The organism is Marinigracilibium pacificum (genome assembly GCF_012926615.1).
GTDB classification, from domain to species: Bacteria; Bacteroidota; Bacteroidia; order Cytophagales; family Cyclobacteriaceae; genus Mangrovivirga; species Mangrovivirga pacifica.
Genome location: NZ_JABBNU010000006.1, coordinates 115343 through 346028, shown reverse-complemented (window position 1 = coordinate 346028; position 230686 = coordinate 115343). Strand labels below are relative to the sequence as shown.

The 230686-nt window shown below is 35.3% G+C and carries 205 protein-coding genes, 4 tRNA genes and 1 pseudogene (2 of these 210 cut by a window edge); 122 read left to right on the top strand and 88 right to left on the bottom strand.

Features of this window, described 5'->3' with window-relative positions:
- Positions 1–763 carry the beginning of a mechanosensitive ion channel family protein gene (locus tag HH304_RS11695; RefSeq protein ID WP_169681622.1) on the bottom strand. 893 nt of this gene lie to the left of the window's left edge, so 763 of the gene's 1656 nt are visible here — the first part of the coding sequence; its start codon is at positions 761–763; its stop codon lies off the left edge, out of view.
- Positions 764–1223: 460 nt separating this feature from the next.
- Here HH304_RS11695 and HH304_RS11690 point away from each other — a divergent pair, with 460 nt between their 5' ends.
- The 6 genes from HH304_RS11690 (at position 1224) to HH304_RS11665 (ending at position 9866) form a co-directional block, all read left to right on the top strand.
- Positions 1224–2474: an ammonium transporter gene (locus HH304_RS11690; RefSeq protein WP_169681693.1), complete on the top strand. Its 1251-nt coding sequence runs from the start codon at positions 1224–1226 to the stop codon at positions 2472–2474.
- 124 nt (positions 2475–2598) lie between these two features.
- Positions 2599–6831: an AsmA family protein gene (locus tag HH304_RS11685; protein WP_169681620.1), complete on the top strand. Its 4233-nt coding sequence runs from the start codon at positions 2599–2601 to the stop codon at positions 6829–6831.
- Positions 6832–6880: 49 nt separating this feature from the next.
- Positions 6881–7510: a TetR family transcriptional regulator C-terminal domain-containing protein gene (locus HH304_RS11680; RefSeq protein WP_169681618.1), complete on the top strand. Its 630-nt coding sequence runs from the start codon at positions 6881–6883 to the stop codon at positions 7508–7510.
- Positions 7511–7525: 15 nt separating this feature from the next.
- On the top strand, positions 7526–8851 hold the full coding sequence (locus HH304_RS11675; RefSeq protein ID WP_169681615.1) for an ABC1 kinase family protein: 1326 nt from the start codon (positions 7526–7528) through the stop codon (positions 8849–8851).
- A gap of 372 nt (positions 8852–9223) precedes the next feature.
- The gene (locus tag HH304_RS11670) at positions 9224–9556 is read left to right on the top strand and encodes a histidine phosphatase family protein (RefSeq protein ID WP_169681613.1); all 333 of its coding nucleotides are present in this window, start codon (positions 9224–9226) and stop codon (positions 9554–9556) included.
- Positions 9528–9866 (top strand): hypothetical protein, encoded by a 339-nt coding sequence (locus tag HH304_RS11665; protein ID WP_169681610.1) that lies wholly within the window; start codon positions 9528–9530, stop codon positions 9864–9866. Before HH304_RS11670 ends, HH304_RS11665 begins: the two co-directional genes overlap by 29 nt.
- A gap of 149 nt (positions 9867–10015) precedes the next feature.
- Here the strand turns inward: HH304_RS11665 and HH304_RS11660 are convergent, their stop codons facing one another.
- The 4 genes from HH304_RS11660 to HH304_RS11645 all read right to left on the bottom strand — a co-directional run bounded on the left by HH304_RS11660 (position 10016) and on the right by HH304_RS11645 (position 12372).
- Positions 10016–10663, bottom strand: coding sequence for a flavin reductase family protein (locus HH304_RS11660; protein WP_169681608.1), 648 nt, complete (start codon positions 10661–10663; stop codon positions 10016–10018).
- A 3-nt stretch (positions 10664–10666) separates the two neighbouring features.
- Positions 10667–11374, bottom strand: a complete 708-nt coding sequence (locus HH304_RS11655) for an SDR family NAD(P)-dependent oxidoreductase (protein ID WP_169681606.1) — start codon at positions 11372–11374, stop codon at positions 10667–10669.
- Between the two features lie 2 nt (positions 11375–11376).
- Positions 11377–11541: a Lacal_2735 family protein gene (locus HH304_RS11650; RefSeq protein WP_169681604.1), complete on the bottom strand. Its 165-nt coding sequence runs from the start codon at positions 11539–11541 to the stop codon at positions 11377–11379.
- Between the two features lie 66 nt (positions 11542–11607).
- Entirely contained in the window at positions 11608–12372 is a 765-nt protein-coding gene (locus HH304_RS11645; RefSeq protein WP_169681602.1) for a sulfotransferase family 2 domain-containing protein, read from the bottom strand.
- A gap of 70 nt (positions 12373–12442) precedes the next feature.
- Between HH304_RS11645 and HH304_RS11640 the strand changes: the two genes are divergently transcribed.
- From HH304_RS11640 to HH304_RS11630, 3 genes are all read left to right on the top strand, one after another.
- Positions 12443–13150, top strand: a complete 708-nt coding sequence (locus HH304_RS11640) for a tetratricopeptide repeat protein (RefSeq protein WP_169681600.1) — start codon at positions 12443–12445, stop codon at positions 13148–13150.
- A gap of 1 nt (position 13151) precedes the next feature.
- Complete coding sequence (locus HH304_RS11635; protein ID WP_169681598.1) at positions 13152–14111, top strand: L-threonylcarbamoyladenylate synthase; 960 nt, start codon at positions 13152–13154, stop codon at positions 14109–14111.
- 66 nt (positions 14112–14177) lie between these two features.
- Positions 14178–15365: a phosphoglycerate kinase gene (locus tag HH304_RS11630; protein ID WP_169681596.1), complete on the top strand. Its 1188-nt coding sequence runs from the start codon at positions 14178–14180 to the stop codon at positions 15363–15365.
- A 57-nt stretch (positions 15366–15422) separates the two neighbouring features.
- Here the strand turns inward: HH304_RS11630 and HH304_RS11625 are convergent, their stop codons facing one another.
- The 4 genes from HH304_RS11625 to HH304_RS11610 form a co-directional block, all read right to left on the bottom strand.
- Complete coding sequence (locus HH304_RS11625) at positions 15423–16472, bottom strand: carboxypeptidase-like regulatory domain-containing protein (protein ID WP_169681594.1); 1050 nt, start codon at positions 16470–16472, stop codon at positions 15423–15425.
- A 45-nt stretch (positions 16473–16517) separates the two neighbouring features.
- Positions 16518–17744, bottom strand: coding sequence for an NADH:flavin oxidoreductase/NADH oxidase family protein (locus HH304_RS11620; RefSeq protein WP_169681592.1), 1227 nt, complete (start codon positions 17742–17744; stop codon positions 16518–16520).
- Positions 17745–17857: 113 nt separating this feature from the next.
- The gene (locus HH304_RS11615) at positions 17858–18481 is read right to left on the bottom strand and encodes a porin family protein (protein WP_169681590.1); all 624 of its coding nucleotides are present in this window, start codon (positions 18479–18481) and stop codon (positions 17858–17860) included.
- Between the two features lie 113 nt (positions 18482–18594).
- Positions 18595–19155 (bottom strand): DNA-3-methyladenine glycosylase I, encoded by a 561-nt coding sequence (locus tag HH304_RS11610; protein ID WP_169681588.1) that lies wholly within the window; start codon positions 19153–19155, stop codon positions 18595–18597.
- Positions 19156–19298: 143 nt separating this feature from the next.
- On the opposite strand from HH304_RS11610, the gene HH304_RS21260 reads away from it, so the two are divergent.
- On the top strand, positions 19299–19418 hold the full coding sequence (locus tag HH304_RS21260) for a DUF2905 domain-containing protein (protein ID WP_271711596.1): 120 nt from the start codon (positions 19299–19301) through the stop codon (positions 19416–19418).
- Positions 19419–19420: 2 nt separating this feature from the next.
- Here HH304_RS21260 and HH304_RS11600 read toward each other — a convergent pair whose 3' ends face one another.
- The 5 genes from HH304_RS11600 to HH304_RS11580 all read right to left on the bottom strand — a co-directional run bounded on the left by HH304_RS11600 (position 19421) and on the right by HH304_RS11580 (position 24157).
- Positions 19421–20497: an NAD(P)H-dependent glycerol-3-phosphate dehydrogenase gene (locus HH304_RS11600; protein ID WP_169681586.1), complete on the bottom strand. Its 1077-nt coding sequence runs from the start codon at positions 20495–20497 to the stop codon at positions 19421–19423.
- Positions 20478–22166 (bottom strand): 1-acyl-sn-glycerol-3-phosphate acyltransferase, encoded by a 1689-nt coding sequence (locus tag HH304_RS11595; RefSeq protein WP_169681584.1) that lies wholly within the window; start codon positions 22164–22166, stop codon positions 20478–20480. The genes HH304_RS11600 and HH304_RS11595 overlap by 20 nt, the downstream gene beginning before the upstream one ends.
- Positions 22167–22231: 65 nt before the next feature.
- Positions 22232–22945, bottom strand: a complete 714-nt coding sequence (locus HH304_RS11590) for a hypothetical protein (protein WP_169681582.1) — start codon at positions 22943–22945, stop codon at positions 22232–22234.
- Complete coding sequence (locus HH304_RS11585) at positions 22923–23165, bottom strand: hypothetical protein (protein WP_169681580.1); 243 nt, start codon at positions 23163–23165, stop codon at positions 22923–22925. Before HH304_RS11585 ends, HH304_RS11590 begins: the two co-directional genes overlap by 23 nt.
- Positions 23165–24157: a cation diffusion facilitator family transporter gene (locus HH304_RS11580; RefSeq protein ID WP_169681578.1), complete on the bottom strand. Its 993-nt coding sequence runs from the start codon at positions 24155–24157 to the stop codon at positions 23165–23167. The genes HH304_RS11585 and HH304_RS11580 overlap by 1 nt, the downstream gene beginning before the upstream one ends.
- Positions 24158–24375: 218 nt before the next feature.
- Between HH304_RS11580 and HH304_RS11575 the strand changes: the two genes are divergently transcribed.
- Entirely contained in the window at positions 24376–25626 is a 1251-nt protein-coding gene (locus tag HH304_RS11575) for an NAD(P)/FAD-dependent oxidoreductase (protein ID WP_169681576.1), read from the top strand.
- A gap of 13 nt (positions 25627–25639) precedes the next feature.
- Here the strand turns inward: HH304_RS11575 and HH304_RS11570 are convergent, their stop codons facing one another.
- The 4 genes from HH304_RS11570 to HH304_RS11555 form a co-directional block, all read right to left on the bottom strand.
- Complete coding sequence (locus HH304_RS11570; RefSeq protein ID WP_169681575.1) at positions 25640–26386, bottom strand: DUF3291 domain-containing protein; 747 nt, start codon at positions 26384–26386, stop codon at positions 25640–25642.
- A 125-nt stretch (positions 26387–26511) separates the two neighbouring features.
- Positions 26512–28956, bottom strand: a complete 2445-nt coding sequence (locus tag HH304_RS11565) for a TonB-dependent receptor domain-containing protein (protein WP_169681573.1) — start codon at positions 28954–28956, stop codon at positions 26512–26514.
- A gap of 165 nt (positions 28957–29121) precedes the next feature.
- Entirely contained in the window at positions 29122–29688 is a 567-nt protein-coding gene (locus HH304_RS11560) for an acyl-CoA thioesterase (RefSeq protein ID WP_169681571.1), read from the bottom strand.
- A gap of 6 nt (positions 29689–29694) precedes the next feature.
- Complete coding sequence (locus HH304_RS11555; protein ID WP_169681569.1) at positions 29695–30753, bottom strand: CNNM domain-containing protein; 1059 nt, start codon at positions 30751–30753, stop codon at positions 29695–29697.
- Between the two features lie 252 nt (positions 30754–31005).
- Here HH304_RS11555 and HH304_RS11550 point away from each other — a divergent pair, with 252 nt between their 5' ends.
- The 3 genes from HH304_RS11550 (at position 31006) to HH304_RS11540 (ending at position 36194) form a co-directional block, all read left to right on the top strand.
- Positions 31006–31638: a hypothetical protein gene (locus HH304_RS11550; protein ID WP_169681567.1), complete on the top strand. Its 633-nt coding sequence runs from the start codon at positions 31006–31008 to the stop codon at positions 31636–31638.
- A gap of 150 nt (positions 31639–31788) precedes the next feature.
- On the top strand, positions 31789–32796 hold the full coding sequence (locus HH304_RS11545; RefSeq protein WP_169681565.1) for an amidohydrolase family protein: 1008 nt from the start codon (positions 31789–31791) through the stop codon (positions 32794–32796).
- A 98-nt stretch (positions 32797–32894) separates the two neighbouring features.
- Positions 32895–36194, top strand: coding sequence for a VPS10 domain-containing protein (locus HH304_RS11540; RefSeq protein ID WP_169681563.1), 3300 nt, complete (start codon positions 32895–32897; stop codon positions 36192–36194).
- Between the two features lie 70 nt (positions 36195–36264).
- On the opposite strand, the gene HH304_RS11535 is transcribed toward HH304_RS11540, so the two are convergent.
- The 14 genes from HH304_RS11535 to HH304_RS11470 all read right to left on the bottom strand — a co-directional run bounded on the left by HH304_RS11535 (position 36265) and on the right by HH304_RS11470 (position 51560).
- The gene (locus HH304_RS11535; protein ID WP_169681561.1) at positions 36265–36654 is read right to left on the bottom strand and encodes a 6-phosphogluconate dehydrogenase; all 390 of its coding nucleotides are present in this window, start codon (positions 36652–36654) and stop codon (positions 36265–36267) included.
- A gap of 117 nt (positions 36655–36771) precedes the next feature.
- Positions 36772–38064: an argininosuccinate lyase gene (argH, locus tag HH304_RS11530; protein ID WP_169681559.1), complete on the bottom strand. Its 1293-nt coding sequence runs from the start codon at positions 38062–38064 to the stop codon at positions 36772–36774.
- Positions 38064–39164 (bottom strand): M20 family metallo-hydrolase, encoded by a 1101-nt coding sequence (locus HH304_RS11525; RefSeq protein ID WP_271711595.1) that lies wholly within the window; start codon positions 39162–39164, stop codon positions 38064–38066. Before HH304_RS11525 ends, argH begins: the two co-directional genes overlap by 1 nt.
- Complete coding sequence (gene argB, locus HH304_RS11520) at positions 39164–39949, bottom strand: acetylglutamate kinase (protein WP_169681557.1); 786 nt, start codon at positions 39947–39949, stop codon at positions 39164–39166. The genes HH304_RS11525 and argB overlap by 1 nt, the downstream gene beginning before the upstream one ends.
- On the bottom strand, positions 39921–40901 hold the full coding sequence (locus HH304_RS11515; RefSeq protein ID WP_169681555.1) for an N-acetylornithine carbamoyltransferase: 981 nt from the start codon (positions 40899–40901) through the stop codon (positions 39921–39923). Before HH304_RS11515 ends, argB begins: the two co-directional genes overlap by 29 nt.
- Complete coding sequence (locus HH304_RS11510; RefSeq protein WP_169681553.1) at positions 40876–42039, bottom strand: aspartate aminotransferase family protein; 1164 nt, start codon at positions 42037–42039, stop codon at positions 40876–40878. The genes HH304_RS11515 and HH304_RS11510 overlap by 26 nt, the downstream gene beginning before the upstream one ends.
- Positions 42040–42087: 48 nt before the next feature.
- The gene (gene argC / locus HH304_RS11505; protein ID WP_169681551.1) at positions 42088–43068 is read right to left on the bottom strand and encodes an N-acetyl-gamma-glutamyl-phosphate reductase; all 981 of its coding nucleotides are present in this window, start codon (positions 43066–43068) and stop codon (positions 42088–42090) included.
- Entirely contained in the window at positions 43061–44263 is a 1203-nt protein-coding gene (locus tag HH304_RS11500) for an argininosuccinate synthase (RefSeq protein ID WP_169681549.1), read from the bottom strand. The genes argC and HH304_RS11500 overlap by 8 nt, the downstream gene beginning before the upstream one ends.
- Before the next feature lie 56 nt (positions 44264–44319).
- Complete coding sequence (locus HH304_RS11495; protein ID WP_169681547.1) at positions 44320–44949, bottom strand: GNAT family N-acetyltransferase; 630 nt, start codon at positions 44947–44949, stop codon at positions 44320–44322.
- Between the two features lie 475 nt (positions 44950–45424).
- Positions 45425–47347 carry a RecQ family ATP-dependent DNA helicase gene (locus tag HH304_RS11490; protein ID WP_169681545.1) on the bottom strand — a complete coding sequence of 641 codons (1923 nt, stop codon included), beginning with the start codon at positions 47345–47347 and terminating at the stop codon, positions 45425–45427.
- Positions 47348–48121, bottom strand: a complete 774-nt coding sequence (locus tag HH304_RS11485) for an enoyl-CoA hydratase/isomerase family protein (protein WP_169681543.1) — start codon at positions 48119–48121, stop codon at positions 47348–47350.
- Positions 48118–50109 (bottom strand): ComEC/Rec2 family competence protein, encoded by a 1992-nt coding sequence (locus HH304_RS11480; RefSeq protein WP_169681541.1) that lies wholly within the window; start codon positions 50107–50109, stop codon positions 48118–48120. Before HH304_RS11480 ends, HH304_RS11485 begins: the two co-directional genes overlap by 4 nt.
- Before the next feature lie 46 nt (positions 50110–50155).
- Positions 50156–50593, bottom strand: a complete 438-nt coding sequence (locus tag HH304_RS11475) for a GNAT family N-acetyltransferase (RefSeq protein WP_169681539.1) — start codon at positions 50591–50593, stop codon at positions 50156–50158.
- Positions 50586–51560 carry a PhoH family protein gene (locus tag HH304_RS11470; protein WP_169681537.1) on the bottom strand — a complete coding sequence of 325 codons (975 nt, stop codon included), beginning with the start codon at positions 51558–51560 and terminating at the stop codon, positions 50586–50588. Before HH304_RS11470 ends, HH304_RS11475 begins: the two co-directional genes overlap by 8 nt.
- Positions 51561–51652: 92 nt before the next feature.
- Between HH304_RS11470 and HH304_RS11465 the strand changes: the two genes are divergently transcribed.
- The 4 genes from HH304_RS11465 to HH304_RS11450 all read left to right on the top strand — a co-directional run bounded on the left by HH304_RS11465 (position 51653) and on the right by HH304_RS11450 (position 54224).
- Positions 51653–52426 carry an SAM hydrolase/SAM-dependent halogenase family protein gene (locus tag HH304_RS11465; protein WP_169681535.1) on the top strand — a complete coding sequence of 258 codons (774 nt, stop codon included), beginning with the start codon at positions 51653–51655 and terminating at the stop codon, positions 52424–52426.
- A 106-nt stretch (positions 52427–52532) separates the two neighbouring features.
- Entirely contained in the window at positions 52533–53741 is a 1209-nt protein-coding gene (locus HH304_RS11460; RefSeq protein WP_169681533.1) for a hypothetical protein, read from the top strand.
- 42 nt (positions 53742–53783) lie between these two features.
- Positions 53784–54074: a putative quinol monooxygenase gene (locus HH304_RS11455; RefSeq protein ID WP_169681532.1), complete on the top strand. Its 291-nt coding sequence runs from the start codon at positions 53784–53786 to the stop codon at positions 54072–54074.
- Positions 54075–54142: 68 nt separating this feature from the next.
- Positions 54143–54224: transfer RNA gene (locus HH304_RS11450), tRNA-Leu, on the top strand.
- A gap of 347 nt (positions 54225–54571) precedes the next feature.
- Here HH304_RS11450 and HH304_RS11445 read toward each other — a convergent pair.
- The 3 genes from HH304_RS11445 to HH304_RS11435 all read right to left on the bottom strand — a co-directional run bounded on the left by HH304_RS11445 (position 54572) and on the right by HH304_RS11435 (position 56270).
- A complete protein-coding gene (locus tag HH304_RS11445; RefSeq protein ID WP_169681529.1) occupies positions 54572–54874 on the bottom strand; it encodes a type II toxin-antitoxin system RelE/ParE family toxin in 303 nt (100 codons plus the stop codon).
- Entirely contained in the window at positions 54864–55103 is a 240-nt protein-coding gene (locus HH304_RS11440; RefSeq protein ID WP_169681528.1) for an addiction module protein, read from the bottom strand. The genes HH304_RS11445 and HH304_RS11440 overlap by 11 nt, the downstream gene beginning before the upstream one ends.
- 267 nt (positions 55104–55370) lie before the next feature.
- Complete coding sequence (locus tag HH304_RS11435) at positions 55371–56270, bottom strand: LysR family transcriptional regulator (RefSeq protein ID WP_169681526.1); 900 nt, start codon at positions 56268–56270, stop codon at positions 55371–55373.
- Between the two features lie 82 nt (positions 56271–56352).
- On the opposite strand from HH304_RS11435, the gene HH304_RS11430 reads away from it, so the two are divergent.
- The 10 genes from HH304_RS11430 to HH304_RS11385 all read left to right on the top strand — a co-directional run bounded on the left by HH304_RS11430 (position 56353) and on the right by HH304_RS11385 (position 71960).
- Complete coding sequence (locus HH304_RS11430) at positions 56353–57918, top strand: proton-conducting transporter transmembrane domain-containing protein (RefSeq protein ID WP_169681524.1); 1566 nt, start codon at positions 56353–56355, stop codon at positions 57916–57918.
- Positions 57919–57935: 17 nt separating this feature from the next.
- The gene (locus HH304_RS11425; RefSeq protein WP_169681522.1) at positions 57936–60398 is read left to right on the top strand and encodes a YbcC family protein; all 2463 of its coding nucleotides are present in this window, start codon (positions 57936–57938) and stop codon (positions 60396–60398) included.
- 10 nt (positions 60399–60408) lie between these two features.
- Entirely contained in the window at positions 60409–60726 is a 318-nt protein-coding gene (locus HH304_RS11420; protein ID WP_169681520.1) for a hypothetical protein, read from the top strand.
- Positions 60727–61039: 313 nt separating this feature from the next.
- Entirely contained in the window at positions 61040–63592 is a 2553-nt protein-coding gene (locus tag HH304_RS11415; protein WP_169681518.1) for an adenosylcobalamin-dependent ribonucleoside-diphosphate reductase, read from the top strand.
- 279 nt (positions 63593–63871) lie between these two features.
- Positions 63872–66259 carry a S9 family peptidase gene (locus HH304_RS11410; RefSeq protein WP_169681516.1) on the top strand — a complete coding sequence of 796 codons (2388 nt, stop codon included), beginning with the start codon at positions 63872–63874 and terminating at the stop codon, positions 66257–66259.
- Between the two features lie 19 nt (positions 66260–66278).
- Complete coding sequence (locus tag HH304_RS11405; protein ID WP_169681514.1) at positions 66279–66692, top strand: (4Fe-4S)-binding protein; 414 nt, start codon at positions 66279–66281, stop codon at positions 66690–66692.
- A gap of 18 nt (positions 66693–66710) precedes the next feature.
- Positions 66711–67463, top strand: a complete 753-nt coding sequence (locus HH304_RS11400; protein WP_169681512.1) for a sulfite exporter TauE/SafE family protein — start codon at positions 66711–66713, stop codon at positions 67461–67463.
- 139 nt (positions 67464–67602) lie between these two features.
- Positions 67603–69189 carry an ABC transporter ATP-binding protein gene (locus HH304_RS11395; RefSeq protein WP_169681510.1) on the top strand — a complete coding sequence of 529 codons (1587 nt, stop codon included), beginning with the start codon at positions 67603–67605 and terminating at the stop codon, positions 69187–69189.
- Between the two features lie 4 nt (positions 69190–69193).
- Positions 69194–70552 (top strand): HlyD family secretion protein, encoded by a 1359-nt coding sequence (locus HH304_RS11390; RefSeq protein ID WP_169681508.1) that lies wholly within the window; start codon positions 69194–69196, stop codon positions 70550–70552.
- A gap of 1 nt (position 70553) precedes the next feature.
- Positions 70554–71960 (top strand): TolC family protein, encoded by a 1407-nt coding sequence (locus HH304_RS11385; protein WP_169681506.1) that lies wholly within the window; start codon positions 70554–70556, stop codon positions 71958–71960.
- 47 nt (positions 71961–72007) lie between these two features.
- Here the strand turns inward: HH304_RS11385 and HH304_RS11380 are convergent, their stop codons facing one another.
- A complete protein-coding gene (locus tag HH304_RS11380) occupies positions 72008–74161 on the bottom strand; it encodes a TonB-dependent receptor plug domain-containing protein (RefSeq protein ID WP_169681504.1) in 2154 nt (717 codons plus the stop codon).
- Positions 74162–74328: 167 nt separating this feature from the next.
- Here HH304_RS11380 and HH304_RS11375 point away from each other — a divergent pair, with 167 nt between their 5' ends.
- Entirely contained in the window at positions 74329–74757 is a 429-nt protein-coding gene (locus HH304_RS11375) for a hypothetical protein (RefSeq protein ID WP_169681502.1), read from the top strand.
- Here the strand turns inward: HH304_RS11375 and HH304_RS11370 are convergent.
- Positions 74754–75197 carry an RrF2 family transcriptional regulator gene (locus HH304_RS11370; RefSeq protein ID WP_169681500.1) on the bottom strand — a complete coding sequence of 148 codons (444 nt, stop codon included), beginning with the start codon at positions 75195–75197 and terminating at the stop codon, positions 74754–74756. The two genes, HH304_RS11375 and HH304_RS11370, sit on opposite strands and share 4 nt — an antisense overlap.
- 293 nt (positions 75198–75490) lie before the next feature.
- On the opposite strand from HH304_RS11370, the gene HH304_RS11365 reads away from it, so the two are divergent.
- Together HH304_RS11365 and HH304_RS11360 are read left to right on the top strand one after the other, a co-directional pair.
- Positions 75491–75736 (top strand): hypothetical protein, encoded by a 246-nt coding sequence (locus HH304_RS11365; protein ID WP_169681498.1) that lies wholly within the window; start codon positions 75491–75493, stop codon positions 75734–75736.
- An 87-nt stretch (positions 75737–75823) separates the two neighbouring features.
- Entirely contained in the window at positions 75824–77464 is a 1641-nt protein-coding gene (locus HH304_RS11360) for a SulP family inorganic anion transporter (protein WP_169681496.1), read from the top strand.
- Between the two features lie 51 nt (positions 77465–77515).
- Here the strand turns inward: HH304_RS11360 and HH304_RS11355 are convergent, their stop codons facing one another.
- Positions 77516–78142 carry a 4'-phosphopantetheinyl transferase family protein gene (locus HH304_RS11355; protein WP_169681494.1) on the bottom strand — a complete coding sequence of 209 codons (627 nt, stop codon included), beginning with the start codon at positions 78140–78142 and terminating at the stop codon, positions 77516–77518.
- Positions 78143–78444: 302 nt separating this feature from the next.
- Between HH304_RS11355 and HH304_RS11350 the strand changes: the two genes are divergently transcribed.
- The 4 genes from HH304_RS11350 (at position 78445) to HH304_RS11335 (ending at position 85765) form a co-directional block, all read left to right on the top strand.
- On the top strand, positions 78445–84342 hold the full coding sequence (locus HH304_RS11350; protein WP_169681492.1) for a type I polyketide synthase: 5898 nt from the start codon (positions 78445–78447) through the stop codon (positions 84340–84342).
- Entirely contained in the window at positions 84333–84767 is a 435-nt protein-coding gene (locus HH304_RS11345) for a lipocalin-like domain-containing protein (RefSeq protein WP_169681490.1), read from the top strand. The genes HH304_RS11350 and HH304_RS11345 overlap by 10 nt, the downstream gene beginning before the upstream one ends.
- Before the next feature lie 27 nt (positions 84768–84794).
- Positions 84795–85205, top strand: coding sequence for a hypothetical protein (locus HH304_RS11340; protein ID WP_169681488.1), 411 nt, complete (start codon positions 84795–84797; stop codon positions 85203–85205).
- Between the two features lie 164 nt (positions 85206–85369).
- Positions 85370–85765, top strand: a complete 396-nt coding sequence (locus tag HH304_RS11335) for a hypothetical protein (RefSeq protein WP_169681486.1) — start codon at positions 85370–85372, stop codon at positions 85763–85765.
- 49 nt (positions 85766–85814) lie between these two features.
- On the opposite strand, the gene HH304_RS11330 is transcribed toward HH304_RS11335, so the two are convergent.
- From HH304_RS11330 to corA, 4 genes are all read right to left on the bottom strand, one after another.
- A complete protein-coding gene (locus HH304_RS11330) occupies positions 85815–88235 on the bottom strand; it encodes a TonB-dependent receptor domain-containing protein (RefSeq protein WP_169681484.1) in 2421 nt (806 codons plus the stop codon).
- A 59-nt stretch (positions 88236–88294) separates the two neighbouring features.
- Entirely contained in the window at positions 88295–89563 is a 1269-nt protein-coding gene (locus HH304_RS11325; protein ID WP_169681482.1) for a sensor histidine kinase, read from the bottom strand.
- A 2-nt stretch (positions 89564–89565) separates the two neighbouring features.
- Positions 89566–90237 (bottom strand): response regulator transcription factor, encoded by a 672-nt coding sequence (locus HH304_RS11320; protein ID WP_169681480.1) that lies wholly within the window; start codon positions 90235–90237, stop codon positions 89566–89568.
- 62 nt (positions 90238–90299) lie between these two features.
- Entirely contained in the window at positions 90300–91373 is a 1074-nt protein-coding gene (gene corA, locus HH304_RS11315; protein WP_169681477.1) for a magnesium/cobalt transporter CorA, read from the bottom strand.
- A gap of 36 nt (positions 91374–91409) precedes the next feature.
- Between corA and HH304_RS11310 the strand changes: the two genes are divergently transcribed.
- Positions 91410–92390 carry an NAD(P)H-quinone oxidoreductase gene (locus HH304_RS11310; RefSeq protein ID WP_169681475.1) on the top strand — a complete coding sequence of 327 codons (981 nt, stop codon included), beginning with the start codon at positions 91410–91412 and terminating at the stop codon, positions 92388–92390.
- Here HH304_RS11310 and HH304_RS11305 read toward each other — a convergent pair whose 3' ends face one another.
- The 5 genes from HH304_RS11305 to HH304_RS11285 all read right to left on the bottom strand — a co-directional run bounded on the left by HH304_RS11305 (position 92391) and on the right by HH304_RS11285 (position 96329).
- Positions 92391–92843, bottom strand: coding sequence for a hypothetical protein (locus HH304_RS11305; protein ID WP_169681473.1), 453 nt, complete (start codon positions 92841–92843; stop codon positions 92391–92393).
- A gap of 185 nt (positions 92844–93028) precedes the next feature.
- Positions 93029–93112: transfer RNA gene (locus HH304_RS11300), tRNA-Leu, on the bottom strand.
- Between the two features lie 66 nt (positions 93113–93178).
- Entirely contained in the window at positions 93179–94453 is a 1275-nt protein-coding gene (gene egtB, locus HH304_RS11295) for an ergothioneine biosynthesis protein EgtB (protein WP_169681471.1), read from the bottom strand.
- Positions 94454–94603: 150 nt separating this feature from the next.
- A complete protein-coding gene (locus tag HH304_RS11290; protein WP_169681469.1) occupies positions 94604–94912 on the bottom strand; it encodes a rhodanese-like domain-containing protein in 309 nt (102 codons plus the stop codon).
- A gap of 13 nt (positions 94913–94925) precedes the next feature.
- Positions 94926–96329: an MBL fold metallo-hydrolase gene (locus HH304_RS11285; protein ID WP_333908752.1), complete on the bottom strand. Its 1404-nt coding sequence runs from the start codon at positions 96327–96329 to the stop codon at positions 94926–94928.
- A 173-nt stretch (positions 96330–96502) separates the two neighbouring features.
- On the opposite strand from HH304_RS11285, the gene HH304_RS11280 reads away from it, so the two are divergent.
- The 13 genes from HH304_RS11280 to HH304_RS11220 all read left to right on the top strand — a co-directional run bounded on the left by HH304_RS11280 (position 96503) and on the right by HH304_RS11220 (position 112134).
- Complete coding sequence (locus tag HH304_RS11280; RefSeq protein WP_169681467.1) at positions 96503–98419, top strand: endonuclease; 1917 nt, start codon at positions 96503–96505, stop codon at positions 98417–98419.
- A 172-nt stretch (positions 98420–98591) separates the two neighbouring features.
- Positions 98592–99086 carry a hypothetical protein gene (locus HH304_RS11275; protein WP_169681465.1) on the top strand — a complete coding sequence of 165 codons (495 nt, stop codon included), beginning with the start codon at positions 98592–98594 and terminating at the stop codon, positions 99084–99086.
- A gap of 30 nt (positions 99087–99116) precedes the next feature.
- Positions 99117–99926, top strand: a complete 810-nt coding sequence (murI, locus tag HH304_RS11270) for a glutamate racemase (RefSeq protein ID WP_169681462.1) — start codon at positions 99117–99119, stop codon at positions 99924–99926.
- Between the two features lie 134 nt (positions 99927–100060).
- Positions 100061–101158, top strand: a complete 1098-nt coding sequence (locus tag HH304_RS11265; protein ID WP_169681460.1) for a complex I subunit 1/NuoH family protein — start codon at positions 100061–100063, stop codon at positions 101156–101158.
- Complete coding sequence (locus HH304_RS11260; protein WP_169681458.1) at positions 101158–101877, top strand: 4Fe-4S dicluster domain-containing protein; 720 nt, start codon at positions 101158–101160, stop codon at positions 101875–101877. Before HH304_RS11265 ends, HH304_RS11260 begins: the two co-directional genes overlap by 1 nt.
- Entirely contained in the window at positions 101877–102401 is a 525-nt protein-coding gene (locus HH304_RS11255; protein WP_169681455.1) for an NADH-quinone oxidoreductase subunit J family protein, read from the top strand. Before HH304_RS11260 ends, HH304_RS11255 begins: the two co-directional genes overlap by 1 nt.
- Positions 102388–102693 carry an NADH-quinone oxidoreductase subunit NuoK gene (nuoK, locus tag HH304_RS11250; protein WP_169681453.1) on the top strand — a complete coding sequence of 102 codons (306 nt, stop codon included), beginning with the start codon at positions 102388–102390 and terminating at the stop codon, positions 102691–102693. The genes HH304_RS11255 and nuoK overlap by 14 nt, the downstream gene beginning before the upstream one ends.
- Positions 102694–102696: 3 nt before the next feature.
- On the top strand, positions 102697–104718 hold the full coding sequence (locus tag HH304_RS11245; protein ID WP_169681451.1) for an NADH-quinone oxidoreductase subunit 5 family protein: 2022 nt from the start codon (positions 102697–102699) through the stop codon (positions 104716–104718).
- A 13-nt stretch (positions 104719–104731) separates the two neighbouring features.
- A complete protein-coding gene (locus HH304_RS11240; protein WP_169681450.1) occupies positions 104732–106462 on the top strand; it encodes a complex I subunit 4 family protein in 1731 nt (576 codons plus the stop codon).
- Complete coding sequence (locus HH304_RS11235; RefSeq protein ID WP_169681448.1) at positions 106462–107991, top strand: NADH-quinone oxidoreductase subunit N; 1530 nt, start codon at positions 106462–106464, stop codon at positions 107989–107991. Before HH304_RS11240 ends, HH304_RS11235 begins: the two co-directional genes overlap by 1 nt.
- Before the next feature lie 12 nt (positions 107992–108003).
- On the top strand, positions 108004–109890 hold the full coding sequence (locus HH304_RS11230; RefSeq protein ID WP_169681446.1) for an amidophosphoribosyltransferase: 1887 nt from the start codon (positions 108004–108006) through the stop codon (positions 109888–109890).
- Between the two features lie 240 nt (positions 109891–110130).
- The gene (locus tag HH304_RS11225; RefSeq protein ID WP_169681444.1) at positions 110131–111072 is read left to right on the top strand and encodes an isoaspartyl peptidase/L-asparaginase family protein; all 942 of its coding nucleotides are present in this window, start codon (positions 110131–110133) and stop codon (positions 111070–111072) included.
- Between the two features lie 201 nt (positions 111073–111273).
- On the top strand, positions 111274–112134 hold the full coding sequence (locus tag HH304_RS11220) for a pirin family protein (RefSeq protein ID WP_169681442.1): 861 nt from the start codon (positions 111274–111276) through the stop codon (positions 112132–112134).
- Here HH304_RS11220 and HH304_RS11215 read toward each other — a convergent pair whose 3' ends face one another.
- The 5 genes from HH304_RS11215 to HH304_RS11195 form a co-directional block, all read right to left on the bottom strand.
- Positions 112135–112656, bottom strand: coding sequence for a TrmH family RNA methyltransferase (locus tag HH304_RS11215; RefSeq protein ID WP_169681440.1), 522 nt, complete (start codon positions 112654–112656; stop codon positions 112135–112137).
- Between the two features lie 31 nt (positions 112657–112687).
- Entirely contained in the window at positions 112688–113425 is a 738-nt protein-coding gene (locus HH304_RS11210) for an energy transducer TonB (RefSeq protein ID WP_169681438.1), read from the bottom strand.
- A gap of 74 nt (positions 113426–113499) precedes the next feature.
- Positions 113500–114240, bottom strand: coding sequence for a LytR/AlgR family response regulator transcription factor (locus HH304_RS11205; RefSeq protein ID WP_169681436.1), 741 nt, complete (start codon positions 114238–114240; stop codon positions 113500–113502).
- Positions 114237–115280, bottom strand: coding sequence for a sensor histidine kinase (locus tag HH304_RS11200; RefSeq protein ID WP_169681434.1), 1044 nt, complete (start codon positions 115278–115280; stop codon positions 114237–114239). The genes HH304_RS11205 and HH304_RS11200 overlap by 4 nt, the downstream gene beginning before the upstream one ends.
- On the bottom strand, positions 115281–116015 hold the full coding sequence (locus HH304_RS11195) for a LiaF transmembrane domain-containing protein (RefSeq protein ID WP_169681433.1): 735 nt from the start codon (positions 116013–116015) through the stop codon (positions 115281–115283).
- A gap of 197 nt (positions 116016–116212) precedes the next feature.
- Here HH304_RS11195 and HH304_RS11190 point away from each other — a divergent pair, with 197 nt between their 5' ends.
- Positions 116213–118072 carry a T9SS type A sorting domain-containing protein gene (locus HH304_RS11190; RefSeq protein ID WP_169681431.1) on the top strand — a complete coding sequence of 620 codons (1860 nt, stop codon included), beginning with the start codon at positions 116213–116215 and terminating at the stop codon, positions 118070–118072.
- A 9-nt stretch (positions 118073–118081) separates the two neighbouring features.
- On the opposite strand, the gene HH304_RS11185 is transcribed toward HH304_RS11190, so the two are convergent.
- Positions 118082–119023, bottom strand: a complete 942-nt coding sequence (locus tag HH304_RS11185) for a hydrogen peroxide-inducible genes activator (protein ID WP_169681429.1) — start codon at positions 119021–119023, stop codon at positions 118082–118084.
- 112 nt (positions 119024–119135) lie between these two features.
- On the opposite strand from HH304_RS11185, the gene HH304_RS11180 reads away from it, so the two are divergent.
- The 5 genes from HH304_RS11180 (at position 119136) to HH304_RS11160 (ending at position 122595) form a co-directional block, all read left to right on the top strand.
- Complete coding sequence (locus HH304_RS11180; protein WP_169681427.1) at positions 119136–119612, top strand: Dps family protein; 477 nt, start codon at positions 119136–119138, stop codon at positions 119610–119612.
- Positions 119613–119645: 33 nt separating this feature from the next.
- On the top strand, positions 119646–120203 hold the full coding sequence (locus HH304_RS11175; RefSeq protein ID WP_169681425.1) for a peroxiredoxin: 558 nt from the start codon (positions 119646–119648) through the stop codon (positions 120201–120203).
- A gap of 24 nt (positions 120204–120227) precedes the next feature.
- Positions 120228–120803 (top strand): carboxymuconolactone decarboxylase family protein, encoded by a 576-nt coding sequence (locus tag HH304_RS11170; protein WP_169681423.1) that lies wholly within the window; start codon positions 120228–120230, stop codon positions 120801–120803.
- 163 nt (positions 120804–120966) lie between these two features.
- A complete protein-coding gene (locus HH304_RS11165) occupies positions 120967–122046 on the top strand; it encodes a mechanosensitive ion channel family protein (RefSeq protein ID WP_271711594.1) in 1080 nt (359 codons plus the stop codon).
- A gap of 30 nt (positions 122047–122076) precedes the next feature.
- The gene (locus HH304_RS11160) at positions 122077–122595 is read left to right on the top strand and encodes a hypothetical protein (RefSeq protein ID WP_169681422.1); all 519 of its coding nucleotides are present in this window, start codon (positions 122077–122079) and stop codon (positions 122593–122595) included.
- 13 nt (positions 122596–122608) lie between these two features.
- Here HH304_RS11160 and trxA read toward each other — a convergent pair whose 3' ends face one another.
- Positions 122609–122911: a thioredoxin gene (trxA, locus tag HH304_RS11155; RefSeq protein WP_169681420.1), complete on the bottom strand. Its 303-nt coding sequence runs from the start codon at positions 122909–122911 to the stop codon at positions 122609–122611.
- 75 nt (positions 122912–122986) lie between these two features.
- Here trxA and HH304_RS11150 point away from each other — a divergent pair, with 75 nt between their 5' ends.
- Positions 122987–124174: an MFS transporter gene (locus HH304_RS11150; RefSeq protein ID WP_169681417.1), complete on the top strand. Its 1188-nt coding sequence runs from the start codon at positions 122987–122989 to the stop codon at positions 124172–124174.
- A 31-nt stretch (positions 124175–124205) separates the two neighbouring features.
- On the top strand, positions 124206–124886 hold the full coding sequence (locus HH304_RS11145; protein WP_169681415.1) for a hypothetical protein: 681 nt from the start codon (positions 124206–124208) through the stop codon (positions 124884–124886).
- A gap of 1 nt (position 124887) precedes the next feature.
- Here the strand turns inward: HH304_RS11145 and HH304_RS11140 are convergent, their stop codons facing one another.
- The 6 genes from HH304_RS11140 to HH304_RS11115 form a co-directional block, all read right to left on the bottom strand.
- On the bottom strand, positions 124888–126081 hold the full coding sequence (locus tag HH304_RS11140) for a glycosyltransferase family 4 protein (protein WP_169681413.1): 1194 nt from the start codon (positions 126079–126081) through the stop codon (positions 124888–124890).
- 114 nt (positions 126082–126195) lie between these two features.
- Positions 126196–127122 carry a DUF6624 domain-containing protein gene (locus HH304_RS11135; RefSeq protein ID WP_169681411.1) on the bottom strand — a complete coding sequence of 309 codons (927 nt, stop codon included), beginning with the start codon at positions 127120–127122 and terminating at the stop codon, positions 126196–126198.
- Positions 127123–127205: 83 nt separating this feature from the next.
- Complete coding sequence (locus HH304_RS11130; RefSeq protein WP_169681409.1) at positions 127206–127586, bottom strand: VOC family protein; 381 nt, start codon at positions 127584–127586, stop codon at positions 127206–127208.
- 82 nt (positions 127587–127668) lie between these two features.
- Positions 127669–128877: a hypothetical protein gene (locus HH304_RS11125; RefSeq protein ID WP_169681407.1), complete on the bottom strand. Its 1209-nt coding sequence runs from the start codon at positions 128875–128877 to the stop codon at positions 127669–127671.
- Between the two features lie 68 nt (positions 128878–128945).
- Positions 128946–130181 carry a hypothetical protein gene (locus tag HH304_RS11120; RefSeq protein WP_169681406.1) on the bottom strand — a complete coding sequence of 412 codons (1236 nt, stop codon included), beginning with the start codon at positions 130179–130181 and terminating at the stop codon, positions 128946–128948.
- A 327-nt stretch (positions 130182–130508) separates the two neighbouring features.
- Entirely contained in the window at positions 130509–131495 is a 987-nt protein-coding gene (locus HH304_RS11115; RefSeq protein WP_169681404.1) for a hypothetical protein, read from the bottom strand.
- Positions 131496–131775: 280 nt separating this feature from the next.
- Between HH304_RS11115 and HH304_RS11110 the strand changes: the two genes are divergently transcribed.
- The 3 genes from HH304_RS11110 to HH304_RS11100 are packed head-to-tail and all read left to right on the top strand — an operon-like array spanning position 131776 to position 135537.
- Entirely contained in the window at positions 131776–133038 is a 1263-nt protein-coding gene (locus tag HH304_RS11110) for a hypothetical protein (RefSeq protein WP_169681402.1), read from the top strand.
- 6 nt (positions 133039–133044) lie between these two features.
- A complete protein-coding gene (locus tag HH304_RS11105; RefSeq protein ID WP_169681399.1) occupies positions 133045–134676 on the top strand; it encodes a BCCT family transporter in 1632 nt (543 codons plus the stop codon).
- A gap of 3 nt (positions 134677–134679) precedes the next feature.
- Positions 134680–135537, top strand: coding sequence for a universal stress protein (locus tag HH304_RS11100; RefSeq protein ID WP_169681397.1), 858 nt, complete (start codon positions 134680–134682; stop codon positions 135535–135537).
- A gap of 14 nt (positions 135538–135551) precedes the next feature.
- On the opposite strand, the gene HH304_RS11095 is transcribed toward HH304_RS11100, so the two are convergent.
- The 4 genes from HH304_RS11095 to HH304_RS11080 all read right to left on the bottom strand — a co-directional run bounded on the left by HH304_RS11095 (position 135552) and on the right by HH304_RS11080 (position 140070).
- Positions 135552–136505: a hypothetical protein gene (locus HH304_RS11095; protein ID WP_169681395.1), complete on the bottom strand. Its 954-nt coding sequence runs from the start codon at positions 136503–136505 to the stop codon at positions 135552–135554.
- Positions 136506–136594: 89 nt separating this feature from the next.
- Positions 136595–137980: an alpha-amylase family glycosyl hydrolase gene (locus tag HH304_RS11090; RefSeq protein ID WP_271711593.1), complete on the bottom strand. Its 1386-nt coding sequence runs from the start codon at positions 137978–137980 to the stop codon at positions 136595–136597.
- Positions 137981–138110: 130 nt separating this feature from the next.
- A complete protein-coding gene (locus HH304_RS11085) occupies positions 138111–139478 on the bottom strand; it encodes a carboxypeptidase-like regulatory domain-containing protein (protein ID WP_169681393.1) in 1368 nt (455 codons plus the stop codon).
- Positions 139468–140070 carry an RNA polymerase sigma factor gene (locus HH304_RS11080; RefSeq protein WP_169681390.1) on the bottom strand — a complete coding sequence of 201 codons (603 nt, stop codon included), beginning with the start codon at positions 140068–140070 and terminating at the stop codon, positions 139468–139470. The genes HH304_RS11085 and HH304_RS11080 overlap by 11 nt, the downstream gene beginning before the upstream one ends.
- A gap of 125 nt (positions 140071–140195) precedes the next feature.
- Between HH304_RS11080 and HH304_RS11075 the strand changes: the two genes are divergently transcribed.
- The 7 genes from HH304_RS11075 (at position 140196) to HH304_RS11045 (ending at position 148423) form a co-directional block, all read left to right on the top strand.
- Entirely contained in the window at positions 140196–142094 is a 1899-nt protein-coding gene (locus tag HH304_RS11075) for a vWA domain-containing protein (RefSeq protein ID WP_169681388.1), read from the top strand.
- Between the two features lie 170 nt (positions 142095–142264).
- Positions 142265–143524, top strand: a complete 1260-nt coding sequence (locus HH304_RS11070; RefSeq protein WP_169681386.1) for a hypothetical protein — start codon at positions 142265–142267, stop codon at positions 143522–143524.
- Between the two features lie 76 nt (positions 143525–143600).
- The gene (locus HH304_RS11065; RefSeq protein WP_271711592.1) at positions 143601–144047 is read left to right on the top strand and encodes a DUF2141 domain-containing protein; all 447 of its coding nucleotides are present in this window, start codon (positions 143601–143603) and stop codon (positions 144045–144047) included.
- A gap of 44 nt (positions 144048–144091) precedes the next feature.
- On the top strand, positions 144092–144532 hold the full coding sequence (locus HH304_RS11060) for a DUF2141 domain-containing protein (protein WP_169681384.1): 441 nt from the start codon (positions 144092–144094) through the stop codon (positions 144530–144532).
- Positions 144533–144614: 82 nt separating this feature from the next.
- Positions 144615–146102, top strand: a complete 1488-nt coding sequence (gene glpK / locus HH304_RS11055; protein ID WP_169681382.1) for a glycerol kinase GlpK — start codon at positions 144615–144617, stop codon at positions 146100–146102.
- 12 nt (positions 146103–146114) lie between these two features.
- Entirely contained in the window at positions 146115–147692 is a 1578-nt protein-coding gene (locus HH304_RS11050; RefSeq protein ID WP_169681380.1) for a glycerol-3-phosphate dehydrogenase/oxidase, read from the top strand.
- Complete coding sequence (locus tag HH304_RS11045) at positions 147689–148423, top strand: MIP/aquaporin family protein (RefSeq protein WP_169681379.1); 735 nt, start codon at positions 147689–147691, stop codon at positions 148421–148423. The genes HH304_RS11050 and HH304_RS11045 overlap by 4 nt, the downstream gene beginning before the upstream one ends.
- A 55-nt stretch (positions 148424–148478) precedes the next feature.
- Here the strand turns inward: HH304_RS11045 and HH304_RS11040 are convergent, their stop codons facing one another.
- The 8 genes from HH304_RS11040 to HH304_RS11005 all read right to left on the bottom strand — a co-directional run bounded on the left by HH304_RS11040 (position 148479) and on the right by HH304_RS11005 (position 160601).
- Positions 148479–149858: a YfcC family protein gene (locus HH304_RS11040; RefSeq protein WP_271711591.1), complete on the bottom strand. Its 1380-nt coding sequence runs from the start codon at positions 149856–149858 to the stop codon at positions 148479–148481.
- 30 nt (positions 149859–149888) lie between these two features.
- The gene (locus HH304_RS11035; RefSeq protein WP_169681376.1) at positions 149889–150776 is read right to left on the bottom strand and encodes a cyanophycinase; all 888 of its coding nucleotides are present in this window, start codon (positions 150774–150776) and stop codon (positions 149889–149891) included.
- A gap of 71 nt (positions 150777–150847) precedes the next feature.
- Complete coding sequence (locus HH304_RS11030) at positions 150848–151996, bottom strand: PKD domain-containing protein (RefSeq protein ID WP_169681374.1); 1149 nt, start codon at positions 151994–151996, stop codon at positions 150848–150850.
- 2 nt (positions 151997–151998) lie between these two features.
- Entirely contained in the window at positions 151999–153360 is a 1362-nt protein-coding gene (locus tag HH304_RS11025) for a PKD domain-containing protein (protein WP_169681372.1), read from the bottom strand.
- A gap of 12 nt (positions 153361–153372) precedes the next feature.
- Entirely contained in the window at positions 153373–154698 is a 1326-nt protein-coding gene (locus tag HH304_RS11020) for a RagB/SusD family nutrient uptake outer membrane protein (protein WP_169681370.1), read from the bottom strand.
- A gap of 10 nt (positions 154699–154708) precedes the next feature.
- On the bottom strand, positions 154709–157741 hold the full coding sequence (locus HH304_RS11015; protein WP_169681368.1) for a SusC/RagA family TonB-linked outer membrane protein: 3033 nt from the start codon (positions 157739–157741) through the stop codon (positions 154709–154711).
- Positions 157742–157950: 209 nt separating this feature from the next.
- Positions 157951–159954 (bottom strand): cyanophycinase, encoded by a 2004-nt coding sequence (locus HH304_RS11010; protein ID WP_169681366.1) that lies wholly within the window; start codon positions 159952–159954, stop codon positions 157951–157953.
- Positions 159955–160274: 320 nt separating this feature from the next.
- Entirely contained in the window at positions 160275–160601 is a 327-nt protein-coding gene (locus tag HH304_RS11005) for a HesB/IscA family protein (RefSeq protein WP_169681674.1), read from the bottom strand.
- 113 nt (positions 160602–160714) lie between these two features.
- Between HH304_RS11005 and mce the strand changes: the two genes are divergently transcribed.
- Complete coding sequence (mce, locus tag HH304_RS11000) at positions 160715–161119, top strand: methylmalonyl-CoA epimerase (RefSeq protein ID WP_169681364.1); 405 nt, start codon at positions 160715–160717, stop codon at positions 161117–161119.
- Here the strand turns inward: mce and HH304_RS10995 are convergent.
- Positions 161116–161271, bottom strand: coding sequence for a hypothetical protein (locus HH304_RS10995; RefSeq protein WP_169681362.1), 156 nt, complete (start codon positions 161269–161271; stop codon positions 161116–161118). The genes mce and HH304_RS10995 overlap by 4 nt on opposite strands.
- Before the next feature lie 66 nt (positions 161272–161337).
- Here HH304_RS10995 and thiL point away from each other — a divergent pair, with 66 nt between their 5' ends.
- Positions 161338–162393 (top strand): thiamine-phosphate kinase, encoded by a 1056-nt coding sequence (thiL, locus tag HH304_RS10990; RefSeq protein WP_169681360.1) that lies wholly within the window; start codon positions 161338–161340, stop codon positions 162391–162393.
- 46 nt (positions 162394–162439) lie between these two features.
- Here the strand turns inward: thiL and HH304_RS10985 are convergent, their stop codons facing one another.
- Together HH304_RS10985 and rlmD are read right to left on the bottom strand one after the other, a co-directional pair.
- Positions 162440–162814, bottom strand: coding sequence for a hypothetical protein (locus HH304_RS10985; RefSeq protein WP_169681358.1), 375 nt, complete (start codon positions 162812–162814; stop codon positions 162440–162442).
- Position 162815: 1 nt separating this feature from the next.
- Entirely contained in the window at positions 162816–164234 is a 1419-nt protein-coding gene (gene rlmD, locus HH304_RS10980; RefSeq protein ID WP_169681356.1) for a 23S rRNA (uracil(1939)-C(5))-methyltransferase RlmD, read from the bottom strand.
- Between the two features lie 74 nt (positions 164235–164308).
- On the opposite strand from rlmD, the gene HH304_RS10975 reads away from it, so the two are divergent.
- The 9 genes from HH304_RS10975 (at position 164309) to HH304_RS10935 (ending at position 173002) form a co-directional block, all read left to right on the top strand.
- Positions 164309–166222 carry a T9SS type B sorting domain-containing protein gene (locus HH304_RS10975; protein ID WP_169681354.1) on the top strand — a complete coding sequence of 638 codons (1914 nt, stop codon included), beginning with the start codon at positions 164309–164311 and terminating at the stop codon, positions 166220–166222.
- A 71-nt stretch (positions 166223–166293) separates the two neighbouring features.
- Positions 166294–167100: an SDR family oxidoreductase gene (locus HH304_RS10970; RefSeq protein WP_169681352.1), complete on the top strand. Its 807-nt coding sequence runs from the start codon at positions 166294–166296 to the stop codon at positions 167098–167100.
- Positions 167101–167394: 294 nt separating this feature from the next.
- Positions 167395–168762: a DUF4041 domain-containing protein gene (locus HH304_RS10965; protein WP_169681350.1), complete on the top strand. Its 1368-nt coding sequence runs from the start codon at positions 167395–167397 to the stop codon at positions 168760–168762.
- Between the two features lie 290 nt (positions 168763–169052).
- Positions 169053–169727 (top strand): DUF1131 family protein, encoded by a 675-nt coding sequence (locus tag HH304_RS10960; RefSeq protein ID WP_169681348.1) that lies wholly within the window; start codon positions 169053–169055, stop codon positions 169725–169727.
- A gap of 229 nt (positions 169728–169956) precedes the next feature.
- Positions 169957–170526, top strand: a complete 570-nt coding sequence (locus HH304_RS10955; protein ID WP_169681346.1) for a hypothetical protein — start codon at positions 169957–169959, stop codon at positions 170524–170526.
- 164 nt (positions 170527–170690) lie between these two features.
- On the top strand, positions 170691–171062 hold the full coding sequence (locus HH304_RS10950) for a hypothetical protein (RefSeq protein ID WP_169681344.1): 372 nt from the start codon (positions 170691–170693) through the stop codon (positions 171060–171062).
- A gap of 306 nt (positions 171063–171368) precedes the next feature.
- A complete protein-coding gene (locus tag HH304_RS10945) occupies positions 171369–171602 on the top strand; it encodes a hypothetical protein (RefSeq protein WP_169681342.1) in 234 nt (77 codons plus the stop codon).
- Positions 171584–171880, top strand: coding sequence for a type II toxin-antitoxin system RelE/ParE family toxin (locus HH304_RS21445; protein ID WP_169681340.1), 297 nt, complete (start codon positions 171584–171586; stop codon positions 171878–171880). Before HH304_RS10945 ends, HH304_RS21445 begins: the two co-directional genes overlap by 19 nt.
- A 237-nt stretch (positions 171881–172117) precedes the next feature.
- On the top strand, positions 172118–173002 hold the full coding sequence (locus HH304_RS10935) for a hypothetical protein (RefSeq protein ID WP_169681338.1): 885 nt from the start codon (positions 172118–172120) through the stop codon (positions 173000–173002).
- A 380-nt stretch (positions 173003–173382) separates the two neighbouring features.
- Here HH304_RS10935 and HH304_RS10930 read toward each other — a convergent pair whose 3' ends face one another.
- Positions 173383–173772 (bottom strand): GxxExxY protein, encoded by a 390-nt coding sequence (locus HH304_RS10930; protein ID WP_169681335.1) that lies wholly within the window; start codon positions 173770–173772, stop codon positions 173383–173385.
- Positions 173773–174155: 383 nt separating this feature from the next.
- Here HH304_RS10930 and HH304_RS10925 point away from each other — a divergent pair, with 383 nt between their 5' ends.
- The 21 genes and pseudogenes from HH304_RS10925 to HH304_RS10820 all read left to right on the top strand — a co-directional run bounded on the left by HH304_RS10925 (position 174156) and on the right by HH304_RS10820 (position 191264).
- Positions 174156–174632, top strand: coding sequence for a hypothetical protein (locus tag HH304_RS10925; RefSeq protein ID WP_169681333.1), 477 nt, complete (start codon positions 174156–174158; stop codon positions 174630–174632).
- A 382-nt stretch (positions 174633–175014) separates the two neighbouring features.
- The gene (locus HH304_RS10920; protein ID WP_169681330.1) at positions 175015–175491 is read left to right on the top strand and encodes a GNAT family N-acetyltransferase; all 477 of its coding nucleotides are present in this window, start codon (positions 175015–175017) and stop codon (positions 175489–175491) included.
- A gap of 348 nt (positions 175492–175839) precedes the next feature.
- Positions 175840–176085, top strand: a complete 246-nt coding sequence (locus tag HH304_RS10915) for an AbrB/MazE/SpoVT family DNA-binding domain-containing protein (RefSeq protein WP_169681328.1) — start codon at positions 175840–175842, stop codon at positions 176083–176085.
- Positions 176076–176399 carry a type II toxin-antitoxin system PemK/MazF family toxin gene (locus tag HH304_RS10910; RefSeq protein WP_169681326.1) on the top strand — a complete coding sequence of 108 codons (324 nt, stop codon included), beginning with the start codon at positions 176076–176078 and terminating at the stop codon, positions 176397–176399. Before HH304_RS10915 ends, HH304_RS10910 begins: the two co-directional genes overlap by 10 nt.
- Positions 176400–176659: 260 nt before the next feature.
- The gene (locus HH304_RS10905; protein ID WP_169681324.1) at positions 176660–177118 is read left to right on the top strand and encodes a hypothetical protein; all 459 of its coding nucleotides are present in this window, start codon (positions 176660–176662) and stop codon (positions 177116–177118) included.
- 231 nt (positions 177119–177349) lie between these two features.
- On the top strand, positions 177350–177979 hold the full coding sequence (locus tag HH304_RS10900; RefSeq protein WP_169681322.1) for a hypothetical protein: 630 nt from the start codon (positions 177350–177352) through the stop codon (positions 177977–177979).
- Positions 177980–178113: 134 nt separating this feature from the next.
- The gene (locus HH304_RS10895) at positions 178114–178539 is read left to right on the top strand and encodes a hypothetical protein (protein ID WP_169681320.1); all 426 of its coding nucleotides are present in this window, start codon (positions 178114–178116) and stop codon (positions 178537–178539) included.
- 453 nt (positions 178540–178992) lie between these two features.
- Positions 178993–179349 (top strand): annotated as a pseudogene (locus HH304_RS21255) (DUF1877 family protein).
- 92 nt (positions 179350–179441) lie between these two features.
- Entirely contained in the window at positions 179442–180056 is a 615-nt protein-coding gene (locus HH304_RS10880) for a hypothetical protein (RefSeq protein WP_169681315.1), read from the top strand.
- A 63-nt stretch (positions 180057–180119) separates the two neighbouring features.
- Positions 180120–180551 carry a hypothetical protein gene (locus HH304_RS10875; RefSeq protein ID WP_169681313.1) on the top strand — a complete coding sequence of 144 codons (432 nt, stop codon included), beginning with the start codon at positions 180120–180122 and terminating at the stop codon, positions 180549–180551.
- A 413-nt stretch (positions 180552–180964) separates the two neighbouring features.
- Positions 180965–183253 carry a S9 family peptidase gene (locus tag HH304_RS10870; protein ID WP_169681311.1) on the top strand — a complete coding sequence of 763 codons (2289 nt, stop codon included), beginning with the start codon at positions 180965–180967 and terminating at the stop codon, positions 183251–183253.
- A gap of 405 nt (positions 183254–183658) precedes the next feature.
- Positions 183659–183892 (top strand): thioredoxin family protein, encoded by a 234-nt coding sequence (locus HH304_RS10865; RefSeq protein ID WP_169681309.1) that lies wholly within the window; start codon positions 183659–183661, stop codon positions 183890–183892.
- A 78-nt stretch (positions 183893–183970) separates the two neighbouring features.
- Entirely contained in the window at positions 183971–184693 is a 723-nt protein-coding gene (locus tag HH304_RS10860; protein ID WP_169681307.1) for a hypothetical protein, read from the top strand.
- A 63-nt stretch (positions 184694–184756) separates the two neighbouring features.
- Complete coding sequence (locus HH304_RS10855) at positions 184757–185020, top strand: DUF2024 family protein (protein ID WP_169681305.1); 264 nt, start codon at positions 184757–184759, stop codon at positions 185018–185020.
- Positions 185021–185623 (top strand): MarR family winged helix-turn-helix transcriptional regulator, encoded by a 603-nt coding sequence (locus HH304_RS10850; protein ID WP_169681303.1) that lies wholly within the window; start codon positions 185021–185023, stop codon positions 185621–185623.
- Between the two features lie 304 nt (positions 185624–185927).
- Positions 185928–186776, top strand: a complete 849-nt coding sequence (locus HH304_RS10845; protein ID WP_169681301.1) for a hypothetical protein — start codon at positions 185928–185930, stop codon at positions 186774–186776.
- Positions 186777–187008: 232 nt separating this feature from the next.
- Positions 187009–187188: a hypothetical protein gene (locus tag HH304_RS10840; RefSeq protein ID WP_169681299.1), complete on the top strand. Its 180-nt coding sequence runs from the start codon at positions 187009–187011 to the stop codon at positions 187186–187188.
- A 172-nt stretch (positions 187189–187360) separates the two neighbouring features.
- Positions 187361–188260 carry a hypothetical protein gene (locus tag HH304_RS10835; protein ID WP_169681297.1) on the top strand — a complete coding sequence of 300 codons (900 nt, stop codon included), beginning with the start codon at positions 187361–187363 and terminating at the stop codon, positions 188258–188260.
- Between the two features lie 307 nt (positions 188261–188567).
- Complete coding sequence (locus HH304_RS10830; RefSeq protein WP_169681295.1) at positions 188568–189386, top strand: hypothetical protein; 819 nt, start codon at positions 188568–188570, stop codon at positions 189384–189386.
- A 329-nt stretch (positions 189387–189715) separates the two neighbouring features.
- Complete coding sequence (locus HH304_RS10825) at positions 189716–190462, top strand: DUF6882 domain-containing protein (protein WP_271711590.1); 747 nt, start codon at positions 189716–189718, stop codon at positions 190460–190462.
- Between the two features lie 289 nt (positions 190463–190751).
- Positions 190752–191264 (top strand): DUF3124 domain-containing protein, encoded by a 513-nt coding sequence (locus tag HH304_RS10820; protein WP_169681293.1) that lies wholly within the window; start codon positions 190752–190754, stop codon positions 191262–191264.
- Between the two features lie 31 nt (positions 191265–191295).
- Here HH304_RS10820 and HH304_RS10815 read toward each other — a convergent pair whose 3' ends face one another.
- Positions 191296–192462, bottom strand: coding sequence for an acyltransferase family protein (locus tag HH304_RS10815; protein WP_271711589.1), 1167 nt, complete (start codon positions 192460–192462; stop codon positions 191296–191298).
- A 179-nt stretch (positions 192463–192641) separates the two neighbouring features.
- Positions 192642–193334 (bottom strand): SH3 domain-containing protein, encoded by a 693-nt coding sequence (locus tag HH304_RS10810; RefSeq protein WP_169681291.1) that lies wholly within the window; start codon positions 193332–193334, stop codon positions 192642–192644.
- Positions 193335–193471: 137 nt separating this feature from the next.
- Between HH304_RS10810 and HH304_RS10805 the strand changes: the two genes are divergently transcribed.
- From HH304_RS10805 to HH304_RS10740, 14 genes are all read left to right on the top strand, one after another.
- A tRNA-Lys gene (locus tag HH304_RS10805) sits at positions 193472–193544 on the top strand.
- 734 nt (positions 193545–194278) lie between these two features.
- The gene (locus HH304_RS10800; protein ID WP_169681289.1) at positions 194279–195019 is read left to right on the top strand and encodes a FadR/GntR family transcriptional regulator; all 741 of its coding nucleotides are present in this window, start codon (positions 194279–194281) and stop codon (positions 195017–195019) included.
- A gap of 191 nt (positions 195020–195210) precedes the next feature.
- Complete coding sequence (locus HH304_RS10795; RefSeq protein WP_169681287.1) at positions 195211–198285, top strand: SusC/RagA family TonB-linked outer membrane protein; 3075 nt, start codon at positions 195211–195213, stop codon at positions 198283–198285.
- A gap of 10 nt (positions 198286–198295) precedes the next feature.
- Positions 198296–199720: a RagB/SusD family nutrient uptake outer membrane protein gene (locus tag HH304_RS10790; RefSeq protein ID WP_169681285.1), complete on the top strand. Its 1425-nt coding sequence runs from the start codon at positions 198296–198298 to the stop codon at positions 199718–199720.
- A gap of 21 nt (positions 199721–199741) precedes the next feature.
- Complete coding sequence (locus tag HH304_RS10785) at positions 199742–200599, top strand: PKD domain-containing protein (protein WP_169681283.1); 858 nt, start codon at positions 199742–199744, stop codon at positions 200597–200599.
- A 2-nt stretch (positions 200600–200601) separates the two neighbouring features.
- Positions 200602–201468 carry a polysaccharide lyase family 7 protein gene (locus HH304_RS10780; RefSeq protein ID WP_169681281.1) on the top strand — a complete coding sequence of 289 codons (867 nt, stop codon included), beginning with the start codon at positions 200602–200604 and terminating at the stop codon, positions 201466–201468.
- Between the two features lie 20 nt (positions 201469–201488).
- Positions 201489–203738, top strand: coding sequence for a heparinase II/III domain-containing protein (locus HH304_RS10775; RefSeq protein ID WP_169681279.1), 2250 nt, complete (start codon positions 201489–201491; stop codon positions 203736–203738).
- Between the two features lie 2 nt (positions 203739–203740).
- Positions 203741–204082, top strand: coding sequence for a cupin domain-containing protein (locus HH304_RS10770; RefSeq protein ID WP_169681278.1), 342 nt, complete (start codon positions 203741–203743; stop codon positions 204080–204082).
- 2 nt (positions 204083–204084) lie between these two features.
- The gene (locus HH304_RS10765; RefSeq protein ID WP_169681276.1) at positions 204085–205344 is read left to right on the top strand and encodes an MFS transporter; all 1260 of its coding nucleotides are present in this window, start codon (positions 204085–204087) and stop codon (positions 205342–205344) included.
- A gap of 34 nt (positions 205345–205378) precedes the next feature.
- Positions 205379–206131 carry an SDR family NAD(P)-dependent oxidoreductase gene (locus HH304_RS10760; RefSeq protein WP_169681274.1) on the top strand — a complete coding sequence of 251 codons (753 nt, stop codon included), beginning with the start codon at positions 205379–205381 and terminating at the stop codon, positions 206129–206131.
- A gap of 2 nt (positions 206132–206133) precedes the next feature.
- Positions 206134–208437 carry a chondroitinase-B domain-containing protein gene (locus HH304_RS10755; protein WP_169681271.1) on the top strand — a complete coding sequence of 768 codons (2304 nt, stop codon included), beginning with the start codon at positions 206134–206136 and terminating at the stop codon, positions 208435–208437.
- A 57-nt stretch (positions 208438–208494) separates the two neighbouring features.
- On the top strand, positions 208495–209505 hold the full coding sequence (locus HH304_RS10750) for a sugar kinase (protein ID WP_169681269.1): 1011 nt from the start codon (positions 208495–208497) through the stop codon (positions 209503–209505).
- Positions 209506–209514: 9 nt separating this feature from the next.
- Entirely contained in the window at positions 209515–210183 is a 669-nt protein-coding gene (locus HH304_RS10745; protein WP_169681267.1) for a bifunctional 4-hydroxy-2-oxoglutarate aldolase/2-dehydro-3-deoxy-phosphogluconate aldolase, read from the top strand.
- A gap of 517 nt (positions 210184–210700) precedes the next feature.
- Entirely contained in the window at positions 210701–211063 is a 363-nt protein-coding gene (locus HH304_RS10740) for a hypothetical protein (protein WP_169681265.1), read from the top strand.
- Between the two features lie 18 nt (positions 211064–211081).
- On the opposite strand, the gene HH304_RS10735 is transcribed toward HH304_RS10740, so the two are convergent.
- Genes HH304_RS10735 through HH304_RS10705 form a run of 7 tightly spaced genes read right to left on the bottom strand, consistent with a single transcriptional unit; the run spans position 211082 to position 219288 of the window.
- The gene (locus tag HH304_RS10735) at positions 211082–212008 is read right to left on the bottom strand and encodes a radical SAM protein (RefSeq protein ID WP_169681263.1); all 927 of its coding nucleotides are present in this window, start codon (positions 212006–212008) and stop codon (positions 211082–211084) included.
- Complete coding sequence (locus HH304_RS10730) at positions 212005–212727, bottom strand: ABC transporter ATP-binding protein (protein ID WP_169681262.1); 723 nt, start codon at positions 212725–212727, stop codon at positions 212005–212007. Before HH304_RS10730 ends, HH304_RS10735 begins: the two co-directional genes overlap by 4 nt.
- A complete protein-coding gene (locus tag HH304_RS10725) occupies positions 212727–213509 on the bottom strand; it encodes an ABC transporter permease (RefSeq protein WP_169681260.1) in 783 nt (260 codons plus the stop codon). Before HH304_RS10725 ends, HH304_RS10730 begins: the two co-directional genes overlap by 1 nt.
- Positions 213496–214338: a sulfate ABC transporter permease gene (locus tag HH304_RS10720; RefSeq protein WP_169681258.1), complete on the bottom strand. Its 843-nt coding sequence runs from the start codon at positions 214336–214338 to the stop codon at positions 213496–213498. The genes HH304_RS10725 and HH304_RS10720 overlap by 14 nt, the downstream gene beginning before the upstream one ends.
- Positions 214339–214343: 5 nt before the next feature.
- The gene (locus HH304_RS10715) at positions 214344–215555 is read right to left on the bottom strand and encodes an ABC transporter substrate-binding protein (RefSeq protein ID WP_169681257.1); all 1212 of its coding nucleotides are present in this window, start codon (positions 215553–215555) and stop codon (positions 214344–214346) included.
- Positions 215556–215572: 17 nt separating this feature from the next.
- Positions 215573–218566, bottom strand: a complete 2994-nt coding sequence (locus HH304_RS10710; protein WP_169681255.1) for a TonB-dependent receptor plug domain-containing protein — start codon at positions 218564–218566, stop codon at positions 215573–215575.
- 41 nt (positions 218567–218607) lie between these two features.
- Positions 218608–219288 carry a DUF2064 domain-containing protein gene (locus tag HH304_RS10705; RefSeq protein WP_169681253.1) on the bottom strand — a complete coding sequence of 227 codons (681 nt, stop codon included), beginning with the start codon at positions 219286–219288 and terminating at the stop codon, positions 218608–218610.
- 217 nt (positions 219289–219505) lie between these two features.
- On the opposite strand from HH304_RS10705, the gene HH304_RS10700 reads away from it, so the two are divergent.
- The 3 genes from HH304_RS10700 (at position 219506) to HH304_RS10690 (ending at position 220726) form a co-directional block, all read left to right on the top strand.
- A tRNA-Lys gene (locus HH304_RS10700) sits at positions 219506–219578 on the top strand.
- A gap of 504 nt (positions 219579–220082) precedes the next feature.
- Entirely contained in the window at positions 220083–220400 is a 318-nt protein-coding gene (locus tag HH304_RS10695; RefSeq protein WP_169681251.1) for a DUF2752 domain-containing protein, read from the top strand.
- The gene (locus HH304_RS10690) at positions 220364–220726 is read left to right on the top strand and encodes a TM2 domain-containing protein (RefSeq protein ID WP_169681249.1); all 363 of its coding nucleotides are present in this window, start codon (positions 220364–220366) and stop codon (positions 220724–220726) included. Before HH304_RS10695 ends, HH304_RS10690 begins: the two co-directional genes overlap by 37 nt.
- Here the strand turns inward: HH304_RS10690 and HH304_RS10685 are convergent, their stop codons facing one another.
- On the bottom strand, positions 220727–220894 hold the full coding sequence (locus HH304_RS10685) for a PLDc N-terminal domain-containing protein (protein WP_169681247.1): 168 nt from the start codon (positions 220892–220894) through the stop codon (positions 220727–220729).
- A gap of 55 nt (positions 220895–220949) precedes the next feature.
- Positions 220950–221684 (bottom strand): DUF4184 family protein, encoded by a 735-nt coding sequence (locus HH304_RS10680; RefSeq protein WP_169681245.1) that lies wholly within the window; start codon positions 221682–221684, stop codon positions 220950–220952.
- A 142-nt stretch (positions 221685–221826) separates the two neighbouring features.
- Between HH304_RS10680 and HH304_RS10675 the strand changes: the two genes are divergently transcribed.
- From HH304_RS10675 to HH304_RS10660, 4 genes are all read left to right on the top strand, one after another.
- A complete protein-coding gene (locus HH304_RS10675) occupies positions 221827–223293 on the top strand; it encodes a DUF5687 family protein (protein ID WP_169681243.1) in 1467 nt (488 codons plus the stop codon).
- 3 nt (positions 223294–223296) lie between these two features.
- Positions 223297–224004, top strand: coding sequence for an ABC transporter ATP-binding protein (locus HH304_RS10670; protein ID WP_271711588.1), 708 nt, complete (start codon positions 223297–223299; stop codon positions 224002–224004).
- A gap of 121 nt (positions 224005–224125) precedes the next feature.
- Positions 224126–224281 (top strand): hypothetical protein, encoded by a 156-nt coding sequence (locus HH304_RS10665; RefSeq protein ID WP_169681241.1) that lies wholly within the window; start codon positions 224126–224128, stop codon positions 224279–224281.
- A gap of 323 nt (positions 224282–224604) precedes the next feature.
- Entirely contained in the window at positions 224605–227790 is a 3186-nt protein-coding gene (locus HH304_RS10660) for a ligand-binding sensor domain-containing protein (protein ID WP_169681239.1), read from the top strand.
- A 39-nt stretch (positions 227791–227829) separates the two neighbouring features.
- Here the strand turns inward: HH304_RS10660 and HH304_RS10655 are convergent, their stop codons facing one another.
- Positions 227830–228246 carry an OsmC family protein gene (locus tag HH304_RS10655; protein ID WP_169681237.1) on the bottom strand — a complete coding sequence of 139 codons (417 nt, stop codon included), beginning with the start codon at positions 228244–228246 and terminating at the stop codon, positions 227830–227832.
- Positions 228247–228486: 240 nt separating this feature from the next.
- Between HH304_RS10655 and HH304_RS10650 the strand changes: the two genes are divergently transcribed.
- A complete protein-coding gene (locus HH304_RS10650; protein ID WP_169681236.1) occupies positions 228487–228879 on the top strand; it encodes a hypothetical protein in 393 nt (130 codons plus the stop codon).
- 40 nt (positions 228880–228919) lie between these two features.
- Positions 228920–230686, top strand: the 5' portion of a protein-coding gene (locus HH304_RS10645; protein ID WP_169681233.1) for a TonB-dependent receptor. Its footprint extends 453 nt past the window's final position; the window shows 1767 of its 2220 coding nt (coding positions 1–1767); its start codon is at positions 228920–228922; its stop codon lies beyond the right edge, outside the window.

Below are 230686 nucleotides of genomic sequence, written 5' to 3'. Positions count from 1 at the left end.
TGTAATGAGCAAAATCAATTGGCAATTGTAAAACTCTTACAAGTACACTCATTAAAAACACAACAATAAACCATGCTGCCGGACTGGCAATTGGAGTTACGAAGCCCTTTGCAATTTCTTTATAGCCGGCCTTAAGCAACATAGCAGTAATCACCTTTCTAAGAACGAATGTAAATAGGTTATGAACTATTACCGCTATCAGGACAAGTATTGCTAACCCTATAATCTGCCATAAATAAAGCCCCAGGTATTTACGATTACTTGTTTTGGGTAAAATATTGAGCAATTCCGCAGTACCAAATGGGTAGGTGTCTTTATGAAGTTCATTTATTATCCGAGCTGTATTCTCAGAGTAATACCATTTGTCACCAACCTTTGCCAGCTTTATTCTCGGCAGCGAAGAAGTTAATTTATAATAATGTTGATTGCTTGATGCAGAATCAAGGTAATCAGGATTATTTGGAATGCCTTCAGTGTCAACTATTATTCCTTCTCCATCCAAAACCTGCTTAAGTTTAATTGCCAGGTCCGTTCTTTCCTCTTCATCATGTGCTTCGGGATTAAATACCTTAGCAGCAATCTCCGGATGATAACTTTCAGGTTGCAGATTTGATAGATGAGTTTTAACAGTATTTTGTGGAGATGAAAGATCTATAAATACATCTTCCTTTTCATTTATGGCTAATTCTCCTTCCTGCCCTAATACAGAAAAAGAAACAAACAAGGATAGCCAAATCAGATACAAGTATTGGTATTTCTTCATGCTTTGTGAATTTTCAACAAAATAAACACCCTTTGGCTTATTATTCAACTACTGAACATTAATTAAGAAATTCACAAACAGCAAGTATTAAAATAATTACAAATTCAATAAAACATCAAAATTTTACACATTCCGCAATCAAAACATCCTGAAATTATAAAAATGTTCTATCAAAAGCCGAATATCACAATCTCAATACAACAGTTTCAAAAACACCCCTTATTAATTATAAATTTCATTATTATTTAAAAAACAAGTTTATTTTTAAACCACTAATTTATTTATAAACATATTTATACTGATATTAGGGCTATAATTAAATCTAAAACTAAACTTTTTACATTTTTTACTGAACCTTAATACTAATATGCTAACCGAATTAATTCATGAAGTTATTCAAAGTGCAGGATCTGGTTTTTCTGTACTTTCAGATGTAGCCCCTGGTACCGAAGCTTCATCTATGGCTATGGCCGAGATTGAGGCATTAAAAGAACAACAAGGGTTAAATGTATTAACCACCAACAATACCTGGATGATGTTATGTACTGCTTTGGTATTTATCATGCACCTGGGTTTTGCTGCTGTTGAAGCTGGATTTACACAAGCTAAAAACACGGTTAATATCCTTTTCAAAAACACATTAACTCCTGCAATTGGTTTATTAACTTTTGCATTTTTTGGTTTTAACTTAATGTACCCTGCATTTGCCGACGGACCGGGATGGTTTGATTTTTCCGGATTTTTATTAAACGACACTGATGGGGTCGGGTATAACTCAGGTTACACATATTGGACAGACTTTTTATTTCAGGGGATGTTTGCTGCTACCGCTGCCACCATTGTTTCTGGTGCCGTAGCTGAACGTATTAAAATAAACGCCTATTTTATTTTTACCGTGATCTTTGTTGGGTTGATCTATCCAGTAATCGGTAGTTGGAAATGGGGCGGCGGAGCATTAGATGCGATGGGCTTTTATGATTTTGCCGGATCAACACTGGTACATTCAGTGGGTGGCTGGGGAGCGCTTGCTGGTATTATCATGATTGGCCCTCGTATCGGTAAATATGTTGACGGAAAAGTCATTGACAAACCTGGAAGTAGTGTGCCTTTAGCTACAATTGGTGTTTTCCTACTTTGGTTAGGATGGTTCGGATTCAATGGAGGGTCTGTACTATCTGCTGATCCAATGGCAACTTCTGTTGTTCTTGTTAACACCAGTCTAGCTGCATGCGCCGGAGCAATTGGCGGATGTTTCACCGGATTCTTCATGTTTAAAAGACTTGATTTCGGCATGGTACTTAATGGTATCCTCGCAGGACTTGTAGGAATCACAGCCGGAGCAGATGTAATGAATATCACAGATTCACTTATCATCGGACTTATAAGTGGTATTCTGGTAGTGTTTTCTGCTGTCACTCTTGATAAATTTAAGCTTGATGACTGCGTAGGAGCTGTTTCTGTACACTTAACTTGTGGAATATTTGGAACACTGGCAGTAGGTATCTTCGGCTCAATGGCCGGATGGAGTCAATTCCTTATCCAACTTAAAGGTGTAGCTATCTGCGGAGGTGCAGCATTCTTAACTGCATTTACATTATTCTTTATAATGAAAAAGACATTTGGTATCAGAGTTTCTGAAAAACACGAGGTGGAAGGCCTTGATAGCCATGAACATGGTATAAGAGGTTACACTATCGTATATAACGACTAAGAAAGATCTTCCTGTTTCTTCACCTGTTATGAGCAATCGGACCCCAGAACTGCGCCTGCAGCAACGGGGTCTTTTTTTATTAAAGCTTTTTACCTAAACTGCATAATATTAGATTTGCAGTACTATGTCCCAGGAAAAAATCAAACATAAAAAACCCTTTTTGCGTCGTCGTGGCGTAATCATCGGTTTTGCTTTGATTATTCTGTTTATTCCTTTCATCTATATTACTAAGGGACTAACAAAATCATATCTGCATGATTTTCTGGAAGAAAAAATTGAAGAAAAAACAAATGGTCGATATGGATTTAGTTTTTCGGAATTCCACATCAACTTTTTAGCATCAAAAGCCGAATTCAAAGATATTAATCTTCAGCCCAAAGACTCTTTCCAAATATTTAACCCGGCAGATACTGCAGGCTTGGTAGAAATACGAGTTCCGGAACTAACTCTTGATATAAAACAACTGATTCTTGTATACTGGACAAAAAAACTTGAGGTTCAAAGTATAAAACTAGATTCTCCTGAATTCATGATTAAAACAGCGGGAAGAAACAAGGATGCGTCCCTTAGTGGTGAAGTTGGAAACATATATAATCAGATATCGGAATATCTCGAGGAATTTAAAATAGACAACCTGAATATTAATGACGCTTCAGTTACTTATTTATTGGTTAAAAACAATAAAATCTGGCCTGTCGTACTTAACGGTATTTATTTATCAATTAATGATTTCCTTTTAAACAGGCAGTCTGTTACCGAAAGAACCAAATTTCTAAGTGCAGATAATGTCACATTTTATTCAGGACAACAAAAAGTATTTCTCAATGACTCAATTCATTATATTTCATTTGATAGCCTAAAACTAAATACCCTTCGCTCAGAGATAAAAATAAAGAATTTCACTATTCAACCCGCAGAAGACATTTCACACGAAGAGGTAGAAAATCTGGTCTATTACAACACCCCAGGCCTTGAAATAAGAAATATTAATTTCAACCGATCCTATCAAAACAATATACTTGATGTAGGACAAATTAAATTAACTGAGACCACATTTAACACCAAAAACCATTGGGTGAAAAAGATGATTAGTGGTCAGCCATCTAAAAAACAAGACAATAATTTTTCAAAATTTCTTTCTTCGGTATTTAATGAAATTGAAGTAGACACTTTTCAGATGGCTCATGGTAAAATGATCTTTGAACAAGAAAACGGTGCTGTTCTCCATCTTCCAAAAATCGAAATCAATATATTAGACTACATTCTGGATAGCTCAATGATTTCAAATCAAAATTATTTTCCAGGATATACAGACATTAATGTAAGACTACTTAGCCCAAATTACAGATCAGGATCTAAAGAACTGAATTTTAACGCTTCATTAATTGAATTCTCATCCAATTCAACAATTTTAAAGATTAATAAACTAAAGATTACCAAGAAGGCAGTAAACAATAAAACACCTGAACTAGAAGCATATTTACCTGAAATAATTATTGATGGACTAGACAAAACGATGCTTAATAAAGACAGCATTGTTTCGCTTAAAGAAGTTTACATTAACAGTCCTGATTTATTTATCCGCTCGACTAATGTCAATCGTGATCAAGGCAGAAAATCCATTCTTGCAGAATTACCTAAATCCTGGTTAAATGCTAAAATCGAAAAACTCGGAATGGATAATGCCAGAATCGAAATCAGCAAACGTCGAGGTCAGCAAAATCCTCAAATCTTAACAACTGGTTTAAAAGTTGAGATAGAAAATATGATCTGGGATGAAACCATTACCCTTTCTCAAAGTTTAAATAATGCCTATATCAAAAATATTTCCAGCGATCATATAACCTTTTCATTAAACAACGGTGGCATAATTGAATCAAATTTCACTGTTGTCAATAATGATTTACGAGACATTTTTGTTCAAAACATTAATTTTCAAAAGAACCCAAGCGACAGTCTGTCCAGTAACCTAAGTTATTACGGAGAAAGAATCCGGATTTACAGGCTTTCTAAAAGCGCGCTAATAAACAACTTGAAGATAGTGGCAGATAGTGCAGTATCAAGCAAAGGAAATTTAATTTACCACATTATTAATTCTGAAAAAAACGACACTTTAACTAATAGAAATACAGTTAAAACCTTAAACAGTATAAAGCTAAAAGCCATTAATCTCAATGATACTCAACTTGATATAAATAAAGATTCAATATTTCATTTTACGACCTCAGGTTCATCAATTTATACTACGGATCTTAACTGGGAGAAAAATACAGATTCTCTTATCCTGGGATTTGATAAATACCGTGTGGACTTTAATCAATTAAAATTTGCTCATCAAGGATCAGGACACGATCTTACTGCCGACAGAGTATATTCTAATTCGGCAACGGACAATTTGATTTTCAATAATCTAAAAATCAAATCAACCGATGATCAAAACAAAAAAGGTCTAAAAATAAACGCCCTTATCCCTAAGCTTACTGCTTCAGCGAATAATTTATCAAAGGGTTTAAATAATAAAAAAATTGCATTTGAATCACTGGAACTTGAAAATCCCGATATAAATATCAAAATCGACAAGAATAATTTATCGAAAAAGGAAGCCGGAAAACTATCTTTTTCTTCTGAGAAATCGACAATAATAAATGGTAATCTGGCAATTGATATAATAGGAATAAAAGGCAATAACACACTCATTTCTACTTCTTCAATAAATGGCAATATTAATGGTTTACAAACACTAAAAGACTCAACTGGCATCAAATGGCCACAGGGAGGAGAAATTTCAATTCTTGATATCAATTTTGATAATAAAGACATCAATATGAAAGCAGATAGTATACTAACTGGTATAGCACCAGGATCACTGCAAATTATTCAAGCCAGTGCCACTCCAAAAGACACAACACAAAACTGGCAGGCAAACATTGACAAAGTATCCATTAATAATTGGGATATTCCACACTTATTATCTCAGAAAGAGTTCATCGCCCGATCAGTACTTATTGACGGAGTGACATATACTAAATTACTAGGTCGTGAAACCAATGACTCAGAAAAGAAAAATAATTTTCTGAATATAAAAGAAGAAGCGAATGATTTTCTACTCGAGAAATTTAATGCTTTATCAAAAATTGATATAGGACAGTTTTCATTAACCAGAGTTAACTTTTCAATTGCCGATCCTTTTCAGGAAAGATTAGCTGTTCAGGGATTCAGGTTTGCAACTAAAGATCTTAAAGCAAATTTTTCTAATAGACGAAACATCTGGGATTACAAAGGACTTGAGACCGGCTTTGACTATTTCTTTTATCCCCTGGCTTCATATAATATTCAAAGTGGATATACTATTTGGGATGACGCTGCACAAACTCTTTCGGTCAGAGACTTTAATATCGTTCCGACACTACCTCCGGAAATTCTGGCCCAGTCTCAAAACTATGAGGAAGACATTGTAACCCTTAGACTTGGAGAAACCATTATTAAAAATTTTAACACTCTTGAATTATTAAATGATAGCACAATTCAGGCTGATCAGATAATTATAAAAAACCCTGAACTAAACATTTACAGAGATAAAAATAAACCTGTAGATACAAACAGTAAAAAACCTTTCCCTAACGAACTAGTTTTGAATAGTTCGTTAGGATTAAATATTAACAAAATCACTACTTCTGGAGGCTTTTTAAGATATATTGAAGTGCCTGAAAACGGACTTTTACCGGGAGATGTCATCCTAACCAATGTAAATGGTGATATCACAAACATTTATAGTAATCCTTCAGACAGCACTCATCTTTTAATTAATATGGCTGGTAACCTGATGGGGTCAAGTAAAATCACTCTGGATCTTGACTTTGATTTAAATAGTAAGGAAGGTGCATTTAAAACTACAATTGGACTTTCACCGATGCCTTTAACAGACATGAACGCCTTTCTTGAGCCTTCTGCTATGATTAGATTTAATACTGGTCAACTTGATACTGCAATGGTTTTTGCCCAGGGTTACACTGACAATATTTATGGCAACATGGGCTTCTATTATGAAGACATGTCCATGACCCTATTAAAAGTAAGTTCAGATAAAGAAGGTGGAGTAAAGGGAACTCTGGGTGGTTTTTTTGCGAACATGATCTTGAAAAAGAACAACACTGAAGAGTGGTACAAAAAACCAAGATACATGTTCTATGAAAGAGTTGAATATCGCTCATTCATTAATTTTCTGGTCAAAGCCTGCCTTACCGGTGTTAAAAGTAATATGGGTGCAGGTAGAAACCTGAAATTTATACGGAGATTTTATCAGGACGAATTCAAACCTGAAATCGAAGAGCTAAAAGAATCTCGTCTGAAACATTAATTATTTGAATATTCCTCTAACAAAACAGTTGTGTATTTGTTAAAAATGCATGGCTACAGAACAAAGAATAAAATCCAATTATATCAATCATTTGCTGACTGAACCTGAGAATCTAAGGTCTGTTCTGGCATTTTGTAAAAAGCTTAAAATCAAGGAAGAAGAATTCTATGAACACTATAGTTCATTTGAATCTCTTGAAGCCGATATCTGGCAAGGCTTTTTTAATGAAACTATCAAATCATTAGGTAAGGAAGAAGAATATGAATTATATCCGGTAAGAGATAAAATGCTATTCTTTTACTATACCTTATTTGAAGTATTGAAGAAAAACCGGAGTTATATCCTGTTTAGAAAAGACGCTTTCGAAAAACCACAAAGACCACCTCAATATCTTAAAGAATTTTATTCGTCTTTTAAAACTTATGTGAATGAATTGATTGATGAAGGTGTGGAAGGTGGAGAAGTTTTCAAATTCCCTTTAAAAGAACAGTTGAAAAACCCATTTCTCGTTCAGTTAATCTTTTTAATAAACTTCTGGATCAAAGACAATAGCAAAGACTTCGAGAAAACAGATGAAGCTATTGAGAAAAGTGTTCGTCTGAGCTTTGAACTCATCAGCGGTGGTGTCTTTGATGCGGCCCTTGATTTCGGGAAATTCATGGTAAGACAGTTTAGTTAATTTAGATAGGTGTAGATGGCAAATAAGAGACAGGAAAGTATTCCTGCTGGGAAAGTAAAACGTGCTAGCAGATTTTTAAGCACAGGTATAAAAGTTGGTGGCAATTACATTAAGCATTTCGCAAAAAAGGCAACCGGTGAAAATGTAACTAAAGAATCCTTAGACCAAGCAAATGCAGAAGATATTTATGGTCTGCTAAGTGAACTCAAGGGTTCAGTACTTAAAGTTGCACAGATGCTCTCCATGGAAGATCAGGTTTTACCAGTGGCTTATCAGGAAAAATTTTCATTAAGTCAAAACCGGGTTCCACCATTAAGTGGACCATTAATCCGCAAAACATTTGTAAAATACCTGAGCAAAAAACCATCAGATGTATTTGATTATTTTAGTCCTGAAGCTGTATATGCAGCCTCCATTGGTCAGGTACATAAAGCTACATTAAATGATCAAACGTTAGCTGTAAAAATTCAATATCCTGGCGTGGCTGACAGCATCCAGTCTGACCTGAAAATAGCCCGCCCCCTGGCTGCTAAACTATTAAATATTTCTTTGAAGGATCTGGATTATTATGTTAAAGAAGTTGAATCTAAATTAATAGAAGAAACAGATTACAATCAGGAACTTATTCAGGGAATGTTTATCTCCGAAAAATGCAGCCATCTGGAAGGTATTGTGTTTCCTGAATTTAAAAAAGAGCTATCCTCTGAAAAAATACTGGTGATGAGTTGGCTTTCCGGACCATCACTAAAAGACTATATCGAAAAATACAATGGTCAGGATATTATTGATTCGAATAGTATCGGACAGGCATTATGGAACTTTTATAATTATCAGGTTCATAATTTAAAATTAGTTCATGCTGATCCTCATCCGGGTAATTTTGTAATAACAGACGAAGGAAAACTGGGAGTTCTTGATTTTGGATGTACTAAGGAGATTCCGGATAGTTTTTATAATTCATTTTTTGCTCTCATTGATGAAGGTGTACTTGAAGATGATCGACTACTTGAAAAATACCTGATCGAACTTGAGATAATTAGAATAGATGATTCCAAAGACACTAAAGATTATCTTATTTCGGTATATAGGAATATAATTGGCATGGTAGCCGAACCAATTATTGCCGGGAGATTTGATTTTTCCGACAAGAAGTATTTTGAAAAAATAAATAATGCCGGTAAGGCATTGAGCAAAGATAAAAAATTAAAGAAAATAGGTACAGCAAGAGGGTCCAGACATGCTATTTACATCAACAGGACTTATTTCGGACTCTACAGGCTATTACATATGTTAAAAGCAACTATAAATACAAATGCCTTTATGGAGAAGGTTGAAATGTAAAAAGTCCCCTTAATAAAGGGGACTCTTCTAAAATTTAAGCTTTTCTATTTCTACACAAATGCTAATTAATATATTCTTTAGCGGCATGTCAAACTAGCAATAAAACAGATTTTAAATCGCTATTCTTTTCATAATTTCAGATACACTATTTTACAAAGCTTTGATTTCAACTCATCAGTTATTCCACATTAAATAATTGCAATTTAACTATAAAGAAACTTCAGCTTTTATTAGTTAATCGTGCATTTTCATAACAATAAAAACACTCAGCAATTAATTCTTGATAAAAAGTGATATAAATTGGCAAAAAACTAAAAATCTTATATTTTCGGATTTTTTAAACCAAATTTTATCAACTACATAATCAGAATTATGAAACTTTTTAAATTTTCAATTTTAGTCTTATTCTTTCTATTTACCTTTTGTGCATTCTCTCAATCAAGCAATTGGTTTGTACTTACAAAAGGGGGTAGCGTCTATAAAAATGGAACTAAAATAGACTCCGGATACAAAGGAATTGACATCGCATCTGAAGGAGATAACTATTATATCCTTACTGCGGGAGGAAGTGTTTATAAAAATGGAACTAAAATAGATTCCGGATATAAAGGAATTAATATTGCAGCTGCGGGGAATGATTATTATGTGCTTACCGAAGGTGGAAGTGTCTATAAAAGTGGAAAAAAAAATAGACTCCGGATATAAAGGAATTGACATTGCTGCTGATGGTGAAGACTATTATATTCTTACTGCCGGAGGAAGTGTTTATAAAAATAGCAATAAAATTGAGTCAGGATATAAAGGTGTAGCTATTGCTGCAGGAGGCGGAAACTATTATGTGCTTACTGATGGTGGGAGTGTTTATAAAAACGGAAATAAAATTGATTCTGGCTATGTAGATTATGACATAAGCTCTGAAGGAAACGACTATTATATTCTTACTGAAGGTGGTAGCGTTTATAAAAATAGCAGCAAAATTGAGTCAGGATATGTTGGATTAAAAATTGCTGATTAAGAATATTACAAACCAAGCAATAACTCAATTATAACTAGTTCGATATGCCCTAAAAGAATATATCGAACTAGTTATAAAACCGATTTAAATTCGCTTTTCTTTTATTTTTCCAGTTCGTTTTTCAAACATCTTGAAGAATGGAGTCTCTACTAAAAATCAATACTTTTTAGATCCTGATCGGGCTTAGCGTACGACAATCTTTCAAGTTTTTCTGTTTTATGATATGCATCTAAACCTGCAACAGTAATGGTTCCGGCTTTATTCAAATCCAGAAACCCGTCTGAAGCCAACACTCCTTCAGGTAAATGAATATCGATAATTTCACCTATTAACATTTTAGTCCCATTGGTGGCTATATTGATTTCCTCAATCAGTTTTAATCCGATTTTAATAACAGATTCCTTAACAAATGGGGCTTTAAAACCATTTAAAAATTCTGCAGTAAGACCGGTTTTATCAAATTCAGACTCTTCCTTTTGGTATCTGGCTGCAGATTGGTGAGCACTCCTGTAAATATTTTCAGTAACATGATTTAAAGTGAAATACCCTGTTTCGATAATATTCAAATAAGTATGCCGGGGTACTGATACCGGTCTGATAATCATTCCCTGCAATGGAGGGTCTGCACCAATATGAACAACAGAACTTATTGGAGCTAAATTGGTAATTCCCTGTCTGTCGAAAGTTCCACACAAATTCAGTGATTTAAATCCACTGATACAATTAATCAAATTAGTTCTGACTCGTTTATCCATCTTTTCGATAGATAGCCGATCAATTAAAAAATCATTTTCCATAAATTATCCAGGTATTTGAAGGTCTCCCATCCCACCATCTATTTTGAAAATCTGGCCTGTAATCCAGGAAGAATCTTCTGAAAGTAAATATGTTACTGCTTTGGCAATGTCATTTGGAGTTCCTACTCTTTTGAGAGGATGTCGTTTTGCCCCAAGCTCCCTTTTCCTTTCATCAGATAATAACTGCGAAGCCATAGGCGTATCGGTCAAACTTGGCGCAACTGCATTAACTCTGACTTTTGGTGCCCATTCAGCAGCCAGAGACCTGGTTATACCCTCAATAGCTCCTTTTGAAGCCGCTACGGAAGTATGATAAGGCATCCCTGTCTGGACAGCAACTGTACTAAAAAGCACCACAGAAGGGTCATTACCTTTCTTTAATGATTTCATTGCTGTACCAAGTACCTTAATCGCACCAAGCACATTTATTTCTATGTCAGACTGAAAATCATCCGCTTTCAATGACTGAAAAGGCTTTAAATTTATGGATCCGGGACAATATGCCAGTCCATCTAGTTTTTCAGGAAACAATTCAGGAGTAATATCATCAGATAACACATCAAGTTTTACATGGCGAACATTTTCTATTGATTCCTCAAAATGCCTTGAAAAAACCAAAATTTCATGTCCTCTCTCAGCCAGAAGTTTAACTGTTGCCAGACCAATTCCACTACTACCACCTATTATTGCAATTGTTTTTTTCGCAGACATAATTATCCTTTCAATTCCTCAATCTTTTTATCAATTTCATCAACCTTAGCCATCATCTGATCTGAGGCACTTCGATCAGTATGTGATAATTTGTAAGCTTTTTCCAATAGCTTTTTACGCTCCTTTTGAAGCTTTTTTACCGGGTCACTTTTAAATAATCCAAACATACTTAACTAACATGGTACCTTAGGTTTTGTTTAGCTAAATAAATTAAATAGTTAAACAAAATATTATTAATCATCATACCAATTAGAAAAATCAGCTTTATATAACTCTTTAAGAATACTAATTGTGTTAACAGAAAGGGAGATTTCTTTGTTAGAGGGATTAAGATGTGGGATTTTACTTTTTTGGTGGCTCTCACTAATTGGGAAACCAGCCAAACCATCTTCAAATTTGATAATTTCAGCGTGTTTTACAGCTAAACTCACCAGATAAGATTGACTTTGAAAATGATCATCAATTAACCTTGTAGGTATTTTATTTAATCGTTCTGCAAATTGATCAACATTCAACCCTCTTGGCAATATTTCAAAAAGATAGTCTTTGAAAATATACTTCTCATCAACCATCATAATGTTTGCATAAGCTGATTTAAATCTAAGGATGGGATTTCTTACTACAGCAATAATTTTTTTAGTTGGATCAACAACATCCTTCGATAGCAATTCTTTGGCAAACATTTCAATTTCATAATCATTCTCAGGACTAAGGTTGAAGTATTCAGAAAGGAAATAGTGAATTATAGAAGTACTTCCTGTTTTTGGAATTCTATAATAAATAACTTCAGACTTTTTATGCTCAAGATATCTTGGTCGTGACTTCGGGCTATGAAATAAAATAAAATTCACCTGATAAAAGAAATATCCAAGATAAGGGATGCCAAGGATAAACTTCTTAATCGGGCTTACAGAGGAATTAGAATCATATTCGGAAAGGTATTTTTTCCACTTTCCGTGTTTTATTAATAAAAAAATGAAACTGATCCATCGAGACATGACCACAAATTAGCAGTATATATTGTAAGCTGGCATTTTACCATCTAATTTTGTAGCAAATTTTAATAAAATGAGATATCTGACACAAATAATATTTGTATTAATTCTATTAACAGGATGTAGTGCTAGTGAAGAGGAACTAGTTAATGAAGCCAGAAACCGAATGAGTGAAGGAAGAATGGCGGATGCACTCCCTCTTTTGGAAAATGCCCTTGAGAAAAATCCTGACAATTATGACGCCCTGGTATTGCGTGGAGTAATTTCTTTTGAAGATAAAGACTTCCAAAAAGCAGAAGCATATTTTACCAGAGCTATTACAAATGACAGCACTCAATACAAAGCCTTTTATAATAGAGGAAATGCCAGAAGAGAATTAAACAATTATGATGCATCTGTACAGGATTATACAAGAGCAATTAAAATTGATAGTTCTATCGTAGATATTTATAATAACCGTGGAGCCGTATTACAAAAACTAGGTTTCCATCCTCAGGCAATTGAAGACTTCAACAAGGCATTAGAATTACAGCCTGATTTTGCTCTTGCTTTTGCTAATAAAGGAAAAAGTTTAATTGCATTATACAGACTTGATGAAGCAATTTCTGCATTAGAATCTTCATTAAACATTCAGCCTGACCTGGCATTTGCAAATTTCTGGATGGGATATGCCATGATCAACAAGGGTGATAAAAATGAAGGTTGCAGACTACTAAGCAGAGCTAAAAACCTTGGTTTTGAAGAGGCTCAGGCTGCAATTGACCAATATTGTCAGGAATAAGATGAGTAAAACTGTAATCGGCACGGATATTAAGGAAGCAGCTTCCATCTTACAAAAAGGTGGCCTTGTGGCTGTTCCGACTGAAACTGTTTATGGCCTTGCAGCAAATGCAACGGACCCAAAGGCTGTTACCGGAATTTTCGAGGCTAAACAAAGGCCGTCATTTGATCCGTTAATTGTACATACAGATTCTTTAGAAAAAGTGAGATCTTTCACTAAGTCAATTCCGGAAAGTGCATTAAAACTTGCTAATCAATTTTGGCCAGGGCCATTAACCCTCATTCTTGAAAAGAAAGATCTAATTCCGGATATCGTAAGTAGTGGACTGCCTACTATTGGAGTCAGGATGCCAGATCATCCTCTTACCCGTGAGTTACTTTCAATTCTTGATTTCCCAATTGCAGCTCCAAGTGCGAATCCATTTGGTTATATCAGCCCGACTAATGCAGAACATGTTAAGGCTCAACTTGATGATAAAGTTGACTACATATTAGACGGTGGCGAGTGTAAAGTAGGAATTGAATCAACAATAGTTTCTTTCGAAAATGATGTTCCGGTAATACTCAGACTTGGTGGATTGAGTATTGACGACATCGAAAAGGTAGTTGGAAAAGTTAAAATCCAGCCTCATAGTTCATCAAATCCGAAGGCTCCGGGAATGTTGAAAAGCCATTATGCACCGAGAAAAAAATTCTATCTGGGTGATATTGATAGTCTGCTTGAGAAATTCCCTGGAGATAACATAGGAGTACTCACATTTACAAAGAAAAATATCAACCGACCTCATCATTATATTCTTAGTCCGGAAGGAGATACCAATGAAGCTGCAGCCAATCTTTTTTCTTTCATGAGAAAATTGGATAATAGTCCTATTGAAGCTATTATTGCAGAGAAAGTACCTGAGGTAGGCCTTGGCAAAGCAATAAATGACAGATTAAGCCGGGCAGCAGCAGATACCTGACAACAACCTGAATTAATTGTGTACCCCGACACAAAACCAATATTAAAATCTGAAAAACACTAGCACATGAAGACGATTGAAGATTACAACTTTAATGGCAAGAAAGCACTCATAAGAGTTGACTTTAATGTTCCATTAAATGATAAACAAGAAATCACCGACGAAACAAGGATTAAGGCAGCTATACCAACAATCAAAAAGGTTTTGGATGATGGTGGTAGTGCTATTCTAATGTCACACCTGGGAAGACCAAAATCAGGACCTGAAGATAAATTCTCATTAAAGCACCTTGTTAAAAGGTTATCAGAGGTATTTAATACTGAGGTGATCTTTTCATCTGATTGCATTGGAGCTGAGGCAGAAGAAAAAGCAGCAGCTCTTAAACCTGGCCAAATACTTTTACTTGAAAACCTAAGATTCTATCCTGAAGAAACCAAAGGTGACGAGGATTTTGCCAAGTCTCTATCTAAACTGGGCGATATCTGGGTTATGGATGCATTTGGTACTGCTCACCGTGCTCATGCTTCAACTGCTATCATCGCTAAATTCTTTAATGAGAAAGCAAGTGGGTACGTAATGCACGCTGAACTTGAAAATGCAGAGAAAGTACTTAGCAAAGCAGATAAACCATATACTGCTATTATGGGTGGTGCTAAAATATCAGATAAAATCCTGATAATAGAGCAACTATTGGATAAGGTTGACAATATGATCATCGGAGGTGGAATGTCATATACATTCTTTAAAGCAATGGGCGGCACTATTGGCAACTCACTTGTTGAAGAAGATAAATTGGAATTGGCTCGTGAGCTAATCAAAAAAGCTAAAGATAAAGGTGTAAACCTTGAACTACCATTTGACTCAGTTTGTGCAGATGAGTTTTCAAATGATGCAAATACAGAGATCATGCAAAATGGCCACATCAAGCAAGGATGGATGGGTCTTGACATTGGCCCTCAGGCAAGAGAGGTGTTTGCAAAAATCATCAGGAACTCTAAAACCATCTTATGGAATGGACCAATGGGAGTATTTGAGATGAGTAATTTCAGTAAGGGAACATTTACGATTGCTGAAGCTGTTGTAGAAGCAACTAAAAATGGAGCTTTCTCACTTATCGGTGGTGGAGATTCTGCTGCTGCGGTAAACAGCCTGGGTTTCGGTGATGACGTTAGTTACGTTTCTACCGGTGGTGGTGCCCTTCTTGAATATATGGAGGGTAAAGAACTTCCGGGAGTAACCGCATTAAAAAGCTAAAAACAAGCAAACATATAATCAAAAGCCACTTCGTTTGAAGTGGCTTTTTGTTATTTCCTACCTAACAAAATTGTTATAGTTCTCAAATACAGCTTCTGAAGGATTTATATGTTCAAGATCATGATTCATTTTCACTTCCTTGCCTGAATTCTCTTCTGACTTCAACCAGTTAGTATGATTCACGATCAACACATGCTCAATTTTACGTCTTTCTATTGTCAATAATGGTATTAATTCATTTTTGATCAAATCAAAATTCATCCGGGTGTAGTTATAAGAACCATTCTCATATTCAATGTTTAATATCATACTTTTAAGCTGATAACTCTCTATATCCACAATTAGAGAACCAGAATAATCCTTTGCTGAATTGGTATTTAACACCTTCCGGGAATGTTTGATAGCATTAAAATCAATTTTCAGGTACCTGGAAGATGAAGAATCAAAGTTATAAGAGAATACAAAATAATCGAGTTTCTCATATTCAAATACAGGAACCCGGTTAATGTTATTATTAATTATAGCATTCCATGGATAGGAAGCATAATAACTAAGTTTCTTAAAAGATGGCTTATCATAAGGCTGAACACCAATAATATGTACTATTGGCTCATCATAAATATCAACTACCTGGTTAATGGTAGAAATATGAAGAGTATCAATAAAATCGGAAACCTCAGAATCTATATTGTAATAATGTATATCATTTAAATGTCTGGTCTGATTAATAAAATCTATTACCTTCTTCATAATATCAACAGGCTTTTCAGGCTCTGCCGAAACCATAACCTCATTAAGAACTTTAGTGTCAGGTATCAATCGAATTGTGGATCTTATAATTAGTTCATTGTAGGATATTTTTAAATCTTTATAACCTACACAAGAAATAATCACGTTTCTCCCTAAATATTTTTGACTATCAACAAGCCTGAAAAATCCATTTTCATTAGCATTAGTTCCTTCAAACAAATCTTCAAACATCACATTTGCAAAAGGAACCGGTTCACCGGAAGTGTTATCAAGTATTTGAACTAGATAAGTTTTATTCTGACCAACCAGGCTAAATGAGATAAAAAAAATAAGAGATAAAAATATATGGTTTTTCATTATCAACAAGTTCTGTAAATAACAATTAATTATACATATAACTAATTACCACATGAACTTATTGCTTACAGCTTTTTTAAATTCATGAATAACAATAAACATTGAGCAGTATAATGAATTTAGGTTTGCTTTGAATGGTTTCCCTTTTGAAATCCTAATCAATTGTCTTGCATAAAAACCTCCTTCCGCACCATCTTCAAAATTCTTGATGCCGGTACGGATAATCATGTTATCCAGAACTTTGACATCTCCTTTTAGAAAATCTGATATTTCGTCTAGATTAGTGATAAATGGTCTACCCATTCCAATTAAATCAATTTCCCCTGATGCCAATACTTCATTACAAAAATCATAAGATCGAAATCCTCCTGTAACAAGAAGTGGAACATTATTAATTTGCTGAATCTTTTTGGCAAAATCTATAAAATAGGCTTCCCTCTTTTTAGTACTTTCTTTCTGTTCTTCATTTAATAGAAAAAAAGCAAGTTTCTCATAAGTACCTCCTGAAATTTCCAATAAATCTATTTTCAGATCATTTAGCATCTTTACAACTTCCAGAGAGTCTTCTTCTGAAAATCCTCCACGTTGAAAATCTGAAGAATTCAATTTTACTGATATAGGATACTCAGATCCTACTTCTTTACGAACTTCTTCAACAATTATTCGCAATAATCGACTTCTATTTTCTAATGAGCCACCCCACCTATCCTGTCTTTTATTAGTAATTGGAGAAAGAAACTGACTTAGTAAATAACCATGTGCAGAATGAATTTGAATTCCGGTAAAGCCTGCCTTTTTAGCAATTGATGCAGCTCTGACAAATCCTTCAATCACTTCAGCAATATCTGCCTCAGTCATTGCTCTGGGCTTACCAAACAACCCCATTTTATTCAATTTAACTTCTGAAGGTGCCTTAGGTCTCTTTGAATTAAAAATATTCGTTTGTCTGCCTGAATGAGAAATTTGTACCCATAAATGATTTCCATTTGAGGTTCCTGCTTTAACCCACTTTTCAAGTGCCGGAATCATTTCTTCAGTATCTAAACAAACATTCCCTGCAGACTCCAGATGCTTGCGGTCGATAACTACATTACCGGTAATCAGCAATCCGGCCCCGGTAGCTGCCCATTTTTTATATAATTTATTGTGTCCTTTTGTAGGCATAAAATCAGAATCACTTATTCTTTCGGTCATTGCTGATTTTACCAACCTGTTTTTTAACACTGCCCCACAAGGTAAAGTGAGACTTGAATTCAAACCAATATCTTTCATTAAATACTTCAAATTAAGCCGACAATCACCGACAATTTAGATAATAATAAAAAAGCTGTTTTAAGAGATCAACTCCCAAAACAGCCCTCAATTTATATTTTTTTAGCTAGAAATCAGTTTGACGATCCAAAACGATATCCAATTCCAACTTGCCACATTCTGGTTCTTACTTCATTATCATCAGAACTATCATCGTTAAGATTGTTCATTCCCAAATTATATCTAACATTAAGATGGAGACCAACAGGAAGCTCAATTCCCGCGCCCATATTAATGTACCATTCGATTTCCTTGTATGATAAGTCTTCCTCGGTAGTTGTTGTTCCTCCACCTAATGAGCTTTCTACAGTTTTAGTTTGTTTTTGACTAAGCAAAAAGCTTGCTTGCGGACCTACCTCTAAAAATAAAATCTGAGCAAAATGAACTTTTCCCATTAAAGGTATCTGAATTGCATCAAGTTCGTACTCATTAGTATAATTTGCTCCTGCTAATGAATATTCTGAAGTTGATTTATATTTTGTGTAAATAAATTCCGGCTGGATTGACAATGCCTGATTTACCGGCAAACTTAAAAACACACCACCATAATAGCCAAAATCATAATCTGCAGGTTGTTCAGAAGTTAACTTTGTCATATTAACCCCTCCCTTAAAACCTACTCCAGAATTTTGTGCCTGTGTACTTAAAGCTGTCAAAACCAGCATAGAAAATGCAATAAAAAAATTACGTATAACCATAGCTTATTTAGTTTTACTTTCTTTTAAAAAAGGTTTTTTTCTTTTTTCGTTAATACCATTGAATCAAAAATGGTAATCGGTTGAACAAAAATATATTTATTAAAAAATTGATTTTATTTCCTTACAAAGCAATCAACAAGGTGGTCGTCAACCATCCCAACGGCCTGCATAAATGCATAGCAAATAGTTGATCCGACAAATTTAAATCCCTTTTTCTTTAGTTCTTTGCTCATTTTATCTGAAACTTCAGTCTTTGCAGGAATATCTGCCATTGATTCAGGTGAATTCATTAAAGGCTTTCCATCTACAAATGACCACAAATACTCACTAAATGACTCTCCATTATTTTTCATATCCAGAAAAGCTCTGGCGTTTGTAATGACACTTTGAATCTTTAGTCTGTTTCTTATAATCCCTTTGTCTTGCATTAATTTCTCAATATCCTCATCACCCATTGCGGCGATTTTTTCAGGATCCCAGTTATGGAAAGCTTGCCGGTAATTGTCTATTTTAATCAAAACGGTATACCATGAAAGGCCGGCCTGAGCACCTTCAAGATTAAGAAATTCAAAAAGCTTAATATCATCATACTCCGGCTTTCCCCAGACATTATCATGATAATCCATATATATCTCATCTTTAAGACACCAGTCGCATCGCTTTTTGATATTCATTTTATAATGCTTTTTTTTTTTTTAGTATCATTAAAACATGCACCAACAATACGGAAAAATATTACTTATTATCGGAGCAATAATTATTTTAATCGGAATAGTGGTATACTTTTTTTGGTAATAAACTTCCTACTACCGGAAATTTGCCCGGTGACATAAAAATTGATTCCGGAAATACTAAAATATACATTCCCATAACCACAATGATCATTTTGAGCATATTGATCACAGTGATTCTAAAAATCATTAATAAATTTTCATAATATCAGGTAGCCTCAGTAATCCTGTCTGGCATTGATACATCCACTTTGAATGGATATTTCATCAAGGTACTTATAGCTTCGTTAACAGGCATGTTTTCAAACAGTACCCTATATAGGTTTTCAGTTATAGGAGCCCTTAAACCAGAAGTTTCTGTAAGTTTCTTTATAATACGGATAGTATTTACTCCTTCTGCCACTTCATCCATATCGGCCAGTATTTCGTCAAGGGTTTCACCTTTCGCCAGTCGGTTACCAACAGTAAAGTTTCTGCTATACGTACTATAACTGGTGGTAACGAGGTCACCTATACCTGCAAGCCCCATAAAAGCCTCTGGTTCAGCTCCAAATAATCGGCCGATATGCATCATTTCAATCATACCACGACTAATTAATAATCCTCTACTGTTTTCACCTGTACCCATTCCGGAAATACCCCCGGAAGCTATGGCTATGATATTTTTTAAAACACCGCAAAGTTCGATACCAATGATATCTTTATTACCATAAACCTGGAATTTATCACTTTTAAGTAGGCGGATACCTTCTTGTATCACTTCATTAAAAGGACTAGCTACAACCGTAGCAGCAGGAAAGCCCTGTGCAAGTTCTGTAGCCAGGTTTGGTCCGGCAAGGGCACCTACCCTAACTACTACAGTTTCGTCACGAATCACCTCACTCATGGTTTTCACATGTCGTCTGGTTACTCGCTGATTTTCAAAATCAACACCATCTTCAAGCTGGATATCAAGTCCTTTAGTACCATGAATCAATACATGATATGGATGCAGCATTGGAGCAATTGCATGAATCAGGTCTCTAAACCCTGATGATGGCACCACCGGAAAAAGAGTCGTACATTTATCAACCACCATTTCCAGATCAGATGTTGGTGTTATATTGGGGTGTAGTTTTACTCCTTGCATAACACCAGTACTCTTCATTTCTTCAACCACTTCTGGTTTTCGAGCATAAAGAAAAACAGGACTATTAACTGCGAGTAAATTCGCAACTGCCGTACCGAAGCTTCCCGCTCCTAAAACAGCAACAGGTGGATTTGTATTAGAGATCTTCGAGTCCATATCCCAGCATTCTATTATGATAATAGAAAAGTGTGTTCAAATTTTCAGAGGTAACATCTCCTGATTTTGTGAAAATCAACGGTCGTTTAGCATGATACATTCCAACGTTATTCACTCCATGCTTTATTACCTCATCAATATCGTTATTCATATGTCTTGCAAAACCAACTTCTCCTTTTTCCTCCAAATTCTTCAAGCAATCATAATACTCTTTAAAATGCTTTTTAAATTCTTCATAAGGAATGACCTGGTCTTCTTCTGGCAGACGTAATAAATTATAAAGATCTAATTTTGAGTGTTTCTTTTCCAGATATTTGAAAGCAGTAAATGCCACCAAATGTGATGAAAAAACCCTGTTTACACGGTGAAATTCTTTAACAACCTTTTCACTCAGGATTTTAGTATATTCCGAATCTCGCTGATCATCGCGCTCGATCTTATCTCCATGCATAAAATATTCACGGGTATAGATTCTCTGGCCATTTTTATCAAAACTATGACCATCATTATCTACATAATTACCCAATACATCCATTCCTTTTCCAATAGAAACAGAAATACTTGATCCTTTGGTAAAGAACTTTAGCAAGAACTTAAGGATTTTATAGGAAGTAGAATATTCATCACTTTCCACATAAAATCTCTCTTGTCCCATCATTTTGAGATAATCGTTAATCAAGCCCGGGGCTTCAAGAGTAAAATGGTAGTTTATTGTAACAGGAACTACAAATATCTTCCTGTTTTCATCAGTGAATTTCTCGTAATTTATTCGTTGGGCATCAATCACACTACCCAGCAAACCTCTTTTGAGTTTCTTTTCTATCTGTCCTGACCTTGATCGGGTTCCCCCTGGAAAGAACAAAGAATGAACGCCTTTTTGAAGAGCTACATTCGAATAAGTCTTTAGTGTTTCTATATAAATCAGGTTTTTCTTTCTACGATCAACCTTATAGGCTCCAAGGCTATTCATAAAATAGGCAATGATCCCAATATTAAATAAGTTAAGTCCTGCTCCATAAATGAAAGGAGGTAACCCTAAGGAATGAATAACCCAACCAATCAAAATACTATCCAGATTACTAAAATGAGTTGGCAGTAAAACGATAGTTCCTTTCTGGGCCAACGTCCTTATCTGCTCGGTTTCACCAACAATATGAAGTTGATCATTAAGAGTGTATTTCTTACTCCAAAGAGCAGACCACCCCTTAACGTGAGTAGCATTAAGTAATCTGGTAAACCCGGTTTTCACAAATGACCTGGCAAACCGGTAAGAACTAGGCTTAAACTTACTTAATATCTCATTCGCATATCTTGCGATAATAGTTTTAAGCAGTTCATCAAGCCGTTCATCCGTATCCGGATTTTCAAGTGACCCGGTTATTGATACTAGATCTGATCTTAACCCTGACCAGAATTCCGCATCATCCGGTGGATCAACTTTCCATGGATTACGTTTTACCCGGAGTTTTTCACGGTATAATGTAGTTTCCAGCTCTTCAATAAGCTCTTCACGAGTGGATTTCACCTCTTTGATACGCAAAAAGGTATCATCTATCACCTCTTCGATAAATTGCTTGCTGTTTTTACTTAATTGAACAACAGGCCATTTTCGTGGAGCTGGTATTATTGGTTTATATCTTTCCTGACGTATAGTGTCGTCTGATTGCATAGAATAGTTCTCAGATTCAACCGGCAAATATATACAATTTAAATTAATCAACTAATCTTGAATAATCACGATGCTGCCGGAGAAACCCACTGTTTTATTTGCATCTTTCTTAATTTAAAATCTTTGACAGCAATATCCAATTTATTACCTTCCAAACTAATCATAACATCTGATACTGGCCAATCGATTAAAACTCTATGTTGTAGTGAAAAACCTGGGTTTAATTCCAGCTTTCGTTGACCATTTAAATGAATAATCCCCTGATTATTAAGTTCTTCAATTTCTTCATCATCTAAGGTAAGCCACAGTCCTTCTGCCTGATCAAATCCCTGATTTTTGAGGGCATAAAAAACTTTAAGAAAATCATTAAACTGAGGAGGCCTCTTTTTCAATAAAACCAGAGTACGATTTTTAATTTCATTAATTTGAATAGCCGGACCACCCATTCCTCCAATATAAATGAGCATTATTCCAACAAAGAATAAACTTATCATTAATAAAGGATGATCATAATAAGTAAATAAGGCTACCATCGACAGGCAAGATAATATTCCTCCTGCCCAGATAAATCCCAGGTAATGACCTTTTACAAGCTGCACACTTTGTAATCCTTTTAGTTCGTGAACATGATTTTCTCGAAGCCTGTCTATCTCAAGATGCCTGGTAAATAACCTAAGATAAGAATCACGGCTACCATCCTTCCATTGAAATTCAGCTACCGGGAATGATTTTTCCGGAGGAATATTTCTAATTTTCTTATCCCAGTTTTTGAAGCGCATCTTTATAAATTGTCCCCAGGTTTTTAAGTTGCTCTTCGATTCGGGATTCAAGATCTTTTGATACCAGTTCCTCCCAATCAGGTTCTCCAATTAAATCAAGCTCGGCAAATTTCAATGTTATTTCCATTGGCCCTCTTTCTGCCTTGAGCAAATATTTCTCATTCCAGGAAAAAACGCTATACTTTATGTTATTATGTGAAAATTCTTTTACTACTCTCATTATTTAAGGTCGTTAGCTGTATGCTTTCTATTTTTCATGGTCTCCCTGACCTTCCAAGTTACTGTACCAAGATAAGGCGATTTCCTTACCGGACAATCAGATATACGGCATACGGGACAACTAGTTGGAATACATGGATCAGCATGAATAAAAAACTCAGTCTCCTTAAATTGCTCCGAAACCAGACTATCCATGATTTTCAGTTCGTCATGAGCATCTTTTAGGCTCAAATAATATGGAAGAGTAACATGAGCATCCACATGAACTAAATGACCAAATCGCTGTGTCCGAAGATTATGAACATCAATCCACCTCTCTCTACGATTGGCATCCAGAGTTTTAACAATACTTTCCATTATTTCTTCGTCAGCTTCATCCATAAGCCCTCCAACCGAATGTCTGATAACCTTATAACCCGAAAATATAATTACAAAACCAAATATTATAGCCATCAAACTATCTAGCCAGATAATTCCAGTATAGTAAATCAATACTAACCCCAATATCAGTCCTATACTTGAGATAAAATCAGAAAACAAATGTTTTCCCGCTGCCACTAAAGTTGGAGAGTGAATCATTTTCCCTCTAACTTCTGAAACTTTACCCATCAATCCATTTACTGATCCGGTTACTACCGTTAACCATATCCCTATAGTCAGTTCATTAACCACATTGGGAATAATAAAGTTATAAATTGACTTACCTATTATTAAAATACCTGCTATAATAATGAGGGTACCTTCAATAGAAGCACTAATAAACTCTATTTTACCATGTCCGTATGGGTGATTTATATCTCTTGGCTGTTGTGCCAGATACAATGAAAAAAGGGCAAAACTACCTGTGAGAACATTTACAATACTCTCAAGAGCATCAGAAAGAATTGCATTAGACCGGGTATGAAAATAGGCTATGAATTTTATAACCATCAGGATTACTCCTACGAAGATTATCACTTTTTGAAAACCCAGAATTTTCTGTTCTTTCTCCATATAATTTTTTGACCAGCCTATTTAGAATTGATGAAAAAGATGATTATCAAAATAGATAACCGGTCATAATTTAATCCATTAGATACGGTTATCATAATTCATCAAGAATAGTAATAAATGCAAAAGAGCATATTTTCATGAATATCACCCTCTTAAGTGACTATTATCACTTTTTCTTATTTAAAAAAGCTGTTAATTGAATAAAAAAAGAAAGAGTCATGAAATTTGATGTTCTGATTATAGGGGGCGGAACAGCCGGCATAATGACAGCAGCTCAGCTGGTTCGCAAGTCTGATAAAAAACTTAATATTGGTTTAATTGAACCATCAGAAAAGCACTATTACCAACCAGCCTGGACTTTGGTTGGTGCTGGTACTTTTGATATGAAGGCCACCATTCGAAACGAGGCTGATTATATCCCATCAGGGGTAAAATGGATAAAATCCCGCGCAGAAGACATAAATCCTGAGAATAACACTGTTACACTGGATAACGGTAACATTCTTGAATACAATTATCTGGTAGTTGCTCCTGGAATACAGATAAATAGAGATGGAATACCAGGTCTTGCCGAAGCATTAGATAAAGGTGTTGTCTGTAGTAATTATACTGATCCTGAACATACCTGGAAAGTATTAAAAAATTTTAAAGGTGGAAATGCCTTGTTTACGCAGGCCAATACACCAATAAAATGTGGTGGAGCTCCTCAAAAAATAATGTACTTAGCATCTGATTATTTTGAAAGGAATAATATTAGTGAAAAAACTAATGTAATCTTTGCAACACCAGGAGGTGTGATTTTTGGTGTGAAAGATTTTGCAGACACTTTAAACAAGGTAATTGAGCGTTACGACATCAATACAAAGTTTAAATATGTACTTACTAGAATTGATGCAGAAAATAATATAGCCTATTTCAAAGTAAATGAAGATAGCCCGGTTAAACCTGATGGAAGTATTGGTGAAAAATTATTAGATGATAACGAGGTAGCCATTCCGTTTGATATGCTTCATCTTGCTCCTCCTCAAAGTGCTCCTGACTTCATTAGAAACTCTCCGATTTCATTAAAAGAAGGACCAAATGCCGGATGGGTTGATGTAGATATTGAAACATTACAACACCTTAGATACCCTAGAATATTTGCCCTTGGAGATGTAGCTGCGTTGCCTACAGCAAAAACCGGTGCGGCAGTAAGAAAACAAGCACCTGTGGTAGTAGCTAACATATTAAACCTGATCAAAAACAACAAATTGGACGACCCAAAATACCATGGATATAGTTCTTGTCCACTGGTAACCGGATATGGCAAAATGGTATTAGCCGAATTTAACTATAATAATGTCAGAGCCAGTGACCCACTTTTGAGTAAGTTCATGGATACTTCCAAGGAAAGTTGGTTTCTATGGATTCTCAAGAAATATGGTTTGCCTTATTTGTATTGGAATAAGATGCTAAAAGGTAAAATGTGATTTGTTTTGTTGGTTAACTTACAGTGCCGTCTATTTCCCCCGATAGCGGCACTTTTTTATATTTCTCAAATTCTATCCCTTCAAACTCACCAACCGCATCATAGATAATAAATCTGGCAAAAAGATCTTCTTCAAACCATTTCCTGGACTTTGCCTTTTGCATTGCCTGCTTATGACCATCTTTATTATAAGCAAAGCTCTTCATCCCCTCCAGGCTCTTCCATATACTAAATGTTGCCATTCGTGTAAATGGAAAAATGCCAACTCCCTTAGCATAAATCAGATCCGGATTATTCTTCAAAGCAGCACTTGCTCCAGATACATGCGACCAAAAATCAATAATACTTGAAGTTTTAATAGTTGCCCTTGTCAATACGGCAATTGGCTCATCATTGTCAATTTGCTTACTTATATCTACTTCGAAAGGTTCTTGTCCTTCCCAATTGCCATGTGATTGGATACAGAAAAGAAAACATGTCCATTTTTCAGAGATATATTGATCATATTCCTTAAAAAATTGGCCTTCCTGATTAAACAGATAAGCATCTTCTTCAGTATCCCAGGTAGTTATCAAACTAAATACTGACCAATCCGGGTAGGGTATAAATCCATTCCCGGCACCACTTCCCATTAGTTTATAGAATTTATCCCCGGTATCCTTTTGTAAATAGCCATGGCCTTCATTCATCATTGTCATCGCCTTCAGTTTATTTTTAAACCCTTTAAACCTCATAAAGCAAACTGATGTGATTTTACTCATAATGAATTGTGTTTTTTATTTAAAATAACCCATTTACACTCACCATCAAATACTTACATACAATAAAAAAAACCGACCTCTAAAAGAGGCCGGCTATAGCAAGGGATTTAGCAATCAACTATCAACTAGTTTCCGCCTGCTCTATTTAATTCTTCAAGATTACCTCTATTTGTATTTACTTTAAATTGTTTTCCCTGGCTAAAGGTATATCTCAAAGTGAAATTCACGTTTTGTGATGCCCAAACATTACCTATTTGAGTGTTTTGATCTGGTAAATCAACAGTTCCTTTAAATCGCTGAGTATGGAAGATATCTGAGAAGTTAAGGCTTAATGATAGCTTATCTTTCATGACACTCTTCTTAACTCCGAAGTTAACCCAGTACTGTTCCTGAATCTGGTATAACCCCCATACATTAGGACCAACATAAGTACCTGTTAATTCAAGTTTGAAATTCTTAGGTAATACAAAGCTGAAATTAGACTGGAAATAGGTGTTAACCTGATCGTTACTAACTAGTTCACCTTCAATTACAGAACTAAATTGCTTATAACTAACTACTGCAGTGTTGTTTATTGAAAACCATTCAGCTACGTCTACCGGAATTATAAATCTAGCATAAGCATCATGCATGTCATCAAGGTTTTGAGGTGTAAATACCACTAGACGACTATCTACATCTGCATCTGGCACTTCGGTAAACATATCTTTAGAGTAGTTATATCCCAATCCGACTATAAATTTCTTCTTGAAAGTCTGATTTAATTCTATCGAGTGAGTGAATACAGGTTTTAAATTTGGATTACCGGTAGCAACAGTATATCTGTCTAGATACAAGAAGTAAGGATTAAGCATTCCATAATTTGGTCTCTGGATTCTTCTACTGTAATTCAATCCAACCTGATAATTTTCACTTACATTATTATTTATGAATAAGCTTGGAAACCAACCGTCGTAACTTCTGTCATTGACTTCATTTAAGGTAACTGACTCACCTTCAGCTACAGTTTTCTCATATCTAAGTCCGGCTTTAACGCTTATTTTCTTAGTTAAAGGAAAACCATAACTAGCATAGGCTGCATAGATGTTTTCTTTGTAGATAAAATGATTTGATCTGTTTTGATCTAATACCCATTCTCCCTGATCAAAGGCTGAAAACATAACATTATTATCAGAAACTACTCTACTTAATTTCCAACCAGCTTCAAGATTTTTACCCGGTCCAAATGGCTTGGTATAGTCCATCTTAGCTGAATAGATATCAAAGAAAGTAGGGTTTATATTTCTGAAATTTTCTTCAGTTAAGAATTCACCACCTTCACTAATGTAAACTTGATTAGTAAATGTTGAGTAGTTATCATTTTCTCTTTTCACATAATCCAGATCCATACTTAATCTGGAACCACTTGAATCAAGTTTTGCAACGTAATGGAAGTTTACAGACTTGTTAGTAGATTCCTCATCCATATCATTATCTGCTTTGATAAATCCAGGGAATGTTGGTTCACCATAATTGTATGTTCTTATATCGAAATTGCCTTCACCTTCAGAACCAAATGCTTTTACCATAACTCCAACCGAATGCTTATCATTTATCTCAAAGTCAAATCCGGCATTTATATTCAAGTTATCATAAGTAGGCTCGTGGTTTGCTACTTGCTCCATATATTGACCTTCACCCTGAGTAATAAAATCTCTTCTCATGGTTAGCTCTCTCCAGTGCGCCCAACGGTTATAATCTGCCTGTACAAAAGAGCTTATTTTACCCTTCTTATAATTAAAATTCACTCCGCCGTTATATGCATTTCGCTTGTTATAGCGATAACCCATGGTAACACTTCCATTGAAACCAGTATCTATTCCTTTCTTAAGGTTGATATTTATAATACCCGCAGTTCCTTCAGCATCGTATCTAGCTGATGGATTAGTTATTAATTCGATATTCTTTATATTATTAGCTGACATTGAATTTAAAAGTGCCTGTAGTTCTTTGGCAGTCATATAGGTACGACGGTCATCGATCATAACTAATACACCCTGCTTACCATTCAACTGGATATTACCATCCTGATCAATCCATACACCCGGAGACTTTTCTAACACTTCAAGCGCAGTATTACCTTGTGTTAAAGCAGAATTTTCAATATCAACAACAGTTTTATCAGCTTCAACGATAACTGTTGGTCTGGTTGCTCTTACCTCAACACCTTCCAGGTTTTGAGTAACCTCCGGAAGAGATAATTCAGACCAGTGTTTGGTATATCCTTGACCACTTGCGTTAAATGATTCAGTGTATATAGTTTCAAAACCTATAGCACTTAATCTTAACATATATTTTCCTGATGATTTAGGAGATCCGATTGAAAAGTCACCCCTTTCGTTAGTAACAGCTCCTGAGACAAGAGATGAATCTCCAGCGTTTAGAATAGCAACATTTGCAAAAGGAACAGGTTGAGAATTCTGATCTTTTACATTACCCGATAGTTTTCCACTTTCCTGTGCGTTTGTGGTAAAACAGAGAAAGAAAATTACTAAAAGTAAATAGGCTTTATTTGGTACTTCTTGGTTCATAATCATGCGTGTTTATATTCGCATTCAATACAAGAAGATTCGTGCCAAACGAAACAATAAATTATAAAATACTGATTATCAACTATTTAAATAATCAGCGATTTCAAAAGAGTGTTCAAAAACGTACACCTTCAAAACAACAATGGACAATCGGACACTAAAATATCAGGAAATATTATCGGAAAGAATACATCTTTGCCCCTTGAGATGATGGAGTTCTTTTTTAAGATCAAAAGTTATTTTTTCTTCATTCATCGTTTTGGTAATCTTTTCTTTCAGAGCCTTTCTTTTAATAGACTCCACAAAACGACGTACCTCAATTGAAGATTCAAGTAATAAAGGTGGTACTTTAACTGTATTACCATTCTCATCCTTGGCAACCATGGTGAAATAAGAAGTGTTGGTATGTTTAACCTCTCCTGTCTTTACATTTTCAGCAATAACCTTAATTCCAACAACCATACTGGTATTGCCAACATAATTTACTGAAGCCAGCATTGAAACCAGATCACCAACTTCCACAGGCAATAAAAAATCAACAGCATTTACCGACACAGTCACACAATAGGCACCTGAATGCTTACTAGAACAGGCATATGCAACCTTATCCATCATAGAAAGCAGATAGCCTCCATGTATTTTACCTCCAAAATTTGCATAAGAAGGTAACATTAATTCGGTAATAGTAGTAGCAGAAAATTTAACAGGTCTGGGCTGTAGTTGATTACTCATAAAAAATTATTCTTCGTTTTCTTTAGGGTATAATCCAAGTTGTTTTGCTCTTTCTTCCCACTTTTTCCTCGCTAATTGTTGCATATCCTTTGTACTATCAAGTTCATCCTGGATTTCCAACCCCAGCAAGGTCTCAATAATATCTTCCAGGGTTACAATTCCAGCCATCCCTCCATATTGATCAACTACAAGAGCTATATGTTCTTTTTTTGTAAGCAAAAGTTCAAATACTTCTGGAATGGCATCTTCTTCATGAACTATGGATACCATTCTTTGAATCTGAGCAAGAGGCAAATCATATTCATTATAAGCAAGCTTTTCCATTACATCATTTTTAAGGACAAATCCCGTAACATGATCAATAGTATCTTTATAAACTGGAATCCTTGAAAACTTCAAAAAGCTTTTTTTATCAAAAAACTCTTTAATTGTCATTAAAGAATTGGCTGCCAGCACTACTGTGCGAGGAGTCATTACGTCCTCAACTTTTATTTTCTTAAATTTTATCAGGTTATTGATAATATTAAATTCGCTTTTATCAAATACTCCTGCTTCGGTACCCAATTCAGCCATCGCAGCTATATCTTCTCTTCCCGGAGCTGCTATATGTCCCCCTCCACCTAGTAGATTTGTAATCTTTTCTGAAATAAAAACTAATGGATACATCAATACCACTAATATTTTTAATGTCTTTGAAACAAACGGAGCCAATGATTTCCAGTATTTTGCTCCCAATGATTTTGGTATAATCTCTGAAAATATAAGTATCAGAATTGTTAAAGCTGCTGAAATATAAGCAAAGTAAGCATCTCCAAAAACTATTCCGGCCTGAGCACCTACACCAGCAGCTCCTATGGTATGTGCTATTGTATTTAAAGAAAGTATTGCTGAAAGCGGGCGATCAACATTCTCCTTAAGCTTTTTTAGCTCAGCTGCATAAGTGGCTCCTTCCTGCTCTTTAGCTTTTATAAATACAGGTGTAATACTTAGCAAGGCAGCTTCAAGAATTGAACAAAGAAATGAAAATCCTAAAGCAAGCCCCAGGTAAAAGAACAATAAGAACATACTATTATTTGATAAGACTTAACCTATTTAATTACTGTTGAGGCAATTTAAAAAATAAATCTTAAACCGAAACTTTCATTTAATCAATTATCAATACCAAAATACCTAACCTTTATAACACCGAATCGAATAACCAAAAAAACACCAAAACAACAAAATACTGATTATCAATTACTTAACTCAATTAAATTAACCGAATTAATTTTTGGCACGGCAATTGTATTACACATAATGAATCAAATTTTTAAAGCTATGAGAAAAGCAGTACTTTTTATCGCCTTGGTTTTATTTGGATTCGTATCTGAAATACAGGCCCAGCATTTTGTAACATCATTTGGAGTATCTCATGAATGGGGAGTACCGGGAAGAATTGCCCGTTCGGTAAGTTATGATTTCAGAGGATACAATTGGGTACATACAAATAGATACATGGATCGTGGACATACATTTTTCACTGTTGTTTTAGAAGGAAGAAGAGGATTTTTTGAAGTAACATATGATGATTGTGGTCATATCATAAGAGAACGAAGATTAAGATCAAACCCAATGCATGGTCACCATTGTGGAAATCACTGTGGATTTCATGAAGCATACTACACACGAGTTTATCAGCCTAGACACGGGTACTGCTGTGACTCTCATTACAGAAGTCATCCTGTACATGGAAAGCACCCAGGTAAAGGACATGGTCACCACAAAGGTCATGGACATAATAAAGGACACGGCCACGGCCACAAGGGTCATGGTGATAAACACTATAGCAAAGGACATAAAAGCAAAGGACACGACCATAGACATGAGGATGTACGCTATACAAGAACCGGAGGAGGAAGTAGATCAGGTGGAAGTATTTATGTAGGAGGTCAGATATATAAAAGTTGGTAATATTTTTTCATAATTGCGGATTTTTTTGGTTAGTAAAAGGAGGGTTTTCATGGAGCCCTCCTTATTTTTTATCTAATTAACGAAGGTTGTTCTCTCTTTCATTTTGTATTGATTTTCAGTAACTTAAAACTGCATCAAAGCCAATATACCATGAAAAATCTTATTTTCATCCTTACCACAACTATATTAATCTCATTATTCTCAAGTTGTAACAAATCAACTGCTTCAGAAGATGATCAACCAAAAAACCATACAGAAGAAAACCTTAGATATCAGGGGCCGATAATTGACATGCATATGCATGCCTATGATAAGTCCAATCCATTATTCGGGGAAGTAACCAATCCGACAACAGGAGATAAATATATGGGTTCGAAGGATGTTGCCAGCCATGAAAAGGAAACTGCCGATATGATGGAAAAACACAACATAGTTATGACCATGATATCATCAGGTTCACATCAGGTGGTAAAAAAATGGGCTTCAATGCATCCTCAAAAAGTGATTAAGGGACAAATAATCATCAACCCAAATGAAATTAATATCGATTCGCTAAAACTATGGCATAACAAAGGTGAATTAGATATAATAGGTGAAGTTGCTCCCAACTATGCAGGAATAAAACCAGATGACAATTCTTTAACTCCACTGTTTGATTTGGCAGAAGAATTAGAAATCCCAATTGCCTATCACATTTTACCCGGAGGCCCTCCAGGTGGAGTTTACTTTGCCTATCCTGAAACCCGTGCATCCCAGGCCAGACCACTACTAATTGAAGAACATTTAGTATCGCATCCAAAAGTGAAAATCTATATAATGCATGCCGGCTGGCCCTTTGTAGATGAAATGAAAGCACTAATGTATGCACACCCTCAAGTATATGTAGATCTGGGAGTTATTTCATGGGTGTTGGAAGAAAAGGAATTACATAATTTTCTAAACGAACTTGTCGATGCCGGATTTGGCAAAAGAATTATGTTTGGAAGTGATCAGATGACTTTTACTGGCAAAATAGAAACTGCTATTAACCATGTAAATTCCGCACCGTTAACTATGGAAGTTAAAGAAGATATTTTTTACAATAACGCGGCCAGATTTCTGGATTTATCTCTAGAAACTATTAGACAACATAAAGGTCATAAAAACCACTCAGAATAAGCTTATTATCAACTCCTTACTATTACCTTTTTAACAAACATTTTGTTTGATTAATAAGCTTATTATCATATTTTAGAATACACTCATCCAAAAACCTTATGAAACCTAAACATCTACTTTCCTACCTGGCAGTGATATTAATGATCATCTCTGTTTTACCATTAAACGCTCAAAAAAAGAAAAAATCAAATACAACAAATTCTGAAATCCAATTACTTCTTGATTCAACATTTTCAGGCATTCAATTCAGAGGTATTGGTCCGGCATTTATGTCTGGGAGAATTGCAGACATAGCCATACATCCTGAAAATGAAAACACATGGATTGTAGGAGTTGGTTCGGGCGGTGTTTGGAAAACAACTAATGCCGGCACAACTTGGAAGTCCGTTTTTGATGGTCAAACCTCCTACTCTATTGGTTGTGTAACTATAGATCAGTTAAATCCGAATATTGTGTGGGTTGGTACCGGTGAAAATGTTGGAGGAAGGCATGTCGGATATGGTGATGGTGTCTATAAAAGTATGGATGGTGGTGAAAGCTGGACAAACATGGGACTTAAAAATTCCGAACACATTTCAAAAATAGTTATTCATCCGGAAAATTCAGATATCATATGGGTAGCCGCTCAAGGTCCTTTATGGAGTAAGGGAGGTGAAAGAGGTTTATATAAATCAATTGACGGAGGGAAAACATGGAATAAAACTCTTGGAAATGAAGAGTGGACAGGCGTAACCGACATTTTGATTGATCCAAGAAATCCGGATGTTCTATATGCAGCAACCTGGGATCGACACCGTACTGTTGCTGCTTACATGGGTGGAGGCCCTGGCTCTGGCATACACAAAAGTACCGATGGAGGAGAAACCTGGACAGAACTAACTAAAGGATTGCCAGAAGAAAACATGGGTAAAATTGGATTGGCGATTTCACCTCAAAATCCGGATATCATATATGCTGCTATCGAATTAAAAAGAAGAACCGGCGGAGTTTATAAATCAACTGACAGAGGAGCAAGCTGGACCAAACAATCAGATGCAGTTTCCGGAGCAACAGGACCTCACTATTACCAGGAACTATACGCTTCCCCTCACCATTTCGACAGGCTTTACCTGGTAGATGTCTGGATGCAATATTCTACTGATGGAGGAAAGACATTTAATCGGTTTTCTAACGAATCAAAACATAGTGACAACCATGCAATTGCATTCAAAAAAGACGATCCTAATTATATGTTAGTTGGTACTGATGGAGGCTTGTACGAAAGTTTTGACCTGGCTAAAACATGGAAGTTCATCGAAAACCTTCCGGTAACACAGTTTTATAAAGTTGCAGTGGATGACGCTGAGCCATTTTATAATGTTTTCGGAGGCACCCAAGACAATAGTACTGAAGGAGGGCCTTCAAGAACGGATAATTATCATGGTATCCAAAACTCCGACTGGCGGGTTGTGCTTAATTGGGATGGCCATCAGCCTGCCACCGAACCAGGCAACCCAAATATTATGTATGGAGAGCGACAAGAAGGTAATATCTCAAGAATAGATATGATCACTGGTGAAGTTACAGATATTCAGCCTCAACCTACAAAAGGTGAACCACATGAAAGATTTAACTGGGATGCCCCTATTTTGGTTAGCCCACATGACCCGAAAACTTTATTATTTGCCTCTTACAGAGTCTGGAAATCCGAAGACAGAGGTGATTCATGGACAGCCATTTCAGGAGATTTAACCAGGAATCAAAACAGAATTGAACTTCCGATTATGGGGAGAAAACAGAGCTATGACAATCCATGGGACTTTCTTGCAATGTCAAACTACAATACCATTACCTCATTGGCACAATCTCCTCAAAATGAAAATATCATTTATGCAGGAACTGATGATGGCTTAATCCAGGTTACAAATGATGGAGGTGAGAATTGGCGTAAAATAGAAGTTGGTAACATCGCAGGTATACCTTCAACTGCCTTTGTAAATGACATAAAAGCTGACCTGTTTGAAGAAAATACAGTCTATGCAGCTCTTGACAATCATAAATATGGAGACTTTTCTCCTTATCTCATAAAAAGTACAGATCAGGGAAAAACCTGGACATCCATAAAATCAAACATTCCTGAAAAAACACTCGTCTGGAGAATTGTTCAGGATCATATTGACAAAGATTTACTGTTTGCAGCCACAGAGTTTGGAATCTACTTTACAATTGATGGAGGAAGCAAATGGATTAAGTTTGAAAGTTTACCTACGATATCTTTCCGTGACCTGGCAATTCAACGTCGGGAAAATGACCTTATTGGAGCCTCATTCGGACGCGGTTTTTATATATTAGACGACTATCAATTTTTAAGAGACTTATCAAAAGAAACGCTTAAAGAAGAAGCAATTCTTTTTCCAACCAGAAAAGCATGGTGGTATATTCCAAAATCACATTTGGGGTTCAATGAAAAAGTTGGCTCACAGGGAAATTCACATTTTACAGCACCCAACCCAGACTTTGGGGCTGTTTTCAGATATTACTTAAAAGAAGGATATAAAAGTAAAGCTGAAATAAGAAAAGAAGCTGAGAAAATACTCAATGAGAAAAAAGCAGACATTCCTTTTCCAGGATACGATGAGTTGGCAAAAGAAGCTTCTATACCAGGACCTGAGGTTTGGCTTACTATCAAAAATTCGAATGGAGATGTGATAAAAAGAATAGCCGGTGATCCAAAAAAAGGCTTTCACACTATTGCATGGGATCTTAGATATCCAGCCCCTGAAACAATCACATTAAAAAAACCTGAAGGTCCGGAAAACGAACTTGAATTTGATGGTCTGCTAGCCCCTCCGGGAAAATATTCTGCCACCTTATCGAAGGTTATTGATGGTGTAAGCACAATACTTTCGGGTCCTGTAGAATTTGAGGTTGTTCCATTACGGGAAGGTGCTCTTGAAGGTGCTACCCATTCAGAATTATCTTCATTTCTTAGAGATTATGAAGATAAAATTAAGAGAACTTCAAAAGCTCAATTAGAATTGGGAGAGCTTAATAAACAAATAAAAGCTATTGAACGGGCTATTGAAAAAACACAAGCAGAGCCAGGAACCTTTGCATCTTCTTATCAGGAATTAGTAAACAGGATCAACAACCTAAACACTAAAGTAAATGGTAATCAAGCACAGGCTCAGGCAGGTGAAAAAACTGATCCGACAATCAATGACAGGATGTTTGCAATATATAAAGGCATTAGTCACTCTACATACGGACCAACTGACACACACGCTAAAACTATGGAAATCATTGACAGTGAAATAAAAGAAATAGAACAGGAAATAAATTCAATTAATAGTGAAATGAAAAACCTAGCAGATAAAATTGTACAATCTGGCGGGCCATATATTGAAGGGATTAATTGAAATTAATCAAAAAAAAGCCGGTGGTGAATTATTCAACACCGGCTTTTTAATTCTTTTTTATAAATATTCTTTACTTATTCCCTACGCTTTCAACTTCGTAAACAAAGTACTTGGTATCACCTTGCCAGAAAAACCTGACATATTTTTCTTTATAGAATAACTTTACTCTGTTACCATTTTCAATCGCAGCATTCAGGTTTTCTATTACATCTTTATCACTACCGTGGATTGAAAACTGCCATGAGGTAGGAATAACACCTTCATCTGAACTGGTTAACCCGCCAATATTCATCTCTCCTTCCCAGGTTTTAATAACCATCCCCTTCTTACTTAGCTTTATGGGTGTACCAACTCTGTAACCGGAACTATAGCTAGCATAATTAAGGAATAAAAACACCCCGATTGCTGCTACGATAATTATTCCAATTGTCCACCTGAATATCTTTTTGATCTTGTCCATCTTATTCAAATAAAAGTGATCTATATTATATAAGTTAAACAGAATATTCCATACCCTGCAAGAGATAGACAGATTTTTACCCCAAAGAATTAGCCAGAGTCAATAGTAAGTATATTATCACTCTGCTTTAATCTTCTTGATAATCAAATCAAATCCGGGATTACCGATACTACCTATGTGAGTATAATTTTGATCTCCGTTTTCAATGCTAAATGAACCATTTTCAACTTGCTCACCAACAATTTTATATGCATCTCTAAATGGCTTGCCTTTCATTACTTCAGCATTCACTGCCTCCACTGTATACATCAGTTTGTACTTTTCATCTTTCGTATCAGCACCTTTCAATTTCATTTGAGGTACTGCAAACTCAAGAATCTCAAGAATTGACATCATATCATGAACTGATGGAAATAACAGCTCCTTTAATAATTGATATTCCCGATGATAACCTCCCGGAAGGTTATTCATCAGTGAAGTCACCTGAAATGGCACGCCCTGAAGCAGATTACATTTTCCTCTGATTAATTCGAAGACATCAGGGTTTTTCTTGTGAGGCATTATACTGCTTCCGGTAGTCAATTCATCAGGCAGGGTTATAAAACCAAAGTTCTGGCTATTATAAAGACATACATCCATTGCAAATCGACCAATGGTCTGGGCAACAGAAGCAATTGCGTTGGTCACATTTTTCTCCAGCTTCCCGCGATTTAACTGGGCTGCAAAACTATTAACCTTTAACTGTGAAAAGCCCATTTCATTGGTGGTAACTTCACGGTCTATCGGAAAAGATGAACCATATCCGGCAGCAGACCCCAATGGGTTTTGATCAGCTATTTTAAGTGCCGACTTTAAGACTATCAGATCATCAGCAAGTGCTTCGGCATAGGCTGAAAACCACATTCCTCCCGAAGAAGGCATTGCCACTTGAAGATGAGTATAACCCGGAATTATTGTATCATTAAACTTCTTTGCCTGGTCAACCAGCAATAATGCAAGATGCTCAGTTTTTTCTATCAATTGAGACAGAACGTCCTTACAATACAAATGAAGATCAGTCAAAACCTGGTCATTCCTTGATCGGGCAGTGTGAATTTTTTTTCCGGCATCTCCAAGTTTGTCAGTTAACCTGGCTTCAATCCATGAATGCACATCTTCATATCCTGTTGGGATAACAAAATCATCTGCAATCACTTCATTAAATAATCCATTTAATTCTGCAACCAGCTGTTGTCCTTCTTCCTTAGAAATCAAGCCCGATTCTGCTAACATAGTTGCCTGGGCTTTTGATCCTATAACATCATATTTAGCCAGGATCTTATCAAATTCAAGATCACGCCCAATTGTAAAAGCCTCTATCTTTTCAGACAGGGGCTTCCCTTTTGACCAAAGTTTTTCTTGCTTACTCATTAGTTATGATTAACCTGCTTTAGCAGTGTTATATAAGTTTCAATTCCGTGTTTTATTTCATCGAGCTTTATATATTCATCGGCAGTATGTGAACGCTTTGAATCACCAGGCCCCATTTTAATAGATGGTCCTTCGATCATAGCCTGATCTGACATTGTCGGTGAACCAAAAGTTACAATATCCAGTTCTTTTGCTGCTTGTACTATCGGATGAGAGTCTGAGATTCCTGAAGGTCTCAATCGGGTTGATGCACTTACAATTTCAGAAGTGATATTTTCCTTTACAACCTTCATAACCTCTTCATTTGAAACTGTATCTGTGGTTCGAATATCGACAGTAAATTCACAGGTATCAGGAACAACATTATGCTGAGTCCCTGCATTTATCATTGTTACAGTCATTTTAACCGGCCCCAGTTTCGGTGAATCATTGCCGAAACTGTAAGATTTAAACCATTCAATATCTTTCATTGCCTTGTAAATAGCATTATCACCTACATCTCTTGCGGCATGCCCTGAAACGCCTTTAGCTACACATTTCAAGACAATTAGTCCCTTCTCTGCAGTGGCCATTTCCATCTGAGTAGGTTCACCAACAATTGCATAATCAAAATGCGGCAACTCAGGTATCAGATTATTTAATCCGTGTGGACCTGAAGTTTCTTCTTCACCTGTTCCGGCAAATATCAGATTAAAAGGCACTTCATCTTCCTGCGAAAAATACAAGAATGTAGCCAGTAAGCTTACTAGCGGACCTCCTGCATCATTACTACCCAGGCCATAAAGCGTTCCGTCTTCAACTATGGGTGTATGAGGATCTTTTGTATACCCTTCATTTGGGAAAACAGTATCATGGTGTGAGTTTAATAATATTGTTGGTTTAGATTCGTCAAAGCCAGGGCTTGTTGCCCACACATTATTAAATTGTCTGTTAGGCTCAAAACCATATTCTTTTAACCAGCCTTCAAGTATAAGTGCTGTTTCAGTTTCTTCACCTGAATAACTTGGATTTGAAATCAGATTTTTTAAAGTCTCAATTGCTTCACTTTGAAGCTTTCCCAATCTCTGCTTATCTATATCTATCTTATCTGCAATCATCATTATTTTATAAGTGTTGTCCCTGATTCATTTCCTAAAGTTGAAGCCTCCTGAATATGTACTTTTGACACCCCGGATTCTATGGCATTGAAGGCATTATCCAATTTTGGAATCATCCCGTCTTTTACCACCTCCTCTGCTTTCAACTGATCATAAAGCTTAGAATCAATTTCTTTAATCAGCGATCCGGGATCTTTTATGTCACGCATCACCCCAGGCATCTCGAAGCAATACGTAAGATCGACTTCAGTGTATACCTTTGCCATGCCTGCTGATAATGCGGAAGCAATAGTATCAGCATTCGTATTTAACAAGTGACCTGCTCCATCATGGGTAATAGCACAAAAAACAGGTACAGCTCCTGTACTTAGCAGTTTATCAAGCTGTTCAACATTTACAGAATCCGGCTCGATATCACCTACCCAGCCAAAATCAATCGGATCTTTTGGACGAATACTACACTTGATCAGATTCATATCTGCACCTGTCAATCCGATAGCATTTGTACCCAGAGCCTGTAGTTTTGAAACAATCTTCTTATTTACCAGACCTGCATAAACCTGAACTGCTACTGTAATTGCCTCATCATCAGTAATCCTTCTTCCTTCATGCATTTTAGCCTGAATTCCAAGTTTTTCAGATAGCTCGGTCGCCTGGCGCCCTCCACCATGTACAATTATTTTTTTTCCTTTGAGTTTGTGGAAACGAAGGAGGAAATCATCTAATTTCTCTTCATTCCCGGTTATATTTCCTCCTATTTTAACGATATGCAATTGATCCTTGCTCATTTATATTTGGATTCTCTTTTTCGTAATTCAATAATTCATTTAATACCGCCTGAGCTGCCCACACTCGATTCCCTGCCTGATTAATCACTTGAGATTCATTAATAACCTCATCGGTTGCAATCATATTACGGCGTATAGGCAGGCAATGCATAAATGATGCATTATTTGTTAAAGCCATCTTCTCTTTTGTTACCATCCATGATCGGTCTGTTGACAAAATCTGTCCATATGCTGAATAGGATGACCAGTTTTTAGCATAAATAATATCAGCGCCTTCAAAAGCCTTATTCTGATCATACTCGATTGTTGCACCCTGGGTAAACTGAATATCCAGCTCATATCCTTCCGGATGGGTAACTACCACCTCCGCATCTGATTTGGTAACCCACTGTAAAAATGAATTAGGCACCGCTTGGGGCAAAGCTTTTGGATGCGGAGCCCAGGTTAAAACTACCTTTGGCTTTTTTATTCCATTTTCACGAATCGTCATCATATCAGTTAATGACTGTAGTGGATGCAGAGTCGAGCTTTCAAGGCTTAGTACCGGAACAGATGAAAGTTCAAGAAATTTTGTTAATATCGACTCAGCATAGTCCTCATTGCGATTTTTTAACCCGGCGAACGTTCTCACTCCCAGAATATCGCAATAGCTGCTCATAATCTGAACGGCCTCATTAATGTGTTCAGGTTTATCACCATTCATGATAACACCGTCTTTAGTTTCGATAGCCCACCCATCAGCTCCGGCATTAAGGGCAATAACATCCATCCCTAAATTATATGCTGCCTTTTGCGTGCTCATCCGGGTTCTCAGACTTGGGTTAAAAAAAACCATCCCCAGTACCTTTCGTTCTCCAATGTAACTGTGAATAGGGTTTTGCTTAAAGAAAAGTGCTTTTTCTATTAGGGCATCTACATTTTTAACATCATGAATTGAGGTGAACTGTTTCATTTTCTTCTAATTTGGAAATTGCTTGTTTAATTGTACTTACAAACAACTGCATCTCCTCCTGACTTACATTTAATGGAGGAAGAAGTCGCAACGTGTTTGCATTCCCGGATGATCCGGTAAAAATTCGGTAATCATTTAACAAGCTTTTCCTGAGTTCAGCTACGGGATAGTTGAACTCCAGACCGATCATAAGACCGGCACCTCGTATTTCTTTTACACCTGAAAGATCTTTTAACTGTTCAACCAGCCACTTTCCTTTTTCAGTAACTTTATTTAATAGATCTTCATTTTCTATTACTTCTAATACTGCAAGTGCAGCGGTACTAGCCAGGTGATTCCCACCAAAAGTGGTTCCCAGCATACCTTTCCATGGCTTAATGTGAGGGGCGATTAATATTCCTCCAACAGGAAAACCATTTCCCATACCTTTAGCCATAGTTACAATATCCGGATTAAGGTCAGAAAGTTGGAACGAGAAAAACTTCCCGCTTCGACCATAACCGGCCTGTACTTCATCCATGATAAGCATGGTTCCATACTTCTTACAAAGCTTTTCAGCTTCCTGTAAATACTCCTTTTCAGGCATGTAGCAACCTGCAACACCTTGAATTCCTTCAATAATCAGTGCAGCAACATCTTCATTCTTAAGTGAGTTCTCCAATGCAGATATATCATTCATCGGAAGGTGCTCAACTTCATGATTAGCATTGACTGGTGCTACTATCTTTGGATTATCCGTTGCAGCCACCGCAGCACTGGTTCGACCATGAAATCCTTTATGAAGAGCTACAACTTTTTTACGACCGGTGTGAAATGAAGCGAGTTTAATAGCATTCTCATTGGCTTCAGCACCTGAATTACACAGAAACAACTGATAATCTTCCATACCACTCAACTCACCCAACTTCTTGGCTAATTGCTGCTGAATCGGGTTTTGAACTGAATTAGAATAGAATATTAAATTCTCTGCCTGTGTTTTAATTTTTTCAACATAATGCGGATGACTATGACCAATAGAAATTACTGCATGACCTCCGTAGAAATCCATGTACTTATTTCCTTTATCATCATATATCCATGTCCCCTCGCCTTTAACAGGTGTAATATCAAACAGCGGGTAGACGTCAAATAATTCCATTTTATATGTTATTTCTTAAGTTCAGTTATTGATTTATATAATTTACTACTAAAAGAAGACAGGTTTTAATCCAAGACCAAGTTTTTCAGGCCAGCCCATCATCAGGTTCATGTTTTGAACAGCCTGACCAGAAGCACCTTTAAGCAGGTTATCTATCATTGAAGTAACCATAACTTTGTCGCCATGCTTCTCAACTTTGATCAAGGCCTTATTACTATTCACGACCTGCTTCAAGTGAACTTCATCATTTGAAACATGAGTAAAAGCAGCATCTTTATAGAAGTTTTCATAAAGGTTTTTAGCTTCTTCTTCAGACATATCACTTTTGAAATAAACTGTCGCAAATATCCCTCTGGTGAAATCTCCACGCATTGGAATGAAGTTTATTCCTTTAACATCTTCACCTTGAACTTCAGCCATCTGCTGTTTAATTTCATCAAGGTGCTGGTGAGAAAAAGCTTTATAAACAGACATATTGTTATTTCTCCAGCTAAAATGTGAAGTACTTGTCGGTTTTTGACCAGCTCCTGTCGAACCTGTAATGGCATGAACATGAGCTTCTTCATCCTTAAATGCACCAACTGAAGCTGCAGGAAGTAGAGCTAACTGTATCGCAGTTGCGAAACATCCTGGGTTAGCAATTGCCTCAGCTTCTTTGATCAAATGTTTATTTTTTTCTGGTAGACCATAGACAAACTGTTTTCCATTCCAGCTATCCTCTGGCTTAAGACGAAAGTCTCTACTCAGATCAATGATTTTTATATTTTCTGATAATCCCTTTTCCTTTAAGAATTTTACAGAGGCACCATGACCCATGCAAAGAAAAACTAAGTCAACATCATTGCTTAACTCATTTGTAAAGTTAATGTCAATTTCACCGATAAGATCCTGATGGATAGACCAAACAGGTTTGCCTGCCTGACTATTACTGTGAATAAATGAAATTTCCACTTCAGGATGGTTTATCAATAAACGAATTAGTTCTCCTGCTGTATATCCTGCTCCTCCTATAATTCCTGTTTTAAGCATTTTTCTCTAGTTTGTTAACTTGATAATATAATTTAGATGCGTTTGATAATATTTTTGTAAATCCTTTTACGTCTTCACCTGACCATGCATTATTCATTTCACCATATTGTCCGGCTTTAGATTGCATTATGTCATATTCACTTTCAATTCCATTCAATTGAAAACGATAAGGAAGTAGTGTTATAAAGACCTTTCCTGTAACAGATTTCTGTGTTGAAGAAAGAAACCCTTCAATATCACGCATTACAGGCTCAAGGTATTGAGCTTCATGAAGCATCATTCCGTACCAGTCGCCTAATTGTGACTTCCATTGCATTTGCCATTTAGACAAAGTATGCTTTTCAAGAAGATGATGTGCTTTAATTAATATCAATGAAGCTGCTGCTTCAAATCCAACACGACCTTTGATACCAATGATTGTATCACCAACGTGAATATCACGCCCTATTCCATAAGGAGCAGCAATTTGATGTAATTTGAAGATAAGGTCAGTTTGTGACATCTTCTCTCCATTAAGCCCCACACATTCACCTTCTTCAAAATGAAGTGTGATGTCCATCGGTTCCTTAGATGTTACCTGCGTTGGCCAGGCTGATTCTGGCAATGGTTGATTAGAAGTCAAAGTTTCAGCACCTCCTACAGAAGTACCCCAAAGACCTTTATTTATTGAGTATTTGGCTTTCGACCATTCTTTCTCGACTCCATATTTCTTTAGAAATTCAATTTCTTCCATACGACTTAATTTTTGATCTCGTATAGGAGTAATTATTTCTATATCCGGAGCCAAAACATTGATCATCAGATCAAAACGAACCTGATCATTACCTGCACCAGTAGATCCATGTGCTACTTTACCCGCACCAACTAACTGTGCATATTCCACAATTGCCTTGGCTTGAAATGCTCGTTCGGCACTAACGGATAAAGGATAGGTATTATTACGAAGTACATTACCGAAAAGCAAGTATTTAATTGCCTTCTGATAAAACTCTTCTGTTTTCTCAAGTGTAGTATGCGATTTCACACCAATGGTGTATGCATTCTTCTCGATTTCTTCTAATTCCTCCTTGGAAAATCCTCCGGTATGAACGAATGCAGAATGAACCTCGAGACCTTTAACTTCCGTTAAATATTTGACACAGTAAGACGTATCCAGTCCACCACTGTAAGCCAATACAACTTTTTTGTTTTCCATTTTATTTGATGACGGTTTTACCTTCAACCGTAGGTTGTTAATGAATTAATTCAGATTTACACAGTTACAGGTTTTGGACTGCGCCTGAAAAAATTCATCATACCGGAAATACCTTTCTTGATTTTAGGCACTTCTACAGCCGGTAAAATAGATTTCTGATCTGCCGGATTGTATACCATACCGGTACATAAACAATGTTTTCTACCAGTACGCATAAGTACATCGTGGTTTTTACATTGCTTACATCCATCCCAAAACTCATCAGTTTGTGGGAGCTGATCAAAAGTAACTGGCTTATAGCCGAGGTTGGAATTAATTTTTAATACAGGTAAACTAGTTGTAATTCCAAAAATTTTGGCATCAGGATACTTTTCAACAGCAAGATCAAATGCTCGCTGTTTTACCATTTTGGCAATCCCTTTACCACGGAATTTAGGATTTACGATTAAAGCTGAGTGAGAAACAAATTTACCCTTCTCATAAGGTTGAACGTAGCAAAACCCTGCGACCTCTTCACCAATTAAGGCGATTATCGCTGATCCTTCCATCATCTTACGCTGAATTTGAAGTGGGTGTCGCTTCGCTATTCCCGTCCCTCTCTGTTTAGCAGCTTTCTCGATAAGTTTACAGATGTGTGATGCATACTGCAAATGTTCTTCACTTGCTACTGCAACTATTGTTTCCATCTTTTTGTAAATAAATTAAATTGTTAGATTAAACTTCAATTAAGTTTTTCTTGATTTTTTTCTGACTGAATGCGTCAACATTGGAGGAGTGCCGGGTACGTAACCCAACAATATCAGATAGTGCCCGCGAGGGGCCTCCTAGATCTAATAGCATAGAATAACGGAAGAACGACAGGAGTAAATGTCGCCATAAATGATTTGCTATATGTTCCGTTATTATTCATTAGTGCTACAAAGATAACGCAATTATTTCTTATAAAACAATCGCATCATCGCATTCGATAACTCTCATTATTATAATCGTAAAATAAAGACAAAAGTTTTGCTTTTTTGGCAATATTTTAAATTTCTTCAGATATTAAATTAAAAAATTAATAAAATACAATGCGAACAATGCAAATATTATAACTCAATATCACTAAAACATAAAATATATTACCATTCAGACACTAACACCCAAATAAAATTGCACTTTTCAATGATTATCGAAATTTACTATGGTTAACCTTCCTGAATGATCAATTCGAATCTTTTCCCAATCAATTAACTGTCTTACAATAATTTCTATTGACTTCTTATCAACAAAATTGATTAATTCTACCAATTGATCTGTTGTTTTTGACTCAGTGGAGAGTATATCTAAAATCTCATTTTCCAAAGATTGCTCTTCTTCTGACCTGGATTTTTCAAGCTTCTTTTTTTCAAGGCATAGATCGCACCTTCCACATGGCTCAGTATCTTTTTCACCAAAATATTCCTGCAGATATTGCATCCGACAGCCTTGTTTCATCTCAGCATAATCAATCACAGCCTTTATCTTCCCTTTTTCAATCTCCTTTTGATTCTCAAGCATTTTTTTTGTGATTGGAAGCTTCTCTACATCAAGACGCGGAGTTAAAAAGGTTATTTTCGGATTATCATTTTTAGGAACATAATAAATATAATTCTGTTCTGACATCTTTAATAGAAGACTATGAATTTCACTAACCGGCACAGCTGCAGCCTGTGCTATTTTAAATTCATCAATAACAATAACCTGAGTATAAATCTCTCCCCCATACATCCTGAGTATTGTTTTCAACAACTTCTCGAATGCAGAATTGGCTATCATAAATTTATACATCTCCTCATGGCTTACCTCAAACTTAACTTTAGATGGCGTATGAAATGCTGCATTAAGCTCCATCAAACCATGCTCTGAAAGGAGTTCCAGAACCTTGAAGGTCTTTATAACATCAAGGGAATAAGTATCACAAAAACGGGTGAGATCAATATCATAACTTTCAAACTCGGCTGAACCGATAGCAAGTTTATAAAAGTTAGCAATTGCCTGATAAACCTTTTTGATATAAGGAAGATCCGGAAACATTGCCTCAAAACGCTCTAATGATTGTCTGGTTTCATTCGGATATAATAAAAGAACACCGAAGGAATTCTTTCCATCGCGCCCAGCTCTTCCGGCTTCCTGATAATAACCTTCTAATACACCGGGAAGATCATAATGGATAACAACCCTCACATCCGGCTTGTCAATCCCCATACCGAAAGCATTTGTTGCAGAAATGATTCTAATACGATTATTAAGCCAATCATCCTGCCTTACATTTCTATCATCATTTTTAAGACCTGCATGATAGTAATTTGCGGTAATATTATGAGTATAAAGATAGCGTGCGATTACTGCTGTCTGCTTTCTGCTGTTTGCATAGACTATACCTGAACCGGGGATCTTCTTGAGAATTTCTTCTAGCTTTCTTTCTTTATCCTCAACTGTCCTGACCGAAAGAGAAAGGTTAGTTCTTGCAAAAGACCCCATGTAAATATCGGGAGACTTCAGCTCGAGGAGTTCAGATATCTCCTCTCTTACCTTCGTAGTTGCCGTTGCTGTCACAGCAATTACCGGGCATCGGTCTATATATTCGAAAATATCTTTTATCTGAAGATAGGAAGGCCTAAAATCATGACCCCATTGAGATATACAATGAGCCTCATCTACTGCAATCATAGACACTTCCGCCCTTTTCATTCTTTCAATAAAAAGTTTGGTATGTACTCGTTCGGGTGATACGTAAAGTATTTTTATCGCGCCGTGAACTGCATTATCAAGAATAACATCTACCTCCCTGCCTGACATCGAAGATTGAACTGAAGCAGCCGGTATTCCAAGCCTTTTCAAGGTCTCTACCTGATCTTTCATCAGGGCAATCAGCGGAGAGATCACTACGGTTAGTCCTGGCATTAATAACGCCGGCACCTGATAGCATATAGATTTGCCTCCCCCGGTAGGTAGTAAAGCAAGTACATCCTTCCCATTTAACAACGATCCGATTATATCTCGTTGTTTGGGTCTGAATTCACTATATCCCCAATATTTACGTAATATCTCTTCCGGCGTCATTTACCAGGTTAGTGGTTTTTTACTTAAAAATGAATCAATTCCCGTTTTACAATCATCAGTAGCCCTTGCTTTAGCATTCATCTCCGAAGCATAATTTAACGCTTCATCAATTGTCATATTCTGAACTTTGTGAATCATCTTTTTAGTAATAGATATTGATTCTCCTGAATTCGTATTATTTAGCTTTTCAGCAAATTCCAATACGTACTCACCCAGCTCATCTTTATCAACTACTTTATTAACTATACCTATTATCTCAGCTCTTTCTGCAGTTATTAACTCTCCACTTAATAATAGTTCCTTTGCTCTGGCTTCACCGATTTTCCTGATTAAAAATACCAGCACCATAGCAGGTACAAAACCGATCTTTACTTCGGTATAACCAAACTTTGCCTCAGGAACAGAAAACGTAAAATCACATACATTTGCCAATCCGCAGCCTCCGGCAATTGCATGCCCCTGAACACAAGCTATGATTGTTTTCGGATAATCATAGATCATAAAAAATAATTCCTTCAAGTGATTTGAATCTGCAAGGTTCTCCTCATAAGTGTTTTTCTGTAGTTGTTGAAGGTATTCAAGATCTGCACCGGCACAAAAGGCCTTTCCGCTTCCTTTTATAACAATTGTTTTTACTGAAGGCTCATCTTGCCAGGCTAAAAGCTGTCCTTTCAATTCAGAAACCAGTTCCTGATTCAAGGCATTTCTTTTCTCAGGCCTGTTAAGCGTAATAATTCCTGTACGTCCTTCAATATTCGTTATAATTGTTTTCATCTGGTTAGGGTTAATGATTGAAATCTTGCCAAAGTTAATATGTTTATCCGTTTTTCCTCAATGGCAGTGATTAACATACTATCTTGTAAATGATCTTCAGACAATATAACTGCATCCGGATTAACTTTACAAATGTCTTTCAACATTCCACTGTCAAGCTCCTCATTAATCAGGTAATACTTATATAATTCATTTTTATTTCTACTGACAAGAAGTGTACTTTTATGATTTGTTTTGCCCTTATAAATTTCTATATCCCCACATCCACCTGAAGATCTGTTAACACTATTAAGAAGCGATCTTTCAAAATCTGACACCTCCATTGAGCTTCCCGAAACATGAGTTGCAATATTCATTTTACTATCCAACACGAATAACTCATCATTCAACCTCACTAATTTTATTTTTTGTTCCGCATTGAAATACTGCTTGGTTAATGTCTGGATTATTAAAAATGAAAACATTGAGATTGCAACAATCCTGAAAGCTCTTTTATTTCCGGAAGCTAAAAGGTTAATCAGAAATATTATACCAATGCCAAAAATTAAAATTGCTAAGCTATCCGGTCGGGGGAAATTAAAAACAAATCTGGAGCTAAAGATCGTATCCATTATTTGATGTTGCCAGAAAATAATTCTCTCTAAAAGCCCGGGTAAAAAAGGGATACTATTAAAAAGAAAAGATAAAAAAACAATAACCCACCCACTATATAAATAAAACGGTATTAAAACAGCCATCGGAATGTTTACTAACAATGAAAGTGGTGACCAATAGCCAAAATGATAGATCATCAGTGGGAAAGTAGCGATCTGTGCAGCTAGGCTAACATTAACGATATCAGCAATAATATTTAACCCCTTGTAGCTAAATCTATATATTCTTCTGAGTACAGGGTATAAAAGAATAATTCCAATTACTGCAGCATATGACAACTGAAATGAAAGCCTGAAAATATTTGAAGGATCGAATAAACATAAAAAGAAAGCTGATGCAAATACAGCATTTAAAACTGAATACTTTTTCTTCAGGCAGCTACCAATCCAGATTAAAGAAAACATAAATGCAGCCCTGCAAACAGAGGGTGCTCCCCCACTAATTATTGCATAACTACACAAAACAAGGATTCCAAAAACAAGTAATGGAAAAACTCCCTTTTTGATGTATTTAAGATATAGTTTTAGCAGCCCGGACAACAAGATAAAAACAAATCCTACATGCATTCCGGAAACTGCAAGGACATGGAGAAGACCAAGCCTGGCATATTGATCTGAAAGTTCATTATCAATACCAGATCTATCTCCTAAAATCAAAGCCTCCAGAATTGACCTGCTATCATAATCATTTATTGACTGTATCAGTATTTCCCGGATATCACACCTGACAAAGTAAACACATCTTTTTACCCTGGTTATAAGATCATTTTTGGTAGCTCTTAAAATAAGTTTATCTACTGAAGTATAAGTAACTCCTTGAATCCCTTCATTTTTCAAATAACCTTGGTAATCGAATACACCTTGAAGATTTATTCTTTCTGGCATGAAAACACTCGTTTTTACCTGAAGGATATTTCCCGGTAACAATAACCTTTCGGCATCATCTCCCTCTACATTTAATAAAACCTGGGGCTCCTTTTCATGATTTATAAGTCTGGCACCAACTGAAATTCTTCCATTTTTCACCTCCGGAATTGACAATACTTCAAAAACACATTCATCCGAACCGTAACTAACATCTTCGACTTTTGAAGCTTCGCCAACGACAATACCAATAGTTAATAATAGTGCAAGACCTAAGATGGAAATAGAACTGATCTTTGGTTTTAATGGTAAATTAATATATCTGAGTATCCAGAAGAGAAATAGAAAAACCGGCAGGAGGTAGAACTGATATTTAACAGGAGAAACAACCCCAGTTCTAACCAGCAAAATACCAGCAGATAAGGCGAGAAATAGTTTATAAAAGGGCTGAAAGCGCAAATCTATATTCACGCCTGAAATATAATAGCAAGAGAGAAACTATTAAAATTCTAGCCGTTTAAAAGGCAGGCTTAATCATTTTGTAATGCATAATATCGCATTCCTCAAATTGTTCACCTTCTTTGGTAAACCCAAACCGGCTATAAAGTGAGACAGCTGGTAGCTGGGCATGAAGATACAATTGTTTTCCTTTAGACTCCGGATGATCCATTATATCTCTGATCACAGCTTCAACAAGATGATGTCCTACCATATGACCACGATATTGTTCAAGTACGGCAAAACGCTCAAGTTTAATTCCGTTTGATGTAAACCTCCACCTTGCTGTACCACAAGGTATGTCATCATAATAAGCAAGAAAATGCCTGCTCGTCTCTTCAAATTGATCAAACTCATCTTCAGGTTCCACATTCTGTTCTTCAACAAAAACCTTTTTCCTGATGGCATATACCTGATCCAGTTGAGGATCATCAGTAACATGTTTTACTTTAATCATTTTTAGATTCTTTTTCTTCTTTCTTCTTTTCAGAAGCTTTATCGTATGCTTCGATAATACTTCTTACAAGTTTATGTCTGATCACATCTCCACCATCGAAATAAATAAATTCTATTCCCTTTACTCCTTTCAAAACAGAAATTGCCTCAAGTAATCCTGATCGTTGATTTTTTGGAAGGTCAATCTGGGAACGGTCACCATTAATTATCAACTTCGAATTTGGTCCCATCCTTGTCAGGAACATCTTCATCTGCATGGTGGTGGTATTCTGGGCTTCATCGAGTAAGATAAAAGCATTGTTAAGCGTTCTACCTCTCATATAGGCCAGAGGAGCTATTTCTATAACCCTGTTTTCAAGATAATACGAAAGCTTTTCTGCAGGCAACATATCATCCAGTGCATCATAAATCGGCCTTAGATAAGGATCAATTTTCTCTTTTAAATCACCAGGAAGAAATCCCAGATTTTCACCAGCCTCAACTGCCGGACGAGTGATGATAATCTTTTTTACCTCTTTATTTTTTAGTGCTCTTACTGCGAGGGCAACTGAAATATATGTTTTACCTGTACCTGCAGGACCGATTGCAAAGATCATATCATTGCCAACGATCTTATCTACCAGTACCTTTTGATTTTTAGTTTTAGGAGTTACCTTAAAACCTTTTGTTCCATAAATTACAACACCATCGGTAGCTGCAGCTGCAACATTTTCTTCTTCCTTCTGGATATAGACCCTGACATTATCAGAAGTAACTTTTCCATATTTATGATAATGAGCTACAAGAGCATTTAAAATATCATTAATGCGAAGAATCTCAGAAGTATTTCCCTTTATTTTGATTTCATTGCCACGCGAAATTATCTTACTTTTAGGAAAAGCAGCAGCTACTTCATTTATATTTTGGTTGTCAACCCCCAAAAAATCAATGAGCGAGACATTTTCAAGAGTAATAATTTTTTCTACCAAATGATTTTCAATTTATATGGTTCAATACTGAATACTAGGTAAAAATTTTTAGTTTTGCCACAACAAAATTAATCAATAATTTAAACCCTCGTATGGCAATAGTCACTTTTCTGTCAGATTTTGGTAACACCGATCATTATGTAGCAGCCGTAAAGGCAAAAATGCTTCGTGTAAACCCAAGTTTACAGATTGTAGACATATCTCATGCTATCCAAAAACACAACCTGATCCATTGCTCTTACATACTTAATAATGTATATCGTGAGTTTCCTCCGGGCACAGTTCACTTGGTTTGTATTGCAGGAGGACAGCAAGGCGATGATGAGATGATTGCTATCAAACTTGAAGACCAGTATTTTGTAGGTAGAGATAATGGACTTTTTAGTTTGCTTTCTCAACAAATGCCAATGGGGGTTGTCGAACTTGCAGTAGGAGCTGAATCTACCTTTCCTGAAAAAAACATATTGGCAGAAGCTGCGGCTAAGCTGGCTAGCGGAGAAACAATACATAACCTCGGACCACGTAAGCCAGAAATGAGAAAACTGCTCAATAGAACCTCCAGAGCATCAAAAAAACAAATTCAGGGACATGTCATACATGTAGATCATTTTGGCAATCTTATAACAAATATTCTCAAACAAGATTTTGATATTCTCTCGAAAGAAAGAAAATTCACTATCATTTTTGGCAGGGAAAAGCATTCTAAAGTCTTCAAAAACTACAATGAGATAGAACCCGGAGAGTGCTTCACACTTTTTAACAGTAATGGAGTGCTTGAAATAGGTATTTCGCAAGGCAATGCTTCTGAATTATTAGGTCTGGATTTTGACAGCCCTGTGAGTATTCTTTTTGACGAAAATAACTAACATAATTCAGTTTATACCCTAAACCATACATTGATATAATTTGATTTTGTTTTGATTTTTTTCCCTAGGAGCTGACATCCATATTTGCACTTATAACTTTTTAACTATGTCAGATACTTTTTCACAGATCATCCAGGACAAAAGAATAAACGAAGAGCAAAATATTTCTCACCTTACCGAGCCGGTAATTGTTATTGATAACGCATGGTTTTCAGTTACTGAAAAGCTTATCGAATCAACCGGAAAGCAAGATGAAATAAATAAACGATTATTCTATTATGCCTCCGAGCTGTCCAGGAATATGTTTGTGAAATATTTCAATGACAAGGAATTCAGCTTTTCTGAAAAGAAATTTATAATATCAAGATATATAAAGGATAGTGGTCTAGGAAATATTGATTTGTCATCAATTTCTAAAACAGGTGGTGAGGTAATTACAACATCTTTATGTAAAAGCACAGGGGATTTCATGCCATTCCAAAATCCATATGCTATGGGAGTTTTATGTGGAGCTCTGGGTGCAGCTTATGAGTTAGGCGAAGAGGAAACATTCGTTTCACAGAAATTATCTTGCAAAAATACTGGAGACACTTATTGTCTTTATAACATTGAACTGGTAGCTGAAGAAAATCCTTTTTGCTACAAATCGCCTGAATGGGGAAATTTCCAGATTGCACAAACTACCGGGCATGATAATGAATTTGGCATTATCTCCGAAACTGTAATTTCAATGCCATTTTATGGTGACCACAATGGTGAAATCCACATTCTAAACAATAAACTAACAAAGACTTTCAGTAATTACATTGCTCTTTTCCCGTTTTTGGTAGCTGAAGTGGCCACCCAAGACTTAGAGGGAGTTCCTTTAAATAAAAAATATGTGAGACAGATCTCAGATCTTTTCATTCACTTTTTTGAACACTTATATAGATCAACAGAATGGAAAGGATTAACAGATAAATTAATTCATAGAAACCAAGACATGGCAGATTGCCTGTTAGCATTCATCAATGCACTTGGCTATGGAAGAATTATCAGAGATTCTTACAAAGATAATACAGAGCTAATTGTTACAATTGAAAACAATTTCGAATCTAATTCTCAAATTGGATCTGTAAAAACTGAAAACCGAACAGAAGACTATTTATTTACCAGAGGACTGTTGTCCGGAATAACCCGATTTATACAAAGCAAAAAAGATCAGAAAAAACTCTTTAAACTAAATGGAATCGGACTGAAAAAGTTTGGATCAGAGGTTCTGCACTCAAGAATCAATGGTGATGACATAGACCAGATCAGGGTTTATGCTAAATAAATAGTGCTATTACGGACTGTTAAACTTATTTTTAAGCAAAAAATGCTAATCAGAATAGTCCGAATGAGTTTTGATCCTTCAAAAACTGAAGAGTTTATAGAAATATTCAAGTCTAGCAAGGATAAGATTAAAGCTTCTGAAGGGTGCTTGCATGTCGAGCTACTTCAGGATCTGGATACACCCAATGTTTTTTCTACTTATAGCTTATGGGAGGAAGACAAGTATCTACAGCAATACAGGCATTCTGAACTATTTAAAAATACCTGGGCAAAAACAAAAGTATTGTTTAACGACAAACCTCAGGCATACAGTTACGAGAAGAAAATAGGATAGCCTGATAAAATTTGTTTGATTTGTGTTGATGTTTTAAAAATCTTTAATCAGATTTGCATCCCAAACAAGCCAAAGTGGCGGAATTGGTAGACGCGCACGACTCAAACTCGTGTTCCTTCGGGAGTGAGGGTTCGATTCCCTCCTTTGGTACTAAAAACCCTGATATCTTTATTGATTATCAGGGTTTTGTATTTTTAAAGGGGTCGATTTGGGGGACACTTTCAGAGTTTTCAACTTAAAAACTCATCTTATGTTTAAAGTTTTCTGTAATGTCATTCGTTATACCAACCTTTAACGGTTAGATTAATCACATCAGAATAATACTCTTCAATAAATGCTAAGTCAATGACTCGATGATTTTTCAATTTAAATAAAGATAAAAATCAAAAATCCAGGAATACTTAAAAATTAATGCTTATCAAATTAATTGATATGTTTGATAATTGCGGATAATATTTTGCTGAAAAAAGCAATCTTGCCCTTGGAAAAGCATTAAATTATTCTACACGCTTTTTCCATTTCTCATCATGTTGATTGGTATTAAATACTGATATCACATCAATATTTTTTCCATTTACAATATATAAAATCAAGTAAGGAAAACGATTGACAACAAATGCTCTTATTTTCTTTTTATATAATATTTGATATGCATTGGGATTAGTGATAATTGCTTGTTCAGCTTCATCCAGCACTTTCAAAAATTTTTCTCCTAAACCGGATTGCTGCTTTTCATACCAAAGATATGAGTCATAAATATCCGATTCTGCTTCCTCGGATAAACGATAATTATAGGTCATCTTTTGCGCGCTTCCTGATTCGTTCTTTCACTTTGTCCCAGGAGGAAAATTTCATTTCTTCTGCATCGTACTTTTTAAGCCTGTCGTCTAATTCCTTTTTCTGTAATGAAGTTAATTTAAAAGAACTCTCTTGCTGTTCTTTAATTACTTGCAGCTTTTCTAAGATTGATTTGTCCTGAAGCTCTGTAAGCCAGTGAATAAGATCGATTTTAACAGAATGTATATCCATTCGCGCATTAAATATTTATTTCTTAAAGGTAATTATATTTTTATTTATTTCATTACCCCACCTACCTAAATAGTCATTGCCTGGAATGTCCCATAGGTCTCATCATAATTTTCATAATCTGTATAAGTCTAGGCCTAATCATTAGCAAAAGGCTAACTAGTTTGCCTGAAAAAGCGATGCACCATGTAAAGGTTCGATTCCCTCCTTTGGTACTAAAAGCTCTTTCTGATGAAAGGGCTTTTTTTATGTCCTTGGTTAGGATATAAATCAATTTTTCAAATACCAGGAAAAACTTTCTTCAAGAATTTTATTTTTTTCTTCTCTAAGAAATTTTAAATAGGCTTCGGCCACTGGAGTTAATTGCTTTTTTTTCAGCCAGATGATTCGCCATGTCGTAACGATAGGCAATCCTTTCCTTTCAATAATTTTAAGTGTTCCATCTACAAGTTCATTCTTTATTCCTATTAAAGGCAAAATAGAACTACCTATTCCAGCTATTACAGCTTGTTTTACGGCTTCATTAGATGTCAACTCAATTCTACCACGCTCTCTGTTTGACTTGTGCTGGAAATAATTTTCCATTTCTCTCCGGGTTGCTGACCCGGGCTCTCTGAAAATCAACGGTTTTGATTTGACCATTGATTCTGATTTACTAACCAAATACAGTTTATTTTCAATCAATACTTCTTCTTCTATATCAACATCTATATCCTCGGGCAAAACTGAAACAACTGCAAATTCTATCTCCTTATTCTTCAGTTCAGAAATCACTTGAGATTTATTTGTTACATCCAATACCAGATCTATCCCAGGGTGGTCTTCCAAAAACTTGGATAAAAAATATGGGATCACATATTTACCCGTCGATGCTGAAGCTATTCTTAATTTACCTGTTACAACCCCTTTATACTCCTTGGTTTTGTATTGCAAATTGAGTAATTGTTCGAGAGCTTTTTCAGTTATCGCAGCAATTTCATAACCAAAATCAGTGACCTGAATACGCCTGCCTTTAAGCTCGGTTAGTGGAATATCAAACTGATCCTGAAAATTTTTTAACTGAATTGACACCGCTGGCTGTGTCATAAACAGCTCTTCAGCAGCCCTGGTTATACTCTTGGTTTCCACCACTTTATGAAAAACTCTAAGCTGATTCAATGTGTAGTTCATAAAACTTCATTATGATTATGATCTTAAATATATATAAAAAGTTATCAACTATGGTAATTATGTTTGCAAAAAAATTATTGAAATGGTTGATATACTTTTATTCATTTCCGCTTTTATCCCGATAGCATTATTAGGGACTACTTTCATAAAAAGTAAAAGCAGTATAAAGCCTGTATTTATCACAGGAAGTTCCCTTCTGGGTATAGGAATTCTAAGCTCGGCGTCATTACTGATTTACCTTGTCATGGGAGGTCAACTGGTAGCTAAAATTCCAGCGGTAGATGCCAGTATAATTGCAGTGCGGTTTGACACGGTCAGTACAACAATCTATTCCATGGTCTCAATAATCGGACTTATCGTGTTCAAATTCAGTAGGAATTACTTGAATGGAGACAATCGTCAATCACTATTTTTGAAACGATTATTAACAACAGTAGCATTGGTTCAGATACTGGTAGTATCAGGAACAATTATCACCCTTTTCATTGCATGGGTTGCCACAAGCATTAGTCTGCAATCACTCATCAATTATTACAATGACAGAGAAGAAACGAAGGTAGTTGTAAGAAAGAAATTCATAATTGCTCGAATTAGCGATCTATTCCTGCTGGGAGGATTATCATTTTTATATCTTGAGATTGGAAGCACGAATTTAGGCGATATTTTCAATGCGCTTAAGGCAATCTCAAAGGAACACGTTTCACTATACCTTGAACTTTCAGCGTTCTTTCTGGTTCTGGCAGCAATCATCAAATCAGTTCAAATTCCTTTTCACGGTTGGATTTTGGATGTAATGGAAGCTCCAACACCGGTTTCAGCATTGCTTCATGCCGGAATTTTGAATGCAGGACCATATTTGATTGTTCGGTTTGCCTTCTTAATGGATTTAACCACAGCTCCTGTCGTTTTACTTGTCTTCGGAGGGATCACAGCGCTATATGGAACGATTGTTTTTCCATCGCAGCCTGCAATCAAAACCAGTTTAGCCTATTCCAGCATAGGACATATGGGCTTCAGCCTTATGATCTGTGGGTTAGGTCTTTACTCTGCAGCATTACTTCATATCATAGCTCATTCATTTTATAAGGCACATTCATTTCTTTCGTCAGGAAGTGCAATCGATAAGTACAGACTAAATCAATTAAGAAATTCTGCAAAACCTGCATCAACCTTTTGGAATACTCTGACTGGCTTTATAACCACATGTTTAATATTTACAGCTATCGCCAATTTTTGGGGAGGGTTCGCGCATCTGAATTTCCAGTTTAATATTCTGGGCATAATTATCCTTGCCGGAGTTTCATATTTCACAATGGAAACTATTTCGGTAAGAAATGGACTGGGAAGCACGCTGCGTAGCATAATAATATCAGGTTTCGTTCTACTATCATTTTTCATCTTTGAAAATGCAATCAGTCACCTGATTGAGTCACAAATACCAGTTTTATCAACACCAGACTTCACAACTAAAATCATATCTATTGCCATGTTGATGTTTTTTGTGACCACCATATTTTACATGATATATAACAAAGGCAAAAACAACGACACATCCATTAAATGGGAAACATACCGGAGAAATGGATTTTACCTCCATCTACTTTTTGACCGAATAATTAATTCAGGTAACGCTCAATTAAATAGGTAATCACACTTCAAAAAAATATGATGTATTCAAAAACACTTGAAGGATTAATAAATAAGGCATGCAAGCGTATCGCTCCGGCATGGCCACTCGATAACAGCGTAGCAGTCAACCCTTATGTAGGACTTTCTGACCTTTCATTTGATAAAGCTGCAAAAGTCTTAAATGACCGGGGAAATATTCAAATGTATATGCCAATAACATTTTATCTGGCACAATATCAAAATAACAACATCAGTGAAGACGCCTTAAAAAAAGCGTTAGAAAAGAAAAACATAAACACAACAGTAAAAGAGTTTATTAATTCAGTTCAGAAACTGGAAGAAAGGGAAAAAACTAATCCTACATTAAAGATATTATCTGATATGGCAAAGGATCAGTATAACATCGATTTGCCAAAAATTCTTATAGAGTTTACTTCTTCCTGGATATCCACCTATTTCAAAAATCCTGAATCATCTAAAAATGGTTCAGAGGAAATGTTTACTAACTGGAAGAAAAATGCACAAGTAGACCTACTTCCTGAAATTATGGGTTTCAAAGGATTCAGGAATGCTGTCAAGAGCTTACCTGAAGATATCGAAACTTCTATTCAGGAAGGACTTCGCATGATAGCGATACCAGAAGAATATACTGAGGCCTATCTCCATACCCTTTTATTAAAACTTATTGGTTGGTCATCATATTGTTCAGGAGTTGATTGGCAAAACAACCTTTATGGTGGTGACACCAATTTTCTGAAAGCCTTTTTAGCTACTTTAGTCAGCTGGGAAGCTGCAATCTTAAAATCGTTTGATAAAATCGAGTCTAGCTGGAAAAAGCACTTGAACAACCTAAATCTATCTGATTATGAGAATGATAACAGTAAAATATTCAACGCTAAATCAATCTTACAAGATGCCTACGATTTTGCATTAGAGGAACAATTAGTTTCTAAATTCAAGCTTCATTCAGAGACAAAAGAAAATCATACTTTCCAGCGTCCAAAAGCTCAGATGGTATTTTGCATTGATGTAAGGTCGGAAGTTTACCGCAGAAATCTGGAAGCTGTAAATGACCAGATCGAGACAGTAGGATTTGCCGGATTTTTTGGTTTCCCAATTAAATATTCACCAATAAATCATAGAAATGGGAGAAACCAATGCCCCGTACTAATTCCATCAGGACCAACTGTTCGTGAAACAACTGTAAATTCAGATGACCTGGCCAAAGAGAAAAAGTCAAGACAAATATCAGGCAAATTTGAAGAAGCATGGACAAAATTCAAGTCGGGACCCGTTTCTTCGTTCAGCTTTGTGAGTCCTTTAGGAATTTATTACTTACCTAAGTTGATTAGCGATTCGTTTGGATGGACTAAACCTATCGAAAGTCCAAAGCAGAAAGAATTCGGAAGCATTCTATCGGGTCAAGGAAAGCTTGACATCAGCGGAATACCATTTAATGACCGAGTTACAATGGCCAAATCAGCGCTAACGGCAATGGGAATAACAAGGCACTTTGCTCCTTTTGTTTTAATCACAGGTCACGGTTCTACAAGTGTGAACAATCCTCATGCTTCAGGACTTGATTGTGGTGCATGCGGAGGAAATTCCGGAGAGATCAATGCCCTAACGGCTCAACTCATTCTTAACGATCCGGCAATCCGTTCTGCATTAAAAGAATATGACATCAACATTCCTGATGACACATATTTCCTTGCTTGTTTACATAACACTACAACTGACGAAATCACAATAATTGATGATTCAGTTATACCTGAGTCACATCAAAATGAATTAAAATCAATTAAATCATCATTATCACAAGCTAGCAAGAATGCACGATTAAACCGATCGACAAGACTTGGCATTAATAAAAAGCAGGTTGATGAAAAAATCAAGCAAAGGGCAAACGATTGGTCACAGGTAAGACCAGAATGGGGACTTGCAGGATGCAGCTCATTTATCATTGCGCCACGAATGAGAACTAAAGGCATGGACCTGAATGGTCGGGCATTTCTTCACTCTTACGATTGGCAGACAGATCATCAGTTTAAAGTTCTTGAAACAATTATGACTGCTCCAATGGTAGTTACGAACTGGATAAACCTTCAATACTACGCCAGTACGGTTGACAATAAGCGTATGGGTGCTGGAAACAAAACTTTGCACAATGTGACAGGAGGATTGGGAGTTCTGGAAGGAGCCAAAGGAGACTTAAGGATTGGACTTCCACTTCAGTCAATACATGATGGGAATAATTACCAGCACTTACCTCAACGACTAAACGTAATCATTGAAGCTCCAAAAGAGGCTATTACCGAAATATTGAAGAAGCATGATAATATCAGAGAACTATTCGACAATGAATGGATGACTCTTCAGATTCTGGACCAAAATGGTATCCTGAGCCACCGATATACCGGTAATCTAACATGGAGTAGTTACAAGGAAAATAAGGCAGTAAAAATAAATAAAACAGAATATTTAGTTGAACCTATATAATTCAATTCTTATGAACAAAAAAGCAGTAATCATTGAAGAAAAAGGATTAGACATTCCGGCAGGAAAAACTATGATATTAAATTTGATAAAAAATCAAATCCAGGATTACAAACGACAATTTTTATCTGATTGGGTGCAAAATCACGAAACATCTTCCAGTGTAAGTACCCAAAAAATTAAAAACCTGAAGGATGCAAAAAAAGAGCTTCAGGAACTGTTAGATAACTTCGACAATGAAGATTCTCAAATAGATATCAATTTTAACCTGGAGATCAAAGTAACCAATAAGAAGGAACAACACAAAATGGAAGAATCCATGGCTGTTTGATATTTGAAATATTAGAAAGGTGGGACGTTAAAAATTCCACCTTTTTTTTTTAAAACAATTCATCAAATTAACTCAATCATTTTTTTATTCAATTTGCTTCCCTAAAATCAATATTTGGGATAATCCTCACTAAAAACCATCACCATAAACCTTTTCTGAAAAGGCAAATTATTAATCAGGAAATATGATTTGAAATGATATGATTCAGGTCATATAATAGAAAATTACACCTTGCTAAATTTAACTCGTTAATAAGATTAGTACTTGGCCAAGGCCTACAAAACGCAAGAATTAAAGAGTTAAATACATAAAAATGGCACTTACCACAACTATAAAAAAACATCCCGAAACTGTTTCAGAAAATGAGGTTTCCGAATCAAGTTTTAAATATTTTAAAGGAGACGCACTAGCAGCGGAAGTCTGGAAAAATAAATATGCATTAAAGAATACATCTGGAAAGTACTTTGAAAAATCTCCCGATGACATGCATAAACGAATTGCAAAGGAATTTGCCAGAATTGAAAAAAACTATCCATCACCTCTTTCTAGAGAAGAAATTTATAACCTGCTTAAAAACTTCAAATATATCATTCCACAAGGAAGCCCAATGGCAGGTATTGGAAATAAGCTTCAGGTTTCTTCATTGTCGAATTGCTTTGTAATCGGAGTAGAAAACAATGCTGACTCTTATGGTTCTGTAATGAGCATGGACGAAGAACTTGTACAGCTTATGAAACGGCGTGGTGGTGTAGGCCTTGACTTATCTACAATCAGACCCAAAGGAAGCAGAGTGCACAACTCAGCATTAACAGCAACAGGAATTGTTCCATTTATGAATCGTTTTTCTAATTCGACAAGAGAAGTTGCCCAGGGAGGTCGGCGTGGAGCATTAATGCTAACTGTCTCCTCCAGGCATCCTGATGCATTCGATTTTACCAAGGCAAAAAGAGATACAACATCAGTTACAGGAGCCAACATTTCGCTAAGAGTTGACGATGCTTTTGTTCAAGCAGTAAAAAATCATGGTGAATATGAACAACGATTTCCGATAGACTCATCAACCCCGCTCATAACCAAAAAAATCAAGGCGGAAGATCTTTGGGAGGAAATAATTGAAGGAGCATGGAAATCTGCAGAGCCTGGGGTTATTTTCTGGGATACGGTACAAAGAGAATCACTACCAGACCGCTATAACAAAGAAGGCTTTACTACCACTTCGACCAACCCATGTGGGGAAATCCCACTTTGTCCGTATGATAGCTGTCGATTGATGGCAATGAACTTGTTCAGCTATGTTAAAAAACCATTTACCAAAGAAGCTTCCTTTGATTTTGAATTATTTGAAGACCATGTAAAGAAAGCACTGAGATTAATGGATGACCTTGTCGATCTTGAACTAGAAAAAATTGATAGAATTCTTCATAAGATTGACATGGATCCGGAGGATAATCAATATAAACTGAGGGAACGGAATTTATGGGAAAAGATAAAAAACAAAACTTCAAAAGGAAGAAGAACAGGGCTTGGAATTACAGCATTAGGAGATATGCTTGCTGCACTTGGCATCCAATATGGTTCTGATGCTTCAATAATTATCGCTGAAAAGGTGCAAAAAACACTGGCTGTATCTGCCTATTCAAGTTCAGTATCGCTTGCTCAGCAAAGAGGTGCCTTCCCGATTTACAATGAATCAAAAGAAAAGGACCATCCTTTCCTGGCAAGAATTGAAAAAGAAGCTCCACATATAATCAAAAGGATGAAAGAGTATGGTAGAAGAAATATTGCCATGCTTACCATAGCACCAACCGGATCGACGAGTTTACTAACACAAACCACTTCAGGTATAGAACCGGTATTCCGTATATATTATACGAGAAGAAAAAAAGTAAATGATTCTGTAGAGACTCCCGGTAAACAATATTTCACTGATGAAAATGGAGACAAATATGAAGAGTTTGCTATCATTCACCATAAATTCCGTGACTGGCTTACAACCAAAGGTTTTACTAAGGAAGAAATTGCCCAGCTAAAACCTAAAGATCTTGATAAACTAATCGAAAATTCTCCTTACAAGCAATCGAGTAGTGAACACATTAATTATAAGGCAAAGGTGAAATTACAGGGAAAACTCCAAAAGTGGGTTGATCATTCAATTAGTGTGACGGTCAATTTACCGCAAGACACTTCAAAAGAGGTTATTTCAGAACTTTATATGGATGCGTGGGAAGCAGGATGTAAAGGAATCACAGTTTATAGAGAAGGTAGCCGATCAGGAATATTAGTAAGTGAACCAGGTAAAAAAATAACTGATTTCCAGGAAACAATCGCACCAAAAAGACCCATATCTCTTGATGCCAGAGTTATTCAATTCATGAATAATGATGAAAAATGGGTAGCAGTAGTAGGTCTACTTAATAACAAACCTTATGAAATATTTACTGGTAAAGCTGATGATTCATTCTCCATACTTTCCAAGGTAAAACAAGGAAAAGTACTTAAAGCAAAAGGAAAAAACGGTAAAAACAGGTACGATTTTCAATACCTTGATTCAGATGGATACAAAGTGACAATCGAAGGACTCTCAAGAACTTTTAACAAAGAATACTGGAACTATGCCAAGCTTATTAGTGGCGTACTTAGGCACGGCATGCCTCTAAAATATGCCGTAGAAATGATAGATGATCTCTATCTGGATGGTCCAACTTTAAATACATGGAAAAATGGAGTTAAGCGAGCCTTACTTCAATTCATTCCAGATGGAACAGTGCCAACAGAAAATGTGTGTCCAAATTGTAAATCTCCTGCAATGAGTTATCAGGAGTCGTGTTTGCTATGTAACAACTGTGGTTATAGTAAATGTGGTTAACAATCTCTGCCGGCGTTTAAGAAATGCCGGCAGTATTTTTTAAATCCTATTCAAACTCCATTTACATCCCAGTCAATATTGATTTCCCTCTGATAATATTTCAATAAAAAAAAATTTACATCTCCTATTCTCTCACCACCACCAAATTCAATTTCTAATTAGTTTCGATTAACATTTATAATCAAAAGAAAATCCCTTGCAATTATTATTTTCTTATCGCATTTTGATAAACATTTTATCGGTAAAAGAATTATTAATCTACATCGACAATCCTATATCATGTTAAAAAAAGCTTCATTACTACTTTTAGCCTTAACATCTGTTTTTTTTAGTAATGCTCAAGAGGCATATAAAAACCAGTCTTCCTTGAAAATAGAAAATTTCATGCAAGGAGATAATTTTGTTGGTCACCTACCTGAAAACATTTCATGGTCTGATGATAGCGAAAAGATATTTTTCAAGTGGAACCCTGATAGTTCTATTATTGATGATCAATACTATTATGATCTGAACAGCAAAAAAACAATCAAATTAGAGCCGGAGAATTATAATAACATTCCTTCAAGAGGTGTGTGGAATGCCTCCCATACTAAAAAGGTGTATGGTAAAAATGGAGACCTTTATCTTTATGATGCCAAGTCAAAACAGGTATTACAAATTACTAATACAATAGAAGGTGAGAACAACCCGATATTTTCAGATGATGAAAACCATATTATTTTCAGAAATGGCAATAATCTATATAGCTGGAATATTCAAAATGGCACTCTTTTACAGTTTACCGATATAAAAAGTGGTAATAAACCGCCGGAAGACAAATCAAATGGTGATGAAGAGTTTTTATTAAATGAAGAAGAGGCGCTTTTCAATACAGTAAAACAAAGCAAGGCACGAAAAAAGGCAAGTGAGGAAAGGTCTGAATTATCAAACCCTAAAAGACCTGAAACGATTTATATTGGAAACAAAAGCGTTAGCTCACTGGAAATTTCTCCAAATCAAAGATTCATTGCTTATACTCTTTACAACAGAGCTTCATCTAAAAGCACTAAAATGATGGAGTTTGTAAATGAGTCGGGCTTTGCCAAAGAATTTGATGCAAGACCGAAAGTTGGAGGTCCACAAAGTACTCTTGAGACCTATATTTATGATAGAGACCGTGATACAACTTATACATTTGATGTAAAACAGATACCTGGAATTTATGATAAACCAGAGTTTTTAAAAGAATATCATACTGGTGAAGAAGAGTATAAAGATAAATATGAAGACCCGAGAGATGTTATCTTCGTTAACCTGATGTTTAACAAAAAAAATGATGCTGTTGTAATCATCAGGTCACAGGATAATAAAGATCGCTGGATCATGAAAGTAAATCCTGAGACTGGTGAATTTTCCTTACTACATAGAGAGCATAATGATAAATGGGTTGGTGGCCCGGGAATAAGCTCATGGAATTTCTCAACAGGAAATATTGGCTTTACAGATAATCCGGATATTCTGTATTATCAATCAGAAGAAACAGGTTACTCTCATCTTTATACTGTAAACATTCAGACAGGTGAAAAGAAGCAATTGACCACAGGAAATTGGGAAGTACTTGATGCAAACCTATCAAATGATAAAAAGTTATTTTATATCACTGCAAACAAACAATCGCCATTTGACCAGCATTTTTATTCTATGCCAGTGACTGGCGGTAAACTCACCCAGATCACTACAGGTGAAGGTAACTTTGAAGTAAATCTTTCCCCGGATGAAAAATGGCTTGCAGTACGTTACAGTTTTTCAAATAAGCCATGGGACATTTTCATCATGCCTAATAAGCCCGGTAAAGAAATGGAAAGAATAACTGAAAGTACCACGGATGAATTTGAAAGTTATAATTGGCGTGCACCTGAAATAATCACATTTAAAGCTGAGGATGGCACCGAGGTTCCGGCCAGGATTTATAAGCCCGCGGAAAACACAAAAAATAATGCTGCAATAATCTTTGTTCATGGAGCTGGTTATCTTCAAAACGTTCACCATTGGTGGTCAGCATATTTCCGTGAATATATGTTTCACAATTTCCTCGCTGATAATGGTTACACAGTACTTGACATAGATTTCAGGGCAAGTGCAGGATATGGAGAAGAATGGCGAACTGCTGTTTACAGACATATGGGAGGAAAAGACCTGTCAGATCAAGTCGACGGCGCTAAATATCTTGTTAGTGAACATGGTATTGATAAAGATAAAATCGGAATTTACGGAGGCTCATATGGAGGTTTTATTACATTAATGGCTCTTTTTAACGCATCTGAAACATTTGCTGCTGGTGCCGGAATACGATCTGTTACAGACTGGGCTCATTACAATCATGGATATACTTCTAACAGGCTGAATACTCCTCAACTTGACCCTGAAGCGTACCGTAAAAGCTCTCCAATTTACTTTGCTGAGAACCTTGAAGATCCACTTTTAATTCTGCATGGCTTACAAGACGACAATGTACAACCTCAAGACGTAATCAGACTGTCACAAAGGCTAATTGAATTAGGCAAGTACAATTGGGAAACGATGTATTACCCGGTTGAACCTCACGGATTTAAAGAGGCCGCAAGTTGGACCGATGAGTATACAAGAATTTATAACTTATTTCAAAAGCACCTGCTGGGTATAGAATAATTTGTTAAATTATTATCCTATGAAAACTAAAACCTACACTAAAGGAAATACAACAGTGGTTTGGGATGCAGATAAGTGCATCCATTCCGAAAACTGTTTTAGAGGATTGCCTGAAGTATTTGATCCAAAAGTAAGGCCCTGGATTAATATGGATGGTGCTACTGAAGAAGCGATTAGAAACCAGGTTGCTAAATGTCCATCGGGAGCATTAAGCATAAAAGATGCGGAAACTTCAAATACCAACAATATGAGTGATGTAAAAATAAAAGTAAATCAGGGTGGACCATTATTAGTTTCAGGTCCATGTACCATAGAATTATCAAATGGTGATTCTAAAACTGTTGAAAAATCAGCTGCACTTTGTAGATGTGGGGCAAGTCAAAACAAACCATTTTGTGATGGCTCCCACAAAACAGTTGAATTTGATAAATAATAAATTTTCCGGTCATTAATGATTTCAATTGGTGATATTGATTTACTGACTTGTTTGATTTTATTTATATTAGGTTTGGGAGCCTTTATACTCTCAACCATATCGGGAGGTGGCGGTGCTTTAGTTCTGGTTCCTCTTCTCAATCTATTAATTGGAGCAAAAGCAACAGCACCGGCTCTAAACCTTGGGACTTTTATAGGCAGACCGGTTAGGCTTTGGCTTTTCAGAAATGATATTGACTGGACTATTTCTGCTTATTATATTCCTTCAGCATTATTTGGATCAATATTGGCGGGGTGGTTATTCGAGAAAACCAATATCGGTCTGCTTCAAGTTCTCGCTGGAGTATTTTTGATCAGCACCGTATTTCAATACAGATTTGGTAAAAAACAAATATCGTTTCCTGTAAAAAAGCATTATTTCTTTTTTCTTGGATTCATTGTCACATTTATTAGCACCATAATAGGTGCCGTTGGTCCCATTTTAAACCCTTTCTATTTAAACACAGGTATCTCAAAAGAAAAATTAACCGGCACAAAAACTGCTAATTCATTTTTTACTGGAATATTCCAAATAAGTTCATATGCATTTTTCGGGCTATTAAATAATAATTTATGGATCTTTGGCCTCTCGTTAGGACTAGGAGCAACAATTGGCAATATCATAGGTAAAAGTACTTTGAACAAAATGACCGAAAAAAGCTTTAGAGTATGGGTTATTGCTATGATGGTTGTTAGTGGCTTTGTATTGATTATTAAACAATTGCGTTAATTCGAAACATAAATTATTTTTATAGTTATAATAATTATAAACAAAATTTATGCAAAATAGGTTATACATAACTAAAAAGTTAACAACCTTAACACAATCATTAGCGTAATTTGTAATGCGAGGTAGGTAACGTATACATATGACAAAAAGTAAAAAGACAAATATTGCCTTCAAACGATTTTTTAGGCTGATCAACAACGACAGAGAAAATATCCTGAGAATTTATCTTTATGCCTTTTTCCAGGGGATTGTATACCTTAGTTTACCCTTGGGTATTCAAGCTATCATCAACCTTATCATGGCAAGGCAGGTGACTACTTCCTGGATTTTACTGGTTATATTAGTGTTAGTTGGATTAGTTGTTCATGGCTGGTTACAGGTTAAGCAAATGTATATTACTGAAAGCATTCAACAGAAAATCTTTACCAGATCTGCTTTTGAATTGACTTACCGAATTCCAAGATGGATGCCAGAATATATAAAAAGTAGTTATCCGCCAGAATTGGTAAATAGATTTTTTGACACCATTAATATTCAAAAAGGATTTTCAAAATTACTATTTGATTTTACCACAGCGGCACTTCAGATACTATTCGGTTTAATATTGCTTGGAATTTACCACCCTGTTTTCCTTGCTATATCATTAATACTATTTGGTGGTTTATTGCTGGTTTGGCGTTTTACTGGTGAAAAAGGTCTTAGAAGTAGTCTGGAGGAATCTGACTACAAATACAAAACTGCCTTTTGGTTGCAAGAAGTTGCCAGAACAAAAGAAGTATTCTATGACAAAAATAGTGGTAAACATGCCTTTAATAGAACCGATTCATATGTTTCAAGTTACCTTGAAAGCCGAAATAAACACTTTAAAGTATTAATCAAGCAGTTTTACAGCCTACTAACATTAAAAGTATTAATTGCTGCATTGCTATTAATACCTGGTGGACTTCTAGTTATAAATGATAATATGAACATCGGCCAATTTGTTGCAGGAGAAATCATCATTATCATGCTAATGAATGCAGTCGAAAAACTTATTCTCAGCATGGAAACTTTATACGACACGCTTACAGCATCTGAAAAACTAGGTAAACTTGCTGACATTCCTTTGGTAGATGATAAAAGTAGAGTAAATACATCTAAAGGCACATATACACTAAACATTTTTGATACCGAAAACAAAAGAAAAGGTTCATTAAATATATTGCGTGGTCAAAAAGTAAGAATTCAACTTCCGACTGAAAATGATATACATAATGTTTCATTTACAATAGAACAAAACGCAAAAGCACCGTTCAGAATAGGTCTTCTTAATGGAATTGAAAATATATTTGAAGGAACTCTAGCCCAAAATGTTGGAACTTATGGCGAGCTTGAAGATTCCGAAATCATCAGTTTATTAAAGAAGTGTGGGTACAATTTTAATGGAATTGGGGACATAGATGTCCAAAAACATATTTTACCAAAGGGTACAAATATTGATTTTGGTAGTAGGTATGCAATTATTGCTGCCAGGTGTTTAAGTATGGACCCTGAAATTATATGCTGGAATGAAGACACTTTTCATGAAGAGCATGTCACTGAGCAATTTTTAGAAGAAATAATACTAAAAAATATTCCGATTGCAATTATTACAAAGCGCAATCCTCAAATTTTTAAGAACTACGATTTCGATAAAGTTTATTACTGGCCAAAAGATTTTTCACCAGCAGAAGTCTTAAATATTTAAATGAATGCTTAATCTCAGCGAAAAAAGAGTTAAAGACGAAATAGATACTACGGGATATAATTCATTTAAAAAAATTGATGAATTTGAGCCCGAGCGCTCCGGAAATTATAAGTATTTCTGGTTACTAATTATCCCATTGATATTCTTTGTTCCATGGACACAAAATATTCAGACAAAAGGCGAAGTTACAGCACTACTTCCATCTGAAAGACCTCAGTCTATCCAAAGTTTTATTGATGGACGAATAGAAAAATGGTATGTACGTGAAGGAGAGCTTGTTTCTAAGGGAGATACTATCCTTAAAATTGGTGAAGTAAAACCTGAGTACCTGGACCCGAATCTAATCGAAAGAACAGGATCACAGGTAATGGCAAAAAAGGGAGGTATTAATTCTTACAAAAGTAAGATGCAAGCACTGAACAATCAGTATCAGGCACTTGTTAATGCCAGAGAATTCAAGCTTCAGGAAGCCACGAATAAACTTGAGCAAGCCAGATTGACTGTACAAATTGACAGTATGGAGTGGAAAGCTTCCGAAACAAACCTTGATGTTGCAAAAGCACGTTTTGACCGTATTGAGGCTTTATATAAAGACGGTTTAAAGTCAAAAACCGAATTTGAGACAGGTCAAATGAAGCTTCAGGAAGGTCAGGCAAAAAGAACTTCTGCTTATAATAAATTTCTTAAAGCAAAAAACGAATACATTAATGCCAGAATCGCACTTCAAAGTATCGATGCTGATTACAATGATAAAATTGCGAAAAACAGGTCTGATTATGCTGAGGCATCAAGTAACCTATTTACCGCAGAGGGCGATTTGGCAAAAATGGAAAACACGCTGAGTAATTATGAACTCAGATCGTCGTTCTATTATATTCTTGCACCACAAGATGGGTATATCACACAGGCAAGCAAAAATGGTATTGGTGAAAATATCAAGGCTGGTGAACGTCTGATCACAATCATGCCTCAAAATTATCAAATTGCTGCCGAATATTATGTAAACCCTGTTAACCTGCCTTTACTTGAAGTAGGACAGGAAATAAGGTGTTTGTTTGATGGATGGCCTGCTATTGTTTTTAGTGGATGGCCCGGAGCTTCCCACGGAACATTCAGTGGAGAAATTGTCGCTATTGATAATTTCAGTCAATCAGATGGTACCTATCGTATACTTGTAGCCCCAAGTGGTGAAAAATATGCTGATTATGGTTGGCCAAAAGCTTTAAGACCCGGCTCAGGTGCCCGAGGAATTATCTTGCTAAATGACGTACCTTTATGGTATGAAGTATGGCGAAGAATCAATGGATTCCCTCCTGATTTCTACAAAGAAAAAAGAGAAACCTTATTAGAAGATAAAAAATAACATGCAAAGACTGGTAAAATTATTACTGCTGCTGGTCTGTGCATTTCAGATCAACGGCCAGGATTCATTAGCTTTAGTTGATGTAATAAAACTAATCGACAACCATCCTGAAGCCGGAAGAATCTGGTTATCAGTTAAAGAAGCTGAGGCAGAACTTCAGGCTAAGCGTGGTTCATTCGACCCTAAACTTTACGGTAAATTTGATACCAAGAAGTTTAATGGTTCAGATTATTATACCCATCGAGAGGGAGGTATCAGTATTCCTACAGCTGCAGCAGGACTAGATTTCAAAGCCGGGTTTGAACAAAACGAAGGATATTACCTCAATCCTGAACTTACAGTCCCGGATGAAGGACTCTGGAAAGCTGGCTTAAGTTTTGATCTTGGAAGAGGATTATTTAGAGATGAGGAAAGAACTGATCTGAAGAATGCTTCATTAAAGGTTGATAAGGCTAATGCTGAAGCTAACATTAATATTAATGAATTAATATTTTCTGCAGCATCAGCCTATTTTGAGTGGCAGGCAGCTTACGAATACCTTCAGTTACAACAGGAATTGATATCAATAGGTACGCAACGATTTAGTGGGGTAAAAAGGTCTGCTGAATTAGGAGATTATGCTGCTGTCGATACTCTGGAAGCTCTTACCCAGTTAACCCAGCGACAAACAGATCTGCTTGAGGCAAAATTAATGTTTGAACTGTTGAGTCAACGACTGGACCTTTATCTATGGCAAGACTCTCTTGAGGTTGCGCAAAACATTGCTGCTAATAAAAAACCTGAAGAAAAACTTATAGAACCCATTGTTAATGGTATGGTTGATTCGTTAGCTTACGATCACCCCATTTCCAGATATTACCAATCAGAAATTGCCATTCTGGAAAATACAACAAGCCTGATGAGACAAAGACTATTACCTGAAATCAAGCTTGAAGGATATTATTTGTTTTCTGATTTTGAAAATGAAAGCCTTAATAAGACTAATGCAATTGATGAAAACTTTTATGCAGGTATCAATGTGAATTTCCCTATTTTACTGCGCAAAGAAAGAGGAAGCCTGAATATTCAAAAAGCAAGACTTGAAATGACAAGTCTTCAATGGAGATATAAACAAAATGAATGGCTAACTAAGCAACGATTGGCTTTTACACAATGGGAAAACCTCATAAAACAGCTTGAAACTGTTAGAAAAAATGCAGAATATTTCAGGCTAATGATGGAGGCTGAAAGAAGATTATTCGAAGCAGGTGAATCAACATTATTCCTTGTATTTTCAAGGGAAAACAAATACATGGAAGCTCAAATTAAGCTAATCAATATGACCCGAAAAACACAGGAATCATATTTAAAATGGCTAAATACTTCTGGTATGTTAATCGAATGGAAAGAACAACTTACTAATCAATAAAAAAAGGAGCTGAAAATCAGCTCCTTTTTTATTGCTATTTGATTGATTTATAAATTAACATTTATTCCGGCTAAATAAAGTGCACCGATCCTATCTGTAAAACCAAACTGATCCTTCTCTCCTGCAAGCAAGTTTCTTGCGTTTACAAAGGCTTTAATCCCTTTGGTGAATTCATAAGAAACTTTTAAAGTCATAGTAGTAACAGGATCAACATCTGCAGTTCCAAGAGTCTCATTTGTTGAAGCTCTTTCATGACGGTAAACCTGTTTTCCCATATAGTAAATGCTTGAATAAACAGACAACTTATCAATAGGTTTATAATTGAATGTCATTCCTCCATAAAAACCAGGTGTCCTTTCATTTTCCTGATCTACTCTGGTATAAGTCGGCAACGCCAGGGTCATCGGGTTTATTGAGGATACTTTTTTGTCGTAATCCATCAATTCAGTTTTTTGGATTGTTCCAAATACCCTCATCTGAAGTTTCTTTGAAGCAGCAATACTAATTGTTGAAGTGATACCATTTTGAGTTGACACCAAATCCCCGTTAAAGTAATTAAACTCCAAAACTGGTCCGTTGGCAGTGTTATAAAATTCAGTAGGCTGGAAGTCTATAGCATTTTCAAACACTGTTCTGAATAATTCAATATCAACTAATATTATATCAGAAAGCTTTCCTCTATATCCAAATTCTACCATATTTATAGTAGGGAGTGATAACTCTTTATTACCATTGTATGCCACATCGATATCTCCATCAACATAATAATTAGCGTATGAATCAATGAAGAAGGAACTTCGGTTAGACCGAGAAGCAACAGCTCTGATCAGGTGTTTATCATTAAACTTATATGTTGAAATAAATTGATATGTGAAATAAACATCATCCGGAACATTATATTTATCCAACCGTCCGGCAGCAACCAAACGTAGTTTATTATCAAACAGCCTGTAATCAGCTTTCAATGATACTCCAAGATTACTTAACTTCTGTTCAGCATTCATTAAACCTACAGTATTCGAACTTTCTACATAATCGAGATCAGAGTATGTAGCTTGTTGATAACTGAATGCTGGTTGAAGAGAAAAATTCTCAAATTCAAAGGAGTAGTCGACATTTAAATCAGTTTTATTATAATCAAATTTAGATATAAATGCTGATCCTCTGGCAATATCTTGAATTCCTCTTTCTGTTGAGGCTTGTAAATTAACTCCCTTTATTTTTGTTGTTAAATCGATATAATATGATTCTGATGTTCTATCACCAAGAACGGTATAGAAATTCTCAAAAAATGCAGATTGAGATAACGAATTCTGATAACCGGTTTTTAAATCCAAACTTACTTCTTCACTGATATCATAATTAATAAAAGCATTAACCCCTAATCTTTCTTTAGCCATTTCAACCTCAGAAAACCATCCATATGAATCATCAAACTGATTTCCAATTGAATAATTAATCAACTCATATTTGGAAGTGTAATCTCCGGTAATCCAATTATAGTATTCATCATGGTCCCTGTCTCTTGTCTCAAAGTTTCCACTTAATCCAATTGAAAATTTATCATTTTTTAGCCTTTTCAAAGCATTAAAACTACCAACAAAAGTTCCTTTGCTACCTCCTTGAACATTAGCTGCTACCGAAGATTTATCATTAGCCATTGCTTGTTTTGTGATAATATTTATCACTCCACTAACTGCGTTCGGACCATAAAGAGGTGATGAAGGTCCTCTTACTACCTCAATTCTATCAACATCTGCTAAACCAATAGGAAGTGCTTCCCAAAAAGTTCCTCCATTGATGTAATTATAAACCCTGCGACCATCAATCATTACAAGAGTAAGACTGTTCTCAGTATAGAAGGTAAAATTTCCGGGAGGTAAAGATTCATTTCCTCTAACATGAACATCAAAATTCCCATTAGATTCTTCTCTAACAACCAAACCTGGCACCAAGCGAAGAGCTTCTTCAATTGTAGTTGCGCCATATGATTGAATCTCCTCACTAGTGATTACGGTTGATGAAAGAGGAGCATCAAAACTACTTTCAGATTTTTTTGAAGCAGAAAAAATTTCTACCTCCATCAACTCCTCCAAAGACATATCAAAAAGATCTTTTTCTCCATTATCTGCATCCTGGGCAACCGAGGAGAAAAAAGAAATTAACAGTAAAAAATTAATACGTAATAGTGATTTTAACATTGTAGTTATACTAGATGATTTATATCGTATATTCTTGACTACAATATTAGGTAACCTACAATGTGACAAAACATGACAATTTGTTCATGAATCATGACATTTATTGAGCCGATTCAAATCTATGTTTTAGTTGCTTTATATTATCTTTGCTGAAAATTTTTATAGAAATGACTTTCAAAAAAATTCTTTTCCCATATTTACTATTGATCACAATAATTGCCGGATGTAAAAAATTCGACAATACACATGAAGAAATAAATCCAAAGGACCTAAATATTAGAATAGCACTTGCTGCTGAAAATAATGAAGAATGGACTTTACAACCAATGACTATCATTCAGCATTTTTATGATTACCCAAATGATGCCGCGAAATTTGCTATCGTCGAAGATGTATTAAGCAAAAGGCCTTTGAGAGATAGTGTGAGGATAACTGTCTATAGAGAGCTTCTTCCCGAAGACAATACTTATGGCATTAGAACTGAGTATTACATGAAGGAAAGGACAAATTTCTGGGAGATATTGACAATCAGAAAATCATACAAATGTAACCAAGGATTTGGCAATCCTTTTTACAGTGGAGAAAAATGCAATTAATTCTTATAAAGGGAAGATAAAACATTTTCCCTTTCAATTATTTTTTCAAGTGTAGCATTTTTCAATAGTTCGACAGTAGAATTTCTGACATCCATAAACACATCCCTAATTCCACAGACTTCTTCATCTTTACATTCATCACATCGCTCATAATACTTGTGAGTAACACATGGTAAAAAAGCAATAGCACCATCAAACAACCTCATCACTTCAGCCATATTAACTTCTGATGGTTCCTTAAAAAGCAAGTATCCACCACCTTTACCCTTCTTACTTCTAAGAATTCCGGCATTTTTCATATCAAGAAGTATTGCTTCCAAAAATTTTTGAGGTATTTTTTCAGACTCAGCAATAGTACTAATTTGAACTGGCCCCTCACCTCTTTTTTTGGCAAGAAAAACTAAAGCATTGATAGCGTATTTTGCTTTTTTAGAAAGCATAGTAGTATGCTGATTGGTCAACTACAATTTTAAGGGAAATGGCACTAAATTAATAACAGAATCCAAATTTATTCTCCCCATCAAGTTACAATACTTGATAAAATGATACCCAATCCTTTACTAAAACAATTTCATATTATTAGTACCTAACAAGAAAATCAATCATAATTATTCTTTATATTTGTTATAAAATGAAATCCAGGGATCTCAAATATCAGTTGCTTTCTGCCATTCGGTCAATACCGGTAACATTATTGGTATTAGGTTCTCTGTGTTTTTTTATCAATTCAGTGATGATTAATATCACACTTGATAAATACAATGATATTCGAAAAGAACATCATCAAACTGAGGATAATGACCCTTTTACTTCAAATGTGTTGCTTGAAGAAGAAGAAAGTGTGGTTTGCCATGATTACTATGTTCATTTAGATAAAAATGTACTGGTATTACTTCAAAATATAGAGGTCCCATACCTTAAATCTCATGAAGATGTTTTAAAAGACCATTCAGTACCACCTCCCCGGAATTTGATCTAATTCATATAAACCTTATTAAATCTAATTTCATTCGGGTTAGTCCGGGATGAATAATTTCGTTATTGAATTATTTCAAATACATTTATCATGAGCTTAAAAGAAGGATTTTTTTCAAATATTAAATATGATCTTCCTGCAAGTATTATCGTATTTTTAGTTGCAGTTCCATTATGTTTAGGAATCGCTCTGGCATCAGAAGCACCGATGTTCGCAGGAATTATTGCAGGGATTGTTGGAGGAATAGTTGTTGGATTCTTTAGTGGATCTTCGCTAGGAGTAAGTGGTCCGGCTGCTGGATTAGTTGCAATTGTAATAAGTGCTCAAAATACTTTGGGATCATTTGAGGCATTATTAGCAGCAACAGTATTAGCCGGAATAATCCAGATAACACTTGGATTTATGAAGGCTGGGATTATAGGTTATTACTTCCCAAATTCTGTCATTAAAGGAATGTTAACTGCAATTGGTATAATAATTATACTAAAGCAAATTCCTCATGCAGTAGGATATGATGGAGATTACGAAGGAGATTTAAGTTTCTGGCAAGCTGATGGACACAATACATTCTCTGAATTGTATTACATGCTAGACTTTTTAAGTCCTGGAGCAATATTAATTACTGTTATCTCTCTAGCCATCCTGATTATCTGGGAACAGCCATTCATGAAGAAAAACAAGGTCTTCACATTAATTCAGGGACCATTAGTTGCGGTTGTTGCCGGTATTGTATTAAACTATTTATTTAAGGGGAACAATACGTTTGGATTAAATTCCGATCAGTTAGTATCATTACCAACTCCTAAAAATTTAACTGAGTTTCTGGGTAACTTCCGTACTCCAGATTTTAATATTTTCATTGACAATTCTAGTGCAGTATTGTTAGCTGGGGTAACAATAGCTGTAGTCGCTTCTATTGAAACCCTATTATCTGTGGAAGCAACAGACAAACTTGACCCTCAAAAAAGAATCACACCAACAAATAAAGAATTAAAAGCACAAGGTATTGGAAACTTAATATCTGGTATGATTGGAGGTCTTCCAATTACACAGGTAATTGTTAGAAGTAGTGCTAATATCCAATCTGGTGGAAAAACTAAGGCGAGTGCAATCATCCATGGTGTAATGCTATTAGCTTCAGTACTTCTATTCCCAAATGTATTAAATCAAATACCATACGCTTCATTAGCAGCAGTATTATTCCTTGTTGGATATAAACTTGCGAAACCTTCTCTTTTCACTCAAATGTGGAAAAATGGTATAACCCAGTTTGTTCCATTTGTAGTAACAGTTATTGCAATTGTTGCCACTGATTTATTAGTTGGAATTGGAATTGGATTAGCTGTAGCAATATTCATTATTCTTTACTACAACCTTAAAAATCCATTCTACTTTAAAGATGAAGACCACATTAATGAGAAAGAAGTAACCATTGAATTATCTGAGGAAGTCTCATTCTTAAATAAAGCAGCAATTTTAAAGGCTTTAAATACTGTTCCTGAAAACAGCAACATAGTTGTTGATGCAACGAAAACAAAAGTCATGGATTTTGACGTAAGTGAAATACTTAAAGACTTCAGAACTACTGCAGGACATAAGAACATTAAATATAAAGTAATCGGGTGGCCAAAAGAAAACCCAATGAAGGATTCAGAAAGACATTTTGCCGAGACGATGGTAATAGTAGACAACACTACTAAAGAACAAACTACCAGCTCTCAGGAAATATAAACTAAAATATTTTACAAATAAGGCCTGATTAATATTACAATCAGGCCTTATTTATTTTAAATCAAAATATAATTCCGAACTAACTAGCGAAGTTATATTTACCGAACAACTAATAACAAATTCATCAAAAATCCAACTTTCCAACCTAAACAACTCATTATCAACACTATAAATATTAGGTTCAATTTTTCGAATTAACTCAATTTCATCCAGCCCAAAATTCCCACATTTCACAATAGATTCAGCAATTGTCCAGTTAATCAAATTCTCCTTTTTAGAGTTATAAACATTAAATAAACCAGGATTTAGATTATATAAACTTTCAACTTCCTGGTCAGCTCTATCAAAAACTTCCATATCAACTCCCAGTTCAATATCCTCTTTACAATATGCAATACATGCAAAATTTCCTGAATGAGAAATGTTAAAACTGAGTCCGTTTATTAATATCTTCCCTGTAGGCAAATATTCAATCTCTTTAATTGTCGACTTTATTCCTTCAGTAAGCAATACATTATTCAGTAAAATTCTTCCTGCAATAAACTGATCTCTTACTAATCCATTGTATTCTTCATAAGTTAACTTGTCTCTTAAGCTCAATTCTCTAACAATTCTCTCCTCATTGTAGAGATGAATTAATGAATCCAAACTTGAGGAAAAAACCGATATGTTCGTCATGCATACTAAATTTTTATTAAAACATAATAACCATGCAAGGAAATAATGAAAGTCACAAAAAAATAATGATTATTTATTAAATAAAAGATAATCTAACTACCAAAAACCATTACAATCATTATCAATTGTCAAGATCCACCTGCCTTATTTCCAAATTAACATATTATGTAAAGAATCTTTAACAAATTCTCATCACATTTCGGAAAAACTATTACATGGATACTGTAAAATAAAATTCCATTACCAATATCATTTTATCTAAAGTTAATTTGCAAACCATTTTTTTGACCGTTTCAACAGATATGAGTAATAAAGTAGCTATAGTAGGAATGTCCTGCCGTTTCCCTAACGGTAGTACACCACAAGATTTTTGGAATTCACTTTTAGGTAGAACTGATTCTATTGGTATGATGAATGAAGACCGCTGGAAGGTTTGTGATTTTTTTGATCCGGACCCAAAAGCAGCCGAAAAATCATATCAAAATAAAGGTGCTTTTTTAAACGACATCAACGACTTCGATGCAGGGCTTTTTAACATTTCTCCTGCTGAAGCTAAAGAAATGAATCCTTCTCAAAAGCTTATGCTTGAGCTTGTATGGGAAGCGATCGCTAATTCAAATTCTACCTTCAATAACTGGCTTGGTACCAAAACCGGTGTATACGTAGGTAACATCTGGAGTGATTATGAGCATCATCGCAAACACATCAATGCGATTACTACATCACACTCTGCGGTTGGCCAGGCATCAAATATAATTGCTAACAGAATATCCTATACTTTTGGATTTAGTGGTGCCAGCTTAATAGTTGACACAGGGTGCTCATCTTCAATTGTTGCACTACATCAGGCTGTCCAAAGTATTTTAGATAATAGTATTGATCAAGCTGTAGTTGGTGGAGTAAACCATATTTTAGATCCTGATCAATATGTTATTCTTTCAAAGTTTGGTGGATTATCAAAAAAAGGAAGATGTAGTACATTTAGTGATGACGCAGATGGTTTTGTAAGAGGTGAAGGAGCTGGAATTGTTTTAGTAAAGCCTCTTGACAAAGCAATTGAAGATGGAGATGAAATTCTTGCTGTAATAGAAGGGACTTCTGTTAACAATAATGGATTTAACGCCTCACTACCTGCCACTAGTACTGAAGGACAGATATCAATGCTCCATGATGCATATAGAAACACGGATGTTAAACCACCTGAAGTTCATTACATCGAGGCTCATGGTACAGGTACAAGACTCGGTGATCCGACAGAAACCAGAGCACTTGGTAGATTTTTTGGCGAAAACAGAACAACTCCACTATCTGTTGGCTCTGTAAAAACAAATATTGGTCACCTTGAAGGTGCGGCAGGAATCGCAGGGCTTATAAAAGTCCTTCTTGCATTTAAATATGATCAGATCCCTCCAAGTTTACATTCTGACAATCCAAATCCTGAAATTGACTTTGAAGGATTAAAAGTTAAAGTTCAGTCTGAAACAACACCATGGCCTGTTTCTAAAGAAGAAAAATATCTGGCAGGTGTAAATTCATTTGGCTGGGGAGGTACAAATGCTCACGTAGCGCTATCATCATTTATTTCTGAAAAATCAGAATTCAAGCATAATTACCCTGGGGTAATGCTTCGAATTCACGGACATACTAAAACAGCCATAAAAGAAAATGCTTCGATGTATCTTAAAGAAATCGAAGCTTCTTCTGAAGAAAAAATTCAGATGATTTGTGCGGCATCATTATTGAAAAACTATCCAGTTGAATTTTCAAAAAATATTGCAGCAAATAACAAATCTGAACTGATTGATAAGCTTACTTCAATCATTGAAAACGAAATAAAACCAATACCAGCAAACAAAAACCTTAAAGGAAAAGTATGCTTTATTTTCCCTGGACAAGGCAGCCAGTGGGTTGGTATGGGTAAAGATCTGATGAAATCATCTGATGTATTCAGAAATGCATTGGAAGAAATATCCGAATCATTATCTGAATATGTTGATTGGAACCTTTTGGAAGTGCTAAATGCTACTGACAACTCATATTTGGAGCGCATTGATATAATTCAGCCAGCACTTTTCGCTATCGAAATCGCCCTTGCAAAACTCTGGGAATCATGGGGTATCAAACCAGATGCAATTATCGGGCATTCGATGGGCGAGTGTGCTGCTGCCTATATCGCAGGAGCTTTAGATCTTACTGATGCTGCAAAAATCATAACTAAAAGAAGCAAACTTATGGCTTCTGTTGCAGGTCAGGGATACGGCATGGCTGTTACTGAGCTTAATTCAGTTGATATTAACAAATATATCTCAGGATTCGACTCGCTTTCAGTTGCAGTTTATAATTCCAATAGCTCAACTGTAATAGCAGGAAAAACTGAAGAACTAAGTGTTGTTCTTGAAAAACTTGACGCTGAAGGAATATTCTGTAAAGAGGTTAAGGTTGATGTTGCCAGTCATAGTCTTCAAATGGAACCTCTTGTAGCTCCGTTGTTTGAAAGCTTACAATCAATAACACCTAAAAAGCCTGAATTACCTTTCTATTCTACTGTAATTCCTGAACAAGACCAATTCTCTTTATTAACGCCAAATTATTGGACAAGAAACCTTAGAGATGCTGTTCAGTTTAACATTGCAGTTGAAAAAGCCCTTAATGATGATATTGATGTGTTCATAGAAATGAGTCCGCATCCGGTACTTACCCAGGCAATTAATAGCATTGCAAAGGATAGTAGAAAAGATGTAACTCAAACTTATAGTTTATTAAGAGAAAAGAATGAAAACACTAGCATTCTGGCATCTTTAGGTAATATTAATTCATCTGGTCTTAAGGTTGACTTCACTAAAATGATCTTTAGTGGATCTCCGGATTTAACATGTCTTCCTCAATACCAAATGCAAAGAACCACATTGGTTCCGGACACCAGAGAAAAAACAACTATTACTACTACAGGCAATAGATTTTCAGGGTCAAAAATCGAACTATGTGACGATCAATTCAAAATCTGGACTAAGCAATATTCAATTGACCAGTTTCCATTTTTAAGAGGTCACAAAGTATCTGGTGAAATCGTTTTACCGGGAACAACTTATGCATCTATAATTACAGAAATTATAGACGAACTTGGTCATGATAAATTCGTAATCAACGAGCTAAAATTCACTTCTCCTGTCACTTTAAACAATGGATCTGTTACTATTCAGTCTAAAGTTAGTCAGGAAGGCAATAACGTTTCAATTGGTTTTTATATGAAGGATGAATCAGGCTGGGTAAAAACAGCAATTGCAACTGTTACATTAAACCAAACAGCTCGGTTACCTTTATTAGACAGACCTGAAGACTTTGATATAGAAATATCTGGCAAAGACTTCTATTCAAGAACTGAAAATTTAGGCATATCATATTCGGGTTCTTTTAATGGAATATCAAATATCCATGGTAGCAATGGTTATTATTTCGGACTTATAAGCCCACAAGAAGGATCTCCGGAATTTAATGATACAATGATCAATCCGGCAATACTGGATTGCTGCATGCAAATGATTTTTGCTTCAACTGATAAGCCAGAAAATTTTAGTTCAGGATATCTGGAAAGCATTAAAGGAATTAAGATTTATGATTCTCTAAATAAAAATATCCCGTATTTAGTTGAAGCTTCTTTCCTAAGTCATTCAACTGAAATAAATCCTCAGGCAAGGATTTATGTATACAATATGGATGGAGACCCGGTTCTAAAAATAGAACAGGTAAAAGCACAGTTAATTCCTTCAATTTCAACGAATACTTCACTTCCTAAACCTTATCAGCTTGTATGGGAAGAGATAAACGTTGATAATAATAATGAGGAAAGCACTACTCTTTCAATTGTTGGATTCAAGAATAGCATTACTGATGAGATCAAGTCGAATCTTGAAAATATAAGCTCTGAAATCATCAACATAGATGGAACAACTGATTTGACCAAACTGGAGCACAAAGACGTTCTTTATATTCCTGTTTCTGCTGAAGGTACTCATGCTAATCTAGCTGAAATATCAGCTGAGAACGTATTCAACCTTGGTAAAATAATTCAAAGTAAGCCTTCTTCGATAACGATTTTGACAAATAGAGCTTCCGGAATTAACAGCGAAGAGGTTAATCTATCTCATGCAGGTATATGGCAGGCTACTCGTACAGCTTTCAACGAAAATCCTGAAATTAAAATCAGGGTAATTGATTTAGACTCTGAAGGATTTGAATCTATAGATAATCACATTGCAGCTGAACTTCCTGTACAATCTGTAGTAAGAGAAAACTCTTATTATCAGGGTAAGCCTGCAGACCGTCAAGGTAAGCAAGTTTTACCGGATTACTTCTCGGCAGACGATGTAATGGTTATTACTGGATTTAAAGGAGCTGCATTCGAATTTATTGGACATCTGGTAAGATCAGGAGTACAAAAAATTGCTCTCATCAGTAGAAATCCACATTTGAATGAAGAAAAAGAGAAGCAATTCAAAGAGTGGCAAGAAAATAACAATGTCGAGTTTGTTAGATATGCTTGTGATGTTTCAGATTCTGAAGATTTCAAAAACTGTCTGACAAATATTGAAAATTGCCTAGGAAAGATTACAGGATTCATTCATGCTGCTGGTATAATTGAACCTGAGCGAATTGATTCACTTGATCTGGAGACAATCAAAAAGATTATTGCAGTTAAACTTAATGGTGCAATAACAATGGATCAGTTTGATGTAAATAATAATCTGAAGCATTTTATCTTGTTCTCATCTGCATCTGTTTACATGGGTCTTAATGGACAAGGAGCATACATCACTGCAAATTCAATGCTTGATGCTATTGCAAAAAACAGAGTTTCAAAAGGTAAAGCAGCAGTTTCTGTAAACTGGGGTGTTATAAAAGACGCCGGTATGGTTGCTGACAATGAGCATTTGGCAAAATACGCCGAACTGGAAGGCTTTATCCCAATGATGATGAAAAATGCTTTAAACTCATTTGTTCAGAACTATAATAGACATTACGGAAATATCGGTATCATTGATATAGACTGGAGTAAAGCCAAAGAGTATTTCAGAAGTCTTAATGATCAGGAATACTTCAGTTTACTTGCTGATGACAGTGAATCCAGTGATTCTGGATCAAAAATCTCCGAACTAATCGAAGAGTGCAAGGATGATAACTCAAAGCTTTCTGTTATAGAAGATTACCTTAAAAGAGGAATCGCCAATATTACCCAGATAAGTTTCGATGACATATCAAGTAGCAAAGGCTTTAAGGCAATGGGGCTTGATTCATTAATGGCGGTACAATTCAGAAACTATATTGAATCAGGATTAAACTTCAAGTTGCCTATTTCACAAATCTGGAAATCAGAAACTATTGAAGGCCTGACTAATTTTGCATTCTCTGAATACAATAAACTAGCCAAAGAAGCTGAAGTTGAAGCTGTAGCTGATACAGAAATCAACTGGCAAGGAGATAAAAATGCAGAGGTACTGATATTTGCATTCCACGATGCAGGCGGTAGTAGCGCGTTATATAGTGAATGGCAAAATAATCTACCTGAAAACTGTACCATTGCATCAGTTGATTTACCTGGAAGAGGAATGGCTGACCAATATTCTCAATTTGATAGTATCGAAGCAATTGTTGAGAATGTCGCTAACAAAATCAAAACAAATTCTGATTCAAAAATAATCCTTCTGGGTCACAGTATGGGAGGAGCTATAGCAACGGAGGTCTGCCTTAAACTTGAAGAGGAAGGAATCACTCCTTACAAGTTAATAGTATCATCAACTCCTGCTTTAAATAGCTACAATCCGGAAAGATACAATGCAGAATTAAAAGAGGAAGATTTATTAAAGTCATTCCCTCACATAAATGCGATATCTGATTCAGAAGAAACAACAAAATATCTTTTGTCACTATTAAAGTCAGACTTAAAGCTGGTTAATAAATACAGATACAACAGAGATAGAGTATTAAATACTGAAACTGAGGTATGGTATGCCTTAAATGATGATCAGGTTAGTACTGAGCAGGCATTGGGTTGGATTAAGCTTACTACTAAGGAAGCAGTAATTAGAAAATTTGAAGGTGATCACGGATACCTTTATGGTAGTGAAGCAAAAGATAAAGCAATTGCATTCATTAAGGAAATGGTCAAAACAAACTCTAAAAAGCAAAAACTAGAATGGAAGTAAGAGATAAACTTATTGGTGCTTGGAGACTTGTTGAATGGGTCTTCGAAAATGAAGAAACCGGTGAAAAACAACACTTCTACGGTGATGCTCCGGATGGTCTTCTGGTATTTGACGACTCTGGATGGATGAGTGTTCAAATTGCAAAAGAACCAAGGCAGGCTTTAAATAGTGAATCATTTGACTCAGGCATTACTGAGGAACTTGCAGAGGCATACAAAACCTATATGGGATATTTCGGGACATATGAGGAAACTGATCCTGGTGTTTTAAAGCATACAGTTCAAAATTCCTTATTCCCAAACTGGAAAGGAGATATCCATATTAGATATGCATCTTTTAACAATGAAATTTTAACACTTAGTACCCCACCTACAAATACAAATGATGGTCCGATATCATTTAAAGTAAGGTGGAAAAAACAATAATAATTATACCCCATAAATTTTAATATTATGTCTAGTACTTTTAAAACAGCAAAGAATCACAAGGTTTTATTAGAAAGAAAAAACCTTATTGTTACACATAATGTCGAAGAGAATTATGTGTATTTAAGATGGGTTGGTTTCCAGAAAGAAGAAGGAATCATCGAAAGTGGTGAAGAAGTTCTTAAAATCTTCCAGAAACTTGACTGCAAAAACATCCTTAATGACAACAGAGAAGTCAAAGGACCTTGGAACACTGCAGCTGAGTGGACTTTAAACAACTGGTTCCCAAGAATGATCCAAGCTGGGTTAACTAAATTTGCATGGGTATTCCCTGAGAATATCTTTGCTGAGTTATCAGCGGCTAAGGCAATGCCTGATAATGAATTAGTTAAAAAATTCAATTCATACATTGAAGCAGAGCAATGGTTAGCTGAATAATAATTAACTTTGCATAAATAATATAAAAGCAGCCTTGTGGCTGCTTTTTTCATTAATTAGTATATTATAGATAATTAAAAATTGTATTCATATAAATATAGCTGGGGGGTTAGCTTTTATATGTATCCAGTTAACTGGAAATACATTAAATATCAGGATCGATCATGATTAATGTTAAAGAAACTATCCTTATTGATCAACCTAATCTAAAGATGTCCTATCTTGTTGATAAGGACATTATTTACCTAAACTGGATTGGATTCCAGACTGAGGAGCAGATTATTTCTACCGGGCTTAAGATTCTTAATATATTTCGTGGCCATGATTGTAAGAAAGTTTTAAATGACAACCGAGAGGTAAGGGGTCCGTGGAACACCGCATCAAAATGGACTGAAGAATACTGGTTTCCGCATATGGCAACCGCCGGATTACAAAAATTTGCATGGATTTTCCCTGAAGGGGTTTTCGCTTCTTTATCTGCTGAAGAAGCCATGCCAATTAGTCCCATTATTAAAAAATTTGACTCTTTTAAAGACGGTCTTGACTGGCTTACAAAATAAAATGGCATTGCTCTCGCAATGCCATCTTGAATATTTCCCGAACTAAATTTTAAAATTCCATCATATCACCACCTCCGTAATTTCCATCAGGACGTTGTGGTCTCTTTCTTTGATTTATTCTATATGTGAATGATAGCGTAAATTGCCTTGGTCTCCACTGAAATTCACTTTCAGAATATAGGTTTGCAAACTCAGTTTCTGATCTCCATTTCCCAGTATTAAATACATCACTAACATTAAATGCCAGAGTACCTTTATTTTTAAGAATATCTTTACTTACTGCAAAGTCCATAATAAAAAGACTCTTTCTTCTTCCCTGAGCTTGTTCTTGAGGAGCAATATATCGTGCATTTAACTGCATATCGACTTTTTTACCCACTTTAAACCTGTTGCTCATACGGGCATTAAATGATATTGCTTCAACATAAAATTCCTGATCTTCAAAACCTTCCTGAGAGAAAGTACCTTCAGTAATATTTCTAAAGCCATTCAAGCTCAAGTTCATATTCCACCATTTTGTAAAATCCATGTTATAGTTCACTTCTACTCCAAGGTTACTTCCCAGTCCAAGGTTGGCTGGAATTGAATAGTTTATGGAATCAACACGATAACTAGCTCTAAAGATCACATCTTGTGTTCTTCTGTAATATACTGCAGTATATAATGACCCTTTTTCAAATTCATTTAATAACCCAAACTCATACGAATCTGTAAACTCAGGATTTAGATTTGGATTTCCTGCCCTGATGTTCTGGTCATCAGCAATTGTAAAGAATGGGTTCAAGAACCAGAATCTTGGTCTTTGAATTCTTCGGCTATAATTTAATTGTAATGAATTTTTCTCGGTCAGATCGTAAGTAAGGAATAAACTAGGGAATAGATTTTTATAGTCTCTAGGATTAACCTCATTTGTCAGTCTTAATTCAGTAAGGATATCTGTATATTCAAACCTCAATCCCAACTGGTATGACCACTTCCCTGCTTCATTGCCATATTGAGCAAATAATGCTTGAACATTCTCACGATAATAAAAATCATTAGTAAAATCAGGGTTTACCACTAATTCACCATTGTCATTTTCATTAAATACGGTGTATGCATTTTGAATTTCTCTAATTTGCCCTCTGTAACCAGTTTCAAATACTCCCTTTTCACCAATTGGGTGCTTATAATTCAACTGAGTAAATATTTCTTTCTCTCCTTCATCATTTTCTGATTTCTGGAAAGTCGTTGGAATCCTATTTCCATTTTCGATATCAAAACCATTAATATCTGCACCTTCTATTTCACCCTTATCCTGATATTGAAAGTCAGCACTTAATTCCTGCCCTTTTTTATCAAAAGTTCTTTTGTAATTCACCGATACCTGATAATTCTGATCGTCCTCTGACTCATTTTGAAGTCTGACTCTTTGATTTAAAAGATCTCCAGCACTTGATAAACTATCTATACTTATTTCAAATTCATTACCATCGTCACCATATCTATATAGTCCGGATATTGTTATTGTATTCTTATCATTCAAGAAAAACTCACTACCTAATCTAAAGCTCTGGTTCAAACCAAAACGAGTAAAATCTCTATCTCTTTCAAGAATTGAGCTGGTAGAACCAAAATCATAATACTGAGTTTCTTTTCCTCCCCCAGTTACATCACGATAGCTAATTCCATAATTAAGGAAAAGATTGTACCACTTTCTTCTAAAATTAATATTAGCAGAAACACCATGATTGTGAGGATAACCAGTATTCATTTGAATTGAACCGTTTACACCATTTCTTCTATCTTTTTTCAAGATAATATTGATGATACCCGAAGTTCCCTCAGCGTCATAACGAGCAGAAGGGTTAGTAACAACCTCTACACGCTCAATCATTTCACCAGTTAATTGCTGAAGACCTTGAGCTCCATTACCAATGCCTAATAAACCTGATGGTTTCCCATCGATGAGGATTCTCACTCCTTCACCACCTCTTAAACTTACATTTCCATCAACATCTACTGTGATACTTGGAAGTCTGTCAAGTACGTCTGCTGCTGTAGCCGCAGTATTCGAAAGGTCTTTTCCTATATTATAAACTCTTTTGTCAAGTTTAACTTCCATTTGAGTTTTCTCACCTGCTACTACAACTTCTTCAAGTGCGGTGGAATTCGGAGAAATTTTTATTGTCCCCACATTAGTCTTTCCTGCCACATCAAATGGTCCCGCATATCCGTTTTCATAAGAAATAAACTGAACCATTATCAGATACCTGCCACGTTCAACAGGAATTTCAAATTTTCCTTCAACATTGGTTATATTACCTGTTACAAGTGAAGAATCTGAAGGGTTTAGGAGACCAACTGAGGCAAATTCTACCGGTTGTCCCGTCTCTCCATCAATCACAGTTCCTGAAACAGTGGCCTTCGACATCTGGCCATAAGTATTTAATACTAAGAAACTTAAAAAAATAAGCGCTATATGTCTCATCGTTTTCATTTGGTTATAACAGCAAATCTAATTTTAGAATTTGAAGTAATCCTGAAGATTCACACTAGACTAACACTTATTTTGTGAATATAGTTTTCTTTTTGGTAGGTATAATCTATTTTGAATTTGTAGAAATCACATATCTTTTTAACAATCGCAAGTCCAAGCCCCGGACTTTCTGTTGAAACATCCCCTTTTTTAAATCTTGCAAAGTATTCCTTTGGATCTGAACCCACCTCTTTTCCGGTATTGATTAATACCAGTTTATTATTTTGTAATTCAACTTTCAGATATCCCCCCTCCACATTGTGCTTAAGGGCATTTTGAAACAGGTTCATCAATAAAATTTCAATCAATGCCGGATCTGCCTTAACTTTAGATGAGGCGATCTCTCCTTTTTCAATTTTAATTCGTTTCAGGTCAAATAATTCTTTAAACTGATCCAGTTTATTATTTAGTTCCTTGGCAAATTCTATCTCAACAACTTTATCAAATTCCTTATTATCTATTCGCATTAGCAAACCTAAAGACCTGCTCAACCTACTAATACTCTTCAATGCATTTTGAGCAGATAATATTAAGGATGTCTGTTCCTCAGACATCTCCTCTCCATGCTTATCAAGCAAAATATCAAGTTTACCTCGTGCTATAGCTACTGGTGTTTGTAGCTCATGACTAGCATTTTCTGAAAATTCCTTAAGTGAATTATAATCCCGAATCACCTTTTCAGAAAGCATGTACAATTCTGAATTGAGCTCTTTTAGTTCTTTAGTTTTTGTTTCAGGCAATTCAAGAGTTTTACCCGACTTGATACTAAATTGATGTAGTTGCTCAAGAGTATTATAAAATGGCTTTAATAATACATTCGAACTAATTACTGCAACAATTAAAGTGAGTATCGATAATAAAAAGAACACTTTAATCATTGACGACCTGACACCATCTTCTATGTCATCACTTTCGATGATTACATCATAAATTACTACTTTATAGGCTAAAGAATCAAAACCAAAATAAGCTGTAAGTTTAAAGTGAGGCTCAAGCCTTTGAAGTTGGCTATGCATTACCACGGTATCCGAAAACTCATACGATTCTTCGGTAATAGTTGAATCTAAAGGGTAAACTCCATATTTAGGAATAACAAAGGGTTCAGTAGGTCGGATACGTTCAATTCGTCCTTTGGCATTAGAATATCGTTCAAGTAAAAATCTTTTCTGCTCAATTTCAATTTCACTTTCCATTGCATTATATACAATCACTCCTCCAATCAAAAAGGAGCAAACTGTTATAAAAAGGTAAATGAAAGTTAGTTTTATTATTAATCTCATGATCAACCAAATCGATATCCTAAACCATATACAGTTTTGATTTCAGGCTCGGCACCAAAATCCTTAAGCTTCTTTCTCAGGTTTTTAACATGCTGATAAACAAAATCAAATGAATCAGCATCTTCCATATAGTCTCCCCAAAGATGTTCTGCAATAGCATTCTTAGATATTAACTTTTTCTTATTCACAACAAAAAATACTAATAGCTGTAATTCCTTTGCAGTTAAATCAAGCTGAGAACCTCCAATACTGACAAGGTTATTATCAGTATCAATTGTAATATTCTCAAATTTTAATTCAGAAGATCCACTTAAACTTCTTCTTCGATAAAGTGCACGAACTCTTGCTGAAAGTTCTGCCAGGTTAAATGGCTTGGGAAGATAATCATCTGCCCCCATATCCAAACCCTTAACCTTATCTTCAAGACCATCGCGTGCAGACATAATCAAAATGCCTGTAGAGGGAAATGTCTTTTTCAGATAAGGAATTAGTTCAAACCCTTCTTTATCAGGCAGCATCAAATCAAGCAAAACAACATCATAATCAAATGACACAAGTTTTTCCAGGGACTGATTGTATGATTCAGCCACAGAAACGATAACTCCTTCTTTCGAAAGGTAGGTTTTTATATTATCAGACAGATCTTTATTATCTTCTACTACCAGTATTTTCATTAAAAAATCAGTATACTTTTTTTAAACCTAACATGAAATTCTGAAGAAACTTTGAGTATAAACTACAGCCAACCCTTTCGTTTAAAATAAAATAGCATTGCAATCACGATAAATAACATTGCCCCCATCGTAATTTCAAATCCAGCAGGGCTGTCTAATCCAAACATATTGTTAAAATTCATTCCAAAAACACCAGCTATAAATGTAATAGGAATAAAAATGGAAGATATCACTGTTAAAACTCTGAAGATATCGTTCTGGTTTTGACTCAAATTAGAAAAATACAAGTTACTGAGACCATCAATAATGTTCCTGTTGAAATCTATCTGGTCAATGATATTTTGCACGTTATCCTTAAGGTCATGGAAGTATTTCATATTCTTCTTTTGAATATACTTCTGTCTTATTTCCAGACTAAATGCTGCATCTTTCAAAGGATTGATAACTCTCATCAGGTTATTGAGTTTCTTTCTTTGGGTCTCAATATCAATTAGAATTCTCCGGTTATAGTTCTCCATCACATCTTCTTCAAGCTTTTCAATTTTCTCTATTATCTGGTCAAGCACATAATAATATTGATCAATGATTGCATCGAGCTGGCTAAACAATAAGTAATCGCTTCCCTTACTTCTTACTACTCCCGAATTATTCCTTATTCGTTTTCTTAACTCTTCAAAAATATCTGCTTTCTTCTCCTGAAGGGACACAACATAATTCTTACCTACTATAAAACTTATTTGTTCTATATTCATTTCATCTTCATCCTCACGGGCATTAGTAATAGATTTTAGAGTGAAGAAGAGATAATCTTCCATTTCCTCAAGCTTTGGTCGCTGCCGGGTATCAAGCATATCTTCCATAATCATATTGCTGATTGAAAGCTGATCACCAAGCTTTTTGATATGTTCTACTTCATTGAGGCCATGGAAATTCAGCCAACTGATATGGTCATCATTCATTTGACTTTTGAATTGTTCAAGATCAAAAAATGAAGTATTTTCATCATACCAGTCAGAATTATATCTGATCAACTGGATATCTGTTTTCTGATCTACATTATGACCAGTATAAACCAAAGAGCCGGGTTGCATACCAGGCTTTTGCGGTGAATGTTTAAATCTAAAAGGTGAAAGCATAATTGAAAATAGAAAAAATAACATTACCCTGAAACTATGAAGCATATAATATATAATGATTCCGGAAGTATAGACTCAATGGAATGGATGGATGGAAAGAGCCTAACTACTGGGGATGAACAAGTTAAAATCAATGTAAAAGCTTTTTCATTAAACAGGGCAGACCTCCTTCAAAGAGAGGGAATGTACCCACCGCCTCCAGGAGAAAGTTCAATACTGGGACTTGAATGCTCGGGAGAAGTAATTGAAACGGGTAAAAACTGCTCAAAATTTAAGGTAGGCGATCGTGTAATGTGTTTATTAGCAGGTGGTGGTTATGCCACCGAAGTAGTTGTAAATGAAGCATTGTGTATGGCAATTCCCGAAAACCTTGATTTCGTACAAGCTGCCGCCATACCTGAATCATTTTTAACTGCCTACCAATGCTTGAGAGTATTAGGTCATGTTCATGATGGCAACAAAGTATTAATACATGCAGGTGGTAGCGGACTAGGAACAGCTGCAATTCAAATCTGTAATCTTTTTAACGCTACAAGCATTGTTACTGCTGGCACTGACGAAAAACTAGCTTTCTGTAAGCATCTGGGAGCTAGCCTAACAATTAATTATAAGGAGGCAGACTTTAAAGACGAAATTGAGAAAGAATACGGAAAAAATAAAATCAACATTGTAATGGATGTAATTGGTAAGCCATATGTTGAAAGAAATACTGATGTTTTAGCTGTGGATGGCAATTGGATTTTGATTGCTTTTATGGGGGGAGCCAGAGCTGAGCAGTTTCCATTATTCAAAATACTAAGCAAAAGAATCAAGCTTACCGGGACTACACTGAGAGCAAGATCACTTGATTACAAAGGGAAATTAATAGATAGCTTCAAAAGAGAGGTACTTCATGCTTTTTCCTCAGGTAGTATAAAGCCTGTTATCTATAAAACATTCAGATTTGAAGATATAAAAGAAGCTACCCGATGCATGGAGAATAATGAAAACATCGGGAAGCTTGTAATTACTTTTTGATTACTGAACTTCAAGTATATCAGTAGTAGTTGAACCACTATATTCAGTACCTTCATAAGTTAGTGAATATGAAACTGAGATAATTTCAGAGTTGGTTCTTTCAATACTTATATAACCACCCGAAGGCATTTTGACGGTTGTATTGTCAAAATTATTTGAATTAAAATCAATGTATGCAGAAGCACTTACATCTGAAGATGAAAGGTTATAATTACCATTAAGATCTTCAGAACTAATTACAAAACTATAATAATCCCCTGTTCCACTTAATACTCCGGACGAATTAGCCGAAATGAGTCCAAAATAAACATCGACATAATAGTCCCCATTCAAATTCCTGACAACTACACCTTCAGGATTTTTTGTTTCTTTTTTTGTCACAGATTCTTCTGAACAAGAAACCCCTGCTATTAATACAAACAGGATGATTAAAAAATTAACTGGTCGAAACATAAAAGTATATCTTTTCTTTAAAAGCTTTAAAGATAAGAAGCCATGAAACTAATAAACAGTACAAAGTTGATAGATTTATTACATAAGGGAGAATTGTTACAAACTATGATATTGTGTGAGTGAGTAATAAAAAAAACAGTATTGAGAATACTCGCTCTCGCTTACATTCTCAATACTGTTTTATGTGCCCAGAGCGGGAGTCGAACCCGCACGCCCATACGGACACATGGCCCTCAACCATGCCTGTCTACCAATTCCAGCACCTGGGCAGTGCCTGATAGGGCAGCAAAACTATTGTATAATGAAATATTTTCCCAATATGGGAATGGAATTTTTTAAATATATTCCGCAAGTCTTAATCCTGTCATCCAGAACCTGTCTGTTGGTGAAATTCCTAGTCTACAAGTATTCCTGATAACATCTACAGAACTTAATGATGACCCTCCTCTCAATACCTGTCCCCTACTTACCGGTCTCATAAATTTACCCAAAGGCATTTCTGTCGCAACATATCCAGGATATTGAGTCATCGGGCTACTTGTCCACTCCCAACAATCACCATAAAACTGATAGGTCTTTTCAACCCTTGCTTGTGGGTGGAATTTTCGTTTTTCAAGAAAGTTTGCCGTCTGAGGGATTTCCTCTCTCAATTTCCTGCATGCTACTTCCCATTCAAATTCGGTAAGTAAACGCTTTCCCCTCCAGCGAGCATAAGCCTCCGCCTCGTAATAACTAATATGTGCTAATGGCTCGTATGGATTCAAATTATTGTAACCCCGTAAGGTATATTCATACCAGCTTTTACTGTCTTTCTCCCAGTATAGCGGGCTATTTATCTTGTTCTTTTTGACCCATAGCCATCCATCTTCAGTCCAGTATTTTTCTTCATCATAACCACCGGCTTCCATGAATTCGACATACTCACCATTTAAAACCAATCGATCCAGCACCTGAAAAGCATCGAGATAGACATTATGCTTTCCTCTTTCATTATCGTAAGAAAAATGATTATTCAAGCGACTACCAATTTCATAAATACCATCATCAAACTCTAGATAGTTCTCCTTGAATATCTTAAGGTTAGGCTCAATTCCGGAGTCAAACCTATGATAGATCGGCTTGAATGGATTGCTTCCCAATAAAAACTTGATATCATTGAGCATTCGCTCGATATGACTCAACTCATGACTAATGCCGGCATGAATAAGAAATTCAATCTCCTTTGTTTTTTCCTTATCGTTTTCAAACAAGTCGAGCATATGCTGATCAACATGATTACGATACTTTATTATCTCACCAACCGAAGGACGACTGTAATGAATTTGCCTTTGTTTCTTTTCAAATGTTTCTGTAAAAGTAAGTCCGGTATTAAACCATTGTTCAAGCTCAGACCTGAAAAACTCATAATTCTTTTTATGAGGCCTTAAAACGAAGTATTCAAAAAACCAGGTTGTATGTCCCATGTGCCATGCAACGGATTGATGGTCACTATTAGGCTTAACATAAAAATCACCGGGCTTAAGCGGAACAGTCAGCTCCAACACCATATCCCTGACCTTCAAATACTTCTGACTTAAACCAGAAACATTCAGTTCAAGTATTTTTTCCATAGGTTTATTAAGTCAGATTTGAAAATAATCAAAAAGAACCAAAAATCAACTCCTCTTTTACCATACAATTAATCATAACCTGACATAAGACAAAAAAAACCGGCTCTCGTTAAAAACAGCCGGCTTTATTAATATTATATTTATGTTATGTTATTCTTCGACTTCACCATCCCAGTCAAGCATCCCACCATCAAGATTGTATAAATGACTAAATCCGATAGAAGACATATACTGGCATGCTTTTGCACTTCTATTTCCGCTGCGACATACCATAAGATACTTTTTATCCTTATCCATTTCAGAAATTCTCTGGGCGAAATCCTGATCCATAATATTCATTTTTAAAGCTCCCGGAATAATTCCTTCTTCCCATTCCTGAGGAGTTCTAACGTCTATTATGATTGTTTCCGGCTGTTCCATTAATTCCCTGGCTTCTTCCGGATCAATATCTTTGTACATTTTTTATTTTAATTTAATTAACTTTTGAAAGAGAAACGATTTTTAATCCTGTTTGTTTGATTTTATTGAACCCTCCGATAACATCAGTCAAATTCTGATATCCTCTGGCTTTCAAGATTGAAGCGGCAATCATACTACGATAACCTCCTCTACAAAATAACGTCAGTTCAGTATCTTTAGCAAATTCATCTTGCCAATCAACAATAAAATCCAATGGTTTTAAAGGAGACCCACTCACATGTTCATTTTCATATTCACCTGGCTTTCTCACATCTACCGGTTGCTTGTAATTAGAATAATTTTCTTCAAACTCTTCAGCAGTTACTCGGTTTATTGTCTGAATATCATTGCCTGCTTCCTTCCAGACTTCAATACCTCCCTTCAAAAATCCAAGCGTATTATCATATCCTACCCTCGCAAGACGGGTAACTGTTTCTTCTTCTCTGCCATCAGGAGTAACTAACAAAATTGGAGTCTCAAGATCTGTAACCAATGCACCTACCCATGGTGCAAAACTACCATCAATACCTATAAATATTGACCCTGGTATTGCGCCGGCTGCATAGTCATCTGCAGATCGGACATCTAGAATCATAGCCTTTTCAGTTTCTTTTATTTCCAAAAACTGATCAACTGCCAATCCTCTTGTTCCCACCTCAAGTACATCATCAAGATTACGAACTCCCGACTTATTTAACTGGGCATTTTTAGCGAAGTATTGTGGCGGAGGCATAATACCACAGGTTACCTCTTTTATAAAATCTTCCTTTGAAAGGTCTTCTGCCAAAGCATAGTTTGTTTGCTTCTGGTTACCAAGAGTATCCGAAGTTTCATTACTCATGTTTTTACCACATGCAGAACCCGCTCCATGAGCCGGGTAAACAATTATATCGTCTGGTAAGGTCATAACCTTATTTCTAAGGCTATCATACAACATACCGGCAAGATCTTCCTTTGTCAGATCTGATTTGATTGCCAAATCCGGCCTGCCAACATCTCCTATAAATAATGTGTCTCCAGAAAACAAGGCTTTGGGAGTTCCTGTTTCATCAGACAACAGATAACAACTGCTTTCCAGCGTATGTCCAGGAGTATGAATAAGTTTTATTGTCAATTTACCTACCTTAAACTCATCGCCATCTTTGCCTTCAGTAATCGTAAAGTCAGTTTTTGCACCAGGTCCATAGATAATTTCAGCACCGGTTTTATCTGCCAGTTCCATGTGTCCTGAAACAAAATCAGCATGAAAATGAGTTTCAAAAACATATTTTATTTTAGCACCGGAATTATTCGCTCTTTCCAGATATGGTTCGGTTTCTCTCAGAGGATCAATTATAGCTACCTCCCCTTCAGATTCAATATAATAGGCCCCTTGTGCCAGACAACTCGTATATATCTGTTCTAATTTCATATTCATGATTAAAATTCGGCTCGCAATTTAATGATTTTTATTATTCATCTAAAAGGCTAATGTTTTTTATCATTTATTATTGGCTTAACAATGATTTAATTAATCTTAATTTCATTTATGGGTAAAAATTATTTCATTTGACTAATATTAATCATCTATCAACCAAACACTTAGAACAAATGAATACAATTCGCCTTAAACTGCTGTTTTTATTGTTCAGCTCGCTATCTTTTTATGCAAATTCCCAAATACTGAACGGTTCTTTTGAATCATGGTCTTCCAACACCCCGCAAGACTGGACAACAATTGATAACGGAATCAGTATTGCCCCAGCTACCAGCCCTAATCAGGCAGGTTCAAAATCAGCAAAAATAACAGTTCTTACCACAACTCAAAGTAGTACTGATTTTCGACAAACCATATCTGTAACACCCGGCCAGGCCCATACCTTTTCAGTATGGGTATATCATACCGAAGGAAATGTTTCGGCCAGATTATACATTGATGGTTACAGAAATTATTCTGATAAAAATCTAACCGGACAATGGCAAAAAATTGAATATACATATGCTCCGGTTACATCATCAATTGAAATAGGACTAAGGTTTTATGACCAGCCAGGATTTGACGGTAATGAAATAGTTTATGTTGACAACTTCCAGCCTGGTGATTCTTCAACACCCCCGGATACTGGTGGCGGGTGTACCGATACTCAAGTAACCCTTTCAATAACTACTGACAACTATGGTGCAGAAACTTCATGGGTATTGAAAAATGAAGATAATGGCAACACAATTGATTCAGGTTCAGATTTCCAGAACAATGAAACTGTTGTTACAGACTTTTGTCTTGGCGAAGGAGACTATTCATTTACTATATATGATAGCTACGGCGATGGAATTTGTTGTTTTTATGGAAATGGCAACTATTCACTTGATTCAAATAATCAAACCATTGTAACGGGAGGTGATTTTGGAAGTTCTGAAACAACATACTTTACGATCGGAAATACTGGCCCGGGACCTGGGGACCCTTTAACCGGATATTACAGCGATGCAAATGGACTTACTGGTTTCCAATTAAAATCTGCTTTGCATACAATCGTTAAAAATTCGCATACTCCAAAGTCTTATAGCTCAATCTGGGGGTTTTATACTTCGAATAGCAGAGACTTATATTATGAAAATGATAACTCCTTCCTTGATATTTATAGTGAGAATCCAAATGGAAATGACCCATATACTTATACAAGCACTAGTCAACAATGTGGAAACTACAGTGGAGAAGGAGATTGTTACAATAGAGAGCATTCATTTCCTAAAAGCTGGTTTGGATCTGCAGCACCTATGGAATCAGATATACACCATATTTTCCTGACAGATGGATATGTTAATAGTAAAAGAAGCAGCTATCCATATGGTGAAGTTGGCTCTGCATCCTACACTTCAGGTAATGGTAGTAAATTAGGAAATGCAAGTTCAGGACTTGGCTATTCGGGAACTGTCTTTGAACCAATTGATGAATTCAAGGGCGATATAGCCAGAGCTTACTTTTATATGGCCACCAGATATGAAGATATTATATCAGGTTGGGAAAATAAGAGTTCATACTCTGATGCTGTACTTAATGGCACTAGTTCAACAGTATTTGAACCTTGGATTCTGAACATGCTAATATCATGGCATAATAATGACCCGGTAAGTCAGAAAGAAATATCCAGAAATGAAGCAGCATATCAACATCAGGGGAACAGAAACCCATATATTGATCATCCGGAGTTAGTAGCCCAAATATGGACCTCGACAGGTTCAAGAGAGGTTAATCAAAAAATATCAAATATTAACTCATCTTCAGAACCTAATACCATCAACAATTACCAGGTTGTATACTCTAGTTCTCAAAATGAACTTGTATTAAAGATTAAAAAGGAATATGACGGTCAACTATCTATTTACAACACCACAGGACAACAGGTTCTTTCACGTAAAATATTCCAGCAAGAAACACACATAAAAATTAATCTGCAGCCAAAGCAAGTTTACATCTTTAATTTCAAGAATGAAGAAATCAATCACTCAATGAAATTCATGTACTAAATAACATTCTAAAATGCGTTTGTAGTTAAACTGCAGACGCATTTTTTCTTATCTGAAAAAATTAAAAGACATCAATTCTTTTTTAACTTTGGTTTATCCATTGCGTTTAAAAAAATTGATGATCATTTTAAGAACCATAATACTTTTTATTTTCACATTTCTAAGCTTTCAGATGTCTGCGCAGAGCATGTGTGGTGCTAAAAATGATCCTGTTTATGCTGCAGATATAGTAGTCGGAAGAGCAGAATACAATAAATATAAGCTTGAGAAAAAGGCATATGAGTTTATGCAGCTCTATTTTGAAGATCTGGACGAATCTTTTTCTGTCAGCGACAGTGTGATATTTATCCCTCTAAAGCTTTTTTTGTACGAATTATCAGATTCTGAAAATAGAAAAGACATCTATGATTCACTGAGGATTCTGGATAGCTACTACTACTTTAAAGATTATACTGATCGCTTGATTCCACACAGCGTAGAAAACACAAACCAGTCTGGTAATATCCTGTATTTTTCAAAGCCTGAAAACAACCGAATAACTGCCATGATACAAAAGACTGACAATGATGAAACTATCTATTTTCTATTCCTTTTTAATAAAGAAAATGAACTTATAACCGTTAAATCTGTAAATTCAGCTATCGAATCGAATAGGAAATCCAACTAATTTTTTCAAATTTGTCTCAAACAACACAGCATGCAAGCTAAACAACCAATTGGAATCTTTGACAGTGGAATTGGAGGCCTTACAGTAGCCAGGGCAGTTAAAGAATTGCTCCCAAATGAACAGATCATTTATTTCGGTGATACCGCTCACCTTCCTTACGGAGATAAATCTACCGCTGCAATACAATCTTACTCAGTTAAAATAAGCCAGTGGCTTCTTGAGCGTAAATGTAAGGTTATCCTGATAGCTTGTAATTCAGCCAGTACTGCTTCATTTGACTTGATTAGAGAGTATACAGGTAAAAAGGCCAAGGTATTTGATGTCATCAATCCTGTGGTTGATCATTTGAGAGAAAAATACAGAAACAACAAAGTTGGACTTATCGGCACTTTACAGACTGTTAACTCTGGTGTTTATCAAAAGAAAATAGATGACCTTCATGCTGATATTGACTTCAAGGCTCTGGCAACACCATTGCTGGTTCCAATGATTGAAGAAGGTTTTCATAAAAAGGAAATAACTGAAGCTATTATCTCTGAATACCTTGAAAAGCCGGTATTAAAAGACATTTCAGCATTGATTTTGGGATGCACCCACTACCCGGTAATCAAAACCGAAATCAGCAAGCTTCTTGGAGACTCTATAGATGTCATCGATAGCAGTGAAATTACAGCCAAGGCATTAAGAGGCTATCTGGAGTACAACAATCTTCTTAATGAGTCTCCTCAAGAAGATGACAAATTTTACGTTTCAGATTACACGGCAAATTTCGAATATAGCACCCGATTTTTCTTCAAAAAGGAAGTACATCTTGAAAAATACCCTCTTTGGGATGATTAGCAGTTAAGTTTATTGTCAATTAACCATTTCAGTATTACATTCGTATTAGATTTCGGTCTGCATACTACTCAATTACCTGTTTGCCGGAATATCAGTATATAAGTTGAACGCCTTAACCTTTTTAATGGCGCAATATGATAAGCTTTTTATTCTTTTTAGGTTTCCTTGTACTATATGGGCTTATTGCCATATATGCTGAACGTAAAATAAGTGCTTTTATTCAGGACCGCTATGGGCCTATGGAAGTTGGCTACAAGGGGCTTCTACAGACTTTTGCCGATATCCTTAAGCTTTTACAAAAGGAAAATATATTTACAGTTGCTGCTGACAAGCCATTATTTGCAATGGCCCCAATTATAATTTTTGTGGCAATGTTTGCTGCTTTTGCAGTAATTCCGCTAAGTGTAAACATTACCGGATCAGAGGTTGCAACCGGGGTTTATTATGCCCTGGCAATAGTCTCTCTGGATATCCTTGGAATACTAATGGCCGGATGGGGTTCAAATAACAAATATGCAATCATCGGTGCTTATCGATCTGTAGCTCAGATAGTTTCATATGAAATACCTCTTGGATTATCAGTACTTGGAGCTATCATGCTTTGCGGAACTCTTGATTTACAGGAAATTAGCCTGCAGCAAAGTATTCATCACGAACTGGCAACAAAAAATGCTGACAGCTATCTTTTAGGCTTGAAGTTTCTCGGAATAAACCTTAACAATTACGGTGGTTTTCTAACCTGGAATATCTTTAGAATGCCTCCACTTATTATTGGGCTGGTGATATTTTTTATCACATCCCTAGCTGAAAGTAACAGGGCTCCATTTGATTTGCCCGAAGCTGAATCTGAACTAATCGCAGGGTTTCATACTGAATACTCAGGTTTCAGGTTTGCAGTAATCATGCTTGCCGAGTACGGTGTGATGCTATTGACATCATTTTTAGCAGTAGTGTTATTTCTGGGTAGCTGGAATACACCACTACCTAATATCGGTTTCCTTAAACTAGCTAACTGGACATCAGGTACTCCGGGATCTATTTCAGCAGATATTTGGGGAATATTCTGGCTTTGTCTGAAAGCAATGACTTTAGTAATGATCCAGATCTGGATAAGATGGACTTTCCCAAGGTTGAGAGTCGATCAGTTAATGAACCTGGGATGGAAATATCTTACCCCGGCAGCCTTGATTGTAATATTTATTGTTGGACTTTGGAAACTGGCATTAATCTGATGAAAAAGAAGGGAGCAAACAATACATATTTTGGAAATATATCCGAAGCCTTTGATACACTAATCAACGGACTTAAAACTACCTGGAAACATATTCCTACAGCTACAAAAAAGCGAAGTGAGGAAAATGTAGACAGTGAAAAATACTTCGAAAAACAAGAAGGACTGTTTACTGTTCAGTACCCAAGGTTTGAAATGCCTGTTCCTGAAAAAGGGCGGTACAAACTTCATAATGAGATTGAAGATTGTATTGTTTGTGACAAATGTGCAAAGGTATGTCCTGTTGACTGTATCGATATCGAACCTGTTAAGGCGGTAGAAGAAATTGGTAAAACATCTGATGGTACTACCAAAAGAATCCATGCAGCTAAGTTTGATATCGACATGGCTAAATGCTGCTTTTGTGGTTTGTGTACAACTGTATGTCCTACTGAGTGTCTGACAATGACTCCGGAATATGATTACAGTACTTTTAAAATCACCGATCATAATTTTCCTTTCAGCAAAATGACTGAACAGGAAATTGCAAATGCTAAAGCTGATCTGGATAAAGCATTAGCAGAAAAAGCTGCAAAATCTGAACCCAGACAAGTAGCTTCTGATTCTGACGCTTCATCAAGCGAAGAAAAACAACCGGCAAAGCCTAAAATGGGAAAACCAAAATTCAGGCCCAAGCCAATGAATAGAAAAAAAGATGATAATAATAACACAGATAACTAATGCCTGATATCGGAACCATATCTGTATATTCTTTTGCTGTTATTACAGTCATAGGTGCATTTTTTGTACTAATAACCAGGCATATTCTTTATGCTGCTTTTGGATTACTAGTTTGTCTATTAGGAGTTGCCGGGCTATATCTTTTGGCAGGTGCTGAATTTTTAGGGGTAACCCAGCTACTAGTTTATGCTGGTGGAATACTCGTTTTGATAATCTTCGGTATTATGTTAACAAACCGGATGGATGGCAAAACAATCAAAACTGGTAATCACAGAGTATTTCCTGGTATAGTTGCCGGCTTGGCACTATTCTTATTATTTATCCAGATTTATTCTCAAAGTAGTTTTCGTGATTCGCTAAGAAATGCTGGAAATAACATTCCATCAGCAGGACATCCGGTAGAACAATTAGGTATCGAAACAATGACAAGATACCTTTTACCTTTTGAATTAATTGCGGTTATCCTGCTGGTCATTCTGGTTGGATCATTATTTATATCTAAAAAAGAAGATGACGCAGATTGAACTATACTTTCTTGTTAGCATAATATTATTCTGCCTTGGAATAATGATCGTTCTGATAAAAAAGAATGGTATTATGATACTCATGGGTATCGAGTTGATGCTCAATGCTGCGAACATAAACTTTGTTGCATTTGCCATGAAATCACCAGATGCGATGGAAGGCATCATGTTTAGTATATTTTTAATTGTCATGGCAGCAGCTGAGGCAGCCGTAGCTCTTGCAATTATATTAAGAGTATACCGCCATTACCAGACTACAGATGTTGATGATATAACAGAATTAAACGGTTGATTAATGAATCAAAATAGTTTAATAACCATATTACTTTTAACTGCCTGGGGCCTGCCTCTGATAAGTGGCATTATCGGATTGTCTTTACAAAACCGAAAAACGTCAGGACCACTTTTATCGGGTTCACTTGTAATTAGTACTCTCTTACATGTTATTGTATTAATTGCAATATATGATGGCAAAGACCTTATTGAGGGAGTTCAATGGATTTCTATCGGAGGAATGAACATTGAATTGTCACTATGGATTAATAGTGCTTCCTTATACATGGCTACCCTGGTGTCATTCATTGCCTCACTAGTATCCTTTTTCTCAGTTCGATATATGGAGGCAGAATCCAGAGCACACCATTATTTTGCCTTTCTGGGTTTCTTCACTTTTGCCATGATGGGAATTGTCTGGAGTGAAAACCTGTTTATGATGTTTATCTTCTGGGAACTGGTAGGTTTAGCTTCTTATCTTCTAATTGGATTCTGGTATACTAAAAAATCAGCTGCAAAAGCCAGTTTAAAGGCCTTTGTTATGAACCGAATTGGTGATTTTGGTTTCGTAGCCGGGATAGGAATATTGTTTGCAGTATTTGGAAATCTATCAATAACCGATTTGGCTTCCGGGTATTTAAACATATCACCTGACAATGAACAGGTGTTCTGGTTAACATTAGCTGGCCTTGGGATATTCATGGGTGCTATGGGTAAATCAGCACAATTCCCACTTCAAGTCTGGTTACCCGATGCTATGGAAGGGCCAACCCCTGCTTCAGCATTGATACATGCTGCAACTATGGTGGCTGCAGGTGTTTATATGCTATCAAGAACCATATTTTTATACATTGACTGGGTAAGTGATTTTATTGTAATCATTGGTACTATCACTGCATTTATAGCGGCATTTTCTGCTATAAAACAAAACGACATTAAAAAGGTATTAGCCTTTTCAACCATATCTCAATTGGGTTATATGATTGTAGCAGCAGGAACTGGTTCAGCAGGTGCAGCTATGTTTCATTTATTCACTCATGCATTTTTCAAAGCTGGTTTATTCCTGGGAGCAGGTGCTGTCATCTATTACATGCATAAAATTGAGCATGATTCGGATGATCTGCCAAAATACTTTGACGCTCAGGACATGAGGTTTATGGGGGGAATCCGAAAAGTGAATAAAACTTTATTTATTGGTTATTCAATACTAACGGCATCACTTTGTGCATTGCCTTTTACATCCGGATTCTTATCAAAAGAAAGCATTCTAAAACATGCTTTAATATATTCTGAAGGAAGTACAGCCAAATTTTTAGTGCCTCTAACTCTATTGATTACTTCAGGATTAACAGCATTCTATATGGGAAGGCAATGGTATCTGGTTTTTATGGGAGAAAGCAGATTACATAAAAAATCAAGTAGTGATTTACCAAAATTTACAAATTCAAAAGCACTTTTACTGGTAATTCCGATAGCAATTCTGGCTATCTTCTCACTTTGGTTACCATTTTCAATTAATCCATTGCATGCTGATGAACTGAAACTATTTTCAACATTTAGTTCCTTTCCTCAAAATATTGAACATTCAGCTCCTATATGGCTACCTGTTGCAGCTATTTCATTAACTGTAATTGGTATAGCAGGGGCTATTTTCGGATTGCGTAGAAGAAAAATAACCTATGCTTCTCCTACATTTACTTCTAAAACTCCATTGTTAAAACTTAGCAGGGAACAGTTTTACTTCAATGATTTATATAATCTGACAATCGTTCCGGCTACAATAAAAATTGGAAAAGGACTTGAGTTTGTGGATACAAAAATATTAGACGGGGTGCTACATTCCATAACATTTGGAACAGTAATCCTGGCTCAGATAACCAAAGTTATTGAAAAATATATTGTCGATGGATTTATCAGATTTCTGGCGTATACCGGAGGTCTTCTTGGGAAAATCACCCGGCAGATGCAGGGTGGACGTATTCAGCTATACATTTTGTATGCTGTAATCTCCATCGTATTTTTAATGTTAATGTTTTACAGTTAAACATATTTATTGAATGGATATCGGATTTATAAGCTTATTAATTTTTCTGCCACTGGCAGGAATTCCGATAATTTTACTTTTGCCCGACCGCAGTGGTTATATAATGCAAAGACTCGTTGCCGGAATTTTTGGAATTGAAATTCTTCTTGCAGCCATTGCTCTTTATACTTTTAACCCTGTCGGAGATGTCAACACACCAAATTTAATCTATGACTGGATGGCTCTTTCATTTTATGATGAACTTCCATGGATTAGTCTTGATTTGGGCGTTTTGGGTGAACTTAACATCAGCTATAGCCTTGGAATAGATGGATTGAGCATCTGGTTAATTATCCTGACCTCATTTATTATGGTTATTGCCACTCTGGCAAGTCATACCATCAAGGAAAAACTAAAAGGCTATTATGTTTTAATCCTTTTATTGGGCACAACTATTTTTGGTTGCTTTGTAGCTATGGATTTGTTCCTGTTCTTTTTATTCTTTGAATTCATGTTGCTACCAATGTATTTCCTGATTGGATTATGGGGCGGCCCGAGAAAAGAATATGCTGCTATAAAGTTCTTTTTATACACATTAGCTGGAAGTATGATGATCCTGGTTGTAATGATTGGACTTTATGTTTCGGCTATAGATCCAATTGCTACTGGCGTAAAAGCCGGACTAATTGATACCCAACAAGCACTTGCAGGACAAGTTGAAGTAGTTCAACAGCAACTTGCTGAGGGACAAATCGAAGAGAAAAACTGGGTAAGAACCTTTAAATGGGCTTACCTGACTGATACAGGTAATTATCTTCCTGGAAGTATATTTTCCTCAAGTGACTTTAAAATTTGGGGGAAACCAGCACGATCTCTTGCCTTTTTAGCTCTATTTATTGGCTTTTTAATCAAACTTCCTGGTGTACCATTTCATACATGGCTACCAGATGCTCACGTTGAAGCTCCTACGCCAATCTCGGTAATACTTGCTGCTTTATTGCTTAAAGTCGGAGGGTATGGAATCTTGAGAATGGCCTATGCGATCTTTCCTGAAGGAGCAATAGAATATGGTTACACTATAGGAGTAATCGGTGTAATTTCAATTATTTATGCTGCCCTTGTTGCACTGGCTTCAAAAGATCTTAAAAAGATGATCGCTTATAGTTCGGTAAGCCACATGGGATTCTTTTTATTAGGTATTGCTTCACTTACCAATGAAGGATTGATGGGTGCAAATTATCAGCTATTTAGTCACGGATTAATTTCAGCAATGCTATTCCTTATTGCAGGAGTTGTTTATTCACGTACACATGACAGAACAATCGATCATTATGGCGGACTGGCTAAAAAAATGCCGAAATATACATTCTTTGTAGTTATTGCATTTTTTGCATCACTCGGACTTCCTGGATTTTCGGGATTCATTGCCGAAATAATGGTCTTTTTAGGAGGATTTGTTTCTTCAACAGAAAATGGTATTCTTCCTCGAACCTTAGTAATCATTGCTGCACTTGGATTAATTCTAACAGCTGGATATTATCTATGGACACTCCAACGGATGTTCTTTGGAAAATTCTATTATCAGGATCAGGAAAAAGAAAAGACATTGACTGACCTGGAGCCGGTAGACTACCTTATGTTTACACCATTAGCTTTAGCAATATTATTTTTCGGGTTGTTCCCACAAGTTTTTATAGATGATGTTGCCCCTACAATTCAGGGTTTAATTGAGCACGTCATGTCATCAAGCAGTAATATCAAATAATGAATATAGTTTTACTGAATGATATAGCCCTTTATATTGATGAAATCATCAGGTCATTGCCGTGGCTCACTACGGAATACACTCTGGTTTTATCAATTATTGCCATCATAGTAATGGATCTACTTTTTGGTAAGCAGAACCCCCAATTACTTTATATGGCTGCAACAGCTGGCCTTCTTGTTGCATTGATTATGTCAATATCAGACTGGAATGTACTCGAACAGCCTGCAGATATATTTAACGGAATGATACGTGTAAACCGGTTGAGTTTATTTCTATCAATCCTGCTTATTTTAGCAACCCTGCTCACGATATTAATTACCTCCTTTGAAAAGCCTTTCAAAGACCATAACAAAGGAGAAGGTGAATACTTTGTGCTACTTAGCATGATTACACTGGGCTCAATCCTGATGGTAAAGGCCAATCATTTTTTGATGTTCTTTCTAGCAATTGAAACAGTCAGTATGGGTTCTTACCTGATTGCAGGATTTAGATTTGACAAACAGGGTTCAGAAGGTGCCATGAAATATGTTTTGTTTGGTGCTTTTGCATCGGCAATAATGTTGTATGGAATCAGCTTATTATATGGATATACTGATAGCTTTGAATTTGTAAACCTCAAAGAAACAGCCGCGACAAATGGCAAAATAGATTTTGGTCTTGGTTTTGCTCTTATAATGATTATATCAGGGCTATTTTTCAAAATCTCGATTTTCCCGTTTCATGTATGGGTACCTGATGTATATAAAGCTGCTCCAACAAGCATTACTGCCTTTTTCTCAATTGTACCAAAAATTGCAGGTTTGATGTTAATGTTTAACATCGTAAACCGGATGGGCATTAACAATCTGGAAATCACTGCTATTTCATTGACATTGGATGAAATGCTGGGTATTGCAGCAATTTTCACGCTGATAATTTCAAACTTTTCAGCAATATGGCAGACCAGTGGTAAACGAATGATGGCATATTCGAGTATCAGCCATGCCGGTTTTATGATGATAGCTATACTTTCATTGACAGAAATGGGACTTTATGCACTCCTATTCTATCTTTTTGTTTACATGTTAATGAATTATGGTGTATTCTTTATTCTCATTAAACTTGAAATAGCTACTGGTTCAGACGAAATCAGTGATTTTAAAGGTATGGGCAAAGCAGCTCCAATTGCTGCAACAGCACTTGTAATATTAATGCTTTCACTTACCGGATTACCTCCAACTGCAGGTTTTACTGCTAAATTCATACTTTTCACCACAGTTTGGGAGAATTTTGAACTTACAGGGAAATATATATACCTCTTTTTACTTTTAATCGGACTAGCAACATCAGTAGTTGCATTATTCTATTATTTAAGGATTCCATACTTCATGTATTTCAAAGAACATCAAGGAAGAAGGGAGCCTGTTACATTAAATTTATTTGAGTTGATTTTCTTACTATTTCTTACGATACCAATTTTTCTGCTATTCTTCCAACCTGATTGGTTGTTCGACGTAATTAATAGTATTAATTTTGCATCCAATTAAGAAGGGTATCGAATGAGCGATTCTATTAAACACGAGTGTGGTATTGCAATGTTGAGGTTGCGAAAGCCACTTTCATATTATTTTGAGAAGTACGGCACTCCAATGTATGCCATGAACAAGATGTACTTGTTAATGGAGAAGCAGCACAACCGAGGGCAGGATGGTGCAGGTATTGCCAACTTTAAACTTGATACAAAGCCTGGTCAGCGATATATAAGCAGATACAGGTCGATCGATCCGAATCCTATCCAGGACATTTTCAGAAAGATCACAAAGAAATACCGAAAAGGACTTAAAACTGGAGGAGACAAATTTTATGACTCTGAATGGTTTAAGGATAATGTTGCCTTTTCAGGGGAAGTATGGCTTGGACACTTAAGATATGGTACTCATGGTGTGAATAGTATCGAAAACTGTCACCCGAAACTTCGCCAGAATAATTGGAGAAGCAGAAACCTAGCTGTAGCCGGTAACTTTAACATGACCAATGTCGATGAACTTTTCGACATCCTTGTTAAACTTGGACAGCACCCTAAAGAAAAAGCCGATACGGTAACTGTACTTGAAAAAATCGGTCACTTTCTTGATGATGAAAATCAGAAAATATTTGAAAAATATAAAGGTGAGCTTTCAAACGCAGAAATCACCGAAAGAATAGAAACAGAGCTTGATGTTCAACGTATTCTACAGAGAGCATGTAAAGATTTTGATGGTGGTTATGCCATGGCCGGACTTATAGGTTCAGGTACATCTTTTGTCGCTCGAGATCCTTCTGGTATCAGACCAGCTTACTACTATGCAGATGATGAAATAGTAGTTGTAGCTTCAGAAAAACCTGCAATCAAAACAGCTTTTGGTGTTGAATATTCAGAAATAAAAGAAATCACTCCTGGTCATGCATTGATTATCGAAAAAGATGGATCATATTCTGAAAAATCTTTCAGAGATCCGCTTGAAAAGAAATCATGTAGTTTCGAGAGAATATATTTCTCACGTGGTAATGATCCTGAAATCTACACTGAAAGAAAAAATCTTGGAAAACTGTTACTTCCTCAGATATTTGAATCGATCGATCATGATCTGAAAAATACTGTTTTCTCATATATCCCTAATACGGCCGAGACTTCGTTTTTAGGAATGATGGAAGGTATTGGTGAGTATCTCGCCGAATATCGTAAAGATAGAATTGTAAAAGGAGATCTTGACGATAAAGAGCTTCATGACTTGATGCTGCTTCACCCAAGGGTAGAAAAATTAGTATTGAAGGATGCTAAATTAAGAACCTTCATTACTGACGATAATTCCAGGGATGATCTTGTCTCAAACGTATATGATACGACTTACGAGGTGATTAATAAAAATGTTGACACACTCGTGGTAATTGATGACAGTATAGTTCGTGGAACAACTCTTGAAAAGTCAATTTTAAGAACACTTGACAGGCTTGAACCAAAGAAGATCATAATCGTATCTTCAGCTCCTCAAATCAGATATCCTGACTGTTATGGTATCGACATGTCAAGATTGAAAGAATTCGTTGCATTCAGAGCAGCCCTGGAACTTCTAAAAGAAAGAGGGATGGAAAATCTGATTGACGAAGTTTATGAAAAGTGTAAGTCTGCAGTTGAAGAGAGAACTAATATCAATTACGTAAAAGAACTTTATGCTCCATTTACGGATGAAGAAATTAGTGACCGAATAGCAAAAATTGTTACTCCTGAAAATATGAAAGCTGAAGTATCAGTTATTTATCAAACGGTAGATAACCTTCACAAAGCTTGTCCAAACCACTTAGGAGACTGGTATTTTACCGGTGACTTCCCTACCCCTGGAGGCATGTATGTGGTAAACAAAGCATTCACTTTCTTTATGGAAGGAAAGACTGTCAGAGCATATTAATAATTTTAATAAGAATATTACAGGCAAGTGTCTCCGGATACTTGCCTTTTTTTATTTGTTTTCTTTATATTTGTTCAATTCGAATAACTATATGAAAGCACTCTCGCTCATATCATGCAAACCAATTGGTTTATTAAACCTGCAGCCAATATTTGACTGTTAGTTAATACCTCACCTCGATAAAGACCATTCCGGGTCTTAATAAATTTTCATATTCTTATTTATTAATTGGTATTATACATGTCAAAAGAACAAAAATATGCCCTGGCTATTCATGGTGGTGCAGGGACAATCTTAAAAGAACATATGACCTCTGAAAAAGAGGCTGCCTATCACAAAGCACTTGAAGCTGCATTAAAAGCCGGTGAATATATACTAAAAAGAAATGGATCAGCTATTGATGCTGTAACAGAAGCTGTGGCCTGCCTCGAAGATAGTGACCTTTTTAATGCAGGAAAAGGTTCAGTTTTCACCAACAATGAAGACCATGAGCTTGAGGCTTCTATTATGGATGGCAAAACAAAAAATGCAGGAGCTATATGCGCAGTAAAACATATTAAAAACCCGGTAAGATTATCCAGAAGAATTCTGGATGATAATGAATTTGTCTTTCTTGCAGGAGAAGGCGCAGAAGAATATGCAGTAAAAAATGGCTTTAGTCTTGTAAGTAATGACTATTTCTTTTCTGATTTCAGATATGAACAACTCAAAAGTGTTAAAAATGAAGGCACTATGAAACTTGATCATGACAGTGACAAGAAGTTTGGAACTGTCGGAGCAGTTGCCATTGATAAGGAAGGAAATATAGCAGGTGCTACCAGTACCGGTGGACTTACAAATAAAAAGTATGGAAGAATTGGTGATAGTCCGGTAATTGGAAGTGGAGTCTATGCTGATAATAATGCCTGTGCAATTAGCTGTACTGGTTATGGTGAATACTTCCTCCGAGCCGTTACAGCCTATGATATTGCTGCTATTATGCAGTATAAAGAAGTTTCACTTCAGGAAGCAGCTGATAAGGTCATCATGGAAAAGATGGTCGAACTCGGTGGTGAGGGAGGTATTATCGGTATCGATGGAAAAGGAAATATAGTCTTCTCTTTTAATTGTGAAGGCATGTATCGGGGAAAAGTCACTGAAGGCTTACCTGCCGAAACAATGATCTATAAAAATAACTCTTAAAATACTTTTCAGGCATCCAAAATGGATGCCTGTTTTATTAAATTCCCCTTATAAAAGACACCTTTTACTGTTTTTCCCGTTTGATATTATATCATTTGATCAGTTTTTCACTACAGAATCAATAATTCTATTACTATAAACAGGAAAATGTTTATTGTTTAAACAAATCTGATTAAATTAGAAACTGTATCTAATAATAGAATGGAAAAAGAAAGGTCGCCAGAATACAGACTTACAGCTTTAAAAACACGAGTCGGAAATCATCCGGTCTTGCAAGCATTTCCTCAACCGGGAATTGATCATGCCAATCCATTTTTATTATTACACCATTTAAAGATTAACCGATCAACTGGTGATTATCCGTTGCTTTTTGTACCTCCACATCCCCACAGAGGTTTTTGCCCTGTAACTCTTGTTTTTAACGGAGCGGTCGAGCACAAGGACAGCCTCGGTAATGATGTAATAATCAAAGAAGGGGGTGTTCAATGGATAACGGCCGGAAAAGGCATTATTCATAGTGAAAAAGAGGCTTTAAACGAAGACAATAAAAAATACCGTGACTTTCAGATAATTCAATTGTGGGTCAATCTGAAAGAAAAGGATAAATTAAGTGAACCGGCCTATCTACCTTTAAATAAGAGCGAAATACCTTCAATTCCTTTAGAGAATAAAGAATCAACAATTAAACTAGTATCCGGAAATTACAAGGATATTAAGGGTGTTGAAAAAAGAACCGAGGATATAAACATATTCACAATAAATAGTGTAAAAGGTGAGCACCTATGTTTTGACCTTCCTGCAAGACACCAGGTTGTCATTTATCAACTTGAAGGAATTTCAAGAATTGGTAATGAGTTCGTAGAATCAGGAAATTTAATGTATTATGATCCTGGTAAGGGGAAAATTAAGATTTCAGTTTTAGAAAGTGGTATACTCATTTTACTCTCTGCAGAACAATGGGATGAGAAAGTAGTGGCACATGGCCCTTTTGTAATGAACAGGGAAATCGAAATCATGGAAGCAATACGAGATTTCGAAACTGGCCAAATGGGAAGAATGTAATCAATTTTTAGTCTTCTGTCTGATCACTTCAAACAAACCAATAGAAAGAGAATTAACAACATTTAAAGACGAAACTCCGCCAAATAGTGGAATCATCACTGCGTCATCTAATATACCTAACATTTCTCTAGACAAACCGTGTTTCTCTGACCCGATCACAAAGGCTATTTTACTAACTTTTGAAAAATCAAATTCCCTGAGATCCTTACTTCTATCTGTTAATTCAAGTCCTATTATCTTATAGTTATCCTTTCTCAGTTGGCTCATTAACTCATCAACACTTTTTATAAAAGTATAATTAACCCTTTCGAATGCACTTCTTGATACCTTTCTGGCTTTTTGAGGTAGCTCTTCAATTTCATTGCCAACAAAATAACATTTACTAATATTAAAGGCATCACACAGTCTCAATATCATCCCCATATTAGCTGGTTTTTCAACCCTGTCACAAATAACAATCAAGGATATATTATGAGAGTATACAGGAGTCTGGAAATGATCTAATTGATTAACATTTTTCATTAAATGTGAAAATGCTCATAATATCATAAACTTAAAAATCAGATGAGTTTATTTTAAAATTAACAGGCAGGTTTATATACGAGCGAACAGGAAGTCCATTTCTTTTGGCTGGGATCCATTTTGGAGAATCGAGCAATACCCGGATAACTTCTTCATCAAGTCCATAACCAGGTGACTTAATAACATCAATATTAGACAGTGCTCCATTCTTTTCGATTATAGCTTTAACTACAACAACCCCTTCAATTCCATGTTCTACTGCTTTATCAGGATATTTTGTATTACCATAGATAAATTGAATCAGGTTGACTACTCCTCCGTCAAAAATTGGTTCAGACTCGAGGTCAAATAGTTCATAAATCCGGTTATCAACAGAATGCTGCAGATCATTTGCTTTCAGATCACTCTTTGCTTCGACATTTGACATATTCACTTCTCCGGGTGCATTATTCTCCACTGTAAACAACTCAAATTGCCTTTTTATAAGACCATCTAATAAGGCTATTCTTTCCTTGTAATCTTCTTTAATCTCAGCTTTTTCTATATCCTTTAAAATTAACCTGTATACTAGCCTCGCCTTTTCAAGTTCATTTTGAGAAAAGGAATCGGCCGGTCTGGACTCAAACTCTTTAGCCGCTTTTTCCCATTCCTGGTTAATAAAATGATAATTGAATTTGTCAGCAGATATGTAACTATCCTGCCCCAGGAGCCTGGTTTCGGTTATAAAAATCAATCCTAAAACCGAGAAAAATATTAATTGTGATCTCATACTGCAAAGTTATTTTACAGCAGATTTCAGGTTGAACGAGAATATTAATTTTAAATTAAAAAATTATAAATAAGCTAGAGACCTAATTTTTCACGTAGCAGGCTATATCCATTTTTGGATACAGAAAGTTTCTCTCCCGTTTTAGTAAAAAGTACATATTGCTGCTTTTCTAATGGCTCAATTCTGTCAATAAAATCTGCATTTACAAGAGTTGAGCGATGAATACGATAAAATTGATCAATCGGAAGAACGCTTTCCAGATACTTCAAAGATGTTTGTTTTAAAAACTTCCCGCTCTCATGAATGATGTTAACATAATCATCATCTGCAGTAAAACAAACAATTTCATCAACCGGAAATACATAGACTTTTGACCCTTGCTTTACGGCTACTCTATTTAAAACTTCATTCTGGTCTTTCATTACACTTTCCTGAAGATTAGAATAATTCATCTTTTCACCACTATTCATTCTGTTCCTAGCTTTAGATAATGCAGATACAAGCCTTTCCTGTTCAACAGGCTTTAATAAATAATCAATTGCTTCCAGCTCGAAAGCTTTGACTGCATAGTGGTCGTAAGCGGTAATAAATATCACTTCAGGCAGGTTATCTACCAATTCGATCATTTCCAGTCCATTTAACTTTGGCATATGTATATCAAGAAAAATCAAATCCGGAGACAGCTCACGTATCATTTTGATGCCTTCGAACCCGTCTTGTGCAATACCGACAATATTTATTCCTTCAATATTTTTAAGGTAATACTTGAGTATCTCAATAGCAGGGTTTTCGTCTTCAATAATTAATACATTCATAAATCAAATTGTTGGTCGAGAGGAAAGTGAATTTTCACTATAAAGTTATTTGAGTTTTTAATTACTTCCAGTAAATCAGACCTTCCATATATTAAAGCTAATTGTTTCCGGACATTTTCCAGACCCCATCCCGTCCCTTTTTTCTGACTTGGCATCTGACCAAGATCATTAATAATTGAAACATTGAAAAAGCCATTTTTCACCTCTCCTGAAAACCTAATCTTTATTGGCTGATCACTTTCATTAACACCATGTTTAATGGCATTTTCAATTATTGGCTGGAAAATAAATACTGGTATTTTTACATTTTTGCTATTTGGATCCAGCTCCTCAATCCATTCGAGTCTATCTCCAAATCTCAATTTCTCAAGTGCTATGTATCTTCTGATTTGCTCCATTTCCTCTTCAATCTCAACTATCTTTTCTGAGCGTTTTGAAAGAATTGTTCGTAAAAAAGCGGATAATTTACCCAGATAGGCAGGCATTTTATCGCTTTGTGTAATACTTAATGCAGCCAGGGAGTTTAATGCGTTAAATAAAAAATGAGGGTTTAATCTTGCCTTTAACAAATTTAATTCAACTTCTGTTCGTTGTGCCTTCCAGTCAGCCTCAGCTAAAACGTGTTCTTTAAATGCCTGATAATAATACTTACTATAAAAGAATATCAAAGTCCCGATAAATGATGGTATTGCAATCAATAATTTAAGATAAAAGGAATCACTCCAAAAAGGGATATTTTCACCACTGGCTAATTCAGTAAGTCCTCTTGAGCCCATATGAGCAACAAAAATTATCAATGCTGTAAGTAAAAAATAGGATATAATGAGTTGAAATAACTTCTGAAACCCGGGATTTAAAAAGCTTATAATCTGAGGTACAGGTAAAAAAAACAAAGCTGATAGAATAAAAAAGCTCAGATTCGATAAAAGCACCAAGGACTTTTGCTCTTTAAGAATCAATAATTCTAAATAAGAAAGCAAAAGTCCAAGGATTACATATATCAGGATTAAACCTGAAGTTGACTTTAATTTGTCTGACATTTAGTAGTTAGTTCGAGGTCTTTTAGGGTATGACCTGATCTCCATTCCACCCATAAGAACCATACCAGTTATTTTTAGAACCGGTCTTTCTGTATCTCCGGTTTCGCTTACAATATAACCATCCGTTTTAATTCTCTTATCACTATACCCACCAAAAGCAGCCGATAGTTCATTTTTCACAACCCAATTTGGTGGAATAGACAAATCAATACCTCCAAACATCACAAATACATTCAATTCATGTACACCAGGGGCAAGCTTACAATCAGTAAGATCTATATCAGATCCTCCAAAAATTGCTGTCATCTTTCCTCCCTTAAAAGCCTGGCTGTCATAATATCTGTCTCCCCCTCCAAATAAGGAAAGATCATCTATGGTATCAGGACTCGGGGTATCTCCATTCACTTTTTTTTTACTCCCTGAAGAAACTAACCCTGAATGTCTGACAAAGATACTCGTACCGATTATAATCAGAATACTCGGCCATAATATTGCCCAGCTAATTCTTGGGAAATCAATGAAATCATTTAATAAACTGATTGAACCTATACCCAAAAATATTAAACCAGGAGTTTTATTTCTTTCACCAATAAGTAACATGGTACCAATTGCAATAAATATCATTTCCCATCCGAATAACTCTCTAGGAATGATATCTATACCCAGGTTTCTCAATAAAAATGCAAAACCAATAATGAGTATGATAATTCCAACGTATGCTTTTCTATTTTTCATGATCTTGTGATTTATGATACCAAGGTAACTCAAACTTCAATTTCCTCACAGACCAAATCGGTAAAAGAACTATTTAGACAGGTGAATGGAAACCAGGTCTTTAACCAATATTTATTTGCACTATTTGGATATTATATAAATTTTTCAGAATTTAATCCTGCTATAATACAAAACCAATTTTTTAACTCACCTTACCAATGATTAATTTTTTAACTAAAAAGGTTGTAATAGCATCGTTATTAACCTTTATTTTAATTTTCAATTCTAATGCTCAGCAAGTCAATGCTTTTGCTGAAGTCACAGCAATTTCCGGAACGACACTTTCTCTAACTAACGTAGATGAAACTTTTGACACTTTCGAAGTGGGTGAAAAAATATTAATCATGCAAATGCAGGATGACATAATTGGAGAAACTTCAAACACTGCAACCTTTGGCGATATGAATAACATCAGATCAGCAGGTTTACTTGAAATGGTAGATATCATTTCTGTAAATGAAAGTGGTGGATCTCCTGTTTCAATCGAGGTTGACATGATCAGCAACAACTTTAATATATGTAATAACTGTGCTGTACAAGTAGTTTCATTTCCTGACTTAGGCACAAATTATTCGACCACTGCAGATGTAACCTCAAAAGCCTGGGATGGTAGTACCGGAGGTGTTGTTGCTTTAAGAGTTAGTGGAGTTTTAACACTTAATCATGACATCAATTTGGATGGCAAAGGATTCAGAGGTGGAGCTACAGACGATAACTTTAGCGCATCTGCTTGTGATGAAACCATGTACTATACTTCATCAACCAGTGAATATGCCTCTAAAGGTGAAGGAATTTATAAGGTTACAGATGCTAGTTACCTGAACGGAAGGGGGAAAATCCTTAATGGTGGTGGTGGTGGAAACACACACAATGGCGGAGGTGGCGGAGGTGGAAATCTCAATTCCGGAGGAGATGGAGGTGCCGGTTGGAGTTGTAATGGAACTAATGGTGGTGGAATTGGTGGCCTGGGACTTGAAACTTATATTTCTTCTTCAAGGATGTTTATGGGCGGCGGCGGCGGAGCCGGTGAAGGAAATAATTATGTAAACACTGATGGAGGAAATGGTGGTGGAATCATTATCGTACAGGCTCAGACGCTTAAAACTGTTGGGAATGACTACATGAACATTTCTGCTAACGGAGAAACTGCTGCTGATGCAGGAAATGACGGAGCAGGCGGTGGTGGTGCGGCAGGCTCTATTCTTATGGATGTTCTAACATACAATATTCTGGGCGCTTCGGGTGTCAATATAAGGGCTAATGGCGGAAATGGTGGAAATGTTAATAATTCGAGTGCACATGGCGGCGGCGGCGGTGGTAGCCAGGGCGTCATTATGTTTTCGGCTGCTCATCCGGCAGAAGTCGTATCTGAAACTATAGTTGGATTAGCTGGCTGTGATAACACTTCATGTTCCTCAACAGGACTAAATGCTGGCGGAGCCGATCTTGATGGTATTTTCGTTGGGGCAGGAAGCCCTCTACCTGTCGAATTGATCTATTTTGAAGCAATACCGCTACAATCTGAACAAGCTGTCAAATTAAAATGGGGAACGGCAGTTGAAATTGATAACGAGAAATTTATAATTGAACGATCAGCTGATGGCATCAACTGGACAAGCATTCAAACAATCCAAGGTAATGGTAATTCAAACTCAATCATCCATTACTCTACAATAGATGATGACCCTATAATTGGCAAATCCTATTACAGACTTAGACAAGTTGATTATAATGGCGATATGGAATACTCTGAAATTGTTGCTGTTGAATTTTATACCAACCATAGTTTTTTAGTGTATCCTAATCCAACAACAGATAATCTTTATATCAAATTCGATAGTAGAACTGAAATCGGAAGAATCAGCATGGTTACAACTTCAGGAGCCCTAATTGAACCCAATACAAACTACACTCCAGGAGTAATTACAATCAATACACACTCAATTGCTAGAGGAATGTATAGCTTGATTATAGAAACCAATAAAGAAACTATCACTCGTAAAATTGTCGTAAGATAATTTTACGAGTTATTTCCATTCTACAATTTGACCACGCTCCTTGTCTAGCATATATTCAGGAATATGGCTTTTTATATTTGCTTCTAGAAGACTTATGAGTCTTTCTTTGGCAAAATTCCTAACCACAACCAGACTTACCTCACGCAATGGGTTTACCTCCCCAAAATTTCTGATAAATTCCTTTTCATTAGGATTTATATCATTTACTGCTAATTCCGGCAATAAAGTAAATCCACCTTCCTTTACTACAAGCCTCTTTAACGTTTCCAATGAACCACTTTCATATTTAAATGGCAGCTGAGAGTCATTTTTTTGCTTCATAGCACATAAATTCAGCACCTGATGTCTAAAGCAATGCCCCTGGCTTAAAACCCAGATATTCGGAGAAGAAAGATCTTCGATTGTTATCACTTCTTTCTTGCTCAATTCATGATCAGGATTAACATATGCCTTAATTCCCTCATAAAATAATGGCTTTTCCTTTATCCCGCCTTCATGTAGAGGGGTCACCAATATACCCGCATCAAGCTTATCACTTTTTAACTGATCAACTATATCTTCCGTAACCAGTTCTTTAATTTCTAACTCCAGAAGAGGATATTTCTTTGTGAGCTTTCCAATAAACAATGGAACAAGGTAAGGGGCTAATGATGGTATTACGCCAATTCTAAGTTTACCTGCAATAGTACCTTTCACTTCTTCAACTATTGACTCTAAGCGATCACGCTCACGGATAATATTTCGTGCCTGCTCGATAATCAACTTTCCGGCTTCTGTAGGTACAACAGGCTGCTTTGTACGATCAAATATCTTTACCCCAAGCTGTTCTTCAAGCTTTCTTAGCTGCATACTTAAAGTAGGTTGGGTTACAAAACATTTTTCTGCAGCTGTAGCAAAATGTCGATAGGTATCGACGGCAAGGATATACTCTAATTGAACTAGTGAAATCATAGCACAAAGATAATAGATAGATTTTATCTATCATAATATAGAAACTATTGATTTGATTTATAACCATACCTTAAGCACCTTTGCAACATATCAAAACAAGAAAATAACAATCATGAATAGCACATTAAACTTCATCGGATTAGAAAAAGACAAGGTTGAAAAACTAAGTAAGAATTTGAACAACCTCTTAGCTGATTATCAGATTTTCTATCAAAACCTGAGAGGATTTCATTGGAATATCAAGGGTGAGAATTTCTTTGAGCTTCATGAAAAATTTGAAGAATTATACAAAGATATCAGAGAGAAGATTGATGAAATCGCCGAAAGAATTCTGACTATTGATGGCCAGCCCCTTCACACAATTTCTGACTATTGTGAGATATCAGAAATTAAGGAAGCTAAAAACATAGAAGATGGTCGCGAAGCTGTAGAAATCACGCTTAACGGTTTTCAAATTATTCTTGCTAAACAGCGATCAATAATGAGTCAGGCCCAGGAAGCTGATGATGAAGGAACAATAACATTAATAAGTGATTACATAGCAAATCAGGAGAAAACAGCCTGGATGTTAAAATCATGGTTAAGATAAATTTTGGTAATTGAACATTAAAAATTTAAAAAAATGCAGAACAGAGTATTAAATGTAGGTAGCAGATTTCCTGAATTCGAAAAATTAGCAACAGTAAGTCTGGAAAAAGGCAAAGAATTTGAAACAGTAACAAATACCGATCACCAAAAAGAAGATCAGTGGATGGTAATGTTTTGGTGGCCAAAAGATTTCACTTTTGTATGTCCTACGGAAATAGCTGAGTTCAATAATAACTTTGATGAGTTTAGAGACAGAGATACAGTTTTAGTTGGCGCTTCAACAGACTCGGAGTTTGTACACCTGGCATGGAGAAAAGATCACGAAGATTTAAGAGGTCTTAAGTTCCCAATGATTGCCGACACAAATAAATCTCTAGCTTCTGAATTAGGCATCCTGGAAGAAAAAGAAGGAGTTGCATACAGAGCTACATTTATTGTAGATCCACAAGGAATTATCCGTTGGGTTTCTGTAAATGACTTAAATGTCGGGCGAAATGTCGAGGAGGTTATCCGTGTTCTGGATGGACTTCAAACTGATGAATTATGTCCTTGTAACTGGCAAAAAGGAGAAGAAACTCTACAGCCAGCCTAATTAAAACCAAATACACCTAATTCAATGGAAGAAGTAAAAAACAGTCTTTTTGAAGACCTTGAAATAGATAATCTCAATGAAAGAATTGCATTAAAAGCAATGGTAGTTGGTGAGACGAGATACCTGAAAGACCTTCGTATCAATATCAAAAATGCTCTTAAAACAGATTACATGTCTGAAAAAGAGGCTTTGCTAATGGCTTTTGCAATTGCAATAAATGAAAAAAACGAGATTCTGGCAGATATTTTTGGTAGAAAAGCTGAGAAAGCCGGAGCTGAAGAAGCTGAAATAGCAGAGGCAGCAGCATGCTCAAGCCTTCTTGCGAGTAACAACGTTCTTTATAGGTTCAGACACTTTGCAGATAAAGATGAATACGAAAATGAACCGGCAAGAATCAAAATGAATATTATGATGAAACCGGTTATAGGCAAAGAGTTTTTCGAATTAATAAGTTTGGCAGTCTCAGCAGTAAACGGTTGTGAGCGATGTGTCAAAGCCCATGAAGATTCATTATTGAAAATGGGTTCTAATACCAAAAGAATATTTGAATCTATTAGATTGGCTTCAGTAATTACAAGTCTGGGAAAAGTAATTTATTAATCAGTATATAGCTTGAAAATCAGGGTGTGGTCATAATGATCACACCTTTTTTTATCTGGATTAAATTAAGGTAAGTTAGCGTGTTCAATTACATTCCATTAAATTGCAGTACACCCCAAACATGAAATCCCTGTTAATTTTCTGAAAAATAAAATTGAAGAGTATGAATATTGTACTTCAAGTAGATAAAATATTTAAAAATACACCGGGACTTTCTGTTGCCTTAAAAATAGCTTTGGCAGCCTTTTTGGGAGTCATCATTTACCTGATTATCATAAAAATCATAGGTAAAATAACACACAAGAAAAGGAATATTTCAGGAAAAAAGATAATAGAAATAATCAGGTTTCCATTTATTCTAACATTAATGATTATTGGAGCTCAATTTCCAATAGTTGCCTATCAGAATGAATTTGAAAGCCTTGCCTATCTCAAGCCAATATTCAATGTTATTTTGATATTTTCAATTGCCTGGCTATTGATTCAAATCATTGCGGTTACCAAGATGATCTTACTTTCAAAATTCGACATTACTGAATCTGATAACTACAAAGCCAGAAAAATATATACTCAAATTCAGGTTGCTCAAAGGGTATTAATTTTCCTAATACTATTCCTTGCATTTGCCGCTTCATTAATGACTTTTGAAAATGTCAGGGAGTTAGGAGTAAGCTTGTTTGCATCTGCCGGTATAGGAGGAATTATCATTGGTTTTGCAGCTCAAAAAGTAATTGGATCTTTCCTTGCTGGAGTTCAAATAGCAATTACTCAACCAATTAAACTTGACGATGTGGTGATTGTTGAAGGAGAATGGGGCTGGGTTGAAGAAATAAACCTGACTTATGTAGTTGTAAAAGTATGGGATCAACGAAGAGTCATTTTACCTACTCCTTACTTTCTTGAAAAACCATTTCAAAACTGGACCAAAACTTCAGCAGACTTATTGGGAACGGTATTTGTTTATACCGATTATAAAATTCCGATTGATGAAATCAGAAAATTCTATACAGATTTGATCAAAAAACAGGATTTATGGGATGGAAAAGTTCAAAACCTGCAGGTCACCAATGCAACTTCAGATACTCTTGAGTTAAGATTCATGATGAGTGCTGCTAATTCTCCTACCTTATGGGATTTAAGAGTAAAGGTTCGTGAGGAGCTAATAAAGTATATTCAAACAAATTTTTCTGAACATTTACCTCGTACACGAGTTGAATTAAAAAAAATCACTGATCAGGAATGACTGAAACTTAAAATTTAGTAAATTGTTGGTATGCGTAAACTCTGTTCATATATACTTTTAACTTTCATCGTAATCGGATTTTCCGGATGCAAGGATAATGTATTTAAGGAAAATTCCGGGTCGGTAAGTTATTACCTGGATGATAAATTGATTGAAAGTAAAGCTTCAGACGTTGACATATCAGTTAACCCGAACAGCAAGGGATATATGGAAGTTTATTTTAACGCATATACATTTGTTAAAGAAAATGGAACTCCGGGATATCAGAACCTGTTCATGTTCTTCCACACGGATGATCTGATAGGAAAGTATGTATATGGCCAGAAATTTGGGGTTTCAAGAATGGGATTATGCAATGATGACAATGCTATAAAATGCCTTTCTTCTCAAACTTGTAATGACAAACAATTTAGTCTTACAATAACCTCTTACAATCAGGAAACTAAAACTATCGATGGATACTTTGATGGCAAAGTATGCACCGAAAGTGGCAACTCTATATATATAACAAAAGGCGTTATAAAAAACGCCCTTGTTCGATTTCAATAAGTCATATAATCAATTAAGCAGAAATATTTTCAGCTAATTTTCTGGCAATATCTGGTAGTTGTACAACACCTGATTCACGCCACTTTAATTCACCATTTTTAAATATCATTACTGTAGGCACCCCTCTAATCTGTAGCTTTTGAGCAAGCTCCTGATTTTTATCAACATCGATTTTTAAAATCCTTGCCTTTCCTTTAAACTGTTTGGCAGCCTCATCAATTATTGGCTCCATCATTTTACAAGGACCACACCATGTAGCATGGAAATCGATTAAAACAGGCATATCCTGGTTCACTAATTCTTTAAAACTTGCCATATTTTTCTATAAATGTAAAACCTGTATATTCTAATTACGTTTGTTAATCTTTCTACCTCACCTATTTGAGCCGATATGCAAAACAAACAGTTATATACACGTCAATTTTGGTTACTTTGTTTTAGTTCCTTTCTGTTTTTTGCTAGTTTCAATATTTTAATCCCTGAATTACCTAGTTATTTATCAGATATGGGCGGGGAAGAATATCTTGGTTGGATCATAGGTCTTTTTACAATTTCTGCAGGATTAAGTCGCCCATTTAGTGGGAAGTTGACTGATACTATCGGTAGAATCCCAATAATGATCTATGGCGTTTTTGTATGCATAATTGCAGGGATTCTATATTCACATGTAACAACTGTTTTTGGATTGCTAGCACTTCGACTTGTTCATGGTATGTCAACCGGATTTAAACCAACAGCTACTTCTGCTTATGTGGCAGACATTAGTCCTGACCATAGAAGAGGTGAAGCAATGGGGATCCTGGGTATGTTTGGTGGATTAGGAATGGCAATGGGTAATACCATTTCAAGTTGGATAGTGATGAATTATTCCATAAATGCAATGTTTTATACAAGCTCAGGATTGGCGTTGGCTTCAATTCTTGTTCTGTTTGGAATGAAGGAAACACTTGAGAAAAAACAAAAATTCAATTTTTCATTACTTAAAGTAAGTTTAATTGACATTTATGAACCAAGAGCATTGCCCGCTGCAATCACTATGGGGTTATCAGTCTTCTCTTTTGGAATAGCACTTACATTAATTCCTGATTTAAGTGAGCACCTAGGATTAGAAAACAAGGGGATTTTCTTCGGAATATTTATGAGTGCTTCAATAGTGATCAGGCTTATTGCCGGAAAACTTTCAGATAAATATGGTAGAATACCAGTCCTGATTTCTGGTCTGGTAATGTTGAGTTTTACGATGTTTCTAATTGGGGCAAGTACAAATCTTAAATTACTATATATAGCTGCAGTAATATTTGGTTTTGCAGCAGGTATCAACTCCCCGACAATCTTTGCCTGGACAATAGACCTTGCCGAAGACAAATACCGTGGACGAGCTCTGGCAACGGTATTCATTGCACTAGAAATAGGTATAGGATCCGGAGCATTTATATCAGGAGCTATATATGACAGTAACCCGAAAAACTTCAGTTATGCATTCTGGACTGGTGGAATTGTAGCATTAATAGCTGTATTTGTTAGCATATATTACTTTAGAAAATCAAGGAAACTAGCAACTGAAAACTACGAATCTTAAATATTTGTTAACTTCAACAAAATTTTTTGTTATGAAGAAGACGGTATTTGCATTTCTACTTTTAATATTTATTTCTATTGGGTCTAAAGCCCAGAATGTAGCTGTATCCTTTTCATATTTCTTTCCTAAAGAAGGGTACCCATCTGTACCAGTCAGTCCGTTTTCTATAAGAGGACTTGGCTTTGATCTTAATGATTATTTTGCAATTCAAACCGGAGGCACTTTATACCTTTTGAGTGGAATGCAAATCAAAGACCTCCCTTTAGAGAGTAAAAAGCCATTATCAGGACCATCTTTTACAGTTATGGTCCCTGTAGAATTAATGCTTTCTTTACAAACACAGCAGATGGACTTCAATTTTAAAGGTGGTGTATTTGGTTTTTTTAATATTTGGCAAAAACTAAATACAGGTAATATTGACAGAGCTATAAGAAATTATGAAAACTGGGAAGTTGCCAATAGCGATATCGATTTTAAGCAGAAGCCGGGATGGGGTTTCCATGGAGGTGCAGAGGTAGTTTTTTATCCCAATAATAAATACGGAATTTCCCTTGAAGGAATTTACTATCTTGGGGGAGCGAATATACCATTAAGCGGATCATACACCGGTGGTAATTCCGGGGATACTTTTCAAACAATCAATGTAGACTACAAGGATGCTATATTTGATTTTACGGGTTTTGAACTTAGTATAGGAGTGATAATTTTATAATTCAATCATTATATACATCCAGAAGTGCCATGTCTTTCTGACTAGACGCATATTTGTTTACCAATGCCTTGTATCCATTCATTCCCATATCATCTCTCAGTTTTGGATTATTCACAAGAGTAAGAATAGCTTCTACAAATTCATTTTGATTTGTATAATGCAACCCACAATTATTATCAATAACTAATTCCATTTGTGGTATACTATTAGAAACAATTAATGGCTTCTTACCAAACATATATTGAAATATCTTATTAGCAATTCCTGATTCATGTTGAGGATTTTTATGAATTGGTGAAAGACATATATCAGAAATATTTAAATAATCAGGCAATTCAGACACATCAATCCAAGGTATATATTTTACAACTGAGCTATATGTATCTGAAGTAATAATATCGTTGAATTTAATTTTATCAGCATTATCAACCGGACCAATTATCAACAATCTAACGTTTGCACCTCTATCGTTAGCTTGTTTTGTCGCTTTAATAGCATCAAACACACCCCTTCGTTCTGCTACTACCCCAAAATAAAAAAGAGTCACTTCACTAAATATTCTGGGTTTATTGTAATCAACTGGAAATTCTTCAAATCTCTTTATATCAATAGTATTTGGGTACACATAAAAGGATTTTTTGTTAAGTGATGGGTATTTTTCTATTAATTGGTCTCTGTAATGATCACTTAAAACAACAATTTTATCTGCTGCCTTCAAATACTTAAATTCCCATTCCTTCCATTTATCAGGGTTAGAAAGAAAATTTCTTAAGGTTCCTTTTGTCCAATTATATGAAACCAGGGCATCAGGATAATTTTCGTGTAGATCAACTACGAGCATAACATCTTTGCCAGCTTTATTGATGGCATCACGAGCAGGCATAGCTAAATAAAGATCATGTACATGAAGCTTGGTAAGCTCATATTTCTCAATAAATCGACGAATATTTACTGACCATAATTGTCTGTAAAAAGGAAGTCGAACATTAAAAAAATACAAAATATTTTTCTTTTTGTCAGAAATTGAGATCCTGTCAACAGTTATTTCATCATAACTTTTAGTCGTTTTCCCTTCAAAGGAGAAACAAAGCACATAAACATCATATCCAGCTTCAGTCAGAACTCGAACCTCCTTTTGGACTCTTACATCATAATCAAAATCATTGTCTACTACTATTCCAATCTTCTTTTGCACTACAGAGTAATTTTAAAAATGCCAATTTAAATAAAATGAAACAAAAACCCGATCATTAATATAATGATCGGGCTTATTCAATTTATTTAAATTCCTTTTGATGGAATCAATTAATTAATCATTTGAATCAGACTCAGGACTCCAATCAATTCCAAATCTTCTGGCATAATCTTCTAATGGCCCCAATCCAACCTCAGCTCTACGCTTATTAACATTAGCAGGATCGACAAGTTCATGAACCTGAGTTTCCCCTGTTTCATTATTGGTGGTAATTTGAGAACCATAAATTTGAGGGCGTCCATTTCTCATTTCAATTCTATCAACAAGCAAAGCTAATTGACTCCCAGATGACTCACCTTTTTTAACCGATTCAGTCATTAAGGGAATGTACTTTTCCTGAATTTCCAGTGGAGCATGCTGAATCACTAACCACAAAGCTGTATTTGCCTTTCCTCCAACCAGGCTTTTTCCAACCCAACCATGTTTTTCAATAATTTCAACTACTTCCTTCTCAAGCTTCTTATCCTCTGCTTGCATTAATGACCAAAAGTATTTCATCTCATCTGAGTCTGTACCAAATTTTTCTTCAGCAGGTTCCAAAAGATGTCTTAGCATTTGATCTTCAACATAAATTCTTTCTAGTTGTGCCTGAAGTTCCTTGTCAAAGTCCTTTTCGTATTCAGCTTTATTAGCCAAGGCTTTTTCGACTATTGAATCCCATTTTTCATGATCATGAATTGATTTCAGGTCTTCATCTCGCTTCATCCAGGAGGCATCCTTCCACCCTGTATCAATAGCCTTTAGAAGAAAACTTATGGCTTTATCTGATTTCCCAGCAAGAGCATGTGAGCAAGCTGCATTATAATAATGAGATGAAGTTCCTGTTTCTAACTCCAGTGCTTTAGCATATAGGTCAGCCGACTCTAAATACTCTTTATCATCATACTTTTTACCAGCATCAGCTATTAACTCGTTGAAAGATTGTGAATAAACTGGAATAAAAACAGCAAATAATAAAATTACAGATAATGTTCTTTTCATGGTTTAGATAGATTTATTTCCATAAACTAACTAAAACCTAATTAATAAAACTAATGTTTAAGTTAAAAAACTTAACATTTAGTTTAATTATCAGAATGAAGCGCAATCCGGTTGCCCTCGGTATCAGAAAACACCGCCATATATCCATGCTCAGGTGAAATTTGCCTTTTATGAATCATTAAGGTGCCTCCGGCAGCCTCAATCCTTTCCTGAACAATTTCCAAATCAGGATTGACATTTAAATATATTAAAGGCCCTGCGGGTCCGGTTTTATAATATTCATTTTGTACAAGGGCCCCTCCTATTTTATCGTGAGGGAAAATTCCCATTTTAAAATCACCGAAGTCTTCTATTTCAATGGAAATATCAAGAATAGCTTCGTAGAAAGATTTTGCACGCTGGAGGTCATCCACTGGTATTTCAAACCAGCTGATCCATGATTGTGGTGTTGGTGATGGTGACATGAGTTTTTGATTTAATATAATAAAAAAGGTTCAATCATAGTTGATTGAACCTTCGTATTATTTGAGTAATACATTTTCCTTTTTAAAAATTTGTAATGACAAACTTCATATACAAATTAACAGCACAATCACTAACCCATTCTGAAACACCCCAAGAAGGAACTTCCACATTGTTACTATCATAATAAGCTTTTGGATATGGATTCGGAGTTTCTAACTGCAAATCATCAAAGATTACCCTATATAACAAATCACCATTTGCATTATAAATATTCCCTTCTTTAGTGTACCTGGCATCAACTTGTTGATCGACTGTAGAAATTCCATAACCTATAATATTCAAATCATTTTGTCGATCATAGATAGTTACCTTAAAATCTCTTTCCCCAGAGGAGTTAAAAAAAGTACTTTCAGAAATATATTTATCAGAATAGCTAGAATAAGATGTAACTTCCAAATCAACATTATAGGTAATCACCGTGGATATATAAAATTCATTTTCAAAAAATATATAAGAAATCCTTTTTGCCTGATCTTCTAAATATTCGAATTCATATTTTGAAACATTGTCTGGCCTGTCAAAATAAGTCACCTTTTCTTCAATCAACTGATTATTATTGTTATAACTAAGGTTTATTCTCCATTGGGCTACTTCTTTATTAAATACTGTTACAATTATTGGTCGGTTATAATTGTCATATTCAATTGAGATATAATATCCTTCTTCCCCCCACTTTATCAGATTGTTATTTTCATCATAAATTCGAGTATAGCTTTTAGGACCAGTATACTCACTGTTGTAATCTGATATTATATTTAAGTATTTGTCATATTCAAGATCATAAGTACTTACATTTCCACTATGCCCAAGCTTTGTATAAGAAGTTATCAGCCCTTGTTCATCAAATTCAAAATCATAATACTTCTCATATGAGTTAGAGGCCATCGTAATTACACCGGACTCATCATATGTATATTCATAAACTCTGTCCTTCTTGTTATAAGGCTTTTTATACTGATGAAGGTACAGTGAAGATAGTACTTTCTCATTTTCAAAGGTATGCTCCAACCCGTAAACCATATAATAGTCATCACCAACTATCTGCTCAAAGCAGACAAGAAAGTTATTCAGGTTAAAAGATTCGGTATTGCTGATTTTAATTGTTGTGGTATCAGCACCTTCAACAAACCTGACAGGCCGGGTATCAACTTGAGGTGCAATATCCTCATCAGATGAAAAAGGACATGCAGTAAGGATAAAAAGTAGTGGTAAAAAGTAAAAAAATCTCATTATGTTCTGTTGCTAAAAAGTTTATCACTAATTTTTGATAATCAAATACGGTTGGCTTATATGTAAAATTATAGCTTATTAAATTCTGGAATAAAAAATAATTCTTTAACTGAACTAATTATCCAGTACGGGACATTCGTCTCATCTATTACACTACCTTTAATATCTTTAAACTGATAAGTATAATTATTCGGATCAACTGAATCTGAATATTCAATTGTATTGATAAATTCTCCATTTGCATCCCTGAAAGTCGCAGTTTTTGTATAATTCGCATTACCACTTTGACGAACATCCACCTCCACATACCCTAGTAAACTTCTATTTTCTCCATCCATTTCAAGAATTTCCATTTTATAATGACTTTCACCGGAAGGAGTAAAGTATGTTTCTGATAATGCCAGAGGTAAATTATCCTTAATATAATAGGTGTTAGTTATAAAACTTTCCTTTTTAACCAATTCACTATTCAGGTTGTAATTCTTTTTACCTGACACTCCAACAATTATACTATTATCAGCTATATCATTAGCATAAGTGATAAATATCAATGTATCGGTTAAGTATTCAAATTCCTTTTTACTATACGAAAAGGTGCCATCTTCGTAATACCAGAATAGATCTTCTCCTATGATTTGACCTCTTTCATTATAATTCATTTCAGTTTTTGTAAATGGCTTATCCTGTGGATCATAACGTGTAGATTTAGTTGGCCTGTTATCTGAATACTCATATAATATATAGGCTCCGCCATTCATATTCCATCTGACAATATTATTTGAATCATCATAAAACCGCAAATAATCAGTTATACCGTCGGTTTCAGAAATGACATTTTTGTATTTATCATATTCTACATTATAATTATATTCATTCCCCTTAAGTCCACGAGTATATTCTTTGATCAATCCATCTATATCGAATTTAAAATTATAGAAATTATCATGTGAACTATTTACCGCAGTTATGATTTCATTTTGATATACATAGTCAAATTGATTATAACTAAATATATATGGCTTTAAATACTGATTAGTGTAAAGGGAATTAAGAATTTTGCTACCGTTATAAGTATGATCAAGAGCTAAAATCTGATAATAATCATCCTCGACTATCTGCTCAAAACACACCAGAAAGTTGTTCAGGTTAAATGATTCTGTATCACTAATTTTAATAGTAGTGGTATCAGCACCTTCAACAAACCTGACAGGCCGTGTGTCTACTTGAGGTGCAATATCCTCATCAGATGAAAACGGGCATGCCGTAAGAATAAATAGTAGTGGTAAAAAGTAAAAAAATCTCATGTCTCTTAATTCGTAATAATTCCTAAAAAAGTAGGTCGAAATTATTCAATTTAAACTCCATCCGAAAGCTTTATTATGCATAAAACTGAATCCTAATTGATATTCAATTTAAACTCAGCTTTTTACAAAAAAAAGTCTGGATAATATTCCCAGGCAAAATATTTTATTTCAAATTTAGTTTAGCTAAAAACTGCAATTGCAATTCTCAAAATTAATTCTATAATAAAGATTAACCACTATACAGTTGTACAACCCTTACCTTTACTTTTATCATCAGAAGATTTTGTATAAGTAGAATTACCAGTTTTATTTCTGTTTGATGGTATCTCAACCCCTCTCTTTATTAACCTTCATCAGTTCACTCATCCTCATTAGAGCATCTGTATTTGCCCTGGCATTTGTTATTGAAATTATCCTTGCAAATTCCTTATCCAGATCTTCGTTTGACAAATGTTTATATCCAAACTCCTTATTTCCAGATTGATCATTTGCTTCCGATTCTGATTTCTGTTTTAAATCATTTTGAGAAGTAATTGTAAATAACTCTTCTTCCCCATATTTACATTCCACTTCAATAATTCGACCTGTGGACTCACTCCACCTTAGGCATTCATCAACATTTAGTTCCTCAGATATAGAATTTCTAACTAAAAACTTTAGAAAATCCATAAACATATTCTCTACCGGAGTAATAATAACTCTAAACTTCCCACTAAAATCTATATTTTTTGGGTCAGCAATTTTTGCCCTGATATACCTTTTAATCCCACTCGCAATTAAACTAGGGTTCACATGAGTAAATACCCCCATAAATGAAGTTAACTGACTCTCCTTTTCCTGCATGCTTACACCCGAAAAGCCAATATCCTCAGATTCATAATTAATCGATTCAATACTTTTCTTAGCTAATATCAAATCCGGATTGCCCAAAAAATTGACTTTATCAATTTTCTTAAATCCTCCATTTTCCTTTGGTTGAAATTGCTGAGCAAGCCTTATACCTTTTTCTTGAGTGACATCATATGCTTCAACAATAATTGCGTCAACTCGAGAATCATTATCATCTCTTAAAAAACCTTCGTACCCAATAACAAACCTTTCGAATGGTTTTTCTTCTTTTTCTAATACCTTTTGTGCAAACTCTACCGGATTGCCTTCTGCCATTAGCATTCGGGTCAGTTTTTTTCCATTACTATCTTCAAGATACATAAATGGACTTATTGGACCTTCCATATCATGTCGGAGAAATACGCCCCAATCAAGACCATATATACTTAAATCTTCGAGTTTTTGATTATTGTTTGAAATATTCATAGTTGTAAATCGGTAAAAAAATATAATCAATGAATTTCATGTTAATACAACAACTACTAACAGATGTAACCCACTAATTATTGAAATCATACCTATCCAAAACTTGATAAATCAACAAATCATTTAAAGCAATTACTGCTATTTTAAATGGCATTTCACACATTTTTGGGTTAAATTATAAAGAAGCATATTCATCATAGTTTACCACCACAATTTGGCTAATATCAGACTCCATAGCCAATAAAATATAGTCTTATGGTGTAATAAAACACATAATATAATGAAGCATCTGTATTCAGTAATGATCTTATTGCTTTGTATTCCATCATTGATATTTAGTCAATACAAAGACACAACTTATATCAATCTTGGTGGTGCAGTCCGGTTTAACACTATGTTCACAATCTATGAGGGTAATACATTTAAACTACCTACTGAAAATAGAAATGGCATTTTCTGGGATGTATTAAGATTTGAAGTTGATGGAAAAGCGAAAGGAATCGGATTTGACTATGAATATCGTGTTTATCCGGGCTTTAACTGTCATTTTCTTAAAAAAGGATACCTAAGCTATGATTTCAACAGTCAATATAGTCTGGAATTAGGTATCACTCAAAAACCATTTGGAATGCTTCCATATTTAGGGAATTCATGGTGGTTTCAATTACCTTACTACGTTGGACTTGAAGATGATTATGATACAGGAATTAAGTTATCACATATATCCGATTCCGGTAATTTCAGATGGAAAATAGCATACTTCATTATGGCAGAGCCGCGAGGCCAGTCAGACCCGGAATATGGAAGTTATACATCGGCCCGATATTCATATGATGTTATTCCTCTTGACGGTTATAATGGTAACAAGGAAAGGAATCAAGCAAATATCTGGATGGAAGCAGATATTACAAATTCAATCACTGGAGGGTTATCTTTTGAAGTGGGACAAATTTACAATTCAAACATTGACGAAAGCACACCACATTATGCGTTTTCAGCCCATTCTTCAATAGACCTTGGAAAGAAAATGAACATAAAACTTCAAGGCACATATTATAATTACACAGACATAAAAAATGATGAAGGCACTAAGATCGTTGACTATATTAATATGGGGGCCTATGGATTTGGCACATACCAGGCTGCAAAAGAAGCTACTATACTATCAATAGGTCTTTCATTTCATCAACCGGTAAACTGGGGACCAATCGAATCTTTAACATTTTATGAAGATTACAGTTATATGTTTAAGTCTGGAAAAATCAACATCTCTGGTCAGGAGTTTTCATTCATAGATACTCAACATAATGTTTTGGGTTTTCTGGTGACCGCCGGCTTTGTCTATGCATATTTTGATATTGCATCTGGTATAAATCAACCTTGGTTAAGTGATTCTTTTGGAGGAACTGCCCTGAGCACCGGTCGAGGCGAAAATATTGGATTTGCCCCTGGTGAAGAAACTGATCAGGGAGAGATCAATCGATTAGATGACAGTCCACCGTTTAACACACGATTTAATATTAATGTCGGATTCTACTTTTAGGTGATTATGGGAAATAAAAAAAATAAGTACTTTGACGTTCACGGACCAGTATTCTGGCCAGCATCCATATTAATTATAATTTTCATCGCTGTTACTTTGATCGTAGGTGAGCCAATGGAAAAGGTATTTACCTCTATTCAAACTGGTATTTCAGATTATGCCGGTTGGTTCTTAATATTGGCAGCTAATGCTTTTCTGGTTTTTAGTATTGTCATTGGATTTAGTAAATACGGAAAAATCAGAATTGGTGGACCTGAAGCCGAACCAGAATTTAGTACGGCAGCCTGGTTTGCAATGCTATTTAGTGCCGGAATGGGAATCGGAATTATTTTCTGGGGTGTTGCAGAACCTATGTTTCATTATATTCAACCACCAATTGATCAGGCCACACCCTCTGCAAGAGCAGAGCAAGCAATGACGTTTAGTTTCCTTCATTGGGGTCTGCATGCCTGGGGGATTTATGCACTTGTGGGGTTATCACTTGCATTCTTTGCTTACACAAAAAAATTACCTCTGACAATCAGATCGGTATTTTACCCGATTCTAAAAGAAAAGATTCACGGATGGATTGGTGATGTAATTGATGTTACTGCTGTAATAGCTACATTATTTGGTCTTGCAACATCTTTAGGCCTTGGCGTACAACAGGTTAGTTCAGGTGTTAATTATTTATTCAATATTCCTGATAATGTTTGGACCCAGGTTGTTTTAATAGCCATAATCACCGCAATTGCAACAGCTAGTGTTGTGCTGGGTATAGACAAGGGAGTTAAATTTCTTAGTGAATTAAATATAAAAATTGGTGCTATATTTCTATTGTTTATAATTGTAGTAGGCCCTACCTTTTTTATTCTTGATAGCTATATTGAAAATCTTGGATCTTATATTCAAGACTTTTTCTACGTGAGTTTCTGGACCGAAGCTTATGAACCTGCTGACTCACAAGGATGGCAAAATAGCTGGACTGTATTCTACTGGGCATGGTGGATCAGCTGGTCTCCTTTTGTGGGGATGTTTATAGCCCGCGTTTCCAAAGGTAGAACAGTCAGGGAGTTTGTTACAGGAGTTCTTATTGTACCTTCACTTCTTACTTTTCTTTGGATGACAGCATTCGGAGGCACTGGTATCTGGGTTGAAATGAATAATCCCGGAATAATAAGTGAAAGCGTAATGACCAATGTTTCTACCTCTCTGTTTATCTTGCTTGAACAATTTCCTCTGTCAGGAATTGCTTCCGGAATAGGTGTTATTCTGGTTATAAACTTCTTTGTTACCTCATCAGATTCAGGGTCATTAGTGATAGATAGTATTACCGCCGGAGGAAAATTAGATGCACCTGTGGGACAAAGAATATTCTGGGCTATTTCTGAAGGTGGTGTTGCAGCTGTGCTTTTAATAGGTGGAGGCTTAAGCGCTCTTCAAACAGCTGCTATTACAACAGGGTTACCCTTTACTTTTGTACTTATTCTTATGATGTTTAGCTTATATAAAGGTCTTCAAAACGAACATGCGAAATCTCAGCAACTTTCTAAAGAATCTGATATAAGAAGGTATAGTGAGCGTATAGAAAAACTGATTTCTAAAAGAAAGGAAATTGATAAAAAGAAAGAATCTTCTAAAAAAGAAAAAGCCAAATAAGCAATGACACAGTTACTACTTTTCCTTGATTTGAGTGAAATGGATGCTTCCATTCTTCAAAATGCTTATCGCATAACTAAAAAACTAAATGTCACAAAAATCGGATTGTGTCACTATGTTGAAATTCAAGATTATACTGACACTGAAGAGTCATTTTACAATCAAACTGACAAACCATTGAGACAATTAATCTCTGAAGAATTAATGGATCTTGCCGAGGAGTTTGACTTACCTATAGACAAATGCGAAACAATAGTACATGATAAAGGAGGAAAAGAAGATCTTTTAAATAAACTTAATAAAAGCGAATACAATCTGTTTGTATTAGGAAAAAAAACTATTCACCCCGGCACGGGTGCATTTTCTGCTAAATTATCCAGGATGATTGAAGAGCCAGTTTTGTTTGTTACAGAATCAACCAGGCTTAATCTCAGAAAAATCCTTATCACTACTGAATTTTCTTCTTACTCAAAACATGCAGCTCAATTACTTGATGAGTTCGGAGGATTCAGACCTGAAATAGTAGCAGTGCTTCATGTCTTTAGGGTTCCCCCATCCTACTTCCCCTTCTTTGGTAAAAAGACCGATAAATTAGTTTCTGATTTAGAAAAAAAGGCAACTAAAAAGCTTGATACGTTTTGTGAAAAAAACTTGAAAGGATACGAAGTTGAAAAAAATGTGATTTATGCTGAAGACAGACCTATTTCGAAAGTTATCTATGATTTTTCTAAAACAAATCAGGTAGACATGGTACTGATGGGTAAAAAAGGAAAAACTGATGATGATGATGATTTGATTGGATCAGTAGCAGCAAAAATGATTCAAACAGATAAAGATATACCAGTGCTACTGGTTGAGTAGCACTGGTGATTTTTTTAAGGAATAGGTATTGCGAAAAACACAGAAGGACCGTAATAACCAGGACCTGAAGTTAAACCACTAGCTTCTGAAAATGAACTTACAACACCTCCGGAACCATAATTTATTGTATAATCTGCATAAACCTCTGAAAGTACAGTAGTTGTATTATATCCATATTTAAAATTCTGAACTAAACTTCCTCCACTATAATCAAATGTATTTTTCGTAATTGTGTATTTATAATCCTTAATCAAAAAGTTCATCTGAATAATACGACCTTCCTGATCATATGCAACATCCATATTAAAATTATATGGTACATGTTCTGATGTCTTATATGATGTAAGTATTCTTCCACTATTATCATATGTATTATTTACTTCTCCCCAAAGACCAATTATTGTAATAATATTACCATTCTCATCGTATGTGTAAATTTCCGTATCATAATCCTTTTTAACTTCTAATAAAGAATCTGAATTGTATGAATATTCATAAATATTATAGTATTCAGGATTCCAATAAACTTTAGTTTTTCCAATTAATCCTCTGGAATCATACTCATATTCAATTTCAAGTGGCCGTTGCACTATTTCAAACTGCTCATCATAAACCAATTTATTTCCAGAACTTTTTACTAAAACTCCTGATTGGTCATATTCGTGAACAAATTCAGTTTGTAAACCAAATTCTCCCTTCCAGTTTTCTTTGATAATTGTTTTTGTAATTTTACAATTCTCAACAACATGTTCAAAGCTAACATGGCTGGTAAACATCTTTAATGAGTCAATAAATACAATTTGTTCAAAAGACTTTTTGAACCCCTCAAAATTAAAAACACTTGTATCTCCAATTGAGATTGATTCTCCTGCCGCCAGGCATGTTTCAGGTGTTATATCACCCTCATCTCTGTCACAAGTGAATGCTGTCAACAAGACAAAAAACACTAAATACTTAGCAATCTTCATAGTTTATAAATTCATTGTTTAAAAAATATAATCGCAAAAATAAAAAAGCCGCTCAATCATGAGCGGCTTTCTTAAAAAGTTAACATAACTTATTTATTCGATACAAAAATCAAATATTCCCAGGCATCAAGCTTTAATGGCTGATCAACTGTAATATTTACTTCCTTACCGGTCATTTCATCTTTATATGTTCCTGCTACCGAAGCATCGGTCAAATTCATATTTTGCTCTGAATCAGACAGGTTAAATATCCCGATCACCTGATTACCATCTTTTTCACGCTTGAATGCATAAACATTTTCGTCTTTGTTAATCTGGATTGGCATACCACCAAACTCTCCGGCATGTAATGCCACATTATCAGTGTGAATTTCAATTAACTTAGTGTAAAACTCCTCATAACCTTTAGGGTCACTCCAGTCGATAGTGTCTTTATCAAAGAATTTCAATCTTTTATCCAGACCAACTTCCTGTCCGCTATAAAGCATTGGTGCTCCATATACGGTAAATGCAAGAGCAGCAAATGTTTTATCTCCTTCTCCGTATCTTTCAAAAACTGTTCCCTCCCATGAGTTAACATCATGATTAGTTGTCATTGTCAGCCTAAAAGGCTTCATACCATATCTCTTTATATCCTCATCGATATATTTTGCAATTTCAGAAGCTTTTTTGTGACCTTCACCAATCTCAGTACTAATACCTTTGAAGCCCCATGAATATGTTGCATCAAACTCAGTATGTGCTCTAGGCTCATCAACTTCGGCAAGCCAGAAAAGATCCTTTAACTGATCTAACTCATCTGTAGCTTCTTCCCAGAAGTAAAGTGGCATTTCATGTAGTGGGTGGTCACATCTAAAACCATCAATATCAGTTTCTTCAACCCAAAACTTCATTTCATCAATCATAGCCCTTCTTGTTGCCGGGTTTGTATGATCAAGTAAAGCAATATCGGTCCAATCTGCTTCGTAGATCACTTCACCTTTATCATTTTGAGCATAATAATCTTTATGCTCAGTAATCCATGGATGATCCCAGGCAGTGTGGTTAGGCACCCAATCAAGGATAACCTTCATTCCTAATTCGTGAGCTTTCTCGACTAAAGCTTTAAAATCTTCAAGAGTTCCAAACTCAGGGTTAACTTTTGAATAATCCTGAATTGAATAATAACTACCTAATGATCCCTTTCTGTTTTTAAAACCAATAGGTTGAATTGGCATCAGCCAAAGCATGTCAACTCCCATTTTATCAAGTCTTTCGAGATCATTCATAAAAGCTTTGATAGTTCCTTCAGGAGTATGCTGTCTGATATTCACTTCATAGATGATGTCAGAAGCGGCTTTTTCAGGATAAGTTGATTCAACAATGGCTTCGTTATCATCGACTTTCACATATTCATTAGGTTCGCCAGAACCACTGCCTCCACACGAAGTCATAATTAGTGAAATCGCCGAAGCAAATAATAATATTCTTTTCATGCTATTTAGGTTATAATTTCAAAGGCGGGGAATATAATATTTTTTAATATTATTTCCATTCAAGATCGAAATCAATAACGATACTTAATTAATTCTACCTAGAAAGTACTAGTAAATCAAATGATAATTATCATTTTTTAAACTTAATCCGGACTTTCACCTCCATTTCTGTAGGGTTTCCGTCAACGGTTCCGGGATTCCAGGATGGGCCCGCTTTTAATAATCTGATTGCTTCTTTATCGAAAAATTCCCCTTCTGATTTCTCAACTTCTATTGAAGTTATTTTACCCGAAGCAGATACGGTTAACAATAACTTAACCAATGCTTTATCTTCATCTATTCCATCGGGAAACACCTGATTTTCTTTCACATATTGTCTCAAAGCCCTAAGCCCTCCATCTGGTTGAGGTAAAATTTCTACGGGTTGGTAACTTTGAGCTTTGGCATATCCAGTTACTACTACCTCTGATAATGTAGAAACATCTTCTGAGAGCATAACTATCACATAATCTTTATCTTCATCAAGATCAATGCGTTGAGAAACATAACCTATTGAAGATATTTGTAATTCCTTTTCATCTTCGAATAAAGAAATAGAAAACTCTCCAGTAACATCTGACATCACTCCTCTTGTAGTCCCTTCAACCAATATATTTACTCCAGGTACACCCTCTCCATTTTCACCAGTGATTTTACCGGTAATTATTCTTACTTGTTTACCTTCAACCCGAATATCATCAATTTCATCTGCATCATAACTTGAAGCAATATTTGGCATAGCTGATGGTTCTGGCAAATTATAAGAAGACCTGGTCATTTCTCTTTTTGAACGTTGGGCAATCTCCTCTCCACTTATTGATTTTACTGCTGCGTTTTCACTTATATCCTCAGATAATTGCATACCCAACTCTATTACTTCTTCTTCTAATTGAACATCTGCAACTTCAATTTCAAAATCAAGCTCATTTTCAACTTCTGGAATAGCATCAACCTCCTCATTCCTAGACTCTTTCAAAGAATTTTTAATTTCAGCTAATTCAGGTTTTGAAACCACTTCATCTGGTCTTTCATCAATTTTGTCTTCCACTCCAGAATTTCTTGATTCATTAATCTCCCTATCTGATTTAAATTCTCGAATTGAATCCTTTATAAATTCTTGGTTAGGAATAATCACTTCCTCGTTGACAACAGGGATTTCTTCAAAAGCCAGATTATCAGTTTTTTCATTTGATAAGAACCAAATTGAATAACCTGCTACAAAAACTATAAGAATCGATGCAGCAATTGAGTACCAAGGAAAGGCTGTATCTTTTTTCTTTAGACCATCTTTTAATTCTTTAATATCAGACTCAATCTCCTGAACTTCGAATTTCTCAAAGCCTTCAATTGCGTCAGACAAAAAGGGATCATCAAGGGCTTCTCTTTCTATGTGATGCTCTTCCTTGTGGGATAATTCTCCCTTCAAATATTTTAATATGGTTTTTAGATCAATGCGCATGGTCTTTTTTGCCTAATGCAGCCTCCATACAAATCTTTAAGTTTCTTTTACCGTTTTGAATATAACTTTTAACTTTTTTCAAATCTATTTTAAGTTCTTCATGAATCAGATCATAACTTTTTTCTTCCAAAAAAAACAATGTCACGCATCTCTTTTGGTCTTCTTTCAACCTATCTATACATTGCTTTAACTGATCCAGATCATCCTCAAGACGAACTTTCTCCTCAACCATATGATGCCCATCATCATGAATTTCCATAAAAACCTGATCTTTTTTTTCTCCATTGACAAACAATTGAGGCTTTTCCTTTCTAATTCGCATCAGAGCAGAATTCTTTACCTTAACATATAACCAGGAAGAAAAATTGGAAATCTCATATCGAACGACATCTTCACCTAATTGACCATAAACCTCCATTACAATATCTTTAGCCATCTCTCGATCACTTAGATACTTCAGAGCCACACCATAAGCTTTATCAATATACCTGCTGTATAATACCGAAATATACTCACTATCATTATTTTGACGATAGGCTGCAATGATCTCCAGATCAGTTAATGACGATATGTTTTTTCTTTTGAAGAACAAGATTAAAAAATATCCAGTCTCAAAATTTGAACCATTTTATGACCATTACAAAAAAAATCTAAACTTTTTTTATGGAATAATATGAACTGGGTCATCATGACTATGAACACTAAATAATAATTGTCATGAAACATATTTTTCCAATATTATTCGCCGCACTATTTATAGTTGCTTTTTCAGCACAAGCTACTCATACAGTTTCTGGAGTTGTTACTAATGAGGAAGGAATTGGTATTCCCGGGGTTAATGTCTTATTAAAAGGAACAACAAAAGGAACAGTTACTGATATATCAGGTGCTTATACGCTTACTCTTGAAGATTCAAAGGGAACTTTAACATTTACCTCTGTTGGGTATTTAACTCAAGAAATACAAATTAATGGTCAAACGGAAATAAATGTAAGGTTAAAAGAAAATATTTCTGAGCTAACTGAAGTTGTTGTAACTGGTTTACGAAAAGATAAAAAAGCAGAGTTTTCAAAATCAAAGGTTGCCAAAAGTGTTGAAACAATTGGACTAGCACCTGCTATGGATCAAGCCTCTATGGAATATGAAGAAACAATCAATTTTAATCTCGATATTGATTTAGGTGAAAATCATAACACAGAAGATTATTCAACCATCCATGAAAATCAGTTTCACAAACCTGAAGACCAGCCACTATCAACTTTCAGCATTGATGTTGATGCTGCATCTTATAGCAATGTTCGCAGATTTTTAAGTATGGGCATTAAGCCACCTGTTGATGCTGTCAGAATCGAAGAAATGATTAATTATTTCAACTATGATTATGAAGAGCCAACTGATGAACATCCATTTAGTATCACCACAGAAATTGCTGATTGTCCATGGCAAAGCGACCACTACTTGCTACATGTAGGCCTTCAAGGCAAAAGAATTCCTACTGAAGATCTACCAGCTTCAAACCTTGTATTCCTAATAGATGTAAGTGGCTCTATGAGTGATGCTAATAAATTACCACTATTAAAAAGTGCATTTAAAATGCTTGTAGAAGAATTAAGACCAGAAGATCGAGTGGCTATTGTAGTGTACGCAGGTGCTGCAGGAACAGTCCTCCCTTCTACAAGTGGTAGTGAAAAAAGCAAAATCATTGCCGCCCTTGATCAATTAAATGCAGGAGGTTCTACTGCTGGTGGAGCCGGTATAAAGCTAGCTTATAAAATTGCAGAAGAGAACTTCATCGAAGAAGGAAACAACAGAATCATTCTAGCTACAGACGGTGATTTTAATATTGGTCAAAGTAGCAATGGATACCTTGAAAGACTAATTGAAGAAAAAAGAGAAAGTGGTGTATACCTGACTACATTAGGTTTTGGAATGGGTAATTATAAAGATGATAAGATGGAAATTTTGGCCAACAAAGGAAATGGAAACTATGCTTATATAGATGATATTTCAGAAGCCAGAAAAGTCTTTGTAAATGAATTCGGTGGAACGATGTTTACCATTGCAAAAGATGTTAAGATACAAATTGAATTTAACCCTGAAAAAGTAGCAGGCTACAGACTCATCGGGTATGAAAACAGAAAACTTAATGCAGAAGACTTCAATGATGACAAAAAAGATGCCGGAGAGCTTGGATCAGGGCATTCGGTTACTGCAATTTACCAAGTCATCCCTGTTGGAGCATCAACCGAAGGATTTTTAAAATCTGTTGATGATTTAAAGTATCAAAAAGAAAAATCTAATGGTCAAAAGTACTCAAAAGAATGGGCGACAGTTAAATTCAGATACAAAAAGCCAGATGGTCTCAAGAGTATCTTAATGACTAAAACAATCAATGATAAAATCAACTCATTTGAGGATACATCTGATAACTTCAGATTTTCTGCAGCAGTTGCTTCATTCGGATTATGGTTGAGAGATAGTGAGTTTAAAGGAAATAGCACTCCGGAAGAAGTGGTCAAAATCGCAAAGGATGCATTAGGAGATGATGAGTATGGCTATCGCCATGAATTTTTAAAATTAGTCAGATCATCCAAGTATGTAGCACAGAACGATTAATTAGCTATTTAAATTATAAATAAGGCTTCAAATACACTTTGGTCAACAGTTAGATCAATCGTATTTGAAGCCATTTTTTTTTACATCTTCTTGCATTTAGAAATATCTCTTATTTAATTCGCACCATCAACTATTTGATTTTTTAATTATCAACCAAACAATTAATCGCAATGAAGCAATTTAAATTTGCGTGCATATTATTATGCATAATTCTATCTATTTTTTCTTGTACAGAACCAGAAACAATTGTTCCTAATTCTAACAACAATACTAATCCGGATGCAAAGTATGTTGAAGGAGCTGATACAACAACTATTAAAATAAGTGAAGATGAATCATTTAATCTTAATAATTTCTTAGTAAGTATTGAGCAACTATTCCCAAGTGAAAGAAATCCAGAGAGTAGATTTGAACACATTTTTGATGGGAAAATAGCAAGAAAGACAATATTACATGAATCATCATTTGGTGAATTCAGCCTTACTTTAGGGGGATATGACTATATCTATAATTCAGACAGTATTATAACATCTTTCAGTTACACCAAAAACAAAGCATCTCAAAGTCATTTTGAAGTTAGAAACATAACCTACGACAAGGTTGGTATGATAAAGAATTTTGATCTTACGTTTACTCAAAACAATAGTACATATACCTATAATTTCGAATTTGATGAAAATAAATATATCACATCATCTTCAGTAGATGGATATTACGAAAAAAATTACTTCTATAATCAAGAATTTGAAATTACCGGTATTACGAGAGAAGATAATACCTTCACCAAATTTGCCCGAAGTGCAAATAAGGATATTTTGGTTATTTATAATTACAATAGCGATTCGGTAATAACTAATGAATACCAATGGCATTTTGAAAATAATCGAGCAACAGGATTCCATAAATTACGATTAGTTAATGGAGAAAGAGAACTTTATGAGTCTAACACCTATGAATATGAAAATAATATTTTCAGTATTAGTTTAATTAAGCAATACAAAACGGATAATTATTATCTGGATCATACAGTCAAATTTACATTAGACCATAAGCTTTATGAATATCACAGGCCTGTAAACTTCTATATACAAGGTCTAAAATACATGGATTATTTATTTGTATATAAATATTTAAATGATCAGAATGAAAATATTTATGAAGTGAAATATTATGAATCATATGAATCTGAAGAAAATCTAAGAGGGTATTTTATTCCAACTGAATTTAATGGTAATCAAATTTATAAAGCAGATATATTAGACAAATCTGGCAATAAAATTTATTGGGTAAATATTAGCTCTAACGCCTTTAGTGTGTTTAAGGCAAATGGCGAAGGATATGTTCCTTATGAAGAACTTCCTTCCTGGATCCAAAGAACCCTAACCCATAATCGTCAAAGTGTTACCCCACAGAACTATTACGGAAGGTAACTATTAATTCTATTTTATTAGTACAAAAAATAAAACAGGCTAAAAAATCTTAGCCTGTTTTTTTGTAAATTATTGTATGATGCTTTTAGTCTTCAAGAATTATATTCTTTCACTAGTTTTAATGTCATTTTCAAATATTGTCATTCTAGCACAAACTGAAAACTTATCAATAGAAATTAAAGAAATCAATTCTACCAGTGGCAAAATCCATATTTCCATCTATTCCCTACAAAACAAGTTTCTTTCGCTGACTGACACCTTCCGGTTTAAAGCTTTTAATCCATCAAATAGCTTAGAAAGAATCTCATTTTCAGTCCCTCCTGGTAAATACGCTGTCGCAACATATCACGACCTTGATGATGATGGTAAAATGGATAAAAACCTTCTTGGGATTCCTAAAGAGCCCTATGGGTTCTCAAATAACTTCAAACTGAAACTATCTGCTCCAAAATTTGAAGATTGTCAAATTGAGGTTAAAGAGAACCAAACTCACAGAATTGAAATATTTCTCCAAAATTACTGAGAGAATTTCTAAACAAAACCTACCTGATTTCTCTTATACTTTTTGTGATAGCAAAATTAATTATACTTAGTTTTTTACTCTACCTTCCTTTCGGAAAGGCGCCAGTTGAAAAAGATAACGGAACTCTGATTATCAATGTAGATAATATAAAATCTAATTCCGGAAATCTGAGAATTTCAGTTTATACTCCATCAAATGAGTTTTTGTCTGAAACAGATTTATACACTTATCAGATAAAAAAAATAGAAGGTAATATTCAGCAATTATCATTCGACCTACCAGATGGCAATTATGCCATTGCTGTACATCATGATGTTAATTCTAATGGTTCATTAGATAAAAATTTCATCGGAATACCTAAAGAACCATTTGGTTTTTCAAACAATATTTTACCCAAGTTCAGAGCTCCACTTTTTGAAGAATGTATGATTGATATTCAAAAGGGTGAAGTAAAAAAAATCAGTTTACATCTTAGCAACTATTAGTGGTATTTATAATATAATAAAAGATTTTACTCGTCAAATTAATGGTTAATTTCTATCTTAGAAGGAAACCAAACCCAAATTCATGAGTAAATTCATTTTAGCTGTTGATGCGGGCACAACTAGCAACAGAGCAATACTTTTTAACCACGAAGGTAAAATTGAGCGTATTTCTGCCAAGGAGTTTGAACAAATATTCCCTCAAAATGGATGGGTAGAACACAATCCGGAAGAAATATGGGCAACTCAAAAATTTGTCATTCGAGATGTTATCAAAAAACATAAAATCAATGCTTCGGATATAAATGCAATTGGAATAACCAACCAAAGAGAAACTACCATTGTCTGGGATAGAGAAACGAGTGAGCCAATATATAATGCGATTGTCTGGCAAGATAGAAGGACAGCTAAATACTGTGATGAACTCAAAGACAAAGGACTTACAAAAAAGATTCATGAGAAAACCGGGTTATTGATTGATGCCTACTTTTCAGCTTCAAAAATCAAATGGATTCTGGATAATGTTGAAGGAGCAAGAGAAAAAGCAGAACAAGGAAAGCTTGCCTTCGGAACTGTAGATTCTTGGTTAATATGGCGATTGACGCATGGTAATATACATGCTACTGATGTTACCAATGCCTCAAGAACAATGCTTTATAATATCCATGAACTAAAATGGGATAAGGAGCTATTGGATATATTTGAAATTCCCGAAAGCCTACTTCCCGAAGTAAAACAGAGTAGTGAAGTATACGGAACGACAGTAAAAGAACATTTTGGAGGAGCTATTAAGATTTCAGGTATTATTGGTGATCAGCAGGGGGCCTTATTCGGTCAGATGTGTATAGAAAAGGGCATGACCAAAAACACTTATGGCACCGGATGTTTCGTAGTAATGAATACCGGAACAGAGGCCATCATTTCAAAAAACAATCTACTAACAACCATCGCCTGGCAATTAAATGATGAAGTAAACTATGCCCTCGAAGGCAGCATATTTATGGGAGGTGCCGTTATCCAGTGGCTAAGAGATCAGCTTCAGATTATTAGTCGTGCACCGGAAGTTGAGTCTTTAGCGCTTTCTGTACCAGATAATGGTGGTGTGGTGCTTATTCCTGCATTTGTGGGCTTAGGAGCTCCTCACTGGGATCAATATGCAACCGGCACTATTATTGGACTAACAAGAGGAACAGGTAAAGCTCATATTGCCCGGGCAGCACTTGAAAGTATAGCCCTTCAATCGATGGATGTAATTAAAACCATGACCGAAGACTCTGGGATAGATATTATCGATCTTAGAGTTGATGGAGGTGCTGCAACCAACGATCTGTTAATGCAGACCCAGTCAGATTTGATTGAACAGAAAGTTGTCAGACCGGCAATAACTGAAACTACAGCATTAGGCGCTGCCTACATGGCAGGTTTGGCTACCGGTTTTTGGTCTGACGTAGATGAAATCCAAAAACTATGGTCAGTAGATAAAGTCTTTGAACCAAAAGAGAATAGCAACACTGACCAATTGATTGTAAACTGGAACAAAGGATTAGAAAGAGCTAAACACTGGAATAAATAAAATCCGGCTAATATGAAAAGAATAAAACAGCTTGAAAAGCTAAAAAATAATCACGAACCCTGGGACATATTAATTATCGGAGGTGGGGCCACAGGTTTGGGAATTGCCGTTGATGCAGCTTCCAGAGGTTTTAAAACACTTCTTCTCGAGCAAGCCGATTTTGCAAAAGGCACTTCAAGCCGTAGCACCAAACTTGTCCATGGCGGTGTCAGATATTTACAACAAGGTGATATATCACTCGTTCTTGAAGCACTTAAAGAAAGAGGATTGATGATGCAAAATGCACCTCATCTTGTCAGGAACCTATCTTTTGTAATTCCATCTTATGAATGGTGGAACGGTCCATTTTATACGATCGGACTAAAAGTTTATGATTTGATGGCTGGAAAACTTGGGTTGGGTCCATCAAAAAGTATCTCAAAAGAAGAAACAATTAAGGCGTTACCAACAATTTCAAAAGATGATCTTCGAGGTGGAATAGTTTATCAGGATGGGCAGTTTGATGATGCCCGTATGGCAATAAGTCTTGCAACAACTGCAGAAGAGTACAATGCTGTATTGATGAACTACATGGAAGTTACCGGTTTAATAAAGGATGATGAAAATCAGATGATCAGGGGAGTAATAGCCAGAGAAGTTGAATCCAGGGAAGAATTTAAAATTTATGCTAAATCAGTTATCAATGCTACCGGAGTTTTTGCTGATTCAATAAAGCAAATGGATGAGCCTGAAGTAAAACCAATGATCAGGCCAAGTCAGGGAATTCACCTTGTTTTTGATCAGAGTTTTCAACCGGAGAGTTATGCCATAATGGTTCCCGAAACATCTGATGGAAGGGTTATGTTTGCTGTTCCATGGTATAACAGAGTTGTGGTTGGTACTACTGACACATTAATTGATAACATTGACCTGGAACCAAGGGCATTGGAGGAAGAAATTGATTTCATTCTTGAAACGGCAGGAAAGTATCTGTCCAAAAAACCTACTAAAAAGGATATTAAAAGCATTTTCGCTGGACTTAGACCCTTGGCAGCACCGGAAGATGGTGATTCGATGAGCACCAAAGAAATTTCCCGTCACCATAAAGTCCTGATTTCACTCTCCGGATTGATCACAGTTATTGGAGGTAAATGGACAACCTATCGCAAAATGGCTGAGGATGCTGTCAACAATGCAGTTATGATCGCTGGCCTACCAGATAGAAAGTGTATTACCGAAAGATTACCAATTGCCGGTTATGATAGAAACACTGTACCAGGAAGTAATCCAATGTCTGTTTATGGTCGAAACAAGGAAGACCTACTGGAAATAGAAAAAAAAGAACCAGAATACTCCGGGTGGTTGAGTGAGGAGCTACAAATAAGAAAGGTACAGGTTGTTTGGGCTGTACGTGAAGAAATGGCCAGAACAGTTGAAGATGTATTAGCCAGAAGAACACGTGCATTATTACTTGATGCTAGAGAGAGTATCAAAATGGCTCCTGAAACTGCAAAAATTATGGCGAAAGAGCTTGACCAGGATCAGGCATGGATTGAAAATCAGATAGAAACTTATACAAAATTAGCTTCACAATATTATATTCAGGAATGAACGAATATCTAGCAGAATTTATCGGTACTTTTTTACTCATCCTTTTAGGAAATGGAGTGGTTGCAAATGTAGTTTTAAATGAAACCAAAGGAAATAACAGTGGCTGGATAGTCATCACCTTCGGGTGGGGTATTGCAGTATTTATCGCTGTTTTCATTGTCGGACAGTTCAGCGGGGCACATATCAATCCGGCGGTTACTTTCGGCCTTGCCCTTGCCGGCTTATTTGAATGGATAAAAGTAGTTCCCTATATCCTCGCACAAATAACAGGTGCTATGCTGGGAGCTTATGTTGTCTATATTTTCTATCTGGATCACTTTAAAAACACAAACAACGGAGAACTTAAAAAGGCTTGCTTTTGTACTACACCGGCTATTAGAAATAACAAAAACAACCTGTTTTCTGAGCTAATAGGAACTTTCGTACTTGTATTTGCTGTTTTATATATGAGCAAACCTTTAATTGAAATTGAAGGACTTGGAGAAGCTAAAGTTGGACTTGGTGCACTTGATGCCTTACCTGTAGGCTTACTCGTATTTGGTATCGGAATGAGCCTTGGAGGAACAACAGGTTATGCTATTAACCCGGCAAGAGATTTTGGTCCGAGGCTGGTTTATTCAATTCTACCAATCAGAAATGAAGCAAAAACAGACTGGGGCTATGGATTAATTCCAATTATTGGCCCTTTATTGGGCGCAGGATTAGCCACCTTAATCTTTCTAATGATATAAAAAAAGGTCTTGGTTAACTACCAAGACCTTTTTCCTTTTATACTTTGTTTAAAAATTAATTCCATCCAAATACTACTGCCGGAAGAAGTAATAGTATTCCTGAGATCAAAACCAATATTAAAAACAGTGGCATCATCCATTTTAACCACTTTTCATAAGAAACTTTTCCAATTGACAGAACTCCCATAGTAACAGCACTGGTAGGAATTATCATATTAGACAATCCATCACCAAATTGAAAAGCCAATACTGCTGTTTGTCTGGACAATCCTAATAAATCACTAAGAGGAGCCATTATAGGCATAGTCAATACCGCCTGTCCGCTACCACTTGGAAGAAAGAAATTCAAAAGACTCTGCACTACAAACATCATTTCCACTGAAATTGCTTTTGGCCATCCTTCTGCCAACGAAGCCAGACCATGCAAAATTGTTTCGATTATTCTTCCGTCTTCAGCCAGAATAAGCAAACCTTTGCTGAGTGCAACCACCAACCCGGCAGTTAACACATCTGAAGCTCCAACTTTAAAAGCATCAACAGTAGATTGCAATTCCATTCTATTTATGATAGCTGACAATAGTCCCATACCGAAAAATACAGCAGCAATTTCTGCTATGTACCAATCAAATTTGGTTACCCCAACTAAAATTATTGCAAGTCCACCAAACAGTAAAAACAAAGTTATTTTTCTTACAGTAGTAAAGGAAACCTGTTCAACGTCAATATCATTTTCCAATTCGACTTGAACCGGATTAAACACCTTCTTGGCATGACGCATTATATAGATAACTGCGACTACAGTTAGTACTACCCAAACAACCATTCTGTATTGATACCCACTAAACATGGGCACTTCGGCAATTTCCTGAGCAATACCTATTGTAAACGGATTAGTTATTGCTCCGGCAAATCCTGCACCCGCCCCAACAAATGGAATCGCTATGCCGGTAATGGTATCATAACCTAATGATCTGGCCATTGGAATGGTTAATAAAACGAATACCAAAACCTCCTCACTCATACCAAAAGTGGCTCCCATGATCGAAAAGAAAACGATAATCATCGGGATGATTATCCCTTTTGCCGAGGGATATTTCTCACAGAATCTAACTAATGACTGTAGTGAAGCTGTTACAGCTCCGGTTTTATTAAATACAGAAAATGCCCCTCCAACAATCAGAATGAAACCAATAATTTCGGCTCCACCGATAAACCCTTTGATTGGAGCCATTAAAAAATCTAGCAGGCTTTGTGGGTTTTCTTCAACGTGGTGATAAGTTCCTGGAACTAGCACCTCCCTTTCACTTCCATTCGATAATTTAACTACCTCCTTTTCATATTCACCTGCCGGAATTAGCCATGTTAATAGCGTAAAAAGTATGAGGAAGCAAAAAATTATAACCAGAGTATCTGGAACTTTTCTAATTTTTATCATTTTGGGTTATTGGTCGATTAAATTTTATTTTTATTTCAATGGGAATTTTTCTCCTGGCAGGTAAATATCAAGAGTAATTCCTTTTGAACCAAGCTTTCCATCTTTTTGATTTGACTCTCTGGCAGTATTTTTAAAAATAATCACTTGACTTTCTCCTAAAACTTCAACTGAATCTCCCCTAATATACATAGCTGTAGATTCATCAATACCGGCACCTATTTCATCAGGAAATGTCATTATTGCTGTTAGAAGTCTGTTGTAACGCGACCTTTTCACAAAATGCTGGTCTATTATTACTCCATCAACCAACGCTAACCCCTCAGTCCAATCAAAATTTTCTGTTTCAAGATGCCTGTAGGTTGGGTGATATTCAGGGTGTTTCCTTTCATCACCGGTAATCATTCTCCTGCTTTGAACAGCTGCACCTGCAGAAGTACCAGCAATTATTGAGCCTGATGCATACCTCTCTCTGATGATATTCCCAATGGAAGTTCCGGATATTCTATCCATAAATTTCCTTTGATCGCCACCGGATATATAAATTAAAGATGCTCCTTTTAATGAATCGATCTGTCGTTGTCTGTAACCATTTATCGAATCATAGTCTAAACCAAAAATATTAGTATAACCCAATTCTTCAAATTGCCTGATAGCATACCAATTTGCCGAGTCCGGTTCTATGCTAGACATGGGTAAAACCATTCCATACCCTTTTTTATCTATTCCTGATTCCTTTATTATTCTTTTCAAAAGAGATTGCGGTCTTTTACCCCCACCAATAATTATCAAACCACCTTTATTAGTATTTTGCTGGTCCCCAAAACTTGACTCTTCAACATCATTTATTGGTTTCTCTTTTGTTTCTTGTGAACAAGAAAGGCACAAAGAGATTGCAATTAATATCCAGATATTTCTCATATACAAAAATATTAAAAAAAATAGAGCGGCAACCTATCTACTGGCTACCGCTCTAACAACATAAACCTAATTTACTGAATTCCAACCAATTCCACACCTAGAGGATCAGTCAAACCAGAAGCAATCGTCTGGACCTCAGTCCCATCCAGATTTGCTCGTTTCAGCAAGCCATTACCTGCTTCTGTCCAGTAAACTTTTCCTTCGGCATACGAAATTGTAACACCGAAACTTCTTCCGTCAACACCATTATTACTTCCTGCAGAAGAAACCAGGGTGCTAATATCTGTACCACTTAGTGATGCATTTAAAAACTCCGGACCTTCATCGTTATGAAAATAGATCCTGTCACTTTGTGAATTTACTACGATTGAATAACCATATCCACCAGCAGAATAACCAATAATACGATCAAAAGCTCCATCAGAAACATTCACTTTCCAAACTGCTTCTGCATCAAAATCTACAGCAGTCACATATACAAAACCATTGTGATAATCTAGACCTTCAGGTAATGAGAATGTAGCTTCATCTGCATCAGAGAACAACACACTCTTTGTTCCGGCCTCAACATCTACAGCATATATCGCGTTATCTCCACGGTCAGCTACATAAGCCATTCCTGTGCTTTCATCAATAGCAATTCCATGAGGATTAGACAACCCGTCAACAACCATAGCTGGAGTATCATCAGAAAACCCTAATGAATAAACAGCACCAGCATCACTTGCTGTGAAATATATCTTCTCTCTGACAGAATCAATTGCAATATCAAAAGGTGAAACGTCTAATGATACATCAATAACTCCAGTTTGGGCATCATAAATTCGCTTTCCAGAGCCTGAAGCAATAATAACCGGATAATAGGAACGACCCGGATCTCTTACCTCAAGGGTTGAAGTATGACTATCGGTATCACCACTTCCAACTACTGTAAGAGTGACTTCATAAAATCCTGGTGACGTATATAAATGAGAAGGATTCGCCTCTGTAGAAGAAGCACCATCACCAAAAGACCAGAAATATTCTATATTATCACCATCAGTAAAAACAACATCACTATTAAATGTAGCTGTTGCCGGAGCAAACAGACCATTATCAAGTTGATAAGAAAAATCGGCCTTCACAATTGTAAATGGCGGTATCAAAGGATCTTCTTCTTTACACCCGGCAATAAAAACCAGAACTGAAAAAGATAGAATTAATAATTTTATTGCTTTCATGATCATTGATTTTTAATGAGTGTTAAACCTCTTGGACTATTTAGTGACCCTGCTAGTGTTTCAATGTTTTCACCATTAAGGTCAGCAGCTCCAATTAATCCACTATCTCTGTTGGTCCAGTAAATTTTACCTGCAGAAACATCTACGCTTATACCATATACTCTGTCGCCTGCTTCAGACAATGCAATTGACCATTCGGTATCAACATTTCCACTTAAGTCTGATCTTTTAATCGCTCCGGAATTTTGATCATGGAAATAAATCATGCTGTTTGTTTTATCAATGCCAATTCCAATTCCACCCATATCAGTAATGATTTGTTCAACAGTTGAACCATCATATGATACTTTCAAAATTCCATTTAATGTAGGATCATTCAGATATACAGAGCCATCAAATGCGGCAATTCCTTCTGGGTATTCAAACCCATCAAGATATGTTGCTATTGTTTGCGCATCACTACCATCAAGATTTGCTCTCATAACATCTCCGGAAGAAAAATCAGTCCAGAACATATACCCAGCGGTACCATCAACATCAATTAACCATGGTTCTGTTAGTCCGCCAACCAACTCTTCCAGACCACTTCCATCAGGGTTTAGTCTCCAGATTTTATTTACACTTTCACTGGTGTTATCAGCATCTGTGATATAAACCATTCCATCTGTTGGGTTAAACGACACTCCAACACCCCAGCCTGGCATTTCGACAACATCCTGGGTAACAACATCACTACCTAACAGTGTTCTTCTCAGGTAGAAATCAGATGGATCCATAAAATACAGCTCATTCGGCCTAGTTCTAATCGTTACGTCTTGAGAGATTTCGTTTGTACCATCTTCGTTTGTTGCAATTAATGTAACGGTATAAACTCCTGATGCCTGATATCGGTGTACAGGATTAGCATCTGTGGAAGTATTTCCATCTCCAAAATCCCACTCATAGGTAACTCCATCTTCTGAAGTATTGACGAAGACTACGTCACCATTTGCTATCAGCCTGTCAGAATTCTCAACATCAAAGCCAGCAATTGGTAAAATACCAGAAACAGTTACTGTCTGTTGTACTTTACTAGATCCTGACTCATTTTGAACGACAAGGGTTAGGATATAACTTCCTTCCGTATCATATGAGAAAGAAGGTGACTCTCCATTAATTAATTTCCCATTACCCAACGACCACTGATAAGTCACTCCATTTTCTGAAGTATTATTAGGTGATATCACTTCTCTGGCCTTGATTGTAGTCGATTCAAGTGTAAAACCTGCTTTTGGTGCTGGCACATTTTCATCGTCTTTACAAGATGTAAACACGAATAGCAAACTCAGCACCAGTAAACTATATATTTTAATTTTCTTGATCATTTCTTGATTGGTTTAGTATCCTGGATTTTGAAAAATATCCTGATCATCAGTAATATTTAATTCTCTCAATGGTATTGGATAAATTCTTCTGAAAGAATCTCTGTTTAATACCTCTTGGATTTTATCCAGACGTGATAGATAATACCAATAAACACCCTCAGCCTGAAACTCTAGTCTGGCTTCTCTGATTAAAACATTACTAAAATCATTAATTGAATTTACAGTTGCTGCGTCAACCGGACCTATCCCTGCACGCTCTCTAAGCACATTTATATCAGCAAGACCAGCAGTAGGACCAGAATTACGAGACAATGCTTCAGCTCTGATCAGGTACATTTCTGCTAATCTCATTACAAATGCATTTCCCTCACCATTATCCTGGTTAGTTCCGTACTTAGTGCATCGATAAAAGTTACCAAATGCTTCAATAAGATTTCTACGCTCATCAATGCTTTGATAAAGATCAATTACCTCATCGGTCATTACGATCTCAGCCTCGGTACCAAACATCAGGAATGTATAATTACTGAAATCCTGTTGATTAAAATCTACTTCAAAGATTGATTCTGAAGTGCCTTCATTAAAGATATCTTCATAATTATCCTGAAGGGAATAATCAAAGTTTTCAATAACATCATTCGCATAGTAATATGCTGAATCATACTCTCCTTTGTAAAGTTTCACTCTTGCCATAAGAGCCTCTGCTGCTCCTTTACTTGCATAAACAGGATCACCAGAATCTGGTAGTCTGTCAATTGCTTTGAATAAATCACTTTCAATCAAAGCATAAGCCGAAGCTACACTTGAACGAGGAACTACTACAGGAGCTGTAGCCGGTTCTGTTGGTAAAGGAATTCCATAATCACTGCCAGTATTCCAATACTCACCCCATTGTCTTAACAATTCAAAATGGGCCAATGCACGACTAAAAAATGCTGTTCCGGTAAATTCAGCAGCATCTGATTCTGAGACATCATTAAGCTCAGGAACTTTTAAGATTACATTGTTCGCATTATTAACAATACTATACCAAGCTATCCAGCTATCTTCAACATGAAAATTAGCTGAAGGAACTATTCCGGAACCCAATTCCTGCCACACTGCCTGGAATTTAACGGCTTTCATATTTTTAGCCAATAGTTCTGTAGCGTAGACAGCATCAGAGCCATACAAACTCCCTGCCTGCATTTCATTATAAAGTCCAATCACTGCTGCTTCGGCTGAAACTCTGTCGACTATTGCATTTTCGGCAGGAATCGTATTTGGTAATTCCTGGTCTAACAGGTTACAGCTGAAACACAACATTACTGTACCGAGTGTATATATTAATTTCTTCATGGTTTCCATTTTATAATCCAATGTTTAAACCGATTGTAAAAGTTCTGGCCTGACCTAGAGTACCAAAGTCCTCACCTTGTAGTGTATTCAAGTCTCCATCACCGGATGTGTTTGTACTTACCTCCGGATCAAAACCTAAATAATTCGTGAAAGTCAGTAAGTTTTGAGCCTGACCATAGATTGTAAGCGACTGAAGCTTCATTCGATCAAGCATGTTTGAAGGGAATGTATATCCCAGGCGAACATTCTTAAGTCTCAGGTAGCTACCATCCTCAAGGTATTGTGTTGAGAAACGCTGGAATTGAGCATCGGAAGAGAACTCATCTGCATGAGTTGGTCTTGGGATACTTGTTACATCACCTGGCTTTTTCCAGTAATCCAACGACCTTCTGTTTTGATTACCAAATGGCAGTCCGTCTTTAAGAGTACCATAATTTTCAAAAGCATATCGACTCTGGTTAAAAATCTGGTTTCCGTGTTGGTACTGGAAGAATACGCTCAAATTCCAGCCTCTCCAGCTAAAATTATTGGTGAATCCACCGAAGTAATCCGGTTGAGCATTTCCTGCTACCACTCTGTCATCAAGATTAATGATTCCATCACTGTTAGCATCAAGGAATACAGCATCACCGGTTTGAGGGTCAACACCAAGGAATTTTATCAAATAAAATGTACTTAGTGGTTCTCCTTCTTTTAAGATAAAGTTACGGCTAAGAATTTCACCGTCATTGATCACATCAATTACCTCATTATCAATCCAGGTAATATTAAAAGTTGTAGTCCATCTGAAATCACCACTTTCGATATTGACAGTACTAATCGAAAGTTCAACTCCTTCGTTTACAATTTTACCATTATTAGAAATCAATGATTTAAAACCTGTAGAGCCTGGAATATCGGCATTCAATAGAAGTCCGTCCGTATCTTTTTTGAAATAATCAGCTGTGATTTCAACTCTGTTATCAAAAAGCCCTACATCAATTCCAATATCTGACTGGATTGTTTTTTCCCAAGTCAAGTTAGGGTTACCAAGCTGCAAAGCAGATGTTCCTCCCTGTCCGTTATAACCTGCAGAACTTCTGTAAGTAGCCTGAGCAATTGTGCTTCCAATTGACTGATTACCTATTGCACCGTAAGATCCTCTAAGCTTTAATAAAGAGATAAATGAATCGTCAGGGAAGAATGACTCATTATGCATATTCCATCCTATCGATCCTGAAGGGAAAAATCCATATTTATTATTTGCTCCGAATCTACTTGAACCATCAGCTCGACCAGTAAATGTTAAAGTATATCTATTATCATAGGTATAATTTAATCTACCCAGATAAGACACAAGTCCATATCTAAAGCCACCATCAGAAGCACCAGTAATTTGACCTGCTGCTGATGTAGAAATCACCTGGTTAGTTGAATATCCTGAAGCATTAATTACAGAAAATTCTTCAACAGATTCCTGAAATGTAATACCAACCAATGCATCAATGAAATGCTTAGAATCAAATGTATTAGTATACTTTAGTGTGTTTTCATTAATCCAGCTCGAAGCTTCATAAGTTCCATAGGTACCTAAACCAACATCAGTTTGGTTATAACCTTTAGGCACGAAACCTTTATCAATCAATGTATTAAAATCTAATCCACCACTTGATTTAAAGGTAAGATTAGGAGTTATATACCATTCAAGACTTAATGACGATTGTAATCTTGAATTTTTTGAAGTATTCACATATTCCTGAGCGATTAGTAGTGGATTTTCTAATGCCCACCAGCTGTAAGTATCAAATGGGTTAACATAAACGCCATTTTGATCTGTTAGTTCAACTCTCGGATCCCAGGCCTGGGCATTTACAACTACTCCATATTCATCATTTTCACCAATAGTTCTATCGTGAAATCCACGTGCAAGGAATGTAGTTGTTGAGATCTTTACTTTATCATTAGGTGAGTAATCAACGTTTACTCTACCCGAAATTCTTTCATATCCCTGGCCAATCTGAATACCAGTCTGGTTAAAATAGTTTCCTGAAAGATAATAACTGAATTTCTCATCTCCTCCGGCATAACTAATGTCAGCATTATTGATAACACCAGTTCTTAAAATATCATCATAAACATTATAATTAGGTAAATCTGCATCATTTGGATCACCTAATATCTCATTCCAATAATTTTGTCCTAGTCCGTCAAACTCAGCAGCTGCATTTAAAAAGCCAATCCATTCTGAACTTGACATCATATCAGGAACATTGGTTGCTTTTGAAAAACCGGCATAGTAACCGATGTTCAATTTATCTCTACCAGCCGATCCTCGTTTGGTTGTAATTAAAATCACACCATTGGCTCCTCTTGAACCATAAATTGCTGCTGCAGATGCATCTTTTAATACTGTAATCGACTCAATATCATTTGGGTTCAATTCAGCTAATGGGTTGATTGGCTGAATATTGCTATTAAGTGCTGAGTTATTCTTTACTTCTACCGGTATTCCATCAATAATAAATAACGGTTGTGAGGATGCTGAAATTGATGTTGCTCCCCTGATATTGATATTTGTTTGCCCTCCGGGAGTACCTGAAGGTGAAGAGATATTTAATCCTGATGCCCTACCCTGAATAGCAGCATCAAAACTACTGGTTGGAATCTGATTAAACTCTGCCTGGTCAATTGTCGAAACCGAAGAAGAAATATCTTGTTTCTTCTGAGTACCGTATCCAACAACCACTACCTCTTTAAGTGCCTGAATATCGGGCATAAGAGAAATATCAATTTTTGACCGGCCATTGACTCTCATCTCCTGGCTGTCAAATCCAACACTTGAAAATACAAGTATCGAATCTCCTGATTGAATTTGAAGGCTATAATTACCATCAAAATCTGTAGTCGTTCCTCTGGAAGTTCCTTTTACTATAATGTTAGTACCCGGAACAGGTTCTCCGGACTGAAAATCTGTGACCTTACCACTAATTACCTGTTGGGCGTTAATATTTCCAACGGATATCAATGATAAAAGCAACAGATATAGTAATCCTAATTGCTTCATAGGTGTATTGTTTAGGTTTTAATTGCGAAACTAAAATTTGATAATAGAATGTATCATACACTCTCATTGGTAATGAGTGTATAATTGAAATTACTGTTAATAATTATTAACAGTCGAAAATAGGCTGTAATCCCATCTGCTGTAAAGACTTGGCAGCCTGTACAGGGATCTCTTTTTTATTGATATTTATGAATATCATATCTTAACCTCTATTGAAGTATTACTTTCCTTGTTAAAATAATATTATTTTCAATATCTGACAATAAAACCAACACCATGTTGGAACTATTATTTTTTATCGGAAACTTTTGCCCACTCAACAATTTGCAATTGTCTAATATCTGACCATTTGTTGCAAATACTTTAACATCAAGTTCCCAGTATTCATCTGAGACAAACCAAAAATCTTTTCCATTTGTACGGAAACCAATTTTTGATTTTTCAATTTCAATTCCTGTTATAGGTTCATCGATGCTCTCCCATCCAAGATCCTCCGGAACTTCAACTGAAAACTGCCCAGCATAATATTTGTTTGTCTCATCAGAAAAGAAATAAGTTCCATTTTCAAAGCCCACAATCTGACGTGTCGTACCAGAAGCGTCATTTCCAAAAGATACATTCTGATATGATGTTGAATTATTAGTAAAAACTATTCCTGGCACTTCTCCATGAACGGTGATAGATATTTTACCATCATTTTCAGAAGCCTTGATGAATGTTTCATCTTGAACAAACACAGTATTTTTCAAACCATAATTCATTGCTGCCCAATGACCTGCACTTGCATTGTTTTCATAAAAATCGGTAGACAGATCATAGGTGTTTGCAATTATCATTGTAGAGGACAGAAAGTTAAATCCATCATAAAAGTCGAGTAACCCATCATAAGAAGCTGAAGAAACATCAGAACAGTTGGTGCAATATTTCTCTCCAGCCATTTCAGCAGATTCACCAACTAGCGCCAGCACTACTCCAGCGTTATTAATAGCTTTCTTTAATAGTATACCAGTCTGACCATTTGCAAAATCCTCAATCTCAGCCGGGGTTACTTCAAACAAAATAAAATGATTTGCCTGACGGATTTTATTCCTAAGATCAACTTGTAATGAACTATTACTGGCTTCGGTTAATTCCAACCAGGTTACAATAATTCCTTTTTCAGTCCTTATGCTATTTACCACTGAACCAGCTTTTGAGTTATTTGAATTTGAAATCAAAACAAGGCTATCTGAATCACCAATAGAAAGCATTTCATTTAAAAGAGGTTCAAGTTCTGTAAATTCACTCTTCTTTTGAATAAGCAATGTTTTATTAAGGCTTACACTGCCAGCATTTACCTGATTTGAATATTGAGGACGATTACTTAAATCATCTAAATTAACAGACTGGCCATCAACTATAGAAAATGTCATTACGTCACCTCCTACAAGCTGACCATTTGTTATTTGAGGATTATTTTCAAAATAATAAAAATGAGCTCCACCGGTACCAAATGCTGTTGCCTGGTTGTTTTCATCAATTGCTAAGGCAGTTTGATCATCTACACCAATACCTGATATCAAGGTTCCATTATCCAAATAATATCTCGAAATAAAATGAATAAGACGGGTAAACCTTCCTCTTTCTGTAAAGTGAGTATCAAACAAATAACCAGGTTTGAAAGAAAGAAAATCATCTTTCAGAGTAATATCGGATAGCCTAATATCACTCAAAGTTTCATCAGGGTAAACACTTCCGGCTTCAGCAGTATAGTCAGTGCCGCCTAAAATTGCCATTCCTGCACTGGTACCACATATCACCCCTCCTCTGTCAAAAATAGTTTGCAGGGCGTCTTCAACCCGGGTGTCATTATATTCCTGATAATAAACAGATTGGTCACCACCTTTAATAAAGACAACATCAGCTTCATTTAACAAGTCAAAATTTGATTCGTTATTAGCTTCAGATTGATTTGTAATCGATACATTATAGGCCTTCTGAGCACCAAGAGACACAAAGTAATCCGGCAACCATTGAGATGGTTGGGTTTCGTAAGTTAAAATCGCGACTGTTTTATTCGAACTTTTATCAATAGCCCATTTATATGGCTCATTGCTCCAGCCCCATGATTCGTCTTTTTCAGAACCACCACCGACTAAAAGTAAATTTCCCTGTCCAAATACCAACAGGTTACACGATAGTAAAAAAGTTATTAAAGATAATGAGTATTTCATTTTTGTTAACACTTAATCTAAACCTGAAATTCAAAAACAATAAATTTCAGTAAGTGCTAGCAATCAAAGACAGGCTGTAAATTACGAAGGCTTATCGGCTTAAAAGAAACCGATAAATCACGAAGATTTGATTTGCGATATGGATGTGTGACCTTCATTTCGGTCAATAATAATAAAAATTGATTCTAAATACAAAATAATTTTTTAAAAGAAACATCACCTAAAAGCCATTATCAAGGTATTATTTATAATCAAAACAGGTTTAAAACAAAAAAAACATCCCTGAGGATGTTTTAATACAAATTATATTTTTTCTGACATTAAATGGCAAAGCTTTCCCCACAACCACAAGTTCTGGTTGCATTAGGATTAATAAATTGAAACCCTTTACCATTAAGTCCATCACTAAATTCAAGTGTTGTACCGGCAAGATAAAGGAGACTCTTTTTATCGACTAAAACCTTAACACCTTTATCTTCAAATACCTGATCAGAATCGTTTACTGTATCATCAAATGTTAGATCATACATTAGCCCTGAACAACCTCCTCCTTTTACAGAAACTCTAACATGATGATTTTCTGTCAGGTTATCTTCTGATCTAAGTACTGCGATTCGTTCTATTGCTTTATCTGAAATTTGAATCATTTTTCTTCTCCTTTTACTCTGTAACATAAATACGCTTAAATTGCGTTTATGTTTTTACATTTTCCGAATTTATACAAAAATACAATTACTATTACAATATAAACAACTAAAACATGATAGATCACATCGAACACCTGGGCATCGCTGTAAAAGATTTAAAAAAAGCTTCAGCAGTTTACGAAAAACTTCTTGGCGTAAAGCCTTACAAGGAAGAAAAGGTAGAATCAGAAGGAGTTACAACTCTGTTTTTTCAAACCGGAGAATCAAAGATCGAACTATTGGAAGCTACTAATGAAAATAGCCCGATCAATAAATTTATTGAGAAAAAAGGTGAAGGTATTCATCATGTAGCCTTTGCTGTAAAAGATATTAAAAAAGAAATGCAAAGATTACGTGATGAAGGATTTACTTTACTAAATGCCGAACCTAAAAAAGGAGCAGATAACAAATTAATTTGCTTTGTTCACCCTAAAGATAATCATGGAGTTTTGGTTGAGTTATGTCAGGATGCTGATTAATGTCCGTAATAATCTTTATGTGGATATAATGTCTTTTCGTATCTCTTTTGCTTCTTTTTACCTTCTGAAGTCTTATAATAAGGCTTAGGTCCGCAAGAAGCAAAAAATCCTATAACCACAAAAAATAGAAGTAACGCTTTAAAAATCTTCATAGCTTAAGGTTTAAACTTTAATATGTGCAATTTAAAGATAGTATCAAATAATTGTAACTTTGCAGCATGAAAAAAGAAAACAATCAACAGGAAAATAATACATCAAGAACGGAACTGGGCAAATTAGGCGAATTTGGATTGATAGATGCAATGACTAAAGACATCAAAATCCAAAACAAGGAAACGAAACTTGGAGTGGGTGATGATGCTGCTGTTATTGATATCAAGGAGCATTCTTTAATCACTTCAGATATGCTTCTTGAAGGTATTCATTTCGATCTGAGCTATACTCCGCTGACCCACTTAGGATACAAAGCTGTTTCTGTAAACATTTCAGATATCGCTGCCATGAATGGTATTCCTAAGCAAATAACTGTTAACCTAGGGTTGAGCAACAGATTTTCTGTAGAAGCAGTCAATGCTTTATACCAGGGAATTTATGCAGCTTGTGATGATTATAATGTTGATTTGATAGGTGGTGACACGACTTCATCGGCTGCAGGATTAGTCATTTCAATAACTGCAATTGGTGAACAAGCAGAAGATAAAATTGTAAAACGTAGTACTGCTAAAGAAAGTGATATCATTTGTGTTTCGGGAGACCTTGGTGGAGCTTTTATGGGATTAAATGTACTTCAAAGAGAAAAAGAAGTATTCAAAAGCAATCCGGATATGCAGCCAGACATCGACAAATATTCTTATGTTGTTGAAAGGCAGTTAAAGCCCAAAGCAAGAATGGATGTGGTCTATGAATTGAAAGAACTTGGTATCCTGCCTACTTCTATGATCGATATTAGTGATGGATTGGCCAGCGAACTTTTTCATATTGCTACTCAATCTGGTCTTGGAGTACAGATTTATGAAGATAAACTTCCTATTGCGACTAAGACTTATGAAACTGCAGTAGAGTTTAATATTGACCCGAATACTGCCGCGTTAAATGGTGGTGAAGATTATGAATTATTGTTCACCATTACTCAGGATGATTATGAAAAGATTAAAAACCATATGGAACTGACTACTATTGGTTTTATGCATCCTAAAAAGAAAGGAATGAACTTCATAACAAAAAACAATCAGGTAATTGAAGTAAAAGCCCAGGGATGGCAACATCTTCAATAAAAAAAAGCCCTGACCAGCAATCGCTTCGTCAGGGCTTTTTAATCTCTTAATCTTCCGGATAAGGAATGTATACAAAATTTGTAAAGTCTTTATCGACTACAAATAGACAACAAAATTCGTCCGGGTCTTTATACGATTTCTTAAATTCCTCAATATTTTCTTCATTGATCAGGTCTCTTTGTACGAACTCATCAATGTAAGTGGCATAAACATTCCATTCCAGAGCCATATCAGTTTTTGCAATAAGCATTTGACCTATAGGCTGGTCTGTCTTTGAAACCGGGAATATCGGATATTCGCTAAACTTTCTTGACCTTATCTGATAACTGGCCTCTTTTAAGGTATCAGCCATAACTGCAAAATCCTTGGTGATGGTTCCAAGGTATTTTCCTTTTAAATTTAATTCCGGATCGTTCTGCATATTATTTTAGATCTAAAAGTGCAACATTTTCTATGTGGTGAGTATGTGGAAACATATCCACCGGTTTAATTCTTTTAACCTCATACTTTTCAGAAAGCAGAGCAATATCTCTGGCTTGTGTTGCCGGATTACAACTTACGTAAACTATGCGCGATGGTTGTGCTTCAAGCAATGCATTTACCACATCGGCATGCATACCAGCCCTTGGTGGATCAGTAATTACTGTATCCGGATAACCTTCTTTTTCAAACATCTCCTTATTTAACAGGTCTTTCATATCACCTGCATAAAATACTGTGTTTGAAATATTGTTATTTGTTGAATTAATTCTGGCATCTTCAACCGCAGCCTCTACATACTCTATACCAACAACCTTCTTAGCTTTATGTGCAACGAAGTTAGCGATCGTACCAGTTCCGGTATATAAATCATAAACAATCTCATCACCTTTTAATTCGGCAAATGCCCTGGCCAGATGATACAGTTCAAATGCCTGCTCACTGTTCGTTTGATAAAATGATTTCGGGCTGATCATGTATGACAAATACTCTTCACCACCTTTTTCAACTGGCATACGCTCTTCGATCACCGGCTTTCCATTGAACAGCACCACCTCCTGATCGAAGAAGGTTTCATTCATTTTTAAATTGATGATATACTGAAGGCTGGTAATTTCACTAAATGAATCTTTCAAGAAATTCATCACCAAATCAATTGATTCAGGATCATTCTCACCAAACTGTACAATAACCATCAGCTCACCAGTAGTAGATGTACGTATGATTAAATTTCTTAAAAGACCGGTGTGAGATTTAAAATCGTAATATGTAAGATCATTCTTTGCGGCAAAATCTCTCAAAGAATTTCTAATATCATTACTTGAGTCTGTTTGAAGCCAGCATTTTTTCACATCGACTACCCTGTCATGTCGGCCGGGAATATGAAAGCCTACTCCATTTCTATTTATATCTTCACCAGAGCTAATCTCTTCAGGTTCTAACCATCGCTGATTACTGAAGGTATACTCAAGTTTATTCCTGTAAAAAGTAGTTTTTTCAGATGGCACAGGAGATTCAACTTCGGCATTAATCACCTTGCCAATACGTTTGAAGGCTTCTATCACCTCATTATGCTTAAACTCTAACTGTTTTTCATAAGAAAGATCCTGCCATTTACACCCTCCGCATAATCTGAAATGCTCACAAAATGCATCTTCTCTGAACGGCGATGGCGAAAGTGTTTCTAAAACCTTTCCTTCAGCATAAGAAGGCTTACTTTTATTTACCTTTACTTTGACCACATCCCCGGGAACGGCACCATCAACAAAAACCACTTTATTGTCGGTTCTGCCAACACCACGTCCTTTATCTGCGATGCCTGTAATCTCAAGAGACTCAATAATTTTTCTTTTTCTTGCCATTAAATGCAAAACTAAATAAAAGTAAAATGCTCAACACATGAATAATAACATATATGTGTTATATTTATTATATCATGAAAAATATTTACATAATACTATTTATTTTTCTTTTCCTGACCTGTAAGTCCTATGCTTCTCATATTGTTGGTGGTGAAATCACCCTCGAACACCTAGGAAATTTCAGGTATGATGTAGTAATGACTTTATATTTTGATGTGGTAAATGGAAATCCTGGAGCTGAAGACGAAGAGGTAACACTATATTTCTGGGAAAAGAATTCTGGCAATATGGTTCAATCAGCCGTATTACCCAGATACTTTAGTTCTGCTGTTGAATACACCCAGCCAGAATGTGTTGATGCCCGGCTGAGAACAAAAAAAATAATTTACCGCCTTGAAGTTTACCTGGCGCCAGATATATTTTCAGATCAGGATGGGTATTATGTAACCTGGTCTAGATGCTGTCGAAATTATGTAATAGACAACATATACAGTAGCGACCCTGAGTTTGGGGGGATAGGTTCGGGCCAAACCTTTTACACTGAATTCCCACCTGTGGTAGACTCAAACGGAAATCCATTTGTTAATTCAACTCCGGCTGGATTTAGCCCTCTTCGTGACTATGCATGCGTTAACAGATATTTTGAAACTGATTTCTCAGGATTTGACAGAGATGGTGATAGCATTGCTTATTCATTGGTTCATCCGCTAAGCGTGATAGAACCCGTTCCTTTGCCTCCACCATCACCGGGACCATACCCAAGAGTAGTTTTTAAAAATGGTTTTTCTCCGGATAACATGATTCCCGGCAACCCAAAACTTTCTATAACCAATAGAACAGGAAAATTATTCGTAAATCCATCATATACGGGGCTATTTGTTTTTGCTGTAAAAGCAGAAGAATTTAGAAACGGTAAAAAGATTGGTGAGGTGCGCAGAGATTTTCAAATGTTGATCATTGATTGTCCTGCACAGGGAAACAAACCTAGACTAACAGTAAATGATCCAAATTCTAATATAATCACTGACAATGATATTGAAGTAGTCTTTTCAGACAATGAGGCTACATGCCTTAATTTATTTGTTCAGGATGAAGACGGCGGAGAAAATGTTAGTATAAAAGCTATCCCAGTAAATTTTAATGCTTCCGACTTAAACAACCAGTTTACAATTACTAATGGCTTTTTAGGTAATGGCCAGGATACTTTAAAGACCAGTATCTGTTTACCTGACTGCCCTTATACGGTTGATAAACCCATGATTATTGATATTGTTGCTCTGGATGACGCCTGTCCACAGCCTTTAACTGACACATTGCGGATTTCTATAACCGTGGAAAGCACTAGTAATACGGCTCCGGATCTGGATATAGACTTTACAGAAATAGAAATTTCGCCCGGGGAAGAATTAATCCTTCCTTTTTTTGCTATTGACTTTGATGGAGATTCAATATATGCAACGTTACTGGGAAACAATCCGAGAAATAACAATCAAACTTTAGGCTTTGGTTATCAATCGCAGTTTGATCAGCTCTATGGTTCACTTTCCTGGTCACCACAATGTAGTGATCTGAATCCGGATTTGAGTCCGGTGAGCTTTGATGTACAGGTTTTAGTACGGGATACAGATGAATGTTTCCCGAAATTTGATACGGCCACCGTTTCGATAACCCTGGCAGACGACTATTCAGATTTTGATGGATACCAACCTCCAAATGTGATTACAGCCAACAGTGATGGCATTAACGATACATTTAACGACTGTCAGGGAGGCGATTGTGATCAATCATTTATTCTTCCTCCGGATAACTGTGCTAACAGGTTTGAGATGATCACCATTGTAAACCGCTGGGGCCAAAAAGTATATGAGAGTAAAAGCAGAAATTTCAGTTGGGATGGAAGTGACCTCGCAAGTGGAGTTTACTTTTATGAAATAATGTATACCAACCGATCGTACAAAGGCCATATTTCTCTTTTACGTGGTGATTAGTACTTTCAGGAAAAGCTTACCTTTTGTTTAGACAATTTATTTGTAGTTTTGCAGCTAAAATTTGATCATAAATGAAAGATAAGGTAGTCTTAATCACTGGTGGTAGCTCCGGAATTGGAAAAGCACTTTCTGAAGTATTCGGTAAGGCGGGAGCAAGAATTGCAATCACCGGAAGAAATCAGGAGAAGCTGGATGAACAAGCAGACAGGTTAGCTAAAATGGGCATAGAGTGCTTGTCAATTCAAGCCGATTCAGCCGATGAGCAAGACAATTACCGAACAGTAAGCGAGACAATCAACAAATACGGACAAATAGATATACTTATTGCCAATGCAGGAATAAGCATGCGAGCAATGTTTGAAGACCTCGACATGAAAGTCTTTGAAAAAGTAATGAACATCAACCTTTATGGTCCGGTATATTTGACAAAAGCTGCCCTACCCTATCTAAAGAGAAGCAAAGGATCAATTATTGGAATTTCATCATTTAACGGATTTAAAGGAACGCCTGCAAGGACAGCATATACTGCATCAAAATTTGCCTTGGGAGGTTTTTTAGAGGCCTTAAGAATAGAACTGTTCAACAGTGATGTTCATGTGATGACCGTGTATCCGGGATTTACCGAGTCTAACATCAGAAACACCGCCTTAACAGCATCGGGTGACCAGCAGGGCAAATCGCCATATGAAGAAGGCAAGATGATGTCGTCGGAAGAAGTGGCTTCAAGAATATTCAAGGCTACAAAAAAGAAGAAGAGAGAACTTTATATGGGCTTTGAGACCAAGATGGGTAAGTTTTTAAATAAGTTTTTCCCTAAGCTTACCGACAGGATGGTTTATAACCACATGAAAAAAGAAGAAGGCTCTCCGGTGAAGTAATAGAAATTGAGATATAAATGATTTGAGAAAATCAGTCTTGCGAGAGGCTGATTTTTTTTGTTTTGGCAGGGAAGATATAACAAAAATATTTCAGCATTAGGGTTTAGTCGATCTTAGACAGGCATTAATCAAAAAAAGATTTGATTTTGTAGAATCAGGAATTATTTTAGAATTTTTAAGGAATTTATTAACTAAAAGTAAAACGAAGATATAAGGGATATGTGCAATAGAGTTGTGCTTATTCATTCGGTTATGCATTATATCTTTTCAGAAAACAAAATTAAATTTTAAGTCATGGAATATGCTATTTTAATCTTAGTCTGCATAGGACTATCAGTTGGACTATTTTTTACATTAAAAGGACTTTTTGCAAAGAATAAAGAGAATAAGAGACTAAAAGAGGATTTCAAGCCAATTATTGACCTAGAAAAAGAAATTAAAAATAAAACGGATGAACTTGAAAGACTTAAAAAAGAAGCTCATGAACTTTCAGATAAGTTTGTCTCTGCCAAGGAAATTTTATCGAATCTGGAATCTGAAATAAAGATTTATCAAGACGATTTAGAACTTTTAGATTTCGGGGTATACAAACCTCATTTTGATTTTGATACTTCTGAAAAATACAAGAATGCTCTTCTTGAAAATAAGGAAAGACAAAAGGAACTGATTAAATCAGAGATAGCAGCAGTTTGCAACACCAATTGGACAGTTGGAAATAGTCAAAAACAAGGTGAAATGATGACTAAAAGAGCTATCAAACTAACTCTAAGAGCCTTTAATGGAGAATGTGATTCATTAATTACCAAGGTAAAATGGAACAACGCAGAACAAAGCGAACAAAGAATTCTAAAAGCTTTTGATGCTATTAATAAACTCAATAAATCAAACGATATAAATATCACTCAAGAATATCTTGACTTAAAAATTGAGGAACTTAGAATTTCGCATGAACTAGAGGAGAAGAAATACGAAGAAAAAGAAGAGCAAAGACAAATTCGGGAACAAATGAGAGAAGAGGAAAAAGCTCAAAGAGAACTCGAAAAAGCTCAAAAAGACGCAGAGGCTGAAGAAAAAAGATACGAAAAAGCTCTAGCTCAAGCCCAAAAGGAACTTGAAAAAGCTCAAGGGGATGAATTAGAAAAATTAAATGCTAAAATCCTAAAACTACAGGACGACTTAAAGACTGCTCAAGAATCAAAGGAAAGAGCAATTTCAAGAGCTCAATTAACAAAATCAGGACACGTTTATGTCATTTCGAACATTGGTTCCTTTGGCAACAATGTATATAAAATTGGTATGACCAGAAGATTAGAACCACTTGACAGAGTTAAAGAACTTGGGGATGCTTCTGTTCCATTTCAATTCGATGTACATGCAATGATTTACTCGGAAAACGCTCCAGAATTGGAAAATGCTTTACATAAAGAGTTCGGAGAAAAGCGAGTAAATATGATAAACAACAGGAAGGAATATTTTAACGTCAGCCTAAATGAAATTGAAATTGCAACTAAGAAAATATCTGACGCTGAAATTGAATTCACACAGAAAGCTGAGGCACAAGAATATAGAGAATCACTTGCTCTTTTGAAAAAACTGAATAACGAGATGAATGAAATAGGTAAGGAAAAGGTTGCTGATAAGTATCCTGCAACTTTGTTCTAAAAAATGCATAATAGGGTATATAGCAAATATGACGTTCGGAGGGTTATGAAAAGTTCTTAGTTATCTGAACCCCCTCTCGCGCAAGTATTACTTGCGCGAACTTGGTAGGTTAGAACTGGTTCAAGATTGATCTTGGACCGACCGAGTTTAGTTCTTATTGAAATTTGATTTTGATCAATCAAGAGCTATTTTAGGATTTTTAAAGGGAATTATTAAAAAACAAACAACGATAAGGGGAATAAGAGCAATAGTGTCGTGCTTATCCGCTCGTTGTACTTCATTAGATCAAAATGAAAAACTACATAATACTTACAATCGCAATAACGCTTTTAAGCTGCACCTCCAACAAAACAGAAAAATATGAAGAGACAAAAACTCCAGGTATGGCAAATTTGGATATCATAACCTCCGAACCTGCAAAAACTTCGATTAACCATATGGAGGAAGAAATTGGAGATACAATAATTCATGATGAAGATTTAAATCGATTATACGAAAATTCAATCTTCGGTCTAGTAATCCCATTTAAACGAACAGAAATGATAAACTCCATCAGAAAAGCTTTTGATGGATATGAAATCACAAAGGAAATGGGACAACAGGACGGTCCTGACTTCCCTCTATATTCAGTTAAAAAGGGAGATAATGAAATTCTGTTTTTCGCTATGGATTGGGAAGATACGCTGAAATTGAACGAAATTTTCATTAAATCACCTTACGTGATCGATGAATATGGATTAAAAGTTGGCGATGGATATCAAGATATAAAAAGCAAAAGAACTGATTCAATAAAAACATTTACGAACTACCACCAGCATACATATGCCTATACTGAAAACTCAAATATTATGTATGAAATTTCTGGAGATGTTTATTTACCTGATACGGTTGACTTTGAAAATCTAAAATTCAATGAAGAACAAATAAAAGACTGGAAGATAGAATATATCATTTGGAGAAAATAAAACGAAAGCACACCCCCACTCGCGCAAGTATTACTTGTGCGAACTTGGTAGGTTAGGCACTTGTTCAAGATTGATCTTGGACCGACCGAGTTTAGTTCTTATTGAAATTTGATTTTGATCAATCAAGAGCTATTTTAGGATTTTTAAAGGGAATTATTAAAAAACAAACAACGATAAGGGGAATAAGAGCAATAGTGTCGTGCTTATTAACTCGTTGTAGAGAAAAAAAATGGAACTAGAAATACCACCTTATAAAATCAAACTTGTAAACGCTGAACAATACACTCTGAACTCAACTGATAATTTGGAATCGTACAATGTAGAGTACTTCCAAGGTGAAGTAAATGGTGATAGACATTATCCAACTTCTAAACACGGAATAAGAATATTTGAAAATGATGAAGAGATTAGAAGTGCACTTGTTTGTGAAATAGGAGGAGCCACAGGAATCCATAAAGAATCGGCTCTAATAAATGTAGACAAACTCTACCTATGTTGTTGTGATAGTGTTTACTGTCTATCAATACCCAATCTTGACTTAAGATGGAAAAAGAGACTTGATCCAGCAACCTGTTTTGGAATTTATCCCTTCAAAGGTGACCTTATAATCCATGGAGAGCTTCAAATATCAAGAATTGATTTAGAAGGAAATCCAAAATGGACATTTGGAGCAAGAGACATTTTCGTTACTAAAGATGGGACTGACTCTTTTAAAATTGAAGAAGATAAAATTCATCTTAAAGATTGGGAGGGTTATTGTTATATAATTGACGAAAACGGAAAAGAAATAAAGGAATAAAAATTAGCCTTTTAGTAATCCGAACAGTAGAACCTGAAATTCTATAAAGTCAATTTAAACATCTAGGATTTTTTAAGGGAATTATTAACAAAAAGAATAACGAAGATATAAAGGGTATAAGGGCAATAGTGTCGCGCTTATTAATTCGTTGGCAAACATTAGGAATGAAAATTAAACTATCAATAGGAGTTTCAATTGCGATTATCATTATACTGACTTTGTCTGACCTAAAAGTAATGAGATATGGAATTGACTGTATCAGTGAACTCTATTTTGCAACAAACCTTGGAACTTTCGATATTAGATTATGTACTGGGAACTTTATATTTAAATTGATTGGACTATTTCTTGCTATTATTGGGTTAGTAGAAATTCTAAAGAAAACAGAAAGACTTAATTTGAAACTGAAGGCATTATTGATTTATACTGTAATTGCGGTTATCACAGCACTACCAATTTATCATAGACATCCTGGATTAGCAGGACATGAAACTCATGGACACTCTTATTGGACTGGAGGATTACATTTTCATTAATCAGATTTAAAAATAAAAACATTTGCCAATAACTAAGAATTCGAGTGGCCGAAAGGCCTATACTTACTTCTAATGAAAAGAAGGGATTGAATCCCGGTCATATATGTTTTCAAACAAGTATTTATAAAAGGGGTATTTGATTTTGATCAATCAAGAGCTATTTTAGGGCTTTTTAAAGGGAATTATTAACAAAACAAACAACGAAGTTATAAAGGGTATAAGGGCAATAGTGTCGTGCTTATTAACTCGTTGTGCACAAGCAAGGGCTACTAAGACCAAATGAAATATTTTTCGTATAATTATAGTATGAATACTAGAGAGAAACTTTTAGAGCGGATTCAGCATATTAAGGATGAAAAAATTCTCGAGGATATGCTTGAAATGATTGAACTAGAAATGAATCTTTCAACAGAGATAATTGAACTTAATACTGAACAAAAAAGTGCAATTGATCAAGGTCTTAAAGATATTGATGAAGGTAAATCCATGAATCAGAAAGACGTTGATAATTTTTTCAAAGAATGGTTAAATACGAAGTAATTTGGTCTAAAAGTGCGGTTAAGGATAAGTTTGACATTTTAGAATATTGGTTCAAAAGAAACAAGTCCAAAACATATAGCATCAGATTAAATAATTTATTCAACCAGGCTATCAAATTAATATCAACTAATCCTGAATCCGGAAAAAAATCAGACTATAAGAATATTCGAATAAAAATAGTTAGGCATTATTTGATTTTTTACCTGATTAAATCAAACCGAATTGAAATAATCAGAATTTGGGATTCTAGAAGAGATTTAAAAAAAATAAAAATATAAGCTAGTGTACCCCCCTCTCGCGCAAGCATTACTTGTGCAAACTTGGTAGGTTAAGAACTGGTTCAAGATTGATCTTGGACCGACCGGGTTTATTTCTTATTGAAATTTGATTTTGATCAATCAAGACCTATTTTAGGGGTTTTTAAAGGGATTTATAACAAAACAAACAACGAAGTTATATATGGATAAGAGCAATACAGTCGCTCTTATTAACTTGTTGGTGGCAATTAAATTACTATGAAACATAAGGGAATATTTTTTCTACTTTTTTCACTCACGGTGGTAGCTGTTATTGCTTTTTGGAGTGACACTGTGTATGCTGTATATGGATTATACACATTTATTCTTGTTGTTTTGGGAATTTCAATTTATGGAATATTAAAACAAAAAAAGGAATCTAAATATCCATATAGAATGTTACTAATCTTACTTTCATGTTCAAGTGTTTTAATACTAATTTTTAGTAGATTAATACTGATAAAATATTGGATTGGCTTTTGGGAATTATCAAATTACTTATTTGTAGTTTCAACAGTGTTATTCATATCGTTTATAATAGTTTTGATACTATCAGCTGTAAAAAGTAAAAACATAAATATTTATAATTCATCTGATATTTTATTACTCATCACACCTTTAATTCTTTTTTCACTTTTAGAATTATTTCATTTTAAAAATTCAGTTTCCAAAGAGAGTATTGAAAGATTAGAAAACCTAAGAGTTTTTACAGAATTTGACCTATCAAATATTGTCATTAAGGATAAAAACCCCTCCTTTATAGAGGTATATGATCTAATTGAAGAAATTGAAATTAAACTTATTGAGCAAAGTGGTGGGGTAAATAAATATGGAGAAGTAGTAAATAGCAATAATGATAATGTTCCAAACAAAATTGTATTAAATTCTGGGTATTTAGATGAACTAGATTTTAAAATAACAACGCTCTATGTGTTAATTGAAAGTATTGATCAAGTAGAAAAACTTAAAAGGATTAAGAATTATCTTCTAAATGATAACATTCAGGATAATAGTGTAACTGAAATGCTTTACAGGCTTTCTTTGTTAAAGCTTCAATTAAAAAATATCGAATTAGAAACATATGTTACCCAACATCCACTATAACGGTATTTTTATGCCATTGGGGAAATAAAATCGAGCTTTTTATTTTACAAATACAATTTGGTTGTAGAATGTACGAGTCACAGACTCTGTATTTTACAAAAGGATTTGAAGTAATCCGGCAGAACACTCCAAACAGCATGAAGTAATCAAAAAACAAGCCCCTAATATCTAGAACTTTAGTATAATACACAAACAGATTTCTCACTTGCTGAGACGCCTCTCGGCTATCAGCACAAAATGTTCGAAATGACGATGTAGTGTGGTATTAACCTTCTCCACACTCACTCTCAAACTCACTCTGTAATTTATCTCCCGCTATTCGGAGTTTAGCGATAGCGTAACTTCGAACATTTTCTGTCTGAATCAGGATTTGGTGGATTTTAAGATTTAACAGGATAATTATTGTACACTTTTTTAATTTCCAAACTTCTTGCGCCAAAATTCAACAATAGTCCAATAGCTTTATTATACGAAACTAAATAATTCTTCGCTTGAGCCAAATGCACATTTTCAAGTGAAATTAATGCTTTGATTTCAACTACAATTTCACCTTCCACAATAAAATCTGCTCTTCTAGTCCCTACTTCAATTCCTTGATAATAAATCGTATGATCTTTTTCTCTTTCAAAAGATAAATCAGCTCTTTCTAATTCAATTGCTAAACACCTTTGATAAATCACTTCTTGAAATCCGTTACCTAGATGATTATGCACCTTCATTGCACAACCATTTATTTTATACGTTATTTCATCAAGATCCTTTTTATTCATATCTATTTTAATAATCCTCAAAATCACTGAATCCTGAAAATCGAGATTCAGACAAAATGGATTTGATAAAATAACTGAAAATAAAATTACAATAAAGAAATAAACGGTTATTTCATTTATCTTTTCCTAAATAATCATTGTATCCCTGCTGTTCGAAGTTTAGCGATAGCGTAACTTCAAACTTCTAATGAAAAGAAGGGATTGAATCCCGGTCATATATGTTTTCAAACAAGTATTTATAAAAGGGGTATTTGATTTTACTCAGTCAAGAGCTATTTTAGGGGTTTTTAAAGGAATTTATTAACAAAACAAACAACGAAGTTATATAAGGAATATGAACATTAGAGTCGTGCTTATTCACTCGTTGTATGTCATAAAAGAGCATGAATTTTTATAAAAACATCATATTCAATATAATTTTATTATTTCAATTGGGATGTTCATTTAATAATAGTGAATATGTAGATGTTAAATATGACCTTTCGAATCAAATATATTGTGAAATTCTGGTGAATCTTGGAATTGATTCTAACAATCACTTAAATACTCATTTAATAATTGATGAATACCTTAATGACAGTACGTTTTTAGCAACAATAAATCAAAATAGTTTTACTCCGAATGACAATAGTAATGTGAGTAAGACTCTGGTCTGTAACGGCTCAAAATTATATACATATTCTTCACTTAAGGATATGGGATTTTGGGTTCCTGATACATATTCAAAACAATTACTTATTCGATATAATCAGGGAATAGTAAAACTTTCAGTATTAGATTCAACTTCAACAATAATTGATAAATCAGCGGGAATTGAAATGGATACTAGTGAATACTTAAAAGCGGATGACTTTGAATGATACGACTCACAATAACTAAGCATTCGAGTCGCCGATAGGTATTTGAAAGCAGAGCCATATGTGCAAGGCAACGGGCATAATTGGTTAGGGTGCTCCGGCTTTTACCAGAAATTTTAATGGATCGTTGTTAGCATTTGTATTGAATGGAAAATTCAGAAACACTTTCTAATCTCCTATCAATTATTGTTATACTTTTTTTCATAATTTTGAAGATTAAATGTTAATAAGAACTCCTCCTGAATTAGAAACTTTGAAGTTTTCCGACGAAGCAGGATTTGTTAAACAAAACTTATACGCAATACCCTTCAGTTGGTGTGCTTTATACTAAATGTTAGCATTCAATGAGAGAAAGAAAGAGGTGCAAAAGATATAATTTGAATAAATGAAACTCCATTTTCGCAAAGCAAATAGCAAGGATATTGACTTTCTTGTAGCACTTGAACAGACCACTTTCCCGGAATTTCAACAATCAGCAAAAATCAATCTAAAGAGAGGTCTTAAAAGCTCATTTCAGGAAATCATCATAGTTGAAGATAAAACAACAAAGGATGCAGTGGGCTCAGCTGTTTTGTTTAAGTATAAACATATGCTTCGAATTTATTCGATAGGAATATTAGCTAAATATCAAAACTATGGAATTGGTAACGAATTACTTGAATACATCAAAGAATTTGCAATATCCAATAATTATAAAAGCATAAAACTAGAAGCAAGAGAAAATAACCCAAAGCTTATTGACTGGTATCTATCAAAAGGTTTTGTTGTTATAAAAACACTAAAAGATTATTATATGGCCAATGAAAATGCCATTAAAATGGAAATGAAAATTGATAAAACAAGTGATGACATTAAATGCTAGCCACCACTTGTGCAATGATTTTCTTGTGCGAATCAGGAAGACCAACTATTGGTCTGGGTTGGTCCAAGTTGTCTTAAGTCTTGAGCTAGTGCAACTTCAGACTTTCAATTAAAAGCGGGCATTGTGTCCCGGTTACTTATCGGTATTTATAACAAAAACATTTGATTTAGTTCAATCAGCAGCTATTTTAGGGGACTTTAAAGGAAATTATTAACTAAATAAATCAACAACATATACAGGATAAGAATCATTGAGTGAGGGTTATCTCTGCGTTACCCACTATAAAACTTAAACTATTTCCATTCGTTATAAAATTGTATTAACTTTGTAATTACTAAATTAAAGGTAATGGATATATCAATTGTTCAAATAGGTAACTCAAAGGGTATTCGCCTAAGCAAAACGCTATTAGAGAAATATAATATAAAGGATAAAGTTGAGCTAATCCTTGAAAAGGGATACATTATCTTAAAACCTATTCCGGAACCTCGCAAAGGATGGGAGAAAGCTTTTAAAAAGATGCATGAAGAAGGGGATGATAAATTATTGATGGATGATGTCTTCGATGATGAAAATTTTGAGGAATGGAATTAAATCAATATGATATCATCTTGGTAAATCTCGCCCCAACTATTGGCAGTGAAATTAAAAAAACACGTCCATGTGTAATCATCTCACCTGATGAGATGAATAAGTATTTAAATACTGTAACAATTGCTCCTATGACTAGTTCATCAAGGAAATACCCAACAAGAGTTAGTGTTAAACATAATAATAAACAAGGATGGATTGTTATTGACCAAATAAGGACTATAGATAAACAGAGGATAATTAAGTTAATGGATCGTCTATCACAAAAGGAAATCCAAAAAACCAAACTCGTGATTAAAGAAACATTTGTAGATTAATAAACTGTAAGGAAAAGCTAAGATCCTCATCCCACTGTCTGAAGTCTTGAGCTAGCGTAAATTCGAACTTTAAAAAAAGTAAGGATTGTATCCTGGTCACCTATTGGTATTTATAACAAAAACATTTGATTTAGCTCAATCAGCAGCTATTTTTAGTTGACTTTAAAGGGAATTATTAACTAAATAAATCAACAACTTATATGAGATAATAGTCACTTAGTGAGTGTTATCCCTGGGTTGTGTTTAATTTATAAAACCTTATGGATAGAAATAAAAAACCACTATATAGAAAGGTAAATACACGTGCTAGAGGTGTCCATCATGATTTTGGTGGAGACTTTAAAAATTCACGCCACAAAAAAGCCGAAACAAGTGAACAAACAAAGGGCTCAATGCATGGAAAAAAGGAAAGAGGCTTAGATTACACCCCTCTTTTTAGATTTCTATTATCCAAAGTTGGAAAAGATTGGGATGAAATCTTTAGTGAAGTAAAATCGCGGTTAAATAAAACAGAACCTATCTTTTGGTTAGTAGCTCTGGATGAAAATGATAAGAAAGATTATGTGCGTGTCGGCAATTCCACATACTTCTCCGGGATGTATGTTGATATTACTAATAAGTTACAACTTTCAAATCCGGAGTTGAAAGCAAAAGATTTGGAACCCTTTTGTGACTGTTGCACTCACACATTAAATGGAAAAGTGTTTGGGACAGAATAAAAAACGAAAACACACAAAATGTATAGCGATATGCTGTTTAACGGTTGTGGTTGTGCAAGTCCTTTTTGTTAAATTAATCTATAGTCCAAGCGACCCGGCTGGCTCGCTGCACACCCTTCACACGGTACATCTGCCTTACCGAATATATAACAACTAACATCAACAAAAGAAGAATCATACTTCCACCTTTGTTTTGTACCTTTAAGAAATTAACAATAATTAAAATGAGTCATGACTACTTTAAAAGCTCTTAAATCATGGTTCTACCCTGTTACACCTTTAACGATTGTAACACCTTTCAGCATTGTTATTGCTATTTATTCTATCTATCGTGGTTTTACGCTTGAGAGTCCTGCAATTATTTATCCCATTATAGTTGTACCTATCACAGTAGTTATCTTTGGCTTGTATGTTTTAGACCGAATCCTTATAAAGAGACTTTTTTCATATTATATCCTCTTTGCAGTAGAACTGGTATTGCTGGCTGTTGGTTATTTACTATTTAATTATGCGAATAGTACCACAGATATTCATATAGCAACCGATGAAGATTATATTTTCGTACTTTATGATGCCAATGAGAATTCCATGGATCGCTTCATAAAAAAAGGCATCTTTAGCAAAGAACTGCTGATTAATGATAACATTATACACTTAGATTCATCACTGCGTTATAGTGACGATATTCGTGTCTTCCCTCCCGATAATTGGATGGGGGGTTATGAAGTTCGTGGCAACTACTTTTATAAAGGAGACACAATACCTTACATTTACAAGTTAAGAAGTCGACAAGCGAACGAATATACACGCACTCAACAATCATATATTGACAGCTTACTGACTCTGGCATTGCAAAAATAAGTAAGAAAAAATGCCCTATCTATCGCAAGTATTTACTCACTTATTTACAAGATTAGGTTAACGTTTAAAAAGAACAATTTATAAATTGTCATTAAATTATTTAACAAGAGTGATTTTGATAGAATTTGCTAAGTATGATTAAAAAATTAACTAAATATCCAATAGCCTATTTAATGGCTCTAATAGTCATATATTCTGTATATGATTATTTTGAACATATTGGTAGAAACGGGTCGATATTTGAAGAACATCCCTGGTATTGGCTTCAATTTAATATTGCAGCAATTTTATTATTAATTCTTGTAATAGTTCTGGTAAAAAAACTTATTCAGAGGATTTTTAATAAGAAAAGTTTAATCATAGAAGTGGCAGCAATTGGAATTTGGATTATACTTTATATATCAATTTTAGGCCCCTTAATAGATAAGCTATTTTGGCCATTTGATGATTTATATTTTAACTTCAATTTTGGTCCTTTTATTATTATTCTAATTGCTTATTTCATAATTAGAGTATTGATTAATCTTGTTGTTGGTAAAAATGCATTGTATTCAAAATAATTACTATTTATAGTCGAAAAGATGGCTGACTGCCAGAGCTCCTGCTTTCGCCAAAGGTCAGTATGGAAACCACAGTCTGGCTTTATTCATGCTGCTATTTAATATTATGTAATTCATGAATACTATGTAATTCAACATTTATAACACTCATATTCATAAGTTAAATTCGCCTTTCAAGACACATTCAGAAGCTAGGGCCCTCCGTTTTGTTTTTCAGTTAAGGCTATTATCTTTAGGTATCAGCTATGTTTTTTTTAAGCAGCCGTAAGTTTCGAATGACACATGGCATTGACATTGTGTACAACCAAAGCATAGTAAACAACCCAAAGCAAAATTAAAATGGGAATGACAATGACAATATTTCAAGTTAATCAAGAAAGACTTGAATATACCATTGAGAATAATGAGACATTATTTGAGATTGACCCAAATGAAGAATGTGGTTCATAAAATATTGACAAATCTTGGGGTGGAATTATGTTTCTTTTATATCAAATAAATAAGGATTCTTTAATATCTAAAATTATATCAAGTGGCCAATCTATTGGTGAATTTGAAGAATATGATTTTTATGATGTGAATTATCTGACTGCGCAGCAAGAGTAAGAATGTACTTTGGACTTGGCAGAATTAACCAATGTTCAATTAAGGGAAAACTTTAACTTAAAGGATATGAATAGCCAAGGGGTTTATTCTGGACCATTTGATGAATCCGCACTTGATTACCTTCTGGAGAATTTTCAGAAAATAAAGGACTTTTATATCAACGCAGCAAGGAGTAATAATGCAGTTGTAACTTATCTTTCATAAATAAATGGCAGCACACAACAACCTGAAAATAAAGCATGGCTCGGTTCGCTCGTCCTGCAAAAGTTGTGTATCATTAAATAGCAATGATTTTTTTGAAAAACATATTTAATAAGAAAAAAGAACTATTAATAGGTGCATTTTTTGGTTCCTCCGAGTATGAAATGAAGAATCTACTCTGCGGAATTGGAGAATCAGAAATTCTTAGGTCTGAAATTAAGATTTCAAAATATCCATTTGAACCCTCATCAATATTTCCTGAAAAAGTAATTGTTGCAAATGAAATTAGTGCTATTAGTTGGAATTCTTACCCTCCTTTAATTAGAATTGATAATGAGGTGATTTTCATTTCTCGTGAATATTCTGACCAACTCAGAAAATTTGCAGTCAGGAATAAAATACAAACCTTTGAGGCAACAAGGAACTGGGACTGGTTACTTGAACCTTATGTTGACACTGAGTATACAGATGAAACAGACCAAAGACTTAGAGAATTATTGGAAAATAATGGAATTTTAAATGAAGAAATTGATACAATTCGGAATGAAGTAAAAAAGCAAATGTTCAAATACAATTTTGACACCATGCTTTGGGATTGGGGAGGACTTGGATTGTCTGACGTTTTGGCTGCTATGAGAGTAAAGTATAATAAAGAACAGTTTGCTGACTTTTATAAAAGAGCTATGGAAATACAATTAAGAACAAAATGAACCAACACACCACAAAAGCAAGAACCTCTAACTTTGTACACCATCTGCCTTAATGAACAAAAAATGAACAAAACATTATTTTCTATTCTTATTGTCTTATTTCAAGCAAATATGCTATTTGGACAGGTTTCTGAAGTAGATAAATGTGGTCTGGAAGACAATGCTCATTTAAATAGCTATGAAGCAAAATACTTTAATGAAGTTTTCAAAGACAGAAAAGGTGAATTTGATTTCTCAAGAAAGGTTATAGCTTTTTTTACAGGATCTTCCGGAACTACTATGTCTGTCAAATCCAATTATTTTAAAAGTCTCAAAAACTCGAATAATAGTGATAAGGATGTACACGCTTGGCAAGCACATGGAACTCAACTACTGATTTTATCTAGTGAAGAAAAGAATCTTTCTGGAGGTTATGATGCAATTTTAGTCTCAAGGTCAAAACTCCTGAAACAAGGGAAAAGCAGAACGAAATTGGTTAAGCGATTAAAAAACTAAAAAACTCTACCTTGGTCCATAAAGGGACAAACCAAGGTAAAAAGATTAAAATGCTCACCCCACCTCACCAACAATTAAATCGAACCTAATTTTTCTTCAAATTTAAAAATTTTATCATAAACTCTTTTTTAGTTAGGATTCCATACTTTCATAGACGATAACTCCACCTTCTCCCGTAGCCTGTTCCTTAACAGGACATCTGAAATAAAATTATATAAGTATAGACAAAACCACAGGCAATATTCTTAGGCCATTCATACAAGAATATTGACTTATGAATAATAAACAAAGTTATTATGGTATCAGATTTTTACATTACTGTAGAAGTACAAATTAGTCATATAGTACAAATCATATAATATGCTTTATTCTATTTATTAGTCATTAAGAGAAAAATCAAAACCAATCAACCAATGAAGAAATTTATTTTATTAATTATTTTACCACTAATAGGAAGTATGCTTCAAGCACAAACTATAATAGGGGATTGGAGTGGAAAGCTCAATGTCTCAGGTCAGGAAATCCCCCTGATATTTCATTTCACCGGCACTGATAATGCACTTAAAGCCACAATGGATAGTCCATCACAGGGAGCAAGTGATATCCCTGTTGAAAAAGTTAATTATGTTGATGAAGAACTAACCCTTTCACTAATGGGGGGTCAAATAGTATATGTTGCACAAGTAAAAGGTGACCAAATGGAGGGTATGTTTAAACAAGCCGGCCAAGAATTTCCTTTAAGTCTGTCAAAAGGTGAACTTGAAAAGCCAGGTAATACAGCCCTTCCTAGTTCTAGTGATGAATTAGCGATACTTGCAGCCAGAGAAAGAGGTGATTACAAATACTCAGTAGCTGATTACTTCGCTAAGCCTGCATCTTCATCTTTCCAGTTATCTCCTAACGGAACCTACATGAGTTATCGTGAAAAAGACGAAAACCTAAAAAATCATGTTTATGTTAAAAATATTCAAACAAGTAAGGTGAAGCGGGTAATCACGGAGGGTGAAGAACTGGTACGTGGTTACGGATGGGCAAATGATAACCGTTTGATTTATGTAATGGATAAAGGAGGTAATGAAGATTATCACCTTTTTGCTGTAAACGTGGATGGGTCAAACGAAAAAGAACTTACGCCTTATGAAGGTGTGAAAGTAAATATTCTGGCTTCTTTAAAAGAAGATAAAGATCATATGATCATTTCAATGAACAAGAATAACCCTCAGGTATTTGATCCTTATAAAATTAATATCGTTTCGGGTGAAATTGAGCAACTGTATGAAAATACCGATCTTGCTAATCCTATCATGGGGTATGAATTTGACAAAGATGGTAATCTTAGAGGTTTTGCAAGACTTAAAGATGGTATCAATGCCGAGATGTACTATGCCATTAAACCTGGTGATTACCAATTGATGAAAACCACCAAATGGGATGATACATTTACTATCCTAAGCTTCAATTATGCTACTGAAGCCGAACATGATGCTTACGTACTTTCAAATTTAGAATCAGATAAATCAAAAATTTATCTGTATGATTTGGCTAAAGACAAAGTTATTAAGGAATTGTTCTCAAATGATAACTATGATGTTTCAGGAATTTCACTTTCGAGAAACAGAAATTGGGAATTGGATTACTTTAGTTACGAAGGTGAAAAACATGAAATAATACCAGTCAGTGATTACTACAAAAAGCTTCACAACAGGTTACAAAAAGAGTTTCCTGATTATGATTATTATCTTTCAGACCACACCGATGATGAAAGTCAATATTTGATATATGTTACCAGTGACAAATTATATGGCAGATATTATTCATATGATATAGCTAAAGATGAAATCAAATTATTATTTGATCTTATGCCTCAATTAAAAGAGGAAGATATGGCTGTCATGCGTCCTATTTCTTTTAAGAGCCGCGATGGCGTTCTTATACATGGATACATTACCTTACCGAAACAAGCTTTAGAAGGTAAAAAAGTTCCTGTCATTGTAAATCCTCATGGTGGGCCACAAGGAATTCGAGATTCCTGGGGATTTAATCCTGAAGCACAATTATTTGCCAGCCGAGGTTATGCAACTTTACATGTTAATTTCAGAATAAGTGGTGGGTATGGCAAAGAGTTCTTCCGTAGCGGATTTAAACAAATTGGACGTAAAGCTATGGATGACGTAGAAGATGGTTTGAAATATGTGATTGAGCAAGGATGGGTAGATAAAGATAAAGCAGCCATTTATGGTGGTAGTCATGGAGGTTACGCCGTTTTACGCGGACTAACCAAAACACCTGATTTATATGCATGTGGAGTAGATTATGTTGGAGTTTCTAACCTATTTACTTTTATGGAAACTATCCCTCCATATTGGGCTCCTTATTTGCCTATTCTAAAGGCAGTATGGTATGACCCTGCAATTCCTGAAGAAAAAAAGATAATGGAGGAAGTATCTCCGGTCTTCCATATAGACAAAATCAAAAAACCACTATTCGTTGTTCAAGGAGCTAATGATCCTCGAGTTAATATTGACGAAAGCGATCAAATTGTTCAAGCACTTCGAAACAATGGCATGGAAGTTCCTTACATGGTAAAATATGATGAAGGCCATGGGTTTGGAAAAGAAGAAAACAGAATGCACCTGTATGAAGCAATGATGGGTTTCTTCGCCGTTCATTTGAAGGAAAGTACCGAATTGAAAAGAGAATAAATAAAATTTAATAAGTACTGCCAGAAGTTTGGGAGAAAAAGCAAAATCCCAAAATCATCTGTTTATCATTAAGTAGACATTGATTGATGATAGATTCTGGCAGTACTTTTATTATTGGCTTGTCTCATCGACAGGGCAACAATTATAACCCAAATTTTAAATACCACCTCCATGATCCGCACCCCGACAGACAACAAAATATTAATTCACCAAAAATTGCTTCAATCCTAACATTCCAGGATATAAGTATATCCAACCCTCCTAATCTTTATATCTCCCCTACCATCAAATCGAACCTAATTTTTCTTTAAAATCAAAAATTTTATCATAAACTCTTTTTTAGTTAGGATTCCTTACTATATTTGTATCAGCAATAACGCCACACTACTTTAAACATAAACTAAAATGGCTAAATCAATTTTCTATCACGCAGGATGCCCTGTATGTGTAGGAGCAGAACAAGACATCATTAATCTAATCGGTGCAGACAATGTTGAAATTGTCCATATCGGCGAAGAGACTAACCGAATCTCAGAAGCAGAAAATGCAGGGGTAAAATCAGTCCCAGCTCTATTGACTCCAAATGGAAATGTATTGCACATCAATTTTGGTGCTGCTATCGAAGATTTAAAAGCTTAAAAAAATTTAACCACTTTAGTTAGGAGTCCTAATTTATAATAAGACTCCTGACTTTTACAATCTATTAATCTTGACACAATGAAAAATCTATTTCTTCTTATCGGACTCACACTTATTACAGTTCAAAGTTATGCTTGCGATAAATGTAAAAATTACAACAATGATAATTTCCAAATTAAATGCGTGAGTGTTAAACATTCAGATGACATCGCAGCTACTATTTGGGAAATTACCGTAAGTGGAACTGCCGGAGCTACGACACCGCAACCAGCAGGACAATTAAATGGAGCTCCGGTGCTGGGCTATGTTTTTCCAACCACTTTAAAGCCCACAGATGTCGGGTTTAGTGATACCGAAGGTATTGTGGCTCTTGCGTTAACTTCCCACCCTGATTTTGATGACACCCCTTTATGGGATGAAAATTCAGATCGCAATTATGCCAACGATGGTATAATCTGGCATCCTCACTGGGTGGTACTTACAAAAGATGATCGTGTAAAAGGAGAACTAGCGGTCAAACAATTTACACCTAAAGATCCGAATGTGACATTACCTCCTACAAACCCGGGAATGCCGATGTATATGGACTCACCAGGTTTTCAGGTAATCACAAAAGCAAATACTATTAAAGTAGTTGTTCCCGATTACAGGATAAACAATAAAACTGAATTTTCATTTGATGGAGTAACTGCCTTCATGCAGGTAAATACCAGTAAAGAAGTAGATAAACCTATGCTAGGAGTCTATCAGGTATTTTCAGTTGCAAGCGGTGACTTGTCATTACCCTACAAAGTAAAATAAATCATTTGCCTTGTAAAGTTAGGATTCCTATCTTTACAAGGCTACACTTATAAAATCTAAAATATGAAAGTAGCAGTTTGGGACACCTATGTCACCAGAAAAGACGGAACAATTATGCATTTTGACATAATAGTTCCAGCCGAAATGAAAAATAAAGAAACGGTATATGATTATGGTAAAACATATCTTGACACAAAAGGTCAATCCGGACAGTCACTATCGACAAAAGAATGTACCTTTTGCCATGTGGAAACTATAAAGCCTGATTGGGAATTATCTATAGTTAAGAACGGATATCATATATTTGAAATAAATAACTGTGGCTAGATGAAATCATCTTTTGATTTAAACCGACAAAACAAAAATACCGAAAGTAAAATAGTGGTAGCCCTTGAACGCATATCTGAAGCGTTCAGGGTTTTACTTTGGAATGAAGGAAAGGACAATTCATTAAGTCCGATTCAAATTCAGATATTGGTATTTATTCAATTTCACAGTCAGGAAAAATGTAAAGTTGGATATTTGGCAGATGAGTTTAATATGACAAAAGCCACAATTAGCGATAGTGTCAAGGCTTTGCTTTCCAAGGAATTAGTCACTAAAGAAACTGACCCTTCAGACACACGAAGTTATACCCTTTCCCTCACACCTAAAGGAAAGCAAATTGCAGCAAAAGCATCATTATTTGCTTCATCAATAGAAAAACCTATTGAAAACCTGCCGGAAGAACAAAAATCAGCCATTCTTAACGGACTTCTGAAAGTGATCCATGATCTGAACCAAGCAGGAGTAATTACCATTCAGCGTATGTGCTTTACCTGTTCGTTTTATGACAAGTCCGCAGGAGGGCATTATTGCAAATTGCTCAACACACCACTTTCAGAAACAGAGATAAGAGTAGACTGCCCGGAACACCAGATGATGAAGTGAAAGCAATAATAGCCACTAACCAAAATCAGATATTTTACCGGCTTTAAAAAGCAATTCCTATTACATTATTAGCAAGACCAAAAGCCTATATAATTTCAAGTAAACATCACACAATTAAAGTAATTATTTCTAATAGGTTAATATTTGGTTGCTGAAACATAAAACAAAAATTTCTTTTGATATGATCATACATAGAGGTATTATTGAAACAAGAATTAATTTATCAGCTAAATAAACAAATCTTATAAATAAAGAGCTCAGACAACTCTTAAATACCTTTTTACACAATTTCAACATCTAATAAATGAAGAAATATTATACTTTAATTCTTATGTTTTTTTCCTGCTGTTTATTTTGTCAAGAAAACCTTACAAAAAAAGCACAACCTATCGTCGAAGAAGGTAAACTTCTTTACAAATCAGAAATGGCTTCTTGGTATGGCACAGACATATTTTTAGAAAATTATAAAGAGACCACAAATATTGGTGGATACTTTTCATATTTAGTTAAAGACACTACCAAATGCATATTCTTCTCTAGAGAGGAAAATCCAAAAGTAATTGGCACTATCTCTTTTGATAGCACATATGAGATATCAAATGCCAAATTAAACTTTACAGAAAGAAAATTTTCAAACCTGGAGAACGATCTATACCAAATAAGAAAAATTGCATTAATTGACCTGCAATCAAATGAAGATGGATTTTATAAATTCTATCAAAATACCAACCCAAACATTATTCCTTTAATCAATAATCAAGAAAAGAAAGTTTACATATTGACAGGGCCGAAACAAAGTGGTGTTGTGATTTTTGGAAATGATTATCTTCTAAGATTTAATAAAAACAATGAGCTAATAAACAAAAAGCAATTACATAAAAACATTATCCCAATAGAATATGAGAATTTAGAAGAATCCGATATTGAAGGCACTATGCACAATCATTTACCAGATACAGGCGATTTTATAACGGCAACGGATATTTGTACACTAATGTTATATGAGAAATTTACTAACTGGAAAACTCACAATGTTGTTTCGCAAAAATATTTAAAAATCTGGAATTGTGAAAAAGATCAACTGACAGTGATACCTATGAGTATTGTCGATAAAATAAGCGAAGATCAACAAAAAAGGAAAATTAAAAATTAGGATTCTAGCTCGAAGCCATAAATTGGAAGCCAATAGATCAAAAAACTGTCTTTTGGAGACAAAAATGTTAATAGTCACCCTTTAATATTATGCAAATACCTATTGTATTACCAGGCAAACAAGTAATAAATGATCGAAATCGAATTTGAAGAACCTTACATTTATGACAGCAATTGCTGCGATTATAAAACAGTACGGCTAACAACATTCGTTTATAATAATTGTAATGCACATGCTGTATACTATTGTCAGTTTACAATTGGCCATAAAAAAAGTTGTAAATGGAGTGCTTAGTCTAGGTAAATGGCGGGACGGACCAACTCCTGAGGATAGATTAGCATACGCAATTAGAATTTTGCTTGATGAGGATAACTATCATGTTGGAATAATTGATAAGAAGGAAAGCCTGTGATAGACTACTTAAATAATTACAATTTCAAACAGCCTATAAACAAGAGATCAGGTTTTCAATAAATAACCTTTCATCTCTCTTTGGTCCGTCAGAGATCAGACCATATTAAAGTAATTGAAATCATAATATTTTAAATTTTGTCAAATCCCATTTAAAAATACGATAAAACTAAATGAATGAAATATCAACTAAAATAAAATACATCTATTCAAGATATCTAATAATAGCTATTTGCTTTATAATTGGCTACCCAACATTTAGATGGTATTTTGATTACAAACTTGGTATTCTAAATTTAAATAAGGAAATATTAGACTTTTGGATTCCAATATCATTTCCAATAATTCTTATTATGATATTGCTCAGAAAAAGAATAAGATTATTGAATATCAGAAGCAGCTATAACAAAGGGCATTTCATTTATCTTATAACCGCTGCACTATCTATTATCTTCCCAACTTTGATATCACTACATTATATTGATTCCTCATTCAGACAACTAAGACAAATTGAAACTCCTCAAGAGATAATTGAAGTTAACAATAAAGATTGCTATTTAATTAGTGATTTTAATGTTTCGATAAAGCATGCAAAAACCCACATTACCTCCCGTCCAGGTGGTCGGTATGGTTCACATTTAGATTTCACTACTTACTATGTAGTTCCTATTGTTGAAAATGATAAAAAAATTGACCTGGCAAATCATATGTACTGGTATTGTTTCAAATTTGAGTCTTTCATGACAGGAAAAGCAAATGATAATGGAAAATTTGAAAATTGGGATATCTTCCAAAAACAAAACGATCAAAAGTTCAAACAATATAATTTCTCAAACTTCGAATACTTACAATTTGTATCAAACACAAATGATCAAGAAGGTTATATTAAAGCTGTCATGAGGGGACAGAAAAATAATAATCTAGATAAATTGATTATCCTTGAGCCAGTATATGAACCATTTGTTGATCAAACAGAAATTAAGTTCAATTGGATTATCGCTTCTTTTGGTATTGGAGCATTTGTTTTCTTTATAATGATATTAATTCCTTCTATCAATAATAAAGTGAAATGAATTGATTTTGAAAATCCTTTCCCCGTTATTCAGAGTTTAGCGATAGCCTAAATTCGAACTTATAATAAAAAGTCTGGGAATATAATCTCTGATTACATCTAGTCCCATCGAGTTTAAATCAATTAAAATATTGGCTTTTGATATCAAAAGCTTTATTTTTCGGCTGTCATGATTAGTTCAACCTGGTTATGGGCATTTTAAAAGGATTTATTAACAACCAAACAATAGACATTATATAAGAAATAAGCGCAATTGAGTTGTGGTTATTTATTCGTTGCAATTACAAACTTTTTAAACTAAAAATGAAATGAAAAATTCGATATGGCTTCTGCTGTTAGTATTGATGTCTTGCACACCAAACAAGGAGAATCAACTAGAAAATAAAACAGCCAAATTTGGAGCATTTAATCTGGATAGTCTAAATACTAGACATTTAAGTGAGATCGAAGATTTGGAAAACCAATTTTGGAAAAAAATTGACTCTTTGAATAAGCTATTAGCTGAAGAAAAAATCAGAACAGCATCAGAATTTAATTATCTGGATTTTGAAAACTTCATTAAAGTCCATAATGATATCCCTAATGATTCAATCAGGTTATTAGGAGCAGAAAGATATGGAGACGATCCTGACCAACATATTTTCACCTTTATTGATTATAATAAAAATTCAATTTTTCATAAGCAATTACTTAATCTATATCGGTTTGACTACAATAGATCAAATAAAACATCTAGTGTAAATAGTGCCTTATTAAATGGTCATTGGTTGGAAATAAAGAATATTGGTGGTGATGACTTTGTTTTCTTTATTGAAAAGAGTGAGTTTATGTCTATTGGTTTTACTATTTCAGATACAAAACTCATTTCTTATAATAATATGGAAGAAAGTGGTGGGACCGCAATAAAAATATCTGACATCAAAGCATTCGATAATATGATCAACATTAATGATGGTCAATATATCATGTATTCTTATGAAAGCAATCCTGATGTTTATATATGTAATAATGAAGGTTATAAAAGTTTCATTATCCACCAATCACATTTAAATAAATACCCAATAATTGTACAGGATAGTCATGATTTGGGAGCTACTTCACAAATAAACTTCATTGAACCAAAGTGATTATTTTCATTAAATTTTAATTTAGACAAAGAGTTTGATTACTTCTCCTTGGTCCATCCCCTGACTGGCCACTAAAATACAACTTAAGAAAAACTTTAACCCGTTAATAAACCAGCTAGAGAAAATATCCAGTTACTATCGAGTATAATTCAAAGTAAATATTGGCTTTTGATATCAAAAGCTTTATTTTTCTACTGTCATGATTAGTTCAACCTGATTATGGGCATTTTTTAAAGGATTTATTAACAACAAAACAACAGACAATATATAAGAAATAAGCGCAATTGAGTTGTGGTTATTTACTCGTTGGCAAACCTAAAATCAAACTGATGAGCATATTTAAAAAATTATTTGGAGGAGGGAAACCTGAGAAAGAACCTCAAATGGATGATTCAAATTTTAATACTCTTCAAAAAGGTGAATTCAAGAACTTCGATGATATGGTCGAACAGAATGCAGGACTATCTTTTGAGAAACAAATGATTTTTGGCGAAGTGATCGGATCAAATTCTTGGAACCTTGATATGGGCAAAGGAAGTATTTTCTTTGGATCCTTAGAATTTCCAATTCAAATAATTGGCTCACTAGCATTTAATAACAATTCCTGGATGTGGGGATGGGCAAATACTAAAAGTGGAATGCCCGAGAAATTATTAATTCAATCTAATCAACTAAAAGAAATTGGAGAAGAAAGAAATATTAAGGAATTGACAGATGCACATTTTTATGTTGATGAAGGATTTGAACACAGAATAGGCATGATGGCTTGTGGAATTTTCAACTCAAAAAGTTACTACTGTGCTAATTATGGACAAGGAACTCTAGTCGTAACAATTGACGATCCCAAAATCCCGGAAATTGATGAAAACAAACCCGAAAAAGTGTTAACGAATTTCCCTCAATTAATTAGCGGAGTAGAGTTAAGTCACAAGAATGCATTTATCAATTACTTAATTGATCGAAATTTCAAATTAAATATCGCTGAAAACAAGATTGAAGGAAGAAAGAATAACAAAGTCATAGTTGCAGAGTTTGATGAGATAGGTAGATTGAAATCCCTGAATGGGAAAATTTAAAAGATAGTTAATACCCCCTCTCTCCGTAGTTTAGCGATAGCGTAACCACAAACTTTTAATAAAAAGCAGGGATTTCACCCCGTTCAATAAAAAAAGTATATTCACAGATGAGAATCCATTTAGAATATTGGGGCAGTTCCTCCTCAACTCTTGCTAACACACTCACTCTGTTCAATTTCACCCCTGATCACCATTTGCAAAGTCTACCCCTTTAGGGTATTTTTATAGACAGCTAATTATTATAAGGCTTATAATAGTTATTTCCCGGGCTCTGATAATTAATTCATTTATGAAGAATCTTTCCTTGATTTTCCTCCTAATGCTAACCACACTTTCCTGCCAGGAAGAAAAGTCTACTTATGCAACGGTTAATCCGGTAAACTGGGACCTGAGAACTACTGATTTATCTCCACAAGATTCATTAATTAATGGCCAGAGCTATTTATCAGTCTATTCTCAAATTTACAGCCAGACAGAGCACCGCACTCATGATCTGACCGCAACGATTAGCCTGCGGAATATGAATGCTTCAGACACACTCTACATCACCAAAGCGGAATACTTTGATACCCACGGAAAATCCATTAGAACCTATTTTAAGAAGACAATCTACATTGCTCCTATGGAAACTGTTGAAATCATTATAAAAGAAGAAGACAGGGAAGGTGGAACCGGAGGTAACTTTATCTTTGACTGGAGCATTAAACCTAACACTTACGAACCGCTTTTTGAAGCGGTGATGATCTCTACCTATGGCCAGCAAGGCTTATCGTTTACCACCCAGGGAAAAAGGCTGAAGTAGTATCTTAGATGCTTTTCAAACTATTTGAAATTCAAGGAACAAGCACTATATGCTTCCCCCCTTCTTTCCATTTCATTCCGAATAACAATCTAGTGATTGCTGTCTTCCTTATAATGAAATGATACAGAATCCAGATGCTCGATATACAGATTATGATTAGCATGATCAACTTGACTGCAATGCTGATATCCAACTGGAGAATGTAATACCCTGATGCCACTATTACAGCCTGATGGGTTATATAAAACGGATAAATCGCCTTGTTCAGATAACCCAGATAATAATTTGAGTAATTCAAATACCTCATGGCCAGACCAATGCATGAAAGAATGATTGTCCAGATATGGACTCCATCTAGAAATCCGAAAATATATAGATCAAGATTTTGTTCCTTCGGTCTCAGCTCTTCCCAGTTCCAGAAATATCTGATAAATAAAACTACTACCATTGTAAGGGCTATAGTCAGATACAGTTTCCTATACTTCAAACATGACTCCCAAAAGGACTTTATCGAACTAAGTGCAAATCCAAAGAAATAAAAGGTTATCGAACTCAGAAATACAAACCAGTCATCAATCAAACTTCCTTGTTGAGGCCAGTCGATAAATAAGGTAAAGTAGAATAAAATAAATGGTATGCTTAAAAGTAATACTGACACGGGTTTAGAAAACAACCTATTGAAAGCAGGTTTTAACCTGTTAAACCAATCAATCTTTGACAAGGAAAATAACGGTAATAACAAGATAGTAAACACAAACAAATATGCTACAAACCACATATGACTCCATGTGAAGGCTCCTTCGGGATATGGAACAATATCATAAACCTGCGGATAAAAGTCCCAATAGCTCATATCTATCCTACCCTTTTGCATCCAGTCAAAATAAACCTGTACCGGGGTAATAAAAAACATGGCAAAAGCCAAAGGAACCAGCAGTCTTAATGTGCGTTCTCCAAAAAACCTGGCAACAGTCCGACGCTTTAAAGAAAACCGAACTCCAACTCCGGAAATAAAAAACAGCAAAGGTAAACGCCATTGGTGAGTCCACCATATTATTCTGGTAATCCAGGGAGAAGTCTCTTCATTATTAATTTCCCAAGAATAATGCTCAACAAATGGCACAGCACAATGAAAAATTATGAGAGTCATGAAGGCAAGAATTCTCAACCAGTCAATATAATGAAGTCGTTCGCTCATAGCATTAATAATCAAGGACTTTACATATATGGTTGATGCAAAATCCTATAAAATGGTTGCATGCAAACAACACTAATATAATCCCAAGTCAGTTGGTAAATCCTGAATTATTAAATTTTGCTGATGGAAACGTAGTAAATGAAGAGCCGGACAATATGAAGTATGGAATTGTTATCCCATCAAATCATATATCTCAAAGATTTTTTCTTTACATAGGCTTCAGTCCCATTCCATTTGATCTTCGCCCATACATCCTCCTCGTCGATTATCTCTACCTGATGTCCTGATGAGACAGTCTCGATCAGATCTGCTCCTGATGAAGGACCATCCATAATGAAGGTACGTTCGTCAAAGATTACTCCTTTTTTGATCGGTTTTAAAAAATTAACCTGAACAGCCATTATTGCCAGGAATACAAAGAAAAATATTGATGAAGCTATTGGAAAGGTTTTGTTCTTCTTCTTCTCTACTCTAATCAATACTACTAGTAAGAATATTATTGAAAGGTTAACAAGAATAATAAAATTCTTATATCGCTGATAAAATGACACTAAAGCAGAGTCTGAATCGACACTATAGCCCCTGAATTTATTTTCATCAGCTATTTTAGCCATATGCTCCCTGATGATATTATTATGTGTCTTGTCATAAGCCACACCAAGAAGATAGAGAGTTTCCGGATATTCCTGAAGAGCTTCCTTGATGTAAGCCATCTTCAAAATCATCGAATTTGAAAATTTTTCTTCCTCCAAATAAAGTTTTTCATATAGCTTATAAGCATCGGTATATTTACCCTGAACAAACAGAGTATCAGCTTCTTGCAAAATCTTATTTGGTTCAGTTTTAACCTCTTCACTTTGTGCTTTCAACAAAGTGACAGAAAAAAATAATAAAATTATAATTCTTAAGTGTGGCATTTTACCTTCCAGTGCTTATTTTTGCATCGCAATTAAGGGAAAGACGCTTACTAAAACAAGGCCTGGCACCTTAATTTACGTTAAAATTAAACGATTTCGTAGCTCAGTTGGTAGAGCATCTCCCTTTTAAGGAGAGGGTCCTGGGTTCGAGCCCCAGCGGAATCACAGAAGCTTCAACTTTCATAGTTGGAGCTTTTTTATTTTATAGCAACCACCATCCCCACAGATACTTAAAAAACCCTGACAGTCCATTATTTTATAATAATTTACAGCTTCAACTACTAAATAATACACTTTAGAGAAGGATAGGATTCGTCATGGGTCACTAAGGGACAACCTGATTAATAAAATAATCAGTTTTATTTTTATTAATTATATTCAAATTTCAGTGCTGACAAGCTTATAAATTAACTTCAAGTAAACCATCTTGATACTAATCAATCTATTTGAATATTAGAATATGTAAGCTTCGTCAGTACCACAGCGGACTAGCCCTGACAGCTTTTTAGCTCGCCATGGGATCACAGAAGCTTCAACTTTCATGGTTGGAGTTTTTTATTTTATAGCATCCACCATCCCCACAGATACTTGAAAAACCCTGACAATCCATTATTTTAAATCATTAGCAATTCCATCTTCAAGCAAGCATCCAGCTAATAATTGATTTTATTCCTTTATTGGTACACCACCACTATTAGAACAATACCTAACCAGATGAAAAAACTTTATTAAAAATCCTGATAAATTAAAATGTTAAAATATTTGACCCATCAAAAATTTCATTCTAGCAACTTTTAACCCAATAAATGAAAAAATATTAGAAATTTTTTAAAACAATATTTTGATTAAAAAAATAAGATGCATAAATTGGTTGACCAATCACTGGTAAACTAGATGTCATGAAAAAAGAACTTTTAAATAACTTCAGTGAAATAGTAATTGAAAAACCTGTAGATAAAATCATACAGCAGATCAAGGAACTAATCTCTACAGGCCAGCTAAATCCAGGCGACAGACTTCCTGCTGAAAGAATGCTAAGTGAACGTTTCGGTGTCGGTAGAACTTACGTAAGAGATGCAATTAGAAAACTGGAGTTTTATGGAATTCTAAAAACTTTACCTCAAAGTGGCACAGTGGTGGCAGGTTTTGGCATCACTGCGCTTGAAGGACTTATTACTGATGTGTTACAATTAGAAGGAAATGATTTTCATGCTTTGGTTGAAACTCGAGTTATACTTGAAGTTAACACTGCAAAATATGCTGCAATTAGACGAAATAGGGATGATATTGTTGCAATGCACAATGCATTAAATGAATATGAGAAAGCTGTCAAGAAGGGAATCGACTCTGTAGAATTTGACTTGATGTTTCATTTAAAAATTGCTGAAGCGAGCAAAAATCCGGTTTTAAAATCTTTAATGTTGATTGTTACACCTGATATCCTCACTTACTTCCAAAAGAACAACGTATGTGAAGGTGACAGACCAAAAATTGCCCTTGAAGAGCATAAAGTAATTTTAGAACATATAGAAAATCAAGAGCCAGAATTGGCAAGTATAGCAATGAAAGCTCACTTAAATGATTTATTAAATTATTCAAACAAACAAAATAAACATAAAACCGATGGTAATGAAGATTAGTCAAAAAAAAAATGGATTAGCTAAAAGCTAATCCAAGGAAGTTAGAATGGCATAAAATACATCAATCGCGAAACTGAACAGTATTTCAAGCCTTTCATATCACTACAAATATAATAATTACTTCTTTTTTCAAAGATAGTAGCTTCCTGTTTTTTCTTTTTTGTCAGCGTTACCACTATACCCTTAAAACCATGAAAAACTATTTACTGCGCATTGCACAGTCTAAAACCTGTCTGCTGACGCTTCTTTTTAGCATGTGCATATTATCCGTTTTTGGCCAAAACAAGGATGTTAGCGGCCAGATATTTTCAGACGATGGTGACCCTCTTCCGGGTGTAACCATACTAATCAAAGATTCAAAGAAGGGCACAGTTACCGATGTTAATGGATATTTCACAATTTCTGCAAGTCCGGATGACATTCTAGTCTGTACATTTATTGGTTTTGAAAAGACAGAAACACCGATAGCCAACCGTTCCAATCTGACTATAATAATGAAACTTGACATCACCCAGATGGAAGAAGTAGTCGTTGTTGGATATGGTACTCAGAAAAAAAGTCATTTAACAGGAGCAATTTCAAAAGTTGAAAATGAAACACTGGAACAAATGCCTGTTTCAAGAGTAGATGACGCTTTAGTTGGTCAGGTTTCCGGAGTAAACATACAATCAACGGAGGGTGAAGCAGGATCCTCTCCTACCATAAGAATTAGAGGTACAGGATCAATAACAGGTAGCTCTGCACCTGCAATCGTAGTAGATGGACTGGTAGTTGATAATGATTTCCTTGCCAATCTTGACATGAATACTGTTGAATCTTTTGAAGTATTAAAAGATGCTGCTTCATCAGCTATTTATGGATCGAGAGGTGCTAACGGTGTTATTCTTATAACAACTAAGCAAGGAAAAGCCGGAAAGACCAAATTCAGTTATAATGGATATTATGGAATGAAAGAAGCATATCATAGTGATGCCTATTCATTTTCAGTTGCAGAAACAGCTGCTGCCGAACTAGCTGCAAACGGAGAATTATCTAGCCGTACTTTATATAAACAATTAATTGGAATTGACAGAGATTGGCAAGATGTGATTTTCGACGGTGGGACTATTCAAAACCACTCTATAAGTGCCCGTGGTGGTAACGATAAATCTAAATTCAGTGCTTCACTTAGTTATTTACATGATGAAGGTGTCCTATTAACTGATGATTTTAAAAGATACAATCTTCGATTAAAAATAGATACTGAAATAAATGACAAATTATCCTTTGGAGCATCTATAACACCATCTTACTCTGACCGAAGAAGATTTGATGGTTCTACACATGACATTTTACGCCAAACGCCATGGCTTCCTGTCTACCATGACGAAAATACTATTCAGTACGTAGATAGAGATAATTATCCTGATGTTCAAATTGGTGATTACGCTGAACAGAGACACTTTGATAATTATGATTTATATGGTGATGGAAGCGAACTGGTAGATATCAGTAATACTTCTAATACTAATCCCGCAGCAAAAGTTCAGGAAAGAGACAGAAATGAATACAAGTTTAAAACTTTCGGAAGCATTTACCTTGAATACGAGATTATTGAAGACTTAAAGTTTAAAACTATATTCTCTGGTGACTATCAAATCACAAAACAAGATCGCTGGCAGGGAGTATTATCTAGTAGAAATGGTGCTGCCGCAGCTCAATATGACGTATCAAACCTTGATAGGACACACCTAGTAACTGAAAACTATTTCACCTATTCTAAATCACTTGGCCACCATGATTTTAATGCAGTAGCAGGCTTCTCTGCTGAAAGATATGATACCAGATATGAAAGTATCACAGGTACCGGGTATGATTCTGATTTAATCAAAACTATTTCTGCTGCTACTCAAATTGCCAGTGCTGAATCAAATTCTTTTGAAAATAGATTCATGTCATTTTATGGTCGGGTAAACTACTCATACTTTGAAAAATATTTAGCTTCCATAAGTATAAGAAGAGATGGTAGCTCCATATTCGGTCCGGAAAATAAATTTGGTAATTTCCCTGCATTTTCAATCGGATGGAGATTATCTGAAGAAGGTTTCCTTTCAAATTCTAAAATTATTGACGAATTAAAACTTCGTGCTAGTTATGGATTCACAGGAAACAACAGGCTAAACACAGGGAATGATTTAGTTGATAACTATCCATATCTGCCTTTAATGGAAGCTAATACAGCTGTTGTCAACAACTCAATAGTCGGCGCTTATAATGCCTTAAATATTGCCAATCCGGGACTTCAATGGGAAAGATCCCGGGAATTCAATCCTGCAATTGATTTCGTTTTATTTGATGGAGTATTTTCCGGATCCCTTGACTATTATGTAAGAACTAGTGATCAGCTTTTATTATTCAATCCAATTTCTAGCACGACGGGTTTTAATAATGCTCTGGTCAATCTTGGTGAAGTAAAAAACAGTGGTATTGAAATGGAGTTTAGAACGAGAAATATCAATACAGAAAACTTCAAATGGTCTACTACATTACTTTTGTCAAAGAATAAAAATGAATTAGTTGATTTTGCTGAATCAAATGGTCAAATCCAAAATGTTGATTCTAAAAGAGCATCTGAATGGATTAATCTGGAAGGCCACCCAATTTCCTCATTCTATGGTTGGGTTGTAGATCGTGATATTCCTTTGGAATACCTTAATAATGCTTATCACCCTGTTGGAGGTGAAGCTCAGGATGTTTATGTAAAAGATTTAAACGGTGATGGATTAATAGATGATGATGATAAAACTATTATAGGAAACCCATACCCTGATCTGATCTGGAGTTTAACCAACACATTCACATACAAAAATTTCGATGTATCATTTCTCTTCCAGGGAAGCCATGGTGCCGAGGTTAGAAATATGGGCGATCAATATCTTTTTAACCACTTTAATAGTTCACAAGATTTTGACCCTGCCATAACACCAGACCAGGAGTTTATTAAAGAAAAAATCTTTACAAACGATATTGTTCAGGATGCTTCATATGTGGCATTAAGAAACTTGAATATCGGGTATAACTTCACAAACTCAACTCTTACTAAAATGGGCCTTAACTCCTTAAGAGTTTACGCAGCAGGACAAAACCTTCTTTATTTTACTGCGGACGATTATACAGGTTTCAACCCGGAATCAATTGATAATACCAGTTCAACAACTTATGGATATCAACGAGCCGGCTCACCTACCTTCAGAACGGTATCATTAGGAATAAACCTTGAATTTTAATCATAGAATCATGAAAAACTATATATACATATATCTATCACTATGCCTTCTTATCATGGCATGTGGAGATGATTACCTTGAGCCAATACCTACATCAGCTGTTACCAGTGCAGGGTATTTCACCAATGATAAAGAATTAGAAACAGGTGTATTAAGCATGTATGATGGAATCCAGGGGATTAATAGTACATCTACAAATGATAATCATGGAATACAAACTGAATTTTATATTACAGAAATGAGGAGTGATAATACCAGAACTAAATCTAGTGAAGGTGAATCTGCTCAATTTGAACAATTTAATATCGAATCAACAAATGGGATTGTTCTAGATTATTACAGAAGCTATTATAATATTATTTATCGAGCGAATACCGTATTAGCCAATTTAGATGCTGCTGAATCTGAAGAGACAGCCAATAAGTTTGAAGGTGAAGCTAGATTTGTTAGAGCATATGCCTATTTCAATCTTGTTAGATTATTTGGCGACATTCCTCTGGTTGATAGAATAATCGGACCATTAGAAACTGATATATCTTTTACCCGTATTGCCACTGATCAGGTTTATGACTTGATAATTTCAGACCTTGAATTTGCCCTGGCCAATCTGGATAATACATATAGAAACAGGGCTTCCCTGGCAGCTACTCAAGCTTTACTTGCAAAAGTTTACCTGACCCTGGGTACTGAATATGTCAAAGCTCAACAGTTATGTGAATCAATAATAAATAGCGGAGAATTTTCATTAGAGCCTCAGTTTAAAGATGTTTTCTATAATGAATCAAACAATGAAGTGATATTCTCAATAGGTTATGTTCCGGATAATAACAATGATAGTCAGAATTTTTCTTCTGAATGGCTTAATGCTGTTGGACGTACAAGCGGGGTAAATTATTTAACCTATGAAATGAAGGATGCTCTCGATAATATGGGAGGAGACCGAACTTTATATTCATATCGTCAGGACGAAAAACAGCTAACCCAATATCAAGTTGTAAAATATTTACCAAATGGTGATCCTAATTTAGGAATTGAACCTACTTCAAGTGATCCAACTTTGGCGGGAAATGACTGGATTATAATTCGATATGCAGATGTCTTATTAATGCATGTTGAAGCAATAATGGCTGGAAACCCTGAAACTTCATCACAAGCAGCTATAAGTTCATTCCAATTAATCCGAAATCGTGCAGGTCTAACTGATTTAGTAAGCTCAATATCCAAAGAAGAATTATTAGATGAGCGTAGAGTAGAATTGGCTTTCGAAAATCATAGATGGTTTGATCTGATTCGATTTAACGCTGCTCAGGATGTTCTATCAAATTTTGCTGCAGCTAACGGCTATTCATTCAGTACTACAGATTTGCTACTTCCAATTCCACAAGCTGAAATTGGTTTAAGCAACCAGCTTTTAGAGCAAAATCCAGGTTACTAAAAACATCAAAACCCAACGAAAATGAAACTTTTAAATATAAATCAATATTGGACTCTTTCGAAGATTTCGATTTTAATAACATTGGTAGTTTTATCTTCTTGTGATCTAACCTTTGAACTTCCTGAGGAAGGATCTTTACCAGATAAAACACCACCAAAGGCTAATTTTAGTGCTTCCCAAAATGAAGCAGACTATTTACTTTATTCATTCTCTAATGAATCAATTAGTGCCACTGACTTCCAATGGGACTTTGGTGATGGCAATACCTCAACGGATAAAGATGGTATTAATACCTTTCCGGCTGAAGGCAAATATACTGTAACATTAACTGCATCTGACAAACTAGGAGTAGTTGACTCCTACAGTATGGAAATTGAGGTGATTGAACCAGAGGCACCTGCAGCTATTATTCCTGTAATATTAGAGGGAGGTTTTGAAGATGGCGCACTTCCGGATGGCACTGGCGACGGGCGTGATTCCTGGAGAAACGATTTTGGTGATGTAATTCAAATAACCAGCAGTCCTGTACATGAAGGTTCACAAGCTGCTAAATTCCCTTCTACAGGAGACCGTATTGCCTATCAGGAAATGGCTGTCACTCCAAATACAGACTACATGCTTACTTATTACTACACTTTGAAAACAGACATTCCTGGCTCTGTAACAGTAACCGTTCTGGCAAATGGCATAACTAATCTTTCAGAAGTACCCAATGCAACATTGGCAGCATTTGAAGGTACTGATCAAACTGATGCTGATACTTATGAACGTGTAGATCTGCCATTTAATTCTGGGGCTAACACTCAAATTGCCTTATTGATTACTAATAAAGATGTTGAAGGTCGAGTAGATGCAATGTCATTCAGCTTAATAGAATAACTATGAAAATATTAATAAGCTTCTTATTCGTAACATGTGTTTTTTGTGCTTCCTGTCAAACAAGTCAGGAGGCACCAGCACCTGTTATTATCAAAAAACCATCCGTAGACTATATTCTCCCGGATATTGACTTGAGCAACTGGAAAGTTACACTTCCTATAGGTAATCCTACGGAAGTTACTCCGCCTGAAATTCTGGATTATGCCACAAATGAATCGTTAAAACCATTTATGTATAACGATTCTACTGATGGATCACTTGTCTTTTATACTTACCCTGGCTCAACAACTACTAACACCTCCTATTCACGAACTGAACTTCGGGAACAAATAGAACCTGGTAGCAATTCAGTTAACTGGACATTTAAAGAAGGAGGAAGAATGAAAGGTACATTAGCTGTACCAGAAATTTCAACCAACTCTGAGGGTAAAAAAGATCGGACTATAATAATGCAAATCCATGGACGACTTACAGATGAACAGCGCGATTTAATAGGAGAAGACGATAACAATGCTCCTCCAATTTTGAAGATCTACTGGGCTAATGACAAGATCAGGGTCAAAACAAAAATCCTGAAAAACACTGATGCTACTTATGATGAAATGCTACATACTTCAGCATGGGCTGATGACGAGGGTATCTACTTTGATGAAGTAGTTGGTCATGAGAAGTTTACTCTAGAAGTAGTTGTGAGTGAAGGAAAAATGGAAGTCACATTAAATGAAGATCAAACTTTGGTATATGAGGGGATTAATATGGATAAATGGGGCGTATTTGAAAACTACTTTAAAGCAGGAAATTACCTCGCTTCAATTGAAGATGGAGCATTTGCAAAAGTTAAATACTATTCCCTAGAGGTATCCCACTGATTTTTATAAAAAAGAATTAAATGGTGTCTAAATTAACAATTCCATTATTTTTTATACTTGGACTATTTAACCTTTCAGCCCAACAACACCCATCTATTAATTTAACTAAAGATGATGTAGCTGAAATCAGAAGTTCATTGGGCCACGTGCCCATGTTCGACTCTGTGTTAAATTTTACCATCAAAGAAATTGAACAAGATGTGAATTTTGGAGTTGATGTCCCTGTTCCTGCTGATCTGGCAGGTGGGTACACTCACGAAAGACATAAATCCAACTTCTTCATTCTTCAAAAAGCAGGGCTTCTATACCAGATTACCGGAGAGGAAAAATATGCCAGATTCATTCGAAGTACTTTAATCAAATACGCGGAACTGTATCCTACTTTATCATTACATCCGGTCAACAAATCTTATGCAAGAGGGAAACTATTCTGGCAATGCTTAAATGACGCAAACTGGCTTGTTTATGTTAGTCAGGCTTATGATTGTATTTACGAATGGCTTTCACAGGAAGATCGTGAATTATTTAACAGCAAAATATTCCGACCTATGGCAGATTTTCTATCTGTTGAAAACCCTCAGTTTTTTAACCGGATTCACAATCATAGCACCTGGGGTAATGCAGCAGTAGGAATGATTGGTCTTGTAATGGCCGACGATAAACTTGTGGATAGAGCTCTTTATGGACTAGAAAATGTCTCGCATAAAAATCTAGGGGAAGATAATGATGGAGGATTAATATATTCTGAAAATAACAGAGCTGGATTTCTAGCTCAAATAGACGAAGCATTTTCTCCTGATGGATATTATACCGAAGGACCATACTATCAACGATATGCAATGTATCCTTTTTTAATTTTTGCTCAGGCATTATCTAATAACCGTCCTGATTTAGAAATATTTAATTATCGTGATAAAGTACTTGAAAAAGCAATTTATGCACTGATCAACTTAACAAATAATAATGGAGAGTTTTTTCCCATTAACGATGCACAAAAAGGCATGTCATATCATGCTCTGTCTGTAGTTGCAGCTGTTGATCTGGTATACAACTTAAATAATGATCCTTCCCTACTATCTATTGCGAAGGAACAACACACCATTACATTGGATAAAAATGGATTTTCAGTAGCTAAAGGAATAGCTGAAAACCGTATGAAGCCATATTTCAAACCAAGTATTCAATTAACTGATGGCGCATTGGGAGAAGGTGGTGCAATAGGAATTCTAAGATCCTACAATCAAACTGGTGAAACTTCCATATTAATGAAATATGGTAAACATGGAATGGGCCATGGTCATTTTGACAAGCTTTCATTCTGCTATTACCTGGGAGGAGAAGAAATCATCCAGGATTATGGTGCAGCACGATGGGTAAATATCGAACAAAAAGATGGTGGTGGTTATCTAAACGAGAACAAGTCGTGGGCAAAGCAAACTATAGCCCATAACACGATTACTATTGATGAAATAAGTCAATTTAACGGTAATGTGAAAAAAGCAGATTTATATTCACCGGCTTCATTTTTCTTCATTTCCGGAGATCAAAAGTTCCAGGCAATGAGTGCTGTTGATGAAAATAGTTATCAAGGATCAAGGATGCACAGAACTATGATCCTGCTAAATGATCCAACATTATCTAATCCGCTATTAATTGATTGTTTTAAGGTAGAATCTGATACAATACATAAATATGATCTACCTTTTTATTACTTGGGTCAAATAATGAAAGCTAATATTTCATTTACTGATCAAAAATCCCAACAACTAGGTAATGATTTTGGATACCAACATCTTAGAAAAGAAGCAGAAGGACAATCTCCGGACAATAATTCCACGCAGATAACATGGATCAAAAACAATAAATTTTTCACGCTTACTTCTTTTGTAAATCATGAAGATGAGTTGATTCTCACCCAAATAGGAGCAAATGATTCTCTATTTAACTTAAGAAGAGACCCTGGTTTAATTATAAGAAAAAACAAAACCAAGGACGCTTTATTCATTAATACTCTGGAAAGTCATGGATCTTACTCTCCTGTAAATGAACGTCCGATAAACGCCTATGGGAGAGTAGATAAAATTACAGTTATTAAAAATACCCGGGATTATATCGCATTCACTATTCATCTACAGGACAACAGCAAGAGACTAATCGGAATATCATTAAAAGACAACAATGAAAATATATCTCATCAACTTGAATATATGAATGAAAAGGTAAGTTGGAATGGTCCAATAATGATTAAGAAAATCGAAACAAATAATTAAAAATGAATACTAGCAAAGAATTTTTATTTGGAGAAAAAATTAAATGGGAGGAAATGGCTCCTGGTGTAAAACGACAGATCTTAGGTTATGATGATAAGATATTAATGGCCCGTGTACTTTTTGAAAAAGGTGCTGTAGGAAGGCCTCACAAACATCATCATAGTCAGGCGACCTATGTTGTTAGCGGAGTATTTGAACTACAAGTGGAAGATGAGAAAAAAATCCTTTCCCAAGGTGATGGATTTTATATCCCTCCTAATTCATTACACGGAGCTGTTTGTCTGGAGAAAGGTGAGCTAATAGATGTATTTAGCCCGATACGTGAAGACTTTTTTACAAATTAAATATGAAGGTAAAAGGATTAAGGTGGTGGATAATCGGGTTGATTTGCCTGGCTACGATAATTAATTATATCGATCGAACTGCATTGAGTATCATGTGGCCAAGCATATCAGAAGATCTTGATATGGATAAAAATCAGTATGCATTAATACTAAATATTTTTATGGTTGCATATGCTGTTGGTCAAACTGTTTCAGGTAAAATATTTGATAAAATAGGTACTAGGTTAGGGTTTGTTTTTTCAATTGGTGTATGGGGAATAGCTACTATTCTCCATTCACTAGCCAGGGGAATTGTGAGCTTTTCATTCTTCAGGGTTCTTTTGGGAATTGGCGAAGCAGGAAACTGGCCTGGAGCTGTTAAAAGCAATGCAGAATGGTTCCCTGTTAAGGAGCGTGCAATTGCCCAGGGAATATTCAATACTGGAGCTGCATTAGGTTCTGTCATTGCACCTCCGTTGATTGCTACATTGTGGGCTGCCTTCGGATGGGAAACAACATTTATTGTAGTCGGAGCAATCGGTTTGATCTGGATTATACCATGGTTAATAATTAATAAAAAATCACCAAAAGAACATCCCTGGATTACAGAAGAAGAAAAAGCATATATTCTAAGCGGGAGACAAAATGAATCCGAAAATGAAAACGCTATTGGGTTATCAATTTCAAAGATACTTTCATTTAAAGAATCATGGTCTGTGCTTGTTTCACGATTCTTTATTGAACCTATATGGTGGTTGTTTGTTGGCTGGATGCCTATTTATCTGGCTGAAACCTATGGTTTCAATGTAAAAGAAATCGGGTTTTTCGCTTGGGTACCATATGTTGGAGCTGCCTTAGGAAGTTTATCAGGAGGTTATTTTGCAGGCAAGCTTATTCAAAATGGAGCCACTGTTGATAAAGCCAGAAAACGTACAATAGTAATAGGTGGAGCAATCATGTTTTTTGGATTGATAGCGACTATCCTATTTGCTGATACCCCATTAAAATTTGTTTTAATAGTAGCAGCAGTATTATATGGATTTCAATTTGTCATCAGCAATATTCAAACAATCCCAAGTGACCTTTTCAGTGGAAAATCAGTCGGTTCACTTGCCGGACTAGGCGGTTCTGTGGGTGTCTTTTCTGTAATAATAATGAACTTCCTGGTACCAGTAATTTCAAAAATCTCATACATCCCAATATTTATCATGATAGCCGTATTTGTGCCCTTGGGAGTTGCATCCATTTATCTACTGGCACCAAAAATCAAATCACTGGACTAGAAATAATTAAAAAATCAAATTAAAAAATAAAACAATGATGTTAGAAAACAAAGTAGCAATCGTAACCGGAGGTGCTCGAGATATAGGTAAGGCAGTCTCTAAAAAATTAGCAGCAGAAGGCGCTAAAGTAGTAATTAACTATTTCAATAATAAAGGTCAAGCAGAAGAAACCCTTAGTGAAATCTTAAAAGATGGAGGAGTGGCTACGATCGTTCAAGGAGATATGACAAAAAGTACAGATGTGAATGCAGTGGTTGAACATGCAATTGACACTTTTGGTGATAAAATTGATATTCTTGTCAACGTGGCCGGAGGTCTGGTTGCAAGAAAGACTCTGGAAGAAATGAACGAAAATTTCTTTAATTCTGTAGTTCAGTTAAACCTCAATTCAGTTTTCCTTATGACAAAGGCTGTTGTTCCTTATATGCCAGAAGGAAGTTCCATAATTAACTTTTCTTCTCAGGCTGCCAGAGATGGCGGAGGCCCAGGAGCAGCAGCATATGCAACTTCTAAAGGCGCTGTAATGACTTTTACCAGGTCACTAGCGAAAGAATTGGGACCAAAAAACATTCGAGTTAATGCCTTATGTCCGGGCATGATTGCTACAACATTCCATGATGTATTCACTAATGATGCGGTAAGAGAAAAAGTTGCCAATGGAACTCCTCTTAGAAGAGAAGGCGAAGCAGCTGAAGTAGCTAACCTGGTAGCATGTCTGGCATCTTACGAGACATCATTCGTTACTGGTGCTAACCTGGATATTAATGGAGGACTGGCATTTTCTTAATTATGAATAAAACTATAATCTGCTACCTGTTTACCATTGTTTTACTGTTTTCATGCGGAAATATTAATAAACCACAAGAAAAACTGGTTAATAACAATGCCGAGTTAAAAGAAATCCTGGAAGATATCAAACCAGGGGATGTAATTGTATTGGCAAAAGGAACCTGGGAAAATCTCCATTTAATAATTAAAGGATATGGCACTCAGGAATTACCTATAATACTCAAAGGAGAAATCCCTGGTGAAGTGTTTATAGAAGGAGAATCATATTTAAAACTTGGAGGTGAATATATCATTGTAAAAGATTTAATCTTCCGGAATGGATATACTCCAGAGAATTCGGTAATTGATTTTAAAATTGATAAGGATCTGGTAGCAAATAATTGTAGAGTAACAAATTGCGTGATTATAAACTTCAATCAGCTTCAACGAAACATTAGTGACCATTGGGTTGAATTTAGTGGAAGAAATAACAGGCTTGATCATAGTTACCTCTCAGGAAAAACAAACGATGGCCCAACAGTTAGAATAAGGTTAGCAGGTAATCAAAATATATTAAATCACCATAAAATCGACAATAATCATTTTGGCCCCAGACCTAGAAAAGGTGGACCTCATGGTGAAACAATACAAATTGGAAGCAGTGAAACCTCAATGACTCCCTCTTATACGTTGATTTCAAACAATCTCTTCGAGCGATGTAATGGAGAAGTTGAGGTTATTTCCAATAAGTCAAATTTTAATGAATTTAATAATAACATTTTCTATAAATGTGAAGGATCCTTGGTAATGCGTCATGGAAACTACTGTCGAATCGATGGAAATATGTTCATTGGAGATTCAACTAGTGATGTTTATGGAGGGATTCGGATTGTAAATTCCGGGCACTGGGTAATAAATAATTATTTTTATCAATTGAAAGGAAGCCAATTTCGAGCACCGTTATCAGTAATGAATGGAATTCCAAAGTCTCCACTAAACAGATACAACCAGGTAACAGACTTAACCGTGGCATATAATTCTTGGGTAGAATGTGAAAACCCTATGCAATTTGGAGTTGGAGTTAATATTGACCAAAAAGATGTACTCCCTTCTTCAGAAATCCGGTCTGCAAGACCAATAAGGACTATTGTAGCCAATAACCTTATTTATAATAAAAAAGGAACCAAACCAATAATAGCATATGATCAAATTGATGGAGTTTCATTTTTCAAAAACTATATCAATAAATCACCTAAAGACACTCTATCAATTGAGGGTATTCAGGAAACGAAATTCAATATTGATAATTCAAATAGTGAGATAATCAAAATTCAAACTAAAGAAAATTATTCTCCCTATCAAGGTTTTGATTTTGATTCTATTGATAAAGACTTGTTTGGAAATTCCAGAAAGAAAAATACTTATTTGGGTGCCTTTGCTCCAACAGCCGAACCTATAAATGCATTTTCGGAATCACTTTATGGACCATCATGGTTCAGTAAAAGCAAAGACAAGGATGTTCACACATTTAAAGCCTCAGCGAATAATTTAATCGAAACACTGAATAAAGCTTCAGATGGAGATATTATAGAACTTACTGATTCCATGTATGTGATTTCAAGTTCTTTAGAAATCAACAAAGAATTAAAGTTTATATCCGGGACCAATTTTAAAAATATCATTATTCAATATAAAGGCAGTCCTGACACCCCATTATTCAAACTGTTTCCTTATGGAAGCCTGTATTTAGAAGGTATTAATTTAATTGGGAATAAAGAACAGATAGCATTTGCTCCAAAAAATGAAAATATGTCAGGGCATTATAATCTATCTATTAAAAACTGTGATATCTCAAATTTCAATTATGTAATAAAAGGATATAAACATTCCTTTGCTGACAGCATTTCAATTTCAAGCAGCTCCATTTCTAACTGTACCAATGGAATAGATTTATCAGGAGAAAAAGATAATAAAGGCGACTATAATGCTGAATTTTTAATAATTACAAACACCTTATTTACCAAGATTAATAAAAATGTGATAAACTTTTACAGAGGCGGCTATGACGAATCTACTATAGGAGGAAATCTAATTATTAAAAATTCCCAGTTCAATCATTGTGGTGAAGACCAACCCAATAATATCCTTATCAATAACCACGGGATTATTAATGTAACAATAGAGAATAATCAATTTGAATCTAATCCTGTTGATTTGGTTGCATTGCTTTGGGGCTCTAAAAACAATACTCAAAAATCAAACAGGTTAATTAATTCTGGTGAAATCAAAGTAGTAAACAACCTAAAACAATCATTAATGTATTGATAAGGTTTTTTCATAATCATAACTCATCCAAAATACAGAATAGTAAAAAAAACATATATGAAAAAAATTATCACCTTTGGAGAGGTAATGATGAGGCTGAGTACTCCAAACCATGCCCGGTTTGAACAATCTGGTAATTTCAATGCAACATTCGGAGGTGGGGAAGCTAATGTATCAATATCATTGTCTCATTTCGGACTTCGGACTTTGCATGTAACAAGATTTCCTGACAATCCTATAGGATATGCTGCAACTGATTTTCTAAGATCAAATAAGGTGGATGTTGGCAGCATTCAATATGGTGGGGATAGAATGGGATTATATTTTTTAGAAACGGGAAGTAGTGTCAGACCCAGTAAAATAATTTATGATCGAAAAAATTCATCTTTTGATCATATCCAGCCCGGTACAATAGATTGGGAAACAATTTTAGAAGATGCTTCGTGGTTTCACTGGACAGGCATAACACCTGCCATTTCTAAAGGGGCAGCTGATTGTTGCAAAGAAGCAATAGATATTGCCCATAAAAAAGGAATCACCGTGTCCGGAGATTTGAACTATAGGAAAAATTTGTGGCAATATGGAAAAACCCCGAAAGAAGTTATGCCAGAATTAATTTCAAAATGTGATGTTCTGGTCGCAAGCCCATGGGATGCTGAAACTATAATGGGAATTAAAAGCAACTACCCTGAACTGGAAGAAAACGAAGTAAAAATTTATCAGGAAATAATTAAACAATTCCCTCAAGTCAAAAAAATAATTAGCACACATAGAATTACTGTTAGCTCTAATCATAACTTACTTTCAGGTCAACTATTCAATGGCAATAGTATAATCAAATCTAAGCAATATGAAATCAACCCTATAGTTGATAGAATTGGTGGAGGTGATGCATTTGTAGCTGGATATATTTACGGAGACCTGATATTAAAAAATGACCAGAATGCAATTGAATTTGCAGTTGCTTCATCAGTATTAAAGCATACTATCGAGGGTGATGCGAACATATCGAAGGTTGATGAAGTAGAAAGCCTTATCAACGGAAATAATGGAAAATTAAAAAGGTAATTAATCAAAATGGCAAAATACAATAGAAATGAGGTGATAGACCAAATGATGGAAACAGGGATTATCCCGGTTTTTTATCATCCTGATGTAGATATATGTAAAAACATATTACAATCATGCTATGATGGAGGTATCCGGGTTTTTGAGTTTACAAATCGTGGAGAAGGGTCATTTAGAATCTACGAAGAACTACAAATCTATGTAAATAAATTTTTACCTGATTTAATTTTAGGAATAGGATCTATTATTGATGCTCCTACATCAGCAAACTATATTTCTATTGGTGCAAATTTTATTGTTTCACCAATTTTCAACCCTGAAATAGCAAAAATTTGTAATCGCCAAAAAATAGCATGGGTTCCTGGTTGTGGATCTCTTACAGAAATAAGTAATGCGGAGGAATATGGCGCAGATTTGATTAAAATATTTCCAGCTCGCCAAGTTGGAGGCCCTGAATTCATCAAAGCTATTCATGGCCCCTGCCCATGGACTAAAATAATGCCTACAGGAGGAGTTAATCCAACAAAAGCTGATCTTATTGAATGGTTTTCTGCTGGTGCCCATTGTGTAGGTATTGGTTCCAAATTAATAACCTCTGAAATAATCCAAAACAAAAGCTATGATGACTTGACTCTACAAATAAAGTCTCTTTTAGATATAGTAAAAGAAATTAGATGATTGCTATATTCTCTGATGCCAATAATTTTGTTTAAAGTCACTACAACTCATCTAAATGCCTATGTGAGTAGTAGTGGCTGCAAACATTCTATTATTATTTTTTAAATCTAACTACTAAAGAATTATTCTTGAATACTATTATTAATTTAATTCAGATTGAGGACCTTAACTCATTTCAATAAATGAATTCTAACAATCGGAACTATTTTACACTACACATCATTTTACCACCCAACCCCTTCAATATTAGGTAAATACTTCATTACACAATCAACAAACAAAATATAAGTCCCCTGTTATAAAGTACTCAATTCATCTTTTTTAAACTTGAAATAGTAATATCTTTATATCAATATCAGAAAAAGTCAATTCTATTGACACGATATTAGCCTTTTAAATAAAATCTTGATGTTTCATATGAAAATAATAAATTTCACGGGATGTAAGTTTTCTTATAAGGCGGGTTAGCAAATCCTTTTACGATTTCATAAAATTACACTCAGAAAATACTTTGATTATGAGACCAGCTATAACGATAGAAACTTTCTTAGGAAAATTGGACACAATTCAGTTCCAGGCAAATCAGGTATTAAAAGGCAGAACTCTTCCAGAAGCACTAAATGCATATTCAAGGTATTCTAAAAACCTTAAGGAATCTATTCTTGAACACATAAAAGATGAGGAAATCATCAAGCTGGCTCACGAAATCCCGGAATTCACTTATGCTCCTACTGAAATAAAAACATGGGAATATGTAGTTTTCCCTGTGGCCTTTGTAAAAAGCCTAAAAAACAAAAACCACTTAAAATCTTGTATTTCAAATATTATCGATGGAAGGAACAAGTATTCTAAAATTGAATTTATGATTAAGGGTGAATAATACTTATCCACCCCTATATTATTTCTTTTCGAGGGTTTTCATATCAAAATGATTTTTGAAAAACTCATCGCACCAAAGACACACGTTCCCCAATTCACCACACTTTTTCTTAGCGTAGTCTTCAGTTACTCCAATTGATTCCCCCATTCGGAAAGGATCCCCTTTATCTATCATTTCAAATACCGGATGACCGGCAACTTTCCGGAGTACATTACTGACTTTTTCAACTCTGGCATCACCCATAGCGTCTATAGTACCCGGACAACAAGGATTAATGGCCCAGAGCTGGATGCTTATCTCCTGAGGAATATCCTCACCCCCATTCAAAAAACCAATTCCTCCACTTAAAACACTACAAAAGTTATGTTCAGGATCACGTTTCCAGATATCTTTTTCCATTGCACGGCCTCTTGCCCAGTTACCTCCAAGCCACATATCTTCTGTTGCACCCCAATAACCCCAGGTCACCTGCTCCTTTTTAAGGTAATTCTCTTTATCGATCAACGGATCCTTGTCATCACCATTGACTCCACAGCTTTCGAAAATATCTGCAAGTTCCATCAACCTGTTCCCTTGATTTTTATGATACCTGTCAATACTTGCGATATCAAATCTGGAAACTCCTTTTTCTATTAGTGTCTCGAGTATTTCTTTATTCAGCAGATCACCATTGGTTTGCAACATCACTTGGGTACTATTGCCATATTTCTCATTAATCTTATCCAAAATTAAATACAGCTTTTTCTTTTCAGCCAAAGGCTCACCTCCGGATAATATCAATCGTTCAATCTTCGCTGGTAGGTTATCAATAATCTGTAAACATTCTTCTTCACTGATTCGACTTCCATGTGGCCCACTATTATTATAACAATGATCACACTTATCATTACACAATTGTGTAAACACCCAATACAATGATTCTATTCTTTCGAAATCTTTTTTCATTTTCCCAGCTCCTTCCAAAAATTTATTTCATTCTGCAATCCTGATTTCTCATCATTCTGCATTTCATCTATCGATGTATATTCTTTTAATTTTCCTTTATCAAGATACCCATACCGGTTACCCATGATAATAGCTTCCTTCAAATCGTGGGTAACAAATACCGAGGTTATCTGATGTTCATGAGCTACCCTTTTATAAAACGACTGCATATCGGCTCTTGTTTGAACGTCGAGATTTCCAAAAGGCTCATCCAGCAACAAAATTCCCGGATCAGCCAATAATGCCCTTCCAAAATTTACCCGTTGTTTCTGTCCACCGGAAAGCTGTTCCGGATATTTATGAAGATGTTCTGATACTGAAAGTTCATCGGCTATCTCATTAATTCTCCTTTCCATTTCACTGCTAGAAAAACTTTTCTTCAGTTTAAGAGGAAATTCAAGGTTACCTTTCACTGTCAGGTGAGGAAACAACAGAGGCTCCTGATATAAATAAACTATATTCCTCTTTTCAGGAGGAGTATTATTAATGTTTACTCCATTGTACTGCAAACTCCCGCCATCTGGATTTGTTAACCCGGCAATTATCTTTAATAAAGTGGTCTTCCCTCCTCCTGACTTCCCTAACACACTAAAGGTAGTGTTTGGTTCAAGAGCGAATGAAACATGGTCAAGAATAACGGTTCCTGAATATTTTTTTGATATCTCTTTTACTTCCAGCATTATTTCAATGGCGAATATTTAATACTTGCAGACAACCATCTTTTATTTATTAACAACAATATTATCGGTGGAATTATCATTAAACATGACGCAACAGCTGCATAATACGGGTTAGCTTCTTGTACATACATAAAAATCTGGACAGGCAAAGTTTTCACTTTACCAACTCCTAGTAAATTAGTCAGTCCATATTCAAACCATGCAATGATAAAACACTGAAAAAAACACAGGCTGATCATTGGTTTGCTTATTGGGACTACAACTTTAATCCAACTCGATAAATTAGAACCGCCAAGAGTTCTTGCAAGGTCTTTCATTCCTATCAATCTTTCATTCCAGTAGCCGGTAAAAAACAATACCGAATATGGATAAACGATTAGAATTAATGCCACAATTACCCCGGCAATCGTCCCTGACAACCCTAACCGGACAAAATAAACCTGAATTATCAATGCCAGAACAACCGGAGATAAAACGTAAGGCAAATAAGCCAGAACAACCAGTTTATTTTTAGACTTAACTCTGTATAACGATTCTGATGTTTTAAACCCTGCTATTACAGAGAAAAAAGCCGTAAAAAGAGAGATGAGTAATGACAACAGAAGTCCGGAAAGTATTTCATTATCTTTATTTACCAGGTCAGCCCATTTAAGCAACTCAAACTCTCCTATGATTTCCGGGTAACTCCAGCTTCTAAAGAAAGAAAACATGACTATCCATATCAATGGAAAGATGATTACAGAAGCTAAACCAATAATGTATATCTGCTTATTCTTTGCCATCCTGTGCTAAAGTCATTTTATTCACCGAAAAAAGAATAATTATTACCATGAGAACCACATATAAAAATGCTGCTCCATAAGCTACTGGTTTATCATCCAGAGAAAACTTTTGCATTTTATCGAGGATAAATACTGTAATCATCCTCGGGGACTGACCTCCAAGCAACAATGGAACTTCATATGATCCAGCCACAAAAATCAGATATAGCACCAACATTACCCTGCTTTTATACATTAACACAGGCAGTGCCACTTTTAACTTAACCTTCGTTTTTGTAGCTCCAAATGAACTTGCCAAAAGTGATAACTCATCAATATTCTCTGATTGATGTATCCTTATAAAGTACAGTATGAAGAATGGCACCACCATAACAACATGAGTCAGTATTACAGTAATTCCAAATTGATCATTTACCAAAACAGGGAAATCAGCGGGTCCGTGAATCATACCTACACTATAAGCTAACCTCGAGATCAGTCCGCTACCAGTAAAAACTACATAATGAAAAAATGCCCAAACCATGGGTGGTACACACAATGGAATAAACATCAACAACTGTCCATTATATTTGCTTTGTCTGACCAAAGGATAAAGTAAAAAAGCAAGAGAAAACGAAATTACCACAGTTATAATTCCGATCAGTAAACTGTACATAAGAGAATATAAAAACTCCCCGGAAAATAATATTTCCTTCCAGTATTCTAGAGTTAAACCTTTACCGATTACACCTGAAAAACCAAGACTATAAAAAATTGAATAGCATAACCCTGCCCCAAGAGGCAATAGGGTAATTATTAAAAACAGACCGATTAATAGGTTTTTCTTCAAAATTTTTACTTTTCAATAATCTTCTTTCTAAAATCATCAAAGAGCCTGATCATATATTCCGGAGCAGGTTCTTCAAGTGCGTAATTCAATATTACCTCACGATCTGTAGCATACTTTCTTTCAACCCCGATATCAAACATTAATCTCGTGCTATCAGGCAATAAATTCATATCAAGCACAGTTCCGTCTCCCCAAACCGAAGGTTTCATTTTCTGCAACTGTGCTTCAGGGCTAATCAAAAAGTTTATTACCACTGCAGCAGCATTTTTCTCATCCGAATCACTTACTATTCCCAAAAAGTGAGAATTTCTGATAGTCCCTTCTTCAAACACAAAAGAGCGTGATGACTTAGGGAATAAACCCTGAAGAATCTTATTATCTACCTCTCCATCATTATTGCTCATAGTAAATGTCAATTCCCCATTTGCATATAATTGATGCATCTGGGCAATATTTGAAGGGAATGTTTTTCCTTCATGCCACAAATAAGGTTTGATTTCATCTACATACTCCCAAAGTCTGTCACTGTATTTATTATAGGTTTCTTCGGAAAAATCCCCTTTAAATAAATCCGGATTGCCAGAAAGACCAATCATCCATGATTTGAGGAGCGTGAGTCCGGTAAAATCATTGCTAAGAGTAAACTGTCCCGGATTTTTTTTAACCCAGGCAGCAAGTTCTTCAAGATTCCGGGGTGGTATTTCAATCTTATCCATATTATAGATTAATGCCAGCTGCACATTACCCCACGGACACTCAAAACCATCTGTAGGCTGCTGAAAATCTTTGGTTATAAACCTGTTGTTGAGATCAAGATATTCAGAGTTAGGAAGCTTATCTACAAAAGGACCGTACAAGGCATTGATCTGCCTAAGCTGATAAAAAGTCTCACCGTTTATCCAGACCATATCCAGCTCACTGGTTGAATTACCTGCTTCTTTCTCTGCAATCAGGGTACTCACAATTTGATTACCCTGTCCTGATACGACTTCCAGTTCTATATTGTACTTCTCCTTAACTTTTGGAACTACATATTCTGAGACATAATTATTGATAAAGGGATCGCCCTGCCACATCATCCAGGTAATCTTCTTTCCAGAAGCCTCATTTAACACTTGTTCCCAATCATCAAGAACTGGTAAATCCGTTGTTGTATTATTTTCTGAATGCTGGCAGCTAAAGAATACAACACCCAGTGCCAGCAAAAAATATTTCATGTTTTCCATATCAAAAATCAAAACAAATATCTCACTCCAAATTGAAACTGTCTTGGTGGTGCAGCATTTCTATACACAAATGTATTGCTACTTTTTGGACCAGCCTGAATCTGGTTACTCTGTGTCGCATTATTGCTATAACCACTGTAATTAATTGTATTAAACAGATTAAAAACATCAGCGCTCAACTCAAGTGAATTATCAAACAGATTAAAACTATATTTTACCCCAAGGTCAAAAGTATTAGACCATGGCAATCTATCATTGTTTCTGCTTTCTCCCGGAAATCTGTCTGAATTACCAACATAGGCATCACCAAAGCCTGATCCGTCACCATTAAGATCAGTAGTACCAAAACCCTGAGGTATTCTATTCACAGGCTGACCGCTCTGAATCAAAGAAGCTAATGAAACACTTAAATTTTTAATCGGGTAATAATAAAGCAAAGCACTTAATACATGTCGGCGATCATTAATTGATGCTCCCCATTCTCCTTCAAAATTATTAGCATCCATTGCCCTGAAGTTTATATCCTCAGTATTGTTTTCCAATCGGGAAAGCGTATATGAAATCCTGTAAGCAAAATATCCCTCATCTTTGTTCTTGACCAGGTTTAGATTTAACGCCCAGTACCTGGATTCGCCTTCCGATTCGGACATCACCACGTTTCTGGCTACTCCGGTTAATGTTTCTCCATTGATTACCGCAGAACCATTTGATATTGGAACAGGTCTTGTTGCATCTGCTTCATCAGGTGTTCTGATGTCAGAACCATCAAAATCAGAATCATAAATAACATTGTAAGCTTCAGGAGCATTTAAATTTCTTAACCTGAACAGATTGTATGACCTAGTATGAATCAAATCAGCATAAAACAACACATTTTTATTTACCTGAAACTGATAACCTAAATTAAACTGATGAGTCATCGGATTCTCATATCCTTCCGGGTTGATCACTCGTCTTTCTCCTGAAAAAATTGCATTTCTTTCACTCATTACCTCATCAGAAGCCGGGCCATCTAAATATGTAATCCCACTGCCATCAAAAGTAGCTGACAGGTTTCCATCAAATGTTATCTCGTCAATATTTGTGCTTTGAGGCAGTTGGCCAGCATCAATTAATGCCTGAATTTGCTTCTTATAATCTGATCCGGTTGTATTTTGTTGAAGTGCATCACTATAAACAGCATATAAGATCTTTTCATAGAACATTCCATAACCTGCACGGACACTCATTCTGTCATTCAGCTTATAGTTTGCATTAATTCTCGGTGCAAGGTTATTGAAATCACCATCGCTACCACCTACTGATGAAAGGTTATCGTAATCATACCGCAATCCAAGAGTCAGGTTAAGGTTAGAATTAACAGACCATAGATCTTCAAAATAAACACTATACCTGTTTTGAATTTTACCAAATGACTGTGGCCTTAATTCAATGTTATATTGAAGGACAGTAACATCACCGGGAATATCATTTATCCCTAATGCTGCACCTTTATTAAGTGCATTTAAATCGTCAAGCTGCTGCTGGTTTAATTGAACATCATAATTTCCATTTGGATTGCCTCCTCCAAATAACTGATGATCACTTCTGATATACTCGACACCAGCTTTGAATGAATGATTTTTTAGAATCCAGTTTTGTTTATGCTGGAAATTCAAAGTGTTTTCAAGTGCATCAAATACGTAACCCGGGTGTCCTAATACACCAATCACCACTCCATCAGGATTGCGTAAAGTTACTTGTGGATCATTTGGATTTACCGGAGTAGCATAATCCCATCTGAACCTTCCGTATTGAAGATTAGTTTCTGCAACTCCTCCACCTAACGGGTAAGTATTTTGTACTGATAATAATAATGAATTTCTCTTCTGACTATTACCGGCTGAAGGGAAAGTCACCCCTCCTTCTAATCCACCTCCTTGCCTTTCGATATCTACCAGACCACTATTTACACGAAATGAAGTTCTGACCTTACTATTCCAGCGTTGATCAACTCGGGCAGAAAAATAGGTAAATCTGTTTGATCCCCGCACAGTCTCATTTACCCCAAGGTCAGGAACAGAAAGCAAGTTATCCTTTCTATCAAAAGTTTGTTCAGCATTCAAATAAAGAAAAGTCTTATCCTTCTTTAAAGGGAGTCCCATACCAAAACCAAACTGGTTCCGCATGAATCCGTCTTTCACCTGATTTCCGCTCAGATCCCTTTGGGCAAAAGGCGATGACGAATCTATTACGGGTCCGGGTCTGGTCAGATAAAAGACCTCTCCGGTTACATCATTTGTACCTGACTTAGTGGTAACATTAAAAACCCCGTTTCCAGTCCAGCCATATTCAGCACTATAATTATTGGTCAACACAGTGATATTTCGGGTAAATCCAACTGGAATATTGAATTTCATTCCTCCAAGAAAGTTCTCATTATTCTCCATTCCATCAATCAGATAGTTTGTAAATAATGAATTAGCTCCGTTTATCGAAACGTTAGGAGCCTCAGGGAAAAAGCCTGTTGCCTGAGTTACATTCGGCAAACGATACAACGCTCTGGTAATATCCCGACCTTCAACAGGTAAAACCTGAATATCAGCTTGTTCAAGTTCGGAAGATACTTCAGCATTAATCGTATTAATCTGTGCTAGTCCACCAGAAGTTACAGTAAGCTCATCAAGTTCTCTAACAGACTTTGGTAATAAAGCGATAATGTAGGATGCTTTTTGATTAGACCTTAAGGCAAGTCCATCTTGAAAAAAAGCAACATAATCGTCATTTCCATCAAACTCAAGATGATACTTCCCGGAAGTACTTAATCCGTTAACCCGGATTTTACCCTGTTCATTGGTTGTGTATATTTCCAAAAATCCGATATCCTCATTTGATATCTTTATTTGAATTTCTGATAAAGGCCTGTTATCCTCCATAGAGATAACGCTAATCTCCATACTTGCCTGTCCGAACATTTGAATTACAGACACCATAGAGATTAAGGCCATTAATAATGGTCTCATTGGTTATAAATTAAAAATTGAAAGATGATAAGTAGATTTGATCAGTGAGTTTGAGGTGAACCCCGGGTATCTGACACCCCTGAAATGTATGGTGAATAAACTTGAAAAATCTCGGTTATTGAAAATTTAAACTCACTCAGTAAGATCGATATTTTATCAAGAAATTGTCTTGACAATTCACTTTTAAAGAGATTGGAAAGATCGTAGTATTGATGAACCTCAATCCTTTCCTTCAGAAAAACAGCATTTTGGTAAACAGATTTCAGGCTACCATAAACTGCAGATGTTTTCCAGGGAATTGTTAAAAACTCTTTGCGATCATAAACCTCTTTTGGTATAGCTAATAAGTAAGTTCCTCCTTTTTGAGTTGGACCTATGACTACCTTCCCGGAATCAAGACAGGAAACTACCTCATCGAAACTAATTTCATCAAGATTTGGACTATCATTTCCTACGGCAATAACATTTTTAAATCCTTTTGAAAATAACTCTTCAAATGCATTAGCTAAACGTTCTGAAAAATCCTTTCCTACCTGATTGTTTTCATCGTAGTGAAATACCGGATATGAAGAATTGAAAAGCGCAGATTTACAAGAGTCAATTAATTCCTTTACCAGAGAAATATTCTTGACTTTATCACCATGGATATTTCTATATGCAGCTTCGACAGATGCCGATCTGCTAAAAAATAATATGGCTGTATTTTTATTCTGTAAATCCACTTTACAATAATACTCTTTTAAGATTAAAGAGGTTGTCGGATAATTGACAGTTTTAATAAAAAAATGAAGGTTTAAACAGGGGTAAAAATCGCCTTAAAAAATCTTTTGAAAAAAATTTAAAGAAAGGTTGGCAAATAATATTAGGCTACATATCTTTGCATCCCATTTAAGGAAAAACAGAGGGTTTTTCAACCTTAATGGGCCATAAAATAAGGATGATTTCGTAGCTCAGTTGGTAGAGCATCTCCCTTTTAAGGAGAGGGTCCTGGGTTCGAGCCCCAGCGGAATCACAGAAGCTTCAACTTTCATAGTTGGAGCTTTTTTATTTTATAGCTATTTCTAATTTAAATGCTCCATTAATAGACCCTGACAATCCATTATTTTATAATAATTTAAAGCTTCAACTACAAAATTATACACTCTGGAGAAGGATAGGATTCGTCACGGGTCACAGAAGCTTCTTTCATAATTATATCATACTATTTTAGACTAACCAAAACTTCAGGATTTTATACGGCAGTAAACTGTATATTAATATATGGGACAACAATTTTTAATTATTTGTAGGGGTATAACATGCTACACCCTACAAATAATTAAAAATTAATTATTATGACTAAACCACATTCAACCTTATTAACATAAACACCATCATCTTTACCACGAACACCCCATCACCTCCAAACTCACTCGCCGTTTCATCACCCTTTATAATTACCGTATAAATCAATTTATTCCCCTCTCATAAAAAGAAAATTTCGCAATCCATTCATTTATTATATTTTGGCTCTGAAATGAAAAATGTTTTCAGCCTGTTAATAAAATATAATGAACTGTTTTTCTGGGTAGGTGCCCTGACATTCTTGTATTTTATTACTCCTGAGAATACTCATTTTACTTTATGCCCATTGGCTCTGCTGGATTTTAGTTTTTGCCCAGGCTGTGGTCTTGGAGAATCCATCCACTACCTAATGCACGGCGAAATTGGTAAATCATTTAGTACACATTTACTAGCAATACCTGCAGTGCTAATACTATTAAACAGAATTTTTAATTTATCAAATCCACTAATAATATGCATCAAAGAATCATACAAGAAATACCCGGCGTAGAGGGAGAAGAAATTTTAATGGTTAATGAGTTGACTAAAGAAATGTCAAATGAATCATTCAGAACCTTTTCCAGAATATATTCAGGTAAAAGAAAGTCTAGTGAAATCATTTTAGTTTTAACTATTCTAGGATTTTTTGGAGTAGCTGGAATTCAAAGAATTATCACCGGTGAAATAGGCCTCGGTATACTATATTTATTCACAGCAGGACTATGTTTTATCGGAACTATTGTTGACCTGGTAAATTATAAAAGAATATCACTGGAGTATAACCAAAAGATGGCAGTTGAGTCAGTGGCAATTACTCAAAGCCTGATGAATCAGTAATTAACGCCTACCAAATAAAGCATAGACAATCGCTGTTAATATATTAAAAAATATTGCAGCGATTGTCCAGGCTATTTTTCCAACATTATCATACTTGTCTTTCGACCAGACATCATATATCACCCACACCATACATACCAATCCAACAACATATAATAACTTTGACATAACTTTTCTTTTTTTAATTATAAGTTAAAAATATTCACCCAAATATTATAAGTATCTAAATTTTATATCTCTTAGAAAAAGAATAGAATATCCCGGATACAATGCATGAATACATCCCGGAAGCAATGAAGATCACAATTACATGTCCAATTTTGATTTCATGTTGAATAGCCATAAAACTCATTCTTGTTGCAAAGAATAATATAAGCATGACAAAAAACACTTTCAATCCATTTTTACCAGACTTTCTTTCTACGTTATTCACTTCAAGCGAAATAAACCACTTCACAAAAAATGCTAACCCTATAATCGTACTAAGGTGTTGATATATATAAAAAACAGGAAAAGAGGTGTTAAATACAGGAATTCTCGTTCTTAAAAATTGATATTCCTGTACAAAATAACCACTACCATGTGTAAATGAATCCCAAATTACGTGAGTTAAAGACCCTATTACAATTGAGATTATCACTATGAAATATCTTTGCTTGAAATAATTAATCCAATCAAAATCCCTGTATTGAATCATTCTTGATCTAATAATTTCAGGTGAATTATCAATAATAAACTTCTTACAGACTAAATGGTAGATAAAGCAAAACGCCAGACCTACAGGTAAGTCAAATAAAAAAACTCCCTCCAGTGTATGACTATACTTACTATATAGAGCCATTCTCAGGAAATATTCAAAATCAGGAATCATACTTCCAACTATTAGCCCGCTAAGACTTAACCATCGTCTGTTTGTAAATAATATTACCGCGGAAATATGTGAAACTGTAAATGGCATCAATCAAAATTTACTCATTGTTAAAATACGAATCATTATTTAATTTTCAATTCATAGTGATTTTTAACCACTCACATAAAACCACTTTTACATTACTAGAAATATTTATCATTTTTATAAGTATTATACAATCGACCAAAATATGTTATTACTAAACCTGATCAAACACCGAATTCAAGAATCAGTCCGGGCAAAGGTCTTTTCAAAAAATGTTGCGATAGCCTTTGTAATGGTATTTTTGTTCTTGTATTTCGCTACAATCTTTATCTTTCTGGGATTTAATTTAATTGACATCCTTAGAAGTGTTTACCCCGAAACTCCAGTTCTTTCGAGCTATTTCACTGTAATTATTTATGCATATTTCAGTGAAATCATGGTTAGGTATTTCTTAATGGATATCCCCGCAGTTAAATTTCAAAGGTACATCCTCCACCCATTCAAAAGAGGCCAGTTGGTCAATTCAGTACTTATATCTTCAGTATTTGATTTGTTCTACGTCTTTCCTTTAATGGTGTTTATTCCATTTATATATCAATATGATTTTGCTAATAAATGGATTATATGGGTGTTTCTTCTTTTGTTAAGTACAGGAAACCATTTTCTGGCTCTTTATTTGAAAAAGAAAGGTGGATCTAATCCTCTTATCGGATTAATACTACTGCTTATCACAGCTTCCGTAATTTATTTGGATTCAGCTAAAATATTACCAATCACTCCAACTATTGCAGAATTTTTCACTAATGGAATTGAAAATCCATGGCAATTTCTGGCCGCCGGAATATACCCTGTAATCACATATTTGCTTTCCTATAAATGGATGGTTAATCATGCTTACCTTGATGAATTATCAGTTAAAAGAAAAACCGAGGATAAAATCACAAGCAATTTATCATTCGGTAAAAAATATGGTAAAATTGGCCAGTTAATGGAACTGGAAACAAGATTGATTTTAAGAAATAAGAGAACGAAACAAACCTTTTTAATGTCTTTCTTTTTCTTGTTTTATGGGTTAATCTTTTACGCAAATGATGCATACCAAAATCAACAATGGATGCTAGTGTTTGTAGCAATATTTATCACTTCGTTGTTTGCAATGCAGCATTTACAATTCACATGGTCTCTGGAAAGTAGTTATTTTGATCACATTTTAACAAACCCTATTTCATTTAGTGAATATATGGAGGCTAAGTTCCGATTAATAGCTGTCTATTGCGGCTTCCTGACATTGTTAAGCATGGGTTATGCTTTTCTGGATCCAAAATATGCCTATCAACACCTCTGTGCATACATATTTGCTATGGGAGTTTTAGTCCCTTTATTCCTTTATCTTTCAAGTTTTAATAAAAAGAAAATTGACTTGGGCAAAAGCGCCAGTTTTAATTTTCAGGGACAAAGCGGACATCACTATTTAGCATTAATACCTGCTTTAGTGGGACCAAGCATACTTTATTGGATTATCTCTCTACTATCCTCTCCTTTAGTAGGCTGGTTAACACTTGGATTTTTAGGTTTAATAGGAATCAGTTTAAGAAAGGTATTCTACCAGGCTATTGGAAAAAGGCTTGAGAAAGTAAAATATAATATGACTATCGGATTTAAAGAAAACTAACAAATGGAAAATATATTAACTGTAAATAAACTAACGAAGAAATACGGAGATCATACTGCACTTAATATTGAATCCTTAAACATTAATAAAGGAGAATTATTTGGTCTTGCAGGAAACAATGGAGCTGGAAAAACAACCCTTTTTAGTTGTATTCTGGACTTAATAAGGCCTAATTCAGGAAATGTTTCTATTTTAAATCAACCTGTAAACAAATCTTCGGAATGGAAACACATCACAGGAAGCTATCTTGATGAAAGCTTTTTAATTGATTTCCTGACTCCAATGGAATACATTAAGTTCGTTGCTTCTTCACATAATATTAAAGATGCAGACATTAGTATTAAATTAGAGCCATTAATGAGTTTCATTGGTGATGAACTAATCAATACTAAAAAATATATCAGAGATCTTTCTACTGGAAATAAAGTAAGAATAGGGATAGCAGGAGCTATATTTTGGGAGCCTGAGGTAGTCATTTTAGACGAACCTTTTGCACACCTTGACCCATCTTCACAGATCAAGCTCAAAAATCTTTTAAAAGAATATAACGAAAGAACAAATGCTGCTATTCTGGTTAGTTCCCATGATTTAAGACATGTTACTGATCTTTGCTCAAGAATTGTTCTTCTTCATGATGGAGAGTTAAATAAAGACATTAAAACGTCGAGCAATACTCTTCAGGAACTGGAAGAATATTTCTCCATCGGATAAAGAAAATAAAACTTATATAAAAGCCCGGTTGAACCGGGCTTTATCATATATCAGGGTTACAAAAGTCACTGAATTTCTACCTTATCATTTCTAATTTCGGGCATATCAAAATTCAAAGTATATGTCACCTTTATCTTATTCAAAGCTGATACTTTCAAAAGTAATTTGCTACCCTCAAGTTTTTAAAAAAGAGTATAAAAAGGCTTTAAAAAACCTCAATAATGATGATTCTCAAAAACTAAAAGAATGGATACATAAGGCAAACAATAATTCCTAAAAAAACCTTTTAAACATACATTTACAATCACTGAGTCGATTTCAAACGATTGAAATCGAAAAACATCACTTACCCTACACTAAAGCTAAATAGATTAATATAATTCAATTAAAAATATAATTAATACAAATACGCAATCCTATCACTATCTGCGTAATCCTGTCTTTATACTATAAATGTCTTATATAGTACAATTCCTTGCATCACTCTTCATTAAATCAACTTTTTATGTATTTTAGAAATTACATGAAACTGTAAATATTTAAACGTTCTCTATTTTTCCCAAAGAATAGTGGATTCTAAATATTAAAACCCAAATAAACATGATTTTTTTAACTAGAATACTCGCGCTTATTCTAATTCCTATTGGTATATCCGCTCAGCAAAAGGATATTAAGTTTGATCACTTAGATAATGTCCAGGAATTACAATACAGATCTGTTACTGATATATCACAAGATGCCCTGGGATTTATCTGGTTTGCCTCACAAGACGGTCTGCTTAGATACGACGGTTATTCAGTCAGAGTATTTAAAAATATACCCGGACTAGGTAATTCTTTATCGGACAATAACATTCGGGCATTAGCCAGCGACTCTACTGGTAACATTTGGATAGCTACACAAGGTGGGGGACTAAATAAATATATAGCTAAAGAGGAGAGGTTTGAAGTTTATAAAAACAATAAAAACGACAATACATCTATCAGCGGTAATGCTGTTTGGTCTGTTATTGTAGCATCAGACAATACTGTTTGGGTAGGAACGTGGGCTAATGGCATAAACAAATTCAACCCCGAAACAGGTAAATTCACCAGAATTAATCCTGATACTCAATTTCCTGTTTTAGCTATCCATGAAGATAATGATGGCGATATTTGGTTCACTTCTGATGGTCTCTATAAGTATTCACCTAAGACTCAAGAAATAACAACTTATAAACCTCAGGAAGGAGGAATGAATTCTACCAACATTAGAACAATAAGTAGCAGAGGAAACGAAATCTGGGTAGGAACAGATAATGCAGGTATTAATATTCTAAATAAAAACACCAATACATTTAGGTATTTAACACATGAATCAGAAAACGAAAAAAGCATTTCTGACAATAGCGTTTACGATATTCATATTGATGATAACAATAAAGCGTGGATAGCATCAAATGGAGGGCTGGATATAATTGACTTATCAAATGGCAACTATACTCATATCAAAAATGATCCTTCAGACCCGTCAAGTTTGAGTAATAACCAGCCAAGAATAATATTTCAGGATAGTAATAATGGCATCTGGATTGGAAATGAAGGTGCTAAAGTAAACAAAGTTCTTGAAAGCAAAGCGTTTACTACTTATCGCTATGATCCAAATGATCCTAATTCACTTTCTCACAATACAATAAGAAGTATTTTTCAAGGTAAGGATGGTAAATTTTGGGTAGGAACTCAGGGAGGGGGAATAAACCTGATAAATTATCAACTTAACACTTTGGAAAGATTTGAACATAATGAGAATCTTTCTAGTCAGGAAATTTCGAATATATATCAGGATAATTCTGAAAATTACTGGATTGGCACCTGGGGTGGTGGGATTAATATCTTTAACCCTAATGATCAATCAATAACCTTTTTAAAAGCTGACCCGTCAAACCCTAAGTCTATTCCTGATAACAGAATACAGATAATTTACAAAGACTCCAGAGGTACTCTATGGGTTGGAACAGAAAAGGGACTAGCTTCATATAACTATAGTGATAGTACCTGGACAATTTCGCCTCACAAACAACTTTCTGGCTCTACCATTCAAGGAAAAGCATTTATTGAAGACAATAAGGGAAACCTGTATATAGGTACCTGGGATGGGTTGCATAGATTAAGCCCTGACAGAGCAAAGATCCAGAGTTACACTACTGCTGACGGACTTTCTGGTGACCACGTTATTAGTTTATACCTAGACAAGGACGACAATCTATGGATTGGAACCTTTGGAGGAGGACTCACACAAATGAACCTTGAATCAGGAAAATTCAAAAAATATTCTGAATTAGATGGCCTTCCTAATAATGTAATCTTCGGCTTACTTGAAGATGTGGATAACAACCTTTGGCTGTCAACAAACAATGGTTTATCAAAATTTAATAAAACCACTAAGTCATTCAGAAACTATGATGCTGGTGAAGGTTTGCAGTCAAATGAATTTTATTGGGGAGCATCTTTTAAAAGTCGTGAAGGTCTTCTGCTTTTTGGTGGGGTTAATGGTTTAAATATTTTTGAACCTTCTCAAATACGAAATAACACCACAATACCACCGGTTGTAATAAGTGAATTTAACATTTTCAACAAGCCTGCTGGAATTGGCAAAGATTCAGTAATTGAAAAGAGCATAACATTCCTGGATGAAATAAACCTTGAATACACACATAATGTATTCTCATTTTCGTTTGCCTCATTAAACTACAATCATCCTGAGAAAAACCAGTATGCATATTATCTGGAAGGTTTTGATGAAGACTGGAATTACGTAGGCAACAAAAAAACAGCGACCTATACCAACCTTGACCCTGGCACATATACCTTCAGAGTGAAAGCTTCCAACAATGATAACATCTGGAATGAAGAAGGCAAATCAATAACGATAACTATTGATCCTCCATTTTGGAAAACATGGTGGTTTTATGCTATCATTTTTATTTCACTCACCTCGGCAATAGTATTTTTCATAAAGCATCGAGAAAAAAGCCTTAAAAAGGACAAGCTTACTTTGGAACGTAAAATCAAAGAAGCGCAAGATGAGGTCGAAGAACAAAAAAGAGCAATAAAAGAACAACGGGAAAAAGAAAAAGACAGAATCTGGAAAGACCAGGGCCTTGTAAGAATGGGTGAAGTACTTAGTAACAGCAGAAATGACTTGAAAGAAATGTCATCAAATGTTCTTAAAAACCTGGTTCAGCACCTTGATGTTTCAATTGCTGCAATATATCTGGCAGAAGAAAGTACCGACTTTGACGGAATAATACTTAACCAAATTGCAGATTTCGGTTACCCTTCAAAATCTTCATTCGAAGTAGGACAAGGACTGGTAGGGTCTTGTTTTATGGATCGTGAGATAAAATATTTTGACAACCTTCCTGATGGCTATATTAAGATAGAAAGTGGCTTAGGGCAATCAAATGCAAACTATCTACTATTAATTCCTCTCAAATATGAGGAGATAATAGTTGGAGTCCTTGAGTTGGCATCGTTTAAACCGATTGATAAGATCAAGATAGATTTTACTGAAGAATTTGCAAAAAGACTTACCACTACAATTAACACTTTCAAACTAAGTGAGCAGACAAAAGTATTGCTTGAAGAATCCCGTTTAAAAGAAGAAGAATTAAAACACAGGGAAGAAGAACTACAGCAAAATCTGGAAGAGCTTGAAGCAATAAATGAAGACAGAGATCGAAGGTCTAAGGAACTGGAAACTAGAATAGAACAATTACAAAAAGAATTGATTGAACTAAAAAATTAAAAAAACTGCCAGTATCAACTGGCAGTTTTTATTTTCTTCTTAAACTAGTTCAGCTTCAAGATGTATTTCTGCATTCAACAATTTAGAAATCGGGCAATTATCTTTTGCATCATTAACTAATTCGGTAAACTTATCTTTATCCAGTCCTGGAGCTTTTACTTTAGTTTTCAAGTAAACGTGTTTAATCGCACCATCTTCAAGTTCTACTTTAGATTCTGTGCTAATATCTTCTGCTTCAGTGCCATTTTCTTGTAACACAAAAGCTAGTTTCATTGAAAAACAACCTGAATGGGCTGCCCCAATTAACTCTTCCGGATTTGTACCTGGTTCATCTTCAAACCTGGTTGAAAAGCTATATTTTGTATCAGACAAAACACCACTGTTTGTAGTAAGTGTTCCTTTACCTGTTTTACCGGCACCTTTCCAGTTAGCTGAGGCTTTTCTAGTAATTTTCATATTAGTTGGTTTATAGATTGAATGAATTAATTCAAATTGAGAAACTATTAATTAAAGTCTTTAAATTATAATAAACATTGAATTCAAGCATAATTGAATCCACTTGACTAGATTTGATTAATATTAATTTAAACTTTATAATTTAAATTATATAATATCAACAGGTAGATTTTGAAAGCAATTTCATCATATATATTTATTGCCGGGCTTATATTTATATATCTAACCCCTTCATTTTATATGATGAATACTAAGTTATTTCATTTTATGGCCCATATAATTTCTAATGAAGATCCATATCATGAACATAGCACTCAAATAACTCACCTTCACCAAAACAAATCTAATTCAAATAATAACCATCATCATAACCACTCGAATCATTCACATTCACATTCACACAGTTTACTAGACTCTATCAGTCAAAAAGTATTATCCATCATCGATCTAAATGATGATGGCCATGATCAGGACAACAAAACTGATTTTAAATTTTTTGATCATTTATTAATCGTAACCTCTAATATACCACACTTAGATTTTCATCCGGAAATTGGCAATAACCTTTTTATAAACTTCTATAAAGACTATATCATTAATTTAGTCTCCCCTCCTCCAAACTCATTTTTATAAAATATTAAACTAATTTTTTAACCATTAATATTTTATAAAAATGAAATATAGAATAATTCTATTATTCATATTCTTTTTATCTGAATATACCTATGCTCAGGAAGTCTATTCTGGTAAAGTATTGGATGAAAAGAATAATACTCCTATTTCTGGTGTACATGTAATTCGGGTTCGGGATAATCAAATCATACATACTACTGACCTTGGAACATGGAGCTTAAGAGGATCCAAAAATGACACAATTTTGTTTTCTCATATTGGTTATAAACCAACCAAAACACTTATTTCAGAAGCTAAAACTGTACTATTAATTAAAGAGTCTCAGCTTCTTGATCAAATAGAGATTGTTTCGGGAAGGGATGACCCAATGGAAACTCTGTCAAAAATAGATATTGATATGCGTCAACCGGCAAATAGCCAGGAGGTGCTACGGCTTGTACCTGGAATTTTCATTGCCCAACATGCCGGCGGTGGTAAAGCAGAGCAAATTTTCACTCGAGGGTTTGATATTGACCATGGTACTGATTTGTTATTAGCTGTTGATGGAATGCCAGTAAATATGGTAAGTCATGCTCACGGGCAAGGTTATGCTGATCTCCATTTTTTGATTCCTGAACTAATCAAAGAAGTAAAGTACAATTTCGGCCCACATTCAATCAGCAAAGGAAATTTCTCAACGGCAGGAGCCATTAATTTCGAAACTGCAGATTTTATAGATGACAATGAAGTCAATATACAGGGTGGAAGTTTCAATAACTTTAGAATATTCTCTGCGATTAAATTATTTGAATCTGAAAAAAGTAATCAACAGTTTTATGCTGCTACTGAATATTTAATGAATGATGGTCCTTTTGATTCACCACAAAACTACGACCGAATCAATATTCAAGGTAAGTACACCAGTAACTCTGACAAATCAATTACAAGTATTACCGGAATGTATCACTATTCAAACTGGTATGCATCTGGCCAAATTCCACCAAGAGCAGTAAACAACGGTTCAATTAGTCGTTATGGTAGTTTGGATCCTACGGAAGGAGGTGAAACTTCTCGAGCATCACTTGTATTAAATTCAACCTCGATAATTAATAAAGATATTATACTACAAAACGATTACTATTTGTCTCAGTATAATTTCGACCTCTTTTCAAACTTTACATTTTTTCTTGATGACCCAGTATATGGAGATCAAATTCGTCAAAAGGAAAATAGATTATTATTTGGAGGACAAAGTCAGCTAAGTATTCCACTTCAGACTAAAAATGAAAATGATTTCACCATTGATCTCGGGGCAGGATTCAGAAAAGATAATGCAAATGATGTTAGTCTGGCAAATACTTTTCGTAGAAACACATTTCTAGGGTATAAGTCTCTGGGAGACATCCATGAAACTAACTTATTTACTTTTACCGAATTAAGTTACGAATTAAAGAATTTAAGTATAGCAATAGGTGCCAGAATAGATCATTTCAAATTTGGGTTCTTGAACAAACTTGATTCTCTTACAGGTTTCAAATCTAAAGATGAAACCAGGTTTTCTCCGAAATTAAAAGCCTCATATTCTATCTCTCCTAAAATAAACCTGATAGGTATGTATAGTTTTGGGTTTCATTCAAATGACTCCAGGGTAATATTAGCTAATGAAGAACTACCCTTAGTTCCTCGAGCAAAAGGACTGGATTTCATTGTTCAATGGATGCCAACATCTAATTTAATAGTTCATGCAGCCTTCTGGAGTCTTAATCTTGAATCAGAATTGGTATATGTTGGTGATGCAGGGATAGTTGAACCTTCAGGTGAAACAAAT

What these genes read in the sequence shown, in the direction of transcription:
- HH304_RS11690 (WP_169681693.1), top strand. Translation starts at nt 1,224, where the DNA reads ATGGCTATGGCCGAGATTGAGGCATTAAAAGAACAACAAGGGTTAAAT.
- HH304_RS11685 (WP_169681620.1), top strand. Translation starts at nt 2,599, where the DNA reads ATGTCCCAGGAAAAAATCAAACATAAAAAACCCTTTTTGCGTCGTCGT.
- HH304_RS11680 (WP_169681618.1), top strand. Translation starts at nt 6,881, where the DNA reads ATGGCTACAGAACAAAGAATAAAATCCAATTATATCAATCATTTGCTG.
- HH304_RS11675 (WP_169681615.1), top strand. Translation starts at nt 7,526, where the DNA reads ATGGCAAATAAGAGACAGGAAAGTATTCCTGCTGGGAAAGTAAAACGT.
- HH304_RS11670 (WP_169681613.1), top strand. Translation starts at nt 9,224, where the DNA reads ATGAAACTTTTTAAATTTTCAATTTTAGTCTTATTCTTTCTATTTACC.
- HH304_RS11660 (WP_169681608.1), bottom strand. Translation starts at nt 10,663, where the DNA reads ATGGAAAATGATTTTTTAATTGATCGGCTATCTATCGAAAAGATGGAT.
- HH304_RS11655 (WP_169681606.1), bottom strand. Translation starts at nt 11,374, where the DNA reads ATGTCTGCGAAAAAAACAATTGCAATAATAGGTGGTAGTAGTGGAATT.
- HH304_RS11650 (WP_169681604.1), bottom strand. Translation starts at nt 11,541, where the DNA reads ATGTTTGGATTATTTAAAAGTGACCCGGTAAAAAAGCTTCAAAAGGAG.
- HH304_RS11645 (WP_169681602.1), bottom strand. Translation starts at nt 12,372, where the DNA reads ATGTCTCGATGGATCAGTTTCATTTTTTTATTAATAAAACACGGAAAG.
- HH304_RS11640 (WP_169681600.1), top strand. Translation starts at nt 12,443, where the DNA reads ATGAGATATCTGACACAAATAATATTTGTATTAATTCTATTAACAGGA.
- HH304_RS11635 (WP_169681598.1), top strand. Translation starts at nt 13,152, where the DNA reads ATGAGTAAAACTGTAATCGGCACGGATATTAAGGAAGCAGCTTCCATC.
- HH304_RS11630 (WP_169681596.1), top strand. Translation starts at nt 14,178, where the DNA reads ATGAAGACGATTGAAGATTACAACTTTAATGGCAAGAAAGCACTCATA.
- HH304_RS11625 (WP_169681594.1), bottom strand. Translation starts at nt 16,472, where the DNA reads ATGAAAAACCATATATTTTTATCTCTTATTTTTTTTATCTCATTTAGC.
- HH304_RS11620 (WP_169681592.1), bottom strand. Translation starts at nt 17,744, where the DNA reads ATGAAAGATATTGGTTTGAATTCAAGTCTCACTTTACCTTGTGGGGCA.
- HH304_RS11615 (WP_169681590.1), bottom strand. Translation starts at nt 18,481, where the DNA reads ATGGTTATACGTAATTTTTTTATTGCATTTTCTATGCTGGTTTTGACA.
- HH304_RS11610 (WP_169681588.1), bottom strand. Translation starts at nt 19,155, where the DNA reads ATGAATATCAAAAAGCGATGCGACTGGTGTCTTAAAGATGAGATATAT.
- HH304_RS11600 (WP_169681586.1), bottom strand. Translation starts at nt 20,497, where the DNA reads ATGGACTCGAAGATCTCTAATACAAATCCACCTGTTGCTGTTTTAGGA.
- HH304_RS11595 (WP_169681584.1), bottom strand. Translation starts at nt 22,166, where the DNA reads ATGCAATCAGACGACACTATACGTCAGGAAAGATATAAACCAATAATA.
- HH304_RS11590 (WP_169681582.1), bottom strand. Translation starts at nt 22,945, where the DNA reads ATGCGCTTCAAAAACTGGGATAAGAAAATTAGAAATATTCCTCCGGAA.
- HH304_RS11585 (WP_169681580.1), bottom strand. Translation starts at nt 23,165, where the DNA reads ATGAGAGTAGTAAAAGAATTTTCACATAATAACATAAAGTATAGCGTT.
- HH304_RS11580 (WP_169681578.1), bottom strand. Translation starts at nt 24,157, where the DNA reads ATGGAGAAAGAACAGAAAATTCTGGGTTTTCAAAAAGTGATAATCTTC.
- HH304_RS11575 (WP_169681576.1), top strand. Translation starts at nt 24,376, where the DNA reads ATGAAATTTGATGTTCTGATTATAGGGGGCGGAACAGCCGGCATAATG.
- HH304_RS11570 (WP_169681575.1), bottom strand. Translation starts at nt 26,386, where the DNA reads ATGAGTAAAATCACATCAGTTTGCTTTATGAGGTTTAAAGGGTTTAAA.
- HH304_RS11565 (WP_169681573.1), bottom strand. Translation starts at nt 28,956, where the DNA reads ATGAACCAAGAAGTACCAAATAAAGCCTATTTACTTTTAGTAATTTTC.
- HH304_RS11560 (WP_169681571.1), bottom strand. Translation starts at nt 29,688, where the DNA reads ATGAGTAATCAACTACAGCCCAGACCTGTTAAATTTTCTGCTACTACT.
- HH304_RS11555 (WP_169681569.1), bottom strand. Translation starts at nt 30,753, where the DNA reads ATGTTCTTATTGTTCTTTTACCTGGGGCTTGCTTTAGGATTTTCATTT.
- HH304_RS11550 (WP_169681567.1), top strand. Translation starts at nt 31,006, where the DNA reads ATGAGAAAAGCAGTACTTTTTATCGCCTTGGTTTTATTTGGATTCGTA.
- HH304_RS11545 (WP_169681565.1), top strand. Translation starts at nt 31,789, where the DNA reads ATGAAAAATCTTATTTTCATCCTTACCACAACTATATTAATCTCATTA.
- HH304_RS11540 (WP_169681563.1), top strand. Translation starts at nt 32,895, where the DNA reads ATGAAACCTAAACATCTACTTTCCTACCTGGCAGTGATATTAATGATC.
- HH304_RS11535 (WP_169681561.1), bottom strand. Translation starts at nt 36,654, where the DNA reads ATGGACAAGATCAAAAAGATATTCAGGTGGACAATTGGAATAATTATC.
- argH (WP_169681559.1), bottom strand. Translation starts at nt 38,064, where the DNA reads ATGAGTAAGCAAGAAAAACTTTGGTCAAAAGGGAAGCCCCTGTCTGAA.
- HH304_RS11525 (WP_271711595.1), bottom strand. Translation starts at nt 39,164, where the DNA reads ATGATGATTGCAGATAAGATAGATATAGATAAGCAGAGATTGGGAAAG.
- argB (WP_169681557.1), bottom strand. Translation starts at nt 39,949, where the DNA reads ATGAGCAAGGATCAATTGCATATCGTTAAAATAGGAGGAAATATAACC.
- HH304_RS11515 (WP_169681555.1), bottom strand. Translation starts at nt 40,901, where the DNA reads ATGAAACAGTTCACCTCAATTCATGATGTTAAAAATGTAGATGCCCTA.
- HH304_RS11510 (WP_169681553.1), bottom strand. Translation starts at nt 42,039, where the DNA reads ATGGAATTATTTGACGTCTACCCGCTGTTTGATATTACACCTGTTAAA.
- argC (WP_169681551.1), bottom strand. Translation starts at nt 43,068, where the DNA reads ATGCTTAAAACAGGAATTATAGGAGGAGCAGGATATACAGCAGGAGAA.
- HH304_RS11500 (WP_169681549.1), bottom strand. Translation starts at nt 44,263, where the DNA reads ATGGAAAACAAAAAAGTTGTATTGGCTTACAGTGGTGGACTGGATACG.
- HH304_RS11495 (WP_169681547.1), bottom strand. Translation starts at nt 44,949, where the DNA reads ATGGAAACAATAGTTGCAGTAGCAAGTGAAGAACATTTGCAGTATGCA.
- HH304_RS11490 (WP_169681545.1), bottom strand. Translation starts at nt 47,347, where the DNA reads ATGACGCCGGAAGAGATATTACGTAAATATTGGGGATATAGTGAATTC.
- HH304_RS11485 (WP_169681543.1), bottom strand. Translation starts at nt 48,121, where the DNA reads ATGAAAACAATTATAACGAATATTGAAGGACGTACAGGAATTATTACG.
- HH304_RS11475 (WP_169681539.1), bottom strand. Translation starts at nt 50,593, where the DNA reads ATGATTAAAGTAAAACATGTTACTGATGATCCTCAACTGGATCAGGTA.
- HH304_RS11465 (WP_169681535.1), top strand. Translation starts at nt 51,653, where the DNA reads ATGGCAATAGTCACTTTTCTGTCAGATTTTGGTAACACCGATCATTAT.
- HH304_RS11460 (WP_169681533.1), top strand. Translation starts at nt 52,533, where the DNA reads ATGTCAGATACTTTTTCACAGATCATCCAGGACAAAAGAATAAACGAA.
- HH304_RS11455 (WP_169681532.1), top strand. Translation starts at nt 53,784, where the DNA reads ATGCTAATCAGAATAGTCCGAATGAGTTTTGATCCTTCAAAAACTGAA.
- HH304_RS11445 (WP_169681529.1), bottom strand. Translation starts at nt 54,874, where the DNA reads ATGACCTATAATTATCGTTTATCCGAGGAAGCAGAATCGGATATTTAT.
- HH304_RS11440 (WP_169681528.1), bottom strand. Translation starts at nt 55,103, where the DNA reads ATGGATATACATTCTGTTAAAATCGATCTTATTCACTGGCTTACAGAG.
- HH304_RS11435 (WP_169681526.1), bottom strand. Translation starts at nt 56,270, where the DNA reads ATGAACTACACATTGAATCAGCTTAGAGTTTTTCATAAAGTGGTGGAA.
- HH304_RS11430 (WP_169681524.1), top strand. Translation starts at nt 56,353, where the DNA reads ATGGTTGATATACTTTTATTCATTTCCGCTTTTATCCCGATAGCATTA.
- HH304_RS11425 (WP_169681522.1), top strand. Translation starts at nt 57,936, where the DNA reads ATGATGTATTCAAAAACACTTGAAGGATTAATAAATAAGGCATGCAAG.
- HH304_RS11420 (WP_169681520.1), top strand. Translation starts at nt 60,409, where the DNA reads ATGAACAAAAAAGCAGTAATCATTGAAGAAAAAGGATTAGACATTCCG.
- HH304_RS11415 (WP_169681518.1), top strand. Translation starts at nt 61,040, where the DNA reads ATGGCACTTACCACAACTATAAAAAAACATCCCGAAACTGTTTCAGAA.
- HH304_RS11410 (WP_169681516.1), top strand. Translation starts at nt 63,872, where the DNA reads ATGTTAAAAAAAGCTTCATTACTACTTTTAGCCTTAACATCTGTTTTT.
- HH304_RS11405 (WP_169681514.1), top strand. Translation starts at nt 66,279, where the DNA reads ATGAAAACTAAAACCTACACTAAAGGAAATACAACAGTGGTTTGGGAT.
- HH304_RS11400 (WP_169681512.1), top strand. Translation starts at nt 66,711, where the DNA reads ATGATTTCAATTGGTGATATTGATTTACTGACTTGTTTGATTTTATTT.
- HH304_RS11395 (WP_169681510.1), top strand. Translation starts at nt 67,603, where the DNA reads ATGACAAAAAGTAAAAAGACAAATATTGCCTTCAAACGATTTTTTAGG.
- HH304_RS11390 (WP_169681508.1), top strand. Translation starts at nt 69,194, where the DNA reads ATGCTTAATCTCAGCGAAAAAAGAGTTAAAGACGAAATAGATACTACG.
- HH304_RS11385 (WP_169681506.1), top strand. Translation starts at nt 70,554, where the DNA reads ATGCAAAGACTGGTAAAATTATTACTGCTGCTGGTCTGTGCATTTCAG.
- HH304_RS11380 (WP_169681504.1), bottom strand. Translation starts at nt 74,161, where the DNA reads ATGTTAAAATCACTATTACGTATTAATTTTTTACTGTTAATTTCTTTT.
- HH304_RS11375 (WP_169681502.1), top strand. Translation starts at nt 74,329, where the DNA reads ATGACTTTCAAAAAAATTCTTTTCCCATATTTACTATTGATCACAATA.
- HH304_RS11370 (WP_169681500.1), bottom strand. Translation starts at nt 75,197, where the DNA reads ATGCTTTCTAAAAAAGCAAAATACGCTATCAATGCTTTAGTTTTTCTT.
- HH304_RS11365 (WP_169681498.1), top strand. Translation starts at nt 75,491, where the DNA reads ATGATTAATATCACACTTGATAAATACAATGATATTCGAAAAGAACAT.
- HH304_RS11360 (WP_169681496.1), top strand. Translation starts at nt 75,824, where the DNA reads ATGAGCTTAAAAGAAGGATTTTTTTCAAATATTAAATATGATCTTCCT.
- HH304_RS11355 (WP_169681494.1), bottom strand. Translation starts at nt 78,142, where the DNA reads ATGACGAACATATCGGTTTTTTCCTCAAGTTTGGATTCATTAATTCAT.
- HH304_RS11350 (WP_169681492.1), top strand. Translation starts at nt 78,445, where the DNA reads ATGAGTAATAAAGTAGCTATAGTAGGAATGTCCTGCCGTTTCCCTAAC.
- HH304_RS11345 (WP_169681490.1), top strand. Translation starts at nt 84,333, where the DNA reads ATGGAAGTAAGAGATAAACTTATTGGTGCTTGGAGACTTGTTGAATGG.
- HH304_RS11340 (WP_169681488.1), top strand. Translation starts at nt 84,795, where the DNA reads ATGTCTAGTACTTTTAAAACAGCAAAGAATCACAAGGTTTTATTAGAA.
- HH304_RS11335 (WP_169681486.1), top strand. Translation starts at nt 85,370, where the DNA reads ATGATTAATGTTAAAGAAACTATCCTTATTGATCAACCTAATCTAAAG.
- HH304_RS11330 (WP_169681484.1), bottom strand. Translation starts at nt 88,235, where the DNA reads ATGAGACATATAGCGCTTATTTTTTTAAGTTTCTTAGTATTAAATACT.
- HH304_RS11325 (WP_169681482.1), bottom strand. Translation starts at nt 89,563, where the DNA reads ATGAGATTAATAATAAAACTAACTTTCATTTACCTTTTTATAACAGTT.
- HH304_RS11320 (WP_169681480.1), bottom strand. Translation starts at nt 90,237, where the DNA reads ATGAAAATACTGGTAGTAGAAGATAATAAAGATCTGTCTGATAATATA.
- corA (WP_169681477.1), bottom strand. Translation starts at nt 91,373, where the DNA reads ATGCTTTCACCTTTTAGATTTAAACATTCACCGCAAAAGCCTGGTATG.
- HH304_RS11310 (WP_169681475.1), top strand. Translation starts at nt 91,410, where the DNA reads ATGAAGCATATAATATATAATGATTCCGGAAGTATAGACTCAATGGAA.
- HH304_RS11305 (WP_169681473.1), bottom strand. Translation starts at nt 92,843, where the DNA reads ATGTTTCGACCAGTTAATTTTTTAATCATCCTGTTTGTATTAATAGCA.
- egtB (WP_169681471.1), bottom strand. Translation starts at nt 94,453, where the DNA reads ATGGAAAAAATACTTGAACTGAATGTTTCTGGTTTAAGTCAGAAGTAT.
- HH304_RS11290 (WP_169681469.1), bottom strand. Translation starts at nt 94,912, where the DNA reads ATGTACAAAGATATTGATCCGGAAGAAGCCAGGGAATTAATGGAACAG.
- HH304_RS11285 (WP_333908752.1), bottom strand. Translation starts at nt 96,329, where the DNA reads ATGAATATGAAATTAGAACAGATATATACGAGTTGTCTGGCACAAGGG.
- HH304_RS11280 (WP_169681467.1), top strand. Translation starts at nt 96,503, where the DNA reads ATGAATACAATTCGCCTTAAACTGCTGTTTTTATTGTTCAGCTCGCTA.
- HH304_RS11275 (WP_169681465.1), top strand. Translation starts at nt 98,592, where the DNA reads ATGTCTGCGCAGAGCATGTGTGGTGCTAAAAATGATCCTGTTTATGCT.
- murI (WP_169681462.1), top strand. Translation starts at nt 99,117, where the DNA reads ATGCAAGCTAAACAACCAATTGGAATCTTTGACAGTGGAATTGGAGGC.
- HH304_RS11265 (WP_169681460.1), top strand. Translation starts at nt 100,061, where the DNA reads ATGATAAGCTTTTTATTCTTTTTAGGTTTCCTTGTACTATATGGGCTT.
- HH304_RS11260 (WP_169681458.1), top strand. Translation starts at nt 101,158, where the DNA reads ATGAAAAAGAAGGGAGCAAACAATACATATTTTGGAAATATATCCGAA.
- HH304_RS11255 (WP_169681455.1), top strand. Translation starts at nt 101,877, where the DNA reads ATGCCTGATATCGGAACCATATCTGTATATTCTTTTGCTGTTATTACA.
- nuoK (WP_169681453.1), top strand. Translation starts at nt 102,388, where the DNA reads ATGACGCAGATTGAACTATACTTTCTTGTTAGCATAATATTATTCTGC.
- HH304_RS11245 (WP_169681451.1), top strand. Translation starts at nt 102,697, where the DNA reads ATGAATCAAAATAGTTTAATAACCATATTACTTTTAACTGCCTGGGGC.
- HH304_RS11240 (WP_169681450.1), top strand. Translation starts at nt 104,732, where the DNA reads ATGGATATCGGATTTATAAGCTTATTAATTTTTCTGCCACTGGCAGGA.
- HH304_RS11235 (WP_169681448.1), top strand. Translation starts at nt 106,462, where the DNA reads ATGAATATAGTTTTACTGAATGATATAGCCCTTTATATTGATGAAATC.
- HH304_RS11230 (WP_169681446.1), top strand. Translation starts at nt 108,004, where the DNA reads ATGAGCGATTCTATTAAACACGAGTGTGGTATTGCAATGTTGAGGTTG.
- HH304_RS11225 (WP_169681444.1), top strand. Translation starts at nt 110,131, where the DNA reads ATGTCAAAAGAACAAAAATATGCCCTGGCTATTCATGGTGGTGCAGGG.
- HH304_RS11220 (WP_169681442.1), top strand. Translation starts at nt 111,274, where the DNA reads ATGGAAAAAGAAAGGTCGCCAGAATACAGACTTACAGCTTTAAAAACA.
- HH304_RS11215 (WP_169681440.1), bottom strand. Translation starts at nt 112,656, where the DNA reads ATGAAAAATGTTAATCAATTAGATCATTTCCAGACTCCTGTATACTCT.
- HH304_RS11210 (WP_169681438.1), bottom strand. Translation starts at nt 113,425, where the DNA reads ATGAGATCACAATTAATATTTTTCTCGGTTTTAGGATTGATTTTTATA.
- HH304_RS11205 (WP_169681436.1), bottom strand. Translation starts at nt 114,240, where the DNA reads ATGAATGTATTAATTATTGAAGACGAAAACCCTGCTATTGAGATACTC.
- HH304_RS11200 (WP_169681434.1), bottom strand. Translation starts at nt 115,280, where the DNA reads ATGTCAGACAAATTAAAGTCAACTTCAGGTTTAATCCTGATATATGTA.
- HH304_RS11195 (WP_169681433.1), bottom strand. Translation starts at nt 116,015, where the DNA reads ATGAAAAATAGAAAAGCATACGTTGGAATTATCATACTCATTATTGGT.
- HH304_RS11190 (WP_169681431.1), top strand. Translation starts at nt 116,213, where the DNA reads ATGATTAATTTTTTAACTAAAAAGGTTGTAATAGCATCGTTATTAACC.
- HH304_RS11185 (WP_169681429.1), bottom strand. Translation starts at nt 119,023, where the DNA reads ATGATTTCACTAGTTCAATTAGAGTATATCCTTGCCGTCGATACCTAT.
- HH304_RS11180 (WP_169681427.1), top strand. Translation starts at nt 119,136, where the DNA reads ATGAATAGCACATTAAACTTCATCGGATTAGAAAAAGACAAGGTTGAA.
- HH304_RS11175 (WP_169681425.1), top strand. Translation starts at nt 119,646, where the DNA reads ATGCAGAACAGAGTATTAAATGTAGGTAGCAGATTTCCTGAATTCGAA.
- HH304_RS11170 (WP_169681423.1), top strand. Translation starts at nt 120,228, where the DNA reads ATGGAAGAAGTAAAAAACAGTCTTTTTGAAGACCTTGAAATAGATAAT.
- HH304_RS11165 (WP_271711594.1), top strand. Translation starts at nt 120,967, where the DNA reads ATGAATATTGTACTTCAAGTAGATAAAATATTTAAAAATACACCGGGA.
- HH304_RS11160 (WP_169681422.1), top strand. Translation starts at nt 122,077, where the DNA reads ATGCGTAAACTCTGTTCATATATACTTTTAACTTTCATCGTAATCGGA.
- trxA (WP_169681420.1), bottom strand. Translation starts at nt 122,911, where the DNA reads ATGGCAAGTTTTAAAGAATTAGTGAACCAGGATATGCCTGTTTTAATC.
- HH304_RS11150 (WP_169681417.1), top strand. Translation starts at nt 122,987, where the DNA reads ATGCAAAACAAACAGTTATATACACGTCAATTTTGGTTACTTTGTTTT.
- HH304_RS11145 (WP_169681415.1), top strand. Translation starts at nt 124,206, where the DNA reads ATGAAGAAGACGGTATTTGCATTTCTACTTTTAATATTTATTTCTATT.
- HH304_RS11135 (WP_169681411.1), bottom strand. Translation starts at nt 127,122, where the DNA reads ATGAAAAGAACATTATCTGTAATTTTATTATTTGCTGTTTTTATTCCA.
- HH304_RS11130 (WP_169681409.1), bottom strand. Translation starts at nt 127,586, where the DNA reads ATGTCACCATCACCAACACCACAATCATGGATCAGCTGGTTTGAAATA.
- HH304_RS11125 (WP_169681407.1), bottom strand. Translation starts at nt 128,877, where the DNA reads ATGAGATTTTTTTACTTTTTACCACTACTTTTTATCCTTACTGCATGT.
- HH304_RS11120 (WP_169681406.1), bottom strand. Translation starts at nt 130,181, where the DNA reads ATGAGATTTTTTTACTTTTTACCACTACTATTTATTCTTACGGCATGC.
- HH304_RS11115 (WP_169681404.1), bottom strand. Translation starts at nt 131,495, where the DNA reads ATGAATATTTCAAACAATAATCAAAAACTCGAAGATTTAAGTATATAT.
- HH304_RS11110 (WP_169681402.1), top strand. Translation starts at nt 131,776, where the DNA reads ATGAAGCATCTGTATTCAGTAATGATCTTATTGCTTTGTATTCCATCA.
- HH304_RS11105 (WP_169681399.1), top strand. Translation starts at nt 133,045, where the DNA reads ATGGGAAATAAAAAAAATAAGTACTTTGACGTTCACGGACCAGTATTC.
- HH304_RS11100 (WP_169681397.1), top strand. Translation starts at nt 134,680, where the DNA reads ATGACACAGTTACTACTTTTCCTTGATTTGAGTGAAATGGATGCTTCC.
- HH304_RS11095 (WP_169681395.1), bottom strand. Translation starts at nt 136,505, where the DNA reads ATGAAGATTGCTAAGTATTTAGTGTTTTTTGTCTTGTTGACAGCATTC.
- HH304_RS11090 (WP_271711593.1), bottom strand. Translation starts at nt 137,980, where the DNA reads ATGAAAAGAATATTATTATTTGCTTCGGCGATTTCACTAATTATGACT.
- HH304_RS11085 (WP_169681393.1), bottom strand. Translation starts at nt 139,478, where the DNA reads ATGCGCATTGATCTAAAAACCATATTAAAATATTTGAAGGGAGAATTA.
- HH304_RS11075 (WP_169681388.1), top strand. Translation starts at nt 140,196, where the DNA reads ATGAAACATATTTTTCCAATATTATTCGCCGCACTATTTATAGTTGCT.
- HH304_RS11070 (WP_169681386.1), top strand. Translation starts at nt 142,265, where the DNA reads ATGAAGCAATTTAAATTTGCGTGCATATTATTATGCATAATTCTATCT.
- HH304_RS11065 (WP_271711592.1), top strand. Translation starts at nt 143,601, where the DNA reads ATGATGCTTTTAGTCTTCAAGAATTATATTCTTTCACTAGTTTTAATG.
- glpK (WP_169681382.1), top strand. Translation starts at nt 144,615, where the DNA reads ATGAGTAAATTCATTTTAGCTGTTGATGCGGGCACAACTAGCAACAGA.
- HH304_RS11050 (WP_169681380.1), top strand. Translation starts at nt 146,115, where the DNA reads ATGAAAAGAATAAAACAGCTTGAAAAGCTAAAAAATAATCACGAACCC.
- HH304_RS11045 (WP_169681379.1), top strand. Translation starts at nt 147,689, where the DNA reads ATGAACGAATATCTAGCAGAATTTATCGGTACTTTTTTACTCATCCTT.
- HH304_RS11040 (WP_271711591.1), bottom strand. Translation starts at nt 149,858, where the DNA reads ATGATAAAAATTAGAAAAGTTCCAGATACTCTGGTTATAATTTTTTGC.
- HH304_RS11035 (WP_169681376.1), bottom strand. Translation starts at nt 150,776, where the DNA reads ATGAGAAATATCTGGATATTAATTGCAATCTCTTTGTGCCTTTCTTGT.
- HH304_RS11030 (WP_169681374.1), bottom strand. Translation starts at nt 151,996, where the DNA reads ATGAAAGCAATAAAATTATTAATTCTATCTTTTTCAGTTCTGGTTTTT.
- HH304_RS11025 (WP_169681372.1), bottom strand. Translation starts at nt 153,360, where the DNA reads ATGATCAAGAAAATTAAAATATATAGTTTACTGGTGCTGAGTTTGCTA.
- HH304_RS11020 (WP_169681370.1), bottom strand. Translation starts at nt 154,698, where the DNA reads ATGAAGAAATTAATATATACACTCGGTACAGTAATGTTGTGTTTCAGC.
- HH304_RS11015 (WP_169681368.1), bottom strand. Translation starts at nt 157,741, where the DNA reads ATGAAGCAATTAGGATTACTATATCTGTTGCTTTTATCATTGATATCC.
- HH304_RS11010 (WP_169681366.1), bottom strand. Translation starts at nt 159,954, where the DNA reads ATGAAATACTCATTATCTTTAATAACTTTTTTACTATCGTGTAACCTG.
- HH304_RS11005 (WP_169681674.1), bottom strand. Translation starts at nt 160,601, where the DNA reads ATGATTCAAATTTCAGATAAAGCAATAGAACGAATCGCAGTACTTAGA.
- mce (WP_169681364.1), top strand. Translation starts at nt 160,715, where the DNA reads ATGATAGATCACATCGAACACCTGGGCATCGCTGTAAAAGATTTAAAA.
- HH304_RS10995 (WP_169681362.1), bottom strand. Translation starts at nt 161,271, where the DNA reads ATGAAGATTTTTAAAGCGTTACTTCTATTTTTTGTGGTTATAGGATTT.
- thiL (WP_169681360.1), top strand. Translation starts at nt 161,338, where the DNA reads ATGAAAAAAGAAAACAATCAACAGGAAAATAATACATCAAGAACGGAA.
- HH304_RS10985 (WP_169681358.1), bottom strand. Translation starts at nt 162,814, where the DNA reads ATGCAGAACGATCCGGAATTAAATTTAAAAGGAAAATACCTTGGAACC.
- rlmD (WP_169681356.1), bottom strand. Translation starts at nt 164,234, where the DNA reads ATGGCAAGAAAAAGAAAAATTATTGAGTCTCTTGAGATTACAGGCATC.
- HH304_RS10975 (WP_169681354.1), top strand. Translation starts at nt 164,309, where the DNA reads ATGAAAAATATTTACATAATACTATTTATTTTTCTTTTCCTGACCTGT.
- HH304_RS10970 (WP_169681352.1), top strand. Translation starts at nt 166,294, where the DNA reads ATGAAAGATAAGGTAGTCTTAATCACTGGTGGTAGCTCCGGAATTGGA.
- HH304_RS10965 (WP_169681350.1), top strand. Translation starts at nt 167,395, where the DNA reads ATGGAATATGCTATTTTAATCTTAGTCTGCATAGGACTATCAGTTGGA.
- HH304_RS10960 (WP_169681348.1), top strand. Translation starts at nt 169,053, where the DNA reads ATGAAAAACTACATAATACTTACAATCGCAATAACGCTTTTAAGCTGC.
- HH304_RS10955 (WP_169681346.1), top strand. Translation starts at nt 169,957, where the DNA reads ATGGAACTAGAAATACCACCTTATAAAATCAAACTTGTAAACGCTGAA.
- HH304_RS10950 (WP_169681344.1), top strand. Translation starts at nt 170,691, where the DNA reads ATGAAAATTAAACTATCAATAGGAGTTTCAATTGCGATTATCATTATA.
- HH304_RS10945 (WP_169681342.1), top strand. Translation starts at nt 171,369, where the DNA reads ATGAATACTAGAGAGAAACTTTTAGAGCGGATTCAGCATATTAAGGAT.
- HH304_RS21445 (WP_169681340.1), top strand. Translation starts at nt 171,584, where the DNA reads ATGGTTAAATACGAAGTAATTTGGTCTAAAAGTGCGGTTAAGGATAAG.
- HH304_RS10935 (WP_169681338.1), top strand. Translation starts at nt 172,118, where the DNA reads ATGAAACATAAGGGAATATTTTTTCTACTTTTTTCACTCACGGTGGTA.
- HH304_RS10930 (WP_169681335.1), bottom strand. Translation starts at nt 173,772, where the DNA reads ATGAATAAAAAGGATCTTGATGAAATAACGTATAAAATAAATGGTTGT.
- HH304_RS10925 (WP_169681333.1), top strand. Translation starts at nt 174,156, where the DNA reads ATGAATTTTTATAAAAACATCATATTCAATATAATTTTATTATTTCAA.
- HH304_RS10920 (WP_169681330.1), top strand. Translation starts at nt 175,015, where the DNA reads ATGAAACTCCATTTTCGCAAAGCAAATAGCAAGGATATTGACTTTCTT.
- HH304_RS10915 (WP_169681328.1), top strand. Translation starts at nt 175,840, where the DNA reads ATGGATATATCAATTGTTCAAATAGGTAACTCAAAGGGTATTCGCCTA.
- HH304_RS10910 (WP_169681326.1), top strand. Translation starts at nt 176,076, where the DNA reads ATGGAATTAAATCAATATGATATCATCTTGGTAAATCTCGCCCCAACT.
- HH304_RS10905 (WP_169681324.1), top strand. Translation starts at nt 176,660, where the DNA reads ATGGATAGAAATAAAAAACCACTATATAGAAAGGTAAATACACGTGCT.
- HH304_RS10900 (WP_169681322.1), top strand. Translation starts at nt 177,350, where the DNA reads ATGACTACTTTAAAAGCTCTTAAATCATGGTTCTACCCTGTTACACCT.
- HH304_RS10895 (WP_169681320.1), top strand. Translation starts at nt 178,114, where the DNA reads ATGATTAAAAAATTAACTAAATATCCAATAGCCTATTTAATGGCTCTA.
- HH304_RS10875 (WP_169681313.1), top strand. Translation starts at nt 180,120, where the DNA reads ATGAACAAAACATTATTTTCTATTCTTATTGTCTTATTTCAAGCAAAT.
- HH304_RS10870 (WP_169681311.1), top strand. Translation starts at nt 180,965, where the DNA reads ATGAAGAAATTTATTTTATTAATTATTTTACCACTAATAGGAAGTATG.
- HH304_RS10865 (WP_169681309.1), top strand. Translation starts at nt 183,659, where the DNA reads ATGGCTAAATCAATTTTCTATCACGCAGGATGCCCTGTATGTGTAGGA.
- HH304_RS10860 (WP_169681307.1), top strand. Translation starts at nt 183,971, where the DNA reads ATGAAAAATCTATTTCTTCTTATCGGACTCACACTTATTACAGTTCAA.
- HH304_RS10855 (WP_169681305.1), top strand. Translation starts at nt 184,757, where the DNA reads ATGAAAGTAGCAGTTTGGGACACCTATGTCACCAGAAAAGACGGAACA.
- HH304_RS10850 (WP_169681303.1), top strand. Translation starts at nt 185,021, where the DNA reads ATGAAATCATCTTTTGATTTAAACCGACAAAACAAAAATACCGAAAGT.
- HH304_RS10845 (WP_169681301.1), top strand. Translation starts at nt 185,928, where the DNA reads ATGAAGAAATATTATACTTTAATTCTTATGTTTTTTTCCTGCTGTTTA.
- HH304_RS10840 (WP_169681299.1), top strand. Translation starts at nt 187,009, where the DNA reads ATGCTGTATACTATTGTCAGTTTACAATTGGCCATAAAAAAAGTTGTA.
- HH304_RS10835 (WP_169681297.1), top strand. Translation starts at nt 187,361, where the DNA reads ATGAATGAAATATCAACTAAAATAAAATACATCTATTCAAGATATCTA.
- HH304_RS10830 (WP_169681295.1), top strand. Translation starts at nt 188,568, where the DNA reads ATGAAAAATTCGATATGGCTTCTGCTGTTAGTATTGATGTCTTGCACA.
- HH304_RS10825 (WP_271711590.1), top strand. Translation starts at nt 189,716, where the DNA reads ATGAGCATATTTAAAAAATTATTTGGAGGAGGGAAACCTGAGAAAGAA.
- HH304_RS10820 (WP_169681293.1), top strand. Translation starts at nt 190,752, where the DNA reads ATGAAGAATCTTTCCTTGATTTTCCTCCTAATGCTAACCACACTTTCC.
- HH304_RS10815 (WP_271711589.1), bottom strand. Translation starts at nt 192,462, where the DNA reads ATGAGCGAACGACTTCATTATATTGACTGGTTGAGAATTCTTGCCTTC.
- HH304_RS10800 (WP_169681289.1), top strand. Translation starts at nt 194,279, where the DNA reads ATGAAAAAAGAACTTTTAAATAACTTCAGTGAAATAGTAATTGAAAAA.
- HH304_RS10795 (WP_169681287.1), top strand. Translation starts at nt 195,211, where the DNA reads ATGAAAAACTATTTACTGCGCATTGCACAGTCTAAAACCTGTCTGCTG.
- HH304_RS10790 (WP_169681285.1), top strand. Translation starts at nt 198,296, where the DNA reads ATGAAAAACTATATATACATATATCTATCACTATGCCTTCTTATCATG.
- HH304_RS10785 (WP_169681283.1), top strand. Translation starts at nt 199,742, where the DNA reads ATGAAACTTTTAAATATAAATCAATATTGGACTCTTTCGAAGATTTCG.
- HH304_RS10780 (WP_169681281.1), top strand. Translation starts at nt 200,602, where the DNA reads ATGAAAATATTAATAAGCTTCTTATTCGTAACATGTGTTTTTTGTGCT.
- HH304_RS10775 (WP_169681279.1), top strand. Translation starts at nt 201,489, where the DNA reads ATGGTGTCTAAATTAACAATTCCATTATTTTTTATACTTGGACTATTT.
- HH304_RS10770 (WP_169681278.1), top strand. Translation starts at nt 203,741, where the DNA reads ATGAATACTAGCAAAGAATTTTTATTTGGAGAAAAAATTAAATGGGAG.
- HH304_RS10765 (WP_169681276.1), top strand. Translation starts at nt 204,085, where the DNA reads ATGAAGGTAAAAGGATTAAGGTGGTGGATAATCGGGTTGATTTGCCTG.
- HH304_RS10760 (WP_169681274.1), top strand. Translation starts at nt 205,379, where the DNA reads ATGATGTTAGAAAACAAAGTAGCAATCGTAACCGGAGGTGCTCGAGAT.
- HH304_RS10755 (WP_169681271.1), top strand. Translation starts at nt 206,134, where the DNA reads ATGAATAAAACTATAATCTGCTACCTGTTTACCATTGTTTTACTGTTT.
- HH304_RS10750 (WP_169681269.1), top strand. Translation starts at nt 208,495, where the DNA reads ATGAAAAAAATTATCACCTTTGGAGAGGTAATGATGAGGCTGAGTACT.
- HH304_RS10745 (WP_169681267.1), top strand. Translation starts at nt 209,515, where the DNA reads ATGGCAAAATACAATAGAAATGAGGTGATAGACCAAATGATGGAAACA.
- HH304_RS10740 (WP_169681265.1), top strand. Translation starts at nt 210,701, where the DNA reads ATGAGACCAGCTATAACGATAGAAACTTTCTTAGGAAAATTGGACACA.
- HH304_RS10735 (WP_169681263.1), bottom strand. Translation starts at nt 212,008, where the DNA reads ATGAAAAAAGATTTCGAAAGAATAGAATCATTGTATTGGGTGTTTACA.
- HH304_RS10730 (WP_169681262.1), bottom strand. Translation starts at nt 212,727, where the DNA reads ATGCTGGAAGTAAAAGAGATATCAAAAAAATATTCAGGAACCGTTATT.
- HH304_RS10725 (WP_169681260.1), bottom strand. Translation starts at nt 213,509, where the DNA reads ATGGCAAAGAATAAGCAGATATACATTATTGGTTTAGCTTCTGTAATC.
- HH304_RS10715 (WP_169681257.1), bottom strand. Translation starts at nt 215,555, where the DNA reads ATGAAATATTTTTTGCTGGCACTGGGTGTTGTATTCTTTAGCTGCCAG.
- HH304_RS10710 (WP_169681255.1), bottom strand. Translation starts at nt 218,566, where the DNA reads ATGAGACCATTATTAATGGCCTTAATCTCTATGGTGTCTGTAATTCAA.
- HH304_RS10695 (WP_169681251.1), top strand. Translation starts at nt 220,083, where the DNA reads ATGAAAAATGTTTTCAGCCTGTTAATAAAATATAATGAACTGTTTTTC.
- HH304_RS10690 (WP_169681249.1), top strand. Translation starts at nt 220,364, where the DNA reads ATGCATCAAAGAATCATACAAGAAATACCCGGCGTAGAGGGAGAAGAA.
- HH304_RS10685 (WP_169681247.1), bottom strand. Translation starts at nt 220,894, where the DNA reads ATGTCAAAGTTATTATATGTTGTTGGATTGGTATGTATGGTGTGGGTG.
- HH304_RS10680 (WP_169681245.1), bottom strand. Translation starts at nt 221,684, where the DNA reads ATGCCATTTACAGTTTCACATATTTCCGCGGTAATATTATTTACAAAC.
- HH304_RS10675 (WP_169681243.1), top strand. Translation starts at nt 221,827, where the DNA reads ATGTTATTACTAAACCTGATCAAACACCGAATTCAAGAATCAGTCCGG.
- HH304_RS10670 (WP_271711588.1), top strand. Translation starts at nt 223,297, where the DNA reads ATGGAAAATATATTAACTGTAAATAAACTAACGAAGAAATACGGAGAT.
- HH304_RS10665 (WP_169681241.1), top strand. Translation starts at nt 224,126, where the DNA reads ATGTCACCTTTATCTTATTCAAAGCTGATACTTTCAAAAGTAATTTGC.
- HH304_RS10660 (WP_169681239.1), top strand. Translation starts at nt 224,605, where the DNA reads ATGATTTTTTTAACTAGAATACTCGCGCTTATTCTAATTCCTATTGGT.
- HH304_RS10655 (WP_169681237.1), bottom strand. Translation starts at nt 228,246, where the DNA reads ATGAAAATTACTAGAAAAGCCTCAGCTAACTGGAAAGGTGCCGGTAAA.
- HH304_RS10650 (WP_169681236.1), top strand. Translation starts at nt 228,487, where the DNA reads ATGATGAATACTAAGTTATTTCATTTTATGGCCCATATAATTTCTAAT.